Here is a 229,416-nt window from a genome sequence, read left to right as displayed (position 1 = left end):
TAGCCATCTGGACCATTGCCGGGTGCCGGACGGGCGCCGTGGCGGCCCCACTACAGTACACCGGGGCCGGTGATCAACACTTTCGGCCCAACAAAGCCGCAGATAACGCGCGGTTTCCCCGATATGAAGCGGACTGTTGCCTACGTCACACTCCCTGCCTAGGCTGGGGGGCGGTCGCAGCGTCGCGGCCAAAGCGGTCGCAGCGTCGCGGCCAGGCAGTAAATGCACGAACAGGGGAATCGTTTGAACCACAAACTCCGGGTTCTTGTCAGGCTTGACCTCGATTGCGGTCAGGCAGAAGTAGCAGCGCAGGGACATGTGACGGCGAGGAGCCTCCAAGCCCTGTACGTAGTGGTTAAAAGGGCAAACCACCTCAAAGAAGGACTCCACCTGGTGCTGGATATCAGCCACGCCCGCGTGGAACCGGCGGCCCTCGAGCAGCTCCGGGAGTGCTCGGCCTCCCATCACCTCCCGCCCGCCATTGATCCGCTCCAGTCCGAATGCCAGCTCAGCATCCTGGCGCCGGCGGAAAATGCCCCGGCGCCCCGGCCCCGGAGGCTCGCGGCCTAAGCTTGCGCCGGCTTCCTCGCCGCGCCGGCGGGGATTGGCGGCGTCGTTCTCTGTGGCGGCGCCCATGAATGCCGGACGTCGCGCGGCAGTGCGATAGCCGGATCCCGCGCGGGCAGCGGCCGTACGCGCGGGCAGCGGCCCGGACGGGCCGTACGCGCGGCATGCCGTACGCGCGTTGGGCGCCGTACGCGCGGTGCGCGCCGAGAGGCGGTTGCCGCCGTCATGCGTCACCCGTGGAACCCTCGTGGATCCCGCGCGCCCTGGCGAGGCATGCAGGCCTTCTGTGCGCTGGGCCTCTGCGCGCGATCCCTGTATCCGCGGACATCGCGCCTGCGCACGAACCCGCGGGCGGGGCCCTCTCCGGACGTGCGCTTATTTTCCGCGCCCGAGGGGAGCCGCAGCCGGGTCTGCGGTGCTTGACGCATCTCCGGCCTTCCGCATATCCTGAACGAACGGTCGGTAATTATTTATCGGAAATTCATAGGAGCAACCATGGCATCGCAGACCCTGCAGTCAGTGCCCGCCGAGCCATCGCCGGCACGGCATGAACAGAGCCTCGAGGACGCGGCCCGGCGCGACGCCGAGGGCCAGGCATACTTCGACAAAGTCATGGCGGAGGATTCCCGGATCGAGCCGCGCGACTGGATGCCGCCGGCCTACCGCAAGACGCTCCTGCGCCAGATCTCGCAGCACGCGCACTCGGAGATTATCGGCATGCAGCCCGAGGCCAACTGGATTTCACGCGCCCCGAGCCTCAAGCGCAAGGCCATCCTCATGGCCAAGGTCCAGGACGAGGCAGGCCACGGCCTCTATCTCTACTCCGCGGCCGAAACCCTCGGCCAGCCGCGTGATGCGATGATGCAGGACCTGATGGACGGCAAGGCCAAGTACTCCTCCATCTTCAACTACCCGGCCCGCACCTGGGCCGACATGGGCGCCATCGGCTGGATGGTCGACGGCGCCGCGATCGCCAACCAGGTGCCGCTGTGCCGCGCGTCCTTCGGCCCCTACGGCCGGGCCATGGTGCGCGTGTGCAAGGAAGAATCCTTCCACCAGCGCCAGGGCTTCGAGATCCTGCTGGAACTCTCTAACGGCACCCCCGAACAGAAGCAGATGGCCCAGGACGCGGTGAACCGCTGGTACGCCCCGGCCCTGATGATGTTCGGCCCGCCGGATGACGATTCGCCCAACTCCAAGCAGTCCATGGCCTGGAACATCAAGCGTTTCAGCAATGACGAGCTCCGCAACCGCTTTGTCGGCATGATGATGGAGCAGGTCAAGGTCCTCGGGCTCACGCTCCCGGACAAGGACATCCGTTTCAACGAGGAAACCAAGAAATGGGAGCACGGGCCGCTGGACTGGGATGAATTCCACGAAGTCCTCGCCGGCCGTGGCCCCTGCAACGCCCAGCGCCTCGAACGGCGCCGCGAAGCCCACCAGAACGGCGCCTGGGTGCGCGAAGCCGCAGCGGCGTATGCCGAAAAACAGAGCCGCAAGCAAGCAGAGAAGGAATCCGCAGCATGACCACCCCCGAACCTCACGCAGGTAACGTCTGGCCGATCTGGGAAGTGTTCGTCCGCTCCAGCCGCGGCCTGTCCCACGTCCACGCAGGATCCCTGCACGCACCCGACGCGGCCATGGCCCTGCGGAACGCCCGTGACCTCTACACCCGGCGGAACGAAGGGGTGTCCATCTGGGTGGTTCCCGCCGAGGCCATCGCGTCCAGCGATCCCGATTCCAAGGGGTCCTTCTTTGAGTCCCCGCAGGGCAAGGACTACCGCCACGCCACGTACTACACCAAGAGCGAGGGAGTGAAGCACCTGTGAGCACCGCCGAAACTGCCGCAGCTGCGGCACCCGCAGAGACAGATACCGTCGGCCACGGCGACATCTCCGTCGGCGTCTCCGGTGCCGGCGCCAGCGGCGACGGCGCCGCCAGCGCAACGCGCATCACCCCCGGCAACGCCCTCCGCCCGGAGGACATCGCCCTTGCCGTGAGCCGCGGCGCCGCGAAGCCGAGCGACGACGTCGCCGAGTTCGCCCTGCGCGTGGGCGACGACGCCCTGATCCTGGCCCAGCGCCTGGGCCACTGGATCTCCCGTGCGCCAGAGCTCGAAGAGGACATCGCGCTGGGCAACATCGCCCTGGACCAGCTCGGCCACGCCCGGTCCTTCCTGAGCTACGCCGGCGGCCTGGACGGCCGCAGCGAAGACGATCTCGCCTACTTCCGCCGCGAGCACGAGTTCCGCTCCGCGGAGCTCTTCGAGCAGCCCAACGGCGACTTCGCCGTCACGATCGCCCGGCAGTTCGTGGTCAGCTACTACCAGTTCGAGCTTTACCGCCGGCTGACGTCCTCCACCGACGCCACCCTGGCCGGCATCGCCGCCAAGGCGGTCAAGGAAGTGGACTACCACCGGGACCACAGTGCCCAGTGGGTCCTGCGCCTGGCCCAGGGTACGGACGAATCCCGCGAGAAGATGATCCACGGCTTCAAGGTCATCTGGCCCTACGTGGATGAGCTGTTCCGCGACGACGAGCTCACCGGACGGCTCAGCGAAGCCGGCGCCGCGCCGCAGCCGTCGAGCCTGCGCGAGGACTTCGACCGGCTCACCGGCGAGGTCCTGGCCGAAGCAGAGCTTGAGGTCCCCCACGTGCAGCCCGCCCCCGGCGGAGGCCGCCGCGGCCTGCACTCCGAACACCTCGGCTACCTCCTCGCCGAAATGCAGGTGCTCGCCCGCGAGTACCCCGGAGCCAGCTGGTAACCACGATGGACATGTTTGTCTCCCATCCGGACACCCCGGGGCGCCGCGATGCCGCCCAGGGCAACACCGCCCAGGCGAAAGCCTGGGCGGTGGCCGCCACCGTCTGCGACCCTGAAATCCCGGTCCTCACCATCGAGGACCTGGGTATCCTGCGCAACGTCCAGGTGACGAAGGAACCAAGCGCTGACGACGGCGGCATGGTTCCCGCCGTCCACGTCACCATCACCCCGACCTACTCCGGCTGCCCCGCCATGGACACCATCCGGGATGACCTCACCGCGGCGTTCCACCGCGCAGGGTACCCCAGCGTCCAGGTCGAACTCGTCCTGTCCCCGGCCTGGACCACGGACTGGATGAGCGAGGACGGCAAGGCCAAGCTGGAGGAGTACGGCATCGCGCCGCCCTCCGGCCACTCCAACGCGGTGCGCCACGCCGGACCGGTGCGGCTGTCCCTCGCCGTCAAATGCCCCCAGTGCTCATCGCTGAACACCAAAGAACTCACCCGCTTCGGTTCCACGTCCTGCAAGGCCCTTTATGTGTGCCAGGACTGCAAGGAACCGTTCGACTACTTCAAAGTTTTGTAAGGAACAGGTGCCTCCATGACTGTTGTCCGCCAGACCGCCGCCGAGTCGGCCGCAGCCACCGGCCGCCGTCGTGCGTCCTTCCACGCCCTGACGGTGGACGAAGTCCGCCGGCTCACCGATGACGCCATCGAGGTGACGTTCGGCGTTCCGGCCGAGCTCGCGGGGCAGTTCGACTACCTGCCGGGCCAGTACGTCGCGCTGCGCACCACCCTGCCCGACGCCGACGGCCAGCCGCATGAGATCCGCCGCAGCTACTCGATCTGCGCCGAACCGCGCAGCTTCGAGGACGGCAGCAGCGAAATCCGGGTGGCCATCAAGAAGGACCTCGGCGGCCTGTTCTCCACGTGGGCCAACGCCGAGCTCAAGGCAGGCGACGTCCTGGACGTCATGAGCCCCATGGGCGCGTTTGTCTCCAAACACGGCCGTGACGGCAAGCCCGTCGAGCAGAACGTCATGAATTCCATGAACCACCCGGAAGAGCTGGCGGGGGAGCCGGGCTCGTTCGTGGCCATCGCCGCCGGCTCCGGCATCACTCCCGTGATCGCCATCGCGCGCACCTTGCTGGCGGCCCACCCGGAGACCCGCTTCGACCTCATCTACGCCAACAAGGCCGCCATGGACGTGATGTTCCTTGAGGAACTCGCGGACCTGAAGGACAAGTACCCGGCCCGGCTGGCGCTGCACCACGTGCTCTCGCGTGAACAGCGGATCGCGCCGCTGCTCAGCGGCAGGATCGACGCCGAGAAGCTCCAGGCGCTGCTGGGCACCGCCATCCATGCCGACGACGTCGACGAATGGTTCCTCTGCGGCCCGTTCGAACTCGTCCAGCTCTGCAGGGACACCCTCGCCGCCCGCGGCGTCGCCCCGGAACATGTCCGGTTCGAACTGTTCACCTCCGGCAAGCCGGACCGTCCCGAAGGCAACATCGGCCGGCCCGTCATCGCCGACGAGTCGCAGGACACCTACAAGATCACGTTCAAGCTGGACGGCCTGCAGGGCGAGGTCGCAAGCCCCACTCACGCCCGGGAATCGATCCTCAACGCAGCCCTCCGGGTCCGCCCCGATGTGCCGTTCGCGTGCGCCGGCGGCGTCTGCGGCACCTGCCGCGCCAAGGTGGTGACCGGCAAGGTCACCATGGACGAGAACTACGCCCTGGAGCAGGACGAGCTCGACAAGGGCTACGTCCTGACCTGCCAGTCCCACCCCACCACCCCGGAAGTCACGGTCGACTTCGACGTCTAGGCCTTTCCCAATCCAAGGAGTCCCATGATTTCCCTGTCCATCGCCGACGGCGTCGCCGAAGTAGTGCTCGACGCGCCGTACAAGCTGAACTCCCTCGACGAACAGGCACTGGCGGACTTGTCCCGGGCCTACGACGACGCCGCTGACGCCGCCGCACGCGGCGAGGTCCGGGCACTGCTGCTCCGCGGCGAGGGACGCGCCTTCTGCGCCGGCCGCGACATTGCCGGCGTGACCCCGGAGAGCGACGACGCCCAGGCCTACCTGGGCGGCCTCGTCCAGCCGCTCCTCAAGAAGATGAGCGCCTTCCCCGCGCCCACGTTCGCCGCGGCCCAGGGCGCGTGCCTCGGCGTGGGACTCGGCCTGCTGCTGGCCACTGACGTGGTCTACGTGGCGGAGAACGCCAAATTCGGTTCACCGTTCGCAAAGCTCGGCGCGACACTGGATTCCGGCGGGCACTGGTACTTCACCGAGCGCCTCGGCATGCACCGGACCCTGGACCTGATCTATACCGCCGAGCTCATGAGCGGCGCCGACGCCGTGGCGCAGGGCCTGTTCAGCCGGGCGATGCCCGCCGCGGAACTGCTGGAGAACACCCGCGCCATCGTGGCCTCTGTGGCGACCGGCGCGACCGGGGCATTCAACGCCAGCAAGGAGCTCGTGGCGCACATCAGGGACCAGCGCCTTGGGCTGTGGGAGGCCATGGAAGAGGAGAACGCCGAGCAGGCGCGGCTGTGCAAGAGCGAGGACTACGCAGAGGGTTTCCGCGCCTTTCAGGAGAAGCGCTCCCCGGTTTTCAAAGGCTGACAGGCGCCCCGGCGCGGGACCCGGGACCGGGAATGTCCACTACTTGTCTTTGCCCCGAAGCATTCTCATTTCCGGAACCCGCTTGTAATGTTCGGTTATGACTCTGGGGAAATCTGTAACTAAAGCTGTCATACCCGCCGCGGGATTGGGAACGCGCTTCCTGCCTGCCACGAAGGCAATGCCCAAGGAAATGCTTCCGGTGGTCGACCAGCCGGCGATCCAATACGTTGTGGAGGAGGCCGTCCGGGCCGGGCTGACGGATCTGCTCATGGTTACCGGGCGCCAAAAGCGCGCGCTGGAGGACCACTTCGATCGCGAGCCCTCGCTCGAACGCGCCCTCGAGCTCAAGGGCGACCTTGACCGGCTGGAGGCCGTCCGCCACGCCTCGCGACTGGGCCCGCTGCACTACGTGCGCCAAGGGGACCCCAAAGGGCTCGGCCACGCGGTCCTGTGCGCCCGCCAGCACGTGGGCGATGAACCGTTCGCCGTGCTGCTCGGCGACGATCTGATCGACGAGCGGGACGAGCTGCTGACCGCCATGATCGGGGTCCAGGCCAGGACCGGAGGTTCCGTCGTCGCCTTGATCGAGGTGGATCCGGCCGAAATAAGCGCCTATGGCTGTGCCGACATCTCGGCGATACCGGGCGAGGAGCATGTCCGGGTCAACCGCCTCGTGGAGAAGCCCGACGTCGCCGATGCCCCGTCCAATCTGGCCGTGATCGGCCGGTACGTCCTGCATCCGGAGATATTCGACGTCCTCGAGGAAACCTCTCCGGGCCGCGGCGGCGAAATCCAGCTCACCGATGCGCTCCAGACCCTCGCCGTGTCCGACTGCGAGGGCGGCGGCGTTTACGGCGTGGTGTTCAGGGGCCGCCGGTACGACACCGGAGACAAACTGAGCTACCTCAAGGCGGTCATCTCGATCGCCGCCGACCGGGTGGAGTTCGGCGAAGAGCTCCGGGCCTGGATGAAAGAGTTCGTCAGCTAGCGCGTATCCAAGTCTTCAAAAACCAGGAACGTCTGGGTGTCCAGGACCCCGGGCATGGACTGCAGCTGGTCGAAGATCACCCGGCGCAGGTCGATGTTGTCCACCGCGCGCACCAGCAGGATCACGTCGAAGTCCCCGCCCACCAGCGCAATGTGGTGCACCTCGGGGATGGCGCGCAGGAGTTCGCGCAGCTCGCGCCAGGAATGCTGGCGCACCTTCAGCGTGACGTAGGCGGACGACTTCAGGCCGGCCTTGATCGGATCCACCAGCGCCGTGAACTTGGTCAACACGCCTTCGCCGGTGAGCCGGGCAATCCGGGTGTAGGCGTGGGCGCGGGATATGTGGACGTTCTCCGCCACCTGTGTCACGGACATCCGGCCGTCCCGGGTCAGCTCCGCAATGATGTTCCGGTCCACATCGTCAAGCGGCACCGCCACCTGGTCCGGCTCGAGCTCTGCCATTCGTCTACAACCCCCGCCGGTAATCCAGCTCACACTTACGATTTGTCTTCCAGATTAGGGCAAATTTGTGGACTTCTCCACGATTTGCTGCGGAGGTGGATACGAAACATCGGCTGGCAGCATACTGGGAAAGATTAGTGGCTACAGAAGGACGGACCAATGACGATCTCCGCAGACCAGACTGCGCAGCAGCCCGCGCAGCAAGATGCTGCCAGCGAGGCTGTGCGCAAGTTCGGCATCACGGTTGAGGACTACATGCTCCCGGCCCGCCACCAAATCCAGATGGTCGGCCCGGACGGGACACTGAACCCCCACACCGAGCAGGGCACCCAGCCGGGGCACGAATACAGCCTGCCCGGCGACGCCGAACTGCTCGCCGCCTACGAACAGCTCGTCGTCGGCCGGCGCGTCAATGACCAGAACTCCGCCCTGGTCCGGCAGGGCCGGATGGCCGTGTACCCCTCGAGCCACGGCCAGGAGGCCTGCCAGGTCGCCGCGGCGCTGTGCCTGTCCGAGGGCGACTGGATGTTCCCCACGTACCGCGACTCCGTGGCCGTGATGGCCCGCGGCGTGGACCCCGTCCAGACCATGACGCTCTTCCGCGGCGACTGGCACGGCGGCTACGACCCCTCCCGGCACAAGGTCGGCATCCAGTGCACACCGCTGACCACCCAACTGCTGCACGGCGTCGGCGTCGCGCACGCGGCCAAGCTGCGCGGCGAGGACACCGTGGTCCTGGCCATGTGCGGCGACGGCGCCACAAGTGAAGGCGACTTCCATGAGGCCTTGAACTTCGCCGCCGTCTTCCATCTGCCGGTGGTCTTCTTCGTCCAGAACAACCAGTACGCGATCTCCGTGCCGCTCGCGCACCAGTCAGTCGCGCCGTCGCTCGCGCACAAAGCCGTCGGCTATGGCATGGCCGGCGAACGCGTGGACGGCAACGACGTCGTCGCACTGCTCGCGGTCCTGGGCCGGGCGGTCAAGCTCGCCCGGGAAGGCTCGGGCCCGCTGCTCGTGGAGGCCCACACCTACCGGATGCAGGCACACACCAACGCCGACGACGCCACCCGTTACCGGCAGGACAGCGAAGTCGCCGAATGGGTGGCCAAGGACCCGCTGAGCCGGATGAAGACCTACCTGACCCACCGCGGCCTCCTCGACGACGACGGTGCCGCCCGGATCGCCGACAAGGCCGAAGCCGTCGCCACCCAGCTGCGCGAAGGCCTCAGCGAAGAGGTTCCGGTGGAGCCGCTGGACCTCTTCAAATACGTCTTCTCCACCACCACGCCGCAACTGAAGGAGCAGTCCGCCATGCTCGCCGACGAACTGGCCCGCGACGCCGCATCCACCGCAACCGCATCCACTTCAAAGGGGGCAGCAAAATGAGCCCCACCGTCACCACGTCCTCCGAGGCAAACGGCAACGTCAGCGCTGCCACGGCCCGTGCGGCCGCCCGGGCTGCGGTTGAGGCCGAGAAGACCGGCCCGCAGACCATCACCCTGGCCAAGGCCCTGAACACCGCGATGGCCGACGCCATGCACGCCGATGAGTCGGTCCTGGTCTTCGGCGAGGACGTCGGCATGCTCGGCGGCGTCTTCCGCATCACCGACGGCCTGACCAAGACGTTCGGGACCAGCCGCTGCTTCGACACCCCGCTGGCCGAATCCGGCATCGTCGGCATGGCTGTGGGCATGGCCATGAACGGGATGCGCCCGGTCATCGAGATGCAGTTCGACGCCTTCGCGTACCCGGCCTTCGAACAGATCGTCAGCCACGTCGCCAAGATGCACAACCGCACCAAGGGCGCCGTAAAGCTGCCCATCGTCATCCGGGTTCCCTACGCGGGCGGCATCGGGGGAGTGGAGCACCACTGCGACTCCTCCGAGGCCTACTACGCCCACACCGCAGGCCTGAAGGTGTTCACCCCGGCCACGGTCGCGGACGGCTACCGGATGCTCCGCGAAGCCATCGACTCCGACGACCCCGTCATGTTCATGGAGCCCAAGAAGCTGTACTGGTCCAAGGACCAGGTGGACCTGGACGCGCTGCGCGCCGAGCACGCCGCGAACACCGAACGCGGCACCTCCTCCGAGGGCCGCGCCGCCGTCGCCCGCCCGGGCACCGACGCCACGCTGATCGCCTACGGGCCCTCCGTCCCGACGGCACTCGCCGCCGCGGCCGCCGCCGCCGAGGAAGGCCGCTCCCTCGAGGTGATTGACGTCCGCTCGATCGTGCCGTTCGACGACGAGACCGTCTGCGCCTCGGTCCGCACGACCGGCCGCGCCGTGGTGATCGCCGAGGCCCATGGCTTCGCGTCCGTGGCCTCGGAAATCGTGGCCCGGGTCCAGGAACGTTGCTTCCACCACCTGGCCGCGCCGATCCGCCGCGTCACCGGCTTCGACGTGCCCTACCCGGCGCCGAAGCTCGAGCACTACTATCTGCCCGGCGTGGACCGCATCCTCGACGCCGTTGACGACCTCCAGTGGGAAGACTGACCATGAGCGAACCCAAAGTATTCCTCCTGCCGGACCTCGGCGAAGGCCTCACCGAGGCCGAACTCGTCAATTGGCTCGTGGCCGTGGGTGACGAGATCCGCGTGGACCAGCCGATCGCCGAGGTCGAGACCGCCAAGTCCATGGTGGAGGTGCCCTCGCCGTACGCCGGCACCGTCGCCGTCTTGCACGGAGAGCCCGGCCAGACGCTCGACGTCGGCAAGCCGCTGATCTCGGTGATGCCGGTCGGCGCCGTTGTCTCCGCTGGTGGCGCCGCCACAGGCGATGCCGCCCCCGCCCCTTCGCCGGACAGCATTCGTCCTGCGGACGATGCTGCCGGCTCCGGAAGGCCCGATGCCACTCCCGGGGCGGCATCGCCTGCGTCGGCGGGTTTCGCTGCTGGCTCACCTGCTGTCGCCCAGTCCGGCGCCGCTGCAGGTTCTTCTCCTGACGCTGCTGCCGACTCGCCTGCTGCAGCTGCCGCTGAGGCATACCGCGAGGAGGAGAAGGCCGGGTCGGGGAATGTCCTGATTGGGTACGGGACTCCTGGCGGGCATGGGGTTGCCCGGCGGACCCGGGCTCCTAAGGGGACTGTTGGGACTGCTCCGGCGGCGCCCCGGGTGCCGGAGGCCGAGACGGCTGCCGATGACCTGTTGCTCCTGCGCACCCGGGTTCCCGGGAAACTGGGAGCCGTTATTTCTCCGCTGGTCCGCCGGATGGCGCGCGATCATGGGGTTGATTTGGGGGGACTCCAGGGGTCGGGTGCCAGCGGGCTCATCATGCGCCGGGACGTCGAGGCGGTCATCAAGCCAGCCCCGGCCGTTGAGCGCCCGGGGGTTGAGCCTGCCGAGGCGCCAGTCCTGGCGTTTTCGGCGTCCTCAACCACCGCCACTGCGGATACGGATGCCCGCACCGGGCTGGGCATCGCCGGACGCACCGCCGTCCGCGGCGTGCGGAAGGCCGTCGCGGCGAACATGACCCGCAGCCGCTCCGAAATCCCGGAAGCCACGGTGTGGGTGGACGTGGACGCCACGGCGCTCGTGGAACTGCGTGCCGCGCTGAAGAAGTCCGATCCGGAGAACACTCCGGGTTTGCTGGCGTTCATCGCCCGGTTCGTCGTCGCCGGGCTGAAGAAGTACCCCGCGCTCAACACCAGGATCGTCACCACCGAGGACACCACCGGCGGCGCCAGCCAGGAAATCGTGGAGTTCGACGGCGTCAATCTCGGTTTCGCGGCGCAGACCGACCGCGGGCTGATGGTGCCGTCAGTGCGCAACGCGGACAAGCTCAGCGCCCGCCAGCTGGACGCCGAGATCCGCCGCCTCACCGCCGTCGTCCGCGACGGCAAGGCGACCCCGGCGGAACTGGGCAGCGGCACATTCACGCTGAACAACTACGGCGTGTTCGGTGTGGACGGCTCCGCCGCGATCATCAACCACCCGGAGGTGGGGATCCTCGGCGTCGGGCGGATCATCGACAAGCCCTGGGTGGTCAACGGGGAACTCGCAGTCCGCAAGGTCACCGAACTGACGCTCACTTTCGACCACCGCGTGTGCGACGGCGGCACGGCAGGGGGCTTCCTGCGCTATGTCGCCGACGCGATCGAGAACCCGGGGTCGGCGCTCGCGGACATGTGAGCATTGCCCGGGGACGCCGGGCGTTGGGGCGGGAGGGCAGTCGGGTCCACCCGCCCAATGTGGCGCGGGACGGGCATGCCCTCCGGGATTTGCCAGCCTTCACAGGTAGAATTGAGGCCTGGACAGCGCACCAACAACGCCGGAATAGCGTCTGAATTACGGAGATTTAATGTCACGATGGCTCGAAGTCGGTCCGGACAACTACGTACTGACAACACAAGATTCTTGGCTCAACACGGGGCTGGTGGTCGGCACTGAGCGCGCCATGGTGATCGACACCGGCGGCGGGCCCCGGCAGGGCCGCGAAATCCTGGCCGCCGTGCGGGAAAAGACCGGGTTGCCGCTCGTCGTCGTCAACACCCACGCCCACTACGATCACTTCTTCGGGAACGCCGTTTTCGCCGCCGACGGCGTCACGGAATTCTGGGCGCACGAGAACTGCGCCGCGGAAATCGAGGAGAACGGCGACGAGCAGCGCCGGTTCGTGACCTTGGCCGAGCCGGAAATGGCGGCGGGGGAGGGCACCGACGTCGAGCTCGTAGTCCCGAACGCGATCGTCAAGGACCAGCCGGTCCTCGTGGACCTTGGCGGACAGGTCGCCACCTTGTTCTACCTGGGCCGCGGACACACCGACGGCGACCTCCTGGTCGGCACGTCGAGCACGGTCTTCGCCGGCGACCTCGTGGAACAGGGATCCCACCCCTCCTTCGAGGATTCGTTCCCGGAAGACTGGGCCGATGCCCTCCGGCACCTGTCCGCGCTGCGGCACCGCTACGAGTTCCTGGTCCCGGGTCACGGCGAGCCGTGCAGCGACCAGTTCGTCAAGACCATGGCCAACACCATGACCACCGCAGTACGGCAGGCAATCCAGGCCACGCGGGAAACACCGGATGACGCCACCAAGGCGATCCCGATCCTGCCGTACGGTCCTGAGCAGTCGCGCTGGTTCATCAAGCGCCTGCAGGACACGCGCGCCCACCGCTAGGGCCCGGTTGCGGCATCCGATGGTAAGGGTGCTCACCACTGCCCCTAGACTTGTTCCTTGAACGATGTCAATCGAGCACTGCAGCGGTCTGCGCTGTGATCCCTGGGGGGAACGAACATGCCAGAACCGGTCGAAAACAAGACCGCCACCGGCCGCCCTGAAGCTGACGCGGCTGCAGAGCAGGCCCAACTCCCGCGCCGGAGAGACCGCCGCCGCGGTGACGACTCCGACGCCTGGACAGGAACCATGCCCATCATCTCCAGCAACCAGGCCGAACAGCGCCCCACGGCGCCGAGCAGTTCCTGGGCGGAGGCTGCCGCTGCAGCCGACGCGCCCGCGCGCCCGCAGCCTGCAAAACCGTCCAAGGACCCCGTCCTGAAACCGCCTGCCCCCGAGGCTGCTCCTGCCGTGCCTGCCCAGCCGACCCGCGCCACCCGTTCGGCCAGCCGGGCCGCCGCCCTGGCAGACGCCCCCGTGCCTGACTTCATCAGTTCCCCGGGCCTTTTTGTCCGGGAGCAGAAGCCCCGGCCCATCGGCGGGTTCCGCGGCGCCCTTTACAAGCTGACCGGTGGCGGGCTGAACCTGGGGCCGAGCGCCCGGCAGCGTGAAGAGGACGAGCTCGCCCGGCGCATCTCCCGCCAGCTCCAGGGGAGCTACAACACGGCTGTCCTGAGCCTCAAGGGCGGTATCGGCAAGACCTCCACGACGGTGGGCGTCGGACTGACCCTGGCCGAGTTCCGCGGCGATCCGCCGTGCGCGATTGACGCCAACCCTGATTCCGGCGACCTTGTGGAGCGCGCCCTCGGCGAGGGGATCTACCAGCAGCAGAGCCCGCGCACCATCACGGACCTGCTCAAGAACATCGATTCCGTCGATTCGCTCACTGCCCTGGCCCGTTACATGCACCATGCCGGCAGGCTCCACCTCATCGCCGGTGAACAGGACCCCGAGGTGTCGGACTCGCTGACGGCAGAGGAATACCTGCGGATCCGCAAGCTCATCTCCGCCTACTACTCGGTGGCGCTGATCGACTGCGGCACCGGCGTCACGCACAATGCCATGAGCGGCATCCTGCAATCTGCGGACAACCTGATCATCGCGGCCGGGTACGCCGTCAGCGGCGCCAAGCGCGCCCGCAGCACCCTCCACTGGCTGGCCAGCCACGGCTACGAGGACCTGGCGCGCAACGCCGTCGTTGTCATCACGGACAAGGACGAGGTGTCCACGCGGGTGGACAAGGACGCGATCGAGGAACACCTGTCCGGCATTTGCCGGCAGCTGATCGCGGTCCCGCACGACCGCGGCGTGGCCGACGGCGACCTCGTCACCCTGGACGTGCTCCGCCCCGAAACGCGGCGCGCCTACCGGGAGATTGCCGCGGCGATTGTGGACGGTTACGTCTAGGTCCGGCCGTCCGGGCTGCCGCGGTACATTTAGGCATGGCCAACAATTCAATCGGGGAAGACGCCGCCCTGCACCTCCAGGACCTTCTTCTGGGAACCGAAAATGTCGAGGACTTCCTGGGCCGGCTCGCCGCGTTCTCGGCTGCTGCGTTGAGCCGCACCGCCGACGCCGAGATTGACTGCGGCGTCACGTTGCAGCGCCGGAAGCGGACCATGACGGTCGCCGGCAGCAGCCCGCGGGCGGTCACCTTGGACCGCATCGAGCAGAGCCTCGGTGACGGCCCCTGCATCGAGGCGCTGCGGACCAAGGCCCTGGTCCTGCTCGCGGATGTTGACACCGATCCCCGCTGGCCCGACTACCAGCGCCAGCTCGCAGCCCACGGCTGCCGCAGCACGCTGGGTGTCCCGCTGGAAATCGGCGATGACGCCGCCGCGGCCCTGAACTTCTTCGCGCCGGACACCGGGCTCTTCACCGAGGACATCATCGCCGAAGCGGCCGGATTCGCCGATCTCGCCGGCCGCGCCCTCCGGCTGGCCGTGCGGCTTGGGACCTTCCAGTCCCGGGCCGAGGACCTGCAGGCCGCCCTGGAAAACCGTACGTCTATCAACCTCGCGTGCGGCGTGATCATGGCCCAGAACCGCTGCTCCCAGGAGCAGGCCATGGCCATTCTCACCCGGGTGTCCAGCAACCGGAACCAGAAGCTGAGAGAAGTCGCCGCGGACGTGCTCCGGAACCTCACCAGCGAGGAAGTCCGCACCCACTTCGACGCCTAAACCGGAGACGGGCGCGGGGTGCCTAGGATGAAGGGGATGACCACAACACAACTCGCCCCCTTCAGTCTCCGCAGCATTGCCGTCCCCGCCTTCGGACCGGCTCTCATGTTCAGCCTCGGCGAGGGCGCGATCCTGCCTGTGGTCGCCCTGTCCGCCCGCGATCTGGGCGCCTCCGTGGCCGGTGCGGCGCTGATCGTCACGCTGATCGGGCTCGGATCCTGGTTCTTCAACCTGCCGGCGTCCCTGATCACCCTTAAGTTCGGCGAACGCTGGGCGATCGTGGGGGCCGCGGCCGCCAGCGCGGCGGCCCTCGCCGCCGCCGCAGTCGCTCCGCTGTTTCCCGGCGGACTCTGGGTGCTGGCTGCGGCGATGGTGGTGGTCGGCATGGCCGCCAGCGTCTTCAGCCTGGCACGTCAGAAGTATCTGACAGAGGCCGTGCCGGTCATGCTCCGGGCCCGGGCTCTGTCCACGCTCGGCGGCGTCAACAGGATCGGCATCTTCATCGGCCCGTTCATCGGCGCCGCCGTCATGCAGTTTGCCGGCATCACCGGCGCCTACTGGGTCGGCGTCGTGGCCATGGCCGCCGCGGCAGCCGTGTCCGTCACCATCCCCGACCTCGAGGCAGCCCCGGCGCCCGAGGACGGCGTTCCCCGGCAACAGCCCACACTGCGCAGCATCGCCGTGTCCCACGCCGGCGTCTTCCTGACCGTTGGAGGCGGGGTCCTTCTGCTCAGCGCGATACGGGCCTCCCGCCAGGCGGTCATCCCGCTATGGGCCGACCACCTGGGCCTGGACCCCACCCAGGCCTCTCTCATCTACGGGATCTCCGGGGCAATCGACATGCTGGTGTTCTACCCGGCGGGACGGCTCATGGACCGCAAGGGCCGGCAATGGGTGGCCGTGCCGTCCACCCTCATCATGGGGACCGCCATGGTGCTGATCCCGCTCAGCACCGGCTTCGTTTCCCTGATGCTGGCGGCGCTCCTGATCGGCTTCGGCAACGGCATCAGCTCCGGCCTGAACATGACGCTTGGGGCCGATTTCTCGCCGGACACCGGCCGCGGCCAGTTCCTCGGCATCTGGCGCTTCATGGCCGATGCCGGCTCTACCGGCGGACCCGTGCTGCTCTCCGGCGTGACGGCCGCAGTCTCGCTCGGGGCCGGGGTGGCCGCCACCGGAGTGCTGGGCTTCGCTGCTGCGGTGGTCTTCGCCGTCACCATTCCCCGGCTCAAATACCGGCGAAACTACTGACCTGCTCCCGCTGGCTGCAGGTTTCCGGGCGGCCGGCCCTTGGGTGCGACTCCACCAGGGGTGCGTTCCGTGCGGGGGCACTCTGAAGGGCTTTTCGGTGGCGACGCCGAGTATCCCCGGCGTGTCCGTGTCAAAGCACCCCCGGACGGCGCCACCGGGTTAGCCAGGCGGCCTATGCACCCTCGCTGCTACGCGTCCCGCCGTCGTGCGGCAAGGCCGAACAGCCACACGGCCGCGACAGTGGCGAGGTAGCCCGCGATGACAATCAGGGACGTCCCTGCCCAGAAGTAGCTGGTGGTGCTGATCTCCTGCCCACCCGGACCGATGCTCAGCAAGGCGTAGGCTGCCACCCCGGCCGCGGCAAGTCCGGTGAGTACGGGGAGCGCCACCCATATCCTGGCTGAGGCCCAGTGCTCCCCATAACCGTCCCAGACGTTCCAGCGCGGTCCGGTGCGGATGATCAGCCAGCCGGCCGGGAGCATGAACGCACCCACCACGAGGAACGCCGCGATGACGTCGGCAGGGCGGTGCCATTGATTGATCAGGGTGGACACTCCGGTGGCGACGGCGAAACTGCCGCCCAAATAGCCGGCAAGAGGCCGCCAGCGCGGCGAGACCATGAGGAAGACGGCGGCGGCGGCCGAGGCCGCCATGGTGGTGTGGCCGGAGGGCAGCGAGTTCAGCTCTAGTGTCTCGACGCCGCGGTACGGCCGGACCGGGAGCAGGTCCTTGAGGATCTGCGTGGCCAGGTTGGCGCCCACGCAGGCCGCGATCGCGATCCCGGCTGCAGCCCAGCGTCGCCTCAGAATGGTGACGAAGATGACCACGATCGACGCGATCACGACACAGAGCGCTGGCAGCCAGTCCAGCAACTTGGTGGCGGCTTTGCCCGCGGTTCCGCTGAGCGCCACCGCTTCCACAAGGGCGGACTCGTCAATGAACTGGCCCGTGGTGGTGCGGACAAAGAAGAAATACGTTGCGGCCAGCCCGGCGATGCAGGCGACAGTGGCCAGAACGAACAGGGCGGCCGTGCCCCTGCCCGGGGACCACCGCGCCTGCGGATCCGGAGTCACGCCGGCCCGGGTCTTGGGGACCTGAGTCTTCGTTGCCCGGGTCCTTGGCGCCCGGCCCGCTGGCGCGGAGGTCCTGGGCGCCTGGGCCTGAAGGACCTGCGTCTCCGGGATCTGCGTCTCAGGGATTGGTGTTCCAGAGACTGGGGCAGACGGGTCCCGTGGGGTGGGTTCCTGCCGAAAAGTCATGCCATCAAGGCTCCCACAGAACCCTGCACGCCACCTGATGGACCGGGCGCGCGGCGCGACGGTAGTGTCCGGACAAAAAACGAGTACACACTACTCGTGCCACGCCGGAACGCGATTCGTAGAGTTGACAGTGCCGGCGCGGCTTGTCCCCGGCAGTACGCTCCTTGAGCGGGGCCGGCGGAGACGAGTTTCCTGGTCCAGGAACTCACCCCCAGTCGACGCCGGCCCAATCAAGGGCCCCGCCCCAATCACGAGCCCGCGTCCCGTGACAGCGTCTCAGCCCGGCATACGGGTCCACGGCGTCCCAGCCCGGAACGTTCCAGCCCAGAGCATCCCAGTACAGAGTGTCCCAGTACAGTGGCATCATGCCCGCCCATTCTCTGGACCCACAGCCTTTGGATCCACAGCCTTTGGATCCACATTCCCTGGACCCCCTTGCCGCCGGCACACCGCCACATTCCGCCGCATCCCTGCCCGGCCTTGATGAGCTCCTTGCCGGTTCCCATGTGGTGAGCCTGCCGATGCGTGTGAAGTTCCGGGGCATCCTGCAGCGCGAGGCCCTCCTGCTCCGCGGCCCCCTGGGCTGGGGCGAATTCTGTCCCTTCCCGGAGTATGAGGATGCCGAGGCCTCCCGCTGGCTCGCGGCCGCGATCGAGGCCGGCTGGTCAGGGTTCCCTGCGCCGTTGCGGGACAGCATCCCGGTCAACGCCACAGTGCCTGCCGTGCCGGCACACCGGGTGCCCGAAGTCCTGGCCCGCTTCGGCCGGGTGGACGCGGTCAAAGTCAAGGTTGCCGAGCGCGGCCAGAGCCTCGACGACGACGCCGCCCGGGTGGCGGCCGTCCGGGAGGCGTTGCCGGATGCCGCGATCCGGGTGGACGCGAACGGCGGCTGGGACGTGCCCGAGGCCGTCACCGCACTGACGCGGCTCGCCGCCGTCGGACTCGAATACGCCGAACAGCCCGTGCCTGATATCGCGGGCCTCGCCGAAGTCCGCCGCCGGCTCCGGGCCGCCGGCGTCCCCGTCCTGATCGCCGCTGACGAGAGCGTGCGCAAGGAGGACGACCCCCTCAAGGTGGCACGCGCCGGCGCCGCGGACCTGATCGTGGTCAAAGTCGCACCGCTCGGGGGAGTGCGGCGCGCCCTTGAGATTGTGGCGCAGGCGGGGCTCCCCGCCGTCGTGAGTTCCGCGCTGGACACGTCCGTGGGAATCCGGGCCGGGCTGGCCCTCGCCGCCGCCTTGCCGGAGCTGCCCTATGCCTGCGGCCTGGGGACGGTGTCCCTGCTCGCCGCGGACGTCACGCACGACTCCCTCGTTGCCGACGACGGCGCGATCACCCTCCGCGACGTCCGCCCGGCGCCGGAGCTCCTGGCCGCTCATGCCGCCTCTCCGGAACGCCGGGACTGGTGGCTGGAGCGGCTGCGGCGCGTGCACGCGGTGCTGGCCGCCCCGCCCGGCCGGTAGGGCGCAGCGGGTAGGGCCACGGGGCCGGTAGGGCACAGCGTCTTCCGCTAAGGGACAGCGCCGTTCACCGGTTTTTCACCCGGGGGACGGCTTCGCGTCGCCCATGGCTGGCAGGGTGGGTGCCACCGCACCGCACGCACCCCTTGGAAGGTCTCTCCATGCCCGCATCCTCCGGACGCACCTTTTCCCTGCTCCCCATGCTTGGCCACACGAAGGGCAAACGCAGCCCTGTCACGTGCGCGCTCAAATGCGACAACGCCTGTTCAGGCGAGGTCTGCAACACCAGCAGCAACAGCTACTTCCGGGACATCGCCTCCGCCACGATGACCCGCCGCGCCGCACTCGGCTTCGGCGCCGCAGGCGCGCTCGCCGTCGTCCTCGGCAACACAGTGACGTCCGCCGGCACGGCAGTGGCCGACGGCGGCCCGGGCCTCGCGGCCGCCGCCAAAGACGGCTTCGGTGCATCCAAGCTGCAGTTCACGGCCATCGCGCCGGTGGACGCCGCCGTGGACAAGCTCACCGTCCCCGCCGGCTTCACCTGGCAACCGGTCATCCGCTGGGGCGACCCGCTGTTCAACGACTCCCCGGCGTTCGACGTCGACCACCAGAGCGCGGCCGCACAGGCCCGCCAATTCGGCTACAACAACGACTACACGGACATCCTGCCGATCGACGGCTCCAAGGACCGCCGGGCAGTGCTCTTCACGAACCACGAATACACCAACGAAAACATCATGCTGCCGGCCGGGTTCGACGCCGCCCAGACCCGCGCGATCGGCCGGGCCGCCCACGGGCTCACCGTCGTGGAACTGGAGCGGAAGAACAAGAACAAGCCCTGGAGCTACGTCAAAGGCGCCGGACTGAACCGCCGCTTCCTGACCGACACCACCTACGAACTCGACGGCCCGGCTGCCGGATCCGCCCTCCTGAAGACCACCGCCGATCCCTCCGGCCGGACCATCAAGGGCACCCTGGGCAACTGCTCCGGCGGAACCACACCATGGGGCACCATCCTCTCCGGCGAGGAAAACTTCAACGGCTACTTCGCCGCGCCCGGAACGTCCGACTCGGACAAGCGTTACGGACTGACCAGCAAGCCCACCGCGCGCCAGTGGGAACTGGATGACCCGCGCTTCGACACCCGCAACCCCGGCTACGAGAACGAGGCCAACCGCTTCGGCTGGATTGTGGAAGTTGACCCGTTCGACCCCGCGTCCACGCCCCGCAAGCACTCCGCGATGGGCCGCTTCAAACACGAGGGCGCCAACGTGATCGTCGCCAAGTCCGGTCACGTGGTGGCCTACATGGGCGACGACGAACGCTTCGACTACCTCTACAAGTTCGTCTCGGCCGGAACCTACCGCCCCGGCACGACGGCGGAGGACCGCAAGAACAACCTGACGCTGCTCTCGGAGGGCGACCTCTACGTTGCCAAATTCACCGGCAACTCCGCGCCGGCAGAGTTCGACGGCTCCGGGAAACTCCCCGCCGACGGCGCATTCGACGGCTCCGGCGAATGGCTGCCGCTCGTTGTGGGCGGGCAGTCAAAGGTGGCGGGGATGTCCTTGGAGGAAGTGCTGGTCTACACGCGCCTCGCCGCAGACAAGGTTGGCCCCACGAAGATGGACCGCTGCGAAGACGTCCAGCCCAGCCCGCACACCGGCAAGGTCTATGTGGTCTGCACCAACAACACGGACCGCGGCAAGACCGGCAAGGAGGGCGCCACCGAGGTTAACCCCCGCACCCTGAACCGCGACGGCCACATCGTCGAAATCACCGAGACCGGGGACCAGGCGTCCACCACGTTCGGCTGGAACCTGCTCATGGTCTGCGGGGATCCGGCAAAGAACTCCGCCGCCTACTTCGCCGGATTCCCGCCCAGCCAGGTCTCGCCGATCTCCTGCCCGGACAACGTGGCCTTCGACTCCGTGGGCAACCTGTGGATCTCCACCGACGGTGCGCCGTCCAGCATCGGCTATGCCGACGGGCTCTTCAAGGTCACCCTGGACGGTGCCGACCGAGGCAAGGTGGAGCAGTTCCTCGCCGTCCCGCGCGACGCCGAGACCTGCGGCCCGGTGATCCACGACGACGAACGGACGGTCTTCGTTGCCGTTCAGCACCCTGGGGAGGAAGGCACCTTCGCCGACCAGCACTCCTACTTCCCGGACTACGTCGCTGCCGGAGCGACGCCGAAGCCAGGCCAGGCGCGCGCCCCGCGCCCGTCTGTGGTCCAGGTGCTCCGCGCCGACGCCTAGCTTCCTTCCGGTCACAGCAACGCGGGGTCACTTCACGCCCATGTGACTTTGCCCGCCCTGCATGGGCGATATCTGACCCCGCGTTGCTTCTGAGTGCGTTGCTCCTGAGGGCGGGCGAGCATCGGGGGAGGGCTCCTACTGATAATTTGGGACTGTGAATAATCCGGCTGAATTGGTTGTCCCCAGAGTCCAGGCTGCAATTGCCACCGCGTTCGGCGAAGAGTTCCGGCAGACGGACCCGGTGGTCAGGCCCTCCCAATTCGCCGACATCCAGATCAACGCCGCCATGGCCCTGGCCAAGAAGGCCGGCCTGCCGCCGCGGGATGCCGCGGCAAAGATCGTGGATGCCCTGAACCTGGACGGCATCTGCACCGGCGTCGAAATTTCCGGGCCCGGCTTCATCAACCTGAGCTTTGACGGCACGTGGATCGAGGAACTACTCAACGCTGAGGCGGCCGAAGCCGCGTCCAAGGCCACCGCCGTCACGCCCGCCGCAACACCGCAGCGCGTCGTCGTCGACTATTCCTCCCCGAACGTCGCCAAGGAAATGCACGTGGGCCACCTGCGCACCACCGTCGTGGGGGACAGCCTGGTCAAGGTGCTCGAGGCCCTCGGCGACACCGTGATCCGGCAGAACCACATCGGCGACTGGGGCACCCCCTTCGGCATGCTGATCGAGCACTGGCTGGAGATCGGCGAGGACTCCCCGGAAGCGGCGCTGCTGGTGGATGACCCCAGCGCGTTCTACCAGGCTGCCCGGGCCAAGTTCGATTCTTCCGCCGCCGACGCGGACGGCTTCGCCACCCGGGCCCGGCTCCGCGTCGTTGCCCTCCAGGGCGGCGACGAGGAGACCTTCGCGGTCTGGCAGCGGCTCGTTGCCCAGTCCAAGCGATACTTCAACGCCATTTACTCCATGCTCGGCATCAGCCTCACCGATGACCACATCGCCGGCGAAAGCTCCTACGACGAGCATCTGGCACAACTGTGCCAGGAGCTTGAGGAGCGCGGCCTTGCCCGGATCAGCGACGGCGCCCTGTGCACCTTCCCCGACGGCTTTTCGGGCCGCGACGGGCAGCCGCTGCCGCTGATCATCCGCAAGTCCGACGGCGGCTACGGCTACGGCACCACAGACCTCGCCACCATCCGCTATCGGGTCCGCGAGCTGGAGGCAGACCGCGTCCTCTACGTCGTGGGTGCCCCGCAGAACGTCCACCTGCGGATGGTCATGGCCACCGCCCGGGACGCCGGCTGGCTTCCGGACACGGTCGAGGCCGTCCACGTGCAGATCGGCAACGTGCTCGGCGAGGACGGCAAGATCCTCAAGTCCCGCTCCGGCGCCCCGGTGAAACTCATGGCCCTGCTCGAGGAAGCCGTGGACCGCGCCCGCGCCGTCATCGACGCCAGCCGGCCCGAGCTCAGCGACGAGGAACGCGCCGTGACCGCCCGCCAGGTGGGCATCGGCGCCGTCAAATACGCCGACCTCTCCACCGGCCACGACACCGAGTACGTCTTCGACTTCGACCGCATGCTCGCCCTCAGCGGCAACACCGGACCCTACGTGCAGTACGCGGCTGCACGGATCCGGTCCATCCTGCGCAAGGCCGGGGTGCTGGAGCAGTTCACCGACGGCGGCGCGGGCGGCACTGTCGCCGACGGCACTTCCGCAGCCGGCGCTCCAGCCGGCGCCCGGGCCGGCGGTCCCGCCACGGCGATCGCCGTCGTCGAGCCCGCGGAACGCGCGCTGGCCCTGCACCTGCTGGAGTTCGACACGACGCTGAACAAGGTCCGGGACGCGCTGGAGCCGCACCGGCTCTGCGGCTATCTCTTCGAGCTCGCCCAGCTGTTCACGTCCTTCTACGACCAGTGCCCGGTACTCAAGGCCGATGAGTCCGTCCGGGAGTCGCGGCTGGCCCTGTGCGCCCTGGTGCTGCGCCGCCTGTCCGGCGGGCTGGATCTGCTGGGCATCGAGACGCCGGAGAACATGTGACCTCCGCCGGCGCGTCCCCGGCGTCCGGCCTGTCCGCGGTGGAGGCGGCGCGCATCGCCGTCAGCACCCTGCTCGACGCCGGGGTGCGCCAGGTCGTGGTGTCCCCGGGTTCCCGCTCGGCGCCCATGGCCTATGCCTTGGCCGAAGCCGAAAGCGCCGGCCGGGTGGAGCTGCTGGTCCGGATCGACGAGCGCTCGGCCGGCTTCACGGCCCTCGGCCTCGCCCTCTCCACGGGGGCCCCGGTCGCCGTCCTCACCACGTCCGGGACCGCCGTCGGCAATCTCCTGCCGGCAGTGATGGAGGCAAACCACGCCGCTGTGCCGCTCGTGGTCCTGTCCGCCGACCGGCCCGAGGAACTGCGCGGGACCGGGGCCAACCAGACCACCGTGCAGCTGGACCTGTTCGGCGAGCACGTTCGCTTCGCCGTCGACGTCCCTGCGGGCAGCGATCCGCAGCGCGCCGTGGAAACCGCCCTCAGCGCAGCCACCGGAGCCTTCGAGGACACGCCTCCCGGGCCGGTCCAGCTCAACCTGGCCTTCCGCGACCCGCTGGTCCCGGCGGAGGCCGACGCCCTGCCCGCAGCGGCCGGGCACGGTGTCTACCGGGCCGCCCGGAATCCCCTGGCGCTGGACTTCCCGGCCGCGCCACCGGCTTTGCCGGAGCGGCGCACCGTCGTGCTGGCCGGGCACGACGCCGGCCCGGTCGCCGAGGCCTTCGCCCGCGCGCACGGCCTGCCGCTGCTGGCCGAACCCTCCTCCAATGCCCGGTTCGGCCCCAACGCCGTCGGGCCCTACCGGCTGCTGATTGACCACTTCGGCGCGGACTCCGCCCAGCCGATCGAACGCGTGGTCCTCTTCGGCCGGCCGACGCTCTCCCGGCCGGTCAGTGCGCTCCTGGCCAGGGCGGACGTGCCGTCGGCCCTGTACCAGCCCGTCCCCGTGGCCTGGTACGAACCTGGCCGGCGGACCGAACTGCCACTGGAAAGCCTCGCGGACCTGGCGGAGTTCGCCGGGCGCGGGTCTGCCGCGTGGCTCGATGCCTGGCTGATGGCAGGTGCCGCCGCGCAGCACGCCGTGGACCTGGTCCTTGCCGCGTCCCCGGCTGCGACCGGGCCGTCCGTCGGCGCCGAGGTCTGGAAACACAGCCGCGGGCAGCTGGTGCTGGGCTCGTCGAACGGGATCCGCGACGTCGACCTCGCGGGGGTACCGCCCGCTGAACCGCAGGCCACCATGTTCGCCAACCGCGGCCTCGCCGGAATCGACGGCACCACGTCCACCGCCACGGGCATCGCGCTCGGCGGGCGCCAGGAAACCACAGCGCTCATGGGTGACGTCACGTTCCTGCACGACGCCGGCGGGCTCCTCCTCGGTGCCGGGGAGGCCGAACCCCTGCTGCGCATCGTGGTGCTCAACGACGCAGGCGGTGCCATCTTTGGTCTCCTGGAGCACGGCGCAGTCGCCGCGGCCGGGCGCTACGGCAACGCCGTCGAACGCCTCTTCGCGACCCCGCAGCGGGTGGATCTCGCCGCGCTGGCGGCCGCCTACGGCGTCGCGCACCGTCTGGTGGGCACGACGGCGGAACTCGCCGACGCGCTGTCCCGCCCGGTGGAAGGCCGCAGCATCATCGAAGTGCGCACGGACCGGCACAGCCTCGGGAAACTGCACCGCGCCATCCGGGCCGCCGTCGAGGCCGCCGTGGAAGGCGTCCCGCAGGCATAACCCGGTTTTCGACGCGCAAAATACCCACCGACGCGTTTCGTGCCCTGCGACGCGCAAAATACCCACCGACGCCGGAATACCCGCCGCGACGGGTAAGTTGCGCGTCGCAGAACGGAATGCGCGTCGGGTTGTCCACACCCGGGCGGTAGGTCATGGCGCCGCCGCCCCCGTGCTGCGATCTTCGTCCCATGAAGGAACTACCAAGACTGATCCTGGCCCGCGAGTATGTCCAGCAGGGCCTCACACCGAAAGAGCTCGCCAAACGCTGCCGGTCAGGGGTGCTTGTTCGCGTGCGTCAAGGCGTCTACGTCGATGGGGAGGCGTGGCGGGCGCTGCAGCCTTGGGAACAATACCGGCTCCGGGTTAGCGCGGCGGCGGAGGCATTCACGGCACCGACGGTCTTTGCCAGGCACTCAGCCGCGTCCGTGTGGGGAGTTCCAACCATTGGACAGCGCTATCCGGTCCATGCCCTGACGCTTCAGAACGCTGGCGGACGCTCGCGTGCAGGAGTCCAGCGGCACTACGCGGCCCCGGACGGTCTCAAGGTGTTCCGGCGCGAAGGCCTTCTGGTCACGGGGCGGGTCCGCACAGTGTTGGATCTCGCTGCCTTTACACCGTTTGCCCAAGCTATTGTTCCCTTGGACCATGTACTCCGGCCGGACACAGCCCAAGGGTTGCCCGCGCTCTCTAAGGAAATGCTGCTGGCGGGTGTCGACGGCAATTACACAGCGGCGGCTGCGCTGCGGATCAGGACTGCCGTGGAGTTCGCGGATCCGCGGTCCGGGTCCCCTGGGGAGTCGTACAGCCGCGGGCTCATGTGGGTGGCCGGCTTCCAACCGCCGGAACTTCAGCACGAAGTCCGGGACAGCGCCGGTCTCGCGGGCTACACCGACTACTACTGGGAAACTGCACGGCTGGCGGGTGAGTTCGACGGCGTCGAGAAATATCTGAAACCCGAATACCTTCGGGGCAGGACTGCATCGCAGGCCGTCGTGGACGAGAAAGAGCGCGAAAACCGGATCCGGGCGACGGGGCTCCGGGTAGTGCGGTGGGTCTGGGCGGACCTCATGGAGCCCGGCCGGCTGGAACAGAAGCTGGCCGCGTTCGGTGTGCCCCGCCGTCGAGCCCGGTCGGCCGCGTGGCCATGACGCGCAATCTGTCCCACGACGCGCAAATGCCCTGTCGCTACCCGAATAACGGTAGCGACAGGGCATCTGCGCATCGATAGGCGCCTTGCGCGTCGGGCTACAGCACCCGGCTCAAGAATTCCTTGGTGCGGGGGTGCTGGGGGTTGGCCAGGACCTCGCGCGGGTCGCCCGACTCCACGACCACGCCGCCGTCCATGAACGTCAGGCGGTCGCCGACTTCGCGGGCGAAGCCGATCTCGTGGGTCACCACGATCATGGTCATGCCGGACTTGGCGAGGTCCTTCATCACGTTCAGGACATCGCCCACGAGCTCGGGGTCGAGCGCGGACGTCGGCTCGTCGAAGAGCATGAGCTCGGGGTCCATGGCCAAGGCCCGGGCAATAGCAACACGCTGCTGCTGCCCGCCGGAGAGCTGGTTCGGGTAGTGGCCGGAGCGGTCCGCGAGACCCACCCGGTCCAGCAGCTCCAGGGCACGCTTCCGGGCCACTGTCTTGGACTGGCCTTTGACCTGGACGGGAGCTTCCATGATGTTCTGCAGCGCCGTCTTGTGCGGGAACAGGTTGAAGCGCTGGAACACCATGCCGATCTCGCGGCGCTGGGCGGCGATCTCCTTGGCCTTCAGGTCATGGAGCCTGCCCTTGACCTCGCGGTAGCCGATCAGCTCCCCGCCTACGGAAATGCGTCCGGCGCTGATGGTCTCCAGCAGGTTCACGCACCGGAGCATGGTCGACTTGCCCGAACCGGACGGGCCGATCACCACCGACACCTCGCCCTGGTTGACGTTCAGGTCGATCCCGCGCAGCACGTGGTGCTGGCCGTAGTACTTGTGAAGGCCCTCGATCTGAACCAGCGGTTTCTCAGTGGTGACCGTCATTTCGCCTCCTCCTCGGGGAAGTCCATCTTGAGTGCCGGCTCGGCGTCGGCGCTGGGGGCCACGGCCGCGGCAGCCTTGGCCGCTGCGGGGTTCACGGTGGCGGGGGCCCGGTTGTCCACGCCCTTGCCGTAGTAGGCCTCGATGAAGTGCTGGCCCACCATCAGGAGGCTGGTGATGATGAGGTACCAGATGGCCGCCACGATCAGCAGGGGAACCGGCAGGTATGTCCGGTTCGCCAGGGCGTTGGTGGCAAAGGTCAGGTCCAGGGTGAAGGGCACAGCCAGGACCAGCGAGGTGGTCTTGAGCATGCCGATGGTTTCGTTCCCGGTGGGCGGCACGATTACCCGCATCGCCTGCGGCAGGATGATCCGCCACATGATCTTGGTCTTGCCCATGCCCAGGGCCTCGGCGGCTTCCATCTGGCCCTGGTCCACGGACTTGAGGCCGGCCCGGAAGATTTCGGCAAGGTAGGCGGATTCATTGAGGCCAAGGCCCAGGATCGCTGCCACCGTGGCGGTGACGACCGTGCTGGTGTCCACGCTGAACATCTCCGGCCCAAACGGAACGCCGGCACTGATCTTGGGGTAGAGAACGGCGATCAGGCCCCAGAAGATCAGCTGGGTGTAGACCGGGGTGCCGCGGAAGAACCAGACCCAGGTCCAGCTGGACCAACGGAATACAGGGTTCTCCGACTGCCGCATGAAGGCCAGGAGGATGGCCAGAATGATGGCCAGGATCATGGAGGCAACCGTCAGGACCAAGGTCCAGACGACACCCTGGACCACCTTGACGTCCAGGATGTAGGCGCCCACGACGTCCCAGCGGAAATTGGGGTTCGTGAACAGGCTCTGCAGGAAGAGAGCCAAGGCGCCGATAATGATGACGGCGCTGATCCAGCGGCCGGGGTGCCGCACCGGCACCGCTTTGTTCAGTACCGGTGCTGCCTGGCTGTCCTGATGGCTGTCCATCTGTACACCTGATTTGTGATTGGTTGTTGGGATACTCATTAGCCGACCGCCGGGTTAACCTCGGACTTGGTGATGGCGCCGTCGGCGTTGCCCCAGCCTTCAAGGATCTTCTTGTACGAGCCGTCTTGCATCAGCTTGGTGAGAGTCTTCTGGATGACGTCGGCCAGGGCAGTATCGGACTTGGCGACGGCGATGCCCTGGGGGGCGGAATCGTAGACATCACCGAGCTTCTCGAGCTGGCCGTTGGTCTGGGTCAGTGCGTAGCCGATGATGGGGGAGTCGGCTGCCATCGCATCGATGCTGCCGTTGACCAGGCGGGTGGTGATATCCGTCTGGGTCTTGAGCGTCACGATGTTGATGGGCTGCTTGCCCGCGTCGACGCACTTCTTGTTGCGGCCCGAGAGGTCCGGATCTTCCTGGACGGTACCGGTCTGGACGCCGATGGACCTGCCGCACAGGTCATCCAGGGAAACCTTCTTCGGGTTGCCCTTCTGCACGGCCCAGGCGGTGCCCGCGTTGAAGTAGCTGACCATGTTCACCGCAGCAAGCCGCTCCGGGTTGATCGTGAAGGAGGAGATGCCGAGGTCGTACTTCGGGCCCAGAGCCGGAAGGATGCCGGTGAATTCGGACGTCTGGACCTGGACCTTCAGGCCCAGCGCGGCGCCGATCGCCTTGGCGATGTCGACGTCGTACCCCACAGGGGTCTGGCCGTCGGTGCCGAGGAATTCCGCCGGTGCATAGGAGGTGTCCGAGCCTACGGTCAGGGTGCCTTTCGACTTGATCGCAGCAGGGACCATGGCCGCGAGGGCGTCGTCCTTCTGGACCGTGCTGGGGTCGAAGCTGGCTTTGGCACTGCCGGAAGCGGTGGCCGCTCCGGAGGTGCCGGTCTCGGAAGCGTTCGTGCAAGCCGTCAAGGCCAAGGCGCTCACAGCAAGGACCGTGGCGGCCTTCAGCGCGGGGTTGCTCAGGAGCGAACGGGAGATCTGCATTTTCTTACCTTTTGTTGCCGGAGGGATGGTAACGAGGCCGGTTATAGTGTAGCGCCGAACATGAGATGTGCGTCACAGAAAACTAAGTTTCACTATTGGATAACAAAACCAGACCCAAAAGCAATGTCTTGGCTGCTCGATCTGTCTGGAATACCGGATTCCTGCCGAATGTGACGGGCCGGTGCCGACGGGCCTGTGCTGCCGGCCGCCGCAGGCTAGCTGCTGATGCCGAGCGACTCGAGCATCGGGCGGAACTTCGCCCAGGTCTCGGCGAGCTCGGTCTCCGGCACCGAGCCGTCCACCACGCCGCAACCCGCGTAAAGCCGGACCGTCTGCGGGGATTCGATGACCGCGCCCCGCAGCGCGATGCCCCATTCGCCGTTGCCGGCCGCGTCAAGCCAGCCGACCGGCCCGGCGTACGGTCCGCGGTCCAGATGCTCCAGCTTGCGGATCAGAGCGCCGGCCACGGTGGTGGGAGTGCCGCAGACCGCCGCCGTGGGATGCAGTGCGTTGATCAGGGCCAGGCACGTGGGGACGTGGCCTTCCACCTCGGCGAGCTCCGCCTTCACGTCCGAGGCCAGATGCCACACGTTGGGGAGTTCCAGGATGAACGGTTCGCTGTGCGCGTTCATGGCCTCGGAAAACGGGGCCAGTTGCGTGGTCAGGGACTGGATCGCGATGTCGTGTTCGTGCCGCTGCTTCTCGGACCCGGCCAGCACGCGCTCGGCGAACTCCAGCGGGGAGCCTGCCATGCCGTCGGCGTCGCGGCGGTCCAGGGTGCCGGCCAGGACGCGGGCCTGTGCGGTGCGGCCCTCCACCTGGATCAGCATCTCCGGTGTGGCCCCGACAAGACCGTCCACCCCGTACGTCCAGCATTCGCGGTACCGCGCGGAGAGTTCGCGGAGGACCTGCGCGGCGTTGACTCCGGTGGGGACGGTGGCCACGATGTCCCGGGCCAGTACCAGCTTCTCCAGGGCGCCGGTCCGGATCTCTTTGACCCCGGCGGCGACGGCGGCCATCCAGTCTTCCTCGCTGAGCGAGCCGGTGTGCAGCGTTGCGCCGGCGGCCAGGGGCAAACTGCGTACGACGGCGGCGCCGGCCTGCGCGGCTCCGGGCGCCGGGTCGTCCACAGCGCCGTCCATCACAGCGCCGTCCGTCCCTGCACCGTCCACCACAGCGCCGTTGGCGCTGCCATTGTCCTCCGCCGCCCGGCCGCTGCGAAGCCAGCGGTCCAGGGAGGCGCGGGCGCCGGCTTCGGTGAGTTCGCCGTCGTCGAACGTGAGCTGGGTGAGCCAGGCCTGGCCGTCGCGGAGTCCCACGACGATTTCGGGGACCAGCAGGCGGGACTCATGGGCGGAAGCCTTTGAGAAGGCGAACGAACCGAAGGCGACCGGTCCGGTGCCGGGGCAGTCGACGGCGTCCTCGATGTCCGCCTCCAGGACCAGGTGCCGCCACCAGATGTCCGCTTCCAGGAACCGCTCGGGGCCGGTGGCGGTGAACCGGGCGATCTCGCCGAAGCCCACGAGCCCGGCCTCGCGGCGGGTCCAGCAGAGGACGTCGTCCCGGACCAGAAACGACGGCAGGCCCCCGGGGAAAGTTTCGGCATCGAGGGGGACTGTCAAGGTGCGGAACGTGCTCGTCATGATGGCATAACACTAGCCCGTGATCGTCCCGACCGTGGATATACGGGGTTTGGCGGGCCCTCGACGCGGCGGCCGCGGCAGTTGCCGCAGGTGAAAGCGGCGATGGTTGGCGGCCCGTTCGTGGGGGAGCCGATCATTTGAGACAATGTCATGGTGAACCGAGCATCCTTGGATAAGCGTCCGGACGAAGTAGCCACGATGTTTGACGACGTCGCCCCCAAATACGACGTCGTCAACGATGTCCTGTCGATGGGGCAGACGCGCCGCTGGCGCAAGGTAGTGGTGGAGGCCATGGGTGTCTCGGGCGGCCAGCGCGTGCTGGACCTCGCCGCCGGCACCGGCACGTCCAGCGAGCCCTACGCCGACGCCGGCATCAACGTCATCGCCTGCGATTTCTCCCTTGGCATGCTCAAGGTCGGCAAGCGCCGCCGCCCGGACATCGACTTCATCGCCGGGGACGCCACCCGCCTGCCGTTCGCGGACAACACCTTTGACGCCAGCACGATCTCCTTCGGTCTGCGCAACGTCAATGAGCCCAAGAAGGCCCTGGCCGAGATGCTGCGGGTCACCAAGCCCGGCGGGCGGCTGGTCATCGCGGAGTTCTCCCAGCCCGTGGTGCCGCTCTGGCGCACCATGTACACCGAATACCTCATGCGGGCTCTGCCGGCCATCGCCGTCAAGGTCTCGTCCAACCCGGACGCCTACGTCTACCTCGCCGAGTCCATCCGTGCCTGGCCGGACCAGGACCACCTGGCCGCGTGGCTGCAGGAGGCCGGCTGGGAGTCCGTCACCTACCGCAACCTCAGCGGCGGCATTGTCGCCGTGCACCGCGCCCAGAAGCCGGCCGGCCCCGAAGCCGGCCACGCCGCGGGTGCAACGGCGCTTGCCGCCCACACCGGACCGGTGGCCAAACTGCGCCGCAACATCACCCGGCCCGGACGTTAGCCGATACCTGCTGTGAATGTACTGATTGTCGGAGCCGGACCGGCCGGGTCCACCGCCGCCTACTACCTTGCCAAAGCCGGCATTGACGTCACGGTGCTGGAGAAAACCAGCTTTCCCCGCGAAAAGGTCTGCGGTGACGGCCTGACTCCGCGTGCCGTCCGCGAGATCCAGAAGCTGGGACTCCCGCATCCGGAAACCGAGGGCTGGCGCCGGAACAAGGGCCTGCGGCTGATCGCCGGCGGCCGCACGATCGAGCTTCCCTGGCCGGAGGTCTCCGACTTCCCGCAGTACGGGCTGATCCGGACCCGCCTCGGCTTCGATGAGCAGCTGGCCCGGCACGCCCGGTCCGCGGGCGCCGTCGTGCTGGAGCGCCACAGCGTCACCGAGGCCCTGCGCTCCGAGGACGGCCGTGTCACGGGCGTCCGGGCCGCACTGCTGGACGACGCCGGGCGCAAGACGGGCGAAACGCGCGACTTCACGGCCGACGTCGTCCTTGCCGCGGACGGCAACTCGACGCGCACCGCCGTCTCGCTGGGCATCCGGAAGCGCGACGACCGGCCGCTTGGCGTGGCCGTGCGGACCTACTTCACCTCGCCCCGGCACGAGGACGACTGGATGGAAGGCTGGCTTGAGCTTCCCGGCCGCGACGGGAAGCTGCTGCCCGGTTACGGTTGGGTGTTCGGCGTCGGCGACGGCACTTCCAACGTGGGCCTCGGCATCCTGAACTCGTCCAAGGAATTCGGCAAGCTGGACTACAAGCAGGTCCTGCGCGAGTGGACCGCTGGCATGCCCGCGGACTGGGGCTTCACCCCCGAGAACCAGGTGGGGGAGATTCGCGGCGCAGCCCTGCCGATGGGATTCAACCGCACCCCGCACTATTCGCCGGGCCTGCTCCTGCTCGGCGACGCCGGCGGCATGGTGTCCCCGTTCAATGGAGAGGGCATCTCCTACGCCATGGAGTCCGCCCGCTTCGCCGCGGAGTTCATCATCGACGCCGCCGCCCGCTCCGCGTCAGCCGGCTGGGGGTCCGGGGCGGAGGCTTCCAGAGCCGCCGATGCGCACCTGGCGCGGTACGCCGACTACGTGCAGCAGCAGTGGGGCTCGCACTTCACGCTGGGCCGGGCCTTCGCCGCCCTGATCGGCAAGCCGGCGGTCATGAAACTGGCTCTCCGCACGGGCATGCCCATTCCTGTGCTCATGCGGTTCGTGGTCCGGATGCTGGCGAATCTGACCGATCCGGCCGCCAAGGGCTTCGAGGACAGGGTCATCCGGGTCCTGGAATCCCTGGTCCCCGCCACGTCCAACCAGGCCATGCCCACCACGGACAGCGATCCGCACTCCGGCACCAACTCCGCGGTTTCCGCAACTGAAGTTAGGGTTAACCCGTGACCAACTCTGCAGACCAAAGCTGGACGCACGCCGGACACGGCCTGCCGAGCTCTGAACCCAGCCTCAACACCACGGCGATCGCCACCGGCCTCCAACTGCCGGCAGGCTTCGCGGCCATCGCTGGCGACCCCGAACTCGGCCCCGCGATCACCACCAACCTGGCGCGGGTCGAGAAGAAGCTGCGCGAAGCCATTGCCAACTCCGATCCGCTGGCTGACGCAACGTCGCGTCACCTCGTGGAAGCCGGCGGCAAGCGCATTCGCCCGCTCCTGACCCTGCTGTGCGCCCACCTGGGCGACGCCTCCCGGCCCGCCGTGGTGCAGGCCGCCGTCGTCGTTGAACTGACGCACCTCGCCACCCTGTACCACGACGACGTCATGGACTCCGCGCCGTTCCGCCGCGGCGCACCCACGGCCCACGAGGTCTGGGGCAACTCCGTCGCCGTCCTGACCGGCGACCTCATCTTCGCGCGCGCCTCCATCCTGGTCTCTGAGCTCGGCTCGCGTGCGCTGGGCATCCAGGCGCGGACCTTCGAGCGGCTCTGCCTGGGCCAGTTGCACGAGACCGTGGGGCCGCGTCCGGACGAGGACCCCGTGGCGCACTACCTCTCCGTCATCGCGGACAAGACGGGCTCGCTGGTGGCAGCCTCCGGCCAGCTCGGCGCAATCTTCTCCGGTGCAGACGAGGCCTACGAGGCCCTGCTGGTCGAATACGGCGAGAAGGTGGGCGTCGCCTTCCAGCTCGCCGACGACGTCATCGACGTCACCGGGATCAAGGTCAAGTCCGGCAAGTCGCCGGGCACCGACCTGCGCGAAGGCGTCCCCACGCTGCCCGTGCTGCTGCTGCGCAACGCCGCCCGTGACGGGGACCAGTCCGCCGTCGAACTCTTGAAGCTGATCGACGGCGACCTCACCTCGGACGAAGCCCTGGCGGCCGCCGTGGCCGGACTCCGGGAGCACCCTGTCACCGCAGAATCATGGGTGGTCGCGCGCGCCTGGGCGGAGGAGGCCATTGCCGCCCTTGCGCCGCTGCCTGAAGGCGTCGTCAAGGCCTCGCTGACGAGCTTCGCCCACGCGGTCGTGGACCGCAGCAGCTAGCCGCCCCGCGACGTCGGCTGGCCGGGGTCGACTTGCACTGCCGCCTGGGCGCTGCCGGCAATTCCGCCTGGGCGCTTCCGGCTTGCCGCTTCATAAACGGAATGGCCCCGGTTCCTCACAACGTTCGAGTCTTCCGTTGTGCCGAACCGGGGCCATTTCTCCGTTCGCATCAGATCCACCGGAGGCATTTGGTGAACCCAAGAAAGAGACTATGACAAGTTTGTAATGCTGTCTAGGGGTATCTGTAAATAAGTTGTCACAGTTTTTCCCTGTTGGGATTCCGTTGTCAGGACGCCGGGATGCCGATGCCAGTTCGGAATCTCCCACTTCTCGGGCAGACAACGCCCGGAAGCCTTGGGGCACGCCGTCAGCTGGCCCCAAAGTTGGGGAGAATCGGCGTCGGGAGTTTCCACATACGCGTCCAAGCAGCTGTCGGTGGGCCCAGTTCCGGACTGTGCTGGGTTCATGGACCTCACCAGTTACCTCAGGTACGCCGGCTCGGTGGCCCGGACCGGGACGCTGTTGCAGGCAGGCTTCTCGGCGCGGAGCATCAGAAATGCGATTGCGGCAGGGGAAGTCGCCCGCCTGCGCCACGGAATTGTGGCACAGGCGGGCGCGGCGCCTGACCTCGTGGCCGCGGTTCTGGCCAACGGCCTGCTGAGCTGCGTCTCGGCGACAACGCACCACGGGCTTTGGCGGCTCCACGCGCCCGAGCGGCTGCATCTCCTGTGCCAGCACGGCTCGGCAGCCGGTGCAGTCATCCACCGCGGTAGCGTGGTGCCGCCGGAGTTCCCCCGCCCCGTGGCCGGACTGACAGACACCCTGCTGCATGCGCTGCGATGCCTACCCCCGGTTGAGGCCGCCGTCATGGTGGAAAGTGCCCTGCTGCAAGGCCGCACGACACTCGATTACCTCCGGCAGCGGCTGCCGGGAAGCCGTAACGGGGCCGCCCGCGGAATCCTGGACCTGGTCGACGGTACGGCGGACTCTGCAATAGAGGTCGTCGCCAGGCTGCTGTTCAGGAGCCAAGGAATCTATACCCAGACGCAGGTGCATCTGCCGGGAATCGGCATTGTGGACTTTCTCCTGGAGGGGTTCCTGATCGTGGAGATCGACGGAAGCACCCACCTTGAGCGCGCTCAGGTCAAGAAGGATCGGGGGCGGAACAACGCCAGCACCCTGGCGGGCTACGCCGTGCTCCGGTACGGGTATCAGGACGTGGTCTACAACCCGCAGAGGATCGTCGATGAGGTGTGGCAGGTGCTGCGCGGCCGCGTCATCCGCTGAACTCCCCCATGTATGAACTTCCGACGCCGCAGAACGCCGGCGGTTCGCCCCGATACTCCGGTGAAGGAGGCCAAACGTGGGGAGAACCGGCGGTCGATCTTCCGCAGGGCTCCGCCTAGTCTTCGTCCTCGTCGTTGAAGGCCCACTCGAACATGTCGAAGACGAATTCGGAGAAGGTCCCTTCCTCGCTCTTCCACTGGCCGCGGGCGTTGTTGCGGCGGTACACGATCGGATCCGGGACGCTGAGGTCCCCGACGCGGAAACCCCACGTGAACTGCTCTTCCTCGTCTTCGAGGAACATGAGGAAGCCCTCGTCATCGACTTCGAGCTCTTCCGGGTCCCAGAAATAGTGGTAGGCCTCCATGAGGTCCTCGCAGCCCCCGACGGCCAGGTAGAACTCGCGCAGGACCAGCGGGATCTGGAACTGGTGTTCGGCCAGGGCGGCGTCGAGTTCGTCGGCCGCGAGGCCATCCTCTTCCTGCCATTCGTCTTCGAGATACTTCGGTACAAGCGCGCGGAATTTCTCGAGGAACATGTCAGTCATGGTCTTATCCTAGCTAATCCCTAGCGGCCGTTTTCCGCCGTGCCCAGGCCCAGCCGGTGCCAGCCGCGCACGGCCAGCGGGGCGTGCCAGTGGCGGCGCCATGCCGTGACCCGGAAGGCGAAGACGACGGCGGTGACGGCGGTGGCGGAGGCCGCGGTGAAGGTTCCGGTGAGGGACAGGATCGCGGTGGAGGCCGCCCCGGCAAACGCCGGCAAGGCATAGATGTCCTTGGGGTCAAAAAGCTGCGGAACCTCGTTGGCAGTGATGTCGCGCAGCAGGCCGCCGCCCACCGCCGTCGTGACTCCCAGCAGGACGGCAGCCACGGGATTCATCCCGGCGGCCAGGGCCTTGAGGGTGCCGGTGATGCAAAACAGTGCCAGCCCGCCGGCATCGAACAGGATCAGCAGCGAGGTGAAGCGCTGGACGCTGGAGAACAGGAAGTACACCAGGACCGTGGCGAGCAGGGGAGGTGCGAGGTAGGCCGGGTTGGTGAACGCGACCGGCGGCCCGGCGTTGATGATGATGTCGCGGATGACGCCCCCGCCCAGGCTCACCACCGAGGCCAGGAGCAGCGAGCCGATGATGTCGAACTGCTTCCGGGCCGCAAGCAGCGATCCGGAGACCGCAAAGAAGAAGACGCCGGCGAGGTCAAGCCAGACCAGGACAAGGCTGAAGGAGAAGGTCATGAAGCGTCCCGGTCGATAATTAGGCGGCGGATGGGGCGGCTCCAAGGTTACGCTAACGGCTATGAATAGCCCCATCCTGATCGCCTGCGCCCACGGCACGTCCAGCAAGCTCGGAGCCGCGGAGGTCAACGCGCTCCGGGACGGCATCGCCGCGCTCCGGCCCGGACTGGACGTCCGCGAGGCCTACGTCGACGTGCAGGACCCGGACCTGCCGGCCGTCGTGGCGGGGCTCCCGGCGGGGGAGACCGCCGTCGTGGTTCCGCTGCTGCTGAGCGTCGGTTACCACGTCAAGGTGGACATCGCCCGGGCTGTGAAGAGCCGGCCGGGCACTCTTGCCGCCGCGCCGCTGGGGCCGGACCCGCGGCTGGCGGCGCTGTTGGACCAGCGACTGCGCGAGGCAGGCGTAACGGACAACGACGCCGTGATCCTCGCCGCTGCCGGGTCCTCCGACCCAAGTGCCTCCGGCAACGTCGAGGAACTTGCCGGACAGCTGCGCTCCCTGCGGTCCAACCGGATCGTGTCCGCGTACGGCGCGTCCGCCAAGCCCTCGGTGCCCGAAGCCGTGGCCATGCTCCGCGAGGAGGCCGCCGGGGGTGCTGGCGCGGGGGACTCGGCCGGGGGAGTGGACCTGGGTGGCCGGGTTGTCATCGCCTCCTATCTCCTGGCGCCCGGCTTCTTCCATGACCAGCTGGCCAGGGCGGGCGCGGACCTTGTGACAGCGCCGCTCCTGCCCTCGCCGGTCCTCGCCAGCATCGCCTTGGAACGCTACGACGCCGTGCTGGCCGCGGCCGGCCAACCCTTGGCCTGACTGTTCCGCCAGATGCACAGGCGGGCGGCTGGATCAAGGCTTTTCGGCGGTTCGTGACGAAATGTTTCCCTAGGTGACCTCCCGTTTCTGACCCTTTGTGACGGCATTACGGCCACCCCTACAGTCGATGCATGACTGATACAGCTCTAGCCGGAGCGTCCACGGACGAGGCTGCCGCCGGCCGCACCAAGCGACCCTCCCGCCCCGCCGCAAAGCCGCACGGGCAGTGGAAAGTGGACGGCACCACGCCGCTGAACGCCAACGAGACCTGGAAACAGGAAGACAGCGGCCTCAACGTCCGCGAGCGTATCGAGTCCGTCTACTCCAAGCACGGCTTCGATTCCATCGACGGCACCGACCTGCACGGCCGCTTCCGCTGGTGGGGCCTCTACACCCAGCGCAAACCCGGGATCGACGGCGGCAAGACCGCCACGCTTGAGCCGCACGAGCTCGAAGACAAGTACTTCATGCTCCGCGTACGGATCGACGGCGGTGCGCTCACCACCGAGCAGCTGCGCGTCATAGGCCAGATCTCCGTGGACTTCGCCCGCGATTCGGCCGACCTCACGGACCGCCAGAACATCCAGCTGCACTGGATCCGGGTTGAAGACGTGCCCGAGATCTGGCGCCGGCTCGAGGCCGTGGGGCTGTCCACCACGGAAGCCTGCGGCGACGTCCCCCGCGTCATCCTCGGTTCCCCGGTTGCGGGGATCGCCAAGGACGAGATCATCGACCCCACGCCGCTGATCCAGGAGCTCGCGGAACGCTTCATCGGCGACCCCGAGCTCGCTAACCTGCCGCGGAAATACAAGACCGCCATCACCGGCCACCCCAGCCAGGACGTGGTCCACGAAATCAACGACTTCGGCCTGGTGGGCATGGTCCACCCCGAGCTCGGCGCCGGCTACGACCTCTGGGTCGGCGGGGCCCTCTCCACCAACCCCATGCTGGCCAAGCGGCTCGGCGCGTTCGTCAAGCCCGAGGAGGCCGCAGAGGTCTGGCTCGGCGTCACCAGCATCTTCCGCGATTACGGCTACCGCCGCATGCGCACCAAGGCGCGCCTGAAGTTCCTGATGGCCGACTGGGGCCCGGAGAAGTTCCGGCAGATCCTCGAAGATGAATACCTTGGCTTCAAGCTCTCCGACGGCCCCGCAGCGCCCAAGCCGTCCACACCCGGCGACCACATCGGCGTGCACGAACAGAAGGACGGCAAGTTCTTCATCGGTGCCACCCCGCTGGCCGGCCGGCTCTCCGGCAGCCAGCTCGTCAAGCTCGCGGACACCCTGGAAGCCCGCGGCTCGCAGCGTTTGCGCACCACCCCGCACCAGAAGCTCGTGGTCCTCGACGTGCCCAAGGACGAGGTCGAGCCCCTCGTGGCCGAGCTCGACGCCCTGGGCCTGTCCGCCCGGCCGTCCGTGTTCCGTCGCGGCACCATCGCCTGCACGGGCATCGAGTTCTGCAAGCTCGCCATCGTGGAAACCAAGGTCACGGCCGCCACCGCCGTCGCCGAGCTGGAACGCCGCCTGGCCGACCTCGCCGAGAGCAAGCAGCTGCCCCAGGCGCTGTCCCTTCACATCAACGGCTGCCCCAACTCCTGCGCCCGGATCCAGACGGCGGACATCGGCCTCAAGGGCATGATGCTGCCAACGCCCGACGGCGACCCCACGCCCGGCTTCCAGGTCCACCTCGGCGGCGGGCTAGCGTCCAACAGCCGCGAGGAGGCCGGCCTCGGCCGCACCGTCCGTGGCCTCAAGGTCTACGTTGAGGATCTCCCCGATTATGTGGAGCGCGTGGTCCGGAAGTTCGTCGCCGACCGTGCCGAGGGCCAGACCTTCGCCGAATGGGCCCACGCCGCCGAAGAGGGTGATCTCCAGTGACGAAGGCTCAGCCGCTGGCAGGCGGTGCCGCCCAGGGAGTGGCATCGGGCCTGTCGGAGCCGCGCGCTGAGCTGATCGAAGATCAGCAGCGCGGCGAAGGGACGGGGGCGGCATCGCCTGCCAACGGCCCCGTTGCACTCCGCACTCACGAGGAGCTCAAGGCCCTCGCCGAAGCCGGCGCCGCCGAGCTCGGCTGGGACGCCCCGGCCCGCGACGTCATTGCTTGGGTGGCCCGCAATTTCGAGCTGCCCGCGGTCGCCGTCGCCTGCTCCATGGCCGACGCCGTCCTGCCGGCGCTCGTCGCGGACCAGCTCCCCGGCGTCGACGTCCTCTTCCTCGAAACCGGCTACCACTTCCCGGAGACGTACGCGACCCGCGACGAGGTGGCAGCCAACCTCCGCGTCAACGTCGTGGACGTCCTGCCGGAGAACACCGTGGAGCAGCAGGACCGGCTCTTGGGCAAGGACCTCTTCGCCCGCGACGCCGCCCAGTGCTGTGCCCTGCGCAAGGTGGCGCCCCTGCGCCGCACCCTCGCCGGATACGAGCTCTGGTTCACCGGAGTCCGCCGCGACGAGGCCCCCACCCGCACCAACACGCCGCTGATCACCTGGGACGAGGCCAACGGCCTGGTCAAGGTCAACCCGGTGGCGGCCTGGACGTTCGACCAGCTGGTGCAGTACTCCGACGACAACCTCCTTCCCGTCAACCCGCTGCTTTCACAGGGCTACCCGTCCATTGGCTGCCAGCCCTGCACCCGCAAGGTAGCGCCCGGCGACGACCCCCGCGCCGGCCGCTGGGCAGGAACCGACAAGACAGAATGCGGACTACACGTATGAGCACTTTCCTGACTGAGGAGCCCACACAGGTGACCGACGCTCCCGTTTCCACACGCCTCTCCAGCCTCGACACCCTCGAGTCCGAGGCCATCCACATCATCCGCGAGGTCGTCGCCGAGTTCGAGAAGCCGGCGCTGCTGTTTTCCGGCGGCAAGGACTCCGTGGTCATGCTCCACCTGGCCACCAAGGCGTTCTGGCCCGGCAAGGTGCCCTTCCCGGTCCTGCATGTGGACACCGGGCACAACTTCCCCGAGGTCATCGAGTTCCGCGACCGCACGGTGGAGCGTCTGGGCCTCAAGCTCGTCGTCGGCTCCGTCCAGGAGTTCATCGACTCCGGCGAGCTGGCCGAACGCGCCGACGGCACCCGCAACCCGCTGCAGACCGTCCCGCTGCTGGATGCGATCCAGCGCAACAAGTTCGACGCCGTCTTCGGCGGCGGCCGCCGCGACGAGGACAAGGCCCGCGCCAAGGAGCGGATCCTGAGCCTGCGCGACGAGTTCGGCCAGTGGGACCCCCGCAACCAGCGCCCCGAATTGTGGAACCTGTACAACGGCCGGCACACCGTGGGCCAGCACGTCCGGGCCTTCCCGATCAGCAACTGGACCGAACTGGACGTGTGGCGCTACATCGAGCGCGAAAACATCGAGCTGCCGGGCCTCTACTACGCCCACGAGCGCGAGGTCTTCGCCCGCGACGGCATGTGGCGCGCGGTCGGCGAGGTCTCCCAGCCGCGCGACCACGAGGAAGTCATCACCAAGACAGTCCGGTACAGGACCGTCGGTGACATGTCCTGCACCGGCGCCGTGGAATCGGCCGCCGCCACCGTGCGCGACGTCGTCATTGAAGTTGCCGCCTCCACCATCACCGAACGTGGCGCCACCCGGGCCGATGACCGCATCTCCGAGGCCGCCATGGAAGACCGCAAGAAGGACGGCTATTTCTAATGAGCACGGAAACTTTCCTCGCGGGCCCGGACCTGGCGTCCGCGGCGCTGCCCACCACGCTGTTCCGTTTCGCCACCGCAGGCTCCGTCGATGACGGCAAGTCCACCCTCGTGGGCCGGCTCCTGCACGACTCCAAGGCGATCCTCGCCGACCAGCTCGACGCGGTCGCCCGCACCTCCGCGGACCGCGGCTTTGGGGGTTCGGCTGGCGGGATCGACCTCGCCCTGCTGACCGACGGCCTGCGCGCCGAGCGCGAGCAGGGCATCACCATCGACGTCGCCTACCGCTACTTCGCCACTGACCGCCGCAGCTTCATCCTCGCGGACTGCCCCGGGCACGTGCAGTACACCAAGAACACGGTGACCGGCGCGTCCACGGCGGACGCCGTCGTCGTGCTCATCGACGCCCGCAAGGGGGTCCTGGAGCAGACCCGCCGGCACCTGTCCGTGCTGCAGCTGCTGCGCGTTGCACATGTCATTGTGGCCGTGAACAAAATCGACCTCGTGGAGTTCAGCGAGGACGTGTTCCGCGCGATCGAGGCGGACGTCCAGCAGGTCGGCCGCGAGCTCGGGCTTGGTTCCGACGGGGTTGCCGACCTCCTGGTCATCCCCGTGTCCGCGCTCGACGGCGACAACGTCGTCGACCGCTCGGACCGCACCCCCTGGTACGACGGGCCGGCCCTGCTGGAAGTCCTGGAGACCCTGCCGGCCGCCGACGAACTCGAAAGCCACCTCGAGAGCTTCCGCTTCCCGGTCCAGCTGGTGGTCCGGCCACAGGGTGCGCTGGCCCCCGACGCCGTCGCCGGCGGCCTGGATCCGGAGGCGTACCGCGACTACCGTGCCTACGCCGGCCAGATCACCGAAGGTTCCGTGAAGCTTGGGGACCAGGTCAGCGTCCTGACGCCGGGCCAGGCACCGCGCACCACCACGGTCACCGGGATCGACTTCGCCGGCCGTGAGCTCGCCGAGGCGGCTGCCCCGCAGTCCGTGGCACTGCGCCTGGCGGATGAGTTCGACGTCGCCCGCGGTGACACGATTGCGGCGGCCGGGACCGTGCGCGAGGCCTCGGCAGACGTGTATGCCGCGCTGTGCTGGCTCTCGCCCAAGCCGCTCCGGGAAGGCGCCAAGGTGCTGGTCAAGCACGGCACCCGCACGGTCCAGGCCCTGGTCCGGAACGTGACGGGCAAGCTGGACCTCGCCAGTTTCCAGCTGGAACCGACCACCACGCTGGAGCTGAACGACATCGGGCACGCGCAGCTTCGGCTCGCCGCTCCGCTCCCCCTGGAGAACTACCTGCACCACCGCCGCACCGGGGCGTTCCTCGTGATCGACCCGCTCGACGGCAACACCCTTGCCGCCGGCCTGGTCAACGACCACCCCGGCGACCACGAAGACGAGCGCTACTCGATCTAGGTCTTCTGTTACACGGGCGCAGCCTGTTTCCCGGCCCGCCGCCATATGCCGCGGGCCTGGAAACAGGCTGCCGTCTTTTGAGGCCGAATATGACGCCGCATGAACCCGCGTGACCCCCGGTTTCCGGACCGTTGAACCGCGTTTATGACACTCCCTATGGTGAATGAATGAAGACAACGGAACGGATCCACGGCTCCCCCCGCAGGAACCTCCAGGGGCGATGTCGCCGGCGCTGACCACCACGCCCGGCAATTCCGCACGCACCCCAGAACAGGACTTCACCCATGTCACGCACCCCCGAAAAACCCGCGCCCGGCACGCAGCCCGGCACCACCCGGATCGTCGCCGGCGAGACCGGTAAACCCAAACGCAAGCGGACTCTTGAGATCGCGCTGGCCGCAGGGCTTGTGCTGCTGATCGGCGCCGGTGCGGCCGTGGCCTCCACGCTGTCCCGCGGTCCGGAAACCGCCTCGGCGGCCGTGGCGGGCACGAGCCCGGCTGCGGAGCTGCGGTTGGGCTATTTCGGCAACATCACCCACGCCCCGGCCCTGGTCGGGGTGAACAAGGGGTTCATCGCCAAGGAACTCGGCCAGACCAAGCTGACCACGCAGGTCTTCAATGCCGGCCCGGCCGCGATCGAGGCCCTGAACGCCGGCGCGATCGACGCGACCTACATCGGCCCGAACCCGGCGATCAACTCCTACGTCAAGAGCGGCGGTGCATCGGTCAGCATCATCGCCGGTGCCGCGTCCGGCGGGGCGCAGCTGGTGGTGAAGCCCGGGATCAACTCGGCGGCGGACCTGAGGGGCAAGACGCTCGCGTCCCCGCAGCTGGGCGGCACCCAGGACGTGGCGCTGCGGGCGTGGCTGGGCAAGCAGGGGTTCAAGACCTCCACCGACGGCGGCGGGGACGTCGCGATCAACCCGACCGAGAACGCCCAGACCCTGAAGCTGTTCCAGGACGGCAAGCTCGACGGTGCGTGGCTCCCGGAGCCCTGGGCCTCCCGCCTGGTGCTGCAGGCCGGTGCGAAGGTCCTGGTCGATGAGAAGGATCTGTGGGACAAAGGCGAGTTCGTCACCACGGTGCTGATTGTGAACAAGAAGTTCGCCGCGGAGCACCCGGCCACGGTGCAGGCGCTGCTGAAGGGCCATGTGGAATCCGTGGACTGGCTCAACGCGGCCCCGGCGGGCGAGAAGGCCACGGTCCTCAATGCCGCGCTCAAGGCCGCGGCCGGCTCGGCGCTGCCGGCGGACGTGATCGACCGGTCCCTGAAGAACATTGTCTTCACGATCGACCCGCTGGCCGGGACGTACAAGAAGCTGCTCCAGGATGGTGTCGACGCCGGCACCACCAAGCAGGCCGACATCAGCGGCATCTTCGACCTCACTGCCCTCAACGCCGTCGCCGGCAAGAAGATCTCCGCCCAAGGACTCGGCAAGGACTAGCTCCTTGGCCTCCAGCAATCCGCCACAACAGTAAGGACCTGACCATGCCAGTCGTACTGGAAAACCTGGGCAAGCGCTTCGGCGACGGCGCCCCGGTGCTGGACGACGTCAACGCCACCATCGCGCAGGGCGAGTTCGTCGCCCTGCTCGGTGCCTCCGGCTGCGGCAAGTCCACCCTGCTCAACATCATGGCGGGACTGGAGGCCCCGACGTCGGGCGCCTTGGAGGTGCCCAGCGACGGCGCCGCCTTCATGTTCCAGGACGCGGCGCTTTTTCCCTGGCTGACGGCCCGGGAAAACATCGAGCTGGCCCTGAAACTGCGCGGCGTCGGGAAGGCCGAGCGCCGCGTCCGCGCCGGGGAGCTGCTGGACCTGGTGCACCTGGGCGGCGCGGGGGACAAACGTCCGCACGAACTCTCCGGCGGGATGCGCCAGCGTGTGGCCCTGGCCCGTTCCCTGGCCCAGGACCGGCAGCTGCTGCTCATGGACGAGCCGTTCGCGGCGCTGGATGCGATTACGCGCGACCTGCTCCACGACGAGCTGGAACGCATCTGGAAGGAAACCGGCCGCACCATCGTCTTCGTCACGCACAACGTCCGCGAGGCCGTCCGGCTGGGCCAGCGCGTGCTGCTGCTCTCCTCCCGGCCCGGCCGCGTGGTGGAGGAATGGCACGTCACCGAAGAACACCGAACCGACGCCGGTCTGGCCGGCCAGCTCACCGGCGTCATCACCGCCCGGCTACGCGAGGAGATCCGCCGCCATGCCAAGTAAGTTCCTTTGGAGCTCCACGCCCGATGCCGCCCCCGCCCCTTCGCCGGACCGCTTTCGTCCTGCGGACGAAGCGGCCGGCTCCGACAGCGGCAACGGCCTTCCCAACGCTCGCAAGCTCGCGTCGGGTCCCTCGGCCGATGCCTTGGATGCCACTCCCGGGGCGGCACCGGGCGCGAAGCCCGGCGCCGCGTCGGTCACAGCGGCCCTGACCCGCTCCTCCAGCGGCAAGGAAGACCTGCGCGAGCTCGAAGCGGGCCTGGATTCCCTCCAGTCCGACTCCATCCGTAAGGCCCGCATCGACTGGAGCAGGATTCTGCTGCCGGTCGCTGCCCTCGCGGTGCTCGTCATCCTCTGGCAGCTGTACGTGTCGCTGGGCTTCAAGCGTCGGGACATCGTGCCCGGCCCGATGGACGTCATCAGCCAGATTGGAACCCTGTGGAGCGAGGGCAAGCTGCAGGAGGCCGTCTGGACGTCGCTGCAGCGCGGCGTCGTGGGCTTCCTGATCAGCGTGGTCATCGCGACGCCGGTGGGGCTCCTGCTGGCGCAGGTGGCACCGTTGCGGCGCGCATTCGGCCCGCTGATCTCCGGGTTGCAGGTGCTGCCGTCCGTGGCTTGGGTGCCCGCGGCCATCCTCTGGTTCGGCCTCACCGACGCCACGGTGTATTTCGTGGTGTTCATGGGTGCCATCCCTTCGATCATCAATGGCCTGATCTCCGGCGTGGACCAGATTCCGCCGCAGTACCGCAGCGTCGGAAAGGTCCTGGGTGCGTCGCGGCTCCAACTTGCCCTGCAGATCATCCTGCCGGCCGCCCTGCCCGGATACCTCAGCGGCCTCAAACAGGGCTGGGCGTTCTCCTGGCGCTCGCTCATGGCGGCGGAAATCATCGCCGTCGGCGGCACCATCGGCTTCGGGTTGGGCTCCATGCTGGATCAGGGCCGCGTCCTGTCCGACATGACCATCGTGATGTCCGCCATCCTGCTGATCCTCGCCGTCGGCATCCTGATCGAACTGCTTGTCTTCGCCCCGATCGAAAAGCGGCTGCTCCGCCGCCGGGGCCTCCTCGCCGGCAGCACCCGCTAGGCGCAGCACCCGGCAGCATGCCTGCCTCGACGTCACCCCTTGCACAGCAACGCGGGGTCACTTGCGGCCCATATTCCAGGAATTATGGGCCGCGAGTGACCCCGCGTTGCTTTTGCCATGACTCCTTGCAGGGGCACGGGCACAGGCCTACACTCACGCCTAGAGGCCGGGTTCCGGCCCATTCCAAGACTGATTCCAAGACTGATTCCAAGTCTGAATCCTAGGAGGTCGCTGTGGCAGCAAAATTTGGCGTGCTGGCCCTGGTCGAAGCCAAGCCGGGGAAGGAACAGGATGTCTGGGACTTCCTCAACGGGGGCCGCGAGATCGTGCTCAACGAACCCGGAACCCGGACTTGGTACGCCTTCCGGGTCAACGAGAACACCTTCGGCATCTTCGACACCTTCGATTCCGAGGAGGACCGCCAGGCCCACCTCAACGGAGCCATTCCGGCCGCCCTCGGTGAACACGGCCCGTCGCTGCTCGCCAAGGACCCGGACATCAAGCTGATCGAACTCATCGCCGTGAAATAGGGCTCCACCGGGCTCCGCCGTCCTTCGTCGGGGCGTGCCACTATGTGACGCGGCGTTACCTTGCGTGAACTGGTGTTTCCGTACCGTTGTTCCGCAATGTGACGCCGCCCTATCGTCGATGCATGGCAATTCAGGACATTTACCCCACGGCGCTGCGCCTTCTTGGCCGTCCCGTACTGGTGGTTGGCGGCGGACCCGTAGCCGCGCGGCGCGCCAAGGGACTGCTCGACGCCGGAGCCCGCGTCACGGTGGTGGCCCCCGTTGCCTCCGCGCCGCTCCAGGATCTTGTCGGCGCCGGCCTCCTGAGCTGGGAGCCCCGGGCGTACCGCTCGGCCGACGTCGACGGCGTCTGGTTCGTCCAGACCGCCACCGGTGACGCCGCCGTGGACGCGCAGGTCTCCGCCGACGCCGAGGCGCAGCGCATCTGGTGCGTCAATGCCTCCGACCACGAATCCTCCGCAGCCTGGACGCCCGCCGTCGCCGTCGTGGACGACGTCAAGATCGCCGTCAATGCCGGGGGAGACCCGCGCCGCGCCATGGCCCTGCGCGACGCCGTCGCCACCGCCCTGGAAACCGGAGACCTCCCGCTGCGCCGCCAGCGGGCGCGGGCCGGTTCAACAGACGGCGCCGTGGCCCTCGTGGGCGGCGGGCCCGGCGACACCGGACTCATCACCGTCCGCGGCCGCCGGCTCCTGGGCCAGGCCGATGTCGTGGTCGCGGACCGCCTCGGCCCCCGCGAGCTCCTGGCCGAACTCGCCCCCGACGTCCGCGTGATCGAGGTTGGCAAGACTCCGGGCCACCACCCGGTCCCGCAGGCCGAAATCAATCGAATCCTGGTTGACGAGGCCCGGCAGGGCCACCGCGTGGTCCGGCTCAAAGGCGGCGACCCGTACGTCCTGGGCCGCGGCGGCGAGGAAGCCGAGTTCTGCCGGCGGCACGGCGTGGACGTTGAAGTGGTCCCGGGCGTCACCTCCGCCATATCCGTCCCGGCCGCCGCCGGCATCCCCGTCACGCACCGCGGGCTGGCCAAGGGCTTCAGCGTGGTCACCGGCCACGAGGAGCTCTCCGAGGTCCCGGCCCGCGCCGACCACACCGTGATCCTGCTCATGGGCGTGGGCCAGCTCCGCGATTCCGCGGATTCCCTTGCCCGTGCCGGTTTGCCAGCAGGCACGCCGGTTGGCATCGTAGAGAATGGCTACCTGCCCGACCAGCGGGTGACCATCGGGACGCTCGGGACCATCGCGGACCAGGCCGAGGCGGCCGGCGTCGCGAGCCCCGCCGTGATCGTGATCGGCGACGTCGTCCGCGTCAGCCCGTTCGCGCCGTCGCACTTCAAGACCGCGGACTACAGCACCACCACCCCGAACACCCCGCGCACCGCCCGCACCGTCAAGACCCGAGTACTGACCCCCTAAACCCCGTCGATTGCTCCATAACCGCCGTTATCAAGCCTCAAAAGGGCAGCTATGGAGCAACGGATGCAGAAGAAAAAGGAACACAGCCGTGTCAACTAGCACCACCGTAGGAACCGCCGCCCGCCCGCTGCGCGTCGCCGTCGTCGGCTCCGGCCCCGCTGGCGTCTACGCCGCGGACATCCTGACCAAGAGCGAGGCCGTCAAGAGCGGCGAACTCACCGTCAGCATCGACCTCTTCGACCGCTACCCGGCACCCTACGGCCTGATCCGCTACGGCGTGGCCCCCGATCATCCCCGCATCAAGGGAATCGTCAACGCCCTGCACAAGGTCCTGGACCGCGGCGACATCCGGTTCTTCGGCAACGTGGACTACGGCACGGACCTGTCCATCGATGACCTCCGCACCCACTACGACGCCGTCATCTTCGCCACCGGCGCCATCAAGGACGCGGACCTGAACATCCCCGGCATCGAGCTGGAGGGCTCGTACGGCGGCGCCGACTTCGTCTCCTGGTACGACGGCCACCCGGACGTGTCCCGCGAATGGCCGCTCGAGGCCAAGGAAGTCGCCGTGATCGGCAACGGCAACGTGGCCCTGGACGTGGCCCGCATGCTCTCCAAGCACGCCGACGACCTCCTGGTCTCCGAAATCCCGGATAACGTCTACGCCGGGCTGAAGGCCTCGCCCGTCACCGACGTGCACGTCTTCGGCCGCCGCGGCCCGGCACAGGTGAAGTTCACCCCGCTGGAGCTGCGCGAGCTCTCGCACTCCAAGGACGTGGACATCGTCCTCTACGCCGAGGACTTTGAGTTCGACGCCGAGTCCGACCGGCAGATCCAGAGCAACAACCAGACCAAGACCATGGTGGGCACGCTCACCAACTGGATCGCCGAACAGCCGGAGGACCTCTCCGAGCTCAAGGCGTCCCGCCGCCTGCACCTGCACTTCCTGCACAGCCCGGTGGAGGTTTACGACGACGCCGAGGCTCCCGGCCGCGTCGCCGGCATCAAGTTTGAGCGTACCGAACTGGACGGCACGGGCAACGCCCGCGGCACCGGCGAGTTTGTCGACTACCCGGTCCAGGCCGTGTACCGCGCCATCGGCTACTTCGGTTCCGCGCTGCCCGAGGTCGAGTTCGACCACAGCAAGGGCGTCGTGCCGAACGACGGCGGCCGCGTCCTGGATGCCGCCGGCACCCACGTGCCGGGGATTTACGCGACCGGCTGGATCAAGCGCGGGCCGGTGGGCCTGATCGGCCACACCAAGGGCGACGCGCTGGAAACCGTGACCTACCTGCTCGAAGACCGCGACAACCTGCCGCTGGCCGCAGCACCGGCCCCGGAAGCCGTCGTCGAACTCCTGGAGCGCCGCGGCGTGGAGTACACCAGCTGGGAAGGCTGGCTGGCGCTCGACGCCCACGAGCGTGGCCTGGGCGACGCGGCGACGGCGGCCGGCGCATCGCACGGCGTTGAGGTTGCCCGTGAACGCATCAAGGTGGTCCCTCGCGAGGACATGGTGGAAATTTCCCGCGGCGCCGCCGTCGAGGTCTAGCCTCCACCCGCAGAGCAACGCGGGGTCACGTCTCGCCCATCCCGTAGGGAATTATGGGCGCGACGTGACCCCGCGTTGTCTGATGTGTGGGAGATCCCGGCGGGTAGTCAGTAGGCTTACCGTCATGGATGAACACGTTTCGCCCAGGGTCGGCCAATGAGGCTCCGCCACAGCAACGCGTCCGGCCGCGGATACCGCCGGGTCCCCGCCGGGACAGGTTTCAGCTACAAGGACCTGGACGGCTCCACGCTTCCGGCCGGCCCGGTGCGGGACCGGCTGGAACATATCGGCATTCCGCCGGCCTGGACCGACGTCTGGATTGCCCCGTACGACAACGGGCACATCCAGGCGACGGGACTCGACGCCGTCGGACGCCGGCAGTATATCTACCATCCAAGCTGGCGGGAGAAAAAGGACCGGCTCAAATTTGACCGCGCCCTCCAGCTCGCCGAAACGCTCCCGACAGCACGCCGCCGGGTCACGATGGACCTGCGCTCGGAGGGGCTCACCCGGGAACGGGTGCTGGCGGCCGCGTTCCGGATGCTGGACAGCGGCTCGCTCCGGGTGGGCTCGGAGCGGTACACCAACGAGAACGGCAGCCACGGCCTGGCCACCCTGCTGTGCGCCCACGTCCGCGTGCACAAGGACGAGCTGAGGCTCAGTTTCCCCGCCAAGAGCGGCAAGACGTGGGAATCGCGGATCGACGACGTCGACCTCGCCGCCGTGGTGCGCCAGCTCAAGCGGCGCGGCGGCAACGCCCGGCTGCTGGCCTACAAGGTCGGCAGCCGCTGGCACCCGGTGTCCAGCCCGGACATCAACGAGTACGTCAAGGAGCGCACGGGGGAGGATTTCACGGCCAAGGACTTCCGTACCCTGCGGGGAACTGTGGCGGCGGCCGTCAGCCTCGCGCGGAGCGGTCCTCAGGCACAGGCCTCCGCCCGCAAACGTGCGGTGAGCCGGGCCATGGTCGATGCCTCCGAGGTCCTGGGCAACACGCCGTCGATCGCCCGCAAAAGCTACGTGGACCCCCGGCTGCTGGACCATTTCTCCTCCGGGGAGACCATCGACCCCAGACGGCTGGAATCCGCCGAATCCGAGCTCCGGGCACTGCTGTACCAGGAAGGTGACGTGGTCGCCTTGTCCGGCCGGGATGCCTGATAGTTGTCAGAACATCCCGTTGATGAACCCGATGATGATCGCCGTCCACCAGCAGGCCTGCGAGATGACCAGGCACAACATCATGTGGATCCGCTGCCCGACGGTCAGGTCCGCGAACGACGCATCGGAAGGCATCCGCGCCAGCCGCCGCATGAGCGGGATGAGCATGATCCCGTTCAGGCTGAGCACAAGGACGGCTGCGAGCTTGACGTCTGTCATCGGGTTGGTCAAGTGTGGGTTCAGGAACACCCCGGTGGCCAGCATGCCGGCGAGGCCACCCCAGATCAGCGGTGTGGCCGCACCGTCGAGCCGGATGATCTCGGCCAGCTTGCGTCGGCCGATGAGCCACAGGAAGCCGTGCCAGTCCACCAGGATGATGGCGCCAAAGGCCACCACGAGGGACAGTACGTGCAGAACGACGGCGACGTTGTGGGCAAAGGTGTCCACGTGGACTGCCGTGGACAGCGTGACGGACAGTAACCACGCGACGGCCGCCGCTGCGCACAGGACGACGACGAGGCGCCTCGTGGACCGCTCGGATTCGCGGCGCCTTCTGATGGTGCGTCTGCTGACTGGGACATAGCTCATGGCTCACCTCGGAGAACCCGCCCCCGGACGAGCATGACGAAAGGTTCCGGGGATAGCTCACACGATATCCCCAATGCTCGTCCGGCAACAAGGACGGGACATGGCATCAGCCCCGGGGTTGGGGCGGGGGACTATCAAGTTTTTGCTAAGTGTGCTTACCATAACCGGGATGTGGCCTTCGGTTGGCCGCCGCGATTCCGGGTTCGAAATACAGACGATAGGAAGCTCACCATGGCAGGTAATCTTGTTGCCCGATCCATTCACGACCTCACGGCAGGCGCCTGGTTCGGTGGTTCGCTGATGGGCGCCATTGGGCTAAATGGTGCCACGGCGGAAGCCAAGGACCCCGCGGAACGTACCCGGCTGTCGAGTCTGGGCTGGAAGAAGTGGGCCCCGTTCCAGGCGGCCGCATTTGGCGCGCACTTCCTTTCCGGCCTCGCCATCCTGTGGGAGAACAAGGGCCGGATGGCCAAGCAGGACGGCGTCACGCGGCTGACGGTCTACAAGTCCATCGTCACCCTCGCAGGCGCCGCCGTGACGCTGTACGCCGGGCTGCAGGGCGCCAAGGTGGAGAAGCTGGCCGCCGAAGGCGCCAAGGGTGCCACCGAGCCGAAGCCGGAAGCCTCGGAGGAACTCCGTTCCGCGCAGCAGCAGTTGAAGATCCTGCAGTGGGCCATCCCGGTGTTCGCCGGCTGGGTGATTATCCTCGGCGCCAAGCACGGCGAAATGCAGCGCCCGAAGAACGTGTTCAAGGGCCTCGCCCGCTAGCGGCACGTCCAAGACCACCGCACGCGCTGAGGGCCGGAACGTCGCGTTCCGGCCCTCAGCAGTTGCCGTATCAGTCGCCCTCAGCAGTCGCACGCCTACCCAGGAATCGGCCGTCTACGCAGGAACGGCCGGGGCCGCGCCCTTGGCGTGAGCGCCTGCATGCCTGACCCGCAGGACCAGTTTGAAGAGTTCGCCGAGAAGCAGCAGCACTGCCGCCGGAACCAGGCAGGCCACCCACTGCTGGCCGGTGAGCGGGACGGTGCCGAACAGGTCCTGCAGCACCCGCATCTGGGTAATCAGCATGGATCCGATGAAGGCCCATGCGAAGGCCCAAAGCAGTTTCGGGTTGGATATGGTGGACGGCCCGAAGGCACTCTCCGTGGGGTAGCGCAGGTTGAGGGCGACGGCGATATTCATCAACCCGAGACCCACAATGGCCATGCTCTGGCCGATCTCGAGCGAGCCGTAGGAGATCTTGCCGATCTGCACGAGGATCAGCGTCGCGGCCGCCATGAACAGCCCGACGACGAACAGCCGCACCATCATCGACCGGACGATGATCGGCTGATTGAAGGGCCGCGGCTTGCGGTTCATGATGCCCGGCGTCGCGAGGTCCAGTCCCATCACCGCGCCAATCGGGGCGACGATTGCCATGTGGATCCACAGCACCTGGGCCGGGCTGAGCAGCGCTGTACCGGCAATCGCGAAGGCGGAGGATCCGATGAACGCCAGAATAAACATAAACAGGTTGGCGACCTGGATCCGGATGAATTTCTGCAGGTTGTCGTACACCAGCCGGCCCTCTTCGACCGCCGCCACGATGGTGGCAAAATTGTCGTCGGCCAGGATCATCTTGGCCGCGCCCTTGGCGACGTCGGTGCCCGTGATGCCCATTGCGATCCCGATGTCGGCCGCCGCGATCGCCGGGGCATCGTTGACGCCGTCGCCGGTCATGGCAACGACGTGGCCCTTGCGCTTGAGCACCTCGACCAGCCGGACTTTGTGTTCGGGAGCTACCCGGGCGATCACGCCGATCCCGTCCACCTGGTTGTCGGCCTCCGCATCACTCATAGCGGCGAACTCGGCACCTGTCACCGCACGGCCCCTGATGCCGAGTTCATCGGCGATCGCCGCCGCCGTTATGGCGTGGTCGCCGGTGATCATCCGGACCCGGATGCCGGCGTGCTTTGCCTTCGCGATGGCGGCCACCGCCTCGGCGCGCGGCGGGTCGACCTCGCCGATCAGCGCCGTAATCTCCAAGTCCTGCATGAGCGCCATGAGGTCGCCCGAGGGGTCGAACGTCGCCGGATCGAACTCGCGCTGCGCCAGGGCGAGCACCCGACGGCCCTGGCTGGCGATGCGCTCGTTCTCGGCGAGCACTTTCCCGCGCATCTCTTCGGTAAGGGACTCGGACCGGTCGCCGGGCATCCGCGCGAACGATGACCTGTTGAGCAGGACATCGGGTGCCCCCTTCACGTAGGCCCGGATCACGGGCCTGCCGTCGGCGCCGGGCATCCGGTGGAAGGTGGCCATGAACTTGTAGTCGGAGTCGAAGGGGACCGACGCGACGCGCGGGTTGTTGCGGCGGAATTCCCGGACGTCGACACCGCCCTTTTGCGCGAGCACGTACAGCGCCGCCTCGGTGGGGTCCCCGACCACTTCGCCGTCGTTGATGTCGGAGTCGTTGCACAGGGCGCAGGAGTACATGACGTAGTCCAGGCTCCGCTCGGCGTCGCCGGTGGTCCGCTGGACCTGACCGTCGAAGCTGTAGCCCTCGCCACTCACGGTGTAGTGGTGCTGCACTGTGGTGATCTCCCGCACCGTCATCTGGTTCAGGGTCAGGGTGCCCGTCTTGTCCGAATTGATCGCCGACGTCGAGCCCAGCGTCTCAACCGCGGGCAGGACCTTCATGATGGCGTTCTTCTTGGCCATGTTGACCGAACCGACAGACAGGATCGTCGTGACGACTGCGGGCAGCGCATCCGGGATCGAGCCGACGGCCAGCGCCACGCCGATCCCGAAGAGCACCGCAAAGGATTCGCCCGCGGCCAGGCCCATGATGACGATTGCGACGAAGGCGAAGAGGGCCGCGATGATGATGAAGATGGTGAGCCGGTCCACCTGCTTGGTGAGGGGGGTCTTTTCCACTTTCTGCCCGGACAGCATGTTGGCGATGTGGCCAACCTCTGAGCCCATCCCCGTGGTGGTAACGAGGATCTCGCCGTGGCCCCGGGTCACGTTCGTGTTCATGAACGCCATGTTGAGGCGGTCACCGATGCCGACATCGTGCCGGGTGATGGCCCCCGTGTCCTTCTCGACTGCGACGCTCTCGCCGGTCAGGGCGCCTTCCTCGATCTGCAAGGTCGCCGCCAGGATGATTCGGCCGTCGGCGGGGACGCGGTCCCCGGCATCGACCACCACGATGTCCCCGGGCACGATCTCCTCGGCGGGGAGCTCCACAACATCACCGTCGCGGCGCACCTTGGCCATCGCCTTCATCATCTGGCCAAGGGAGGCGGCCGCTTCCTCGGCTTTGCCTTCCTGGTGGTATCCCAGCCAGGCGTTGAACAACGTCAGCAGGGCGAGCCCGATTGCTGTTCCGTATTCCGCGATCAGCAGGCTGACCAGCGCGGCGACCACCAGCACAATTTGCATGTAGTCCCGGTAGTGCTTGAAGAACCGTTTCCACACCGGCTCCGGCTTCGCGGCGGCCAGGGCGTTCGGTCCGTACTCCTCCAGCCTCTCCTGCGCCTCGGCTGTGCTCAGGCCGCGGGCCGGGTCCACCCGCAGCTCGGTTGCAACGTCCGCGGGCGCCAGCGCGTACCACGTCGCCTCCGCCTCGGCGGGGGCCAAGCCGGCTGCGGCTCCGGAATTGTCATTCATGACTTTCTCCTCATCGCCGGGGCGCTGCTCAGAACGGGGTCGGGATGTGCCGCACCGCCAGGGTCGGCTCCCGGTAGTCGCCGGCCTTCTGACGCTTCGGGAGCTCGACGTCGAGCCCGGGGAACGGCTCATAGGGCACCTGGCTGAGCAGGTGGCTGATGATGTTGAGCCGCCCGCGCTTCTTGACCTCGTTATTCACGACGTACCACGGTGCCCAGGCGGTGTCTGTTGCCTCGAACATGGCGTCCCTGGCCCGGGAGTAGTCGTACCAGCGGCTGTAGGACAACATATCCATGGGGGACAGCTTCCATGTCTTGCGGGGATCGTCCATGCGGCTCTCAAGCCGCCGGGTCTGCTCGTCCGCACTGACCTCGAGCCAGTACTTGAGCAGGATCATTCCGGAGTCGACCATCGCCTTTTCCACCAGCGGGGTCATGTTCAGGAACCTCTCGGTCTGCTCCGGGGTGCAAAAGCCCATCACACGCTCCACGCCCGCCCGGTTGTACCAGCTGCGGTCGAAGATGACCACCTCGCCGGCCGCGGGAAAGTGCGACATATACCGCTGCAGGTACATCTGGGACTTTTCCCGCTCTGTCGGGGTGGGGAGCGCCACCACCCGGAACACCCGGGGGCTCACCCGCTCGACGATTCGTTTGATGGTGCCGCCCTTGCCGGCCGTATCGCGGCCCTCAAACACGATGCAGATCTTGGCGCCGGTGGACTTCACCCACTCCTGCAGGGCCACCAACTCGCCTTGCAGGACGGCCATCTCCGCCTCATATTCCTTGCGGCGCATTTTTGTTGTGGTTTGCTCGTCCTGCCCCGATTTTTCGCCGGCGCTCTTCTTTTTCTTCTTCTTGCCCACCATCGACCTCCTCGCCGAGTCCTTGCTGGGGCGAATCAAGGTGCCGCACTGCGAGATCCGGTGAGTCCGGCACAGTAGTCCGGGTAGTGTGCGGAAGAGCACGTGCACCAATCGCGTGAACGCTCGCGCAGCGTCCTGCAACTTTCAGTGTTGACCCTGGCCAGGGCAGGGTCTACGGCACTAAGACCCTATTGAGCTGGACCTGAACACGACGGGACGGCCCGGCGTGGGCAGCGATGCACTCGGAGCAGCACAAAGGCCCCCGGGGGAACGGAAGTCCCTCCCCGGAGGCCCTTGGCCTGCCGGGCCCCCGCTGCTGGGCGCGGGGGCACAGGCTGAGACAGAGCATTGTCCCGGCACCTTCGGAAAACCCTCGGGAACTATTCCTGCAGCCACTCCGCGCAGGAGTTCAGGTTCCGGGTGACGCTCTCGACGGCGGCCGCCTCATCACGTGCGGCAATAGCGTCCACCAGTTCGTCGTGGCCCTCATGCGGCAGTCCATTGAAACCGGCCCGCCGCTGCTGCCGGAGCAGATCATTGTGGAAGACGACACCGAAACTGACATATAGCTCGTGCAGGAGCGGGTTGGCGGAGGCCTGGGCCACCCGCACATGGAAGTCCCAATCGGCGCGGGCCCACGCCGGATAATCTTCGGCCAGCCAGGCGGCCCGGCGTTTGTCGAGAAATGCGCGCAGGGCGGCGACGTCGTCGGCCGTGGCGTGGCGTGCGGCAAGCCGGGCGGCTTGGGTGTCCAGCCCGACGCGGACCTCCAGGATGTGTCCCTGGGAGTGGTCCGCGTACATCCGCTGGGTGGCCCCCGCGATCTCACTGGTGGCGCGCACGTAAGTGCCGTCCCCGCGGCGGACTTCAAGCATGCCGCTGTGGGCGAGCGCCTTGATGGCCTCGCGCAGGGTGCCGCGGGAGACGCCGAACGCGGCCATCAGTTCCGGTTCGGCCGGAATGCGCTGCTGCAGCGGCCACTCGCCCGAGTGGATCAGCGCCCGCAGCTTGGCAGTGATTTCCTCCGCCAACGGAGGCCGGTGCGAAGAAGTGAGTGTCATCGCCGGATTCCTTCCAATGGGTGCGAAGCCGTGTGCGGGGCAGCAGGCGGGAGTTTCGCCGGCCGTTGCTCTGTGGGCCGGCCCGTCAGCAGGTGGCCCACGGCGATCTGGCCCAGGGCCACTGCCAGCAGGAGCGCCAACGGCAGAGTCCAGGAGTTGGTGGCACTGTGCAGCAGGCCCATGCCGAACGGTCCGAGGGTCGCCAGCAGGTACCCGGCGGACTGGGCCACGGTGGAGAGCGCGGTGGTCTCGGCCGTGGTGCGGCCGCTGCGGCTGATCATCACCATGACCAGCGGGAAGATCCCGAGCCCGAAGCCCAGCAGCACCGCGGTTAGGGGAGCCCAGGAAGCGGGGAGGACCAGCATGGCCAGGACGCCGAACGCCATTGTCACCGTGGCCAGGTAGAACGAGGTCCGCAGCATCCGGGGGCGCGAGCCGATGGCGACCAGCACCATGCCGGCAGGGACGGAGACGAGCTGCATGAGCCCGAACATCAGCCCGCTGTCGGACGCGGAGAGCCCGGTCGTGGCCAGCATGTACGGGAACCAGCTGAGGACGGCATAGGCCAGGAGCGCCTGCACCGTGAAGCCGAGGGTGATCAGCGCGCCGGTGCGGGTCCGCAGCAGGGGCCACGGGGAAACCCGGGCTGCCTTGACAGGGGACGCGTTGCGGTGGGCGTGCACCGCGATCGGGAGGAAGCCGAGGCAGGCGCACAGGGCCAGGATGCCGATGGACCCGACGCCCGCGGATGGCGAGCCAAGGGCCTGCGCCACCGGCACGATCAGCACGGCGGTGACAGTGGCGCCGGTGGTCATGGTCAAGGTATACAGGGCGGTCATGAGCGACGTGCGGTCCGCGAAGTGCACTCTGATGAAGGCGGGCATCGCCACATTGCAGACGGCCAGCCCGGACATTCCCGCCACGGTCCCGGCGAGCAGCATTCCGGTGGATGGGATGCCCCGGAGCAACAGTCCCGCGGCCAGCATCACGAGGGAGAGCAGGATGGCCTTTTCCAGCCCCAGCTGCCGGGTGAGCCAGGACGTGGCCGCCCCGGCTACCGCGAAACACAGGGTGGGGATCGAGGGGAGCAGGGCCGCGATCAGCGGGCCGTACCCGAGGACGGCCTGCAGGTCGTGGAACAGTGCGGCGGAGCCGGTGATGCCGGCGCGGAGGTTCAGGCCGATCAGTACGAGCGCCACGACGCCGGCCACGATCACGCCACGGGGGCGCCGGGTGCCGGGTGGAGCTGTTTGGGGGAGAGCGGAGACCGCCGTGCTGCTAGCCATAACTAAAGGTTAGACGTTTGATGTTTGAGTCTCACCGTTTAGTGGCGAATATCTCCGAAAGAGACAACCCCTAAGAAGCAACGGAGGGCGAGGGTCAGCGCGGGTGCCGGGCGCTGAGCCGCTGGACCGCCAGGGCGAGCCAGAGCTGCACGCGGTCCGGTGTCTGGGCGGGGTCGTAGCCGGTGAGCTCGGTGATCTGCGCCAGCCGGTAGCGGACCGTGTTGCGGTGCAGGGTGAGTTCCTCGGCGACGGCGGCCACCGAGCCGTTGTTGTTGAGGTAGCTTTCCAGGGTGGTCATGAGCTCGGCGCCGTGTGCTGCGTCAAAGGCCCGCAGGGGGTTCAGTGACTCGTTGGCCATGTCCGCCAGTGGAACGTCCTCACTGGCCAGCAGCAGCGAGGTCAGGCTCAGCCGCTCGGGCTCGTTGACCGGCAGGCCGTGGGTGGCCGCATCGCGGGCTTCAAAATAGCTCCACCGCAGGCCGTTCGGCTTGGTGTAGGCACCGCCGATGCCGATCGTGGCATGGATCCCGGCCTCCGCGAGGTGGTCGCTGAGGCGGCGGGCCAGCGCGCTGGCGCCGCTGCCGTCATCGGGCATCACCACCACGAGGTCCTTCCCGACAACGGCGCTGACCGCCGCTTCGAGCGGCTGGGGCAGGGATGAACTTCCGAGCTGCTTGTTGTGGGCCGCCGATTCGGCGAGTAGGACCACGTTCTTGCGGGTGCTGTTGATGCCGACGCCGGCGAGGCGCCGGGTGGCTTCGGAGGTCTCCAACGTCCCGTGGATGACGTCTTCGAGGACCTGGCCGGCCAGCGCCCGCTGGGCCTGGCGCTGCTTGACCATGTTATTGAGTTCGACGCTGATCAGGTTCTGGGCGTAGCCCACAATGCCCGAGTCCTCGAACGGCTGCTTCACCCACAGTGTGCAGGCATCGCGGCGGCCGGTCGGGATGGGGTACGACGCCCAGCCCTCGGCCGTGGGGGCGGGGTGGCCGGGCACGCTGTTGTACAGCTGCGCCGTGAACTGGGTCAGGACGATCTCGGTGCGCAGCATCGACCCCAGATGTTTCAGGAGTTCGGCGAGCCCGCCGCCGGTCAGCAAGGCCCGGGCCAGGATCTGGTGCCCGGCAATGAGCCGCTCGAGCTTGACCAGGTGGTCCGCCGACTGGGCGTCGGCCACGATCTTGCCGATGGCAATGAAGGGTGTCTCGTACGGTACTTCCACCACCGGCAGCCCCCAGCGGTTGGCCTCGGCGATCAGGGCCGGCGGCACGGCGTCGTGCGTCAGGCCGACCCCGAAGCCGATCCCGACGGCCCCGGCCCGCTGGACCTGGCGCACGAAGCGGCGCTGCTCCGCGGCGCTCTTGAGCCGCATGCCCGTGGTCAGGATCAGTTCGCCGCCGTTGAGGAACCGCTGCGGGTCCTCCTGTTCGGTGACGGCCACCCAGAGAATGTCCTGGTGCCAGGTGGTTTCGGCGAGGCCGGCCTTGGTGAGTTTGAGGGACGGCACACCCAGTAGTGCGGCGAGTGAAATGGCCATGGATTCAGGATAGCCGGGTGCTGGTCAAGCGCACTAAAGCATTGCGGGGATGGTGTGCAGGTGCCTATTCCCTGGCTTGCCCCGCTGGCATAGGCTCGTGACCAGCCCCACATCCGTCATTGGCAGTAAGAAAGAGGTTGTACACCGTGGTTCAAACCTTGCAGAACTTCATCAACGGCGAGTTTGTCACCCCCGCCGGCACAGGGATGATGCCCATCGTGAACCCCACCAACGGAGACGTCGTGGCACAGTCGCCGATCTCGGTGCAGGCCGACGTCGACGCCGCCATGGCGGCTGCCAAGAACGCCTTCAAGACCTGGAAGCACACCACGCCCGGGCAGCGCCAGCTTATGCTGCTCAAGCTCGCGGATGCCGTCGAGGCCAACAGCGACGAAATCGTTGAGGCCCAGCACCGCAACACCGGCCAGGTCCGCTCCCTGATCGCCTCGGAGGAAGTCGCCGCCGGCGCCGACCAGCTGCGCTTCTTCGCCGGTGCGGCCCGCATCATGGAAGGCAAGTCCGCCGGCGAGTACTTCGAAGGCCACACCTCCTACGTACGGCGGGAACCGATCGGCGTCGTGGCCCAGGTCGCCCCGTGGAACTACCCGTTCCTCATGGGCATCTGGAAGATCGGCCCCGCCCTGGCCGCCGGCAACACCGTGGTTCTCAAGCCCTCGGACACCACCCCGGAATCCACCCTGGTCCTGGCCCGGCTTGCCGGCGAGATCTTCCCGGCCGGCGTGCTGAACGTGGTCTTGGGCACCGGCGAGACCGGCGCCCTGATGGTGGAGCACAAGGTCCCCGGCCTGGTCTCCATCACCGGCTCCGTCCGCGCCGGCATCGCCGTCGCGTCGGGCGCCGCCAAGGGACTTAAGCGGGCCCACCTGGAACTCGGCGGGAAGGCCCCTGCGGTCGTTTTCGCCGACGCCGACATCAAGAAGAGCGCCGCCGCCATCGCCGAGTTCGCCTTCTTCAACGCCGGCCAGGACTGCACCGCCATCGCCCGCGTCCTGGTCCAGGACTCCGCCTACGACGACCTCGTGGCAGCCCTCGTGGAACACACGAAGACCCTGCGCACCGGCTCGCAGAACGACGAAGACAACTACTTCGGCCCGCTGAACAACGTCAACCACTTCAACACGGTCAAGGCCCTGGTGGAGTCCCTGCCGGAAAACTGCAAAATCGAGACCGGCGGCCATCAGGCGGGGGACAAGGGCTTCTTCTTCGAGCCCACCATCGTCACCGGCGCCAAGCAGAGCGACGACATCGTGCAGAAGGAAGCCTTTGGTCCCGTCATCACGGTGCAGAAGTTCAGCACCGAGGACGAGGCCGTGGAACTGGCGAACGACGTCGACTACGCCCTGGCATCCAGCGTCTGGACCTCGAACCACGGCACGGCCATGCGCCTGAGCCGCGACCTCGATTTCGGCGCCGTCTGGATCAACACCCACATCCTCCTTACCGCCGAAATGCCGCACGGCGGCTTCAAGCAGTCCGGCTACGGCAAGGACCTGTCCATGTACGGCGTCGAGGACTACACCCGCATCAAGCACGTCATGAGTGCGCTCGACGCATAACGCAGATGCATAACGCTGTCTCATAACGCAGTGGCATAACTCAACCTGACGCATAACTCGCGCGCTTCACCGCACGCTTAGAAAGGCTTTCCCATGACCACCACCGCACATGACATCACCTACCGGCTTGAGCAGAAGCGCCGCGTCCAGGCCGACTTCCCGGGCCCCAAGTCCGTTGCCCTGACCGAGCGCCGCAAGGCGGTCGTCGCCGCCGGCGTCGCGTCCAGCGTTCCGGTGTTCGTGGCCGACGCCGACGGCGGCATCATCCATGACGTCGACGGCAACTCCTTCATCGACCTCGGCTCCGGCATTGCTGTGACGAGCGTCGGCGCCTCGGACCCCGCCGTCGTCGGCGCCGTGAAGGAAGCCGTGGAGCACTTCACCCACACGTGCTTCATGGTCACGCCCTACGAAGGCTACGTGGCCGTTGCCGAGCAGCTGAACCGCCTCACCCCGGGCGACCACGAGAAGCGCACCGTGCTCTTCAATTCCGGTGCCGAGGCTGTCGAGAACGCCATCAAGGTGGCCCGTCTGGCGACCGGCCGGGACGCCGTCGTCGCCTTTGACCACGCCTACCACGGCCGCACCAACCTGACCATGGCGCTGACCGCCAAGGCCATGCCGTACAAGACCAACTTCGGCCCGTTTGCGCCCGAGGTCTACCGCATGCCGATGAGCTACCCGTTCCGCGAGGAAAACCCGGAGATCACCGGTGCCGAGGCCGCCAAGCGCGCCATCACCATGATCGAGAAGCAGATCGGCGGCGACCAGGTGGCCGCCATCATCATCGAACCCATCCAGGGCGAGGGCGGCTTCATTGTCCCGGCCGAGGGTTTCCTGCCGGCGCTGGCCGCGTGGGCCAAGGACAAGGGCATCGTCTTCGTCGCCGACGAGGTCCAGTCCGGCTTCTGCCGCACCGGCGAATGGTTCGCCGTGAACCACGAAGGTGTTGTCCCGGACATCCTGACCATGGCCAAGGGCATCGCCGGCGGCATGCCGCTCTCCGCCATCACCGGCCGCGCGGACCTCCTCGACGCCGTCCACCCTGGCGGCCTCGGCGGCACCTACGGCGGCAACCCGGTCGCGTGCGCCGCCGCTCTGGCATCCATCGGCTCGATGGAGCAGTACAACCTCAACGCCCGCGCCAAGCACATCGAGGAGATCGCCCTCGGCAAGCTGCGTGAACTGGCGAGCGAGCAGCCCGTGATCGGCGATGTCCGCGGCCGCGGCGCCATGCTGGCGATCGAGCTCGTCCAGGCCGGTTCCAAGGAACCGAACCCGGAGCTGACCAAGGCCGTCGCCGCGGCCTGCCTCAAGGAGGGTGTCATCATCCTCACCTGCGGCACCTACGGCAACGTCATCCGGCTGCTGCCTCCGCTGGTGATCAGCGACGAGTTGCTGCTGGACGGCCTCGAGGTCCTGGCCGCGGCCATCAAGGCCAACGCCTGAGCCGCTAGCGAACAAGCTGCCGGGAAGGCAATCCTTTCCCGGAGACCGGTCTAGCCGGAAAAACGGAAGAGCCGCGGACACATCATCCGCGGCTCTTCCGCTGTTTAAGCTCCGACTTCCCGTTCACTACTTCCAGGCGGTCGCGTCCAGCTGGATCGCCACGACATACAGGTGCTGGCCCTGCTCGATCTTCTCCACCTCGTAAACGCGTACCTTCGTCTCCGGGACTGTGGACATGGGCCGGCCTACGCCGATCCCGTACGTCAGCACGCCCTCGAAGTCCCCGGCCGGCGCGTAGCTCGTGAGTGCCTTGTAACCGATCGACGGCGCCGGGGCGCTCGTCACCGTGCTGGCCTTGCCGTCCGCGGTGTGCGCCTGGGCGCCGTGGAACGTCACCTCAAGGATGGTTCCCGTTCCCGGCATGTCGATCGGCTGACCGCTGCCGTCGGCGACGAGCTCGGGGACCACCTCGACGTCGTAGCTGGGGAAGCCGCCGTTGAACCGGAAGCTCAGCTGGTCATAGGGCGGGGTGTCGGAGGGGTGCTGGCCCGCGCCAATGGCGTACAGCGTGGGTAGCGGGGCCGCCGGCGGAGGCGCGATTGGCACGGGGTTCTCGTGGTCCGTGTGGAACGGGGTGCCGGACTTTGGCACCGACCAGTCGTGGGTGATCGTGGACGAGATCACCTTGTCGCCGGGTTGCGGGGGTGCCGTTTCATCAGCATCACCGGTCGCCGACGGGCTCGCCGTCGCGGTGGGCGAAGGCGACGGAGGCTGGCTGCTGGCCGACGGCTGCGGCGCGGGCGGGGTGCAGGCGGTGAGGACCAGTAGGAGCGTCAAAGCTCCCAGCCCGGCAGTCCGCGGCCGGCACCTGCGGTTGCTGATGACGTTCATGATGGTCTCCCCTCGACCATCCCAGCGTAGGCACAGAAGATTGTGCAGCTCAGGGCCATAAGTCACCACCGTTTCTTAGGTCCCTGGACTAGAGTCGTTCCTACCACTGCAGGAACGCAGACCGGCCGACGACGCCCGGAACCCCCGGGGCGCAGCTGGCGTCTGCCACAGACCCATAAGGGGTTCATACATGCGATACGTAGTCGGTTATACACCCACTGAACGCGGCGCGGACGCCGTTGCGCTGGCTGCGGCCATGGCCCGGGCCCAGGGAGCGCATCTTGACCTTGTCTATGTGGTGGACCGGCACACGCCCTATGCGGCCGTGAAACCGGAAGGAAGCCGCGCCAGCACCGCGGAGCAGCAGATGCATTCGGCGGAACGCGAGGGTATGGCTCTGGTCCCGGAAGGGCTGGAGGCGCATTTTCACGTCCGCCAGGCGGACTCGTTCGCCGCGGGACTCATCGACGCGGCCCTCGAGTACCGGGCCGGCCTGATCGTCGTCGGCGCCGCCAGCAACGGCCTCTTCAAGCGGCACACCATAGGCAGCGTGGCCAACGCGCTCCTGCACGCCGCCCCGGTTCCGGTGGCACTGGCGCCGCGCGGTTACCGCCGGACCGAACCCATCACGCGCCTGACCCTCGCCGTGGGCCAGCGCCCCGGGGCAGAAGCGGCGATCGACGTCGCAATCGAATCCGCCGAGCGCCGCGGCGTCCCGCTCCGGCTGGTCTCCCTGGTGGAACTGGACGTCGACGAGGAGGGCGGGGAAAACGTCAACGCCGCCCACATCCATGCCAATACCGTGCTCGCCGCCGCCGCGCACCGCCTGCCGGAGGGCCACCACGTCAGTGTGGAGGTCGCTCACGGCCGCACGATCGAGGAAGCGATCGACGACCTGGAATGGGACGACGGCGAGGTCATGATCGTGGGATCCTCCCGTCTGGCGGAGAAATACAAACTCTTCATCGGCAGTACCGCCAACAAGGTGCTGCGCGCCCTCCCGGTGCCGATGGTGGTTGTGCCGCGCGACTACCAGCGGGTGGATACCTTCCCGGAGGTCTAAGTCCCGGAGGCCTAATTCCCGGAGGTTTGGGGCCGCGGGGCCAGGACCGCCCAGTACGCCGGAATCCTGCCGGGCGGTCCGCCGGTCTCCATCGGCACCGTTGCCAGGACACCGGGACCTTCCGCGATGAGGGTCCAGTGCCGTTCGGGGAACGCCCGCGAGCGTTGCCTGGGGCCGAAATGGCCCGGTTTCGGCAGGGCAGAAATTGCCTGGCGCAGCGGTCCCGGGATCCGCTCGCCCGTGGCGCCCAGGCCCCGGAGATAGCTCAGCGCCCCGCCCGGGACATTTGTCTCCACCAGGTAGATCCGTCCCTGGGTGCCGAGGAGCGCTTGGATGGAGTCCGCAAGGCGTGCCTTGCGTCGCCGGCTAAGGACGTGGAAGACGCCGCGGACAAAGACATTGACGTCGCCGAGTTCGTGCGCGAGCGCGGCCGCGGCGGCCGGCCGGGTGGCATCGAGGCTCCGGAAGCTGAGGCCCAGGACGTGCGCATGGGCGGACTGCGCCGCGGCCACGGCCGCAGGCGAGACATCGACGCCCAGCGCGGAGGGGAAGACCTCGACGAGCCGGCATGAGAGGGCTCCGTTCCCGCAGCCGAGATCGACCACCGGAAGGCTGGTGTCCATCAGGGCGGCCATGGCCTGCAGATGCTGCCTCACTTCGTCGTCGTCGCCGGCGGTCGAAGTATCCCAGATGATCGGTTCCGTAAGCACTCCCTGCGACACTCCGCGCCAGAACTCATCCCAGCGCCGGTCCGGGCGCCGGGGCCGGTGCAGGGACAGGGCCACCACCCGGGCCACCATCCGGAGCGTATCCGCCGCCTTGTGCGTGCCTGTGTTTTTCGTGGCTGTCTTCGGCGTACTTGTGTTTTTCGTGGCCCCGGCATCAGCTCCGCTCATGCGGCTGCACCGTCCCTGTGCGCCAGCAGGTCCGTCATGTCCGCAACGGGCAGGGGCCGGCTGAAGAAATATCCCTGGCCGAATTCACAGTCCAGGTGCCGCAGCCGGTCCGCTTGCTCCCGGTCCTCGATACCCTCGGCCACGGCACCCAGGCCGGCGGAATGGATCAGCTGCAAGATGGCCGCGACGAATGTCTCCTGCTGCCGGTCCGTGGTCAGCCCGTCCAGGAGGGACTTGTCGATCTTCGCCTGCGAGGCAGGGAGGGTGCGCAGGTAGCTGATGGAGGAATAGCCCGTACCGAAGTCGTCGATCTCGATCCGGACGCCAAGGTCATTGAGCGACTGCATGGTGGCTGCCACTTCCGGACCGCCGCGCATGATCGCGGTCTCGGTGATTTCAATCGAGATGTGGCGCGGTTCGACGCCGTGCCGGACCAGCAGGTCTTCGACATACGGTGCCAGATCGACATGGTGCAGGTCCGCCGGTGAGAGATTGATATGGGTGCTGAAGTCCGCCGGAAGCCCCGGATCGGACTTCCAGCGCCCGGTTTGCGCGATGGCGTTCCGGAGCACCCAGTGGCCGATTTCCACCGTGAGCCCGGCCTCGTCAGCGGCGTCGAGGAACGTATCCGGCGCCAGCAGACCCAGGTCCGGGTGGCGCCACCGGATCAGGGCCTCCGTCCCGGCAATCGTCCCCGTGCGCAGATCCATGATGGGCTGGTATTCCAGCTCGAGCTCGTCCGTTGCCAGCGCCGTCCGGAGCTCGGCCACCAGATGAACCTGCTGCTTGGCGGCCTCGTGCATGGCCGCGGAAAACACCAGGAGGGTGTCCCGGCCGCGCTTCTTGGCCTCATGCATGGCGATGTTGGCATCGCGGATGAGCTCCTCGCTGCGCAGCCCGGGTTCGCCCAGCCGCACCCCGGTTCCGGCCGTCAGGGCGACCGCGACGCCGCCGGCAACGATTCTGTCCTTCAGCGATTCGCTAAGGCGGGACGCGATCTCCAGCACGGCGTCCGGTTCCTGGTCCACCACGAGCACGGCGAACTCATCGCCGCTGAGGCGTGCGATCAAGTGACGGGCCCCGGCCGCGGCGCCCAGCCGCAGGGCTGCCTCCCGCAGGACGGCGTCCCCGGCCGCGTGGCCAAGGCTGTCATTGATGAGCCGGAAGGAGTCGAGGTCCAGCAGGATGAGCGCGGGCTGGGGGCCCCTGCCGGCTCCGGTGACGGCCTCGGCCACTTTTTCCTGCAGCAGCGAGCGGCTGGCCAGCCCCGTCAACTCGTCAGTGTTGATGACGCGCCGGAGTTCGGCTTTGGCCGCTTCCAGGAGCGCGGTCCGCTCGGCGACCCGGACTTCCATGTCTTCGTACATGCTTTGAAGCTCTTCAGCGAGCAGGTTGATGCCGGTCGTGACGGCGTCGATGCCGTCCCTTGCCGGTGAGACCTCCAGACGGTTTGAGAGATCGCCCGAGGACAGCACGACGATGCCGTCTACGAGTTCCTCGAGGCGGCGGTCGTCATCACGCCCCGTCATGGCCCTGCGACATCAGCCAGCGGACCGCCTCATCGCGGTCGGTGAAAAAGCGCGTGGGGACCGGGGCCGAATTGACGCCCAGGAAGAAGTTGGCGAGAACCCGGTCAACGGCGGACGCGCCCAGCAGCGCGATGGCCGACGCGTCACAGCGTTTGGCGAACACGGCCCGCGCGGCCCGGCTGACGGATTCCGTGGTGGCCATGTCGATCAGCAGCGGCGTGGGCCGGCCGTCGCACATGGCATTGACCCGATCCATGGCGAGTTGGGCATTCGGGGCGTCAATGACGATGCCCCGGGCCCACTCGAGGCGCAGGATACCGCTGCTGTCGAAGCCCAGGGACGAGATATCCCGGCCGCCCGGAGTCTCAAGATCGTTTTCTGGCACCAGCAATCCTTAATTCCGCCCCAACGTGTCCTTCATGATGACACTAACGCACGGCGGCCCTGGTGCGCAGACGGCTAACCCGCCGGGGCAGTCCTGCTAGGCGGCGGCGCGGGCCCGTTTCCGGATCATGGAGTTCTTCCCGGCCGCCAGCAGCATGTCCACCGTCAGCACGAGCAGTGCCAGCCACACGACGCCGAAGCCAATCCAGCGGTCCAAAGTCATGGGTTCCTTGAACACCACAAGCGCCACAATGAACTGCAGCACGGGTGCGAAGTACTGCAACAAGCCGATGGTGGTCATGGGCAGCCGGCGGGCAGAGGCCCCGAAGAACAGCAGCGGCACGGCGGTGATGACACCCGATGCGACCAGCAGCCAGAAGTGCCCGGCGCCGTTGGACGCCAGCGTGGCCGCACCGCTGACCGCGAGCACAACCATGGTGGCCGCAGCCGGCGGGGCCAGCACGATCGTCTCCACGGTGAGACTGGTGATCGCGTCCGCCCGCGGGCCGACACGCTTCTTGACGAAGCCGTACAGGCCAAAGCTCAGCGCGAGCGTCAGGGCGATCCAGGGGAGCTTGCCGTAGGAGACTGTCAGCACGCCCACCGCGATAAAACCGATGCCGACGGCGGCCCACTGCAGCGGCCGCAGCTTTTCCTTCAGGACAAAGACCCCCAGCAGCACCGAGACCAGCGGGTTGATGAAGTAGCCCAGGGAGGCCTCGACGGCCTGGCCGGTGGTCACGCCGTAGGTGTAGGTCAGCCAGTTCACCGCGATCAGAGCCGCGGCGATGGACAGCGGGCCGATCACCGTGCGGTTCCGGAACGCAGCAGCCAGCACCCGCCAGGAGCGCGTGACGGTGATCAGCAGGACGCAGAACACGAGGGACCAGACCACCCGGTTGGCGACGATTTCGATCGCGCCGGCAGGCTGGAGCGCATAGAAGTACAGGGGCAGCAGTCCCCACAGCCCGTACGCGCCGATCCCGAACAGGATCCCCGGCGTCGTTTCCTTATCTACCGGCGCGAGTCCGGCCGGCGGCTGCGGCGCCGGACGCCCTGCAGGGGCTGGGACGCGCGGGTCGGTCGGCGGGGCGGGGGAGAAGGATCGTTCGGGCTTAGGCACAAGACCAATAACACCACCTGCACGGCGCCTATTCCTACCAACCGGGCCACAGGCCGCCCGGCGACATTTAGAATAGGGGCCTGTGCGCTGTATGTACTGGCGCTGTCTCTAAGACTCAGAAGGGCTCCCGGTGTCCAACTCGGCCGAATCCACATCCACTCGTCCCCTCCGCGTCGCCATTGTCGGCGCGGGTCCGGCCGGCGTCTACGCCGCGGACATCCTGACGAAGTCCAATGAGGTCAAAGACGGCGACGTCGAGGTCAGCATCGATCTCTTCGAGGCATACCCGGCGCCATACGGCCTGATCCGCTACGGGGTGGCTCCTGACCATCCCCGGATCAAAGGCATCGTCAACGCCCTGCACAAAGTCCTGGACCGCGGCGACATCCGGTTCCTTGGCAACGTCACCTACGGCCGGGACCTGACGCTGCATGACTTCCGCGCCTTCTACGACGCCGTCATCTTCTCCACGGGAGCCATCAAAGACGCCGAGCTGGACATTCCCGGGATCGGGCTCGAGGGTTCCTTCGGCGGGGCCGACTTCGTCTCCTGGTACGACGGCCACCCGGACGTTCCTCGGGACTGGCCGCTGGAGGCGAAGGAGATCGCCGTGATCGGCAACGGCAACGTGGCCCTGGACGTGGCCCGCATGCTGGTCAAGCACGCCGATGAACTCCTGGTCACCGAAATCCCGGACAACGTCTACCGGGCCCTCAAGGACTCGCCGGTCACCGACGTCCATGTCTTCGGCCGCCGCGGGCCGGCCCAGGTGAAGTTCACCCCGCTGGAGCTGCGCGAACTCAGCCACGCCAAGGACGTGGACATTGTGCTGTATCCGGAGGACTTCGAGTTCGACGAAGCCTCGGATGAGGCCATCCGCAGCAACAACCAGATCCGGACCATGGTCAACACCCTGACCAACTGGCTCGTCGAGGACCACGCCGAAGCCGAGGAACCGTCCTCGCGACGGCTGCACCTGCACTTCCTGCACAGCCCGGTCGAGATCCATGACGACGCCGCGAATCCCGGCAAAGTAGCCGGCATCAAGTTCGAACGCATGCAGCTCGACGGCACCGGGAACGTCAAGGGCACCGGAGAATTCCTCGACTACCCGGTCCAGGCGGTCTACCGGGCAATCGGCTACCACGGTTCGCCGCTGGATGAGCTGGAGTACGATGCCCGCCGCGGCGTTGTCCCCAATGAGGGCGGCCGTGTCCTCGACGCCGAGGGGAAGCCGGTCCCCGGGATCTACGCCACCGGCTGGATCAAGCGCGGACCCGTCGGGCTGATCGGCCACACCAAGGGTGACGCGTTGGAGACCATCGGCTACCTGCTGGAGGACCGGCTCACCTTGCCGCCGGCGCAGAACCCGGACCCGCAGGCCATCATCGATCTGCTGCAGGAACGCGGCATCCAGTACACGACCTGGGAAGGGTGGATCAAGCTCGATGCCCACGAACTCGCCCTCGGTGCGGAGTGGTCGGCTGCGGAGAACGCCAACGGGATTGAGCGGGAGCGCATCAAGGTAGTTCCGCGCGAGGAGATGATTGAGATTTCCCGCGACTAGCCTGTCCCGTCAGCGGCGCCCGGACGTAGAATTTCACGCACAAGGACTGCGCGGCGGACGCTGTACCGCCGTGCTGCCAACCCCGTGCTGTAACCGACGTGGGGTGACGTGTGACGTGACCCCCGTGCTGTGTTTCCCTGCTGCGATTCCCCTTCGGGAGGTGCCGTGGACGAACAACTCCGGTGGATGGATGCCACGGAGCAGGCCGACCTGGTCCGCTCCGGCCAGATCAGTGCCGCCGAACTCCTCGCCGAGGCCCGGGACCGCATCAGGGAACTCAACCCGGTGGTGAATGCCGTGATCGCCGGGCTGGACACCGACGCCACCCCGGCAAACGGCAGCACCCCCACCGACGACGTTCCCTTTGCCGGGGTGCCGTTCCTGGTCAAGGACCTCGCGCTGGAAATAGCCGGGACGCCGTTCTCCGAAGGCTCACGCTGGCTCGCCGGAAACGTCTCCGGCCACAGCCAGGAACTCGCGCGGCGCTTCCGCCAGGCGGGAGTGGCCATCATCGGCAAGACCAATACGTGCGAGTTCGGACTGAGCCCGCACTGCGAACCGGTCCTGCACGGGGCAACCCGCAACCCCTGGGACCTGTCCCGCTCCACGAGCGGATCCAGCGGCGGGTCGGCGGCCGCCGTTGCAGCCGGGATCGTCCCGATGGCCCATGGCAACGACCTCGGCGGGTCGCTCCGGTATCCCGCGGCGTGGTGCGGGCTGCTCGGCCTGAAACCGACCCGGGGACGGGTGCCGCTGGGCCCGGAATACGGTGATGTCGTCGGCGGCCTCGCCGCCGAATTCGCCCTGACCCGCACAGTCCGCGACGCCGCAGCGCTGCTGGACGCCGTGGCCGGTCCGGCGTCCGGGGACCCCTACCTGGCGCCCCCACGGCCACGCCCTTATGCGGCCGAGGCCGTGACACCGCCGGGACAGCTCAGGATCGCGGCCACGGCCACTCCCAATCGCGGCCAGACAGTCCATCCTGACTACCTGCGGGCCTTCGACGCCGCCGTGCGCTTGCTGAGCGACCTGGGCCACGACGTCCAGGAAGCGCACCCCGAACCCCTGGACCGGGCGGGGCACCACGCCATCCGGGCCGTATACGCCGCCGCAGCCGCCTGGATCGAGGGCTACTGGACTCGGCGGCTGGGCCGGGGGCCCGAACCGGGGGAGGTGGAACCGTATACCGAGGTCCTGTTCGGGCGCGGCCGGAAGGTCAGCGCCGGGGATTACCTGCAGGGCGTGGAGGAGTTGCAACGCTTCAGCCGCCGGGTTGCAGGCTTCTTCCAAACCTACGATCTGTGGCTGACGCCGACGGTCGGCTGGCCGCCGCTGCCCCTCGGCACGCTGACGGCGACGGCGGAGGACCCCGTCCGCGGGGAACGGGAGGCCGGCCGCTTCCTGATGTTCGACGGCGAATACGCCAACATCACAGGTAACCCGGCCATGTCCGTGCCGCTGGGCACCGATTCTGCCGGGCTTCCCGTCGGGATGTCCTTCCTCGCCGGCTTCGGCGCCGAAGCGACCCTCTTCCGGCTGGCCGCCCAGCTGGAGCAGGCCAGCCCCTGGGCCGGGCGACGGCCTGCACTCAAGCAATCCACGTGAAGGAGACCCGCCATGTATCTGGGCACCATGTATCTGGGAATGTACAGCTTCCGCGGCGACCCGGCGGAGCTTCTCGCAGGCCACGACCGCTTGCTGGCCCTCCTGCCCGCCGGCCAGTTGGAGCTGCATCTGTGCGTGCAGACGGAGGACGGCATCGCCGTTCTGGACACGTGCCCGAGCCGGGAGGTCTTTGACCGTTTCAGCGGCGGCAGGGAATTCCAGGAGCTGATAGCGGCCGCCGGGCTGCCACGCCCCGAGATCCAGCACGTGGGCGAGATCAAGAGCTACGTCCTGCCGCCGGGAGCCGGCGCCTGAGCCCGCCCGGGCCCACAGGTGGAGCAATGCGGTGCATTTCCAAACTCCCCGCACGGAACTAGACTGGGCCGGACGAGGCGGCCTCCGGCACGCCGTCGAGCCCGTCCGGTGGGAGTTCAATGAGGAATCTGGTCCATCCGGCAGCGCTGCTACCGCCAGCAGGCGGGGTCACCGCAGCGCTGCGGCAGAAGCATGCCAGCGCCGGGCACGAGGAACTGGATTCCCGGGGTCTCGTCTTTCCGGAGGACCTGCACCTGCCCGGGCTCAGCAGCCTGATCCAGGAGTCGTGGCGGCGTTCGGCGGAACTGCACGCCAACCCGGACAACCCCGAGGCCCCTCTGGCCATGGACCGCGAAGAACTTGAGGAATACCGCCGCCAGCACCCCCTGGCCGCCATCATGCCTGTGATCCATAAGCTTTTGGTCCTGCCAAGCCATGACAGCGGGATGCTGGTGGCCGTGGGGGACGAGGTCGGCCGGCTGCTGTGGGTCGAAGGCGACGCCGCCCTGCAGCGCCGGGCCGAAGGCATGATGTTCGTCCCCGGGGCCGACTGGTCCGAGGCGACGGTGGGCACCAGCGCCCCGGGCACCGCGCTGGCCCTGGGCCGGGGCATCCAGATCTCCGGCGCGGAGCACTATAAGCGTTCGGTCCATCCCTGGAGCTGCACGGCCGTGCCGTTCCACGACCCGGATTCCGGCGCACTGCTGGGGGTTGTGGACATCACCGGCACGGAGTCGGCCGTGGCCCCGCACACCCTGTCCCTCGTCGAGGCGACGGTCGCCGCTGCCCAGGCGCATCTGCGGGTGGAACGGCTCCAGCTGGCCGCCGCACGCCAGTCCTCGCCCTCCCGGCGGAGAAGCCCGGCCGCGCCGAAAACGGCCGGGGCATCGGCCGCCGGCAGCCTGTACCGGAACAGCCTCCAGTTGCTTGGCCGGGATCAGGCCCTGCTCAGCATTGACGGCCGCACCGTGTCCCTGTCCGCCCGGCACAGTGAGATCCTGGCCCTGCTCAGCACCCACCCCGAAGGGCTGAACGCCGAGGAGCTGTGCGCCCTCCTGTACCCCGGGGAGGCCTCCACCATGACGCTGCGCGCGGAGATGGTACGGCTGCGCAAAGTCCTGCAGCAGCTCAATCCCGAGGCCGTCCCGGCGTCACGCCCGTACCGCTTGCCGGTCGACCTCGTGCCGGACTCCGGGCAGGTGTTGAGCTGCCTGCAACGCGGCGCTCACCGGATAGCGCTGGAAATCTACCGCGGCGCCGTACTGCCGCGCTCGGAGGCGCCCGGCATCGTGGAGTTGCGGGCCAGGGTTTCCGCGCTGATGCGCGAGGCCCTGCTGACGGACGGCAGTGCCGAGTCATTGCTGAAGTACGCCGAACTGCCCGAGGCAAAGGACGACGTCGACGTCCGGACCGCCGCGCTGAAGCTGCTGGCACCGCGCTCGCCCAAGCGTGCCGCCGTCGTCGCCGATCTGGAACGGCTGGACCGGGAACTGAGCGCCTGAACCGCCACGGCCCGGGGCATCCGGACCGTGACCGGGCTCACATCGTTGCAACCTGACTGCAACCTTCGCGCCCCTAGGCTGAGGTCAACGGGGGCCGGCAGCGCCTTGCTGCCCCCTCTCTTGCACAGCAAAGGAGCTAGCAATGACTGTTTACGCCCAGCCCGGTACCGAGGGCTCGAAGGTCACCTTCAAGGACCGCTACGAGAACTGGATCGGCGGCGAGTGGGTTGCCCCGGTCAAGGGCCAGTACTTCGAGAACATTACCCCCGTGACAGGCAAGGCTTTCTGTGAGGTGGCCCGCGGCACCGCCGAGGACATTGAGCTGGCGCTGGACGCCGCGCACAAGGTTGCGCCGTCCTGGGGCAAGACCTCCGTGGCCGAGCGCGCCGCGATCCTGAACAAGATCGCGGACCGGATCGACGCGAACACCGAGATGCTCGCCGTCGCCGAATCCTGGGACAACGGCAAGCCGATCCGCGAAACCCTCAACGCGGACATTCCACTCGCCGCCGACCACTTCCGCTACTTCGCCTCGGCCGTCCGCGCCCAGGAGGGCCGGCTGTCCCAGCTCGACGACGACACCACCGCCTACCACTACCACGAGCCCCTCGGCGTCGTCGGCCAGATCATTCCCTGGAACTTCCCGATCCTCATGGCCGTCTGGAAGCTCGCCCCGGCCCTCGCCGCCGGCAACGCCGTCGTCCTGAAGCCGGCCGAGCAGACCCCGTCCTCCATCCTGGTGCTGATGGAACTGATCAGCGACCTCCTGCCGGCCGGCGTCATCAACGTGGTCAACGGCTTCGGCGTCGAAGCCGGCAAGCCCCTGGCCTCCAGCCCGCGGATCCGCAAGATCGCCTTCACCGGCGAAACGACCACCGGCCGGCTGATCAGCCAGTACGCCTCCCAGAACCTGATCCCGGTCACGCTGGAACTCGGCGGCAAGAGCCCCAACATCTTCTTCAACGACGTCGCCGACACCAACGACGCCTTCTACGACAAGGCCCTTGAAGGCTTCACGCTCTTCGCCTTCAACCAGGGCGAGGTCTGCACCTGCCCCTCCCGCGCACTTGTCCAGGAAGGCATCTACGATTCCTTCATGGCCGACGCACTGGCCCGCACGCAGAAGATCATCCAGGGCAACCCGCTGGATACCGAGACGCAGCTCGGCGCCCAGGCCTCCAATGACCAGCTCGAGAAGATCTTGTCCTACATCGACATCGGAAAGCAGGAAGGCGCCAAGGCCCTCACCGGCGGCGCCCGCGCCGAGCTCACCGGGGACCTGGCCGGCGGCTACTACGTCCAGCCGACCATCTTCGAGGGCCACAACAAGATGCGGATCTTCCAGGAGGAGATCTTCGGCCCGGTGGTGTCCGTGACGCGCTTCAGCGATTACAACGACGCTATGGGGATCGCCAACGACACCCTCTACGGCCTCGGTGCCGGCGTCTGGTCCCGCAACGGCAACGTTGCCTACCGTGCAGGCCGCGAGATCCAGGCCGGCCGCGTGTGGGTCAACAACTACCACGCCTACCCGGCCGGTGCCGCGTTCGGCGGGTACAAGTCCTCCGGCATCGGACGCGAGAACCACTCCATGATGCTGGACCACTACCAGCAGACCAAGAACCTCCTGGTCAGCTACAACGAGAACAAGCTCGGCTTCTTCTAAGCCGCACTGACCCGGGCGGGGCGGAGCGGACGTGATCCGCCCCGCCCGCACCATGTCTGGCCACCCCCGGACGGGACATATCACCCACCACCCCACGGAGTACACCAAACCCTGAATACGCCCTAAAGCTACGCCCCATATCTAGGCCCCAAAACTACGCAAGGATTTCGCCAATGACGACGACAATGCAAGCAGCGGTAGTAACTGAATTCGGCAAAGACCTCCAGATCCAGGACCTCCCCATTCCCTCCCCGGGCCGCGGTGAGGCGCTGGTCAAGGTCATCACCACCGGCGTCTGCCACACGGACCTTCATGCGGCCGAAGGCGACTGGCCGGTGAAGCCGACCCCGCCGTTCATTCCCGGCCACGAAGGCGTGGGCGAAGTCGTGGCCCTGGGCGAAGGCGTCACTGACCTGGCCGTCGGAGACCTGGTGGGCAACGCATGGCTCTGGTCCGCCTGTGGCGACTGCCAGTTCTGCCGGACGGGCTGGGAAACGCTCTGCGAGGCCCAGAAGAACGCCGGCTACAGCGTGGACGGCTCATTCGGCGAGTACATGCTGGTGGACAGCCGCTTCGCTGCCCGAATCCCCGCCGGCTCAGATCCGGTGGAAGTGGCTCCGGTGCTCTGCGCGGGCGTCACCGTCTACAAGGGCCTGAAGATGACCGAGGCCAAGCCCGGCCAGTGGGTCACCATCTCCGGGATCGGCGGACTCGGCCACATCGCTGTCCAATACGCTGTGGCCATGGGGCTGCGGGTCGCGGCGGTGGACATCGCCGACGACAAGCTCGCCCTGGCCAAGAAGCACGGTGCAGAGCTGACGGTCAATGCCCTGCACGAGGATCCCGCCGAAGTTATCCAGCGCGAAACCGGAGGATGCCATGGAGTCCTGGTCACGGCAGTGCACCCCTCAGCCTTCGGGCAGGCCATTGGGATGGCCCGGCGCGGCGGAACGATCGTGTTCAACGGGCTGCCGCCGGGCGACTTCCCGGCGCCGATCTTTGAGATTGTGCTCAAGGGGCTGACGGTCCGGGGCTCCATTGTGGGCACGAGGCAGGACCTTGAGGAGGCCCTCGACTTCTACGCCCAGGGCAAGATCCACCCAACGGTGTCCACGAGGGCGCTTTCCGAAGTGAACGCCGTTCTTGATGAGATGAAGCACGCCAAGATCGACGGCCGTGTGGTGCTGAGGTTCTGATGAAAGAAGGACGCTGATGCCGGAGACCAAGCTCGACGCCGCCGTGACCCGCCCGGGGGAGGACTTCTCCCGCGTGGCGCTCACCCCGGAGGCTGTGGGCCTGTTGCGCAAGCTGTGGGTGCAGCACGGCCCGCTGATGTTCCATCAGTCCGGCGGCTGCTGCGACGGTTCCTCACCCATGTGCTACCCGGCCGGGGAGTTCATCACAGGGGACTCGGACGTGCTGCTTGGCCTGTTCGACATTTCGGACGGAATCCAGCCCCAGCCGGTGGAATTCTGGATGTCGCGGGAGCAGTTCAACTACTGGAGCCACACGCACCTGACGGTCGACGTCGTCCCCGGCCGGGGGAGCGGTTTCTCGGTGGAGGCCCCGGAAGGCAAACGGTTCCTGATCCGCTCGGCGCTGATGGAAAACTGGCCCGTCTGAGCCGGAACGGCGGAGAGTAGAGCTCACCGCGAGAGATGTGGGCCGTGCCGGCAACACCGGCACGGCCCACATTTTCGTCTCAGTATGTGGGACAAATCTGGTCGTCCAGTGGATGGACACTACTATTAATAGGTCTGTTTCCAAACCAGTTATCGAGATTGCGGACTTTCCTATGAACCTTTTCCGGACCAAATCCATCGAGCAGTCCATGTCCGACGCCGATGAACCCGGACGCAAGTTGAAGCGCTCGCTCAGCACGTGGGACCTGATGATCATGGGGGTCGCGGTTGCCGTCGGCGCCGGGATCTTCTCGGTCGGCGCCAAGGCTGCCGCGAATTTTGCCGGCCCCGCTGTGACCATTTCCTTCGCGATTGCTGCCGTCACCTGCGCGCTCGCCATCATGTGCTACGCCGAGTTTGCCACGGCCATCCCGGTGGCCGGCTCCGCCTACGTCTTCACCTACGCGACCATGGGGGAGATCCTCGCGTGGATTATTGGCTGGAACCTGATCCTGGAACTCTTCACGGCCGGCGCCGTGATCGCGAAGTACTGGGGAATCTACCTCAGCAAGGTCTTTGCGCTCATGGGAGTCGACGTTCCGCCGTCGATCTCCGTGGGCGGCGTTGACCTCTACTGGGGTGCCTTCCTGATCGTTGCCATCTTCACTGTGCTGCTGGTCCTCGGGACCAAGCTCTCCGCCCGCGTCGGCAACATCTTCACGCTCATCAAGATCGCCGTGGTGCTCTTCGTGATCGTGGTCGGCTTCACCTACGTGAAGTTCGAGAACTACGCTCCGTTCGTGCCGGCCTCCGAGCCGACCGGCGGCACCGGAACCGCCGACGTCCTCAAACAGTCCTTCTTCGGCTTCCTCACCGGTGCGGCCCCTGCCCAGTACGGCACACTCGGCATCTTCGCCGGCGCCGCCCTGGTCTTCTTCGCCTTCATCGGCTTCGACGTCGTCGCCACCTCCGCCGAAGAGGTCAAGAACCCGCAGAAAACGCTGCCGCGCGGCATCTTCGGCGGCCTTGCGATCGTCACGGTGCTCTACATCCTGGTGTCCCTGGCCCTGACCGGCATGGTGTCCTACACCAAGCTCGCCGAGGCCAAGAACCCGACCCTTACCACCGCTTTCGAGGCCGTCGGCAACACCGACGCCGCCAAGGTCATCGCCTTCGGCTCCCTCGTGGGCCTCACCACCGTCATCATGGTGCTCCTCATGGGCCTGTCCCGCGTGGTCCTGGCCATGAGCCGCGACGGCCTGCTGCCGCGCTCCCTGTCCAAAACCAGCACCATCCGGGCGACGCCCGCCCGCCTCCAGATCATCTGCGGCGCCGCCGTGGCTATCGTCGCCGGCTTGACCAACGTGGACCTGCTCGAGGAAATGATCAACATCGGCACGCTCTCCGCCTTCGTGATGGTGAGCCTGGGCATCCTGGTCCTGCGCAAGAAGCGCCCGGACCTGAAGCCGAGCTTCCGCGTCCCGTTCGGTAAGGTGCTCCCGGTTGTCTCGGCCGTGCTGTGCCTCTACCTCATGACGAACCTCGCCGTGGAAACCTGGATCTTCTTCGCGATCTGGCTCGTGATTGGCATCGCGATCTACTTCGCCTACGGCCAGCGCCACTCCCGCCTGAACGAAAAGTTCGCGGCGGCCCGGGCCTCCGTGAATGGCCCTGCCAAGGACGACGCCGTCACCGCCGCCCCGGCAAACGAGGAAGACGCGCTCACCCGCTCCTGATCGGGAAATGCCGGTCCCGACAAATCGAAGTCGCCGGAGACCTGCGAATTCGCCGACAACTTCCGGCGAATTGGCAAGGCTCCGGCGACTTCGGCGTTGGACCGTCCGGTTCGGGAGGGTACAGCCGGCGGGCGCGGAGGACCCCGGCTCCCTAAGATGGAGACATGGCCCGCCCAGCAAGACCGGAACGCAAATCAGAACTGTTGTCGGCGATTCTCGACTACCTCATGGACAAGACGCTGGCGGAGCTGACGTTTCGAAGCCTCGCCGACGGGCTGGGTGTCAGCAGCTACGTTCTGGTGTACCACTTCGGCCACCGTGAACAGCTGATCAACGAGATCATCCGCGGCATCGAATCCCGGCTGGACAGCATCCGTGCCACCGACGTCCGGGACATCGACAGGGACGCCTGGCGGGCCTTCCTCCTGGAGTCCTGGCAGTGGACCATGGCACAGCGCAACCGGCACCTGGCCCGGCTGGAATTTGAGGCGACGGCGCAGGACGTGGTGGCGGCGGTGCCGCGCGGCACCGCCCAGGAGCACTTCCGCATGCTGCACGAGAAGTCCCGGGACTGGCTCGTCATCCAGGGGATCCGGCCAGAGTTCGCCGACACCGACGCCCGTCTCTTCACCGCCGCGTTCTATGGGCTGCAGTTCGACTTTGTCGTCAACAACCAGCCCGAGGAAGCCACCGAGGCCTTCGAGCTGATGATGCTGGTCTTCTTCAACAACCTCGACCGGCGGCTCGCCACCGACGGCCAGCACATCTGACGCTGAAGACCGGGGTCCAGGTCAGGGAGCCGCGTAACGGCCGACCCACTCCACCAGGGGACGGAGCTCCTCCCAGCGTCGGGCCACTTCCGCCACGGCCCCGGGCCCGGCAAGCCAAGCGGGCTGCCCCACGTTCTCGCCGGCCGTGAGGGACTTGTGTTTGAGCAGCTCCGCCCTGGGGTGGTCCTTGTCGAAGCCCCGCGGCACGGTCTTCAGGCTTTCGCCTTCCACGGCGAACCCTGCGGCCTCGACGTGGCGCACGATTTCCTGCAAGGCCTCTCCGCTGGCGGGGTCGTCCACGGCACCGCGAAAGCGTGCCAGCTGGGCCGGGGTGTGGGTGTGACAGCCGCCGCCGATGAGGAGGCCGTCGGCACTGAGCTGGACGTAGAAACCCACTCCCTCCGCCAGCGCTGCGAACGCTCCCTGCGCCGTCTTGTAGGGCGACTTGTCCGGCGAGAAGCGGACATCCCGGTTGGGTCGGAAGAGTTTCGCCGGGCCGAACCGGGGTTCCAGCTCGGCGAGCAGCTCGGTCAACGGCCCCTTCACCGCGGCATCGTAGACCGGCTTGTGCTCCAGCCACCAGTCCCGGTTGTTGTTCTGTTCAAGCTCGGAATAGAACCGGAAGGCGTCATCCGGAATGCCTGCAAATGCGGTCATGGCTAAATCCTAGGGATCTGCCGCGTCTCGTGGCGAGGGCCGCGAGCACCTATGTGGAAAACGGCAAAACGCCCCGCCGCGGATCTCCGGAGGATTTCCGTGGCGGGGCGTTCATGGGCTCAGCCGGTCTCAAACGGGCCTTGCTGATTAGACCTTGTTGGCGGCCTCGGCGTCGGACTCAACCTGGCCGGCACCCAGGTTGGCGCGCAGCTTGGCGCCGAACTCGGCGTCGACGTTGGTCCAGTACTGGATGGCGCGTTCCTTGATGTCGGCGTTCTTGACGCCGCCGACGGCACCCGTGACGGTGTCCAGCAGGCGGGCCTTCTCGCCGTCGTTGAACACCTCGCGGTACAGCGTGCCGGCCTGGCCGAAGTCGCTGTCCTCCGCATGCAGGGCGTGCGCGGAGAGGGTCAGCTCGCCGTCGTTCTCCCAGCCGCCACCTGCAACCGCAGGCTCCACGGCAGCGGGGCCACCGACGGAGTTCGGTGCGTAGACCGGAACAGACGGGGCGTTGAAGTGGTAACGTCCCGCGCCGTCCTGGCTGTAGTTGTTGACCTGGTTCTTGGGCTGGTTCACCGGGATCTGGGCGTGGTTGGTGCCGACGCGGTAGCGGTGTGCGTCCGCGTAGGAGAAGATGCGGGCCTGCAGCATCTTGTCCGGGGAAGCGGCGATGCCCGGGACGAAGTTCGACGGCGCAAAGGTGGCCTGCTCGATCTGCGCGAAGTAGTTCTCCGGGTTCTTGTTCAGCTCCATGGTGCCGACCTTGATCAGCGGGTAGTCCGAGTGCGGCCACACCTTGGTGAGGTCGAACGGGTTGAAGCGGTACGTCTTGGCGTCCTCGTACGGCATGACCTGGACGTGCAGGTCCCAGGAGGGGAAGTTGCCGGCGGCAATGTTCTCCTGGAGGTCGCGGATGTAGAAGTCGCCATCAGCACCGGCCAAGGCCTCGGCTTCGTCGCCGGTGATGGACTTGACGCCCTGGTTGGACTTGAAGTGGTACTTGACCCAGAAGCGCTCGCCCTCGGCGTTGATCCACTGGTAGGTGTGCGAGCCGTAGCCCTGCATTTCACGCCAGGAAGCCGGCAGGCCGCGGTCGCCCATGAGCCACGTGACCTGGTGGGCGGACTCGGGGGAGAGCGTCCAGAAGTCCCACTGCATGTCGGCGTCGCGCAGGTGGGTGCCCGGGAGGCGCTTCTGCGAGTGGATGAAGTCCGGGAACTTGATGCCGTCGCGGATGAAGAACACCGGAGTGTTGTTGCCGACGAGGTCGTAGTTGCCCTCGGTGGTGTAGAACTTCACGGCGAACCCGCGGGGGTCGCGCCAGGTGTCGGGGGAGCCTGCCTCGCCGGCAACGGAGGAGAAACGGATGAGCATGTCCGTCTCGGTGCCGGGCTGGAACAGGGCGGCCTTGGTGTACTTCGAGACGTCCTCGGAGGTCTTGAAGGTACCGAAGGCGCCGCCGCCCTTGGCGTGGACAACACGCTCCGGGACGCGCTCGCGGTTGAACTGCGCGAGCTTCTCGATCAGGTAGTGATCGGTCAGGATGATCGCACCGTCGGCGCCGACGGACTTGGAGTGGGCGTCGGAAGTGACGGGAGCGCCGGACTGTGTCGTGGACACGGCGGGCACAGAGATGTTCTCAGTCATCATTCTCCTTTGGTTGGGTTTGTTAGTTTCGTTCGGAGGGAAGTTGTTGGGTGCGCTGGCAGTCCTGGCAGATGCCCTGGTACAGCACGTCCGCGATCTGGATGGTCATCGGCTTGGCGTTCGCGTCCCAATGCGGGGTGAGGCAGGGCGCGTGGCCCACGGCGCATTCGACGTCCTCCACGCGGCCGCAACTGACGCAGACGGCGTGGTGGTGGTTGTCGCCCACCCTGGTCTCGTACAGCGCGGGGGAGTGCGGGGGTTCGAACCGGCGCAGCATGTGCAGATCGGTGAGGTCGCCCAGGACCACGTAGACGGACTGGGCGGTCAGGTCCGGCAGTTCCTGCCGGGCGGCGGCAAGGATCGCCTCCGCCGGCGAATGCGGGTGATGTTCGACGGCGGCCAGCACGGCCAGGCGCTGCTTGGTCACCCGACGGCCGTGGGCACGCAGGGCGGCCGCCCATGCGTCGTGGCTGCCCGTGGAATCCGTCATGGTCCCATTCAAGCACTTATTATGACTGCCTCACAATAAGGCAGTACTAACTACGTCCGTCCTCGTCACAAGCAGCCCCGGGCCGCCGCTAGAGTTGCCCGGTGGGGAAATTCCTGGCGGACATGACGCCGTTGCGCGAAAGTCCGGCCTTCCGCCGCCTGTGGCTTGGGTCCTCCGTCTCGGCCCTGGGCAGCCAGCTGACCGTGGTGGCCGTCAGTCTGGAGGTGTACCGGCTGACCCAGGACAGCCTCTATGTGGGCCTGCTGAGCATCTTCGCCCTCGTTCCGCTGGTGTTCGGGGGACTGCTGGGCGGCTCGATCGCCGACGCGCATGACCGCCGCACGGTCGCACTCCTGGCCTCGTCCGTGCTCTGGCTGACCACCGTCGCCCTGGCCCTGCAGGCGTGGCTGCAGCTGGGCAACGTGTGGCTGCTGTACGCGCTCGTGGCGGTGCAAAGCGGTGCCCAGGCCATCAACCAGCCGGCCCGCAGCGCCATCATCCCGGCCCTGGTCCGCAAGGAGCTGCTGCCGGCCGCCAACGCCCTGAGCATGATGAGCTTCGGCCTGACCATGACCGCCGGGCCGCTCCTGGCCGGCGTGCTCGTGGCCTGGATCGGTTTCGGCTGGACATACACAATCGACGTCGTCAGCTTCGCCTTTGCGTTCTGGGCGCTCCTGAATCTGCCGCCCATGCCGCCCGGGAAGCATGCCAGGCCGGCCGGGCTGCGTTCCGTGGTGGAGGGCTTCCGCTTCCTTGGCACCCGGCCCAACCTTCGCATGACGTTCGTGATCGACCTCGTGGCCATGATCTTTGCCCAGCCGCGAGCGCTGTTGCCTGCCATCGGCGCCCTGATGATCGGCGGCGGTGAGGCAACGGTAGGGATCCTGCTGGCCGCCATGGCCGTGGGGGCGTTCCTGGCCGGCCTGTTCTCGGGGCCGCTGGGCCGGGTTCGCCGGCAGGGTGCCGCCGTCGTGTGGTCCGTGATGGGCTGGGGTGCTTCCATCGCGGCGTTCGGCCTGGTGGTTGTCCTCGCGGGGCATACCGGCAGCGGCGGCGTGACGGTGTGGCTGCTGCCCGCCGCCTTGTGCTGCGCGCTCGCCGGCATCGCGGATTCCGTCAGCGCCGTCTTCCGCACCACCATCCTGCAGGCCTCCACACCGGACCACCTGCGCGGACGGCTGCAGGGTGTGTTCGTGGTGGTGGTGGCCGGTGGACCCCGGATCGGGGACATGCTGGCCGGCGGCGCGACTAAACTTTGGAACGAGGGATGGGTCCTGCTGTTCGGCGGCGCGCTATGCATTGCCGTGGCCTGGACGGTGGCCCACCTGCAGTCGGGATTCCTGCGCTACGACGCGCGGAACCCGGTGCCGTAGCGGTTCGTTTTCCTTGGTAGGTCTGTGAACTGCAGGTCAGTGAAATACGGGTCATCAGGAGGACCAGTGCATCAGCATCACAACGGACTGAAGACCGCGGCCCTTTTCGGGGTCCTGTGGGCGGTGCTGTTGGGTCTGGGCGCCTTCATCGCGGCCGGGACGCGCAGTGCCGCGCCGATCTGGATCATGGCGCTGGTCGGCATCGGGACCACGGCCTATGGGTACTGGAACAGCGACAAGCTGGCCATTCGTGCCATGCAGGCGTATCCCGTCACGGAGGCCGAGGCGCCCCAGCTCTACCAGATCGTCCGGGAGCTGTCCGGCCGGGCCAACCAGCCGATGCCGCGCATCTATGTCTCGCCCACCATGGCGCCGAATGCCTTCGCCACCGGCCGGAACCCGCAGAACGCCGCCGTCTGCTGTACCGAGGGCATCATGCGGCTGCTGGACGCCCGCGAACTGCGCGGCGTCCTGGGCCATGAACTGATGCATGTCTACAACCGGGACATCCTGACGGCGTCGGTGGCCGCCGCCGTCGCCGGCGTCATCACGTCGGTGGCGCAGATGATGCTGCTGTTCGGCGGCGGGGACCGTCGCAACGCGAACCCGTTTGCCGCGATCGCCATGGCATTGCTGGCCCCGTTCGCTGCCTCCCTGATCCAGATGGCCATCTCCCGAACGCGTGAGTACGACGCCGACGAGGACGGATCGTCGCTGACCGGCGATCCGCTGGCGCTCGCCTCCGCCCTGCGCAAGATCGAACAGGGCGTGCAACTTGCGCCGTTGCCGCAGGACCAGAAGCTGGTGAACGCCTCGCACATGATGATCGCCAACCCGTTCCGCGGCGCAGGCGTGGCCAAGATGTTCTCCACCCACCCGCCGATGGCGGAGCGGATCGACCGGCTCGAACGGATGGCCGGCCGCCCGCTCAGCTGACGCTAGGTGCGGTCTGGCGACGCGCGGATACGTTCGCGACACGCAAAAGAGCTGGCGATACCGGAGTTCCGGTATCGCCAGCTCTTTTGCGCGTCCTGAGGAAAATTGCGCCGGGGGACGGGCCTAGCTGCGGAAGTTCACAAACTGCAGGTCAGCCTCGTCGAAGCCTTTCAGCAAGTTCATGGTTTCCTGGAGATCGTCGCGGGACTTGGACGTCACCCGGAGCTCGTCGCCCTGGATCTGCGACTTGACGGACTTGGGGGCCTCGTCGCGGATCAGCTTGTTGATCTTCTTGGCGAGGTCCTGGGCAATGCCCTCCTTGATGGAGGCCTCGAGCCGGAATTCCTTGCCGGAGGCGTAGGGCTCGCCGGTGTCGAGGGACTTCAGCGAGATGCCGCGGCGGATGAGCTTTGACTGCAGCACGTCGAGCACTGCCAGCACCCGCTCCTCGGAGTTCGCCTTCATGAGGATCTTCTCGCCGCTGAAATCGACTTCGGCGCCGACGCCCTTGAAGTCGTAGCGCTGGGCGATTTCCTTCTGCGCCTGGTTCAGCGCGTTGGCGACTTCCTGCTTGTCTACCTTGCTGACGACGTCGAACGTGGATTCGCCTGCCATGACTGTCCTCCTGATGGTTGCCGGGTGCCTGGTGAAAGGCCGGGATGTCTGCATTCCAGCCTAATACGGATACCCCCGATCCGGAGGCCTGCCGGCCGGGGCTACGTTTCACAGTCCGCTCATAGCTAACGCATTGCGGGAACGAAGCCGGGCTGAGCAGAGTTGCAAGGGTTGGAACCGACGCTGAAAGGCAAAGAGCATGCACCACAAAGCCGTCCGCTACGTCACCCGCACCACCGCCGCCGCTGCCAGCACCCTGGCCACGACGGCGACGTCCGTTGCCGCAGCCGCGCTGGCGGCCTCCATTATCCTGAGCCCGGCCGCGGATGCCTCGGCCCGCCTGGACGGCGTCCACGCCGATCTGGCCCGCGCCGTTCAGCTGAACCAGGTCACTGCGGAGCAGGCGGCGCGTTTCGAGGCCCGGCTGGCCGGACGCATTCTCGGAGACGCCTGAATTTCCGGGCTTTTTGGCTCGCCAAGTCGCCGATTCGATTCTTCGGCGGAAGTTCTGTAAAGTTGTCTTGCCCGCGGGTTCTGGAAGCGGAACGGACTGGAAACAGACGTTTCGGGACGAGGAACCGCGAGTGATCTTCTTTTGAAGTTCGGCAGATTACCCGAGCGGCCAAAGGGGGCTGACTGTAAATCAGCTGGCAACGCCTACGGGGGTTCGAATCCCTCATCTGCCACCCAAGCAAAGGGCTCTACTTCCTAGCAATAGCCAGGAAGTAGGGCCCTTTGTCATTTCCCGGGCATGGTGTGTGGGCGCCTTGTGAGCGCGACTGCTCGTGAAACAGGCCACAAGCCACCACATGAGGCTTGCTTCGTGAGGATGCGCTACGGCTGCTGGTCGGTGGCCTTGGGTACGTCCTCCAGCACGGATCGGTCAAAGAAACGGACCTCGCCCGTTGCCTGGAAAAACACCGGAACTACAGAAGTGCTCGGGTCTTTGGAAGTTTCGTATATCTCGGGCGCGCTCCCGTGTTTTCGCGCAATGGTTCCAACCATGTCGGTGCCGCGAACTCTGACGGTTCGATACTTGTAGCTGATGTGAACCCCTCCTAGTGAGTTGAGTCACACGTTACTCCACGATGGCAGGCGAGGGGCCCGTTGTCGGAATTTGCGCCCAGGCGACGGCGCCCGCCCTTCACCACAAAACCCCCTGAATTTCCAGGGGCGGCCTCTGACCTGCGACGCAAAGAGGAATCATTCCCTCATCTGCGACCTTCCCGGTTCTCTCCACCGAGATTCGCGTGCCATTGAGTGGCGCGGGCCGGCGTGGCCCGGGTCAGTCCCAAGGACAGGCAGAATAGGCAACACGAAGACTGGCTCACCACGAATCACGCAGAGGACTTCCATTGGGGACAGAGACAACACTGCCAGGCTCCAAAAGGCCTGACGACAACGAAGTACTCCGCCACGGCAGTGGCGTCATCTCCGCTAACGCCCAAAAAGCCCAGCAGGACAACTATCTCGTCCAACTCTTGGACCCGCTGCGACACAACCTGCTGTCACGCACCCGACCCATGCCCTCCGGTAAGTGCTTCCTCCGCCGCACATCTAAGTACAAGTACTGGATGGGCTACCAGCTGGATCCGCTGCGGTGGATGGTCCACACGTTCAGTAACTCCCCAAACGCTGACGGCGGCGCCGAGGCACGGCAACTCGTGCAGTTGAACAATTTCGCCGCCTACCGTGCGAGCCTGTATACGAACTGGGACGAGGCGGGCTGGACGTGGAACGGTGCGAGCTGGGAAGACTCCGCCCCGTTGGCCGGGCGCCGGGCCGCGACCCGCAGCGAGTACGCCCGATTCACCTTGCCGTTGGGCAGCCGTGCCGCCCTTCTGCGCTTCACCGCGCACTCGTCGAACGGGATTGCCGAAGTCCGAATGGTGGATGATCTGGGCGCCACCCATACACCGTTTGATCTGCTGTCGGGAAGGGCGATGCTGGAGGCCGGGCTGGTCACGCAGGGCGATATCGACGCGGAGAACATCAGATCCAGCGCCTATTACGTAAACCAGCACACATACGGCGCAAGCTCCGTCACGGACGTGGTCCTGTCCACAAACCTCGACGCTCAGCGGACCTACACCGTAACCGTTCTGGGGACTGGCGTGCAGAGGGCCGGTTCCATCCCCATTAATCTGGTTGGCAGTTCGGCGGCCGAGGTGGAATTTTCGGGGTGCGCAGCAACCCGGGCAGCAGTGTCGAAGGGGGCAGGCGGTACCCCGGCCCAGGGCAATGCATACTTCCGACTGACTGTTACGGACAGTGCCGCCGGCATCCACAACCAGCGCGTGGATATTACCCCTCGCATAACAGTCATCCCCGGTGTGGCGTACACGATGTCTGCCTATCTTCGGGCGGCTGGAATTGTTGGGGTATCCCTGCAGATGGTTTTTTTCGACTCCGGCGGCGCGGTAGTCGGCAACAGCTCCTACTCGCCCACGATCACCGGATCCACCTTTGTCCGCACATCGGTAACTGCAAAACCCCCGGCCGGGACAGTCAGCATGCTTCTCCGTATCGGCAATACGAACGCTACTGCCGTCGGCAGCACCATGTACTTTTGCGGTGTGATGCTCGACCAGTCGGACACATTGCGCTCCTGCCCTGAAGGGGCGCCGAGGCCCCACATGACGGTAGCTGCCATCGGCCGTGACCACCCGACCCCGAACAGTCAGACGACGTGGGTCCTTGATGAGCAGCTGGGCGGCTCTGGAACTCGTGACCCGTCAGCTTGGGAATACGCCTTGGGCGTTGACATTGGCGGGACGGACTCCTACATCGGCAACCAACACGGTTACGACCGCCCAACGTCATGGACGGTCTACGCCGATGCCAAGACTCTCACGCCGCCCGTTGGCTCTATTTACACCTCGAACGGGTTCACGATCGAGCGGCTGTCGGATTTGTACCACCCTGGCAGCGCGAGCAAGGTCGGAACCGCGCGCGTCGTCTACAGCATGAGCGCAGCGGGAGGATTGCACGTGGACCGAAAGATCACATGGGCCACCGACGGCTGGTACTACAACCCGTACATGGTGATGTGGCCGACCACGCTCCAACGCGTGTCCTGGGTGGGGGCCAACCAGACCTGGACCGCAGACCAGAACATCGGCAAGGCGCCTGCCGGCCAACTCGGCAAGCTCCCGTACCAGTTGTGCTACGCCTGGAACGCGGCCGGGAACTATGTTGCTCTGTGCGACTCGGGGCTCGAGGGCTTCCGCTCGTTCGCCTGGGGGACAGCCTACGCGTACTACGAGGATCGCAGTGCAACCCTGAAGAAGCTCTACGTCGCGCCGATCACGGACGGTGTTCGTCGACATTTCGTAGCGGGCGACACCATGCAGGCTGCCAGCACCTATGCAGCCGGCAGGGTATCCAGCCCGGAGGCCACGCTGAAACGCTAGCGTCCACGCTTTCTTGGCCTGCGGATCCGCGGAGCTCCGAAACCCGTGGCTCAGTCGGTCGGCGCATTCGGGATCGTCACTGTTGTACCGGCGGGCGGAATCCATTCGCCGCCGGTGAGCAAGTCCAGATTGGCCATCCGCAGTGCATGGAGCGGGACGCCGTAGCGGCTCGCGATGCCCGAGGGCGTGTCCCCGGGGACCGTCCTGTACAGCAGGCGTCCCTGGCCGTCCTGCCCGGTGACGTGGCCGCCGGCCCCCAGCTGCGGGACGTCCACGCCTCGGAGATCGACCACCTGCCCAGCGGCAAGCGGCACCGGTTCATTGAAGCTCCTGAGGATCTCGGGAGTCATCCGGAAGTGGGCGGCGATGCCCTCCCAGGTGTCGCCGTCGGCGGCCGTATAGCGCATGGGCAGGAAGTAGCCGTTCATCTCCGTTGTCCCCGGCAGGACCGCCGGAGACGGGGAGGCTGCCGGAGATGCAGGCACCGCGGCCGCCGGCCGCCCCGCCGCGGGTCCGCCGGACGCGTCCGCACCGGAACCGCACGCGGTCAGCAAACCGGCCAAGAACGCGGCAAGAATCGCAGCGGCGGGCACGAGGCGACTGGCGCCGGGACCGTGACTCACGTTGGTGTCCTGTCATTCGGGGCCTCCCCCCGAGGCCCGCTGCCGCCGATTATTCCATACGTTTGATGAAACCTGTTTTCCGGGGAGCCCGTTGACCGGGTTAGGTATAGTGCCCGTCATGGACGATAAGGCGATCTTGCACCGTTACCTGAGCACTCGCCGCGCCGACCTCCTCGGCAAGCTTGAGGGCCTGAGCGAGTACGACGTGCGCCGGCCGCTCACTCCGACCGGCACCAACCTGCTGGGCCTGGTCAAGCACGTGGCCAGCGTCGAATTCGGCTACTTTGGCGAGGTCTTCGGCCGGCCCGGCAGCCTGGAGCTGCCGTGGCTTGCCGACGATGCAGAGCCGGATGCCGACATGTGGGCTGCCCCCGGCGAGACACGGGAGCAGATCGTGGAGTTGCACCGGTTCGCTGCCGCGCACAGCGACGCCACGATCGATGACCTTGCCCTGGACGCGCCCGGCGTTGTGCCCTGGTGGCCGGACGAGCGCAAGCACGTGACCCTGCACCAGATCCTCGTCCACATGTGCGTCGAGACCGCCCACCACCTTGGCCACGCGGACATCCTGCGTGAGCTCATCGACGGGAGCGCCGGCCAACGCCCGGATGACCCGAACCTCTCGGCGCGCACCCCCGAAGGGTGGGCTGTTCACCGGGCCCGGATCGAAGCGGCCGCCGTGGCCGCCGAAGCCCTGGCGGCCAGCGATTGATTACCGGAAACACCCGGCTTTTCTGCAAGCCAAATCTCAGTTTTCCGGGCGGGGGCATCGTAGGGTTGTCGGGTTCGCTGTCGAAGAAGAAGGAGCTGACGTGAAGTCGTTTGCCTGTGGTGATGTGGTTCCCGGCTGTGAAGCCCGCTGGGTGTGCAGCACGGATGATGAAATTCTGGTCAATGTGGCAGCCCACGCTGCGACCGCCCACGGCCTGGAGGAGCTGCCGGCCGACGTCGTGCAGTCCGTCCACAGAGCCATCGTCCCCGTTAGTTGATTCACGCGGCAGGCGGCCTCCCGCCCGGCGCCGGGGCCGCCCCGGGCTGGAAAGAGCATCTGGCGGCCGCCTGCCGCGGCGAAGGCCTTTCCGCGGCTTACCAGCCCATTGTTGACACCGCCCGCGGCACAGTGGTGGGTTACGAAGCCCTGGCGCGATTTCCGGGTTTCGCGGAAAAGAACCCTGAAGCGTGGTTTGCCGCCGCACGCACCCACGGGCACGCGGCCGAGCTCGAGGCCGCAGCCTTGCGGGCAGCGCTCGCGGCGCGTCCCACGTTGCCGCCAAACTGCTTCCTGACGCTCAACGTCTCACCTGAACTGCTCCTGACGGAGAGCATCCGCGAGATCTGGCGCGATCAGGGAAACCTTGGCGGCCTCGTGGTTGAGCTCACGGAGCAAACACCGATCGACTCCTATCTGGAGCTGGAACCTGACCTCAACCAGCTGCGCGCCGCGGGCGCCCTGATCGCCGTCGACGACGCCGGAGCCGGCTATGCGGGGCTCCGTCACCTCCTTGCCCTGAGGCCCTCGCTGATCAAGATTGACCGCGAGCTCATCCAAGACGTCGACCGCGACGAAGCCAAGCGCGCCCTGATCTCCATGCTCGGAACTTTTGCCAGCCGCGTCGATGCCTGGATCCTGGCCGAGGGCGTGGAACGGGTGGAAGAACTGGACGCCCTTGCCGCCCTCGGCGTTCCCCTGGTGCAGGGGTATTGCCTGGCCCGACCGGGGCCGGCGTGGGAAGCGCTGGACCTTGACATCGCCCACCGCCTGGCGTCAAAACCGCCCGTGACGCACCAAAGCATTATCCGCGACATCGTGGAACCGGCGACGACGGCCACGAGCGCGGCGACGGCGGCCGCCGCCTTTGACGGTAACCCTGCCCTGGAGTCGGTTGTGCTGATGGGGGAGTACCTGCGGCCCGTCGCGGTGCTCGACCCCTCGGCGGCGGCGCTGGGGATGGTGAGCCCGGGCATGCGGGTCAACCTGGACACACCGCTCAGCGAGGCACTGGCGCGGTCCATGACGCGGACCCGGGACAGCCGCTTTGACCCCCTGCTCGTCACGGACAACGCAGGACGATTTGCCGGCGTCGCCCGCATGGAACGGATGATCACGGCCCTCGCCGCGGCTGACACCTAACCGTGCCCGGGGCAGGATGCGCCGGTAGCCCCGCTGTGCCCGCCGGCTCCCTATCCGTCCAGCAGCTGGTTCGTGGCGGGGTCCGGGGCGCCGTCGTAGTAGCGGTCCAGGACGTCGCGGAACACGGTCTCACCGGGGGCGGCCCGCAGGAACAAAGTCATGGACGAGTGCAGCTTCCGGGCATCGATGCCTCCAAAGATCTGCACCGCGGACCGTCCCTGTACGGCAGCCACAGCGGCGGCGACGTCCACGAGACGCGGGCCCAGGACCGCGTGCCGGTAATAAGCCCGCGCCTCGTCCAGCGATGAGATCGCATACCTGCGGGCGGTCTCGCTGTGGCCCAGCCCGGCGAGCTGGGGGAACACAAACCACATCCAGTGGCTCCCCTTCGTGCCGGACCTCAGCTCCGCCAGGGCATGCCCGTACGTTCCACCGGAGTCCTGGGCAGTTACGAACCGTTCAAGATCGTAGGGGTCTTCCATGCTCGCTAGGCTACGTCGCCGGGGTGCAACGCGACAGTCCGGCCGCTCGTGAAGGGGTCCTTCGGCCGGGGCGATATGGTCCGGCCCCGGCGTATCGTGTCCGCTATGACGAGCGTCTTTGAGATGGCCGGGGTTGTGAAGCGGTTTGGGCCGGTGGTTGCCCTCAACGGGCTGGACTTTTCAGTCGAAGAGGGCGAGGTCCACGGTTTCCTGGGCCCCAACGGCTCAGGGAAGTCGACAACCATCCGTCTGCTGCTGGGCATGCTCCGCGCCAACGCGGGCTCCATCCGGGTCATGGGCTTTGACCCGTGGAGCGACGTCGCGCGCCTGCACCGGCGGCTGGCCTACGTCCCCGGGGATGTGGCGTTGTGGCCCAACCTGACCGGCGGTGAAGTGATCGATCTGCTCGGGCGGCTCCAGGGCGGTCAGGACGCGGCCCGGCGGGACCGGCTCCTGGAGGTATTCGACCTCGACCCGACGAAGAAGTCCCGGGCCTATTCCAAAGGCAACCGGCAGAAAGTGGCCCTGATCGCCGCGCTGGCCACCGACGCCGAGCTTTTCCTGCTGGACGAGCCCACCAGCGGCCTGGACCCGCTCATGGAGGACGCCTTCCGCCAATGTGTCCGGGAATTGCGCAACCAGGGCCGCACAGTCCTGCTCAGCAGCCACATCCTGAGTGAGGCCGAGGCGCTTTCGGACCGTGTCAGCATCATCCGTGAGGGCCGGGTGGTGGAGACCGGGCGGCTTGAGGAGCTCCGGCACCTCACCCGGACCTCCGTCACCGCCGACGTCGCGGTCGTACCGGCAGGTTTGGATGCCCTGCCGGGGGTCCACGACGTCGTCGTCACGAACCATCGGGTCAGCGCCCAGGTGGAACCGTCCGGCCTGGCCCCGCTGATGCGGGCCCTGACCGACGCCGGTCTCCTTGCGCTGACCAGCCAGCCGCCAACCCTCGAAGACCTTTTCTTGCGCCACTATGGCGCGGCGGTGCCCGCGGTTGCGGCCGGGGCGAGCAGCGGGCGGCCCGGTGATGCGTGAAACGTTGGCGGGCACGGGCGTCCTGATCCGGCTCGGACTCCGGCGCGACCGCTGGCTGCTGCCGGCATGGATCGCCGGATTCGCCGTCACGACCTATTCAACCGCCGCGGCCGGTGCCGAGCTGTACCCCGATGTCGGGAGCCGGGTCGAAGCCGCGACAGCCCTGAACGCCACGGCATCGCTAGTGGCACTATTCGGCAGGGTTTACGAACCCACGTCCCTGGGCGCGCTGTCCCTGATCAAGTACACGGCGTTCATGGCCGCCATCCTCGCCGTCCTCATGGTCTTCATCACCATCCGGCATACGCGCAGCGACGAAGAGTCCGGGCGGCTCGAGCTTCTCGGCGGCGGGCGTCTGGGACGCGACGCACCGCTCGCTGCCGCCCTCGCCATCAGCTTCGGCGCGAGCCTTGTCCTCGGGCTGGTCACGGCCGTGACGTTGGCCGCCGGCGGCCTTCCCGCCGCCGGCTCGCTCGCGTTCGGACTCGGCTGGGCCGCCACCGGCATGGCCTTCAGCGCCGTGGCCGGGGTGACCGCCCAGGTGACTGCCAGTGCGCGGGCCGCCACGGGACTGAGCCTCGGCGTCGTCGCGGTGACCTACGCGCTGCGCGCGGTGGGGGATCTCGCAGAGCCGGGGCCGTCGGCCTTGTCCTGGCTTTCGCCGATCGGCTGGAACCAGCAGATCCGGGCCTTTGCCGGAGACCGGTGGTGGGTGCTAGCCCTGCCGTTGGCACTCTGCGCAGCCCTCGTGCCGGTCGCGCTGGCCCTTCGTGCCCGCCGGGACCTCGGCTCGGGGCTGCGGGAGGAACGCCCCGGCCCGGCGCGCGGCTCACTCAACGGCGTCTGGGACCTCGCCGTGCGCCTCCAGCTCCGTCTCCTTGCGGCGTGGGCGGTGGCATTCGTGGCGTTCGGTGTCGTGATCGGGTCGCTGGCCGGCAACGTCACGGACCTGCTGAGTTCCCCCAACGCCCAGGACCTGATCAGGATGCTGGGCGGAACCCAGGCCATGACGGACGCCTTCATCGCCGCAGAGATCAGCATCATGGGACTGCTTGCCGCTGCCTACGGGCTGTCCGCGGCCAACCGGCTCCGCGACGAGGAAACGGACGGCCACGTGGAGGCGCTGCTGGGCACGGCCACCACCCGGCCGCGGTGGGCGACAAGCCATTTCGCCTTCGCGCTCGCCGGCGTCGCCGTGCTCATGCTGCTGTCCGGATTGTCGGTCGGGGCCGGCGCCGCCATGGTCCTGTCCGACGGAAATCAGCTGGGGCGCATTACGGTGGCCTCCGCCGCGCAGATCCCCGCGGCCTGGGTCATGACCTCAGTAGTCCTGGCCGCGTTCGGCTGGGCGCCCCGGCTCACCGGGACGGTCTGGGGACTGCTGCTGGTCTTCGTCGCCCTGGGTGAGTTTGGCGTCCTGTGGAACGCCCCGGAGTGGGTGATGGAGCTCTCCCCGTTCCGGCATTCACCACTGCTCCCCTTGGATTCCGACGCCGTCTGGCCCATGCTGGGACTTACCGTGACCGCCGCGGCGCTCGCCGCGCTCGGCTACACCGGCTGGCGCCGCCGGGACCTGGCCCCATGAGCGGAACCGAACCGCCCCTGTTCCCCGCCCTGTTCCCCATACGGGGGCGGCGGTAGTATCAACTTCGAGAGCCGTTGGCGCACCTCAGAAACGACCGGGCGCCGCTCTCGGGCCGAGTCGGAGGGCGGATGCAGGACGCATACGGGCTATATACCCCGACCACACTGGTGGAAATCGGGCTCCTGCTGGCGACCTTTGTCCTCTGCTCCCTGATCGGCGTCGAGCGGCAGGTCCGGCAAAAGGTCGCGGGCTACCGCACCCACGTCCTGGTCGGCCTCGGATCGTGCACTTTCACCCTCATCTCTGCCTACGGATTCTCCGCCGCTCTGGCCCCCGGGGCCACCATGGACCCGTCCCGCATTGCCGCCCAAATCGTCAGCGGCATCGGCTTCCTCGGCGCCGGCGTGATCTTCAAGGGACGGAACGTTGTCCGGGGCCTCACCACGGCCGCGAGCATCTGGGTATCGGCGGCGGTCGGCATGGCGTGCGGGGCCGGGATGCTTTCCCTGGCCCTCTCACTGACCGCATTCCACCTCATCACCTTGTATGTGGTCTCTCCCGTGGTCCGCAGGATCCCCACCCAAGACAGCAACCGGGTCCTGCATCTCGGCTACGCCGACAACCAGGGCGTGCTCAGGCAGGTACTGGAGATCGCCACCAACATGGGCTTCAGCTCATCGATCCTGAGCACCAACAAATCGGGAACCCAAGAAAAACCGATCGTCCTCATGGACATCCGCTTCCACGGGCATCTTCCGCTGCGGGAGCTCGTCCCATACCTCTTGGACGTGCCCGGGGTGAAGAGCGTCACGGTCCACGGCGCGGACCCCAACGAGGACGACGACGGTGGCTGACAATTTCCCGCTTCGAGACCCCCGGGTTGACGCGTTCATCGTGGCACTGCCGGACTGGCAGCAAGAGATCTGCCGCCAGGTGCGCGAACTTGTCCATGCCGCCGACCCGGCCGTCGCCGAGACCATCAAGCGCACCACTCAGCCCTACTTCGTCCTCGAGGGCAACATTTGCGCCCTCCTGGCGGCCAAGGACCACGTCAACGTCTTCCTCTACGACGGCGGAATCGTCCCGGACCCGGAGGGGATCATCACGGGCGGGCATGACAACAAGACCGCACGCACTATCGCTTTCCGCCAGGGTGAATCCATCCCCGGGCAGGCCCTCACCGCGATGTTCCGGCAGATCATCGCGGACAACCGGGCCGGTGGCTGGCGGAAACTCAAACCCGGCGGGTGAAGCTGACCGTCGGGTCCGGCCAAGCCAACCGGGGCCGGAGCATGAAGACCATTCCCGCACTGCCGCGCCGTAGATTGAAGCCGTTCGGCATGACGGTTAGAGTCGCCGGATGACCGAGAACAGCATCGCTTTGACGGGCACAGTGCGAGTGCGGGTGCTGCACAGGTCCGACGCCGGTCGGATGGCCGAGGCCTACCTCCGGAACCGGGAGCACTTGGCGCCCTGGGAACCCGTGCGGGCCGAGGAATTTTTCACCGCCGACGGGCAGGCCGCCAGCATCGAGTCCAAACTCGGGTTGTTCATCGCCGGATCGGACGTCCCGTGGGTTCTCGTGGACGGTTCCCGCATCGTCGGGGTGATGAACCTCAGCGGGATTGTCCGCGGGCCGTTCCTCAGCGCCCACCTCGGCTACTGGGTGGACAAGGACATGACCGGTCAGGGGATTGGCTCGGCCGCCGTGGAATTCGCCGTCGGGGCCGCCCTTACCGAGCTCGGACTGCACCGGCTACAGGCCGCCACCCTCCCGCACAACGCCGCATCCCAGCGAATCCTGAAACGGGCCGGCTTCGAAGAAATCGGCCTGGCCCCCAGGTACCTCCGGATTGCCGGGGCCTGGCAGGACCACGTCCTCTTTCAGCGGATCCTGTTCTGATGGCCGCCGTCCCGGGTGCACCCGCGTCTTTTGGTGCCCTGCACCATGTTGAGCTCTGGGTGCCGGACCTTGAACGGGCCAGGGACCAGTGGGGCTGGCTCCTGGGCCGGTTGGGCTACGAGGCCTACCAGGACTGGGCTCACGGGCGCAGCTGGCGGCGGGGGTCCACGTATATCGTCGTCGAGCAATCTCCGGCCCTGAACGGGGACGTACACGACCGCACCGCGCCGGGGCTGAACCATCTGGCCTTCAGCGCGGGGACCCGGGAGCAGGTGGACGCCATGGCGGCCGAGGGCCTGAACCTGGGCTGGGCCGAACTGTTTCCGGACAAATACCCGCACGCAGGCGGCCCCGGCCACTTCGCCGCCTACCTCGTGAACACGGACGGCTACGAAGTGGAGTTGATTGCGGCCGACTGATCGCGGCGGTGCCCTACGGGTTGGTTGGCGGAGGCGCCTGCTCAGCCTTAAGTTCCTCGCCGTGGGCGATGATCGCGTAGATGATCAGCACGTCCATGGCGATGACGATGACGGACCACCACGGCTGCGCCGGAATGAGCATCAGTTGAACGACCGCGCTGAAGCCCGCAACGACAACACCAACGACTCGAGCCCACGTTGCACCGGAGAAGAGCGCGACGGCGGTGAGGATCAAGAGCACCCCGAGAGCTAGATTCCACCAGCCCCACCCCTTCGCGTCGAAGATGAACAGCGTGCCCGGGGTCGCCAAATAGTAGGTGTCAGGACCGGTGAGAGCGACGAGGCCTTGAAGGCCGCTGAAAACGCCGTTGATGATCAGAATGACTCCGGCGAAACGGACCCAACCGGTCCAGCCAGTCGAAGCAACAGGATGATGGGCAGTAGTCATAATGCCGACCGCTTTCCGTTGAATGCTCTGCCGTCGGCCTCATGGTCGGCGCAGTCGTGTCGTGAAACTAGTACCGATTCCGATTATGTTCCTCACCGTCCGTGCCGGTCAATCACTACAGAAACTTTGGAGCCGCCGCGGCGGTCGGCCCGGTTCTGTCCGCGCACCGACGGACTCCGGCGACCCCACCCGCCTCGCCCCGCCGCGCAGCGTGGGCCGCGAGCAAGTTCGGCGTCGGCCAAAGCTGGTGCAGGCGCGCCGGGCCCATTGCGATTGCTTCGGATCCGGGTACTTTGAAGCCATGACCATCATCCTTGTCGGCGGAGGCCCGGACACCGTGACCATTCCTGCCGTCTTCGACCGGTTCGTCCGGGAACTCCGGCACCGGGCCCCCGGCAGGGTTCCGCGCGTCGCCGTCGTTCTCTTTGACCACGAGGGCAGCTCTGAGTATTTCCTGCCCGCCTATGTTGGGCCGCTGGAATCCCGGATCGACTGCACGGTGCTCCCGGTCCTGCTCCGCTTCAACAAAGAGGCGAATCCGGCCGCGTTCGACGACGTCGACGGCATCGTGGTCGGGGGCGGCCCGACGCCGGCCTACCTGGAAGGCCTCCTGCCGTCCGCGGGGGCCATCCGCCGTGCGGTCTCGGAGGGTGTGCCGTACATGGGGTTCTCCGCCGGGGCGATGGTGGCCCCGGCGCGGGCGATCGTGGGCGGATACCGGATCAGTGGCACCGAAGTCTGCGCGATGGACTGTTCCGAGGGGCTCGATGAAGTGGAGATCCGCGACGGGCTGGGCCTGGTGCCCTTCGCCGTCGACGTCCATGCCGCGCAGGCCGGAACACTCAGCCGGGCCGTCGGTGCCGTGGCGAAGGGACTCGTGGACCACGCGGCCGCCGTCGATGAAAACACCGCCCTGGTGCTGCACCACGCGGACCTGCAGCAACTCGACGTGATCGGCACCGGGAACTGCTGGACGATCCGCGGCGCCGGACCCAAGGCCACCGTCTCGGTGCTGTCCGCGCACAGCTAGCCTGCGGACGCCGGGCACCTTGGGTCCTACCCCTTGGCACCGTTGTTACTCGCGGGTAACATTGCCCCATGCACCTTCTGCTCCGCACCCTCCTGCTGCTGTTCACGTCCTCGCGCCGCCCACCGCTGAGCATCTGGGACAGCTCGTCCCTGCCGCTGCGCGTGTTGCCCACGGATATCGACATCGCCATGCACGTCAACAACGGCATGTATTTCTCGCTCATGGACCTCGGGCGCTTCGACCTCATGGCCCGCAGTGGAACCTGGAAGAAGATGCGCCGCCGGGGCTGGACGCCCGTGGCCGCGGGGGAAACCATCGCCTTCCGCCGTTCGCTGCAGCTCTGGCAGCAGTACACCATCGAATCCAAGATCATCGGCCTTGACTCAAAAGCCATCTACTTCGAGCAGCGGATGGTGGTGGACGGCGAAGTCTATGCCCGCGCCTACATCGCGACCCGGCTGGTCAGCAAGGGCAAGCCTGTCAGCCAGGAGGAGATCGTCCGCGAATTCGGCGCCCCGCCGGCGGATCTGGAGCTGCCTGAGTGGATCCACGAATGGCGCGAAACCAACGCCCTGCCCGGCGCCAGGCGTCCTGCCCCGCATGCCTGGGCCTGACGGGTGCGCCCGCCGGCCAGGCAGGCGCACCCGCTTTGGCCCGGATGTGCCAACAGCGAAATGCCGGGGACAATCCCGGACTGCTCCCGTACCGTTGACTCATGGCTACCGTAGACATCACAGGTGAACAGTTCGCATCGACCGTCGAGGATAACGACATCGTCCTCGTCGATTTCTGGGCCGAATGGTGCGGCCCGTGCAAGCAGTTTGGCCCCACGTACTCAGCAGTCTCGGAGAAGCACCCGGACGTGGTCTTCTCCAAGGTGGACACCGAGGCCGAGCAGCAGCTCGCTGCCGAGGCCGGCATCACCTCGATCCCCACGCTGATGGCCTTCCGCGAAAAGGTCCTGGTGTTCTCGCAGCCCGGCGCCCTGAACGCCCAGCAGCTGGAGCAGGTGGTGGACGCCGTCAAGGCCCTGGACATGGAAGAAGTCCACGCGCATGTTGCCCGCTCCCAGGCCGAGGCCGCTGCCTCGGCGGCCAAGCAGGACGGCACCCAGATCCCGGACGCCTAAACCTCCACAAACGCAAGCAACGCGGGGTCACTCGGCGCCCATAAATCCTTCAAGGATGGGCGCGGAGTGACCCCGCGTTGTCGTTGGAGTGGTGGGTCAGAGCTTTTCGAGGATGACCGGCTCGGCCAGCAGCGCGCTGAGGGACTCATTCAGGTCCTGCACGGCCGTGCCCTTGGAGTGCTTGTCCAGGTCCTCCTGGCTTGCCCACCGTTCGGTCAGCACAAGTTTGTCCTCGTTGGCCTCGGTGAGCTCGTAGCGGATACAACCGGGCTCGTTGACCACCTCGTCAATCGCGATCTCCAGCGCGAGCTTCACGCGGAAGAATTCGCCGTTGTTGGGGATGAAGGTGGCCAGGAGGTCAATGGGTGCGCTCATGGCAATTACCCTACCGGGCGTCCGCGTCGGTGCCGGAAGATGACCGGAAAATTTCATAGGACTTCCAAGCTTTGCTCTTCTCTTGCCTCCGCGCACAAGGTAGCGTCACACCATGCTTGCTTACACAGGCGGGGACACTGACGTCCCGCTGCTCGAGGAAACCATTGGCGCGAACTTCGAACGGATCGCGGCGCGGTTCCCGTATCACGATGCCCTGATCGAGGCGGCCGCAGTGCCCGGCGAAGAGGCCCGGCGGTGGAGCTATACCAAGCTGAACGACGACGTCGACCGCCTGGCGCGAGCGCTCCTGGCCCTGGGCGTCGCGAAGGGCGAGCGGATCGGCATCTGGAGTCCCAATTGTGCCGAGTGGACCATCCTGCAGTACGCGACAGCGAAGACCGGGGCGATCCTGGTCAACGTCAACCCCGCCTACCGCAGCCATGAGCTCGATTTTGTGGTCAAACAGAGCGGCATGCGGATGCTGGTCACGGCGCCGTCAGATAGGAACAGCGACTACACCGGCATGGCACGCAAGGCGTTGGCAGCCTGCCCGGAGCTGCGCGAGCTCGTCTTCCTCCCTGACGCCGGCGCGGAAGCTCTCACCGCCGGCGAACCCGAGCACGAGGCCGAGCGGACATACGCCGAACTGCTCAAGCGGGCTGACGACGTCGGGCACTCCGCGCTGCAGGCGCGCATGGCGTCGCTGGACCCGCACGACCCCATCAACCTGCAGTACACCTCCGGCACCACGGGCTTCCCCAAGGGCGCCACGCTGGCGCACCACAACATCCTCAACAACGGCTATTCCATCGGCGAACAACTCGGCTACACCGAACACGACCGCGTCGTGATCCCGGTGCCGTTCTATCACTGCTTCGGAATGGTGATCGGGAACCTGGCGGCGCTCAGCCATGGCGCCGCCACGATCATCCCCGGCCGGTCGTTCTCACCGGCCGCGGCACTGGAAGCCGTGCAGGACTTCGGCGGAACGTCCCTCTACGGGGTGCCCACCATGTTCATCGCCGAGCTCGCCCTGCCGGACTTCGCCTCCTACGACCTCTCGACCCTGCGCACGGGCGTCATGGCCGGATCACTGTGCCCGATCGAGGTGATGAACCGGGTCATCTCCGAAATGAACATGAAAGACGTCGCCATTTGCTACGGGATGACGGAGACCTCGCCGGTGTCCACAATGACCCGGAGCGTGGACACGATGGCCCAGCGGACCGAGACCGTGGGCCGGACCATGCCGAACCTGGAGAGCAGGATCGTGGACCCGGTCACGGGGGAGGTGCTGGAGCGCGGCGGGATCGGCGAACTCTGCACGCGCGGCTACGCCGTGATGCTGGGGTACTGGAACCAGCCAGACAAGACCGCCGAAGCGATCGACGCCGAGGGGTGGATGCACACCGGGGACCTCGCCCGGATGGACCAGGACGGATACGTGGTGATCGAAGGCCGGATCAAGGACATGGTGATCCGCGGCGGTGAGAACGTCTACCCGCGCGAAATCGAGGAATTCCTCTACACCCATCCGGACATTCAGGACGTGCAGGTGATCGGCATCCCGGACGCCAAGTACGGCGAGGAACTGATGGCCTGCGTCATCATGAAGCCCGGGGCCGCGCCGCTGGACGCCGCCGGCCTGGCCGAGTTCTGCCGCGGCAAGCTGGCGCACTTCAAGATTCCGCGCTACGTCGACGTCCGGGAAAGCTTCCCCATGACCGTCTCCGGCAAGATCCGCAAGGTGGACATGCGGCAGGAGGCCGCGGCCCGCCTCGGTCTCTAACCGCGTTGCTGGTGGTGGTGGCCGGGTCGGGCGTGCTGTTTTGTGGCGGGGCGGTTCCGTCCGGGGGCACTTTGCTCGCAATGTTCGACGCCGGCACCCTGATTGGCGGTGTGTCCGCGTCAAAGTGCCCCCGGAACGCGGCCAGCCCCGCTGGTGGGAGGACGGGACTAGTGCCCGCGGTGGTCCTGGATGGTCATCCGCGGGCCAAAGGTCGGTTTGCGGAAGCCGCTGAGGCCGATCATCCGGACCACCCGCTGCCGGTGCCCTGCCCAGGGCGCCAGAAGCCTGAGCATGCCGGCGTCGTCCGTCCGGCGACCGGTCAGGGCAGCGCCGACGTAGGCCGCGAGGTGGTAGTCACCCACCGCGATCGAGTCCGGGCAGCCGTGCGTGCGTTGCACCACCTCGGCGGCCGTCCACACTCCAATCCCCGGGATGGTTTGCAGTTTCGCCGCTGCTTCCCCGGCGGGGAGGTCGGCGAGCCGCTCCAGCGCGGCGGCGGAGCGCAGCGCACGCATGACGGTCGCCGAGCGTTGCGGACCCACCCCGGCCTTATGCCATTCCCAGGACGGAATGCGCAGCCATTGGCCGGGCGTGGGCTGGAGCATGAGGTTGGCCGGGGCCACCGTCCCGGCGCCCGGGGCAGCTGTCCCGAAGCGGTACGTCAGGTACCGGTATCCCCGGCGGGCCTCAATGACCGTGACCTTCTGCTCCAGGATGGTCGGCACGAGCGCGTCGACCATCCGTCCGGTGGCGGGCAGCCGGACGGTGAGGTTGCGGCGCCGGGCTTCGACGACCATGCGGGGGAGCGTGGCGTGGAAGGCCGGCTCATCAAAAGCCGTCCAGTCGTCGTCACGGCCCAGCATGCGCGGAACGGAGGCCGCGGCGTCGGCGGCGCCGGGTCCCCAGGACTGGACATCGACGGCGGGATCGGCCCGGGGCCCGGAGGACACGAGCCGAAGCGACGCCGGGCCGGCCGGCGTCGTGAACGCGAACCACACGGCGCCCGGTGATGTGCGGATGGAAGGGTCCCCCTGACCCCTCAGCAGCGGCCCGACCGTCTGCATCAGGTCGAAGGGGCCGCCGGGCCGCCACCGCAAAGAGGCGTCCGCCGCGGCGGCATGGCCGGCGGGAACGTCTGCGAGGGTCATCCGAATATGTTCCCACGCCGGACGGACAGCCCCCGCACCGGAGGTTCCGGCAGGTGAGCCAAACGGCCCTAAGTCTGCGCGGTTTCCGGGGCTAGAATCCGGCTGGGACACCCATGCGGCGGTCCTGCCGTTGGCCCGGGCCCTGGGGCCGCCAGGAGCAGATCATGGCCGGTGGAGTGGTGCATTTCGAGATTCCCGCAGACGACGAGGATCGGGCGCGGGAGTTCTACAGTTCAATCTTCGGCTGGGGTTTCCAGGTAATGCCCGAAATGGAGTACAGCCTGGCCATGACGACGCCGATGGACGAGCACGGCCGGCCCGCCGTCACCGGGTCCATCAACGGCGGGTTGTTCCGGCGCGGGGACCTTACGGCGCCGGTTGTCACGATCGACGTCGACGACATCGATGCCGCACTGGCGAGCATCGCCGCCCGCGGCGGGTCCGTGGTCCGTGAAAAGCTGGAGGTCCCGGGGATGGGATGGAATGCCTATTTCAAGGACAGTGAAGGCAACGTGGTGGGGTTGTGGCAGAACGCGGTGCCGGCGGGCGGCGCGGACCCGGGGAATGACATCGGCGCCTGAGTGGCGTACTCGCGTGCCGGGTAGACCGATTCCGGCAGGCGGCCGCAGCAGGTCAGTGCATCCCTGTGCTGAGCCAGAGCGCCAGGACTGCCAGCGGGATTACCAGGACGACGGCGACGACGCCTGCCACGGCGAAGCCGCCCCAGCGGATGTCCACGTTGAGTGCGCGGAGCCGCTCGTGCCACAGCAGCGTGGCCAGCGAAGCCCAAGGGGTGACCAGCGGACCCAGGTTCACTCCGATCAGCAGCGCCGCCAGCCGGGCCGGGGAGCCGCCCACCGGTTCCAGGGCCAGGTAGGCAGGCAGGTTGTTGACGGCGTTGGCGGCCCCGGTGCCCAGCCCGGCGAGCTGCAGGAGCGCCGGCAGGCTGTCCCCGGTGCCGGCAATCCCGGTCAGGAAGCGGGTGAGCCCGTTCGCGTGCAGGGTCTCCACCACCATGAACAGGCCCGAGGTGAGCATGAGCGGCCGCCACGGAATCATGGACCAGCGCAGGGCGGAGCGGCGCCGCCAAAGGAACAGCAGGAGCAGGACGGCCGCCGCCGCGATCGCCGGGATCTGCACCGGAATCCCGGAAACCAGCGCCGGCAGCAGGACCACCATCACCCCGGACGCCGCGTACAGCAGCACCCGGTCCCGCACTTTGTGGATCGGCTGCGGCCCGTAGCGGCCGCGCAGATCCTTCCGGAACGCCAGCCACAGGAGCACCAGCGGCACGAGGATGCCCACCATGGCCGGCGCCCACACCAGCGAGGCGAACGCGGCGGGGCTCAGTTTGAGCCGGTCCTGCGCCAGCAGGTTGGTCAGGTTGGAGACCGGCAGCAGCAGCGACGCCGTGTTCGCCAGCCAGACCGTGGTCATGGCAAACGGCAGCGCCGGAATCCGGGCGTGAACGGCCAGCAGCACGACGACGGGCGTCACCAGTACCGCCGTCGTATCCAGCGACAAGAACACCGTGGACACGGTGGCGAGGGCGATCACGAGCAGCCACAACAGAAACACCCGGCCACGGCCCAGGGCGGCCAGCCGCTCCGTCACCACGCGGAAGAGCCCGGCGTCATCCACCAGCTCCGTGACCAGGGACATTGCCACGACAAACGCCAGAACCGGCACGGTCCGCGCCGCCAGCTCATCGAACGCCTGGACCGGCAGCAGCCCCGACGCCAGCGCCGCGCACCCTGCCAGCAGCATGCCCGCCGGCAGCGCATAGCTCTTGAACCTCTTCATCCGGGCGATCCACGTCACCGCCCAATCGTCGCACCTCAAGGGGACGGGACTGCGCCGACGTGCCCGTCCGCCGGAGACGGTAACTTGGTACCTATGAAGTACGCCCCGTCCGTTCTGGACCTCATCGGCCATACACCGCTCGTCAAGCTCAACCACGTGACCGACGGCATTGCAGCCACCGTCCTGGTGAAACTGGAATACCTGAACCCCGGCGGTTCGATCAAGGACCGCATCGCGGTCAAGATGATCGAGGAGGCCGAACGGACGGGCAAACTCCTGCCCGGCGGCACGATCGTGGAACCCACCTCGGGCAACACCGGCGTCGGCCTGGCGCTCGTGGCGCAGCAGAAGGGCTACCGCTGCATCTTCGTCGTGCCGGACAAGGTCGGCGAAGACAAGCGGGCCGTGCTCCAGGCGTACGGCGCCGAAGTGGTGGTCACCCCCACCGCCGTCCCGCCGGACAGCCCGCAAAGCTACTACGGCGTCTCCGACCGGCTCGTCACCGAAATCCCCGGAGCCTACAAGCCGGACCAGTTCTCCAACCCGGCCGCCCCGGCAAGCCACTACGAAACCACCGGACCCGAGATCTGGAACGACACCGACGGCCGGATCACGCACTGCGTGATCGGCGCCGGCACCGGCGGCACCATCACCGGCACCGGCAGGTACCTGAAGGAAGTCTCCGCCGGACGGCCCGAGGCCGAGGGCGGCGTCGTCAAGATCATCGGCGCCGATCCCGCCGGCTCGGTCTACTCCGGCGGCACGGGCCGCCCCTACTTTGTCGAGGGCGTCGGCGAGGACATGTGGCCGGCCAACTACGACAAGTCCATCCCGGACGACGTCATTGCCGTCAGCGACGCCGACTCCTTCGCGATGACGCGCCGGCTGGCCCGCGAAGAAGGCCTGCTGGTGGGCGGGTCCTCGGGCATGGCCGTCGTGGCCGCGCTGGAGGTCGCCAGGGACCTCCCGGCGGACGCCGTCGTAGTGGTCATCCTGCCGGACTCCGGACGCGGCTACCTCGCGAAGATCTTCAACGACCAGTGGATGCGCTCCTACGGCTTCCTGGCCGGCGGGGACGAGGCCTCGGTGGGCGAGATCCTCAAGGCCAAGACCGGGGAACTTCCGGACCTCGTCCACATCCACCCGAACGAGAGCGTCCGCGATGTCATCAACATCATGAACGAGTTCGGCGTCTCGCACATCCCCGTCCTGTCCCAGGAACCGCCCGTCGTGATGGGCGAGGTCCTTGGCGCCGTGGACGAACGCACGCTCACGGCCAAGCTCTTCCGGGGCGAGGCCAAGCTCTCGGACAAGATCTCCGAACACATGGAGGCCCGGCTGCCCGTGATCGGCTCGCTCGAATCGATCTCGACCGCCCGCGAACTCCTCTCCGACGCCGACACCCTCATGGTGACGTTCGTCGGCGCTCCGGTGGGAATCCTGACCCGCCACGACCTCCTCGCCTACCTCAGCAACTGACCAGTTCAAGGAGTCCCATGTCTCTGCCAGAAAGCTCTTCCGCGAAGAAGACCGGCTTCAACACCCGCGCCGTGCACGCCGGCCAGGCCTTCGAGCCGCGCACCGGCGCCGTGGTGCCTCCCGTGCACTTCTCCTCCACCTACGCTCAGGACGGGATCGGCGGACTGCGCGCCGGCTACGAATACGGCCGCGGCACCAACCCCACCCGCGATGCCCTGCAGGAGCAGCTGGCCGCGCTGGAGGGCGGGACCGCCGCCTTCTCCTTCAGCTCCGGCCTGGCGGCCGAGGACTCCATGATCCGTGCCCTGACCCGGCCCGGTGACCACATCGTGCTCGGCAACGACGCCTACGGCGGCACCTACCGGCTCATCAGCCGGGTCCTGGGGGAGTGGGGCATCGGCAACACCCCGGTGGACATGTCCGACCTCGACGCCGTCGCCAAGGCCGTGGCCGCCGGCGGTTCGGCCTCCGGCGGCGGCAAGACCCGCCTGGTGTGGGTGGAGACGCCGTCGAACCCGATGATGAAGATCACCGACATCGAGGCCCTCGCCGCAGTGGCGCACGACGCCGGTGCCCTCCTCGTCGTGGACAACACCTTCGCCTCGCCGTACCTGCAGAACCCGCTGGCCCTCGGCGCCGACGTCGTGGTGCACTCCACCACCAAATACATCGGCGGACACTCCGACGTCGTCGGCGGCGCGATCGTGGTGAACGACCCGGAGCTGGCCGAGAAGATCGGCTTCGTCCAGTTCGCCGTCGGCGCCGTGTCAGGTCCGATGGACGCCTTCCTCACCACCCGCGGCCTGAAAACCCTCGGCGTGCGCATGGACCGGCACAGCGACAACGCCCAGGCCGTCGCGGAATGGCTGCTCGAGCGCCCCGAAGTGGAGGCCGTGCTGTACCCGGGACTGCCCTCGCACCCGGGCCACGAGCTCGCCAGGAAGCAGATGAAGAAATTCGGCGGCATGATCTCCGTGCAGTTCAAGGGCGGCGAAGCCGCGGCGCGCAAGGTGGCCGAATCTACGTCCGTGTTCACCCTGGCCGAGTCCCTGGGCGGGATCGAATCGCTCATGAACTACCCCTCGGAAATGACGCACGCCTCGGTCAAGGGCACCGAACTGGCGGTCCCGGTCAACCTGATCCGGCTCTCGTGCGGCATCGAGGACGTCGAGGACCTCATCGCCGACCTCGACGCCGCACTCTCCGGCCTGGACGGCGGCAGCTAGCCGCACGCCCTCGCGATACAGCCAACCCTAGCTTTCTCTAAGAGAGTCAGCTACGGTTGGCTGCATGGCACTCCGATCCGATTGGTCCCAGCGGACCTGCAGCATGGCCCGCGGCCTCGACATCCTCGGCGATCCCTGGAGCATGCTCGTCCTGCGCGAAGTCTTCTTCGGCAACGGCCGCTTCGAGGCCATGAAGCAGCGGCTCGGAGCAGCCGATTCCGTGCTCACCAAGCGGCTCGCCGGGCTCGTCGACGCCGGGCTGCTCACCCGGCGGCCCTACGACGACGGCGGCCGCACCCGCCAGGAGTACGTCCTCACCGCCAAGGGCGAGGACGCCCTGCCGGTGCTCAACGCCGTCGTCATCTGGGCCGAAAAGCACCTCCCGGCCCCTTCCGAGCAGGCGCACATGTTCGTCATTCACAACGGCTGCGGGGCGAGGACCTCCTCTGCGGACACCTGTACGGCCTGCGGGGAGCGGCTGACGGCCGGGAACACGAGCTGGCACAGCCTGACCCGCACCGCCGACCCCGTGCCGCTGGCCTCGGCCCGCGCGCAGGCCCCGGTCCCCGGCCGGCCCAAGTCCCAGCCCCAGAACGGAACCGCCGCATGAGCGCCCCCCAAGACACTCTGACCCCCGCGCCCGTCCGCCGCCGGATCCACCCGGCGTGGGGCGTGGCCGCCGTGGCCTTCCTCGCGCTCGTCGGCGCTGCCGGGTTCCGTGCCGCCCCGGGCGTGCTCATGGTGCCGCTGCAGAACGAGTTCGGCTGGTCCACGACCGTGCTCTCTGCCGCGGTCAGCATCAACCTCGTACTGTTCGGGCTCACGGCACCGTTCGCTGCGGCCCTCATGGAACGCTTCGGCATCCGCGCCGTCACCGCCGTGGCCCTGATGCTGATCGGCGCCGGCAGCGCGCTGACGGTCCTCGTGAACCAGTCCTGGCAGATCCTGCTGACGTGGGGGCTGCTGATCGGACTCGGCACCGGGTCCATGGCACTGGTCTTCGCCACCACCGTCGCCAACACGTGGTTCGCCAAGAGCCGGGGCCTGGTGATCGGCATCCTCACCGCCGGCAGCGCCGCCGGGCAGCTCGTATTCCTGCCCTTCATTGCGCTCCTGGCCCAGGACCCGGGCTGGCGCCAGGCCTCGCTCCTCATCGGTGCCGGCGCGCTCGCGGTGGTGCCGCTCGTGCTGAAGTTCCTGAAGAACTCACCGGCCGACGTCGGCGTGCTGCCTTACGGGGCCACGCCGCCGGCCGCCGACGGAACCTCCGATGAGACTGCCGGGCCCGAGACCGCCGCGCCGGAAGCCGCCGAACCCAGCCGCAACGCGGCCGTCCGGGCCTTGCAGGTCCTCAAGCGGGCCAGCAAGGTCCGTACCTTCTGGGCCCTCGTGGCCGGCTTCGCGATCTGCGGCGCAACCACCAACGGGCTGATCGGCACCCACTTCATCCCCTCGGCCCACGATCACGGCATGCCGGAAACCACCGCGGCGGGCCTGCTCGCCGTCGTCGGGCTCTTCGACATCGTCGGAACCATCGCCTCCGGCTGGCTCACGGACCGCTTCAACCCCCGGATCCTGCTGGCGGTGTACTACCAGTTCCGCGGTATCGGGCTGCTGGTCCTGCCCTTGCTGCTCAGCGCCACGGTGCAGCCCAGCATGATCGTGTTCGTCGTCATCTACGGCCTGGACTGGGTGGCCACGGTGCCGCCCACCGCCGCGATCTGCCGCCAGGTGTTCGGCGCCGACGGCAGCGTCGTGTTCGGCTGGGTGTTCGCCGCCCACCAGCTTGGCGCGGCCGCAGCCGCCTTGGCGGCCGGAGCCGTCCGGGACGCCACCGGCCAGTACACCTACGCCTGGTTCGCCGCCGCGGCGATGTGCACGATCGCCGCCGTCATCAGCGCCACCATCCGCAAGGACGCCAGAAAGACGGACACGGTCCCGGCTGCGGCGTAGCTGTTCTGTAGACTGACCCGACAGCGAGGGCGCGTTTCGGCCGCCCGGACGGAACCGACCATTCGGCAAGCGTCTACACCAGCAGCCCGATTGGGGAATTCATGTCAGTGCTCGATTCCGAAGACCGCCCGGCGCAGCCGGAGCCGAAACCGCCCCTCCCGATACGGCCCGTCCCGAAACCGCTGAACGCGACACAACCGGTCCGGATACTGCTGTGGCTCTCCGTCATAGTGGCCATCGCTGCCGTCGGCTACTTCATCTGGGTGTCGCTCGGGGTCTGGGCCAAGCACGGACTGGACTTCAGCGTCTACTGGTACGGCGGGAAAATCCTCAACGACGCCGGCGCCGCGCCGTCGGACCTGTACGCGGGAAACGTGGACTGGGCCGGGGGCCCGGGGCTGAAGTTCACGTATCCGCCGTTCGCCGCCTTGCTCTTCAGCTTCTTGGCCCGGCTGCCGCAGGTGACCGCGCTGACACTGTTCAATACCGCCGGCGCCGTCGTCGGCATCCTGGCCGCCGTCCGCACGGTCCGCTACTGGAACGCCAAAACCAATTGGCGCGCCACCTTCCGGTCCCCGCGCAACTGCTGGGCCGCCGCCGTCGTGGTCCTGGCGTTGCTGAATCTCGGTCCGTGGCGCGAGACCCTGGTGTTCGGCCAGATCAATATCCTGCTGATGGGCCTGATGGCCGCGGACCTGCTGGCCCGGAACTCGCGCTGGACCCGCGGCATCCCCGGTAGCGGCTTCCTGGTGGGGGTCGCCGCCGGCATCAAGCTGACGCCCTTGGTGTTCGGCCTGTACTACGTGGTCCGCAAGGACTGGCGCGGACTGTGCAACATGGCCGCCGGCTTCACTGTCACGGTTGTGATCGGCTGGCTGCTGCGTCCCGTCGAGTCCTTGCAGTTCTGGCTCCAGATGCTGCCGGACACCTCCCGGATGGGCGGAGCTGGCTATGTGGACAACCTGTCCCTCAAGGGCGCGCTGCTGCACTTCGGCGTTCCGGAACCGCTCGTCACCGTGCCGTGGCTCGTGCTGAGCCTGGCGGTCGTGGCCCTGGGCGCAGGAGTCATCAAGGCCGCCAGCGACCAGGGCGCCCGGGTCGTCGCTGTTGCGGCGACGGCGCTGACCATGCTGCTGATCAGCCCGGTCTCCTGGTCCCATCACTGGGTGTGGGTCGGGGCGGTCTTCCCGGCCTTCGCCTGGACCCTGCGCGAAACCCCGCGCCGCTACGCCCGGATGCGCTGGACCATGGGTGGGGTGCTGGGCGTTTCGATGCTGGTGTTCCTGTTCTCACCGAAGACCATCGGCACGGCGCTGGGCGCGCAGAACCTCGACCTCCAGACACCGGGCCTGTGGATCATGGCCTCCAGCGCCGGGGTGTTCTGCGCCGTGGCCCTCCTGGTCTGCTGGCTCGTCGCCCTGCGCCGGGACTCGGTGGCGCCGGAGCTTGACCTTGCTTCCATGCCTGCCGCCGAAGTGGACGTCCGGACCTCCGCGGTCTCCTCGTAGCTGCCGCCCCGCCGGCCGGCGCTAGGCTGTTCGGCATGAGCTCCCCGTCACCCCGTAAGACTGCCCTCGTCACCGGCGTCGGCCGGCTCGCCGGAATCGGCGCCGGCATCGCGCGCCGCCTCGCCGCGGACGGCTGGGACCTCGTCCTGAGCTACTGGCAGGACTACGACGCCCGGATGCCGTGGGGAGTCCAGCCCGACGACGTCGAACGCCTCACCGTCGAGCTGCAGGCGACCGGCGCCGCCGTCGTGGTCCTGCCGGCGGATTTGGAAGACCCGCAGGCCGTGGACGGGCTGATGGCCGCGGTGGCGGCCGAGGCCGGAACCCTGCAGGGCCTGGTGCTCAGCCACGCCGAATCCGTGGACTCCAGCATCCTGGATACGTCCCTGGCGAGCTTCGAACGGCACTTCGCGGTCAACACCCGTGCCAGCTGGCAGTTGATTGCCGCTTTCGCCCGGCAGGCGGGTCCCGACGGCGGGGCCATCGTGGCGCTGACCAGCGATCACACCGCCTTCAACCTGCCCTACGGAGCGTCAAAGGGTGCGCTGGACCGGATCGTGATCGCGGCGGCCCGGGAGCTCGGCCCGCTGGGGATCAGCGCCAACGTCCTCAACCCGGGACCGGTGGACACCGGCTGGATGGATGACGTGCTCCGCGGCGAACTGGCCGTCCGGCAGCCCGGCGGCCGGCTGGGCACTCCGGCGGACGTGGCCGGCACGGTCGCGTTTCTGCTCTCGCCCGAGGGCCGCTGGATGTCCGGGCAGCTGGTCAAGGCCGACGGCGGCTTCTCCGCCTGAGGTCCCCGGACTCCGCTTCCCTGTACGCCGACGTCGTTGATCCGGTGGTGGCCGGATCCGGTCAGTCGGCGGTCAGCAGGGCGAGGGCTGTTGCCAGTTCCGTGGCGGCGCCTTGGAGGAGGCAGGCCGTCTCGCGTGCCCGGGCGTTGCGTCCGGACTGGAGGTCGGCATCAATGAGGTCGGCCATGAGTTGGAGCTGGCACGCACCGCCCATGGATGCGGACCAGGACAGGCTTTGGGCGGCGAGGCGCGCGTCTTCCCAGTCCCCGACGGACAAGGCCCGGTGAACCTTTTCGACCCGGTGGGGAAGCATGAGCTGGAATGTAGTGACGAAGTCGTGGAACCGCCAGGACTGGAGTGTGCCTGTGCTCTCCTGAAGTCGGTTGCGGTCCAGAACAGGTGCCGTGGCGATGCGGGCACGGTACCTGCGGGGTCCCTGGTCAGCCCCCGAAATATCCTGGTCGTTCACGCCCGCGCTGGTCGTGGCGTGACGTGCCGGAAAGAACCGGAGCGTCCACGCGGCTGACTTGGCATTGAGACCCATGATGTCCCCCTAACCCGGCATCCTGTTCCGATCCGTCGGACAGGCAGAGTGCCGCCCTCCGGTCCTGTGGCACCACTCTACGAATGAGCCCCAGGGAGAACACGAGTGCTGGCTACCCTAAAACTCAGCAGTCACCACTTGTATCACTGGCCTCATACGTATCTCACGACCGGGATCGCGTTCGCGGGCTCGGGGGCTTAGCGGAAGGCCGGGATCCCCGTGATGTGCTGGCCCAGGACCAGGGTGTGGACTTCGTCGGTGCCCTCGTAGGTGCGGACGGATTCCAGGTTGGCGGCGTGCCGCAGGGGCGAATAGTCCAGTGTGATGCCGTTGCCGCCCAGGATGGTGCGGGCTTCCCGGGCAATGCTGAGCGCCTCCCGCACGTTGTTCAGCTTGCCGAGCGAGATCTGCTCCGGCCGCAGCCTGCCGGCGTCCTTGAGCCGGCCCAGATGCAGGGCCAGGAGGGTGCCTTTTTGGATTTCCAGGAGCATGTTCACGAGCTTCTCCTGCGTCAGCTGGTACCCGGCCAGCGGCTTGCCGAACTGCAGCCGCTCCTGGGCATAGGCCAGGGCCGCCTCGTAGGAATCCCGGGCGGCGCCCATCGCGCCCCAGGCGATCCCGTACCGGGCCTCGTTGAGGCAGGAGAACGGGCCCCGGAGCCCCCGCGCCGCCGGCAGCAGCGCCTCCGGACCCAGCCGGACGGCGTCGAATGTGATGTCGCACTGGATCGAGGCGCGCATCGAGAGCTTCTGCCCGATCGGCGTTGCGGTGACCCCCGGGGTGCCGGCGGGGACGAGGAAGCCGCGCACGCCGTCCTCCGTCATGGCCCACACCACCAGCACGTCCGCCACCGACGCGAGCCCGATCCAGCGTTTGGCGCCGTCCAGGACCCAGCCGGCGGTCCCGCCGGAGCCGTCGCGGCGGGCGAAGGTCTTCATCGAGGCGGGGTCCGAGCCGGCCGTGGGCTCGGTCAGGGCAAAGGCGCCGATCAGTTCGCCGGCGGCCATCCGGGGGAGCCACTCCTGTTTCTGGTCCTCGGAGCCCCACTTGTGGATGGCCGTCATGGCGAGGGAGCCCTGCACGGAGACAAAGGTGCGGATGCCGGAATCGCCGGCCTCGAGCTCCATTGCCGCGAGGCCGTATTCGACGGCGGAGCGGCCGGGGCAGCCGTAGCCCTCCAGGTGCATGCCGAGCACGCCGAGTTCGCCAAGCTCCGGGGCGAGGTCCAGGGGGAACACGGCGTCGTCGTACCAGCCGGCGATCCCGGGCCGGATGCGCTGGTTGGTGAAGTCACGGACGCGCTCCCGCACGGCCAGCTCCCCGGCGCTCAGGAGGGAATCGATCGCCAGGACATCGGAAACATCGGAAAGGTTGGCCTCGTTGCTCATGCCAGCATCCTACGGCGGCACCGCTCGTAGCGGTGGTGCTCAGCCCGGTGGTGCCCGCCCGGTGCACGGGGCCGGTGCGGGCGCTGAATCCGGTGCCCGGGCGGGCCTACACTGGTGCCATGGAAACCGCATCTGTGCTTGCTGTCTGCCGGGTTCACCAGCTGCTCGAAGATCCCGGCAGCGTCGGGGTCACCGCGATCGACAAGCGCCCCGTGGACGGTCCGGTACGGGTCCACAAACTCGGCCTGCGCGGTGATGTCCAGGCGAGCAGGATGGACCACGGCGGCGAGGACCAGGCTCTCTACGCGTACTCGCAGGACGACGCCGATTACTGGGCAGGGGAGCTCGGGCGGGAGATGCCGCCGGGCATTTTCGGCGAAAACCTGCGGATCTCAGGACTCAGCGCCTCCAATGCCGTGATCGGCGAACGCTGGAAGATTGGACTGGACGTCGAGGTGGAAGTCACCTCCCCGCGCGTCCCCTGCGCCACGTTTCAGCGGCGGATGGGCGAGCCGCACTGGGTCAAGCGGTTCACCGAGGCGGGCAAGGTCGGCACGTACCTGCGGGTGGTACGGACCGGCAGCATCGAGGCCGGAGACCACATCCACCGGATCTTTGTCCCGGTCCACGGCGTGACCGTTGCCAAGTGGTTCACCGATCCCACCTTGGAGGATATGGAAGCCCTGCGCGACGCCGACGCTGACGGCGAGATCCGCCTCCAGCCCGAATATCACGAGCGATTCGAGAGGCTGCAGCGACAGCTTGGCGTGTAGCCGTGCCGCGCCGGTGTGCGCAAGCTCACCCGCCGCCGTCGGCCCCTCAATTACCACTGTTCTGGTTCATGCCCTACACTGGAACTATCCCCCACTCCGGAAATCCCTTATTCCTGCCCAATTCTTGAGGCAGGACTGGTAAGTGTTGGGGCCCGCAAAATGTGATGCGGGCATTTTCATAGGGAGAGCCGGCAAAAGAAAACGCTGTACAGACTGCTGGGATAGCAGCCAAGAGATGCAGCGGGAAGTCCTGCCACGGGATTGCGAAAGCGCCGGACTTCTGTGACCCGCCGGTCAACGTACGCCCGGCAACTCGTGTCACGCGTACTGCGGCTCCGCTCACCTCGGGTTGTGCCGCTTGGCCCCTATGGATGAGGAAATTTCACCTATGCCCGAAAATCAGAACAACTCCGTCGACACCGAACTCGCCACCGAGAACAGCCAGGCCGACGTCGAGACTTCTGAAACGGCTGCCCCCGCAGCCGGCTCCGCCCCGGAATTCACCGAGGCTCCTGCGAACGTTGAGGCTCCGGTAGCCGAGGCCGCCCCGCAGGCTGACACCACGACCGAGGCCAAGTCCGCCCCGTCCAAGGACGAGGACACCGAAGATGAGGGCGTCAAGTTCGTTGACCTCGGCATCGACGGCCGCGTCCTCGCTGCCCTGCAGGACGTCGGCTACGAGAAGCCGTCCCCGATCCAGGCAGCAACCATCCCGCTGCTGCTCGAAGGCCGCGACGTCGTGGGCCTGGCCCAGACCGGTACCGGTAAGACTGCAGCATTCGCAGTACCGGCGCTGTCCCGCTTGGCCGAGCTCCACGACCTCAACGGCCCGTCCCGCAAGACCCAAGCCCTGGTCCTGGCACCGACCCGCGAGCTTGCGCTCCAGGTTGCCGAGGCCTTCACCTCCTACGCCAAGCACATCGACGACTTCACCGTCCTGCCGGTGTACGGCGGCTCCGCCTACGGCCCCCAGCTGGCCGGACTGCGCCGCGGCGCCCAGGTTGTTGTCGGAACCCCCGGCCGCGTCATCGACCACATCTCCAAGGGTTCCCTGGACCTGTCCGAACTCCAGTACCTCGTGCTGGACGAGGCCGATGAGATGCTGCGCATGGGCTTCGCCGAGGACGTTGAACAGATCTTCCAGCAGACCCCCGCGGGCCGCCAGGTTGCGCTGTTCTCCGCCACGATGCCGAGCCAGATCCGCCGGCTCTCCAAGCAGTACCTGAACAACCCGGCCGAGGTCCAGGTCAAGTCCAAGACCACCACGGGCGCCAACACCCGCCAGCGCTACCTGCAGGTCATGGGCCCGCACAAGCTCGACGCGCTGACCCGCATCCTCGAGGTCGAAGAGTTCGAGGGCGTCATCGCCTTCGTGCGGACCAAGATGGCCACCGAGGATCTCGCCGACAAGCTGCGCTCCCGCGGCTTCCAGGCTGCCGCCATCAACGGCGACATCCCGCAGCAGCAGCGTGAGCGTACGGTCGAGGCCCTGCGCGACGGCAAGATCGACATCCTGGTCGCCACCGACGTCGCGGCCCGCGGCCTTGACGTCGAGCGCGTCAGCCACGTGGTCAACTACGACATCCCGCACGACACCGAGTCCTACGTCCACCGCATCGGCCGCACCGGCCGCGCGGGCCGTTCCGGCGACGCGATCTTGTTCATGACCCCGCGCGAGAAGTATCTGCTGCGTTCCATCGAGAAGGCCACACGCCAGCCGGTGGAGCAGATGCACCTGCCCACCGCCGAAACCGTCAACACCCTGCGCTTGGGCAAGTTTGCCGACAAGATCACGGAGACGCTCGAGTCCGAGGACGTTGCGGCATTCCGCGACCTCATCTCCTCGTACGAGGAAGAGCACAACGTGCCGGCCGCCGAGATTGCAGCCGCGCTGGCCGTCATGGCCCAGGGCGGACAGCCGCTGCTGGTCAAGGAACTCCCGGCCGCGCCGGAATTCCAGAAGCGCGAACGCTCCAAGGACGGCTTCGGCTCCCGCGGGCCGACCCGTACGCTGACCGAGGGCAACGCCACCTACCGGATCGCCGTCGGACGCCGCCAGCGCGTCATGCCGGGTTCCATCGTGGGCGCCATTGCCAACGAAGGCGGCATCTCCTCGGCCCAGATCGGCGGCATCGACATCCGCTCGGACCACTCCCTCGTGGAGCTCCCGGCAGACCTGAGCCCCGATCAGCTGAAGGCCCTGTCCCGCACCCGGATCGGCGGCGAGCTGATCCACCTCGAGCTCGACAACGGCCGCAAGCCCTCCGGCGAGCGTGGCTCCTACCAGGGCAACCGCGGCGGCGACCGTGGGGGAGACCGCGGCGGCTACTCCGGTGGCAGCGGCAACTTCAAAGGCAACGGCGGCTTCAAGCGCGAATTCCGCAAGAGCGACGGCGAGCGGTCCTCCGCTGACCGTGGCGGCCGCTCCTTCAGCGAGCGTTCCGAGCGGAGCGTCGGCACCGACACCCGCAAGCCCCGCCACGAAGGCGGCTTCAAGCCCCGCAACAAGTGGTAACCACTAGCACTATCTGAGAGAGGGCCGGCTCCTGAGCCGGCCCTTTTTTCTTTAAGCTTCCGCGCCTGTGTTCGCTTCGTCACACCGCAGGCGGACGGTCGGCCCGGGAGGCCGATCTTGGCGCCCCGGACTTCCTTGGAAGCCCTGATTTCCGCGACTTTCGGCAGTACCGCCGTCGTTCGGGCGCCGATTTGTTGGTGGGCGAATCTTCCGGTAGAGTATTTACTCGTTGCCCCCCTAGCTCAGTGGTAGAGCGCGTTCTTGGTAAGAACGAGGTCACCGGATCGATTCCGGTGGGGGGCTCTGAATGAGGGCCTGTGTCAAGGCGGTTTTTGACCGGCTTAGCGCAGGTTTTCCTCATTTATGGCGGTGTAGCTCAGTTGGTTAGAGCGCACGACTCATAATCGTGAGGTCGGGAGATCGAGCCTCCCCACCGCTACAGACAAGACCCCCGGAATCCTTGAGATCCCGGGGGTCTTTCTGTCTTCCCGACACCTGCAGTCCCCGCCAAGTTCGTGACAAGCGCCTCGTTTCGCCGTAGCTTTGCCTCACCTGACGGATGGGGGATATCAGTGGATTTCCTGGGCACCATCATGGCCCCGTTCAAATGGCTGGTCTCAGCCATGATGGTGGGCTTCCATGACGGCCTCAGCGCCATCGGCATGTCGCCGGCCAACGGCTGGACGTGGACCCTGTCCATCATCGGGCTCGTGCTGGTCATTCGTGCGGCCCTGATTCCCGTCTTCGTCAAGCAGATCAAGGCCCAGCGCGGCATGCAGCTGCTGCAGCCGGACGTGAAGAAGCTGCAGGACAAGTACCAGGGCAAGACCGACCAGCTCTCCCGCCAGGCCATGGCGCAGGAACAGATGGCGCTTTACAGGAAGCACGGCACCAACCCGTTCTCGGCCTGCCTGCCCATGCTGATCCAGATGCCGTTCTTCTTCGCGCTCTTCCAGGTGCTCTCGGGCATCAGCAGCGCCAAAGCCAGCGGCCAGGGCATCGGTGCCATGAGCGCCGAGCAGGTCAAGCAGTTCGATGAGTCCACCATTTTCGGCGCACCGCTGTCCGCATCCCTGCTCCATGGCGGCGGCGGCAACCAGACCGCCGTGTGGATCCTCTCCATCGTGATGATCCTGGCCATGACGGCCGCGCAGTTCATCACGCAGAAGCAGATCATGGCCAGGAACATGTCCGAAGAGGCCCTGGCCAGCCCGTTCATGCGCCAGCAGAAGATGATGCTCTACATCCTGCCGGTCGTCTTCGGTGTGGGCGGCATCGTTTTCCCCATTGGAGTCCTGATCTACTGGACCACCACCAACCTCTGGACCATGGGACAGCAGTTTTTCGTCGCATGGGACAGAATGGGTCCATGACGCGAATCGCAATCATCGGCGGCCACGGCAAAGTGGCTTTGGAACTGTCCAGGATCCTCGCAGCGGACGGGCAGGAGGTCACTTCCTTCATCCGCAACCCGGACCACGCGGCCGACGTCGCCGCCACCGGCGCTACGCCCACCGTTCTGGATGTGGAGAACGCGACGACGGCGCAGATCGCCGATGCCCTGCGCAACCACGATGCCGTCGTGTGGTCCGCCGGGGCCGGGGGCGGCAGCCCCGAACGGACCTACGCCGTGGACCGGGACGCCGCGATCCGCTCCATGGACGCCGCCGCAGACGCCGGCGTCGGGCGGTACGTCATGGTCTCCTATTTCGGTGCCGGGCCGGACCACGGGGTCCCCGCCGACAACGGGTTCTTCGCCTACGCCGAGGCCAAGGCCGCCGCGGATGCCTACCTGCGCGGCTCGGGCCTTGAATGGACCGTCCTGGGCCCCGGGACCCTGACGAACGGACCAGGCAACGGGATGATCGACGTCGACCCCGCCGACACGTCGGACGGCACCGGAACCGCCCGCGCCAACGTCGCCCTCGTGGCGGCCGCGGTGCTCGGGCTGCCCGCCACGATCGGACGCACCATCGAATTCCGGGACGGCACCCTGCCGCTCGCCGCAGCCCTGGGCCCGCAGGTCTAGCAGCAGGGCCCAGCCCCGCAGAGACCCGGGCCGTGGGAGGCCGCGTCCGGCCGATAGGGTAGTGGGGTCGGTCCGTGCATCCACCCGGGATGCGCGCGGCCGGATTTCGGGGAGAGCAGGCGCATGGACCAGTTGGCACTCATCGTTGGACTCCTGCTGGCCACCGTGGTGGCCGTTGGGCTGGGGGACCGGCTCAGGCTGCCCTACCCCGTGCTGATGCTGCTCCTGGCCGTGGCCCTGACGTTCATCCCGGGCTTTCCGGAAGTCCAGATCGCGCCGGATCTAATCCTGCCGATCTTCCTTCCGCCGCTGCTCTTCGCCACAGCCCAGCGCAGCTCCTGGGCCGTCTTCCGGGTCCGCTGGCGCACGCTGCTCATGCTCGCCGTCGCGCTCGTGGTGGCCTCCACCGCGGTGGTGGCCGGCGCGGCGTGGCTCATGATCCCGGGCATCGGCATCCCGGCCGCCATCGCCTTGGGGGCCATGGTGGCGCCGCCGGATCCCGTGGCCGTGGACTCCATCGCAAGCCGGGTCCACATGCCGCGGCGGCTTATCAACGTGCTCCAGAGCGAGGGACTCTTCAACGACGCCGCCGCCATCGTCATCTTCCAGGCGGCCGTGGCCGCCGCGGTGGCCGGCACCAAGATCGCCTCCGACGTCGTCCTTCAGTTCATCCTCGGCGCCGCGATCGCAGTGCTGGTCGGGATCGGCATGGGCTGGCTCACGAGCCTGATTACCCGCCTCGTGGCCTCCATGGTGGCCCGCAGCGCCGTGACCCTCGTGGTGCCGTTCGCCGCGTACATCCTGGCCGAGGAAGTGCACGCCTCCGGGGTGATCGCCGTGGTCGTTACCGCGCTGGAAATACAGCGTCACTCCCGCCCGCAGGACGCCGCCGAGCGGGTCACCCGCACCGCGTTCTGGGATGTGGTGGAGCTGCTGATCACGGGCCTGGCTTTCGGGCTGGTGGGGCTGGAAGTACGGCAGGTCATCCACGACGAAGGCACGTCCGTGCTTGGCATGGTCGGGAGCGCCGCGGTGGTCTGCGTGCTCGTGTTCGCCGTGCGGTTCGCCTGGCTGGCCATGATGTCCGGGTTGTCGCGGGCCAGGAAGGACGTCCTGCGCCCCACCTCGGCGAAGGACGTGCTGATCCTTACCTGGTGCGGCATGCGCGGCCTGGCTACGCTGGCGCTGGCATTGGCCCTTCCGTTGACCGTTGCGGACGGCACGCCGTTTCCGGCCCGGAGCGAGCTGCTGGTGATCGCCTGCGCGGTGCTGCTGGCCACCCTGGTGTTGCCCGGGCTGACGCTGCCGTGGCTCATGCGCGTCCTGAAGGCATCCGAGGACGGCTCGGAAGAACGGGACGCCGCCCGCGTGCTGGCCTACCGGGCCCAACAGGCAGCCATCGCGGCGCTCAAGGACAACGAGCTCATGAAGGAGCTGCCGGCGGAGAAGGTGGCGCTGGTGAAAGAGAAGATGACCAGGCTGCACGCCGAGCTGCTCGACGGGAGCCTGAAGAATGAAAGCGCGGGAGAGAAGCGCAAGCGCGGCCGCGAACTGGCGATTGCAGTGCAGACGATCGCCCTCGACGCGGCCCGCCAGGAAGTTGTGGCGGCCCGGAACGAGCCGGGCATGGATCCGGAAGTGGCGGACCGGGTGCTGCGTCAGCTGGACCTCCGCACCATGATCATGCCGGACTAGGGCAACGGATCAGGGTCAGCCCCGCGCGGGCAGCGTCAGCTCCATCGCATTCGCCTCGACGTAGTCCAAAGCGTGCCGGACAGCGCCGACCGTAACGACTGCGTCGCCCAGCGGTGAGGCCGTTACGCGCGGGGGAGTCGCGGTGAAGCGGGGGAGCAGCGCCGTGATCTCCGGAAGCAGGGTGCCGGCGGAATCGGCGACGGCGCCGCTGATCACCACCTGCTCGGGGTTGATCAGGCTCGCGATCGAGGCGATCACGCGGGCCATGCGCTCCGAAATCCGGCTCAGGATCGCCAATGCCGCAGGGTCTCCCGCCGCCGCGTCCTCGAACACCCGCGGTGCGCTTGCAGCACCGCCGTCGGACGGGCCGCCGCCTGCTGCGGACCACTGCCGTGCCAGGGCCGCGATGCCGTCGCTGGAGCCAACGCCCTCCACCATGTCCAGATAGCCCATCTCGCCGGCTGCCCCGCCGCGGCCGTGGAGCAGGCGCCCGGATTCCATGACCCCGGCGCCCAGGCGTTCGCCGGCGAGAAGCACCACCAGATCGTCCACCCCCGCACCGGAACCGCGCCAGCGCTCACCGAGGGCGGCCAGGTTGGCGTCGTTTTCCAGGAGCACTGTCCAGCCGTGCAGTTCCTTCAGCGCGGATCGGAGCCCGACGTCGAACAGGCTCCAGAACCGCTGGGTCACCAGGACGTTGCCGTCCCGGTCCACCGGCGCGGCGATCCCGGCGCCCACGGCGAGAACCATGCTCGGGTCTGTTCCCGCGGCCTCCAGGGCCCGGCGGCAGGCGCGGTCGATGACGCCGATCCGCTCCTGCGCGGGGATGTCCGCCGCACGGAAGCTCTCACTGGACCGGCCGACGACGGTGCCGCGGAGGTCGGCCACGGCGGCGGTGGTGGTGGCCGCGCCGATGTCGAGGCCCAGGACGAAGCCGGCCTCCCGGTTGAAGGCAAACCGCCGGGCCGGGCGGCCCTTCCGGGGACCTTCAGAGTTCGTTCCGGGCGGCTCCAGCTCCACGATCCAGCCCCGGCCGATCAGGTCCTCGCAGACGGCGATGACGGAGGCCCGGGTCAGCCCGGTGAGGGCCATCAGCTCTGTCCCGGTGGCAACCTCCGCGCCGCGGATGTGGCGGAGCACGGCCTGGGCGTTGACGCGGCGCAGCAGCTGCGGCGTGGCGGCGGCTGCGTGCGGCATCACTTCTTGACCTCTTCTGTTCCCGGACCCATAATTGTTCAGGCAATATATTTAGCTTGTATCTAAAATACCAGAAGCCGTCTCCCAGCCCCGAAGGATCATCCCTTGTCCAACACCGCCACGCTGGCAACCCTGTCCGGTTCCGACCTCGCCGCCGACCCCAACTGGTGGCGCCAGGCCTCGGTGTACCAGATCTACCCGCGGAGCTTCTCCGATTCCAACGGTGACGGCCTCGGCGACATCAAGGGCATCACCGCCAAGGTCCCGTACTTGAAGCAACTCGGAATTGACGCCGTCTGGCTCTCCCCGTTCTACCCCTCAGCGCTGGCCGATGGCGGCTACGACGTCGACGACTACCGCGACGTGGACCCCAAGCTGGGCACCCTGGCGGACTTCGACGAAATGTCCGCCGCGCTGCACGCGGCCGGCATCAAGCTGATCGCGGACATCGTCCCCAACCACTCCTCCAACCGGCACGTCTGGTTCCAGGAAGCCCTTGCCTCCCCGCGGGGTTCCGCCGCCCGCGAGCGCTACATCTTCCGGGACGGCCAGGGCGAAAACGGCGAGATCGCGCCCTCGGACTGGGAGTCCGTGTTCGGCGGCCCCGCCTGGGAGCGCATCACCGAGCCCGACGGCACTCCCGGCCAGTGGTACATGCACATCTTCGCCAAGGAACAGCCGGACCTGAACTGGTCCAACCGGGAAATCCGCGACGACTTCCTCAAGACGCTCCGCTTCTGGTCGGACCGTGGCGTGGACGGCTTCCGCGTCGACGTCGCCCACGCCCTGACCAAGGACCTCACCGAGCCCCTGATCTCCAGGGTCGAGCTCAGCGCCGCCAACACCGGAACCGACGGATTCGACGACGGATCGCACCCCTTCTGGGACCGCGACGAAGTCCATGAGGTCTACGCCGAGTGGCGCGAGGTCTTCAACGAGTACAACCCGCCGCGCACAGCCGTCGCGGAGGCCTGGGTGCACGCCAGCCGCCGCGCCCGCTACGCGAGCCCGCAGGGCCTGGGCCAGGCGTTCAACTTCGACCTCCTGCAGGCCGACTTCGACGCCGATGAGTTCCGCGAAATCATCACCCGGAACCTCGCCGAGGCCACCGAATCCGGCGCCTCCTCGACGTGGGTCTTCTCCAACCACGACGTCGTCCGCCACGCCACCCGCTACGGCCTTCCCAAGGGCGGCGGCAAGCACGCCCAGGGCCAGGACGGCAAGGGCTGGCTTCTGGCCGGAGCCCCCGCCGAAGAACTCGACGTCGAACTCGGCCTGCGCCGGGCCCGCGCCGCCACGCTCCTGATGCTGGCCCTTCCCGGATCCGCCTACCTGTACCAGGGCGAGGAACTGGGCCTGCAGGAAGTCGCGGAGATCCCCGACGCCGAGCGCCAGGACCCCACCTTCTTCCGGAACAAGGGCGTCGAGATCGGCCGTGACGGCTGCCGCGTGCCGCTGCCCTGGGCCCCCGAAGGCACCTCGTTCGGGTTCGGCGACGGCGGCGCGCACCTGCCGCAACCGGCCTGGTTCGCCCGCTACGCCGTGGCAGCCCAGGACGGCGTGGAAGGCTCCACGCTGGAGCTCTACCGCACGGCCCTGAAGTTCCGCCGCGAACTGCAGACCTCGGAGGAAATGGAATGGCATGAATCCGGCAGCGCCGACGTCCTGCACTTCAGCCGCCCGGGCGGCTGGCAGACGGTGACCAACTTCGGTGACACGCCCGTGGAACTGCCCGCCGGTGAGGTGCTGGTCAGCAGCGGCCCGCTGGACGGCGGACTGCTGCCGGCCAACACCACCGTCTGGCTGCGGTGAGCATTCCGGCGAAGGACTCGACCGGCGCGCCCGCCCGCGACGGGAATCCCGGCCAGGAGCTCATCTATGGCTGCATGGGCCTGGGCGGCAACTGGTCGGCGGAGCCGTACTCGTCCGCGGAGGTGGACGAGGCGGCGGCCGCCGTCGAGTCAGCCCTGAAGGCCGGCATCACGCTCTTTGACCACGCGGACATCTATACCAACGGCAAGGCCGAGGCCGTTTTCGGCGAGATCCTGGCCGGGACTGCGGGACTGCGCGAGAAGATCCGGCTCCAGACCAAATGCGGCATCCGGCTCAACGAGCAGGGCCTGGAGACGTACTACGACCTCAGCCGGGACGGCATCCTGGAACGGGTCAACGAAAGCCTGGCCCGGCTCCGCACGGACTACGTCGACGTGCTCATGCTGCACCGCCCGGATCCCCTGATGGATCCGGCGGAAGTGGCATCCGCCGTCGGACAGCTCATGGCCGAAGGCAAGGTGCGCGCCGTGGGCGTGTCCAACATGTCGGGTGCGCAGATCGAGATGCTGCAGGACCGGCTCGAGACGCCGGTGATGGCCAACCAGCTGGAGATGAGCCTGCTCAAGCGGGCCTGGCTCGAAAGCACGGTGCTGGTCAACCATGCCGAGGGCACGGACTACAGCTTCCCGCACGGCACCGTTGAGCATTGCGTCCGGCACGGCATCCGGCTGCAGGCGTACGGCTCGCTGGCCCGCGGCCTGTACACCGGGGCGCCGGCCGCCGTGCCTACGCCGGCCGAAGAAGCCGCCACCGCCCTCGTCGCCGCCCTGGCCGCCGCGAAGGGGACCACGGGGGAGGCAATCGTGCTGGGCTGGCTCATGAAACACCCGGCCGGGATCGCGCCCGTGATCGGCACCGCCAACCCGGACCGGATCCTCGCCTGTGCCGGCGCCGCAGAGGCCGCCGCGTCCATGACCCGCGCCGAGTGGTACGGGCTCTGGGTTGCGGCTCGGGGCAGCAACATCCCCTAGTACGCCCACCACGCCCACCCAACTGGCTGGCAGTTAAGGCCGCTATTCGCGCTGAAAACGGCTTCAGCTTCCAGCTACTTGGGTGCGGATGTGATTTTGGTCGTAATGGTCACCCCGGAGGGCCGGATCGCTTAGCCGCAAACGCCTCCGGGCGGATAGCGTAGATGCATGACTTCTACCACCACCGCCGAATCCCTTCGGCCCCAGCGCAACATCCCGGCCGACATTGCCCGCTCCTGGCTGCTGGTCAACGCGATGAAGCCCGAACTCTTCGACCAGTCCGCCGTCTCCCGGGCCGATGCAATCATCCTCGACATCGAAGACGCGGTGGACCCCTCCCAGAAGGACGCCGCCCGCGACAACGTCGTGAACTGGCTGACCGCCGGCGGCAGCGCGTGGGTCAGGATCAACGACGCCACCAGCCGGTTCTGGGCCGACGACCTCGCCGGACTGCGCGGCACCCCCGGCCTGCTGGGCGTCATGCTGGCCAAGACCGAATCGGCTGACCAAGTCACGGAGAGCTTCCACCGGATGGACGGCAAGACCCCGGTCATCCCGCTCGTCGAGTCCGCCGTCGGCATCGAGGAAGCCAACAACATCGCTAAGGCCCAGGGTGCGTTCCGCCTGGCCTTCGGCTCCGGCGACTTCCGCCGCGACACCGGCATGGCGGCCACCCCGGAGGCCATGGCCTACCCGCGGGCCAAGCTGGTGGTGGCCAGCCGCGTCGGCAACCTGCCGGGCCCCATCGACGGCCCCACGGTCGGCACCAACCACCCGATCCTGCGCGAGCAGACCGGCATCACCGTGATGATGGGCATGACCGGGAAACTCTGCCTGGCGATCGACCAGACTCCGGTGATCAACGAAGTCATCAGCCCCACCCCGTCCGACGTCGCCTGGGCCACGGACTTCATGAACGACTTCGAAGCCAACGGCCGCGTCATCCGTGACGGCTCCGACCTGCCGCGCCTGGGCCGCGCCGAGAAGATCATGAAGCTCGCTGTAGCCTTTGGCGTGAAGCCGGCCCTGTAGCCGCCCCACCACTAAAGGAGACCCCGTGACCGGTACCCGTTATCTGGTCCACGGGGTCTTTTGGGATGGACCGGAGCCGGCAGCGGCCGGACGGAGCCAGCCCGGACCCGAACAGGCAGCCGCCGGGAGTGCCGTCCTGCGGCTGCAGGACCCTGCCGGCGCCTTCACCGAACTGGCGCTCGACGCCGGGACGCGGCTCGGGTTCCGGCTCGCCGCCCCAGGCAAGCGCTGCCTGGGCCACCACAAGGTGCACGGCCCCGCGGACCGGGACCACATTCCCTGCCCTGCCCGGGCAGAGGCCGCTCGGGGCAGCCAGTGCCAACGGTGCTTCGTTCTGGACGACTCGCGGCTGATTCACGACTTCCACCGCGGCGGTCGGGTCCCGCCGGGCCTGCGCGCCTACCTCATGCAGCCTCACTGGCTCTACATCGCCACCTTCGCCGGCGGTGCCAGCAAGGTCGGAACCGCCTCCCACCTGCGCAAATGGAACCGCCTCGCCGAGCAGGGCGCCGTCGTCGCCCGTTACGTCGCCCGCGCCGAGGACGGCCGCGTGGTACGGATCCTTGAGGACATGATCACGCGCGACGCCGGACTGCCGCAGCAGGTCCGCTCCGCCGCAAAGGCCGCAGCGCTGGCCGGGCCGGTGGCCGCCGTCGAACTCGACACCCTCAACCGGCGGCTGGCCGCGGAAGTCCGGGACCTGCTGTCCCGGGTTCCCGCCGACGGCTTCGGGATCGTGGACGAGCCGTGGTTGCGACCCGGCCTGGCGGACAGCGCCTGCCTGCCAAACGGCGCTGGCGTGCGGACCGCACGGCACCCGTACCCGCAGGGGTTCGATTCGGGGGACCACGGGTTCCGGATCGCCTCCCTGAGCGGCAGCTGCGCCGTCGCGGGTCTGGCCGGAACGGACCTGGAATTCATCGTGAACCTGGGCCTGCTGAAGGCGAAGACGGTTCTGCTGGGGGAGTACAAGGCCGACGTCCCGGCCGTGCAGGAATCCCTGTTCTGAGGCTGGATTTGCCCCGCGACGCGCAAAATGCCGGACGCGCCCGTATTCCGGCGTCGCCGGGCATTTTGAGCGTCGCCGGAAATTGTGCGGATCGCGGCGTGCGTCGCCGGCCCCGGTAGACTGGCACGGTGCTGAATGAATTCTGGGCCACCGCGTCAACCGCCTACAAGGTGCTCGTCTTCAGCGCCATGGGACTGATTGCCCTCGGCATCGTCCTCAACGTGGTGGGCAACAGCACCGGCAACCAGGCCCTGGCCCTCGCCTCACTGCCGGTGATCGGGCTGGGGCTGATCCTGCACCTTGCCGGGCTTGTGGTCCGCGGCCAGGCGATCCGGAAGAACCTCAAGCGCTAGCGGCCGCGTTCCGCAGCACATGGCTCCGGGCATGCTGCACGGCGTCCGGGAGGGACGTGAACAGGTGCTTGTGATGCCGCAGTGAGCGGATGACGCCCACGTTGGTGACGAGCTCCAGATGCTGTGGCTGGACCCCCTTCAGCAGGACCGTGACGCCGCGCAACTCCAGTGCGGAAATCACCTCCACGAGCGCGTGGGCGCCGGTGGCATCCAGCATCCGCAGCTGGGACAGCCGGATGATGGCCACCTGGATGTCTTTGACCTGGCCGATCTCCTGCAGGACCCGTTCCGCGGCGCCGAAGAACATCGCCCCGTCCAACCGGAAAATCGCGATGTGCTCATCCCCGGGAAGCGTCGGCCCGGGAACCGCCTCGCGCCGGACCCCGCTCAGGGAAGCGAACGTCCGCAGCGTGAACACGGCAGCCGCGGCGAAGCCGATCTGGATGGCCACAATGAGGTCGAAGGCGACCGTAATGAAGGCCGTGATCACGAACACCGCGGCGTCGGCCCGGGTGGACCGCAGGATCGCCGTGACCGTGTGCCGCGAGACCATGCGGGTGGCCGTGACCATGAGGATGCCTGCCAGAGCCGCCAGCGGGATCCGTCCGACCAGCCCGGCCGCCAGGTAGATGATGGCGAGCAGCACGAGCGCGTGCACCATCGCGGCGAGCCGGGTCTTCGCACCGGAGCGGACATTCACGGCGGTCCGGGCGATCGCGCCCGTCGCCGGCATGCCGCCGAAGAAGCCCGCGGCGATCGAGGCCAGGCCCTGGCCCGTGAGCTCGCGGTCGGGGCTGTACGCGCCGGACGGACGGCCGTCCGGTCCCGCCATGCCGGAGGCTACCCGGGCCGAGAGCAGGGATTCGATGGCGGCCAGCGTGGCGATCGACACGGCAGGCATCAGGAGACCGCCCAGTGCGCCCGGATCCAGGGACGGCATGGACGGTGCCGGCAGGGAGTGCGGTAGCGCGCCGATCCGGGGGATGTCCAGCGCCAGCACCTCGGCCGCCACGGTGGCGAGCAACACCGCAATTAGGCTTGCGGGCAGTGCCTTGCTGAGCTTGGGGAGCAGATACATCACAGCGGCGACACCTGCCACCACAGCGAGCGTTTGCAGCACTGCCGGGACGGTAGCCTGCGACGCGCTCTCGACGGCGGCCAGGAAGGTGTTGTGGCCCGGCGTTGCCTCGGTGCCCGTGGCCAGGGGGACCTGCTGCAGGAAGATGATGGCGGCGATGCCGAGCGTGAAGCCCTCCACGACGGGCCACGGGATGAAGGCGACGGCGCGGCCCAGTCCGCTCACCCCCAGGATCATGACGATCAGTCCAGCCAGTACCGAAACCAAGGCGATGCTGCCGACACCGTGGGCGGCGACCACCGGGGCCAAAACCACCACCATGGCGCCGGTGGGGCCGGAGACCTGGACGTTGGATCCGCCCATGACGGCCGCCACCAGCCCGGCCACCACCGCCGTGATGAGTCCGGCCTCTGCGCCGACGCCGGAACTCACCCCGAAGGCCAGGGCCAGGGGGAGCGCCACAATGCCTACCGTGATGCCGGCGAACAGGTCCGTCTTCCAGGCGGACCGCAGAAGCCCATAGTCGCGGCGCGACGGCAGGAACCGCGCCATGCGTGCCCGGGCAGTGCCGGTTGCCCGGTCCGGGCGTGAGGTCTGGGCCGCGCTCATGGCGCTGTGCTCTCGAGTCCGTCGGTGCTCCCGAGGCGGTCGGGGATGCCTACGGGGCCTGTGCTGCCGAGGTGGCCGGCGGGCAGTTCCTGCGCCAGCCGAAGCTGTTCGCTGGATCCGGCCAGGCTGTCCAGCAGGAAGACCCGGGCGATCGCCAGCAGCTCCGAGATCTTGGGATGAGCCAGCCGGTAGGTCACGGCATTCGCCGTCCGGACCGACGTCACCACCCCGTGCCGGCGCAGCGTCGCCAGGTGCTGGGACAAATGCGAGGCCTCCAGGCCCGTCTCGGCGAGCAAGTAGCTCACAGGGGCTGCCGTGTCCGGCGCCGCGGCCAGAAGCTCCAGGATCCGGATCCTGGCCGGGTGGGCGAGGGCCTTGAACAGGTTGGCCTTGATTTCGTACAGCGGGGTCTGCGCGGGGGTGATCATGGGCGGAAGGGGATCATGACAGGAGAACGCTTTCTCGGATCCAGCGGCATCGGTGCCCGGCGGGCTTCGATCGCCAGTGGATTGATGGATTGATGTTTTCATCATATCGCATCGGTCAAGCCCCGCCCGGCCCGAGTCGGGCGCCACTGCCCGCTTGGCCCCGGTGCACGCCCGGGTCAAGCACTCTGCTGCCCGGCGCGCACCCTGTCATGAAGCCGGGGCGCCGCGGGCGTGGCGATAGGCTGGAACCATGACTATCAATCCGGATCTGCAGGGGCGCAGCTACCCTGCCGCAGAGGTGTACGACGTCGGCCGCGAGAAGATCCGCGAGTTCGCGCGCGCGGTCAAGGCCACTCATCCCGCCCACTTCGACGTCGCCGCGGCCAAGGCACTGGGCCACCTCGACCTCGTCGCGCCGCCGACCTTCGCCATTATCGTCGCCCAGCGCGCCGACGCGCAGCTGATCGAGGATCCGGAATCCGGCATCGACTTCTCCCGCGTGGTCCACGCCGACCAGCGGTTCACCCACCACCGCCCGATCATTGCCGGGGACCGGCTGGTCGCCGAACTGCACGTCGACGGCGTCCGTGCCATGGGCGGCGGGGCCATGATCACCACCCGCTCAGAGATCTTCGCCCTGGGCAACAGCGATTCCGCCGATGTCCGCGAGCCGGTTGCCACCACCACCTCGTCCATCCTGGTCCGCGGAGAGGGACAGTAGCCATGAGCATCAACATCGCAGGACTTACGGTCGGCCAGGACATCGGCAGCCGCAGCATCGCCGTCACCCGCACCGACCTCGTCAAGTACGCCGGCGCATCCGGTGACTTCAACCCGATCCACTGGAACGAAGCCTTCGCCACGGGCGTGGGCCTGCCGGGCGTGATCGCCCACGGCATGTTCACGATGGGCGCGGCCGTCCAGCTCGTCACCGACTGGGCCGGCGACCCCGCCGCCGTCGTGGACTTCCAGACCCGCTTCACCAAGCCGGTGCCGGTGGCCGACACCACGGGGACGCCGGAAGCCGGCGCCGTGATCGAGGTCAGCGGCGCCATCGGAGCGCTCGACGCCGACGCCGGCACCGCCCGCGTCGACCTCACGGTCGTCTCGGCCGGTCAGAAAGTCTTGGTCAAGGCCCAGGCCGTCGTCAGGCTGGCGTAGCCTGTGGCGCTGCTGTGACTAAGGAGACTAAAGACGTCTTCGTCCCGGCTGCCGAGATCACGCACTGGCGGAATGCCGTGGTGGTGGCCTATGCGGCCAGCGGAATCGCGTTTTCCACGTGGGTATCCCGGCTGCCGGCCATCCGCGACGGTCTGGACCTGACTCCCGGCACCATCGGGCTGCTCCTGCTCTGCATGACGGCGGGGTCCTTCCTGTCCGTGTCCGCCTCTGGCCTGATTGTCCTTCGGCTGGGCTCGAAGCGCACCATCCGGATCGGCAGCATCATGGTCGGGTTCGGGCTGATGCTGGCAGGCTTCGGCACCTCCGTGCTCGCCAACCCGGTGGCGGTCGCCGCGGGACTGTCAATCATCGGGCTGGGTACCGCCAGCTGGAACACGGCGTCCAACGTCGAAGGCGCCGCGGTGGAACGCGCCGTCCGCCGCCACATCATGCCCCGGCTGCACGGCTCCTTTAGCCTGGGGACAGTGGCCGGAGCCGGGCTGGGTGCGTGGGCTGCCGGCGCCGGGATCCCGGTCTTCTGGCACCTCGCCGCGGCCGGCCTGTTGGTGGCCGGTTCCGTGACGACCGCTGCGGCGTGGTTCCGCGCCGACATCACGCCGCTGCAGGGGGAACAACCGTTCGCGGCCTCCGGGACAGATACCTTCGAAGATCCCTCCACCGGGCCCATCCCCATCGTCCGGCAGGCGGACGCGGTCCCCGAACAGCCGCTGGACAACAAACGCCAGATCGCCCAGGCCTGGCGGGACAGGCGCACCCTGCTGCTGGGCGTGCTGGTCCTGGGCCTTGCCCTCGCCGAAGGGGCGGCGGGGGACTGGGTGGCACTGGCGCTCGCGGACGGCCACGGCCAGTCTGACGCCGCCGGGGCCGCCGGATATGGACTGTTCGTCACCTTCATGACGGTGGGCCGCTTCGCCGGAACGCTCGTCCTGGACCGGTTCGGCCGCGTCCCGGTGATGCGGTGGTGCGCCGCACTGGCCGTAGCAGGCCTCGGACTGTTCGTCTTCGCCCCCGTGCCGTGGCTGGCCTACGTGGCCCTGGCCATTTGGGGGCTTGGCGCCTCCCTTGGTTTCCCGGTGGGCATGTCCGCCGCCGCCGACGATCCCGGCAAGGCTGCCGCACGCGTCTCCGTCGTCTCGACGATCGGCTACGGCGCGTTCCTGTGCGGTCCGCCGCTGCTGGGGCTCCTGGCCGAACACGTGGGCATCCTGCACTCGCTGCTGGCCGTCATGGTGATGCTGATCGGCAGCTTCCTGCTCTCCCCGGTGGCACGCAAACTCCCCGCAGCCGTTCCCGCCGCCTAGCTAAGTACAAGCCACCACCGGCTTAGGCCGGCGCACGATCCCGGCTAGGCTGTTCAGGTGACCCCGATTCTGCTCTCCGCCCTGACCACCTCCGCTGTCGGGGGCCCCGCCGGCAGCTACATTGAAGCCCGCAGCGAGGCCGAGATCATCGATGCGGTGCGGTCGGCGGACGCCGCCGGCCAGCCCCTGCTGATCATCGGCGGCGGTTCCAACTTGCTGGTGTCCGACGCCGGGTTCCCCGGAACGGTACTTAAGATCGCCTCGGCGGGCTTTACCGTCAACGCCGAGGACTCCTGCGGCGGCGTGGCGGTGGTGGTGCAGGCCGGCCACAACTGGGATGCCTTCGTTGACCACGCCGTGAGGCATGCCTGGTCCGGCGTCGAAGCGCTCTCCGGAATTCCCGGAGCCACGGGAGCCACTCCCGTGCAGAACGTCGGCGCCTACGGGGCCGACGTCTCGCAGACGATCGCCGCGGTCCGTACGTGGGACCGGGAACGGAACGCGGTCAAGACTTTCACGAATTCCGAACTCAAGTTCGGCTACCGTGACTCCGTCCTGAAGCAGGCCACCGTCAACGGTTCGCCGCGCTATGTGGTCCTCACCGTGGAATTCCAGCTCCCGCTCGGCCGGATGAGCGCCCCGATCCGCTACGCCGAACTCGCCCGGGCGCTCGGCGTCGAGCAGGGCCAGCGGGCCTACTCCAACGACGTCCGCCGCGAAGTGCTGCGGCTGCGGGCCTCCAAGGGCATGGTGTGGAATGCGGCCGACCGGGACACTTACTCGACGGGGTCCTTTTTCACCAACCCGATCGTGTCCGAGGACGTCGCGGCACGGCTGCCGCAGGACGCCCCGCGCTACCCCGGCGGTGCCGACGGGCTGACCAAGCTCTCGGCGGCGTGGCTGATCGACCAGTCCGGCTTCGCCAAGGGCTTTGGGCTGGCCCCGGACAGCGTCTCGGGCGGCAGGGCATCGCTTTCCACCAAGCACACTCTCGCCATCACGAACCGGGGCGGGGCGAGCACGGCGGACATGCTGGCCGTTGCGCGCGAGGTGCGCCACGGCGTCGTCGAACGCTTCGGGATCGAACTGCACCCGGAACCGCTGCTGATCGGCGTCACCCTATAGTTCCTGCCCCGGCCCGGGCCGCCCGTCGCCACGTAAGGCACGCATCGAGGTAGGGGCGATTTCCCTACAGCAACTCCTGAACGTGCAGACTGAGCCACAAGATCACTGTGTCTTCGGGGTTGTCCACATCAATTCCAAAAAGTTCCCGGAGACGCCGCAAGCGGTAGCGGAGCGTGTTCTGGTGCACTGAAAGTGCCGCCGAGGTTTTGGCGGAATCGCGGGAGAAATCGAGGTAGGTGCGCAAAGTTCTCGCGTATTCGGTTCCTGATTCGGCGTCGTACTTCCTCATTCTGGCAGCGGCCGGAGACACAAGATGAGGCGTGTTCCGGAAAAGCGCACTGAGTTCCAGCAAGGTCAGACGGCTGCGCACTTCCTGAGCGTTCGCATAGTCGCCGGCGCTCCGCCCGGAGGCGAGCATCAGCAGGACGAGGTCCGCGTCGTGCCGGGAACGGCTGATGTCTGCGGCGGTGGTGACGGTCGAGCCCGTTGACACCCGCAGCTTGACCCGCAGCGACGCAGCTGAACGCTCGATCAGGCGGCGGGCCAGCGCCTCAATGGATCCGGGGCCCGAGGCGGGGGCCTCGGTGAACAACGCATAAATCGTGGTGCCGATGAGTACGCACTGCGCACCTTGCCGGTGCGTTTCGCATTGGGTCGTGACAAGGTCGACGAGGCGGATCAGGGACAGCTCGTCGGACTGGCCAAGCTCCAGTTGGAAAGCCGCGACGACGAAGGGACCTGAATGCGTCAGTCCGAGCTGTTCGGCTACAAGCTGGACGTCGTCTCCGCCTTCGAGGAGCCGGCGGAGGAGCTCGGCCCGTTGTTGCCGCGCAAGGTCGATGGTGCTTCGCGCCCTCAGGATGTGGAGGACTGCGATATCCGCGGCGCGCTCCAGAGCCTGCTCCGCGTCGGAATCCAGGTCCCCGTTGGCGTCCACTACCCAGATAGACCCCAGCGGCTGGTTACCGGCCCGGACAGCGATGGCCAGACGGTCCATTGCCGGACGGACACCTTCAATGCGCACGGCGCCGTGGGCCCGGAACACTCTGGCATATTGACCGGCATTCTCCGGCAGGTAGGGAACCTGGCGCCCCAGGATTCCGTTCCGCCGGTCGTCGTCGATCGGTTGGTGGGGGAGGGTGGAGTATGCGAGAACCTGTTCCTGGAGGTTTTCGATGGCCGTGGCCCCACCTACCAGTGCGGCAATGGCGTTGGCTAGGGCAAACAGGTCGCCCACTCCCAGCGGCGAGGCCGACCGGTTGGCTTCCGCGGAGGCGCTGAGGGCAGATTCCAGGAGCGCATCGAGTTGCCGCCACCCCACGGCGTCGTCGACGACCAAAAGCGCTATGCCGGCCTGGTCAGCTGTGTTCGCGAGCTCTTCGATATCCTGAGACAGCTGCTTGAGCACGATCGCGCCGAAGCCTGCTTGCGCTGCTTCCCGGACGACGACGGTTGTTTCCGGTTCCGCGGGGTGGAGTCCGATCCCCAGCAAGATCCCTCCCCGGAGCCCTTCCAAAGGCGCGAGGGGATCGTAGAGGGACGGGCTCGTCAGGGAGAGCCCGGGTGTAGTTCCGTGTGAGCGGAGAACCAGTCCGGAGTTCGCAAGCAGTTGCAGGAGGTCAGGCAAATCGATGCTGCCCGGGGTTTTCGGGATGGTTTCCACAAGGCGTAAATCTACGGCCCCTAGTGCTGGCCCACAAGTTGGAGGACTGACGTTGGTGTCTGGCACCGAAGCCAGCCGGCACCGGCAAAGCCAATAGTTGATGCATGTCACTTATTGTTGAAGCCAGTCCAACAGCACGCCAGGCCGGGGAAGCGGCAGCAGCCGCAGCATCCAGGGCCGGCGTCCGGGTCATCGACGAACATGACCGCGACAAGCTCAGGGATGTTGAAGGGCTGCTCATCGCGATCTGGGGTATGTCTCCCCACGGAGCGCCTGTTCCCTTCGATTTGCTGCGGAGCATTTCGCACGCGGGCTGCAATGTTTCCGCTGCATACAACGCGGACGGGGCCTTGCGCGGAGCCGCCGTCGGCATCGTGTCCCCCGGCGGAGCGGCTACCTATTCCCTGATCGCCGGTGTCCTGCCCGGCGCGGCGGACAAAGGCGTCGGTTTCGCGCTCAAACAGCATCAGCGGGCGTGGTCGCTTGCCCGCGGAATCGAAACCATGACGTGGACCTTTGACCCGCTGGTCAGCCGGAACGCCCGTTTCAACCTCACGAAACTCGGAGCCCATGCATTCGAGTACGCACGCGATTTTTACGGCGAAATGCAGGACGACATCAACGCCAACGATGAAAGCGACCGGCTCGTCGCCGTTTGGCCTTTGTCCTCCAGGCGGAGCATCAGTTGCAGCGAAGGGTCCGTCGAAGAACTGGAACTGCCCGAAACGGCCCTGAACAACATTCTGGAGTACGGCCCGGACTCCAGGCCGGTCCTCCTCGAAACGCCGGACACCCTATGGTGCCGTGCACCGCAAGACATCGTGGCGCTGAGGGCCGCGGACTCCGATGAAGCAGGACTGTGGCGGTTGCGGATCCGCGGAATCTTCGAATCGGCCTTCGCCTCCGGCTACAACGCGTCCGGAGTCACCCGAACCGGCTGGTACCGGCTGACCAAAACCAACCAGGCATAACCCCTACCCAACACCAGGAGTACAGAATGCGACCCACGAATCGTACGGTTTCCGCGCGAATCGCGCGCCAGGCCCTTGGCGCTGCCAGCCTGACCCTCACCCTCGGACTAGCGGCCTGTTCGGGAGGAGCAGTGCCCGCGGCGGATTCGAAGACTTTGTCCGCCGCCGACGTCGACCCCGCCGCAGCAGCGGCCCTGCCAGAGCGCTACAAGTCAGCCGGAGTCATCAAGGTCGCCTCGGACATTCCGTACCCGCCGATGGAGATGTTCGATGAGAACCAAAAACTCACGGGTCTGGACTACGACCTTGCCCAGGCCCTGGGCGCGAAGCTCGGGGTGCGGCTGGAACTGCAGACCCAGGCTTTCGACAGCATCATTCCGTCGCTGCAGTCGGGCAAGAACGACATCATCATGTCAGGGATGAACGACACCGCTGAGCGCCAGGCGACGCTGAACTTCGTCGACTACTTCCATGCCGGATTCTCCATCCTCGTGCCCAAGGGCAACCCGGACCGCATCACAACCGTGCTGGACCTGTGCGGCAGGAACGTTGCCGTGCAGAAGGCGACCGTGCAGGCGGAGATTCTTCGCAGCTATGACCAGCAGTGCAAGGACAAGGGCTCAGAACCGGTGGGCGTCTCCGAACTGCCGCTGGAAACGGATGTCCAGACGGCCGTCCGTTCAGGAAAAGCAGCAGCCGACGTCGTCGATTCCGCCGCGGCTGCCTACGCCGCCAAGACCGCCGGGAACGGCAAGGTCTTCGACATCGTCAAAGACCCGGCAAACCCCTCCGGTTACAAGCCCGTCTACACCGGGATCGGCGTCCTTAAGAAGGATGCGGAGCTCAGCAAGGCCTTGCTGGCAGCCCTTCAGGCGATCGTCGCCGACGGCAGTTACGGCACGATCCTTGAGAAGTACGACCTCGCCGACTACAGGGTCAAGGAAACCGGCCTCAACTTGGGTACGGCCAAACCATGAAACAGGCAAACACGCTCCCATCCCGAGAAGTAGCAGCTGAGACCGCGGCCGGGACCGCAATCGTCGGCACTGCCGAGGACGATGTTGTGGCTGTTCCGTTGCGCCACCCGTGGCGCTGGGTAGTCGCGGCAGCGTTGGCTCTCGGATTTGTGGCCCTTCTTTCATCGCTGTGGTCCAACCCGAACATTGACCACTCGACCATCAAGAACTACGCGTTCCACCCCCGGATCCTCAGCGGAATAGGGCTCACCCTGGCGCTGACGGCCATTTCCATGCTGGTCTCCACGGTGCTTGGCGTGCTGCTCGCGGTGATGCGCCTTTCGAGAAATCCGGTGATGAACGCCTTCGCCTGGCTCTATGTGTGGGTCTTCCGCGGCACCCCGCTGCTGATCCAAGTTGTTTTCTGGGGCTACCTGGGGCTGCTCTATTCACAGATTTCCCTGGGCCTGCCGTTCACTGACTTCACGTTCTTCTCAATCGACACCAACGCCCTGGTTCCGGCGTTCACGGCCGGACTGCTGGCCATGACGTTGAACCAGGCCGCTTATTCAGCCGAAATAATCCGGGGAGGGATGCTCTCAGTCGATACCGGCCAGCACGAAGCCGCGTATTCGCTCGGGATGTCGCCGGCCTTCGCCCTGTTTCGGGTGGTGCTGCCACAAGCGATGCGCGTGATCATCCCGCCGATGGGCAACGAGACGATCTCGATGTTGAAAAACACCTCACTGTTGTCAGTCATCGCAGTACTCGAGCTCTATACGGTGGCAACGCAAATCTCTTCGCAGAACCTCCGACAAGTGGAACTGCTCGTAGTGGTCAGCTGCTGGTACCTGTTCCTGACCACGGTGCTATCCGTTCCGCAGTACTACCTGGAACGGCACTACGGCCGTGGAAACGCACGCCAGCAGACCCCCACGCCCGTGGGCAGGATGCTCTCCACACTCCGCAAAGGCGGCAAGCACCACGCAGAATCGAAAGGACTCCAGCCATGACCGACGCCCTCGCCACCCATGAGCACGCGGTCGGCGCCGCCGCGTCGCCGCTCCTCGTTGCCAGCAACGTCCGCAAACATTACGGCAGCGTGGAGGTGTTGAAGGGCATCTCGCTGACCGTCAACCCCGGGGAGGTTATGTGCCTTCTAGGCCCATCCGGTTCCGGCAAGTCCACCTTCCTGCGTTGCATCAATCATTTGGAACGGATCGACGGCGGACGGATATCCGTCGGCGGGGACCTGATCGGCTATACCCAGCGTCAGGACCGGATTTTTGAAATGAATCCCCGTCAAGTGGCCAGGCAGCGGCGCGGCATCGGCATGGTTTTTCAGCGCTTCAATCTCTTCCCGCATATGACTGCCCTGGAGAACATCTCGGTTGCGCCGGTGGGAGTCAAAAAAGTGCCCAAGCAGCAAGCGTCCAAGCGCGGAATGGACTTGCTGGAGCGGGTGGGCCTGGCACACCTGGCGAAGGCCTACCCGGCGCAGCTATCCGGGGGGCAGCAGCAGCGGGTTGCAATTGCCAGGGCACTGGCCATGGACCCCCAACTCCTGCTCTTTGATGAGCCGACGAGCGCCCTGGACCCGGAACTGGTTGGCGACGTCCTCGACGTTATGCGCACGCTGGCCTCCGATGGCATGACCATGATCGTTGTCACTCATGAAATCGGCTTCGCCCGTAGCGCTGCGGACAACGTCGTCTTTATGGACGGCGGCGTGGTGGTGGAATCAGGGGCTCCGACATCCGTGCTGGACAACCCGCAAAACCCCCGGACCATCGCATTCCTCAACAGCGTTATGTAAGAAGCCCGGATGCACTGCCAAACCAGATGTCATGTTTGGCGGCCGGGCCCTGAACGCCCTGACTGCGCCTTCCCTCGTTCCTCGTTTCTTCCCGCCCTATGAACAGTGAGCCCTACATGAAGATCTCCCGCGCCACCGTCACCCTCATCGATGTTCCGTTGCTGGAACCCTTTGTAGTTTCCTATGCCACTTACGCCTCAATGCCGAGCGTTATCCTTACCCTCGAGACCGACGACGGTTTAACCGGGTACGGCGAGAGCGTTCCGGACGGCCACATCACCGGAGAAACCCCCACCGGGACCGTCGAAGCCCTCAAAACCGAGTTGCTTCCCGCCGTGATGGGTTTGGATCCCCGCGACATCACTGCCATCCATCAGCGGCTCAACCAGGCGCTCAAGGGCTGTGGAGCGGCGAAAGCAGCCGTCGACATTGCCTGCTGGGACCTGGCGGGAAAGGCGGCCGGGCGACCCATCTACGCACTGCTCGGCGGCCGGCGGCCTGAACAGCCAACCATCGCCAAGGTATTGAGCATCCTGGAACCGGAAGTCCTGGTGGCGCAGGCAGTCCAAGCGCGCGGGGAAGGCTACCGCCACCTCAAAATGAAGCTCGGCAGCGGTGACGGGCAGGACATCGAGCGCGTGCGGGCGGTCCGGGCAGCGATCGGCAGCGACATGGCCATTCGGGTGGACGCCAACCAGGGCTGGGGCGATACCGCCACCGCACGCACCATGATCCGAGCCCTTGAACCATTCGGGATTGACTGGGTAGAGCAGCCAATCCCCGCGGACGATATCGATGGATTCCGGCTCCTCCGCCAGGACACGAGCGCCCGCCTCATGGCCGACGAGTCCGTGGTTGACGCCAGCGACCTCGCGCGGTTCGTCCGCGACCGCTCGGTGGACATGGTCAACCTTAAATTGATGAAGAGCGGCGGCATCACGCCGTGTCATCGTCTGGCCACTCAGGCTGAACTCGGCGGACTCAAAGTACAGATCGGTTCCATGCTGGAAACAAGCGTTGCCTCCGCTGCCGGTTTCCACCTGGCCCTCAGCCACCCGAACATCGTGTCCACCGAACTCTCCGGTCCCATCAAGTTCGCCACGGAACCTGGCGACCTCCAGTACATTCTCCCCAACGTCCAGATCACTGAGCGGCCAGGGCTCGGAGTCGATATGGACACGGACATTCTTGCCGAACTCACGGTGAGTGAATGCGAAGTCAGCGCGTGAGTGGCGGCGCCATAAGGCGCCGCCGGCTGGCGGAGATTTGGACTCACCTGCATAGCCATCCTGAACCCAGCATGCAGGAATTCGCCACTGCAGAGTATCTCGCGGGACTTCTGGAGCAGGCGGGCCTTGAGGTTCGCAGGTTCGACTCCCTCCCGGGTTTCACGGCCGACGTGGGGACGGGTCCTCCAGTGATTGGACTGCGGGCAGAAATGGACGCCCTTGTACAAAACACGGCAGGGGGACCGACGGCGGTCCACTCCTGCGGTCACGACGCCAACATGGCAATAGTCGCCACCGTGATGCTGGAACTGGGAGAACTCGGGGACCTGCTGGAAGGCTCCGTGCGGGCGATCTTCCAGCCGGCCGAGGAATTGGGCAACGGTGCCGAACACGTGGCTGCTTTGGGTGTCAGCGATGGGCTTAGTTATCTCTTCGGCGTGCACTTACGTCCGGAAGAAGAACTCCCGGCTCCATATTTCGCGCCATCCATTTCGCACGGATCATGCCTCTTTGCGGCGGGAACCATCACGGGGTCTGACCATCACGGGGCGCGTCCACACCTCGGGGCGAACGCCGTTGAGGTTGCGCTCGAAATCTCCGAGGGGTTGGGTCGCATACGGGTTGACCCGCAAGTTCCCAGTTCGGCCAAGATGACCATGCTCCACGCCGGTGGGGACAACCTCAACGTCATACCGGGCAGCGGACGCTTCGGAGTGGACCTGCGCGCCCAAACCAATGAAGTCATGTCCGCCCTCCGCGCAGGACTCGAATCGGTCTGTGCACGGGTGGCTGCGTCAACAGGGACAGTGATCGACCTCGACTTCCGGGATGCCGTACCCGCGGCCATGATCGGACCCCGCGCCGAAGCCGCCCTCGCAGCGGCAGTGGCCACGGAACTGGGCGACGACCACTTGCGGCCACGTATTGTTACATCGGGATCGGACGACTTCCATTTCTACACACTGCGAAACCCCGAAATTCAGGCAGCCATGCTCGCCGTCGGAGCGAACGTCCAGCCAGGACTTCACGACCCGGCCATGACATTCGAAGCCGAATCCATGGAACGGGCGGTTGGCGTGCTCCTTGAAGCCTGCCTTCACCCGGAACCGCTGCTGATCGGCGTCGCCCCAGTAGGAATGGCCCTTCAGGAAAAGCCGGGCTAGCGGTCCATATGGCGGGGGGTCACCTTGCTGAAGAGCATGAAGGTGAAGCCGGAGGCAGCGGCCCCGAGCAGGAAGACCTGGCAGAAGGCCACGGACTGGACGCTGGGACCGCTTTGCAGCACGAGTCCGGCGCACGCAAATGCCACGGCGCCGGCGAGGAGGGCCAGCGAGCCGAGCAGGAAGGCCTGGACGGTGGCCGGAAACTCCCCGGCGTAGTCGAGCTGAAGGTCCCGGCCGCGCGGGGCCACGCTTCCGGGCTTCGCGCCTTCCCGGACCCGGGCTCGCGGCTGCAGGGCAGCGGCCGTGACGAAGCTGGCCACGGAAACAGCCATGCACAACCCGGCCACCAGTTGCAGGGTGCTCATCATGGGCGAAAGCCGCGTCCCGCTGGCAATTGCGACGGCGAGTCCGGCAGCCATGCCGGCGGCGCTGGAGGCCCAGCCCAGCAGGGCCAGCTTCCGGCACAGGGGCCGCAGTTGCGGCCACACGTCACTCATGGTCATGCATCAAGGGTAATGAGGTCCGCTGTACGGCGGCTGGGAGCAACCGGGCAACAAGCCGGGCAAGCAACCCGGCAGAATGCTGGGCAAACCCGGCAGCGAACGAAGCCGTCCAGGCATTGCCCGGCCTACCATTGACACGTGACAGCAGCGACAGGCACCCGGCTTAGCCCCGGCATCATCGGCAGGCTGCGGCTGGCCGCGCAGGGTCTGCTGGGGCCAGGGTTTCAGAACGTCCCGGACGCCGTCCGCCGAATGACGGCCATGCAGGCGCAGGACCTGCCGTCCGTTCTCTGGGCTGTCGGCCAGCGGGTGCCGGGGTCGCGCGTTGACGATGTCCGCGCCGCCCTGGACCGGGGGGAGATAGTCCGCTCCTGGCCGATGCGCGGCACTTTGCACGTGCTGGCTCCCGAGGACCTGAAGTGGATGCTGGCCATTACCTCCGGCCGGCTGATCCGCGGCCTGGCCGGGCGCCACCGGGAGCTGGAGATCAGCGCCGCGGACCTCGACGCCGCCGCGGACACCGCGCTGCAGCTGGTCTCCGGAGGAGCAGCCGCCAGCCGGACGGAGCTGTTCCAGGCCCTGGAACGCGCGGGACAGTCCACGGCCGGCCAGCGCGGCATTCACCTGCTCGGCGCCCTGTGCCAGCGGGGATTGCTGGTGCAGGGTCCGCTGGCCGGCAACCAGCAGCTCATCGTGGCTTTCGACGACTGGATCACCGGGTCGCGGACCCTGGACCGGTCAGAAGGTATCGCCGAATGGCTGCTGCGTTACTTCCGCAGCCACGGCCCCGCCACGGAACGTGATTTTGCCTGGTGGTCCGGTCTTCCGCTGACGGAAACCCGGGCCGCCTTGGCACAGGTGAAGGACCAGCTCGTGGAGCTGCGGCTCGACGGGACCAGCTACTGGCTCTCGCCCGAAACGGCATCGCTGCTCGACGACGGCGTCCCCGGGCAGCGCACCGTGCTGGCCCTGCCGGGGTTCGACGAATTCCTGCTCGGCTACGCGGACCGGTCCCTCGTGCTGCCGGCCCAGCATGCGGACAGAATCGTCCCGGGCGGCAACGGCGTGTTCAAGAAGACCATTGTGGCGGGCGGCGGGGTGATCGGCACCTGGGCGGGACCGGCGGGCCGCCGGGGCGGTGGCGTCGTGCCCGAACCCTTCGACGCCGTTAACGGGCTGCGGCCTGCCGCCCAAAAATCCTTTGAGCTGCAGGCCGCGAAGTACCGCAGATATCTTGGTGCCGGAACGGATTCCTGACGAGCCCTAGAGGGTTCCGGTGGCTATGCGGAGCATGCGGCGCAGCGGCTCGGCGGCGCCCCACAGCAGCTGGTCACCGACCGTGAACGCGCTGATGTACTGCGGGCCCATCTCCATCTTGCGGATGCGTCCCACCGGAATGTTCAGGGTGCCGGACGCCGCCACGGGGGTGAGGTCGGCCATCGAGGCTTCCTTGGTGTTCGGCACCACGTGGGCCCACTCGTTGTCCGCGTCCAGGAGCTTCTCGATCTCGGCGACCGAGAGGTCTTCGCGCAGCTTCAGGGTCAGGGCCTGGGAGTGCGAGCGCATGGCGCCGATCCGGATGCACAGACCGTCCATGATGACGTGGTCTTCGGCCGAGGTGCCGAGGATTTTGTTGGTCTCCACCCCGGCCTTCCACTCCTCCTTGGACTGGCCGTTGCCGAGATCCGCGTCGATCCAGGGGATGAGGGAGCCAGCCAGCGGGACGCCGAACTGCGTGGCGTCGATGTCGGTGCGCTGGTGCGCCAGGACCTTCCGGTCGATTTCCAGGATGGCCGACGCCGGATCGCTCAGTTCGCTGCTGACCTCCGCGTTGAGGGTGCCGAACTGGTTCAGCAGTTCACGCATGTGGCGTGCCCCGCCGCCGGAGGCGGCCTGGTACGTCATGGAGGTGCCCCACTCGACGAGGCCGTTCTTGAACAGCCCGCCGAGGCCCATGAGCATGCAGGACACGGTGCAGTTGCCGCCGATGTAGTCCTTCACACCGCCGGACAGGCCGGCGTCGATGACATCCCGGTTGATGGGGTCCAGCACGATGATGGAGTCATCATTCATGCGCAGGGTGGACGCGGCGTCGATCCAGAGGCCGTCCCAGCCGCGGCTGCGCAGCTCGCCGTGGACCTGCTTGGTGTAGTCGCCGCCCTGGGTGGTGACAATAATGGGCAGCTTCGCCAGCGTCTCGACGTCGAACGCGTCCTCAAGCTTGCCGGCCGCGCCCGCGGCAGCACCGGCAATGGCCGGGGCGGCACCGCCCGCGTTCGAGGTGGAGAAGAAGACCGGGTTGATATTGGCGAAGTCGCCCTCGTCCTGCATGCGCTGCATCAGGACGGAACCGACCATGCCACGCCAACCGACCAGGCCGACGGACGGGGTAGCTGCTGTAGTCATGGGCCCAGTTTAGACTTCACCGGCCGCAGGACGCAGTCGGTTACGTCACGCGGGCGCGGACGACGCCGGGCCGGGAGGCGGCCGGCGCTAGTCGCCGTGCGGCTCTTCCAGCAGTGCCGCTTTGCGTCGGCGCAGCGCAAAGACCGCCCCGAACGCGAAGACCTGGGTCACCACCACCAGCACGATGGCACCGGGGATCTTGTTGCCGCCCAGGATCATGGTCAGTCCCACGATCGCCGAGAGCAGCGCCAGCAGGGGCAGGAGCATGTACCCCAGGACAAAGAGTGTCTCGGGCTTCCTCAGCACTACTTGGCCTCCGTCCGGCGCCATAGCGTGACCCTGTAGCGGGTGCCGCTGGCGGACGTCAGCCAGCCGTTGGCGGGAAGGCTGGCCGAGGCGGCCCATTCGTAGCCGAGTTCGGGCGCGAAGGTGTCCCCTTCCGCTGTGGTGTCGATCGTGGTCACAACCGCGACGTCGGCAAGGTCCAGCGCCTGCGCGTAGATGCTTCCGCCGCCGATGATCCAGACCATCTCGTTGCCGGGGGCGAACTGCGATTCCAGGAGAGCATCGTCGAGGGACCTGACGGCGACGGCACCGGCCGCCGCGGGCGTTCCGCCCCAGGCTTCCTGGCGGGTGATGACGATGTTCGTCCGGCCGGGCAGCGGGCGGAACTTCTCCGGGAACGACTCCCAGGTCTTGCGGCCCATGATGACCGGGTGGCCGGCGGTGAGGCTGCTGAAGTGCTTGAGGTCCTCGGGCAGGTGCCACGGCATGGTGCCGCTTTTGCCGATGACGCCGGTGCTGGTCTGGGCCCAGACCAGCCCCAGGCCGGTGGTGGAGGCTCGGAGTTGCTCGGTGAAATCGCCGGGCTGCACGCCCGGGGTCTTTTCTGTGCTCATACGGCTATCGGGGCCTTAATCGTCGGGTGGTGCTGGTATCCGATCACCTCGAAGTCCTCGAGGGTGTAGTCGAAGATGGAGTCAGGCTTGCGGGTGATCTTCAGCTGCGGGTAGTCGTAGGGCTCGCGGGCGAGCTGCTTGAGGACCTGGTCCATGTGGTTGTCGTAGATGTGCACGTCTCCGCCGGTCCAGACGAATTCGCCCGGTTCCAGGCCGGTCTGCTGGGCCAGCATGCAGGTCAGCAGCGCGTAGGACGCGATGTTGAAAGGTACGCCCAGGAAGGTGTCCGCCGAGCGCTGGTACAGCTGGCAGGAGAGTTTGCCGTCGGCCACGTAGAACTGGAAGAACGCATGGCAGGGCGGCAGAGCCATGTCCTTGAGCTCGGCGACGTTCCACGCCGAGACGATGTGCCGGCGCGAGTCCGGGTTGGACTTGAGGTTCTCGACGAGTTCGGCAATCTGGTCGATGTGGCCGCCGTCGGGCGTGGGCCAGGAGCGCCACTGGACCCCGTAAACGGGGCCGAGCTCGCCGTCGGCGTCGGCCCATTCGTCCCAGATGGTCACGCCCTGGTCCTGCATCCATTTGACGTTGGTGTCGCCGCGCAGGAACCACAGCAGCTCCACGGCCACGGACTTGAAGTGCACCCGTTTGGTGGTGATGAGCGGGAAGCTTTTGCTCAGGTCAAAGCGGAGTTGGCGACCAAACACGCTGAGGGTGCCGGTTCCGGTACGGTCCGATTTGTGCGTGCCGTGCTCGAGGACGTCACGCAGCAGGTCTTCATAGGGCGTAGGAATGCTCACGGTTCCAGTCTAGAGGTCCGGTCCAAGGCTTCGCAGTGTGAAGGTACCGGGCAGCAGGGCGCCACGTGTTGCGGGACGTCAGTCGTCGAAGGGCCTGAACCGCTCCACGGCAACCACCTTGTTCTTGCTGCCGTGGGCCACGTGGCAGACGATCATCTCGCCCGGGGCCAGGTACGGGTCCGAGGACGGCAGTTCGTCCCGGAGGCGGGAGTTCATGTGTTTTTCGAGTTGTTTCAGGACGGTCGGCAGCGCCGGGCGGTGCGTGCACAGGGCCACTGCCCGCTGCTTGTCGAACAGCGCCTCGACGGCGGCGGCCGTCTTGTGCGGGCTGCGGCCGTGCCGGTGCTCGGTGAGAGCCTCGTTGAGCTTCACCTTGGCGTCGGCCGCCTTCGCGTAGGGCGCGATGGTGGCCACGCACCGGAGCCACGGGCTGGAGACGATCCGGGCCGGCTTCCAGGCTTGCAGGAGCCGGCCCACCGCCTGCGCCTGCCGCATGCCGGTCGCGGCCAGCGGGCGATCGCCTTCGGCCTTGCTCCAGGAGGAACGGGGCTTGGCCTTCGCGTGGCGGACCACCAGCAGGGGCCAGGTCTTGAGTTCGCCGCGGGCATGGGCCGAAGCCAGATGCTCGAGCGGCTCGACATCGCTGGGGTTGCTCAGCAGCCGGGCCGCCTTTTCGGGTGAACACCACATGATGCTGTCCACTTCCTTGCCGTCCGGCACCAGCGCAGCGCCGTTGACGTCGACCGCCCAGTAGTGCACCACCTTCAGCCCGGCGGGCACGTGGTAGTGGATGGGCGGAAGCGGGATCCCGAGAGGCGCAATGAGCCCGATTTCTTCCCAGACCTCGCGGACGGCGCATTCCGGGATGGTCTCGCCGGGGTCGATCTTTCCCTTTGGCCAGGACCAGTCGTCATACCGCGGGCGGTGAATCAGCAGGACCTCAAGCTGGTCCTTGTTGACCGAATTGAGGCGCCACGGAATGGCGCCGGCCGCCGTGACGGCCACCGCCTCGCCGGGCTGGTCCGTCTGGTCCGCAACCAGTGCATCGCTGCTCACACTCACGGCCTCTACCGCAGGCTGGTCGAACGTTGGCGCGAGCGGGAAGCAAGCAGCCAGGACTGGACGTCCTCGAGGTTCCGGCCGTCTTCCGCGAGGTGGTGGCGGGTCCAGTCGCCCTGCTTGTCCAAGTGCCAGCTGGCGGTTTCCGGATCCATGTAGCGCTTGAGCAGGTCCAGGACATAGCTCGTGTCGTCGCCGCTCGTGAGCTGCACGAGGGCCTCCACCCGGCGGTCCAGGTTGCGGTGCATCATGTCGGCCGAGCCGATGTACACCACCGGGTCGCCGGCGTTGGCGAAGGCGAAGACGCGCGAGTGCTCCAGGAAACGGCCGAGCACGGAGCGGACCGTGATGTTCTCGCTCAGGCCCGGAACGCCGGGACGCAGGGAGCAGATGCCGCGGACGATGACGTCCACCGGCACCCCGGCCTGGGACGCGCGGTAGAGCGAATCGATGATGGCCTCGTCCACCATCGAATTGACCTTGATCTGGACCCGGGCGGCGATGCCGGCCTTGGCGTTCCTGATCTCGGTTTCGATCCTGTCGATCAGACCGGACCGGACTGAGCGCGGCGCCACGAGCAGCCGTTTGAATGTGGACTTCGGCGCGTAGCCGGAAAGCTGGTTGAACAGCTTTGAGAGGTCTTCGCCCACCTGCTCGTTGGACGTCAGCAGGCCCAGGTCCTCGTAGTACCGGGCTGTGCGCGGGTGGTAGTTGCCCGTGCCGATGTGGCAGTAGCGGCGCAGGCCGTCCACTTCCTGGCGGACCACAAGCGAGAGCTTGCAGTGGGTCTTCAGGCCCACGATGCCGTACACCACGTGGACGCCGGCCTGCTCGAGTTTCCGGGCCCAGGAGATGTTGGCCTGTTCGTCGAAGCGGGCCTTGATCTCCACGAGGGCAAGGACCTGCTTGCCGGATTCGGCGGCGTCGATCAGGGCGTCGACAATCGGCGAGTCCCCGGACGTGCGGTAGAGGGTCTGCTTGATGGCCTGGACCTTCGGATCCGCGGCCGCCTGTTCCAGGAACGCCTGGACGGACGTGGAGAAAGAGTCATACGGGTGGTGCAGGAGGATGTCCCGGCGCCGCATGGCCGCAAAGACGTTGGCCGCCTTGGACGTCTCCGATTCGTTGAGGTGCCGCGAGGTGTGCGGGACGTGCTTCGGGTAATGCAGGTCCGCCCGGTCGATCCCGGCAATGACCGAGAGGCCGCGCAGGTCCAGCGGTGCCGGGACGGAGTAGACCTCGGATTCCTCGACGCCGAGCTCCCGGATCAGCAGGGCGCGGATGTTCGGGTTGATGTCGTTGGTGACCTCGAGCCGGACGGGAGGGCCGAACCGGCGGCGCAGGAGTTCCTTCTCCAGTGCCTGCAGGAGGTTTTCGGCGTCGTCCTCTTCAACCTCGACGTCCTCGTTGCGGGTCACGCGGAAGGTGTGGTGCTCCAGGACCTCCATGCCGGCGAACAGCTGGTCCAGGTGCACGGCAATGACCTCTTCGAGGGCGATGAACCGTGCCACGCGTCCCGGGACGGAGCCGGCACGGGGACCGTCGATGGAGATCAGGCGCGGCAGCTGGTCGGGCACCTTGACACGTGCGAAGAGCTCCTTGTCGCTGACCGGGTTGCGGACCACCACGGCCAGGTTCAGGGACAGCCCGGAAATGTAGGGGAAGGGGTGGGCCGGATCCACGGCCAGCGGGGTCAGGATCGGGAATACCTTTTCCGCGAACATGGCGCTGAGCTGGTCCTTGGCCTGGGAGTCGAGTTCCTCCCAGTGCATGAGGTGGATGTGCTCGTAGGCCAGAGCGGGCCTGATCTGTTCGGCGTAGACCCGGGCGTGGCGCTGTTGCAGCCGGTGGGCCGCGTCGCCGATCTGCTCCAGGACCTGCATGGGGCTCAGCCCGGCGGGGGAGGGGACGGCGAGTCCCGTGGCGATCCGCCGCTTCAGCCCGGCCACCCGGACCATGAAGAACTCGTCGAGGTTGGAGGCGAAGATGGACAGGAAGCTGACCCGCTCCAGAAGGTACAGATTGGGGTCCTCGGCCAGTTCCAGAACCCGGGCGTTGAACGCAAGCCAGCTCAGCTCCCGGTCCAGGAACCGGTCCGGGCTGATTTCGCCTTCCGGTTCCAGGTTCGGCGCGAACTCCGGAATGTCGATCCGGTCCTGGGTGGCGCGCGAGGCCGGCACTTCGGAGGAGCCAAAGCGGGCACGTACCGGGCGCGCCCCCTTTTCCGGCGTAGCGGGTTCAGACGTGGATGTCCGGGCAGTTTCCCGTGGCATGGTGTCTCCTCAATGCTGGCGCGATGTAGGTTCAACCTTACAAGCAATAACGGCCCGATGGCCCCAGATTTCGGCCCGGCCGGCGCGGTAGTCCGCCGACGTGACTAACGCCGGTCCGCGGGGCCGATGAGGGCTGCGGGATTACTGCTGCGGGAGCGGCGCGTACATGACGTCCACATCCCAGCGGGTGAAGCCGAGCCGGCGGTAGAGCGCGACGGCGGGGGCGTTGTCAGCGTCGACGTAGAGCATGACGGCGCGGAGCCCGAGGCCCTGCAGGTGCTTGATGCCGGTAACAGTGAGGGCCTTGCCCAGTCCGGAACCCTGGGCCTCCGGGGTCACACCCACCACATAGACCTCCCCGATCGCCGGGTGGTCCCCGTGCCCGGGGTGCACCTTGGTCCAGTGGAACCCGAGGATCCGGTCCGCCGGGTCCACGGCCAAGAGGAAGCCTGCCGGATCAAACCACGGCTCGGCCATGCGGGCGTCCAGATCGGCGCGCGTCATGTTGCCCTGCTCCGGGTGATGGGCGAAAGCGGCCTTGTTGGCGGCCAGCCATGCGTCCTCGTCCCGGCCGGGCACGAAGGCCCGGAGCCGGACGCCGTCCGGGAGCCCGGCCTCCGGCAGCTCCGCCGCCGCCGTCATGAGCCGCATTTTCCACAGTTCGCGGACGGCGCCGTAGCCGTAGCGGGCCGCCAGGTCCGCGGCGGCCTCGTGGTTTCCGTGCGACCAGGCGTTGAGGCCCGCGAAGCCGCGGACGTTCTTCAGTTCCCCCACCAGGCGGTCGCCGACGCCCTGGTTGCGGTAGCTGGGATGGACCGCGACCTCGAGGACACCGGTTCCGTCGGGTTCTTCGATGACGACGGCGACGCCGGCAAGGTCCTGCGCCGTCGCGGGGTCGGACTCGTCGTCCGCGGCGTACAGCGCCAGGGCCAGCACCGAATGCTCGCCGGGGTCGGCGGCGCGCAGCGTGACGAGGGTCTGTTCGGAGAGTGGCGGATTGCCGTCGGACTCTTCCGCGGCGGCGACAAGGGCCGCGACGTCCCGCAGCAGGCCGCCGTCGACGGTTCCTTTGACAGTAAGTACAGGCCAGTTTTCCGGGTGCGCAGGGCTCATGGTGCAAGGCTATCGGGCGCAGGGCCGCCGGCGGCCGATTTTGTCGAACTCCGCACGGCAACGTATAGTCGATATCTCGTCCGGCGTTGAGCCGGATGCGAGGGGGATCCACCACTGGGGTGGCCTCGATACGTTCGACCCGTATGTCCTCCACTGACAGACCGAAGGCCCTGGACTCATTCGTCCGGGGCCTTCGGTCTTTGTGGCGGCGTTTGAGCGCCCGTATATTGTGCGCCTGTAGTTGCGGGGTGCCGGCCCGGTCAAGCCTGCTCAGGCCTCGGTGAGCTCGTCCTCGGGCTGCCGGACCAGGGTCAGGCGGTACCCGACGTTGCGGACGGTGCTGATCAGGTTCTCGTGGTCGGCGCCCAGTTTGGCCCGGAGCCGACGGACGTGGACGTCCACGGTGCGGGTGCCGCCGTAGTAGTCATAGCCCCAGACTTCGGTCAGCAGCTGCTGGCGGGTGAAAACCCGGCCGGGGTGCTGGGCCAGGTATTTCAGGAGTTCGAATTCCTTGAAGGTCAGGTTGAGCGCGGCGCCGTTGACCCGCGCGGTGTAGCTGGCCTCGTCAATTACGACGCCGGCGGCCCGGATTTCGGTCGGGGCGTCGTCCTGCTCGGGGACGGCGCGGGCGACGCCGAGGCGGATCCGGGCTTCGACCTCGGCCGGGCCGGCGGATTCGAGGAGGATGTCATCCACGGCCCAGGCCGAGGAGACGGCGGCCATGCCGCCCTCGGTGAGGATCAGCATCAGGGGGGCGCTGAGGCCGGTTGCTTTGAGCAGCTGGGTGAGGGAACGTGCGCCGACCAGGTCTTTGCGGGCGTCCAGCAGGACGATGTCACAGGGGTCGGTCTCGAGCAGGGCGGTGGGCTCGGCAGGAAGGATATGCACCCGGTGATTCAATAGTTCCAGAGCAGGCAGGACGTCCACGGATGTTCCGGTGCTGTTCGTCAATAGCAGGATGTGCGACATTGTTCCTCCAAGGGGTGTCCGCGCATCATTGGGCGTCTGTGTTGCTGATCATGAGTATACCTAAAGGCCCCTTTCCGGCCATGGTCCCGTCACCTCCGGCCGGTCCGTTTGCGACACATAGCGTTCATATAGGGCAGGATTGAACCGTTAGGGCCCGCGGCCCGTGGAAATTGAGCCGAGTCGAATTGGGGTCCGCAGTGAGCGAAGGTACAGCCATGGCGGGTCTGCCGAGGGCGAGTAGACCAGTGAAGCTGTGGAGCGTCGGGATCATCGGCCTGGCCGGTCTCGCGGCCATAGTTGCCGGCGCCTACTCCTCGCCCGAGGTCCTCCTCGCCGTCGCTGCCGTCACCGCCGCCGGCATCGGCATCGGCTGGCCCTATTTTCTCGGCATCCCCGCCAAGAAAACCCTCGCAGCCCTGATCGGCCTGCCCGGTGTCGGGGCGGCGGTGGCCGCGACATACCTTCCGGCCCCCGGCTTCCTGGACTGGACGCCGTCGTTCATTGCGGTGGGGGTCATGGCCATCTTCGTCATGCAGCTGCTCCGGGGTACCGGCCAGGCCCAGCGACTCGAATCCACGCTGGGCTCGTGCGCGGGTGTCCTGCTGTCCTGCCTGGGCGCCGGCTGGATTGCGGATTCGCGCTTCAACGGGGTCCGGGAGATGCTCCTCGTGGCTGCCATTAGCGCTGCGGTCGCCTTGCTGGCAGGGCTGATCCGCTGGCCTGACCGGATCGTGGCACCGCTGGGCATCATCAGCGCCGGGCTCGCCGGGCCGCTGGCCGGCCTCGTGTTCTCCGATATCGCAGTGCTGCCGGCCGCCCTGGCCGGCGTCGTCGTGGGGGCGGTGCTGGTGAGTTTCCGCCGCCTCGTCATCCTCAGCGGTGAGGGCTTGACGATCCTGGCGGCCGTGGGCATGGGGCTTGGCCCGGTGTCGGCGGTCGGTTCCTTGGCCTACTTCATAGACAAACTACTCATCTTCTAAGCGTTAGGATGGCATCATGTCCGTACTTGCATATGAGATCTTCTTCCTTGTCCTGCTCGGCGTGGCCAGCCTGTCCATGGCGTGGTTTGCCGGCTTTGTCGTCTACCGCCTCTTCAAGGGCCAGAAGTAACCCGATACTTTCCAGTCACCGTAGTTTCCAGAGGTAGTTGCTGTGCCGATTGAAATTCCTACAGATCTGACGCCCGAAATCGTTCCGCTGTCCTGGCTCATTGGTGAGTGGGAGGGCCGTGGCCGGCTGGGGGCCGGGGACGAGGACTCAGAGCACTTCCTGCAGCATGTCTCGTTCACGCACAACGGCCTGCCGTACCTGCAGTACCGCGCCGAGAGCTGGCTGACCGACGACGAGGGCACCACGTTGCGTCCCCTGACGGTCGAGACCGGCTTCTGGGCGCTGGAGCGCAAGCAGCGCGAGGAAGACGGCGGCCCCGGCCTGATCCCGGCGGATATCGTCCCCGTGCTCAAGAGCGCCGACGAGGTCGAGGCCCTGCGCAACAGCGACGGCGGCTTCGACATCTCGGTGTCCATCGCCCACCCCGGCGGGATCTCGGAGCTCTACTACGGCCAGATCAAGGGGCCCCAGATCCAGCTCAGCACCGATCTGGTGATGCGCGGCAGCCACTCCAAGGAGTACACGGCAGCCACCCGGATCTTCGGCCTTGTGGACGGGAACCTGCTGTGGCGCTGGGACGTGGCCACCGGCAAGGATTCCTCGTCCGGCAGCGGCGGCCTGGAAGCCCATGCATCGGCCATCCTCGCGAAAGTAACCTGAATACACGGTCTCACTGATTTTTCCGTTGTCCGTATCGACCAGGGAGAAACACCGTGACCGACAATGTCACCAGCACCAGCAGCGACGCCGGTAGCACCAGCTACGCCGACCTCAGGGCCGTGTACTTCAACGGCACCCTCAAGAAATCCCCGGACGTGTCCAACACCCAGGGCCTGATCGAGGTGAGCCGACGGATCATGGAGAAGCAGGGCGTCACCACCCGCGTGATCCGCACCGTGGACCACGACATCGCCAGCGGCGTCTATCCGGATATGCGCGAGCACGGCTGGGCCACCGACGAATGGCCGGACCTCTACCCGGCCGTCCTGGAGGCGGATATCGTCGTCGTTGCCGGGCCCATCTGGCTCGGGGACAACTCCTCGCAGACCAAGAAGCTCATCGAGCGCCTCTACGCCCACTCCGGGCAGCTGAACGCCAAGGGCCAGTGGGCCTACTATCCGAAAGTGGGCGGCTGCCTCATCACCGGCAATGAGGACGGCATCAAGCACTGCGCCATGAACGTCCTGTACAGCCTTCAGCACATCGGGTTCACCATCCCCCCGCAGGCCGACGCCGGCTGGATCGGTCCCGTCGGGCCGGGGCCGAGCTATCTTGACGAGGGGTCCGGGGGCCCGGAGAGCGATTTCACCAACCGCAACACCACCTTCATGACCTGGAACATGCTGCACCTGGCCCGGATGCTCAAGGACGCCGGCGGTATCCCCGCTTACGGCAACCTCCCCGACGCCTGGAAGGCCGGCACCCGGTTCGACTTCGAAAATCCGGAATACCGCTAACCCCGCACTTAACTCCGCACGGCGGACCTGGCGCCGGAAGCTGGGCCGGCAGTGCCGGCCTGCCGGTGACGGAATACGCACACACCAAAGGACGTTCCTTTCAATATGACTATCACAAGCCCTCTGTTGTCGCGCCCGGCCGCTGTCGAGGCCAGCGGTGCCGACGCCGGCGTCGCCGCCCACTACGGTGAGCCGCTGCGGGAGCAGCGGGCGCTGGCTTCCGGCAGCGCCGTCGTCGATCTCTCACACCGCGGCGTGGTGACCGTCACGGGTCCGGACCGGCTCAGCTGGCTCAACACCCTGTCCTCGCAGCAGCTCACCGGCCTGGCCCCGGGCCAGTCCACCGAACTGCTGCTGCTCAGCGTCCAGGGCCGGATCGAATTTGACGCCCGGGTGGTGGACGACGGCGCCACCACGTGGCTGATCGTCGAAGGAGCCGAGGCGGCATCGCTCGCCGAATGGCTCACCAAGATGAAGTTCATGCTCCGCGTCGAGGTCGCCGACGTCTCGGCGGACTGGGCCGTACTCGGGTCCACCCGCCGGATTGAAGAGTGGGCGCAGCTCCTGGTCTGGGAGGACCCGTGGCCGCACGTGGGCGTCGGCGGCTACTCCTACGCGGTGGTGGGTGAGGACGCCCATCCCGGCCTGGAACGGCCGTGGTTCGAGTACCTTGTCCCCGCGGCTGACCTTGCCGCCACGGTCGGAGACCGGCCCCTCGCCGGCACCCTTGCGGCCGAGGCGCTCCGGATCGCCGCGTGGCGTCCCCGCTGGGGTGCGGAAACCGACGATAAAACCATTCCGCATGAGCTTGACCTCCTCCGCACGGCCGTGCACCTGTCCAAGGGCTGCTACAAGGGCCAGGAGACAGTCGCCCGCGTCCACAACCTGGGCCACCCGCCGCGGCGGCTCGTGTTCCTCCAGCTCGACGGCTCCCAGCACACCCTGCCCGCCGTCGGCAGCGAAGTCCGCGCCGGCGACCGCAAGGTGGGCTCCGTGACGTCGGTGGCGCAGCACTACGAAATGGGCCCGGTGGCCCTTGCTGTCATCAAACGCTCCGTCGCCGCGGACGAGGTCCTGACCGTCGTCGACGGCGACGAGCCCTACGCCGCGGCCCAGGAACTCATTGTGGCGCCCGACGCCGGCCAGGTCGTGGGCCGTCAGACCGGCTTCCTGCGGGGCACCCGATGAGCGCCGGGTCTCCGTTGAACGGGTCAGCACAGAACGGGTCGGCACCCAACGAGTCCAAGCCCGACGACGAGACGCTGGCGCTCGCCCACACGCTGTTCGATGCGGCCCGCGAAGGCAACTCCGAAGTGCTGGGCGCCTACCTGGCGGCCGGCGCCCCGGCCACGCTGACCAATGCCTCCGGTGACTCGCTGGTCATGCTGGCGGCCTACCACGGCCACGCCGCCACGGTCCGGCTGATCCTGGAGCACGGCGGCGACGCCAACACGCCCAATGACCGCGGCCAGACACCGCTGGCCGGCGCCGTCTTCAAGGGCTACACCGACGTCGCCCGCGAGCTGCTGGAGGCCGGGGCCGACCCCGACGCCGGCACCCCCTCCGCGCGGGCCGCCGCGCAGATGTTTGCCCGGACTGACATCCTGGCCCTCCTCGGCTGACGAAGGCCCGCCGGGCCGGCCTCCTGGCCGGCCTGCCGGGGACCGCGCGGGGTTCGGGGCGGGGCTGGTGCCGGGGCAGTGGGGCAAGGGACGATTGCACCCGATTATTCCACGTGGAATAATCGTTGCGGAGTACAAGCACTGCAGAACGAAGAGGACACCGCATCATGGCCCGGGGAACCGCATTGACACCGTTGGGTCTCGCCGCGCTCTCCCTGCTCGTGGAAGAGCCGATGCATCCCTACGAGATGTACCAGCTTCTGATCGCCCGGCACGAGGACCGGCTGGTCAAGGTCCGGCCCGGAACGCTCTATCACGCGGTCGGGCGGCTGGAGGAGCAGGGCCTCGTCGCTGCCACGGGGACGGACCGGGAAGGCAACCGCCCGGAACGCACCACGTACACCATCTCGAATGCCGGCCGTGAAGCGTTCACGACGCGCATTCGGGACATGCTCGCCGCCCCGGTCAACGAATACCCGTCCTTCCCGCTGGCCATTTCCGAGGCCTACAACCTGCCGGCCGACGTCGTCGCCGGACTCCTGGACCAGCGGCTCACGGCACTGCAGGAGCAGCTTGAGTACCTGGAGTCCGGCGAAGAGTTGCTCCGGACCAAGGGCGTAGAGCGCAAGTACTGGGTCGACATCCAGTACCAGCAGAGCATGCTGCAGGCCGAAATCGCCTGGATCCACGGCTTTCAGGACCAGCTCCGCTCCGGCGAACTGCCGTGGTGAGGCCCGTGCAGTACATCACGCCGGACCCCGGCCACCCCCATCTTTGCCCATCCAGCATTCACACCAGCCCCTAAGGAACCCCATGGAAAACGTAGCCCGGCCATGGCCGGCACTCTGGTCCCTGGTGATCGGCTTCTTCATGATCCTGATCGACACCACCATCGTCTCGGTGGCCAACCCGAGCATCATGGCGGGCCTGAACACTGACATCAACTCGGTCATTTGGGTCACCAGCGGCTATCTGCTCGCCTACGCCGTGCCCCTGCTCATCACGGGCCGGCTTGGCGACCGCTTCGGACCGAAAAAGCTCTACCTCTCCGGACTGGTCGTCTTCACCCTGGCATCGCTGTGGTGCGGCCTCTCCGGGGATGTCCAGACACTCATTGCAGCCCGAGTGGTCCAGGGCCTCGGCGCGGCCATGATGACGCCGCAGACCATGGCCGTCATCACCCGGATCTTCCCGCCAGACCGTCGCGGAGCGGCCATGGGCATCTGGGGTGCCACCGCAGGCGTCGCCACCCTGGTCGGCCCGATCCTCGGAGGCGTCCTGGTGGACGGCCTCGGCTGGGAGTGGATCTTCTTCATCAACGTCCCGGTCGGGATTGCCGGCTTCATCCTTGCCATGCGCTTCGTCCCCACGCTGAGCACCCACCCGCACAAGTTCGACATTCCCGGCGTCCTGCTCAGTGCCCTCGGACTCTTTCTCGTCGTCTTCGGCATCCAGGAGGGCGAGAAGTACGATTGGGGCACCATAGCCGGACCCATCACCGTCTGGGGCCTGATCATCAGCGGCATCGCCGTGCTGGTCGTCTTCGTCCTGTGGCAGAAATTCAACACCGGTGAACCGCTGCTGCCCCTGTCCCTCTTCAAGGACCGCAACTTCTCGCTCGCCAATATTGCGATCACCACGGTGGGCTTCACCGTCACGGCGTTCACCCTGCCCCTGATTTTCTACTACCAGATTGTCCGCGGCCTGACCCCCACCGAGTCGGCGCTCATGATGGTGCCGATGGCGTTGATCTCCGGCGGCCTCGCACCGGTTGTAGGCCGGATCATCGACAAGGTCAACCCGAAATTCATCACCGCGAGCGGCCTGGTCCTGATGTCCGTGGCGCTGTTCTGGAACGCCCTCCTCATGCACCCGGACACGCCCATCTGGCTCTTCCTGCTCCCGAGCGCCGTGCTGGGCTTCGCCAATGCAGGCATCTGGGCCCCGTTGAGCTCCACCGCCACCCGCAACCTGCCACCGCGGCAGGCCGGGGCCGGCTCGGGCGTCTACAACACCACCCGCCAGATCGGCGCCGTGCTTGGCAGCGCCGCCATCGCCGTCCTCATCCAGGCCCGGCTGGCCGCCGAGCTTCCCGCCCGTCCCGGAGCAAGCCCGGACGCCAGTCCCATGGGCTTCGGGGGCGCCTTGCCCGAGCCGCTCCAGGAGGGGTTCTCGACGGCGATGGGCCAGTCCATCCTGCTCCCGGCGGCCGTAATCCTGCTCGGCGCAGCCGTGGTCCTCTTCTTCGCCAAACCCAAGCCGGTCCAGGGCTGGGGCGAGGAGGCTCCCGCGGCCGCAGGCACTGCTCCTGCTGTGCCGGACGCAGCACGCACAGCTGCGGAGTCAGACACGGCACCGGCTGCCGGGGCCACGGACCAGGCGGCCGCAGAGCGCCGCTGACCCGGCCGGCATCCGGATCAGCCCAGCAGCACGCTGGTCTGGATGCCGCCCGCGGAGAAGCCCAGGCTCCGGGCCAGCGCCAGCGAGCCCTTGTTGCTGACCTCCGAGCGCCACTGCAACGTCAGTCCGGCGGCGAGGGCCTCGTGGGCGGCGATCGAAGCCGCCAGTTTGCCCAGCCCGCGGCGCCGCCACTCCGGTGCCACCAGCACGCCCATGTGCGCCAGGAGCCCCTCCCACTCGCCGTATGCGCCGCAGGCCACGGGTGTCCGGCGCCCGTCTTCGACATGCATCACCGTGAAGCGGTGTTCGAGGCCCGCCAAGCCCACCTCGTTGACGTCGTCGGGCGGGCAGAACGTCTCCAGCTCGATCGCCTCGGGGTTCCCGTGCGAGACCGTCAGTTCCTCGGACGGCTGCTGCAAGGGGAGGTCGTCGGCGAAGAAGAGTGCCGCGGCGCCAAGCCCGTGGCCGCCGTGGCCCCGGGTGATGGTCAGAAGCGTCACGTGCTGGGCCAGCTCCTCGTCGGCGAGACCGGCCGCGGCGTCCAGGGCCCATTGCGGGCCCACCAAAGCCGAGTTGCCGAACAGGCGGACGAACTGCACGGACCGGGCCGACTCATCGGCCCGGGTGAGGCGCTCACCCGCGGCGGCCGCGAAGGCGCCGTCGTCGAACCCCAAACGGCGCGCCCATGCCAGCTGGACGATTTCGGCGGAACCGGGCTCAAGAGTCATGAATCCACCCTACCCACCACAGGCGGGCGCCCCGGCCGCATCGTGCCGTGCGCGCCTCCGGGCCGCTTATCCGAAGTGGTTTATCCGAAGAGGACGGCGGCCTCGTCGTAGCGGCTCTGCGGGACGGACTTGAGGTTGCCGAGCGCGGCGTCGAAGCCGACGTGCACAATGTCGGTGCCGTGCAGCGAAACCATCGTGCCCCAGCGCTTTTCGACCACGGAGTCGATGGCCGCCATGCCCAGGCGGGTGGCCAGGACGCGGTCGAACGCGGTCGGGACGCCACCGCGCTGGATGTGGCCCAGGACCGTGGCGCGGGTTTCGATTCCGGTGCGGGCTTCGAGTTCCGGGGCCAGCATCTCGGCGATGCCGCCGAGGCGCGGGCGGCCAAAGGTGTCCAGGCCGCGCTCCGAATGCGGGGACTCCTGGCCTTCGGGCACGAATCCCTCGGCGACGACCACCAGCGGTGCGCGGCCGCGGTCGCGGGCGGAGACAACCCATTCGGCGATCTGTTCCATGGAGGCCTTCTGCTCCGGGATCAGGATGGCGTGGGCGCCCGAGGCCATCCCGGCGTGCAGGGCGATCCAGCCCACATGCCGGCCCATGACCTCGGCAATCATGCAGCGGTGATGGGATTCCCCGGTGGTGCGCAGCCGGTCGATTGCCTCGGTGGCGATCTCCACGGCGGTGTCGAAGCCGAAGGTGTAGTCCGTGGCATCGAGGTCGTTGTCGACCGTCTTGGGCACGCCCACGATCTTGAGACCGGCGTCGGTGAGCCGCTTCGCCGCGGCCAGGGTGCCCTCGCCGCCGATGGCAATGATCGCGTCGATCCCGAGCCGGTCCATGTTGGCCTTGATGACCTCGGGACCGCCGCCGTTCTCGAACGGGTTGGTGCGGGACGTGCCGAGGATGGTGCCGCCCTGCTTGGCGATGCCGCGGACCATGGTGCGGGGAATCTCGACGATGTCCCCCTCGACAACGCCGCGCCAGCCATCCCGGAATCCCACGAACTGCTGGCCGTGGACGGCGATGCCCTTGAGGACGGCGCCACGGATGACGGCGTTCAGTCCGGGGCAGTCTCCGCCGCTGGTGAGGATTCCAATTTTCATGTCTTGGCTCAAATCCTGGTTTGAAGGGGTACAGGCAGAGCGCCACGCTGAGCTCACCTAGAGTCTAGTAGCGCGTGTGGGGCAGGACACAAACGGTTACAAACGGGTGCCCCTGCCGTGAAGGCAGGGGCACCCGTTCGCGCTGATGCCGACGCCGCTAGCGGCGCGAGGAACGCTTCGCCAGGAAAGTTTCCAGGATGATGGCGTTGCGCTGGTCCGGAAGGAGCAGCCACGCCGCGAGGTAGACCACGAAGGCCGGGCCGGGGAGCAGGGATACCAGCAGGTAGGCGATCCGGACAAAGGCGACGTCCACATTGAGTTTGGCGGCAATTCCGCCGCAGACGCCGCCAAGCCAGCGCTGCGGACCACGTTTCAGGCCGAAGCCCCGGATGGTGCTGAAGAATTTGTCCATGGTTCAAGACTTCCCTGTTGTTGGTTTATTGTCACGCTTGCGGGCCGAGAGAAGGCCGCCGAATATCAGCGCGGCACCGGCGCCAATCATCAGGCCGATCAGGACATAGGTGCCGTTCAGGGCCACGATGCCCAGCCGGGAGATGATGAGCAGCGCGGCAAGGGCCACCACTGTGAGCCCCCACACCACTGTGCCCACCCGGGCCGGGGAGTTCGTCTCTTCCGGCGCCGGTCCGGTGCCGTCCGGGGAGTCGTCATAGCTGCTCATGTCAGTTGCCTTCCTTGATGGTCACATTGCTGACGGTGCCGGAGATCTGGACGACCAGCCGGGCGCCCGGCTTGGAGGTGTTGTAGTCGCTCTGTTGGTTCATCATGCCGCCGTGGTCCTGGTTGCCTTCGTGCAGGTTTCCCATGGTCATGTCCGCCTGGATCTGCACGGGGACTGTGTCCGGGATGACGACGGTCACGTTGCTTGCCGTCGCGTCGATCGGAACAACGACGTCTGAGCCCAGCGGGGGATTGAGCGCCAGCTTGGTCAGGTCCACGGTTCCGGCGCCGCCGGTGATTTCGAAGCCGCCGCGGGCCTGTTGAATGCTGGACGGCGTCCAGTCGGCGTTCTGGAACCGGAACCGGTCGCCGTGAGGGACCACGCTGAAGATTCCGCCGATCAGCAGGGCCACGACGGCGAAGAAGCTCAGGATCCCCGAGGTCCGGCCCCGCAAACCTGTAATCAGGATCCCGAGTCCCAGGATGGCCGCCCCGATGGCCCAGACCAGAGCGTTGCCGGAATCGCCAAGATTGATCACGTGGGCGGCGTCGAGGGCCTTGATGCCGCCTCCCACCAGGAGGGCGGCGCCGACGGTGATGGCGACAGCCGGGGTGCCCGGGCCCGGGTTGCGTCGCCGGGCGGGAGGCATCGGCGGCACTCCTGCCCCCGGGCCGTAGCCGCCGGGCGGAACGGAATTGGGCGGAACAAGGCCGGGCACGGCGGAGCCGGGCAGGGTGGTGCCCGACGGCGGCGGACCCCAGGCCGGGCCGGCCGCGGAGACTCCGGGGTCGCCGTCGTGCTGGCCATAGGCCGGTGCGGGACCCGCCCCGAAGCCCCCGGCTGATCGCTGCCCGGCGCCTGCGCTAGCGGTGCCCGCCAACGTTGCGGCGCCGGCCGGGCTGCTGGATTCGTACCGGGAGGGCGTGGGAATGGCTCCGTTGCGGGTCTTGTTGCGCTGGGTCAGGTAGTAGACGAGGTAGATCGCGCCGCCCACCCAGAAGACGGTCCAGGCGAAGGCGCCAAAGCCGTAGCGGTTCCAGCCCCAGACGCCGGCGCCCAGGCTGGGGAAGCCGATAACTGCGGTGATAAGGGCGCCGGTCATCCCGGCAGTCCACCGGCCTGCGCCGGCCTCCTGGACGTGAATGCGGCCGTCGGGTTCTGGCAGCAATGCCCACGCCAGGCCGTAGGCGAGCACGCCAACTCCGGCGAACACGGTCAGGACGATCAGGACGCCGCGAATAATCAGGGGGTCGACGCCGAGCCGTTGGGCTATGCCGCTGGCCACGCCGCCGATCCACCGGTCGCGTCCGCGGTAAATACCCTGGCTGCGGATCCAGTCGAAGAAGTTCTGCGGCTGGCGCCCCGGCAGCTGCCCGTCCAAGCCCGGCCCGGACTGCGACGGGCCACCCTGCGGGGGAGTCGCGCCGGTGTACGGGGGCGGCCCAGAGTAGGGCGGCGGGCCGTAGGGCCCGTCCGGGTCGCCGGCCCGGTAGAGCCGTGGCGGCTCCGGCAGGGGCTCGGAACCGGCGGGCTCGGAACCTGCGGGCTCAGAACCTGCGGGCTCAGCGGAGGGCTGCCCGGGAACGGGTTGGCCGTCGGCGGGAAAGCCCGTGGCGGGCTCGGCTGCGGCGGGGAGGCCCGTGGCGGGCTCGGCCGGGACGGGAAGGTCCGGGCCTGGTTGATCCGTAGGCTGCCGGTCTGCGGAGGACCGGCCTTCATCAGGGTGCGGAGTGTGCGGGTTCATACTTCGATCCTTCCCGCTTCCGGCGCCGCGCTCTACTGGGGAACACCCTGAATGGTCCCTGAGCTGCCCCCGGCTAGGCCCGCAAACACGTCCGGGGACCCCCGATCCGTGCTTGGATTGAAGCATGACAACCCCGCCCGTCCGCCCGCCGCTGGTCCGCAGCAGCGACCGCGTGATCGCCGGCGTTTGCGCGGGCCTCGCCAACCACCTGGGCTGGCCGGTCCGCATGGTCAGAATCGGGATGCTGGTGGCCGCGCTCGCAGGCGGCGCCGGGGTGGCCTTCTACGGCTGGCTCTGGATCATGGTTCCCACAGCGGATGAAAGCGCCAGACGCAGTGCCCGCCGTCCGGCGTCGCCCATCGCTCCGGCAGTAAGTGCCCCGGATATGCCCGGCACCCCCGAGATCCCCGGCACCCCCGGGGTTCCCGGCTCCCCGGAAAGCGCCGGGAGTGCAGAAGCCGCCGGCCGCGCGCGGCAGGGGTCCTGGCGGTCCAAGGTGCCCGGCATGCCCTTCGGCAAGGAGATCCTGCTCGGCGCCGGCCTGCTGCTGGCCGCCGGAATCCTGATCGCCCGGCTCCTCGGTGTTGATGTACCTTTGGGCACCCTGATTCCGGTCGCGGCGATCCTGGGCGGCGCTGCAATCGCCTGGATGCAACTGGATGAGACCCGCCGGGCGGGGCTCGTAGACAAGACCAAGGCGGATCAGGCCGGCGGCTGGGCACGGCTCGCAGCCGGGCTCGCCCTCGTGGTGGCCGGCGTACTGGTGATGGTGTCCGGCTCGGGGTCGTGGGAAGCGACCTGGCTGGCGCTCCTGGCCTCGGTGGCGGTGCTCGGCGGCGTGGCCCTGGTGCTGCTGCCCTGGGGGTTGAAGTTCTGGCGCGACCTGGAAACCGAGCGTGCGGGGCGTGTCCGCGCCACCGAGCGCGCCGAGATCGCCGCCCACCTCCATGACTCCGTACTCCAGACCCTCGCCCTGATCCAGCGCCGTGCCGGCAATGAGCACGACGTCATCCGGCTCGCCCGTGCCCAGGAGCGGGAGCTGCGGGGCTGGCTGTACCGGGATGCCGACAAGGAATCCGGCCAGCTGTCCGAGGGCATCGAGGCCGCCGCCGCGGAGGTCGAAGACACCCTCGGACACGCTGTCGAAGTGGTCAGCGTGGGCGACTGCGTCATGACCCAACGCCACGAGGCCCTCGTCCAGGCGGCCCGTGAAGCCATGCTCAATGCCGCCCGTCACGGCGGCGGCACCGTCTCCGTCTACCTTGAAGTCACCGACGACGCCGCGGAAGTCTTCGTCAAGGACCGGGGGCCGGGCTTCGACCCGGAGTCGGTTCCCCCGGACCGGCTCGGCGTGCGCGAATCGATCATCGGGCGGATGAACCGCCACGGCGGCACCGCCGCCATCATCAGCAGCCCGGACGGCACCGAAGTGCGGCTGCGACTGCCCGTCACCGCCGCCGCATCTGCCGGAACTGCCGCGGCTGCCGCCAACAACAGCAATGGAGAGGCCAAACCGTGACCATCCCAGCCCCGGGAGACCCCGTAACCGGTAACCCGGCACCAGTGAACCCCGCAGCCGGGAACCCATCCCCGATCCGCGTGGTGATCGTGGACGACCACGCCATCTTCCGCTCCGGGTTGAAGGCGGACCTGGACCCGGACATCGTCGTCGCGGGCGAGGCCGGCACCGTGGAAGAGGCAATTGCCGTCATCGCAGCCCGGCGTCCCGACGTCGTGCTGCTGGACGTCCACCTCCCAGGCGGCCGCGGTGGCGGCGGCCGCGAGGTTCTGGCCGGCTCGGCGCCGCTGCTGGCCACCACGCGGTTCCTGGCGCTGAGTGTTTCGGATGCCGCTGAAGATGTGGTGTCCGTGATCCGGGCGGGCGCGCGCGGCTATGTCACCAAGACGATTTCCGGGCCGGAGATCAGCGGCGCCGTCCGCCGTGTGGCGGGCGGCGACGCCGTCTTCTCGCCAAGGCTGGCAGGCTTCGTACTGGACGCGTTCGGCACGGCCCCGGCGGACATTGCCGACGACGAACTGGACAGGCTTTCGGCGCGGGAGCTCGAGGTGATGCGCCTCATCGCCCGCGGCTACAGCTACAAGGAGGTGGCCAAGGAGCTGTTCATCTCGATCAAGACAGTCGAAACCCACGTCTCGGCCGTGCTGCGCAAACTCCAGCTCTCCAGCCGTCACGAGCTGACCCGCTGGGCCGCCGAGCGCCGCCTTCTTTAACCCAAGGATGCGCTATCACTTGTGGTTGCCTCGCCGGGGGCAAAGCAACCACAAGTGATAGCGCATCGGGGATTGGGGCTGCTATTTCGCCTTACCGAGGAAGTCCTGCAGGCGGCCGACGCCCGTGGCCAGGTCTTCGTCGCCCAGCGCATAGGACAGGCGCAGGTAGCCGGACGGGCCGAAGGCTTCGCCGGGAACTACCGCCACCTCGACCTCGTCCAGGATCAGCGCCGCGAGTTCAGCAGAGGTGGCCGGCCGCACCGGACCGTTCGCCGACGGGAACTCCTTGCCCAGCAGCGCGCGGACGTCCGCGTACACGTAGAAGGCGCCCTTCGGCGTCGGGCATTCAACACCGTCAATCGCGTTCAGGCCCGCGACGATCGCCTTGCGGCGGCGGTCAAAGGCCACCTTCATCTCATCGACGGCGGTCAGCGGCCCTGACACGGCGGCGAGGGCAGCAATCTGCATGATGTTGGAGACGTTCGACGTCGCGTGGGACTGCAGGTTGGTGGCGGCCTTGATGACGTCGGCGGGGCCGATCATCCAGCCCACGCGCCAGCCCGTCATGGCGTAGGTCTTGGCGACGCCGTTGAGGATGACCACCTTGTCGCCCAGTTCGGGGACGGCCGTGGCGATCGAGGTGAACGGCACGCCGTCGTAGGTCAGGTGTTCGTAGATCTCGTCGGTGACAACCCACAGGCCCTTGGACGCCGCCCACTGACCGATCGCCTTGACCTGCTCCTCGGAGTACACGGCGCCGGTGGGGTTGGAGGGGGAGACGAAGAGGAGGATCTTCGTGCGGTCCGTGAGGGCGGCTTCCAACTGGTCCACCGTGACCAGGTATTCCTGCTCCGGGCCGGCGAAGACCTCCACCGGCACGCCGCCGGCCAGCCGGATCGCCTCCGGGTACGTGGTCCAGAACGGGGTGGGAACAATGACTTCGTCGCCCGGATCCAGGAGGGTGGCGAACGTGTTGTACACGGCCTGCTTGCCGCCGTTGGTCACCAGCACCTGTGATGCTTCGGCCTTGTAGCCGGAGTCCCGGAAGGTCTTCTCCGCAATGGCCTGCTTCAACTCCGGCAGCCCGCCCGCGGGGGAGTAGCGGTGGTACTTCGGCTGGCTCGCGGCCTCGATGGCGGCCTGCACGATGTAGCCGGGGGTCGGGAAGTCGGGTTCCCCGGCACCGAAGCCGATGACCGGCCGGCCGGCTGCCTTCAGCGCCTTCGCCTTGGCATCGACGGCCAGAGTGGCGGATTCGGCTATGGCGGAAATGCGCTGGGAAATGCGGGCAGCAGACATGGGCGGGTCCGTTCTTCGCTTGCAGCTGGAAGGCTGGATGTGGGATTCGACGGAATCTACTCTATGCTGTTCACCGGATCCCCCGCGGTGCCGGAACGGAAATGTGACTGACGGCTGTCAGCTGGTTTTCACGGTCACGCAGGGGTCCGGAAGAGGGCCGGTTCGACGTAGGCGCAGTTCTTGCGTAGACTGGTTCTCCGGTGTTGAAAACACGATGATGGCCTGCGCCTCAGGGAAGCCTGTGGATTGCATCGGCCGGAGCGGATTTTAGCCCCGAAGGGTAGTGGCGCAATTGGTAGCGCAGCGGTCTCCAAAACCGCAGGTTGCAGGTTCGAGTCCTGTCTGCCCTGCGCATGCTGTTCCGGATCATCCGGAACCAGCGCAGCAACCATGGTTCAGTTCAGAGCCGGGTATCCGATCATTGCGAGGATGAGTGAGGACCAGGTGACCGAAACGGCTGCCAGCAGCTCCAAAGGCCGCCCCGCCAAGAATGCCGCCAAGCCCGGCTTCTTCGCTCGCATCGCGATCTTCATCCGCCAGGTCATTGGCGAACTGAAGAAGGTCGTCGCACCAACCCGTAAAGAACTGATCAACTACACGCTCGTGGTGCTGGTGTTCGTGATCATCATGATGGTGATAGTCACCTTGCTGGACCTGGCCTTTGGGACCGCAGTCAGCTGGGTCTTCGGCGGCAGCGCCCCCACGGACCGCTAAGGCGACCGGTCCGCAGACTGCGTGGATGCCCCGGGAAACCGGAGATTCCGCGGGGTGTGCGGAATTGAGTCATTTAAATAGGCATGTTAGGCAATGAGGAAGCAGGAGACCAAGTGTCTGAGCAGGAGCTCGAGGTAACTGAGACTGGGCTGGATAAGAGCCAGGACGCCGCGGTGGAAGCCGCGGAAGAGTCCGAGGCTGTGTCTGCTGCACCCGAATCCGACGTCACTGACGAGGCCGTAGCCGCGGAAGAAGACGCAGAGGCAGCAGTTGCCGCCGACGTCGACGCTGAAGAAGACACCGATGCTGACGCCGAAACGGGCGAAGCTGAAGAAGATACCGACGCGCTGGCAGCAGCGGCCGCCAAGGCCGACGTCGACCCCGCCGAAGAGTTCAAGGCCAAGCTGCGCCGCCAGGAGGGTGACTGGTACGTCATCCACTCCTACGCAGGCTACGAGAACCGCGTCAAGGCCAACCTTGAGACCCGCATCCAGACCCTGGACATGGAAGATTACATCTTCGAAATCCAGGTTCCGATGGAGGAAGTCGTTGAGATCAAGAACGCTCAGCGCAAGGTCATCAACCGCGTCCGCATCCCCGGCTACGTCCTGGTCCGCATGGACCTGACGGACGCTTCCTGGGGCGCCGTCCGCCACACCCCCGGCGTCACCGGCTTCGTGGGCAACGCCCACAATCCGGTCCCGCTGCGCCTCGATGAGGTCTTCTCCATGCTCGCCCCGGTCTTCGAAGAAGAGCAGGCCGAGAAGGGCAAGCCCGTCAAGCACGCTGCCGCCCAGGTGGACGTGGACTTCGAGGTTGGCGAGTCCGTCATCGTCAAGGAGGGCCCGTTCGAGACCCTTCCGGCCACGATCTCCGAGATCAAGATCGATTCCCAGACCCTCGTGGTGCTGGTGTCCATCTTCGAACGCGAGACTCCGGTCACGCTGGCGTTCAACCAGGTCAGCAAGATCTAGCTGGACTACAAGAATTCGCTCCGTGACTGCCCGCTTAGCAACCACGGAGCGGCCGGCCGCCTTGCCATGGCGGCCACCAACCTGAGGCACGCTCCTGTGTCCCAGGACGTATTTGAGAGAAGGACCTACATTGGCTCCCAAGAAGAAGGTCACCGGCCTCATCAAGCTGCAGATCCAGGCAGGTGCCGCTAACCCGGCCCCGCCGATCGGTCCTGCGCTTGGCCAGCACGGTGTCAACATCATGGAATTCTGCAAGGCGTACAACGCTGCGACGGAAGCCCAGCGCGGCAACGTGATCCCCGTGGAAATCACTGTCTACGAAGACCGTTCCTTCACGTTCATCACCAAGACCCCGCCGGCTGCAGAGCTCATCAAGAAGGCTGCAGGCGTTGCCAAGGGTTCACCGACCCCGCACACCGTCAAGGTCGCCAAGCTGACCCAGGCCCAGGTCAACGAGATCGCCACCACCAAGATGGAAGACCTCAACGCCACGAGCCTCGAAGGCGCAGCGAAGATCATCGCCGGCACCGCCCGCTCCATGGGTATCACCGTCGAGGGTTAATTCCCCACCGCTGATGCGCCGGGTTCGGAAAACCGATCACGACGCCGGTCAGCACCGCCGGTCCGCCGGCAACACCTAAACATTGAAAAGCGGGATTCCGGGATGGATAAACCAGCCGGGATGCCGCCTGTGGCAGGGCCCAGCGCGGTCCGCAGACCACAACTGCACAAGGAGAAATAAGCAGCATGGCAAAGCGCAGCAAAGCATATGAGGCAGCCGCGGCCAAGATCGACGCGGAGAAGTTCTACGCGCCGTTCGAGGCAGTGACGCTCGCCAAGGACACCAACCCGTCCAAGTTCGACGCCACCGTTGAGGTCGCTTTCCGCCTGGGCGTTGACCCGCGTAAGGCCGACCAGATGGTCCGCGGCACCGTTAACCTGCCGCACGGCACCGGTAAGGTTGCCCGCGTCCTCGTCTTCGCAACGGGCGACAAGGCTGAGGCAGCAATCGCTGCCGGCGCCGACTTCGTTGGTTCCGATGACCTGATCGAAAAGATCGCAGCCGGCTGGACCGACTTCGACGCCGCCGTTGCCACCCCTGACCTCATGGGCAAGGTTGGCCGCCTCGGTAAGGTCCTGGGTCCGCGTAACCTGATGCCGAACCCGAAGACCGGCACCGTGACCGCTGACGTCGCCAAGGCCGTCAACGACATCAAGGGCGGCAAGATCGACTTCCGCGTCGACAAGCACTCGAACCTGCACTTCATCATCGGCAAGGTGTCCTTCGACGCCGTCAAGCTGGCCGAGAACTACGCAGCCGCTCTGGAAGAGGTCCTGCGCCTTAAGCCGTCCGCTTCCAAGGGCCGCTACATCCAGAAGGCCACCGTGGCCACCACGTTCGGCCCGGGCATCTCGGTTGACCCCAACGTCACCAAGGTCCTGACCGAGGTCTAATCCTCACCGGATCCACGGCGTCGCCAGCTTCAGGGCGTCACCAGTTTCCAGCAAAAGGCCGTCCCGCAACTGCGGGGCGGCCTTTTGCCGTATCCGGCGCGGGAATCCCCTCCTGCCCTCGGAAACTAGGTGCCACTGCGGAAACCAGGTGCCACTCCGGAAACCAGGTGCCGCCCGGAAACGCTTGGAGGCGCCCGGGCCGCCGGTTAGGATTTCCCAGTGACTACGCCGCCGTACCTCATCGAGCAGCTTTCCCTGCCCGCGGACCTTGACGCCGCCGGCCCTGGCACCCCGGACCTTAATGCCGCTGACGCGGCGGAGTTCCGTGAATTCGTAGATCTCTGTGACGAGCTCGCCCTGCAGACCTGGGGAAACCTGGACCGTTCAGCATCCGCGGCGGCCCGGCTCCAGTACTGGCGGGACAACCCCTACAGCCGGCTGCGGCTCTTCTTCGTCCGGGTCGACGGGCGCATGGTGGCCCGCTCGTGGATCCGCTACGAACTGCAGGAAAACCTCAGCAGTGCGCTCCTGCACGTGAACGTTCTCGATTCCTTCGCCGGCCGCGGGATCGGCCGGGCACTGCTGCAGCACGCCGAAGCGCTGGCCGCCGGCGACGGCCGGACCATCCTGCAGACGTTCACGGAACACCCGGCCGATTTCGACGTCGACGGTCCGAACCTCATCAAGCCGGCCACCGGGACCGGGGCGCTTCCGGCCGGTGCGTCCGGCGTCCGGTTTGCCGGACGGGCCGGCTACCGCCTGGAGCAGGTGGAGCGCTTCAGCGCGCTGGAGGTTCCGGCGGCCGTGGACCTCGATGCTCTGGCGCGGGACGCCCTGACCCGCGCGGGGGACTACGAACTCCTGCACTGGAGCGATTCGTGCCCGGAGCAAGATGCCGCCCAGTTGGCCGTGCTGATGTCGCGCATGAGCACCGACGCTCCCACCGGCGCGCTCAGCTACGAGCCGGAAAGGTGGGACGTCGCGCGCGTGCGCCACGTCGAGGACACCTGGCGGCGGGCCGGCCTGTCCTCCCTCGTCGCGGCGGCGCGGCACCGGGACACCGGTGAGCTCGCCGCCTACACCGTCCTTCAGGTCGCCGCCGACAAACCCTGGCTGGCCAGCCAGGACGACACCCTGGTCGCGGCCGGCCACCGGGGCCACCGGCTCGGCATGCTCGTCAAGATCCTCAACCTGCGCCGGCTGCATGACGGCTATCCCGAGGTGCAGCGGGTCATCACCTTCAATGCCGCCGAGAACGACCACATGCTTGGTATCAACATCGCACTGGGCTTCAAGCCGGCGGGGTACGACGGCGAATGGCAGCGCTCTGTTGTAGGGGCCGGTGCGGGCACCCCGAACTGAGCTCCGCAGCGGCCGGGCGCCCAAGGGGCCGGAAACTGGCCCGCGTCACCAATGGAACAGCAGCCCAAACCAGCATATGCTGGCGGTTGAAAGCCCGGTCTGAACCGGGCCGTACCGATGGCGGGTGGCAGAACGGCTGGGATGATGCCCTCTATGGCAGACGATGTACGGATTGAGCAGCTGTGGATCCCCGATTCCCTCGACGCGCCCGATGCCGCTGACTTTCTCGCCGCTATCGAAGTGGGGCGAAGGGTCAGGATGCAGACCTGGGGTACCGATGACCTCGCCTACGCGCCGCAGGAGAAGCTGCTGGAGATGGCGGACCCCTACGAACGCCAGGTGATCCTCGTGGCCAAGGTCGACGGCGTGATCGTCGGGACAGCGGACATCGCCCTGCCGCTTGTAGACAACCTGGACCTTGCCGAATTTACCCTCGACATCCTTCCGGAATACCGGCGCCGGGGTGTGGGGCGGCAACTGCTCGAAGCCGCAGAGCATTTCGCCCGGGACGAGGGCCGCCACACCATCCTGATCGACACCAACCACCCGGGATCGACGCTGACGGACCCGGAGGCCGAGCAGCTGGTGCCCGGCAGCGGTGTCGGGTTCGTCCCGCTGGGAAGCCGCGACGTCGAGTTCGCCCGCCACACCGGGTACACGCTGCAGCACATTGAACAGTTCAGTTCCTGCGCCCTGCCCCTGGACAGCAAGCTCGTCGCCGAACTGGAAGCGGAGGCCGAGGAAGCCAACGCTGGCCGGTACCGCCTGCACCACTGGACGGACCGCTGCCCGGACCAGTGGCTCGAGGCAGTCGCCGCCCTGGAGAACCAGGCAGGCGAAGACGAAGTGCCGGGGCCGGATGCCGAGGAGATGGTGTTCGACGGCGGCATCCTCCGCGAAGCGGAGGAGGTGACCATTGCCCAGGGCCGCCGGACGGTGGTGACCGCCGTCGAGCACATCGCCAGCGGGACTCTCGTGGGACTGACCACCATCAGTGTCCTCGCGCTGCGCCCTGACGTCGTGTTCCAGGATGACACTGTGGTCCTGCAGGAGCACCGCGGCAACAAGCTCGGCCTGCTGATCAAGGTCGCTAACATGGAGCGGCTCAGCGAACAGTTCCCGGACGCGCGGGTCCTCTACACCTGGAACGCCCCGGAGAACCGCTACCTGCTGAAGGTCAACCAGCAGCTGGGGTTCACGACAGCGGGCGTGACCGGTCTCTGGCAGAAGGAACTTCCCAACTTCGGCCCGTCTGTCAGCTGAGGGCCGGTGGCCGGCTCGTGCGCGCTGATTCCCGGGCACGGGCTCCCGAGCGGGCCCGATTTGGAGCACGCGCACGGTGTCCCGTAAGCTGGGAGGACCAAAGACCGTCGGTTGTTGGAAATCCACTCTCCCAAGCAAGACTCACTTCTGCAGTCGCGCCGGGAGAACACAGTAGGTTTCCGGACGAAGGACCCTGAACATAGGGCGGCCGGCGCAGGTGAACGAAGCAAAGCTCCGCGGTCATGGACTGCGTCGAGACAAGCCCCGTGCATCTGCGCGGGGCGTTTTTAGTTTTTAGCTCTTTTGAGCGGGGACCCGGACACACCGGCACTATCCCCGGAAGGAGGGTTATGGCAACGCCTAGCAAGGTTTCAGCAGTAGCTGAGATCACTAACGATTTCAAGGAATCGACCGCCGCTGTCCTGACCGAATACCGTGGGCTCACCGTTGCACAGCTCAAGCAGCTGCGTGTTTCTCTCGGCCAGGAAACCAAGTTCTCGGTCGTCAAGAACACCCTGACCGCTATTGCAGCCAAGGAAGCTGGTGTCGAAGCATTCGACGGTCAGCTCGCCGGCCCCACTGCAATCGCGTTCATCAAGGGTGACGCAGTTGCCGCTGCCAAGAGCCTGACGGATTTTGCCAAGGCCAACAAGCAGCTGGTCATCAAGACCGGTTACTTCGAAGGCAAGGCACTGAACGCCAGCGAAGTTGCTGCCCTGGCAGCACTCGAGTCCCGTGAGCTGCAGCTCGCCAAGGTTGCAGGTGTCCTCAAGGCTCCTGCTGCCGCTGCTGCACGCATCATCGACGCACTGCGCCTCAAGCTTGAAGAAGAGAACGGTGCACCGGCAGCAGCCGAAGCACCCGCCGCTGAAGAAGCTCCCGCAGCAGATGCAGCAGCCGAGGCCGCACCGGCCGAAGCCGCAGCCCCCGAAGAGAACTAACTCTCTTCTCCATAAGACTCCGGTGCGACAGCGGGCCTCAGGCCCGCCGGGCACCACTATAGGAAGGACGCCACACCATGGCGAAGCTCACCAACGAAGAGCTCATTGAAGCTTTCAAGGAACTGACCATCATCGAGCTCTCCGAGTTCGTCAAGCTCTTCGAAGAGACCTTCGAAGTTACCGCTGCTGCTGTTGCCGTTGCCGGCCCCGCCGGTGGCGCTGCTGCTGAGGAAGCCGAAGAGAAGACCGACTTCGACGTCGTCCTCGAAGCTGCTGGCGACAAGAAGATCGCAGTGATCAAGGAAGTTCGCGCCATCACTTCCCTGGGCCTCAAGGAAGCCAAGGACCTGGTTGACAGCGCTCCCAAGGCTGTTCTCGAAGGTGCCACCAAGGAAGCTGCCGAGAAGGCAAAGGAGCAGCTCGAGGCTGCCGGCGCCACCGTTACCCTCAAGTAACTTTCGCCGTCCGGATCCTTCGCGGTCCGCACTGCTTCACGGGAACCCCGTCCACTCCGGTGGGCGGGGTTTCCTGCGTTCCCGGGCCGAACTCCGTCACGGCTTGACGGGATCGATGGACAGAACCTGTACCTCCGGGCGCCGGGTGAACGGAGTGCAAGGATTAGGCAAGGATTTTCTGATACCCCTGTCGCACTTGCTGGCACGCCCCTAGACTCTGGATTTGTGCCCACCGGCCCCCAACGCTCAGGAGTTCACCCACAATGACGGACCCTCACGATTCGTTCTCCCGCCGCGCCATGCTCACAGCAGCCCTCGTGGGCGGGGGCGCCGCCGCTGCCGCGCTGGCCGGGGCCCCGGCAGCACAGGCCGCCGGCAAACAACCAGAAGGGGGCCAGCCCGGCGGCAAGAAACAGTTCACGCTGACCGTGCTCGGTACCACCGATCTGCACAACAACGTCTTCAACTGGGATTACTTCAAGAACACCGCCTACGCCGACACCGCCGGGAACAAGATCGGGATCGCCCAGGCAGCCACCCTGATCCACGCCATGCGGGCCGAGCGCGGCGCCGCGAACACGCTGACCATCGACGCCGGGGACACCATCCAGGGCACGCCACTGGCCTACTACTTCGCCAAGATCAGCCCGATCTCCGCAACCGTGAAACACCCCATGGCGCTGGCCATGAACACGATCGGCTACGACGCCGTGGGGCTGGGCAACCACGAGTTCAACTACGGCATTCCGATTCTGCGCACTTGGGAGAAGCAACTGAACTTCCCGCTCCTGGGTGCCAACGTCCACGACGCCGTCACAGGCGGCCGCGCCTTCACCCCCTACGTCCTCAAACGGGTCAAGACGGACAACGGCTGGCTGACGGTCGGCCTGGTCGGCTTCGTGACGCCGGGGTGCGCGCTCTGGGACCGCGACAACGTCCAGGGGAAGCTCGACTTCAACGGCATCGTCGAAGAGGCCAAAACGGTCATCCCGCAGGTCAAAGCCGCCGGCGCCGACATCGTGATCGTCACGAGCCACTCCGGCGCGACCCCCGGATCGTCCTACGGCGACGCCCTGCCCTTCCCGGAGAATGCTTCCACCCAGCTCGCCGAGGAAGTCCCCGGCATTGATGCCATCCTGGTCGGGCACGCCCATCTGGAAATCCCGGAACGCTTTGTCACCAACAAAGCCACCGGCAAGCAGGTCCTCCTGACCGAGCCGCTCAAATGGGGCATGCGGGTGTCCGTCATGGACCTCGAACTCGCCAGGGAGAAGGACCGGTGGACCGTCACGTCGGCACATTCGCTCCTGCTGGACGCCAAGACGGTCGACGCCGATCCCGCCGTCGTCCGGGCCGTTCAGGCCGGGCACGAGGCCACGGTGAGTTACGTCAACGAGGTGATCGGCACTTCCACGGCCCCGCTCAGCACCGCCACCGCCTGCTGGGAGGACTCCGCCGCGATCGACGCCATCAACTACGTCCAGGCCAGCACCATCAAGGCCGAGCTGGCCAACGGACCCGCGGCGGGGCTGCCCGTGCTGTCCATTGCGGCGGCATTCTCCCGCGCCGTCGACGTCAAGGCCGGACCGCTGACCATCCGCGACGTCGCAGGGCTGTACATCTTCGACAACACCCTGCTCTCCATCAAGGTCACCGGTGCCCAGGTCAAGGACTACCTGGAGTGGTCCGCGCAGTACTTCAAACCGGTGACCGGCACCACGGCCAGGTCCGCGGACGTCACCAACGCCGTGACCGCCGTGGCCCCGAACGGCACACCGGACTATAACTACGACGTCGTCTACGGACTCGACGCTCCGCTGAACTATGAGATCGACCTCGCCCGGCCGGCAGGGGACAGGATCGCCAATCTGAGTTACGGCGGACAGGCGCTGCGGCCCGAGCAGGAATTTGCCCTGGCCATCAACAACTACCGGCAAAGCGGTGGCGGGAACTTCCCGGCCGTCAAGACCGCTCCGGTGCTCTCGAACAGCCAGCAGGAGATCCGGCAGCGCATCATCGACTACGTGGTGGACCACGGCACCCTCGACGTCGCCGTCTTCAGCCAGGCCAACTGGCGGCTCACCGTCAACGGGGCACCGCTCACGGTCACGGCCTGACGCGGCCCAGCAGCGTCGACTGCTCCGTAACTGCCGTTTTCAGCACCCATAAGGGCAGTTACGGAGCAGTCGACGTATCTGGCACCGCCGGGCCCGGCGTTGCTTTTAACCCGGCTGGGCTAGTTGGGTTGGTTCGGCTAACCGGGTTCGGTGATGTCGGCGACGACGGCCCCCAGGGCCGCCGTCAGGGCGTCCGCGTCGACGAACGCGCTGTAGCCGTGTTCCCCGGCTCCCATGGAGATCCGCCGGCCCGTAATGGTCTGGTCGGCGTAGACCGGCCACGGCCGGGTGCTGCCGAGCGGCGTAATGGTCCCGCGCTCGTAGCCGGTGGCCTCGAACGCCGTTTCCGCCGCCGGGAGCGAGAGCTTGTTGACTCCCAGCAGCGCCCGCAGCTTGGGCCAGGAGATCTGCCGGTCGCCGGGCACGAGCGCGAACAGGAAGCTGCCGTCCTTGTGCTTGACCACGAGGGATTTCACGATATCCGCGGGCCGGATCCCGAGGATATCGGCCGCTTCCTCGAGGCTGCGGGCGGCGAGGCGTTCCACGATCTCGACGTCCAAGCCGCGGGCCGCGGCATCGGCCAGGAACCGCTCGCGGCCGCCGCCGGTTGTTGTCTGCTCTGCCATGCCCGCCAAAATCCCTCCCTGGAACTCCTGAACCCGGCGGTTGCCGGGTCAGCCGCAGTTGAGCCCTACTCGCAGTTCAGCCCTGGTCGCAGTCCTGCCCTAGTCCCAGTCCGGCCCTAGTCGCGGTACAGCAGCAGCGCCTCGCCCTGGCCGCCCCCGCCGCACAGCGACACGGCGGCCTTGCCGGTGCCCCGGCGTTTGAGTTCGTGCGCCGCGTGCAGGGCCAACCGCGCGCCGGAGGCCCCGATCGGGTGGCCGAGGGCGATCGCCCCACCGTGGATGTTGCACCGCTCCAGCGGGTAGCCCAGGTCCTTCAGGGACTGCACCGCCACGGAGCCGAACGCCTCATTGATTTCGATGAAGTCGAGGTCGGCGACCGTCCACCCGGCCTTGTCCAGGGCGCTCTTGATGGCGTTGGACGGCTGGGAGTGCAGCGAGTTGTCCGGCCCGGCGACCTGGCCGGGCTTGCCGACCACGGCCAGGTACTCAAGGCCGTTGTCCTCGGCGAACTTCCGGCTGCACAGCACCAGGGCGGCAGCGCCGTCGGACAGGGGAGAGGAGTTGCCCGCGGTGATGGTGCCGTCCGTGACGAACGCCGCGCGCAGGCCGGCCAGCGACTCAACCGTGGTGTCCGGCCGGACGCCTTCGTCGGAGGTGACGGCGATGGGGTCGCCCTTGCGCTGCTTGACGCTCATCGCGGCGATCTCGCCGTCGAAGACGCCGTCCTTGGCGGCCCGGGCGGCGCGCTGGTGCGACTGCGCCGCGACCTCGTCCTGGGAAGCGCGGTCGATGCCGAGGGTCAGGTTCTTGCTTTCTGTCGAGAGCCCCATGGACTGCCCGTCGAAGGCGTCGGTGAGGCCGTCGTGCGCCGCCACGTCCAGGGCCTGGACCGTGCCGTACGCCCAGCCCTGCCGTGAGCCGGGCAGTACGTGCGGGGCGCGGGTCATGGATTCCTGGCCGCCGGCCACCACCACGGTGGCGTCGCCGCTGCGGATCATCCGGGCTGCGTCGATCACGGCGGTGAGGCCTGAGAGGCAGACCTTGTTGATGGTCACCGTGGGGACGTTCCAGCCGATGCCGGCGCCGATGGCGCTCTGGCGGGCCGGGTTCTGGCCCGCCCCGGCCTGCAGGACCTGGCCCATGATCACGCTGTCCACCTGGTCCGCCTTGACGCCGCTGGCGGCCAGGGCGGCCTTGATGGCATGGGAGCCGAGTTCGACGGCGGTGAAGCTGGCCAGCTGCCCGTTCAGGCGCCCCTGGGGGGTGCGGGCGGCGGCAAGGATGACAACGTCGTTGTTGTCTGCAGGATTGCTCATGGTCTTCTCTTCCGATCTACGACGGCTCTATGACGGCTTACTGTCTACGTTATCGTGAGCCCCATCACGTATCCATTCGGCCCCGGGCCGCGCTGCGGCATGACACCGGCCGGACGCCCGGGGAGCGGCTGCACAGACGCTGCACAGCGTCCTCTGTGCAGCGTCGGAGCAACATCCGCCAAACTTCGTGCTTGCAATCCCGCCGGAAGTGGGGTAGACAAGTAGGTTGCTTTGCCGTATCGTAGATATTTGCGTCTTCCCTGTTTACCTTCAGCCTTCATATAGCGGTGGGCTTAGCCTGACAGCTGCTCCATCAATGTGCCGTCTACAACGTGCACCAGCGTGGGCAGCGCGGGTCCCGGGTCATATAGCGGAACCGGACTGGTAGCACTGTGGAGTCATTCTGCAGGGTGCATAACGGGGGAGATCTGACAACGCCTGAAGGTCTGTGGAAGGATCCCTCTTGGTCGCCTCGAGCACCTCTAATGTAAACAACGCTACCGCTATCAATGCCGACAGCACCGATGGTGCCACTCGCCGGCTCTCATTCGCAAAGATTCACGAACCTCTTGATGTTCCGAATCTGCTCGCCCTGCAAACGGACAGCTTTGACTGGCTGGTCGGAAACGAACGCTGGCAGGCGCGCGTGGCGAAGGCCGTCGAAGAAGGCGACCTCAGCGTCGCCACCACCTCGGGTCTGTCTGACATCTTCGAAGAGATCTCCCCGATCGAGGACTTCCAGGGCACCATGTCCCTGAGCTTCTCCGAGCCGGAGTTCGCTGACCCCAAATACACCATGGCCGAGTGCAAGGACCGGGACGCAACGTACTCGGCCCCGCTGTACGTCAAGGCCGAATTCATGAACAACAACACGGGCGAAATCAAGCAGCAGACCGTGTTCATGGGTGACTTCCCGCTGATGACCGAGAAGGGCACCTTCGTCGTCAACGGCACCGAGCGTGTCGTTGTCTCCCAGCTGGTCCGCTCCCCGGGCGCCTACTTCGAGCGCACCGCCGACAAGACCAGTGACAAGGACATCTTCACTGCGAAGATCATCCCCTCCCGCGGCGCCTGGTTCGAACTTGAAATCGACAAGCGCGACCAGGTCGGCGTCCGTCTTGACCGCAAGCGCAAGCAGTCCGTCACCGTGCTGCTGAAGGCCCTCGGCTGGACCGAAGGTCAGATCCTCGAGGAATTCGGCCAGTACGACTCCATGCGCGCGACGCTGGAGAAGGACGCGACCGAGACCCGCGAAGACGCGTTGCTGGACATCTATCGGAAGCTGCGCCCGGGCGAGCCGCCCACGGTTGAGGCTGCCCAGTCCCTGCTGGACAACCTGTACTTCAACTCCAAGCGCTACGATCTGGCCAAGGTCGGCCGTTACAAGATCAACCGCAAGCTTGGCATCGACCGCTCCCTTGGCGACAAGGAAGCTTCGGTCCTGCACGTTGAAGACATCGTGGCCATGATCAAGTTCCTGGTTGCCCTGCACGCCGGCGAGAAGACCCTCATGGGCAAGCGCGACGGCCAGGACCACGAGCTCCGCGTCGAGATCGATGACATCGACCACTTCGGCAACCGCCGCATCCGCGCCGTCGGCGAGCTCATCGAGAACCAGGTCCGCACCGGCCTGTCCCGTATGGAGCGCGTTGTCCGCGAACGCATGACGACCCAGGACGTCGAGGCCATCACGCCGCAGACCCTGATCAACATCCGTCCCGTTGTGGCAGCCATCAAGGAGTTCTTCGGAACTTCCCAGCTGTCCCAGTTCATGGACCAGAACAACCCGCTCTCGGGTCTGACCCACAAGCGCCGCCTGTCCGCGCTTGGCCCGGGTGGTCTGTCCCGTGACCGTGCCGGCATGGAAGTCCGTGACGTGCACCCGTCCCACTACGGACGTATGTGCCCCATCGAAACTCCTGAAGGCCCGAACATTGGTCTGATCGGTTCGCTGGCTTCCTACGGACGCATCAACCCGTTCGGTTTCATCGAAACCCCGTACCGCCTTGTCTCCGAGGGCGTCGTTTCCGATGAGGTCAAGTACCTCACCGCCGACGACGAAGCCGAGGTCCTGATCGCTCAGGCCAACGCCCCGCTCGACGAGAACAAGCGTTTCGCCGAAGAGACCGTCCTGGTCCGTGCCCGCGGTGGTGGAGGCGAGCCCGTACTGGTCCCCGCCGCCGACGTCGAATTCATGGACGTTTCCCCGCGCCAGATGGTGTCCGTGGCAACCGCCCTGATCCCGTTCCTCGAGCATGACGATGCTAACCGTGCACTCATGGGTGCCAACATGCAGCGCCAGGCCGTGCCGCTGGTCCGCTCCGAGGCGCCGTTCGTCGGCACCGGCATGGAGCGCGCCGCCGCCGTCGACGCCGGTGACGTCACCATCGCGAAGAAGGCCGGTGTGGTCACCGAGGTTTCCGCCGAGCTCGTCATTATGCTCAACGACGACGGCACGGAAACCAACTACCGCATCAACAAGTTCGCCCGCTCCAATCAGGGCAACTGCTACAACAACCGTGTCCTGGTGAACGAAGGCCAGCGCCTGGAGGTCGGCGGCATCATCGCTGACGGCCCGGCAACGGACCAGGGTGAGCTCGCCCTCGGTAAGAACCTGCTCGTGGCATTCATGTCATGGGAAGGCCACAACTTCGAGGATGCCATCATCCTGTCCCAGCGCATCGTGGCCGAGGACGTCCTGTCCTCGATCCACATCGAGGAGCACGAGATCGATGCCCGCGACACCAAGCTTGGTGCCGAGGAAATCACCCGTGACATCCCCAACGTGTCTGAGGAAGTCCTGGCAGGCCTGGACGAGCGCGGCATCATCCACATCGGTGCCGAAGTTGAGGCCGGCGACATCCTGGTCGGTAAGGTCACCCCCAAGGGCGAGACCGAGCTGACCCCGGAAGAGCGCCTGCTGCGCGCCATCTTCGGTGAGAAGTCCCGCGAAGTGCGTGACACCTCCTTGAAGGTCCCGCACGGCGAGTCCGGCACCGTGATCGGTGTCCGCGTCTTCGACCGCGACAACGACGACGAGCTGCCCCCGGGCGTCAACCAGCTGGTCCGCGTGTACGTGGCCGCCAAGCGCAAGATCACCGACGGCGACAAGCTCGCCGGCCGTCACGGCAACAAGGGTGTTATCTCCAAGATCCTTCCGATCGAGGACATGCCCTTCCTTGCCGACGGTACCCCCGTTGATATCGTCCTGAACCCGCTGGGTGTTCCGGGCCGTATGAACGTCGGCCAGGTGCTCGAAACGCACCTCGGCTGGGTTGCCAAGACCGGCTGGAAGATCGAAGGCGAGCCCGAGTGGGTCAAGCAGCTGCCGAACCTGCCGCGCGAGAGTGGCCAGACCACTGTTGCAACGCCGGTCTTCGACGGTGCTCGTGAAGAGGAAATCACGGGCCTGCTCGATTCCACCAACGTCACCCGCGACGGCGACCGTCTGATCAACTCCTCAGGCAAGACCCGTCTGTTCGACGGCCGCTCCGGCGAGCCGTTCCCGGATCCGATCTCGGTCGGCTACATGTACATCCTGAAGCTCCACCACCTGGTGGACGACAAGATCCACGCACGCTCCACCGGCCCGTACTCCATGATCACGCAGCAGCCGCTGGGTGGTAAGGCACAGTTCGGTGGCCAGCGCTTCGGTGAAATGGAAGTGTGGGCGCTCGAAGCTTACGGCGCCGCCTACACGCTCCAGGAACTCCTCACGATCAAGTCGGATGATATCCACGGTCGCGTGAAGGTCTACGAAGCCATCGTCAAGGGCGAGAACATCCCCGAGCCGGGCGTTCCTGAGTCCTTCAAGGTCTTGATCAAGGAAATGCAGTCGCTGTGCCTGAACGTGGAAGTGCTTTCCACGGACGGAACCACAATTGAAATGCGTGACTCTGATGACGCAGTCTTCACGGCTGCGGAAGAACTGGGCATCGATCTGTCTCGTGCAGAGCCCAGTTCCGTAGAAGAGGTTTAGCAGGCTTCCGACGGCGGGCGGTTCCCGTCCGCCGTCGGAGTCCTCCCTCTTCCCGTAACCCAAGACTTCAGAATTTAGAGAACAAGAGAGAACAGGGACCATATGTCCAGCGAATCCTCCTTCGGCCTCATGCAGATCGGCCTCGCCACCGCGGAAGACATCCGTGGCTGGTCGTACGGCGAGGTTAAGAAGCCGGAAACCATCAACTACCGCACGCTCAAGCCCGAGAAGGACGGCCTCTTCTGCGAGAAGATCTTCGGCCCGTCCCGCGACTGGGAATGCTACTGCGGCAAGTACAAGCGCGTGCGCTTCAAGGGCATCATCTGCGAGCGGTGTGGCGTTGAAGTCACCCGCGCCAAGGTCCGCCGTGAGCGCATGGGCCACATCGAGCTGGCCGCCCCGGTCACGCACATCTGGTACTTCAAGGGCGTTCCCTCCCGTCTGGGCTACCTCCTTGACCTGGCACCGAAGGACCTCGAAAAGGTCATCTACTTCGCTGCCTACATGATCACGAGCGTGGACGCCGACAGCCGCCACGAAGAACTGCCCAACCTCCAGGTTGAGCACGACATCGAGAAGAAGCAGCTGATCGACAACCGCGACTCGGATATCGCCACGATCGCCCGCGACCTCGAGAACGAGCTTGCCCGTCTCGAAGGCGAAGGCGCCAAGGCTGCCGACAAGAAGAAGGCCCGCGACTCCGCTGACCGCCAGATGGCGAACGTCCGCAAGCGTGCCGATGCCGAAATTGAGCGTCTCGAGCAGGTCTGGGACCGCTTCAAGAACCTTAAGGTCGCCGACCTCGAAGGTGACGAAGGCCTGTACCGCGAACTGCGCGACCGCTACGGCATGTACTTCGAAGGCTCCATGGGTGCCGAGGCCATCAAGAAGCGTCTTGAGAACTTCGACATGCAGGCCGAGTCCGACATGCTGCGCGACATCATCGCCAACGGCAAGGGCCAGCGCAAGACGCGTGCCCTGAAGCGCCTCAAGGTGGTCAACGCCTTCCTGACCACCAACAACAGCCCGCTCGGCATGGTGCTGGACGCCGTCCCGGTGATCCCGCCGGAACTGCGCCCGATGGTCCAGCTGGACGGTGGCCGCTTCGCGACCTCCGACCTCAACGACCTCTACCGCCGCGTGATCAACCGCAACAACCGCCTCAAGCGCCTGCTTGATCTCGGTGCCCCGGAGATCATCGTCAACAACGAGAAGCGCATGCTTCAGGAAGCTGTTGACAGCCTCTTCGACAACGGCCGCCGCGGCCGTCCGGTCACCGGACCGGGCAACCGCCCGCTGAAGTCCCTGAGCGACATGCTCAAGGGCAAGCAGGGTCGTTTCCGCCAGAACCTCCTCGGCAAGCGCGTCGACTACTCCGGCCGTTCGGTCATCGTCGTCGGCCCGCAGCTGAAGCTGCACCAGTGTGGTCTGCCCAAGCAGATGGCCCTGGAGCTCTTCAAGCCGTTCGTGATGAAGCGCCTGGTTGACCTCAACCACGCGCAGAACATCAAGTCGGCCAAGCGCATGGTGGAGCGTTACCGTCCGCAAGTTTGGGACGTGCTCGAAGAGATCATCACCGAGCACCCCGTGTTGCTCAACCGTGCACCTACCCTGCACCGTCTCGGCATCCAGGCGTTCGAGCCGCAGCTCGTCGAAGGCAAGGCAATCCAGCTTCACCCGCTGGTTTGTGGCGCCTTCAACGCCGACTTCGACGGCGACCAGATGGCAGTGCACCTGCCGCTGAGCCCCGAAGCCCAGGCCGAGGCGCGCATCCTGATGCTGTCCTCGAACAACATCCTGAAGCCGTCTGACGGCCGCCCGGTGACCCTGCCGTCGCAGGATATGATCATCGGTCTCTACCACCTGACCACCAAGCGTGTCGGTTCAGCTGGCGAAGGCCGGATCTTCTCCTCGGTTGCGGAAGCCATCATGGCCTACGACCTCCACGAGCTGCACCTGAACTCCAAGGTCAAGATCCGCCTCGAGGGCTTCGTGCCCTACGCCGGCTGGGAAGCCCCGGAGGGCTGGGAGCCCGGTCAGACCACACTGGTCGAGACCTCCCTCGGCCAGGTCATCTTCAACCAGACGCTGCCCGCGGACTACCCGTGGGTTGAAAACGTTGCCGACAAGGGCGAGCTGTCCACGATTGTCAACGACCTCGCCGAGCGCTACCCGAAGGTCGTCACGGCGGCAACGCTGGACAACCTGAAGGATGCCGGTTTCTACTGGGCCACCCGCTCGGGTGTCACCGTTGCCATCTCCGACATCGAGGTGCCCAAGTCCAAGCCGGCGATCCTTGCCGGTTACGAGACCATGGCTGCCAAGATCCAGGGCCAGTACGACAAGGGCCTGATCGACGACGACGAGCGTCGCCAGGAACTGATCGAGATCTGGAACAAGGCCACGAACGAGATCGCCCAGGCGATGCGTGACAGCCTGTCCCCGATGAACACCATCAACCGCATGGTGTCCTCCGGCGCACGTGGTAACTGGATGCAGGTCCGTCAGATCGCGGGTATCCGTGGCCTGGTGGCCAACCCGAAGGGTGAAATCATCCCGCGTCCGATCAAGTCCTCCTACCGTGAGGGCCTGTCGGTGCTGGAATACTTCATCGCCACGCACGGTGCCCGTAAGGGTCTGGCTGACACCGCCCTGCGTACCGCCAACTCGGGTTACCTGACCCGTCGTCTGGTGGACGTCTCGCAGGACGTCATTGTCCGCGAAGAGGACTGCGGCACTGAGCGCGGCCTGGTGACCGCCATCGCCGTCGCTGACGCCAACGGCGAGCTCGTCCTGGACGAGAACGTCGAGAACAGCGCCTACGCCCGTACCCTGGCCGTGGACGTCCTCGACGCCTCGGGCAAGGTCCTGGCAGCGGCCGGCACCGACTGCGGCGACGTCGTCATTGCCGAACTGTTCGCAGCCGGCATCACCGAGGTCAAGGTCCGCTCCGTACTCACCTGTGAGTCCAGCGTCGGCACCTGCGCCCTGTGCTACGGCCGTTCGCTGGCCACGGGCAAGACCGTCGACATCGGTGAGGCAGTCGGCATCATCGCCGCACAGTCCATCGGTGAGCCGGGCACCCAGCTGACCATGCGTACGTTCCACACCGGTGGTGCAGTTTCGGCCAGCGGCGGCGACGACATCACCCAGGGTCTGCCCCGTATCCAGGAGCTCTTCGAAGCCCGTACTCCGAAGGGTGTTGCACCGATTGCTGAAGCAGCCGGCCGCATCGCCATCGAAGAGTCCGAGCGCCAGATGCGCCTGGTCATCACCCCGGATGACGGTTCCGAAGAGATCGCCTACCCGGTGCTGCGCCGTTCACGGCTCCTCATCGAAGACGGCGACCACGTCAGCGTCGGCCAGAAGCTCATCAACGGCCCGGTCGATCCCAAGCAGGTGCTGCGCATCATGGGTCCCCGTGCCGCGCAGAAGTTCCTGGTGGACGAAGTCCAGGGCGTGTACCGCAGCCAGGGCATCGGTATCCACGACAAGCACGTCGAGGTTATCGTCCGCCAGATGCTGCGCCGCGTCACGGTCATCGAGTCCGGTGAATCGGATCTGCTGCCCGGCGAGCTCGCCGAACGCAGCCGTTTCGAAGAGGCCAACCGCCGCGTTGTGTCCGAGGGCAAGACGCCGGCTTCCGGCCGTCCCGAGCTCATGGGCATCACCAAGGCGTCCCTGGCGACCGAGTCCTGGCTGTCCGCAGCTTCCTTCCAGGAAACCACCCGCGTCCTGACGCAGGCGGCCATGGAAGGCAAGAGCGATCCGCTGCTCGGCCTCAAGGAAAACGTCATCATCGGTAAGCTCATCCCGGCCGGCACGGGTCTCCCGCGCTACACCGAGGTCACCGTGGAACCCACTGAAGAAGCAAAGGCCAACCTGTTCACCGGCCCCAGCGCATTCAGTGACTTCTCCTACGACACCCTGGGCGGCGACGGAGCTCCCGAGTTCCACGCCATCCCGCTGGATGACTACGATCTCGGCAGCGACTTCCGCTAGCCGATAGCTCGGCGTCGGGCCCCGTCACCACTCTGCTTTCAGCGGAGCGGGGGCGGGGCCCTTCCTGTCTGCCCAACTAGCTGGCAGTTGAGGTCGTTATGGGTCTCCAAAACGGCCTCAGCTGCGAGTCAGTTGGGTAGCGGGGGCGCGATTAAGGGCTGGGAGCCGCCCGTGGTAGACTGGAGACTAATTGTTATTGTGGCAGTGGATGAGTGCGCCGGTTGCAGCTGAAAAGCTTAACCAGGACGACGTTTCCGGTTTGCAGGGTTCTTGTGCAACGTATGCCACATTTTCGCATGCCTAGGGGCAATTTGGGTCGAAAGTCCTTGGAACCCGGCGTGCGGTCCGACTATTAAGGCTTCGCCTCAGCTGCTCTGGAGAGAACTTCAAGGCTCGGGCGGCGAGGCGCAGCGACAAGAGAGCGTCCGCCAACGGCCGCTCCGGATAAAACGGAGAACACGAGAGTGCCTACGATTAACCAGCTGGTCCGCAAGGGCCGCACGCCTAAGGTCAAAAAGACCAAGGCCCCCGCGCTTAACGGCAGCCCGATGCGTCGCGGTGTTTGCACCCGCGTTTACACGACGACCCCGAAGAAGCCGAACTCGGCTCTGCGTAAGGTTGCACGTGTGCGCCTCAACGGTGGCATTGAAGTCACCGCTTACATCCCCGGTGTAGGCCACAACCTGCAGGAGCACTCCATTGTGCTCGTCCGCGGCGGCCGCGTGAAGGACCTTCCGGGTGTCCGCTACAAGATCGTCCGTGGCGCCCTCGATACCCAGGGTGTCAAGAACCGTAAGCAGGCCCGCAGCCGCTACGGCGCAAAGATGGAGAAGAAGTAATATGCCTCGCAAGGGTCCGGCCCCCAAGCGGCCGCTAGTTCTAGATCCCGTTTACGGCTCCCCGCTGGTTACCCAGCTCATCAACAAGGTGCTGGTTGACGGCAAGAAGTCCACCGCAGAGCGCATCGTTTACGGTGCCCTCGAAGGTGCTCGCGCCAAGTCCGGCGGCGACCCCGTTGCAGCCCTCAAGAAGGCCATGGAGAACGTCAAGCCTTCGCTTGAGGTCCGCTCCCGCCGTGTTGGTGGCGCCACCTACCAGGTTCCGGTCGAGGTCAAGCCGGGTCGCTCGACGGCCCTCGCCCTCCGCTGGCTGGTCGGCTACTCCAAGGCCCGCCGTGAAAAGACGATGACCGAGCGCCTCCAGAACGAGATCCTGGATGCCTCCAACGGTCTCGGTGCCGCTGTGAAGCGTCGCGAAGACACCCACAAGATGGCCGAGTCCAACAAGGCCTTCGCACACTACCGCTGGTAATACTTCCCGGACGCCGCCGGCTCGACTGAGCCGGCGGCGAACGTGCAGTCCATCCGAAAGGGAGACACCGTGGCACAGGACGTGCTTACCGACCTTAGCAAGGTCCGCAACATCGGCATCATGGCCCACATCGATGCCGGCAAGACCACTACTACCGAGCGCATCCTGTTCTACACAGGTGTGAACCACAAGATCGGCGAAACGCACGACGGCGCTTCGACGACTGACTGGATGGAACAGGAAAAGGAACGCGGCATCACCATCACGTCTGCCGCCGTGACCTGCTTCTGGGAAAACAACCAGATCAACATCATCGACACCCCCGGCCACGTTGACTTCACCGTTGAGGTTGAGCGCTCCCTGCGCGTCCTCGACGGCGCTGTCGCCGTGTTCGACGGCAAGGAAGGCGTGGAGCCGCAGTCTGAGACTGTTTGGCGCCAGGCTGACAAGTACAACGTCCCGCGCATCTGCTTCGTCAACAAGATGGACAAGCTCGGCGCTGACTTCTACTTCACCGTCGACACCATCATCAGCCGCCTCGGTGCCAAGCCGCTCGTCATGCAGCTGCCGATCGGCGCCGAGAACGACTTCATCGGCGTCGTCGACCTCCTTTACATGCGTGCGCTGGTATGGCCCGGCGACGCCAAGGGTGACGTCACCATGGGTGCCAAGTACGAGATCCGCGAGATCCCGGCTGACCTCCAGGCGAAGGCCGACGAGTACCGCGCGCAGCTCATTGAGACTGTTGCCGAGTCCTCCGAGGAACTCATGGAGAAGTACCTCGAAGGCGAAGAGATCAGCATCGACGAGCTCAAGGCCGGCATCCGCAAGATGACGATCAACTCCGAGATCTACCCGGTCTTCTGTGGTTCTGCCTTCAAGAACCGCGGCGTCCAGCCGATGCTCGACGCTGTGGTGGACTACCTGCCGAACCCGCTCGACGTCCCGCCGATGATCGGTCACGATCCCCGCGACGAAGAGAAGGAACTGACCCGCAAGCCTTCCTCCGAAGAGCCTTTCTCCGCGCTGGCCTTCAAGATCGCTGCGCACCCGTTCTTCGGCCAGCTCACCTTCATCCGCGTGTACTCCGGTCACGTGGAAGCAGGCTCCCAGGTGGTCAACTCCACCAAGGGCAAGAAGGAGCGCATCGGCAAGCTGTTCCAGATGCACGCCAACAAGGAAATGCCCGTCGAGGGCGCTACCGCCGGCCACATCTACGCAGCGATCGGCCTGAAGGACACCACCACGGGCGACACCCTGTGCGATCCGGCCAACCAGATTGTCCTCGAGTCCATGAGCTTCCCGGAGCCCGTGATCTCGGTTGCGATCGAGCCGAACACCAAGGGTGACCAGGAGAAGCTCTCCACGGCTATCCAGAAGCTCTCCGCTGAGGACCCGACCTTCCAGGTCTCCCTCAACGAAGACACCGGCCAGACCATCATCGCCGGCATGGGCGAGCTCCACCTGGACATCCTGGTGGACCGCATGCGCCGCGAATTCAAGGTCGAGGCGAACGTTGGCAAGCCGCAGGTTGCTTACCGCGAAACCATCAAGCGTGCTGTAGAGCGTCACGACTACACGCACAAGAAGCAGACCGGTGGTTCCGGCCAGTTCGCAAAGATCCAGATCGCGATCGAGCCGCTGGACACCTCAGGTGGCGAGCTGTACGAGTTCGAGAACAAGGTCACCGGTGGCCGCGTTCCGCGCGAGTACATCCCGTCGGTCGACGCCGGTATCCAGGATGCGCTGAACGACGGCGTCCTGGCCGGTTACCCGGTTGTCGGCATCAAGGCAACGCTGATTGACGGCGCTTACCACGATGTTGACTCCTCGGAAATGGCGTTCAAGATCGCCGGCCGTATGGCTTTCAAGGAAGCCGCACGCAAGGCGAACCCTGTTCTGCTCGAACCGCTGATGGATGTCGAGGTCCGCACCCCTGAGGAATACATGGGTGAAGTTATCGGTGACCTCAACTCCCGCCGTGGCCAGATGCAGTCCATGGAGGATGCCCAGGGCGTCAAGGTCATTCGCGCGCACGTCCCGCTGTCCGGCATGTTCGGCTACATCGGTGACCTGCGCTCGAAGACCCAGGGCCGCGCTGTGTACTCCATGACGTTCAACAGCTACGCCGAGGTCCCGAAGGCAGTTGCCGACGAGATCATCCAGAAGAACCGCGGCGAGTAGTCCCTAGGACGCATCGCAGCAGCAAAAACTCGGATGCGTCTCCGCCAGCGGGGATTCATCTGGTGCAAGTGGCCGGACTCCGGTCAGCTGTAGTCCGGCCAGGCCGGAGTTCGGCCGCCTGCACGAACAGGCTCTAGGCACTAGCATTAGTACCTGAATCTGCAATTTCACCAATCCAAAGCCCCCCAAGTAGACTTACTGGAGTTTCTGCCGCGACAAGCGCGGCCGAAGGGTAAGTCATTTGAAAACGTTCTAGGAGGAACCTGTGGCAAAGGCAAAGTTCGAGCGGACTAAGCCGCACGTTAACATCGGTACCATTGGTCACGTTGACCACGGTAAGACGACGCTGACGGCCGCCATTTCCAAGGTGCTGTACGACAAGTACCCGACTCTCAACGAGAAGCGTGACTTCGCGTCGATTGACTCTGCACCCGAAGAGCGTCAGCGCGGCATTACCATCAACATCTCCCACGTTGAGTACCAGACCGAGAAGCGCCACTACGCACACGTAGACGCTCCGGGTCACGCTGACTACATCAAGAACATGATCACCGGCGCTGCTCAGATGGACGGTGCAATCCTCGTGGTTGCCGCCACTGACGGCCCGATGGCTCAGACCCGCGAGCACGTTCTGCTTGCCCGCCAGGTTGGCGTTCCCTACCTGCTGGTCGCGCTGAACAAGGCAGACATGGTTGATGACGAGGAACTCCTCGACCTCGTCGAAATGGAAGTTCGTGAGCTGCTCAGCTCGCAGGGCTTCGATGGCGATGAGGCTCCGGTTGTCCGCGTTTCCGGCCTGAAGGCCCTCGAAGGCGACCCGGTTTGGGTCAAGTCCGTTGAGGACCTCATGGCAGCTGTCGACGAGTCCGTTCCGGACCCGATCCGTGACCGTGACAAGCCCTTCCTGATGCCGATCGAAGACGTCTTCACGATCACCGGCCGTGGCACCGTTGTTACGGGCCGCGCCGAGCGTGGAACCCTCGCCATCAACTCCGAGGTCGAGATCGTCGGCATCCGCCCGGTCCAGAAGACCACGGTTACCGGTATCGAGATGTTCCACAAGCAGCTCGACGAAGCATGGGCCGGCGAGAACTGTGGCCTCCTGCTCCGCGGTCTGAAGCGCGACGATGTCGAGCGTGGCCAGGTTGTCGTCAAGCCGGGTTCCATCACCCCGCACACCGACTTCGAGGCTAACGTCTACATCCTCTCCAAGGACGAAGGCGGACGTCACAACCCGTTCTACTCCAACTACCGCCCGCAGTTCTACTTCCGCACCACGGACGTAACCGGCGTTATCACCCTGCCGGAAGGCACGGAAATGGTTATGCCCGGCGACAACACTGAGATGACCGTTGCGCTCATCCAGCCGATCGCTATGGAAGAGGGCCTCGGCTTCGCTATCCGCGAAGGCGGCCGCACCGTTGGTTCGGGACGCGTCACCAAGATCCTCAAGTAATACTTGCTGATCACGGTTGACCTGGCCGGCTGACGGCCATGGAAAACTAGGGAACAGCCCCGCTGCATCTGCAGCGGGGCTGTTCTTTTTAACGACCCCCTTCAGCTACGGAGACTCCGGCAGGGGGGTCCCGTGGCCCTCTTCTCCGTGCGCCGCGACGCGCCTCAAAACGACGGCCGAGTCGGCTTGGGGTATCGTACGTCGCAACGGCGTGGCGATAGCGGGGGACGTCGGGTCTCTTGGGACTGGCGAGTCGCAGACCCCGATCAAAATGTGGTTCCTTGCCTGGCTGGCCTTCGTTCCCGTCGCGCTTGGCCGGGCGGAAAACTTCAGCGATTCGGACACTTTCTGGCAGATACGAACGGGGCTCCTGACCCTGGACGGGGGGAAACTTCCCCACAGCGATCCGTTCTCCTGGACAGCGGCCGGCGAACCGTGGACCTTGAATTCCTGGGGATTCAATGTGGTGCTGGCGTGGCTGTTCGACGTCGGAGGCCTGGTCGCTGTAGCGCTCGGGTGTGGGCTGCTGGCAGCAACCATCGGTGGGCTAGTCCTGCTCATGTCCCGCAAGCTAGGAGCTTCGCCGGTGATCGCCGGCTGGCTGCTGCTGTTTGCGTCCCCTCTGATGATCCCGTGGTTGTCCGCACGACCTCATCTGGTGGACTTCGCTGCGGTCCTCCTTCTCATCCTCCTCCTCCGGCGCATCCTGGAGGCCCCGTCGCCCCGGCACTTTGCGCTACTCGCATTATTGACCGTCCTGTGGGTAAATCTTCATGCGGCAGCACTGGTGGGGGTGGCAATCGTCGGCGGGTCGGCCGCCCTGGCTGCGGTGAAACGCACCACGCGGGCCCGGGCCGGCTGGCTGGCTGGCGCTCTGCTCGTGACCCTGCTGTCCAGCTTTGCCAATCCCTATGGGGTTGGCATCTTTTCCCAGACTGCCGGCGTCAAAAATGCTTCAACCGTCATTGCCGAATGGCAGCCCCTCGACGTGACCGACCCGGTGCATATGTTCATGTTCGCGGTGGGGTTGGCCGCGCTGATCGTGGCTGGCCGTCGGCACGACGTGGTGTTTTCAGCTGCCCTCCTTGTTTGCGCCGCCGGTTCGGTCGCCGCGATCCGGATGCTTCCCCTGCTTCTGCTCGTATCATTGCCGGTCCTCATTTCGGCGGCCGGACAGCCCGTCGTTCTCCGTTACCTGCAGAGTCGCCGCAAGATGTTCGCCAGGTGTGGCACGGCGGCCGTAGCCGTTATCGCCGGGCTGGCTGTCGTCAATGTCCCGGCTATTGGCCGCCCGGATCCAGCTGTCTATCCGAGCCGGGCGATCCAGGCGATACCTCCGGGCTGTCGGCTCTTCAACGACTACATGGTCGGCGGTCTCGTGATCCTGCAGCGGCCGGACGTCCGGGTGTCCCTTGACTCCCGGAATGACCTCTACGGCGCCGAGCGGGTCGACACGTACATGAAATTTATTGCGGCTGGCGACGGCGATCTTGACAAACGACTGGCCGGCGCCGATTGCGTCCTGGTTCCGTCCTCCAGCGGACTGGCCAAGAGGCTGCACAGCGACTCCGGGTGGAGCGTTGTCTTGTCCGAGGACACGGCCGCGCTGTTCGTGCGAGTTCCGCGCGCCTGAGGCGGCAGCCACCCTGTGGTGGTGTTCCTCCTGTCCGTTGTGGTGGAATTCGGCCGTGTTACCTTTGCAGGTAGGGGAAAGGAGCTCACCATGGGCTGGTTCATTTTTCTGCTGCTTGTCGTCGGGGCAGCGGTCGCTTATTTCTGGGTGAAGAAGCACTTCCGCCAGGAAATCGAGCGTGCCAAGCGCATCAACCGGGCAAACCGCGAGTAGTAGTCTCCGGCCGTGCCCGCCACAGGCGCTGAACGCGCACTGGTCCTTGGCGTCTCAACAGGAGCCTGTCGGGTAGGGTACCTGGTATGGCCGAAGCACGCAGTGCCGAAACGCGGGAAATCAGCGCCCACAGCGCCGTCGTGCGCCGCCCCACGGCCTTGAGGGGTTGGCTCCTCGTGTGCCTAGCCTTCGTTCCGCTTGCGCTGGCCCGGGCGGAAATCTTCAGCGAGTCCGACACCTTTTGGCAGATCCGCGCCGGAATCGACACGATCAGTAACCAGCGAATTCCAACCGTCGACCCGTATTCATGGACTGCGGCTGGTGAAGGCTGGACCCTGAACTCCTGGGGTTTCAACGTGCTGCTGGCCTTGGCCTTCCAAGCGGGCGGCCTGGTACTCGTTGCGTTAGTGTGCGCGGGGTTGGCAACCGCCGTCGCCGTCCTTGTCCTCCTGCTGGCCCGGGACCTCAAGGCTTCGCCGGCGATATCAGGCTGGTTCCTGGTGATCGTGTCGCCGCTGCTTATTGCCTGGCTTTCCGCCCGCCCACAACTTGTGGACTATGCGGCTGTGCTGGTCCTGGTCGTCGTCCTGCGGCGTATGCTCGATAGTCCTTCGCTGTGGCAGCTAGGCGCCCTCGGCGTGCTGTCGGTCGTGTGGGTGAACCTGCATGCCGCTTCTCTGCTTGGGGTGGGCATTGCCGGGGGAACTGCAGCCGTGGCCGCCCTCCATCCGGCTGCGCGTCGGCGCTGCGGATGGCTTCTGGGCGGATTCGGAATCGTCTTCGTCGGGAGCCTTGCCAACCCCTATGGCGCCGGGATCTTCACCCAAACGGCCCAGGTCAAGGCGGCGTCCGCGGGCATCACTGAGTGGCAGCCCTTGAACCCGGGGGATCCGGTGCAGCTCATCTCTTTCGCGCTGGGGCTGGTGGCCCTGGTCATTGCTGCCGCCCGGCGAGACATCGTGTTCTCAGCTGCCTTATTGGTCGCAGGCGCCGGCTCGGTAGTCGCCCTCCGGATCCTGCCGGTGCTACTCCTGCTGGCGGTTCCCGTACTGATGTCCGGAGTATCACGGTCCTTCGCGTTGCGTTATTTCCAAAGCCGGCGCAAGATGCTGGCACAGGGCGCCGCGCTTGGCATGGGAGTCATCACGGCGCTGGTGGCTTCCAATCTCGCGTCCGTTGGGCGTCCCAATCCGGACCGCTACCCGTCCGGCATCATCCAAGCAATTCCGGCTGGGTGCCATGTGTTTAACGACTACACGCTCGGCGGCCTTTTGATCCTGGAGCGACCGGATGTCAAGGTTTCGCTTGACTCGCGCAACGACTTGTATGGAGCCGAACGAGTGTCCGCACTGGCCGGCTTCATTGAGAGCGGCGGTGGGAGTCTACGGGACAAGCTGTCCGGGGCCGATTGTGTGCTCGTCTCTCCCGGCAGTGGGCTTGCCAAGCGACTGCGGACTGAGCCGGAGTGGAGACTGGCTGGGGAGGAACGTAGCGCTTCGCTCTATATCCGCGCCGGGCTGCCGCTGAGCCGTTAGAGGGGAGCTCGCCAAGCCCTGAACGTTCGGCCCGCAGAGCAGACGGCGGCCCCCTAGACGGCCCGGGACCCCCGGGCCCGCGCGAGGGCCTGGTACCAGTAGAAGGACTCCTTGGGCGTGCGCTGTTGGGTATCGAAATCCACGTGCACCAGGCCGAAGCGCTGGGAGTAGCCGGCCGCCCACTCGAAGTTGTCCATGAGGGTCCAGACGTAGTAGCCGAGCAGTTCGACGTCGTGGGCTATGCCGCCGGCGGAGGTGGCTTCCACCGCCTCGCGAAGGTGCGCGGCGAGGTAGCTGATCCGCCCGGCGTCGGGGATAGGTCCCGTGACGTGGTCCGGTTCGGGGAAGCTCGCCCCGCTCTCGGTGATGAACAGCGGCGGCAGCGACGCGCCATACCGGTCCTTCAGCTCCCGGAGCAGGACTCCCAGGTGCTCCGGAGCGACCGGCCAGCCGAATCCTGTGTGCTCGTATTCCGGGAACGCGGCGAGGTGGAAGGGCACCTTCAGCATCGCCTCCGCGTCTCCGGTGGGGCTGTCGACGCCGCGGCCCGTGGCCACCCGCACGGGGTAGTAGTAGTTCAGGCCGTAGAAATCCAGCGGCTGGTGAATGGTGGCCAGATCCGCGTCGGGGATGCTCCGCAGCGAACGGAACCACGGCCGGGCGATCAGCGGCGGCGCGGGAAAGCGGCCCAGCAGGATCGGGTCGGCGTAGAGCCGGTTCAGCAGGAGGTCGAACACCCGGGCGAGCAGGCGGTCCGAGACGGAGCCGGAAGCCGGCCGGACCGGCGAGTGCAGGTTCGAGACGCCGACGGCGCCGCTGACGCCTTCCGCGCGCAGCGCCTGCACCGCCAGGCCGTGGCCAAGGAGCTGATGGTGCACAGACGGTAAGGCATCGAAGAGCAGGCCGTGGCCGGGCGCATGGGTGCCCAGGGCGTACCCGTTGAGAGTGACCGAGGCGGGCTCGTTCAGCGTGACCCACTGCGCCACACGATCGCCGAACCGCTTGCCGGCAGCCGCGCTGTACTCGGCAAACCGTTCCGCCGTCGTGCGGTTCATCCAGCCGCCCCGGTGCTCGAGGGGGAGCGGCGTATCCCAGTGGTACAGCGTGGCCATGGGGGAGATGCCGGCGGCGAGCAGCTGGTCGATGAGTCGGTCATAGAAGTCCAGGCCGGCCGCATTAAAGGGCCCTGTCCCCTCGGGCTGGACCCGCGGCCAGGAGATGGAGAAGCGGTAGGAGTCGATTCCGAGTTCGCGCATGAGCCCGATGTCTTCGGCGGCGCGGTTATAGTGATCGCACGCGACGGCGGGGGAGTGCCCGTGCAGGATGTTCCCCGGCCTCTCGGCAAAGGCGTCCCAGCCGGAGGGCCCGCGGCCGCCGGCGTCGAGGCCGCCCTCGATCTGGAAGGCAGCGGAGGCGACTCCCAGAGTGAACCCGGGCCTCAGGCGGGCGGCGAGGGCCTGAACTGAAACAGAATCCTGCACAGTCATGCCCCTATCATCTATTCGATGGCGGAGGAGGACAATGTCCGAACTGCCCCTTCATGGGGACTGATTCGCTTCTGCCCGCAAATTCCGGCATACTAGTTGAGTTGTTCAAGCGCTCTTTCGCGTCCCGATCCGGATAATGCCGGGTGACAGGGTCCAAGTAAGAGACCAAACATAACCCACTCCCCATGGAATTGCGGACTCGTATGTGTGAAAACGTGCGACACGCCCGACCGCGGGGGTCGGTTACGCCGGCAGGTTGAGGAACCCGGATTCTTCCGGATTCAGCTTGTGCGGCGGGTGGTAGTCACGACTTCAAATGCTTCGGCAGCCACACAACACGTAAGTGAACAGGGCAGCCCCAATCAGGGGAAGCACAGACTGAAAGAGAGTCAGGCGACATGGCGGGACAAAAAATCCGCATCCGGCTGAAGTCATACGACCACGAGGTCATTGACGTTTCAGCACGGAAGATCGTTGAGACGGTCACGCGCGCAGGCGCAACGGTAGTTGGCCCCGTGCCGCTGCCGACGGAGAAGAACGTGTACTGCGTTATCCGCTCTCCGCACAAGTACAAGGACAGCCGCGAGCACTTCGAAATGCGCACGCACAAGCGTCTGATCGACATCATCGACCCCACGCCCAAGGCTGTTGACTCGCTCATGCGTCTCGACCTGCCGGCCGACGTGAACATCGAAATCAAGCTGTAGGGAGGTGCTGAGAGACTATGACCGCAACCCGTAACGTAAAGGGCCTGCTGGGCACGAAGCTCGGCATGACCCAGGTCTGGGACGAGAACAACAAGCTCATCCCCGTCACTGTGGTCCAGGCTGACTCGAACGTCATCACGCAGCTGCGCAACGCAGAAACTGATGGCTATGTCGCCGTTCAGATCGGCTACGGCCAGATCGATCCCCGCAAGGTCACCAAGCCGCTGGCTGGTCACTTTGAAAAGGCAGGCGTCACGCCTCGCCGCCACGTCGTAGAACTGCGCACTGCAGATGCTGACTCTTACGAGCTGGGCCAGGAGCTCTCCGTAGAGCTCTTCGAAGCCGGCCAGAAGATCGACGTCGTTGGCACCACCAAGGGTAAGGGCTTCGCCGGTGTTATGAAGCGTCACGGCTTCCACGGCGTTGGAGCTTCCCACGGTGCCCACAAGAACCACCGTAAGCCCGGTTCAATCGGTGGCGCATCCACCCCGAGCCGCGTCTTCAAGGGCATGAAAATGGCCGGCCGCATGGGCGCCGTTCGTCACACCACGCTGAACCTCACGGTCCACGCGGTTGACGTCGAGAAGTCGCTGCTCCTGATCAAGGGCGCCGTTCCCGGTGCCCGCGGCCAGGTCGTACTCGTACGCACCGCCGTGAAGGGAGCCTAGTTCAATGACTAGCACTGTCAAGGTTGACCTGCCTGCAGAGATCTTCGACGTACAGACCAACGTGCCGCTGCTGCACCAGGTCGTCGTTGCCCAGCTCGCTGCTGCTCGCCAGGGTACCCACAAGACCAAGACCCGCGCCGAAGTTTCCGGTGCAGGTCGCAAGCCGTTCAAGCAGAAGGGCACCGGCCGCGCCCGTCAGGGTTCCATCCGTGCTCCTCACATGACCGGTGGTGGCGTTGTCCACGGCCCCACGCCGCGTGACTACAGCCAGCGCACCCCCAAGAAGATGATTGCTGCTGCACTGCGCGGCGCACTCTCGGACCGTGCCCGCAACGGCCGCGTCCACGTCATCGCTGACCTGGTTGCCGGCTCCAAGCCGTCCTCCAAGGAAGCACTGGCAACCCTGCGCGGAGTTTCCGAGCGCAAGAACCTGCTCGTTGTCATTGAGCGCGCCAACGATGTTGCTGCACTGTCCGTGCGCAACCTCGAGGAAGTTCACGTTCTGTACGCAGACCAGCTGAACACCTACGACGTTCTCGTTTCCGACGACGTAGTCTTCACCAAGGCTGCCTACGAAGCATTTGTTGCTGACAAGGTCGCAAAGAACGAGGAGGATGCCAAGTGAGTGCAGCCACCATCAAAGACCCGCGCGACGTCGTGCTTGCACCCGTCGTCTCGGAAAAGAGCTACGGCCTGATCGACGAGGGCAAGTACACCTTCCTGGTGGACCCCCGCTCGAACAAGACCGAGATCAAGCTGGCCGTGGAGAAGATTTTCTCCGTCAAGGTCGAATCGATCAACACCATCAACCGTGCCGGTAAGCGCAAGCGCACCAAATTCGGCTGGGGTACCCGCAAGAACACCAAGCGTGCCATTGTGAGCCTCAAAGAAGGCACTATCGACATCTTCGGCGGTCCGCTTTCATAGCGGAGACCACTTTAACGAGGAAATAAATTATGGGAATCCGTAAATACAAGCCGACTACCCCGGGCCGTCGTGGCTCGAGCGTAGCGGACTTCACTGAAATCACGCGGTCGACGCCGGAAAAGTCGTTGGTACGTCCCCTCCCGAAAAAGGGTGGCCGTAACAACACCGGTAAGATCACGACCCGTCACAAGGGTGGTGGACACAAGCGTCAGTACCGTCTGATCGACTTCCGTCGCCACGACAAGGACGGCGTCAACGCCCGCGTTGCCGAAATCGAGTACGACCCGAACCGTACGGCTCGCATCGCACTCCTGCACTACGTTGATGGCACCAAGCGTTACATCATCGCCCCGAACAAGCTGTCCCAGGGCGACTTCGTAGAGGCCGGCGCCGACGCTGACATCAAGCCGGGCAACAACCTGCCGCTGCGCAACATCCCCGTCGGTACCGTTATCCACGCAGTCGAACTGCGTCCGGGTGGCGGCGCCAAGATGGCCCGTTCCGCTGGCGCTTCTGTTCAGCTCGTCGCCAAGGAAGGCCGTTTCGCCCAGCTGCGTCTGCCTTCCGGCGAAATCCGGAACGTTGACGTGCGCTGCCGCGCAACCGTCGGCGAGGTCGGCAACGCTGAGCAGTCGAACATCAACTGGGGCAAGGCCGGCCGTATGCGGTGGAAGGGCGTTCGCCCGACCGTCCGTGGTGTCGCCATGAACCCGGTTGACCACCCGCACGGTGGTGGTGAAGGTAAGACCTCCGGTGGTCGTCACCCGGTCAACCCCAACGGTAAGCCTGAGGGCCGCACCCGCCGCCCCAACAAAGAGAGCGACAAGCTTATTGTTCGTCGCCGTCGTACTGGCAAGAACAAGCGATAGGAGCCTGGACACATGCCACGCAGCCTGAAAAAAGGTCCTTTCGTTGACCAGCACCTCTTTGTGAAGGTAGCCAGGGAAAACGAAAAGGGCACCAAGAACGTCATCAAGACCTGGTCCCGCCGTTCGATGATCGTCCCCGACATGCTCGGCCACACGATCGCCGTGCACGACGGACGCAAGCACATCCCCGTGTTTGTCACTGAGTCGATGGTCGGGCACAAGCTCGGCGAATTCGCTCCCACGCGGACATTCCGCGGCCATGTCAAGGACGACCGTAAGGGCAAGCGCCGCTAGGCGCCTGCACTTACGTCAAAGACGAGAGAAGGAAAGCAATGGAAGCCAAGGCAATTGCGCGTCACATCCGCGTAACGCCTATGAAGGCCCGGCGCGTCGTCAACCTTGTTCGTGGTAAGCAAGCGAATGAGGCTCTGGCAATTCTGAAGTTTGCCCCCCAGGCAGCTTCGGAGCCGGTATTCAAGGTAGTTCAGTCGGCAATCTCCAACGCCCGGGTCCTCGCGGACCGCGACGGCGTGGCGTTTGACGAAGGTGACCTCATCATCAGCGAAGCGTTTGTTGATGAAGGCCCGACCATGAAGCGGTTCCAGCCGCGAGCTCAGGGTCGTGCATTTCAGATCAAGAAGCGCACGAGCCACATCACCGTGGTAGTCGCTACCCCGGAGAAAGAGGAGGCTCGCTAAGTGGGACAGAAAGTTAACCCGCACGGGTTCCGACTCGGCATCACCACCGATCACGTATCGCACTGGTTTGCTGACAGCACCAAGGCTGGCCAGCGGTACAAGGACTTCGTTCGCGAAGACATCCGCATCCGCCAGCTCATGTCCACGGGCATGGAACGCGCCGGCATCGCCAAGGTCGAAATCGAGCGCACCCGCGACCGTGTCCGCGTGGACATCCACACGGCACGTCCGGGCATCGTCATCGGCCGCCGCGGCGCTGAAGCAGACCGCATCCGCGGCGAGCTCGAAAAGCTCACCGGCAAGCAGGTTCAGCTGAACATCCTCGAGGTCAAGAACCCCGAGATGGAAGCCCAGCTTGTTGCCCAGGGCGTTGCTGAGCAGCTGACTTCCCGCGTGGCGTTCCGCCGCGCGATGAAGAAGGCCATGCAGTCCGCACAGCGTGCCGGTGCCAAGGGTATCCGTATCGCTTGCTCCGGTCGTCTGGGCGGCGCTGAAATGTCCCGCTCGGAGTTCTACCGCGAAGGCCGTGTGCCCCTGCACACCCTGCGTGCGAACATCGACTACGGCTTCTACGAGGCCAAGACCACCTTCGGCCGCATTGGCGTGAAGGTCTGGATCTACAAGGGCGACGTCACCGCCAAGGAACTGGCTCAGCAGGCAGCTGCTGCTCCGTCCCGCGGCCGTGGTGCCAGCGACCGCCCGGGCCGCCCGGGTGGCGCTGACCGTGGTGACCGCCGTCGTCGTAACGACCGCCCGGCAGCTGAGGCAGCACCCGCTGCCGCCGAAGCTCCGGCAGTTGAGGCAGCTGCACCGGCAGTAGAAGGAGGACAGGCTTAAATGCTTATCCCACGTCGAGTAAAGCACCGTAAGCAGCACCACCCGGGTCGTTCCGGCGCTGCTACGGGCGGCACCCAGGTCTCCTTCGGTGAGTGGGGCATCCAGGCTCTGAGCCCTGCCTACGTCACGAACCGTCAGATCGAATCTGCCCGTATCGCGATGACCCGCCACATCAAGCGTGGCGGAAAGGTCTGGATCAACATTTACCCGGACCGTCCGCTGACGAAGAAGCCTGCCGAAACCCGCATGGGTTCCGGTAAGGGTTCTCCGGAATGGTGGGTCTCAAACGTCAAGCCGGGCCGGGTTCTCTTCGAACTCTCCGGTGTCAGTGAAGAGGTAGCTCGCGAGGCCCTGCGCCTGGCAATCCACAAGCTGCCGTTGAAGGCACGCATTGTGCGTCGCGAAGGTGGTGAGTAGAAATGGCAGTAGGATCCAAGGAACTTGCATCCGCACAGCTGGACGGTTTCGACAACGAGCGTCTCGTTGAAGAACTCCGCAAGGCCAAGGAAGAGCTGTTCAACCTGCGTTTCCAGTCCGCCACCGGTCAGCTGGAGAACCACGGTCGTCTGCGTGCGGTAAAGAAGGACATCGCCCGCATCTACACCGTTCTCCGCGAACGCGAGCTGGGCATTCGTGCCGAGGTTGCCGCACCGGTTGTGGAAGCCAAGGAAGAGAAGAAGTCCAAGAAGGCTGCAACCAAGAAGGCCGAGAAGGCTGAAACGGTTGAAACCGAGGAGGATGCCAAGTGAGTGAAAAGGACGAGAACGTGACGGAAACTGTTTCCGGCGCAGCCAAGGCTGACGAGCGCGGTTACCGTAAGACGAAGCGCGGCTACGTCGTCTCGGACAAGATGGAAAAGACCATCGTTGTCCAGGTCGAAGACCGCGTGAAGCACGCCCTCTACGGCAAGGTCATCCGCCGCAACGCCAAGATCAAGGCTCACGACGAAGAGAACAGCGCCGGCATCGGCGACCTCGTGCTCCTCGCCGAGACCCGCCCGCTGTCCGCTACCAAGCGGTGGCGCCTGGTCGAGATCCTCGAAAAGGCCAAGTAACACCTGCAGCTTTGCTGCCTGTGCTACAGCTGAAGCCCTCGTTCCCCTTTGGGGGAGCGGGGGCTTCCGCGTTGTCGGGGAAATCTTGGGGGCCGCGGCTCGCGGTGTCACGGGCAGCAGGCTTTCACGAAGCGTACGACGGCGGCGGGCCGGGTTTCCGGGGGAGCGCGGCGGCCGGCGGGCCAAGAAGTTGTCCTGCGTGACGCCGTCGGGCGCTGCCGTGCGCTGCTGCCCTGGCTACGCTGTGATGGGCTGCGGTTGAAAGGTAAGGCTGTGATATGGGGATACGCCGAAAACGTGCTAAGATTTTGAGTTTGTATGGCGCCTTTTGCGCGCCGTCATCAACCTCGTAAACAATCGTGCCACGGCATAGTGCCCCCTTGCGCCCCGATCCGTCGGAACCGCCTGGGAAGCAAATGTTTTTGGCACGGGCGTTTAGGCCTGGTCTGGCAAAATCCAGGCAGGTCAAGAGACACCCCGATCAACCGTTCCGCAAGGCTCATTCCGTAGGAAGATTTTCGGTCTGAGAACCAGCGCGACGCAAGGAGTAAATAGTGATTCAGCAGGAGTCGCGACTCAAGGTCGCCGACAACACGGGTGCTAAGGAAATCCTTACCATTCGCGTTCTCGGTGGATCTGGCCGTCGCTACGCAGGCATTGGCGACGTAATCGTCGCTACCGTCAAGGACGCAATTCCGGGCGGCAACGTAAAGAAGGGCGACGTCGTCAAGGCTGTCATCGTCCGTACCAAGAAGGAACGCCGCCGTGCGGATGGTTCCTACATCAAGTTTGACGAGAACGCAGCCGTCATCCTGAAGAACGACGGTGACCCCCGCGGTACCCGTATCTTCGGACCGGTTGGTCGTGAACTTCGCGACAAGAAGTTCATGAAGATCGTTTCTCTGGCTCCGGAGGTGCTCTAGTCCATGGCTAAGATCAAAAAGGGTGACCTCGTTCAGGTCATTACTGGCGCCAAGGCTGAGCGCGGCGGCGACAAGGGCAAGCAGGGCAAGGTTCTGCGCGTATTCCCCGAGACCAACCGCGTGCTGGTCGAAGGCATTAACCGCGTAACCAAGCACACCAAGGTCGGTCAGTCGCAGCGCGGCACCAAGACCGGTGGCATCGAGGTCGTCGAGGCTTCGATCCACATCTCCAACGTGGCTCTGGTTGACCCGTCCACCAAGAAGCCCACCCGCGTCGGTTTCCGCACCGAGACCGTTGAGCGCGATGGCGTGAAGCGTGAAGTGCGCGTCCGCGTGGCCAAGAGCTCAGGGAAGGACATCTAATGACTGAGACTCTCGAGACTCCGGCAAGCAAGATCGTTCCTCGTCTGAAGACCAAGTACGCCGATTCCATCAAGAACACGCTGACTGAGGAATTCAAGTACCAGAACGTCAATCAGGTTCCCCGCCTGGTCAAGGTCGTTGTGAACATGGGTGTTGGAGATGCCGCCAAGGACTCCAAGCTGATCGACGGCGCTGTCCGCGATCTCACCCTGATCACCGGCCAGAAGCCGCAGGTAACCAAGGCACGCAAGTCGATCGCACAGTTCAAGCTGCGCGAAGGCATGCCGATCGGTGCGCACGCGACTCTGCGTGGCGACCGTATGTGGGAATTCCTGGACCGTCTGGTCACGCTGGCACTGCCGCGTATCCGCGACTTCCGTGGCCTCAGTGGCAAGCAGTTCGACGGCAACGGCAACTACACCTTCGGTCTGACCGAGCAGGTTATGTTCCACGAAATCGACCAGGATTCCATCGACCGCGTACGCGGCATGGACATCACTGTCGTGACCACTGCCAAGACTGACGACGAAGGCCGCGCGCTGCTCAAGGCGCTTGGCTTCCCGTTCAAGACCGAAGACTAATCTAGCTACGTAAAAGGTCCGGCCGCGCTGTTTCCGGTTTATTTTCGGAAATGCAGCGTGGCGGAAACCGTTATGAGGAAGGGCAAGAGCCCACATGACAATGACAGATCCCGTCGCAGACATGCTTACGCGTCTGCGCAACGCTAACTCGGCATACCACGACTCCGTGTCCATGCCGTACAGCAAGCTCAAGGCACGCGTTGCCGACATCCTGAAGGCTGAAGGTTACATCGCCTCCTGGAAAGAAGAAGACGCTGAGGTTGGCAAGAAGCTGACCCTCGAGCTCAAGTTCGGTCCGAACCGCGAGCGTTCAATCGCTGGCGTTCGTCGTATTTCCAAGCCGGGACTGCGCGTTTACGCAAAGTCCACCAACCTGCCGCACGTGCTCGGTGGCCTGGGTGTCGCAATCCTGTCCACCTCTTCCGGCCTCTTGACTGACAAGCAGGCCGGCAAGAAGGGCGTGGGCGGCGAAGTCCTCGCTTACGTCTGGTAACGGGAAAGGAAGAGAATAATGTCACGTATTGGACGTCTCCCCATCACCGTTCCTGCCGGCGTTGAGGTCAAGGTTGACGGCTCTGTCGTCAGCGTCAAGGGTTCCAAAGGCGAGCTGAGCCACACTGTGCCCAGCCCGATCGAGGTTTCCCTGGAAGATGGCACCCTGACTGTCGCCCGCCCGAACGACGAGCGCGCCTCACGTTCGCTGCACGGCCTGACCCGCACCCTGATCGCCAACATGATCCAGGGTGTCACCGCAGGCTACGAGAAGAAGCTTGAGATTGTCGGTACCGGTTACCGCGTCCAGGCTAAGGGTTCTGACCTGGAGTTCGCTCTGGGCTTCAGCCACCCCGTCAACGTCTCGGCACCGAACGGCATCACCTTTGCAGTTGAGACCCCGACCAAGCTCTCTGTTTCAGGTATCTCCAAGCAGCAGGTCGGCGAGGTTGCTGCCAACATTCGCAAGCTGCGGAAGCCGGACCCCTACAAGGGCAAGGGCATCCGTTACGCAGGCGAAGTCATCCGCCGCAAGGTCGGAAAGGCTGGTAAGTAACCATGGCGATCGCAATTAACAAGAAGCGTACGAACAAGAGCAAGTCTGCCCAGCGCAGCCGCCGCCAGCTTCGTATCCGCAAGCGCATCTCCGGTACGGCTGTACGCCCGCGTCTGGTCGTCAACCGTTCCGCACGTCACGTATTCGTCCAGGTTGTCGATGACACCAAGGGCCTGACCGTGGCAAGCGCCTCCACGTTGGAAGCCGATCTTCGTGCATTCGACGGTGACAAGACTGCCAAGGCCAAGCGCGTTGGCGAGCTCGTCGCCGAGCGTGCCAAGGCTGCCGGTATCGAAGCAGTTGTCTTCGACCGCGGTGGTAACAAGTACCACGGCCGCATCGCCGCCGTCGCTGACGGTGCACGTGAAGGTGGGCTGTCACTGTGACCGAAAATAACGAAAAGGACATTCAGGTGACTGAAGCTGTAGCCGCTCCGGCAACTGAGACCGCTGCGCCTGCGACCGCCGATGACCGCCGTGGTGGCGCTCGTCGTGGCGAGCGTGGCGACCGCGGCCAGGGCCGTGGCGACCGTGGCGGCCGTGGTGGCCGCGACGGCGGCCGCGAGGCCGAGAAGAGCCAGTTCGTAGAGCGCGTCGTAACCATCAACCGCGTTTCCAAGGTCGTCAAGGGTGGTCGTCGCTTCAGCTTCACCGCCCTCGTCGTCGTCGGTGACGGCAACGGTATGGTCGGCGTCGGCTACGGCAAGGCTAAGGAAGTTCCTGCCGCAATCGCGAAGGGCGTTGAAGAAGCCAAGAAGTCCTTCTTCCGCGTTCCCCGCATCGGCAGCACCATCCCGCACCGCGTACAGGGTGAGGCCGCCGCAGGCGTCGTCATGCTGCGTCCGGCGTCCGCCGGTACCGGTGTTATCGCCGGCGGTCCGGTCCGTGCAGTACTGGAGTGCGTGGGAATCCACGACATCCTCTCCAAGTCGCTCGGATCTTCCAACGCCATCAACATCGTGCATGCGACTGTTGACGCGCTGAAGCGCCTTGAAGAGCCGGCAGCAGTGGCAGCACGCCGCGGCCTCCCGCTCGACGAGATCGCTCCGCCGGCAATGGTGAAGGCGCTTTTGAACCAGAAGGCAGGTGTCTGAGTTGGCTAAGAACCTGATTCCCTCCGACGCCCAGTTGGAGATCACTCAGATCAAGTCCGCCATTGGCGGCAAGCAGAACCAGCGCGACACCCTTCGGTCCCTCGGCCTGAAGCGGATCGGACACACCGTTGTCCGCACCGCCGACGCCGTGACCGTCGGAATGCTCAACACGGTTCCGCACCTGGTAAAGGTAGAGGAGGCGAAGTAAATGGCAGAGAAGAACACCGCCGAAAAGGCACAGGGCGCCGCTGAAAAGCAGAACGCACTGAAGGTTCACCACCTGCGTCCCGCCCCGGGTGCCAAGACCGCCAAGACCCGTGTTGGTCGTGGTGAAGGTTCCAAGGGTAAGACCGCCGGTCGCGGTACCAAGGGTACGAAGGCCCGCTACCAGATCAAGGCTGGCTTTGCCGGCGGCCAGCTGCCGCTGCACATGCGCCTGCCGAAGCTGCGCGGCTTCAAGAACCCGTTCCGGGTTGAGTACCAGGTTGTAAACCTGGACAAGCTCAACGAGCTGTTCCCGGAAGGTGGCGCAGTCACCGTGGAGAACCTGGTCGAAAAGGGTGCCGTTCGCAAGAACCAGCCCGTCAAGGTGCTGGGCACCGGCGACATCACCGTCAAGGTTGACGTCACCGCCCACGCATTCTCGGCCAGCGCCGCTGAAAAGATTGCCGCAGCAGGCGGAAGCACCACCGCCCTCTAACGAGGCGGCGGGGCAGTTGCCCGTTGTTGAAACTCCCGGTACCAGGGGCTCAAGCCCCCGGTGCCGGGAGTTTTTTCATTTTCCGGGCCCCGCCGATTGTTCGCCGGACGCATCCACCCGTTAGACTCGGTTGTTGGGTTTATTTGACCTGTCTCACACGACTTTACTTATTACTCAGGAGGACGCTTGCTTAGCGCATTTGGCCGGGCCTTTCGCACGCCTGATCTGCGACGCAAGTTGTTGTTCACGCTGGGAATCATCACAATCTTCCGCTTGGGTGCATTCATCCCCTCGCCTGGTGTGAGCTACCAGAATGTCCAGCAATGCTTGCAGAACGGTCAGACCTCGGGCGGGATCTACCAGCTCGTCAACCTGTTCAGCGGCGGTGCATTGCTGCAGGTGTCCATCTTTGCCCTGGGCATCATGCCCTACATCACGGCGAGCATCATCGTCCAGCTGCTCCGGGTGGTCATTCCCCGCTTCCAGCAGCTGTACGAGGAGGGTGCATCCGGCCAGTCCAAGCTGACCCAGTACACCCGCTATCTCACCATCGCCCTCGGCCTGCTCAACGCCACGACGCTGGTGTCGCTGGCGCGCTCCGGACAGCTGCTGCCGAACTGCCAGCTGCCCATCATTCCGGACAGCTCCATCGTCACCACAGTGCTCATCATCATCACGCTGACGGCCGGTACGGGCCTCATCATGTGGATGGGTGAGCTCGTGACGGAAAAGGGTGTCGGCAACGGCATGTCGCTGCTGATCTTCACCTCCATCGCAGCCGGCTTCCCGGGCTCGCTCGGTGCGATTTGGAAGGCCCAGGGCCCCGGCACCTTCTTCCTGGTCCTGATCATCGGCCTGCTCACCGTTGCCCTGGTGGTCTTCGTGGAGCAGTCCCAGCGCCGGATCCCGGTGCAGTACGCCAAGCGCATGATCGGACGCCGCACCGTCGGCGGAACCAGCACCTACATCCCCATCAAGGTGAACATGGCCGGCGTCGTGCCCGTCATCTTCGCCTCGTCCATGCTGTACCTGCCGGGGCTGATCGCACAGTTCAACCAGCCCAAGGCCGGCGAGCAGATGCAGCCCTGGGTTGAGTGGATCAACAACAACCTGACCAAGGGTGACCACCCGATCTATATGTTGCTGTATTTCGCCATGATTGTGTTTTTCACCTACTTCTATGTTGCGATTACATTCAACCCCGAAGAGGTCTCGGACAACATGAAGAAGTACGGTGGCTTCATTCCGGGCATCCGCGCCGGCAAGCCGACCGCGGATTATCTTCAGTACGTCCTATCCCGGATCACCCTGCCCGGAGCCTTCTACCTTGGCTTCGTGGCACTGATCCCGCTGGTTGCACTGGTTCTGATCAACGCTAACCAGAACTTCCCGTTCGGCGGCACCTCGATCCTGATCATGGTGGGCGTCGGTCTGGAGACCGTAAAGCAGATTGATGCGCAACTACAGCAACGTCACTACGAAGGGCTTTTGCGATGACGAGAATGTTGATTATCGGACCTCCCGGCTCCGGCAAGGGAACGCAGGCGGAACGCATTTCGGAGCGCCTCGGCGTCGTTGCGATCTCCACGGGAGACATCTTCCGCGCCAACGTCAAGGGTGAGACGCCGCTGGGCGTCGAGGCCAAGAAGTACATGGACGCCGGCGACTTCGTTCCGGACAGCGTCACCAACAAGATGGTGCGCGACCGCCTCAGCGAGGACGACGTCGAGCCCGGCTTCCTGCTGGACGGTTACCCGCGCACCACCGCGCAGGTGGACTACCTCGACGCGATCCTGGCCGACGGCGACCAGAAGCTCGATGTCGTCCTGCAGCTGACCGCGGACGATGAAGAACTGGTCAAGCGGCTCCTGGGCCGTGCCAAGGAAACCGGCCGCAGCGACGACAACGAAGGCGTTATCCGTCACCGGCTGGACCTGTACCACGGCCAGACCGAACCCGTTGTGCAGAAGTATGCCGAGCGCGGCATCCTGACCCAGGTGGACGGCATCGGCGGCATTGATGAAGTCACCGAGCGCGTCATGGAAGCGATCAAGTCGGCCCAGACCGCCTGATCCACTCCTGCTGCTCCCGAAGGGCGCGTCCCGTACCACGTGTACAGGACGCGCCCTTCGGCGTTTGCTGGCGCCTGCAAGCCGGCAAGGGAGTCCGCGTGCGGGGGAGCTGGCGGCGGTGGCCGGCCTGGCGCCCGCGGCGCCTCCGTTCCAGACCGCCGCGGCCGTGCTGGAGAATAGAGCTTGAAGACTTGAACTGATGACCCGTAGTGGAGGCCCGGGAGGAAACCCGCCCGGGCCGCGAGATGAAGCACTGAGGTAGAGATGGCATTCGGCCAGCCCCGCATTGAATACAAGACCAACGCCCAGATGCGCACCATGCATGAGGCCGGGCTTGTCCTGAGCCGGGCACTGGATGCCGCGGTTGCCGCTGCCGCCCCGGGCGTCACCACCGCCCGGCTGGACGAGGTGTTCGCCGCCGTCCTCCAGGATGCCGGCGCCAAGTCCAACTTCCTCGGCTATCACGGCTTCCCGGCCACCATCTGCACCTCGGTAAATGAGGAAGTGGTCCACGGCATCCCCGGCAGCCGGGTCCTGGCCGACGGCGACATCATCTCGATCGACGGCGGCGCGATCGTGGACGGCTGGCACTCCGATTCCGCCCGGACCGTGATTGTCGGCACCCCCGATCCCGAAGATGTGCGCCTGTCCGAGGTCACAGAGGAAGCCATGTGGCGGGGCATCGCCGCGCTGGCGACCGGCAAGTTCGTCGGCGACATCGGCAACGCCGTCGACGACTACGTCTCCTCGGTGCCGGGCAAGCCGCTGGGCATCCTCGAGGACTACGTGGGCCACGGCATCGGCTCCGAGATGCACATGGCCCCGGACGTCCTGAACTACCGCACCGGCCACCGCGGGCCGAAGATCCGCCCCGGACTGTGCCTGGCAATCGAGCCCATGCTGGTCCGGGGCAGCATCGACACCGCCGTGCTCGACGACGACTGGACGGTGGTCACCACGGACGGCAAGCGCTCCTGCCAGTGGGAGCACTCCGTGGCCGTTCACGACAAGGGCATCTGGGTCCTCTCGGCGCCGGACGGCGGAGCGGCGAAACTGGCCCCGCTCGGCGTCGTACCCGTCCCGATTCCCTAAACCCCGCCTCACGGCGATTCGCAGGTTTTCTGGCGACACGCAAAATCCCTGGCGACACCGGAATTTCGGTAGCGCCAGGGATTTTGCGTGTCGGGGGAAAGCTAGCTCTTCAGCTTCGGCTTCACGTCCTTGGTGTAGATCCCCTCGAGGGTCGTCTTGAGCCCGGCCATGGTGGCCTTGACGTCGCCCTGCTGGGTGAGGATCGCGGCGGCGGCCTTGGCCATCTCCTGGTCCGCGCCGGGCAGGAACACCCGGGCGTTGTCCTGGACCCGGGTCACGGCGAGCTGGTCCATGGCGGTCTTGATCTGCGGGGTCTTGGCCAGCACGGCCCCCATGTCGGCCGACATGCGGGTGGGCATGTAGCCGGTGGCCGCGGAGAACGCCGCCGTGTTTTCCGGTTCGGTCATGAACTTCAGGAACGTCGCCGCCGCGAGCTGGACTTCCTTGCTGACACCGCTGGGAATGCCGAGCCCGGCCCCGCCCGTGGGGCAGACGCCGCTTTCGGCCTTCGGGCCGCCCGGGAGGTAGCCGACCCCCACATTGAACTTGGCGGACTTCAGGACGCCGAGGAGCGATCCGGTGGAGGAGATGGTGGTTGAGGTGATGCCCGCGGCAAAGTCGTCCGCGGCTTCCTTGGAAGAGACCCCGGCCCACTTGTCCTTGTAGATCGAGTCCTGGGCCCACTGCAGTGCGGCGACGGACTCGGCGGAATCGCAGGTGACGGTCCAGCCGTCAGACCAGCTGCCGCCCCAGCCCCACAGGTTGTTCTGCAGGGTCCAGCCCGCGTAGCCGGCCAGCGCCGGGTAGATGTAGGCGTACTGCGCGCCGGAGCTGGCCTTGAGCTTGGGCGCCCAGTCGCCGAACTCCTGCCAGGTTTTGGGTGCGCGGTCCGGCAGTCCAGCGGCCTTGAAGTGGTCCTTGTTGTAGTAGAACAGCGGGGTGGAGCGTCCGTAGGGGAGGGCCCATTGCTTGCCGGCGTACTGGTAGTCCGCAACCAGTGACTTCTGGAAGTCATCCACCTTGATGTCGAGCTGCTTGATCAGGCCGTCGAGGGGAATGATGTTGCCGTTGGTGAAGTAGCGGAACCACCAGACGTCGGAGAGGACCACGAGGCCGGGCAGTGCTGACTTGGCGGCCTGGGAGGTCTGGAACTTCTGCGCGATTTCCTCGTAGTTGGCGCCTGCGGTCACGAGGTTGACCTTGATGTCCGGGAACTTCGCGTGGAACTTGTCGATCACGGACTGTTCCACGTCCTGGGACTTGCCCGGGTGGTTGGTCCAGAAATCGAACGATGCGGCCGGCTTGACGCCGCTGAAGTCGATCTCGGCTGCGCCGGTGGCGGCCGGCGTGCCGGCGGTCGACGGGCCGCCGCAGGCGGCCAGTGCTGCTGCTCCTGCGCTGGCGCCGGCCAGCCCCAGGAAATGCCGGCGGTGAAGGTTGATTGCCACGGTGGATCCTCTCAAAGGTACGGACTCGTTGGTTCTGATGACGGAGATAGTGGGCGTGGTTCGGGCGGGCGTGAGGGTGGCTGGTGGTCGCGGGCCGCGTCAGCCCGTGACGCTGCCCTGCGTGAGGCCGGCGACGATATAGCGCTGCAGTGCGGCGAAGACCAGCAGGATCGGCACGATCACGAGGACGGCGCCGGCCATGAGGATGCCCCAGCCGGAGCCGTTGCCCTCGGAGTTCTGCAGCAGTGTCAGGCCGACGGGGAGGGTCATGGTTTCGGGCCGGTCCGTGATGATGAGCGGCCAGATGTAGTCGTTCCACTCGCTGACCACGGTTACCAGGGCAACTGTGGCGATCGAAGGAACGGAGACCGGCACCACGACCTGCCACAGCCGGCGCCAGTGGCCGGCGCCGTCGATTTCCGCCGCCTCGAGGATGGACCCGGGCAGCGTCCGGAAATGCTGGCGCAGCAGGAACGTGCCGAAGGCCGTGCCGAGTCCCGGCAGGATGATGCCCCACAAGGTGTTCTTGCCGCCCATCCCGGCGATCAGGATGTAATTGGGCAGGATGGACACCTGCGGCGGGACCATGAGGGCCACGAGGATCAGCACGAAGATGGCGTTCTTGAACGGGAAGCGGACAAACACGAGGGCGTAGGCGGTCAGGATCGCCAGGATCACCTTGACGGTGGAGCCCACGGCGGTGACGATCAGGCTGTTCATGAAGAACTGCCCGAACGGAACGGTGGTCATGGCCGTCCTGTAGTTCTCCAGGTTCACGCTGTCCGGCAGGAGCTTCAGATCCATGGTGATGATCTCGCCCGGCTGCTTGAAGGAGCTCAGGAGCATCCACAGCAGGGGCAGGAACACCACCAGGGTGGCCAGGATCAGCGGGAGGTAGCCGCCGGCGATCGTCTGGACCAGGTTAGCGCGGGAGAACGGCGCCGGGCGCCGGGGCGGTGCTTCGGTGACGGCGCCCTCGGGTGCCGCTGCCTCACCGGGTTCCGCGGCTCCTCCTGCACCGGGAGCGGGGGAGTCGCCGGTGGTGGCGGGATTGGGGCTGACAGGCGAGAGCGTGCTCACGAGTAGTGCACCTTCCGTTCGACGAACCGCAACTGGAGGACGGTGATGATGAGCAGGATTGCGAAGAGGACCACCGAGATGGCGGCCGAATAGCCGGCCCGGTTGAAGGCGCCGAAGGCCTGCAGATAGGCCTCATAGATCAGGGTGCTGGTGCCGTTTCCCAGCGGCGTCATGATCCGGATCAGGTCAAAGGCCTGCAGCGAACTCAGCATGGTGGTGATGAGCAGGAAGAACGTGGTGGGCGAGAGCAGCGGCAGGGACATGTTCACAAACCGCCGGAAGCCGTTAGCGCCGTCCAGGGCGGCCGCTTCCATGACGTCCTGCGGCAGCGACTGCAGGCCGGCCAGGAACACCACCGCGCAGTAGCCGAGGTTCTTCCAGACGTAGACCAGGATCACCATGACCAGCGACAGTTGGGGATCGTTGATCCACTGCGGGCTCTGCTGGCCGATGCCGCGCAGCAGCCAGGCCAGGACCCCGTAGCCGGGGTCGAAGATGAAGAGCCACACGAGCCCGACGCCGACGCCGCTCAGCACGTAGGGCGCGAACACGGCGGAGCGGGCAAAGGTGGTCCCGCGGACTTTGGAGTTCAGCGCCAGGGCCACGAGGAGCCCCAGCGCCATGGACCCGCCGACCGTGACCAAAGTGAAGACGGCGGTGGTGCCCAGGACGTTCGCGGCGTCGGGGCTCGTGAAGAACGTGATGTAGTTCCCGAGCCCCACTACGGTGGCGGACGCGGAACCGAGGGTCCAGTCCAACGTGGAGTAGTAGATGTTGTTGATCAGGGGCAGGTAGGTGAATACGGCGATCAGCGCGAGGTTCGGGAGCGCCAGGGCCAGGAAGACGAAGAAATCCCGGCGGGTTCGGCCGGACCAGCGGGGTCGCCGCGGGCTGGCCTTCCCGGCCTCCGCAACGGCGGGCGGCCGGTCAGTCAATAGTCTGGTCATTCGGGTCTCTAACGGATCCGGGCCGGCCGAAGGGCAGGCAGGTGGGCGGGGGACCTGACTCACTCCACCACATGCCTGACGGGCGAAATCCCGAATCCGGGCTGTCCCGGAGATTGTTGCTCGAGGCTTCCAAATCCGTTCACGCAGCGTTCGCCGAAGGATTGCATAACATTTGTTTTGGACGCCGGATCAACCCAACTGACTCGCACTTGCGGCCGTTATGAGCCCCCAAAACGGCCCCTGCTGCGAGTCAGTTGGGTTGGGGGCGCACAATGGAGCCATGCAAGCAACGGGAGCGATTACCGACGTCGCCGGGATCCGGGTAGGCCATGTGCAGAAGTCCGACGACGGCTGGCTGAGCGGGGTGACGGTGGTTCTCCCGCCGCCCGGCACAGTGGGCTCGGTGGATGTCCGCGGCGGCGGCCCCGGAACGCATGAGACGGACGCCCTGGATCCCACCACGCTGTCCTCCACCGTGGACGCCGTCGTCCTGACCGGGGGGAGCGCCTTTGGCCTCGCGGCGGCGCACGGCGCCCAGCGCTGGTGCGAGGAGAACGGCCGCGGCTTCGCCGTCCCCGGCGGGCTTGTCCCCATTGTTCCGGCCGCGGCGATCTTCGACCTCGGCCGCGGCGGTGATTTCACCGCACGCCCCGGCGACGCCATGGGCTACGCGGCCACGGCAGCTGCCGGGGCCCAGGCCAACGGCCACGACGTCGACCGGGGCAACGTCGGTGCCGGCACAGGAGCAGCAATCGGCCGTGGCACCTATAAAGGCGGAGTAGGAACCGCCTCCATAACCCTAAATAACATCTCAAAAGACGGGCCCATCGTGGTGGGGGCCATTGCGGTGGTCAACGCGCTGGGACTCCCATTCATCGCACCGCCCCAGCAGGTGGAACCCGGCAGCGTGCGTCCAAGCTGGGGCCACGACGGCGGGGTTCCCTCGCCGAGCTTGCGAGGCGAGGGGGCCGGTGGGGACGAAGGAGCGAGCACGCAGAGGGTTTCGGCCGCTGCGGCGAAAGCCGCGCAGGTCCCGGGGGCGGCGGCGCCGGACCAAGCCCCGCCGCTCAACACGACGCTCGTCGTCGTCGCCACTGATGCCGTCCTGGACAAGTCCGAATGCAAGCGCACAGCCTCGGCGGCCCATGCAGGATTGGCCCGGGCGTTGAATCCAAGCCATACCCTTGCCGACGGGGACACCGTGTTCGCGCTGGCGACCGGCGCCGTCGCACTGGACCGCAGCACCGCGGCGGCCCGCCAGATCAGCCTCATTACGCTGCAGAGCGCGGCAGCCGACGTCGTGCGCCTCGCGATCCTCGACGGGATCGAACGGGCGGAGGCAGTGACGACGCCGGCGGGGACGCTAGGTGCGTACGGACGCTGAGTGCGCTACGATTGCTGGATTTAACTTCGGATTTAACAATCCCGCCGAAATGGCGTAGTGTTGACTGTTGGTTGTCTGCCCCGTTGTGCCCTTTTGTGGTCGGGTGGCACCAACCAATCAATCAAAAACGTCCGCGGTCATGGCCGGTGTAAACCGGGAGGCTGCGGCAACAACAGTTAGCGGAGGGTATGGCCAAGAAGGACGGGGTCATTGAGATCGAGGGCGTTGTGACCGAGGCGCTGCCTAACGCGATGTTTCGCGTTGAGCTCACCAACAAGCACATCGTTCTGGCACACATCTCTGGAAAGATGCGCCAGCACTACATCAGGATCCTCCCCGAGGACCGCGTAGTGGTGGAGCTGAGCCCTTACGACCTGACACGTGGTCGTATCGTCTACCGCTACAAGTAAACACTGGGCGGCCAGAGCAACAGCCGAAGGCCGGTCCAGCTGACCAACTGCAACACGCAAAGGAACGCCATGAAGGTCAAGCCGAGCGTCAAGCAGATCTGCGAAAAGTGCAAAGTGATCCGCCGTAATGGCCGGGTCATGGTGATCTGCGAGAACCCGCGCCACAAGCAGCGCCAGGGCTAATTTCCCTCTTCGGGAAAACCCTGGGTTGCTAACCCACGCAAGTAAATAGAAAAGGCAGCACAAGCTGAACTGGGACGTAATGGGCCCGGACAGCTAACCCCCGGTCGGAGGCTGGGGCCGCACTGAACGTGCGGGTGTACTGCCTACGACCTCCGGTTTATACAAGGAGCACTGCCACTATGGCTCGTCTCGCTGGCGTAGACATTCCCCGCGAAAAGCGGTTGGAAATTGCGCTTACTTACATCTACGGCGTGGGTAAGACCCGTGCACACGAAACCCTGGCTGCCACCGGCATCAGCGCTGACGTCCGGGTCAAGGACCTGACCGACGCACAGCTGGTCGAGCTGCGTGACTACATTGAAGGCAACTACAAGGTTGAGGGTGACCTTCGCCGCGAGGTAGCCGCTGACATCCGCCGCAAGGTTGAGATCGGCAGCTACGAAGGCCTGCGTCACCGCAAGGGCCTGCCCGTACGCGGACAGCGTACGAAGACCAACGCCCGTACCCGCAAGGGCCCGAAGCGTACCGTCGCCGGCAAGAAGAAGGCCCGCTAAACCCCATTTGCCCCTTTGTAACCGCTGACGCGGTTTCAAAGAACCCGGCAAATGAGGGAACAGCGAAGCTTTCCCCCAATAACTTTCTGTAGGAGAAAAAATGCCCCCGAAGACTCGTGGCGCGGTTCGCAAGCCGCGTAAGAAGGACAAGAAGAATATCGCGCTGGGCCAGGCGCACATCAAGAGCACCTTTAACAACACCATCGTGTCCATCACGGACCCGAACGGTGCTGTCATCTCCTGGGCTTCGTCCGGTGAGGTTGGCTTCAAGGGCTCGCGTAAGTCCACCCCGTTCGCTGCCCAGATGGCCGCCGAAGCCGCCGCAAAGCGTGCACAGGAGCACGGCATGCGCAAGGTTGACGTGTTCGTCAAGGGACCGGGTTCCGGACGCGAAACCGCCATCCGTTCGCTGCAGGCCGCTGGCCTCGAGGTTGGCTCCATCCAGGACGTCACCCCCAGCGCCCACAACGGCTGCCGTCCGCCGAAGCGCCGCCGCGTCTAAGGCTTTCCAACGCCCAGGAGCTTGCCCGGACCCTTACCGGTCCGGGCAAGCCCGGCCGCGTTAAGTCTTCAGACCGACTCTTTCCACCACCTGTGTTGCGTCATATAGCGGATGCTCGCCGAAAGGAAACCTAAGTGCTCATTGCACAGCGCCCCACCCTCTCCGAAGAGGTCGTCTCCGAAAACCGCTCCCGGTTCATCATCGAACCGCTTGAGCCGGGCTTTGGCTACACCCTCGGAAACTCCCTCCGTCGTACCCTGCTCTCCTCGATCCCTGGTGCCTCTGTCACGAGCATTCGGATCGATGGCGTGCTGCACGAGTTCACCACGGTTCCGGGTGTCAAGGAAGATGTCACTGAGATCATCCTGAACATCAAGAACCTGTCGGTTTCCTCCGAGCACGACGAGCCGGTTGTTGCTTACCTGCGCAAGCAGGGCCCGGGAGTCGTCACCGCCGCGGACATCGCTCCGCCGGCCGGCGTCGAATTCCACAACCCGGATCTGCACATTGCCACGCTGAACTCGAAGGGCAAGTTCGAGCTCGAACTGACCATCGAGCGTGGCCGCGGCTACGTTTCGGCAGCTCAGAACAAGTCCGGCGACTCCGAGATCGGCCGCATTCCGGTCGACTCGATCTACTCGCCGGTCCTGAAGGTTACTTTCCGCGTGGAAGCTACCCGTGTTGAGCAGCGCACTGACTTCGACAAGCTCATTGTCGACGTCGAGACCAAGCAGGCAATCGCTCCGCGCGACGCCGTTGCTTCGGCCGGCACCACCCTGGTGGAACTGTTCGGTCTGGCCCGCGAGCTGAACACCGCAGCTGAAGGTATCGAGATCGGCCCGTCGCCGACGGACGCTGCCCTGGCAGCCGACATGGCTCTGCCGATCGAGGATCTGGACCTGACGGTCCGTTCCTACAACTGCCTCAAGCGTGAGGGCATCCACACCGTGGGTGAACTCGTTGCCCGCTCCGAGGCTGACCTCATGGACATCCGCAACTTCGGTGCGAAGTCCATCGATGAGGTCAAGGCCAAGCTGGTCGAACTGGGTCTGTCCCTCAAGGACTCCCCTCCCGGTTTCGATCTGGCAGCACGTGCCGCAGCCATCGAAGAGGACGACGCCGCGTTCAGCGACGACGAGCTCTAAACAACAGATCTTGGCCGGCCGGCTGGATGCACCCTGGCGTGCGCTGCCCGACGGCTTCCATATGAGGAGAAACTATTATGCCTACCCCCGCTAAGGGTCCGCGCCTCGGAGGCGGAGCGGCTCACGAGCGTCTTATGCTCGCGAACCTGTCCGCCGCACTGTTCGAGCACAAGCGGATCACCACCACGGTGACCAAGGCCAAGCGCCTGAAGCCGTACGCTGAGCGCCTGGTGACTTTCGCCAAGCGTGGCGACCTCGCCTCCCGCCGTCGTGTACTCGGCCTGATCAGCAACAAGGGCGTCGTCCACGAGCTGTTCACCGACATTGCACAGGCAGTGGAGAACCGCGATGGCGGCTACACCCGTATCACCAAGATCGGCAACCGCAAGGGCGACAACGCTCCCATGGCTGTCATCGAACTGGTGCTCGAGCCGGTTTCCGCCAAGCAGGCCGTCGTAGCCGAGGCTACCTCCGCCGCCAAGCGCGATGCCGACAAGAAGGACGCCGAGAAGGCTGAAGCTGCTCCGGTTGCCGAGACCGAAGTTGCCGAGACCGAAGAGGCTCCCGCCGCCGAGGCTCCCGAAGCTGAAGCTACCGAAGAGGCTCCGGCCGCTGAGGAAGCTGCCGCTGACTCCGAGAAGGACGCGAAGTAATTCGCCAAAACCTTCTTATAGACTTAAGTCTATGAACGAGCTCAAACCCGCTGCCCCCGTTTTGGGGGGCGGCGGGTTTTTGCGTATCCGGCTGGATTTGGCGTACGACGGCGGCCCCTTCAGCGGATGGGCCGTGCAGCCGGGGCTGCGCACCGTCCAAGGCGTCCTGGAAGAGGCATTGGCGTTGCTGGTCCGCCGGCCCGTGCGGGTCACGGTGGCCGGCCGGACCGACGCCGGCGTGCACGCGCGGGGACAGGTGGTCCACCTGGACCTCAGTGAAGCCGAGTGGCAGGGACTGAACCGCGGCGTTGAACTTGATCCCGCCGTCGCCCTGGTCCGACGCCTCCGCGGCGCCCTGAGCCGGGGGCTGGGGAACCTCAGCGGGGCGATCGAGGTCCACCGGGCCACAGTCGCGCCCGAAGGGTTCGACGCCCGGTTCTCCGCCCTGTGGCGCCGCTATTCCTACCGGATCGCGGACGGCCCGGCCCTGTGGGACCCGCTGGGGCGTTATTCGACCCTCTGGCACAAGAGCCCGCTCGACGTCGGGCTGCTGAACGAGGGTGCCGGGCAGCTGCTCGGGCTGCAGGACTTCCGCTCCTACTGCAAGCCCCGCGAGGGCGCCACCACCATCCGCGAACTGCAGCGCTTTGAATTCGCGCGCGGCACCGACGGCGTCATTGTCGCCACCGTCCAGGCCGACGCGTTCTGCCACAACATGGTCCGCTCCCTGGTGGGCTCGGCCCTGTACGTGGGGGAAGGCGTGGAGGCTCCGGGGTGGCTTTACGAGCGGCTGCTTGCCCGGCAGCGCGACGCCCGCTCGGTGCTGGCTGCCCCGCATCCGCTGGTGCTGGAGGAAGTGGCCTACCCGTCGGACAGCGGGTTGCTGGCCCGGGCCGAACTGACCCGGGCGCTGCGGGCGTAGAGGCCGCCGGACTCGGAGTTCCTGTAAATCCATCGAAATCGCCGGATAGCTGCCGGATCGCCGGAAGGTACCGGCGACCTGGCAGCTGTCCGGCGACCTCGGGCCAGCACCGGACAATGGTGGGCCCCTAGTCCTAGAACGCCGCCGGGGGACCGTCTGCGGGGAGCTCCACGGTGAACGTGCTCCCGTGGCCTGGAAGCGTGCGGCAGGAGATGGATCCGCCGTGCCGTTCCACGATGGCCTTGGTGATGGACAGGCCGAGGCCGGCCCCCGGAATCGACCCCTCGCGGACGGCCGGGCTGCGGAAGAAACGGGTGAAGACCCGCCGGGCATCGGCGGCCGTCATGCCCATGCCGGTGTCCGCAACGTGGAGGCGCACCAAACCGTCGCCGGTGCTGGCGGAGACCCGCACCGATCCGCCGTCGGGGGAGTACTTGATCGCGTTGGAAACGAGGTTGTCCAGGGCTTGGCTGATCCGGAGCGGATCCACATGGGCCCAGATCGGGCCCCGGACGTCCATCGAGAGGTCAACACGGGACGCTTGAGCATGTGCCTGGGCCGAGCCGAGGCTGGCTTCCACGAGCCCGGCGAGGTCCGTGCGGCGGGGATGGACATGGACCGCGGAACTGGCGGACATCAGAAGGTCCGATACCAGGGCCAGCAGCCGCTCCGCGTTGCGCTGCGCGACTTCGATGCGGCGCACCACGGGACTGTCCAGGCCCTCCGTGTCGGCGAGCACGAGGTCGAGGTTGCCGATGATGGACGTCAGCGGCGTGCGGAATTCATGGGAGACGGTCGAAACGACCTCGTCCTTCGCGGCGAGGGCGTCCACGAGGCCGGTGACCTCGTTGAATACCACCACAGCCCCGCGGAAGTCGCCGTCGTCGTTTTTCAGGGGCCGGGCCCCCGTGGAGACCACCCGGCTGTCTGCCGCCTCGCCGAAGCACACGAGGTAATCGGCAAAGGACTCGCCGCCCAGCGCCCGCCGGAGGGGACGGCGTTCCGGCGGCAGCGGCGTGCTTCTGTCCTGACCTGTCAGCACCAGCTGGCCTTCTTCCGCCGGAGACGCCGACGACGCCGACTCGGCGGATTCCTCCAGCTGCGTCTGCCAGCTGTTGGTCAGCAGACGGCGGCCGTCGGCGTCCACTGCCACGATCCCGACGTCGACAGTGTCAAGGATGGTGTTCAGGAGCCGCTCGCGTTCCCTGCTGTCCGAGAGCAGGGCCTGCAGTTCGGCTTCTTTGGATTTGATCCGCCACTGCTCGTGCCGCAGACGCGCCCGCGCGAACCGCATGGCCAGGGAGACGGCGAGCATCATGAGCGGGACCAGCATGGCCTCAGCTGCGCGGGCGGCCACCGGTGCCGCCGGGTCTGCGAGGAGCCAAGGCAACGCTGCCAGCAGCGGCACGGTAAAACTGAGCGAAAGGCTTGCGGGCGCGGACAAGCTGGACGCCGAAATCCACACCACGGGCAGGACCGAGAGCACCCCCGGATCCGGCAGCCCCGCCGCGCCGCCATCCCGGAGAAGTCCGACGGCGACCAGATCCAGGACGGGGATGATCAGCGGCGCCAACGGCCCGAAGCGCTGCCAGGGAACCAGGACGCAGGCCGCCAGGAGTGCGCCCTGCAGGCCGAGCGCGAACCGGCACAAGGGGCTCTCCAGAAGACCGGGCCAGGCGGTTGGGGCAGCGAGGAGGACTCCGGCCATCATGACGGCCAACGGCAACTGGCAGATTAGGACCCGCGCACGGGGCCCCAATGCCTTGACGTATCGATCCGCACCCCGGATCAGCCGTTGTCTAGCCAAAGACGCCGCGCCCCTTTCTCGTTGCTTCAGTTTTACACCTGGTGTCACGCAAACTTGACATAAATCGAAGTTTTGCTATTTCTGTTACTGAGCCGCCGAGGTTTTGCCCCCTACCGTGGGTATTCTGGCAATGCCGGTGGGGGCCGGCGGATCCAGTGTTGCCGCCGCATCCGCGGACGGCAGCGTAGCGTGCCACATGAGGGGGGCCATGACCGACCTGGGAGTCGCCGTCGTAGTTGAAGACGACGAAGATGTTCGGAACCTTGTCGAAGCGGTATTGAGCCAGGCCGGCTTCGAAGTTCATTCGGCGGCCGGCGGCAGGGAAGGCGTCGACGTCATCCGGCAGCAGGAGGCCAGCGTGGTCACCTTGGATGTCGGGCTTCCCGATATCGACGGCTTCGAGGTGCTGCGCCGGATTCGCGAGTTCAGCGACGCCTACGTGGTCATGTTGACGGCCCGTACCGACGAACTCGATACCTTGACGGCATTCCACACCGGTGCGGATGACTTTCTGGCGAAGCCTTTCCGTCCCCGTGAGTTGCGTGCCCGCGTCGGTGCGATGATGCGCCGGCCGCGGCAGGTTCTCCAGGCCGCACTCGTCCCGGCGACGGATCCGGGGGCCCAAGCCGTCCCGGCGGCGTCCCAGGCTCCGGTGCTGCGGCACAACGGGCTGGAGCTGAACCCGGAGACCCGGTCTGTGAGCGTCGACGGCGAGCCCGTCGGCCTGACCCGCAGCGAGTTTGATCTTCTGCACGCCCTGCTCAAGGGTGCCGGCGCGGTGCGGTCCAAGACCGAACTGGTGCGGGTGGTGCGGGGGGACTACTACCGGGCGGACGCCTACATTAGCGAATCCGATGAACGCGCCGTCGAGGTGCACATTGGCAACCTCCGGCGGAAACTCGGCGAGGACCCGGTGCAGCCGCGCTGGCTGCAGACCGTCCGCGGCGTGGGCTACCGGCTGGCACCGGAGCGGTAGCCGCGCGCGCGGCCCGCGCTGAGTCCCCGGCCCGCGCCCGGCGCATCGCCGGGGTTGCGCGCGTGCCTTGCATGCACGGGCTTGCGTTCCCGGCAGGCCTAGCTTTCCCACAGGACATAGCTGAACTGAAGCTCGTCAACAGTTTCGTCGCCCCGTTCGGCGACGTCGTGCAGGAGGGACAGGGCGTGGTCCATGTCCCCGGCCCTGAGCGCGCCCTCCAGCTCGCCGGCGAGCTGGGCCAGGCGCAGGCCGCCCACCATCGCGGAGGACGTCTTCAGGCTCAGCACCGCGTCCATGGACCCTGCGAGGTCGCCGCGCTCCAGGGCTGAGGCGAGCGAGCGGTAGCGCTGGTCCCACATCTTGGTGTAATCCCTGGCGAAGCCCTTCGCCACGGCCGGACTGTCGAGCTGGACACCAAGGTCCTGGAGCGCCGCAGGGTCCACGAGCGGGGCCGCCGCCGGGAGAGCCGCCACCAGGGCACTGGAGGCCGTGAGGGCGGGCGCCGGCAGTCCGGGGGAGGCTGTGGGGGCGAGGACCATGCTCGCATCTCCGTCATCGGGGCAGGCGCTGGGAAGGGACATGTGCCCACGCTACTTGCTGATTCAGTCGAAGCCGGGGACTCCGGTCTATCCTGCGGAAACCTTGAGGCTTTCCGCAGGGGAACCGTCCAAAGCGGGTATTGCCGCAGCCAGGCGGCCGCCGTGGCGCCTCACGGCGGAGCGGCGGCCAAACTGGCCGCTGAAGGCGGATGCATGCCGCTACTGGCCGCTGAAGGTGTCTATGGCGTTGATGACGGCCGGGCCCAGGATGGCGATGAAGAGCACCGGGAAGATGAAGAACAGCAGCGGGAACAGGATGGTGACGGGCAGCTTCATGGCCTTCTCCTCGGCCCGCTGCCGGCGTTTGACCCGCATGACCTTCGCCTGCACGCGCAGCACCCGGCTGATGGCGATGCCGTACGTATCGGCCTGGACGACGGCCTGGACGAAGCTGCGGAGCTCGGGCACATTGGTCCGCTCCGCCAGAGCTACGTAGGACTCGCGGCGGCTTCGCCCCACCTGCATGTCCTGGAGTGTGCGGATCAGCTCTTCCGCCAGGGGGCCCTTGCCGTTCTCGCCCGCCCGGGCCATGGCGCCTTCGAAGCCCAGGCCCGCTTCGACGGAGATGAGCATCTGGTCCAGCGTGTTGGCCAGCTCCAGCTGCAGGATCTTCTGCCGTTCCTGCCCCTTGCTGTAGAGCAGGAGATCCGGGATGAAGTAGCCCAGGAGGAACACAAAGATTCCCACGAGCTTGAGGATCGGCGTCGTGCCGTTGGCGCCGATCCAGAAGCCCAGCAGGGCACCCAGAAGGCCGAGCAGCGGCTTGGCCGCGAGAACGCGTCCCAGCGGCAGCGAGGCGGGGCGCCCGGCGAGGGACAGCAGCCTGTCCAGCTTGCGGACGTAGGCAGAGGGCGTGAGCCGGTAGCCGGCCCGTTCCAGCAGGCCGCTGTGCGCCCGCTGGGTGAGTTCGGCAGGGTCCGTGCCCAGCGCGAGAATCTCCCGCGTGGCGCGCTGCGATTTCCGGTCGACGGACAGCAACGACCACACCAGATAGCCCAACGGCACGGATACCAGCAGCATGGCAAGGAGGACGGAAGGCGCCATCGCTGCCTCAGAACTTCAGGTCGATGATTTTGCGCATCCACAGACCGCCAATGGTCATGAGGATCACGGAGGCGACGATCATGCCCCAGCCCAGCGGATGCGTGAACATGACGTTCATGTAGCCCGGGTTGACCAGCATCAGCATCACCACGATCCCGATCGGCATGGCCATGAGGATATAGGCGGAGAACTTGCCTTCGGCCGCGAGGGACTTGATGTGGCCCTTGATCTCGCTGCGCTCGCGGATGGTCTCGTTGACCTGGTCCAGGACTTCGGCGAGGTTGCCACCCACCTCGCGGTTGATCTGGATGGCCTGGGCGATCCAGACAAAGTCCTCGTTCCGCATCCGGTCCGCGGTATCGCTGAGGGATGCCAACAGGTCCCGGCCCAGGCTTGTCTCCGTGACCACGCGGCGCATCTCCTCCGACGTCGGGCTCTGCGATTCGGACGCGGCTGCGTCGATGGCGCGCAGGATGCTGTGGCCGGCGCGGAGGCCCCCGGAGAGCAGCTGCAGGGTGTCGCCGAGCTGCTGATCGAACTTGGTGCGGCGCTTGCCGGTCAGGAAACCGATCACGAGGTGTCCCGCCACCGGGGCCAGCATGACAAGCATGACCGCCAGCAGCGGCCCCGCGACGACCAAGCCGGCAATGGCGCCCGCCACGGCCCCGGCCAGCAGCAGAACGTAGAAGTCCGCCTGGCTCAGGCGCAGTCCGGCCTGTTCCAGGGTCTCGCGGTTGAAGAACCGGACCGTGCGCCGGGAGAAAAAGCCGTCAACCAGGTGGACTGCCGAGCCGGCGAACCGCGTCAGCTGCGATTCGGGCTGGCCCTCGGCGGGCCTGCGCCGGTCCAGAGGCACACTCGCCCCGCCCGGGGCCAGCAGCACGATCCCCAGGACCAGGACGGCGCAGAACAGCAGGCCGATGCCAAGAGGCAGCAGGGTCATGGACAGATCACGACCTTCCGGCCGGCGCCAGCGGCGCGCCGAACACGTTGGCGGAGACATGGATGCCCAGGTCCTCGAAGCGGTCGATGAAGCGCGGGCGGATGCCGGTGGGGACCGGCTTGCCGAGGAACCGGCCGTGGGCATCGACGCCGGCGGTGTAGTCGAACACGAAGGCGTCTTGGAGCGTGACGATGTCCCCTTCCATGCCCTGGACCTCGGTCACATGGGTGATGCGCCGGGTCCCGTCCCGCAGCCGGGAGATCTGAATGATGAGGTTGACGGCCGAGGCGATCTGCTCCCTGATGGCGCGCAGCGGCAGGTCCATGCCGGCCATGAGCACGAGCGTCTCGAGGCGGGCTACAGCATCCCGGGGGGAGTTGGAGTGGACGGTGGAGAGCGAGCCGTCGTGGCCGGTGTTCATGGCCTGGAGCATGTCCAGCGATTCGCCGCCGCGGACCTCGCCCACCACAATCCGGTCGGGCCGCATACGCAGGGAGTTCCGCAGCAGCTCACGGATGGTGACCTCGCCCTTGCCCTCCGTGTTCGGCGGCCGGCTTTCCAGCCGCACCACATGTTCCTGCTGGATCTGGAGCTCGACGGCGTCCTCGATGGTTACGATCCGCTCGTCGTGGGGGAGGAATGAGGACAGTACGTTGAGCAGCGTGGTCTTGCCTGTGCCGGTGCCGCCGGAGACGATGATGTTGAGCTTGGCCTTCACGCAGGCATTGAGCAGTTCTGCCATTTCCGGCGTCAGCGTGCCGAACTCGATGAGGTTCCGGACTGTCAACGGCACCTTGCTGAACTTTCGGATGGTCAGCGACGAACCGCCGACGGCGAGCGGCGGGATGACGGCGTTGACGCGGGACCCGTCCTCGAGCCGCGCGTCCACGAGCGGCGAGGACTCGTCGATCCGCCGGCCCACCTTGGAGACGATGCGCTCGATCACCTTGCGCAGGTGATCCTCGGAGCTGAAGCGCGACTCAGTCAGGGTGAGTTTGCCGTGCCGTTCCACGTAGATCTGGTCCATCCGGTTGACCATGATTTCCGTGACGGCGGGATCATCGAGCAGGCGCTGCAGCGGGCCGTAGCCCAGGACGTCGTCGGCGACGTCGCGGACCAGACGGGCACGCTCCTCGGCGGATAGGGGGACCTGTTCCGCGTCGATGATGCGTGTCAGCTCTTCCCGCGCGGAGGTGCGGAGGTCATCCTCCTTGGAGGCGGAATCGTTGAAGCGGGTTCCCATGCGCTCAAACAACGCCGTGGCAGCCCGCTGCTTGAGGGCCGCGAAGGCATCGACGGGCTGCTGGCCCTTGCCGCGGGCCGGCTCGGGAGTGCTGGCGTGAGTCCCGCCATGAGTCCCGCCATGAGTCCCGCCGGTGTTGCCTGCGGTGTTGACGGTGTGTGCGGCCGGAAGTGCGAGGCTGGGGAGCTCGACGACGACGGCGCTGTCCGCCGTCGTCGCCTGCCTGTGGGATGGGAGGGGAACAATGGGGGCGTCGGCGGTGCCTTCGACGGAGCGGAGCCGTTCGGAGAGCTTCATCAGACCACCACCCGCCGGTGCAGTTTCTTCTGGGCAGTGGCGCGCCAGGCGGGATCGAACCGGTCCACAAGCTGTTTCAGGCCCTTGACGGCAGGGTCCTTGCGGCCGTCCTGCAGCACCGGCACGCCGCGGTTAGTGGAGAACGCGACTGCCTTGGACCGGGGGATACTGACGTCCACGGGTGCGCCGATGGTCGCCTCGACGTCCTGGACGCTCAGCCCGGACTTGGAGTCGGCCATGTTCAGGACCACGTGGCGGGTCTCGGGAAGCAGGTCCAGGCGCCGGAGGATTTCCAGGCCGGAGCGCAGCCCGCGAATGCTGGGGACGTCCATGGCGGTCACCCAGACGGCATCGGTGCATTGTTCGAGTGCGGCCAGTCCCACCTCGGGTAGCCCGGGCGCTGTGTCGACCACGACGTACTGGAACTGCTCCGCGAGCTGTTCGAGCAGCCGGGTGACCTGATGCGGTGTGATGTCATCAGCTTCCTCCGGCGTCCGGGGAGCGCAGAGCGCGTAGATGTTCCCGGGGTGGACCGTGAGGAAAGCTTTGAGGACGAGGGAATCCTGGCTGGCCGAGGACGAAACGGCATCGGTCACGGTGTGCTCCGGGTTCAGATACAGGCCCGAAGCCACGTCCCCGAACTGCAGGTCCAGGTCCACGATCACCACGCCCATGGGCGCCACCTTGCCCAGCCCGATCGCGATGTTGGTGGCAATCGTGGTCTTACCGACCCCGCCCTTGGGGGAGAAGACACCGATCACCAGCCCTCTGGCACTGTCCGGCTGCTTGGCCGTTGAGGTCCGGCTTCGGGTGGCGAATGACTGGCAGGCCCGCTCCAGCAGCACCCGGATCTGCGCGGGATCCGCCGCCGGGCTGAGGATGTCGCGGATGCCGGCCCGCATGGCCAGCAGTACAAAGTTCGGATCTGCCTCGCCCACCAGGATGACGCTGAGCTCGGGGAGTTGGACGTCGAACACGGTCGCCAGGCGCAGAGCATCCTCCACGGGCACGTCCGGCCCCAGGATCAGGACCTCGGGACGTTCCTGGTTGAGGTTCGCGAACAGCTCCGCCGGGTTGGCCGGATTCACGAACGCGAAGGTCTGCAGGCCGCCTGGCAGACCGCCGGCGAGGGCCTGCCGGACGCGGGCATCAAAATCCGTATTGGGGGATATCAGGACAAAGCGGCTCATTTGTACACCTCTGGTTTCGTCATGATTCCTGGCCGGCCGCTGTCCGTGGCGTTGAGCGGTTCCTTGCTCAGCCAGATCTTGGCGAATTCCGCGGCGTACACAATCTTGGCGGCGTCCACATCGTTCACGGCGACCGTCAGCAACAGCGACCCTGTTGGAAGCGACGTGTCCTGTGCCGGGGCGGTGGAGCCCGGGGAAGGCTGGGAAGACGGGGCTGCCGATGGTGCCCGCTGCACCGAAGTCACGAGAACTTTGTGGACTGTCAGTTGGGTGGTTTGCTTGTCCGCCTTGGCCTCCAGTCCTCCGCTGTCGAGATTGACGAAGATGCCGATGTGATCGCCAGCCTCGATCCGGCCGCCGACAACGCGCTGCGGCTCCAACTGGAAGGACACCTCCTGGAGCCCCACGGGGACCTGTACCGATCCGCTGGCCTTCAGCTCCTCGGGGGCGATCAGGCGCTCGGCGACGAGCTGCTCGCCCGGGAGCAGATCGACGGCGGTGACCTTGCCGGTCAGGCCGTCCAGGTTGCGGAGCGCGGATTTGGCGACGGCCGTGCCCGGCAGTTTCTGGGTGGTGAGGAACGGCAGCAAGGCCTCGACGGTGGTGCCTGCGGGGACGGCTTGCGCCACGACGAGGACGTCCTGGGGGTCCAGGCCCTGGACAGCCCGCTCGTCGGCTCCCTGCGCATAGCTGACCACCACGATGGCTCCGATGACGGCCAGCACCAGGGCCGCGATTCCTGCCAATAAGCGTGACTTCAAAAACTGCTCCTGAACTGGTGGGTGGACGGGGCGGCAACGGCTGGTGCTATTGCGTGAGTTTCACGACGGTGGCTCCATAAGCGTCCACGGGCCCAAGGGTGAAACCGTTCGCCAGCGACACGTACTGGATGAAGCTCCCGATGATGCCGCGGCAGTTGCCGTCACATTTCACTGCCGATGGAACGTCGGGAGACTTGTTGTGGAACGAGTCGGGGAGGCTGTTGTTACCGCTGAAACTCCAGCCGGCGACCTTGAAGGCCGCAAATGAGATCAGCCCATATACGGCGCCGGCTCCGGTGCCGGTCACCTTATTGAAGACGGGTAGCAGGACAACGACGTCTCGGCCCGCGGTGATATCGGCAGCCCAGCGCTGAAGCGTTGCGTCGCAGGCAGCAGGGGCGCTGTTGCCTGGATCGCTTCCTCCTTCGCTGACTGCAAGGTCTATCAGCCCCCCGCAAATGCCGGGATCGTTAGGGAGCCACCCGAAGCCGCCCTCGACCGCAGCCCCGGACGGTCCGTAGTTGCAGCTGGGGTTGGCGCCGCTGCCGTGGCTCTGGAGCAATTGCAGAGTCCCGTCGACGTGCCCCTTGACCTGGCAGATGGAAAAAGTCAGGGGAAAAGCCGTTGTCCCGGCAACCGGGCTGCCCCACTTGGCCGTCGATGGGGCATTGACCTCGGTGCTGTTGAAGCCAAGGGCGCGGCCAAAAAACAGCGAGACGTTGTTGGCCTGCTTGCCCGCTTCCTGGGCGCCGGCAACCACTGTGACGGTCCGCGCATTCTTGTCCAACAGGAGGGACTTCACGTTGCTCAGCCCGTCCCCGGCATTGCTGTTCGCGAGACCGGCGGCAAGCGTGGAAGTGCTGGAACAGTCCGGATCATTGACGTCTTTCGCGCACTTCTGGGCAACGGCAATGGCGGCGGCATCGGCTCCGTTCCGCAACTGGGTCCGTTCTGCGTAGAGGACGCCGGTGTCGACGGCGAGGGCCGCAAAGCCCAGGAGGACCACCATGAGGATTGCGACAAGAACGCTGATGGCCCCGTGCTCGCTGGTCCCTGCCGCGATTCCCCTGCCTAGCCTCCGCATACCATTACTCCTTTGCCTTGCATCGGGAACGGCCCGGCGATGCCGGTCATGGTGGCGAGGGTGTAGCTGATGGTGAACGTCACTTGCGCTCCGGTGGTGCACGTAGCGGGGCTGACGGTGATGTTGGCGTCCGTCAAGGCGGGCTTCAGCGCTGTCACGGCGTTCTTGGCGGCGGTTCGCGCTGCCGTGGCGTCGTTGCCTATGGCCATCACGCGCACGCCTTCGCGGGCGGCGCTGGACAGTGAAATCTGGACATTGTAGGCGCGACCGAATTCCATGATGCCCAGTAGCAGCATGATCAGTACCGGAGCCAGGAGCGCAAACTCCACAGCAGCGGCCCCCCGTTCTTTTGTCTTGGACATGGGGGACCGCCTTTCTGCCTGTGGATTGCCGGCGATGGACGTCTGGTGGCGGCACCGGTCCGCCACCACACATTCACGCGCCGATGCGTTCGGGGCCGATGCCGATTACGGCGTGCAGGTTGCCTGCCCGGCCGCTCCTCCGGCAGCGAAAGTCCCATGCGATACCGAGCATTGGACTTGCACGAAGGTGTCATGCAAGGTGCCACCGAGGAGAGTTACGGCGACGATGATCACGACGGCTATCAGCGAGACCATGATGCCGTATTCAACGGCGGTGGCGCCGCGCTGGTCGCGGCAAAGACGGGCAGTGATGTTACTTAAGAAAGAACGCATGGATGCCTCCTGAACGGGCTGGCTAGCAGAGAATGAACTCGCCGGGGCGCTACGCGCAAGTCGACGTAGCGGCTGTCCAGGTCTTACCTGAAACCTGGCATTGCACCTGGTTGAACGTGTTTTTCATCGTGGTGCCGAGGAGCGTCACGGCGACGATGATCACGACGGCAATGAGGGAGACCATGATGCCGTACTCGACGGCGGTGGCGCCGCGCTGGTCGCGGCGAAGACGGGTTGCGAAAGCGGAGAGAAAGGAACGCATTGTTAACTCCTGAGCGAGTTGGGCGGCTGGTCCTGCACCAGCGCTGAGGGAAACGTAGCAAGCACCGACACGCCGGTGATTCGCCTTTGACGCATCCTGTGCTAAGGCTTCCCAAACTGCACGTTTCCTGTACATTCCCTGCGCTCATCTTGCGCCCATCGTGCGTCGGGCACGCCGAAGGACCCCCTCGGCTCTGGGTCCAAGGGGGTCCGGTCTGTGGCTGCCCGAAATGACGGGACGCCCGCTGGATCAGCGGCTGGCGAACATATCCATGATGTTCATGACTGTGGGGCCAAGTACCACGATGAACAGGGCCGGGAGGATTGAAAAGATCAGCGGAAATAGCATCTTCACAGGCATCTTCATTGCATGCTCCTCGGCCTGTTGCCGCCGTTTGACCCTCATGACCTTCGCCTGGGCCTTGAGGACATTGGCGATGGCAATTCCGTAAGTGTCGGCCTGGACTACAGCCCGGACGAAGGACCGCAGGTCGGGGACGTCCACGCGCTGGGCCAGAGAGATGTAGGCCTCCTTGCGCGATCTCCCCACCTGGATGTCCTGCAGGGTCCGGATGAGTTCGTCGGCCAGTGGTCCCTTCCCGGATTCCCCGGCACGGGCCATGGCGGTTTCAAAACCCAGGCCTGCCTGAACCGAAATGAGCATCTGGTCCAGCGCGTTTGGCAATTCCAGTTTTATAGCGGCCCGGCGCTTCTCCGCATAGTTGCGCAGGAGGATGTCCGGGACGAAGTAACACAGAGCTGTCACGCCCAGGGCAAGGCCAAGCTTCGCGGGCTTGGGATCAGCGGTGTAGAGAAGGATCCCCAGCACGGCTCCGGCCAAGGCCAGAAGGGGCTTGACCATGATGACGCGGGCCAGCGGCCACGCCTTTGGCCGGCCGGCAGCGGCCAATTGCTTGTCCAGCCATGCTGCGTAACCTTGCGGCATGGCCTTCCTCGCCAGCGACGCGAGCTGCTCATTGGCGCCGAGCGCCGCAGCCCCGGTCTTTTGCCGCTTACCAAGGTTGGATTGAATGTTCCTGAGTCCGGCTCGGTCGCCGGTCAGGGCTAGCCACGTCATGACGGACAGCGGGGCGATGACCGCCAGAATGGCGGCATAGGCGATGGTTTGCACTGTTCTCTCCCTGCTTCCCTAGAACTTCGGCTTGATGAGCCGGCTGAGCCAGAAGCTGCCGACCGAGAGGAGGACCACGACGGCGGCGATCATGAGGTAGCCGGGCAGTGTACTGGTGAACACCTTCGAGTAGAGGGGATTGAACAGGGTCAAACCAATGAACATCACCACAGGAAGGGAGATGAGGACCAAAGCGGAGATTCGGCCCTCAGCGCTGAGCGCCCGCACCTGGCCGCGGATCTGGTTCCGGTCCCGGATCGTTTCCCCCACGTGGTCCAAGACTTCGGCCAGGTCCCCGCCGACTTCCCGGTGGATTTCCACGGACCGGGCTATCCAGCCGAAGTCCTCGTTGTCGGTCCTGCGTGCCACCTCGTCGAGCGATTCGCCGAGGTCGCGGCCGATCCTGGTCTCATTGACCACTCTGTTCAGCTCCTCCGACATGGGCACCTCACTCTCCTGGGCAGCGGCGTCGATGGCGCGCAGCAGGCTGTGTCCGGCCCGGAGACCGCCCGAGAACATCTGCAGGGTGTCAGGCACCTGATCATCGAATTTCTTTCTCCGCCGGGAGACAAGGACATTCAGGAACACCACCAGGGCCACCGGGGTGAGCACCAGCAGCAGAATCGCGAAGAACGCCCCGCCCGTCAGGAAGCCCACCACCATTGCGGCGAAGGTCAAGGCACCAGCCATCAGCACGTAGTCGCCGGGGCCCTTCTTGAGGCCGGCAGCATCGAGCTTGTCCCTGTTCAATATGCCGGTGCCGCCGCGGCGCACGCCCTTGTTCAGGGCCTGGACTGCATGGTCAGTCAGCCTGGTAAAGGAGGAGGTCTGCGGTCCCATGTCCGGCCTTCGCCGGGACAACGGCACCGCCGACCGGGACTTGAAGACAAAGGTGAAGACCATCGCCAGTGCCGCATAGACCAGCAGGAGGCCGCCCACGAACGTGAGGGGGGACAGTTCAGGGAGCATGGCTACCGCCCCCTTGACGGCTGCACGCCGAAGACTGCCGGCGAGATGGTAATCCCGAGATCGGCGAAGCGGTCAGTGAACCGTGGCCGGACGCCGGTGGGCACCGGCTTGCCCAGGAACCGGCCGCTGCTGTCCACCCCGGCCGAGTAGTCAAAGACGAACGCATCCTGCAAGGTGACGATGTCTCCTTCCATCCCTTGGACTTCGGTGATGTGAGTGACGCGGCGGGAGCCGTCGCGGAGCCGGGAGATGTGAACGATCAGGTTCACGGCCGAGGCCACCTGCTCGCGGACGGCCCGCAGCGGGAGATCCATGCCTGCCATCAGGACTAGGGTTTCGAGCCTGGCGATAGCGTCCCGGGGGGAGTTGGCGTGGACTGTGGAGATGGAACCGTCGTGGCCGGTGTTCATGGCTTGGAGCATGTCCAGGCATTCCCCGCCGCGGACTTCGCCGACGACGATTCGGTCCGGCCGCATACGCAGGGAGTTCCGGACGAGGTCGCGGATTGAGATTTCGCCCTTTCCCTCGATGTTCCGCGGCCGGCTTTCCAACCGCACCACA

General features: G+C 66.5%; 222 protein-coding genes, 4 tRNA genes and 1 pseudogene (1 of these 227 running past the window's edge). 157 read left to right on the top strand and 70 right to left on the bottom strand.

From position 1 onward, the window contains the following. Positions 1-351: 351 nt before the first annotated feature. From C9424_RS01920 to galU, 8 genes are all read left to right on the top strand, one after another. The gene (locus C9424_RS01920; RefSeq protein ID WP_337189802.1) at positions 352-570 is read left to right on the top strand and encodes a hypothetical protein; all 219 of its coding nucleotides are present in this window, start codon (positions 352-354) and stop codon (positions 568-570) included. A gap of 492 nt (positions 571-1,062) precedes the next feature. Next, positions 1,063-2,094 (top strand): 1,2-phenylacetyl-CoA epoxidase subunit PaaA, encoded by a 1,032-nt coding sequence (gene paaA, locus C9424_RS01915; RefSeq protein ID WP_116765237.1) that lies wholly within the window; start codon positions 1,063-1,065, stop codon positions 2,092-2,094. Beyond that, complete coding sequence (gene paaB / locus C9424_RS01910; protein ID WP_116765236.1) at positions 2,091-2,396, top strand: 1,2-phenylacetyl-CoA epoxidase subunit PaaB; 306 nt, start codon at positions 2,091-2,093, stop codon at positions 2,394-2,396. The genes paaA and paaB overlap by 4 nt, the downstream gene beginning before the upstream one ends. Next, a complete protein-coding gene (paaC, locus tag C9424_RS01905) occupies positions 2,393-3,331 on the top strand; it encodes a 1,2-phenylacetyl-CoA epoxidase subunit PaaC (RefSeq protein WP_116765235.1) in 939 nt (312 codons plus the stop codon). Before paaB ends, paaC begins: the two co-directional genes overlap by 4 nt. 11 nt (positions 3,332-3,342) lie before the next feature. Next, entirely contained in the window at positions 3,343-3,915 is a 573-nt protein-coding gene (paaD, locus tag C9424_RS01900; RefSeq protein ID WP_116765349.1) for a 1,2-phenylacetyl-CoA epoxidase subunit PaaD, read from the top strand. A gap of 15 nt (positions 3,916-3,930) precedes the next feature. After that, complete coding sequence (paaE, locus tag C9424_RS01895; protein ID WP_116765234.1) at positions 3,931-5,157, top strand: 1,2-phenylacetyl-CoA epoxidase subunit PaaE; 1,227 nt, start codon at positions 3,931-3,933, stop codon at positions 5,155-5,157. A 24-nt stretch (positions 5,158-5,181) separates the two neighbouring features. Continuing rightward, complete coding sequence (locus C9424_RS01890) at positions 5,182-5,961, top strand: enoyl-CoA hydratase/isomerase family protein (protein ID WP_116765233.1); 780 nt, start codon at positions 5,182-5,184, stop codon at positions 5,959-5,961. Positions 5,962-6,058: 97 nt separating this feature from the next. Further along, positions 6,059-6,949, top strand: coding sequence for a UTP--glucose-1-phosphate uridylyltransferase GalU (gene galU, locus C9424_RS01885; protein WP_116765232.1), 891 nt, complete (start codon positions 6,059-6,061; stop codon positions 6,947-6,949). Here galU and C9424_RS01880 read toward each other — a convergent pair. Continuing rightward, entirely contained in the window at positions 6,946-7,410 is a 465-nt protein-coding gene (locus C9424_RS01880; RefSeq protein WP_091251190.1) for an Lrp/AsnC family transcriptional regulator, read from the bottom strand. The two genes, galU and C9424_RS01880, sit on opposite strands and share 4 nt — an antisense overlap. 159 nt (positions 7,411-7,569) lie before the next feature. On the opposite strand from C9424_RS01880, the gene C9424_RS01875 reads away from it, so the two are divergent. The 7 genes from C9424_RS01875 to C9424_RS01845 all read left to right on the top strand — a co-directional run bounded on the left by C9424_RS01875 (position 7,570) and on the right by C9424_RS01845 (position 15,952). After that, positions 7,570-8,796 (top strand): thiamine pyrophosphate-dependent dehydrogenase E1 component subunit alpha, encoded by a 1,227-nt coding sequence (locus C9424_RS01875; protein ID WP_116765231.1) that lies wholly within the window; start codon positions 7,570-7,572, stop codon positions 8,794-8,796. Continuing rightward, positions 8,793-9,905 carry an alpha-ketoacid dehydrogenase subunit beta gene (locus C9424_RS01870; RefSeq protein WP_116765230.1) on the top strand — a complete coding sequence of 371 codons (1,113 nt, stop codon included), beginning with the start codon at positions 8,793-8,795 and terminating at the stop codon, positions 9,903-9,905. Before C9424_RS01875 ends, C9424_RS01870 begins: the two co-directional genes overlap by 4 nt. 2 nt (positions 9,906-9,907) lie before the next feature. Then, positions 9,908-11,539, top strand: a complete 1,632-nt coding sequence (locus C9424_RS01865) for a dihydrolipoamide acetyltransferase family protein (protein WP_116765229.1) — start codon at positions 9,908-9,910, stop codon at positions 11,537-11,539. A gap of 169 nt (positions 11,540-11,708) precedes the next feature. Then, entirely contained in the window at positions 11,709-12,524 is an 816-nt protein-coding gene (locus tag C9424_RS01860; RefSeq protein ID WP_116765228.1) for an MBL fold metallo-hydrolase, read from the top strand. A gap of 117 nt (positions 12,525-12,641) precedes the next feature. Next, entirely contained in the window at positions 12,642-13,928 is a 1,287-nt protein-coding gene (locus C9424_RS01855; protein WP_116765227.1) for a MinD/ParA family ATP-binding protein, read from the top strand. A gap of 35 nt (positions 13,929-13,963) precedes the next feature. After that, positions 13,964-14,701 (top strand): GAF and ANTAR domain-containing protein, encoded by a 738-nt coding sequence (locus tag C9424_RS01850; protein WP_116765226.1) that lies wholly within the window; start codon positions 13,964-13,966, stop codon positions 14,699-14,701. A 36-nt stretch (positions 14,702-14,737) separates the two neighbouring features. After that, positions 14,738-15,952 (top strand): MFS transporter, encoded by a 1,215-nt coding sequence (locus tag C9424_RS01845; protein WP_116765225.1) that lies wholly within the window; start codon positions 14,738-14,740, stop codon positions 15,950-15,952. A 188-nt stretch (positions 15,953-16,140) separates the two neighbouring features. On the opposite strand, the gene C9424_RS01840 is transcribed toward C9424_RS01845, so the two are convergent. Next, positions 16,141-17,211 carry a phosphatase PAP2 family protein gene (locus C9424_RS01840; RefSeq protein WP_237563239.1) on the bottom strand — a complete coding sequence of 357 codons (1,071 nt, stop codon included), beginning with the start codon at positions 17,209-17,211 and terminating at the stop codon, positions 16,141-16,143. Between the two features lie 365 nt (positions 17,212-17,576). Between C9424_RS01840 and C9424_RS01835 the strand changes: the two genes are divergently transcribed. From C9424_RS01835 to C9424_RS01815, 5 genes are all read left to right on the top strand, one after another. Continuing rightward, positions 17,577-18,674 carry an o-succinylbenzoate synthase gene (locus C9424_RS01835; RefSeq protein ID WP_272914134.1) on the top strand — a complete coding sequence of 366 codons (1,098 nt, stop codon included), beginning with the start codon at positions 17,577-17,579 and terminating at the stop codon, positions 18,672-18,674. Positions 18,675-18,832: 158 nt separating this feature from the next. Beyond that, positions 18,833-20,929 carry a PhoX family protein gene (locus C9424_RS01830; protein ID WP_116765224.1) on the top strand — a complete coding sequence of 699 codons (2,097 nt, stop codon included), beginning with the start codon at positions 18,833-18,835 and terminating at the stop codon, positions 20,927-20,929. 154 nt (positions 20,930-21,083) lie between these two features. Further along, positions 21,084-22,916 carry an arginine--tRNA ligase gene (gene argS / locus C9424_RS01825; protein WP_116765223.1) on the top strand — a complete coding sequence of 611 codons (1,833 nt, stop codon included), beginning with the start codon at positions 21,084-21,086 and terminating at the stop codon, positions 22,914-22,916. Next, a complete protein-coding gene (menD, locus tag C9424_RS01820; protein WP_116765222.1) occupies positions 22,913-24,634 on the top strand; it encodes a 2-succinyl-5-enolpyruvyl-6-hydroxy-3-cyclohexene-1-carboxylic-acid synthase in 1,722 nt (573 codons plus the stop codon). The genes argS and menD overlap by 4 nt, the downstream gene beginning before the upstream one ends. 188 nt (positions 24,635-24,822) lie before the next feature. After that, positions 24,823-25,782 (top strand): hypothetical protein, encoded by a 960-nt coding sequence (locus C9424_RS01815; protein WP_116765221.1) that lies wholly within the window; start codon positions 24,823-24,825, stop codon positions 25,780-25,782. A gap of 97 nt (positions 25,783-25,879) precedes the next feature. On the opposite strand, the gene C9424_RS01810 is transcribed toward C9424_RS01815, so the two are convergent. The 4 genes from C9424_RS01810 to C9424_RS01795 all read right to left on the bottom strand — a co-directional run bounded on the left by C9424_RS01810 (position 25,880) and on the right by C9424_RS01795 (position 30,256). After that, the gene (locus C9424_RS01810; protein ID WP_116765220.1) at positions 25,880-26,656 is read right to left on the bottom strand and encodes an amino acid ABC transporter ATP-binding protein; all 777 of its coding nucleotides are present in this window, start codon (positions 26,654-26,656) and stop codon (positions 25,880-25,882) included. Next, a complete protein-coding gene (locus tag C9424_RS01805) occupies positions 26,653-27,624 on the bottom strand; it encodes an amino acid ABC transporter permease (protein ID WP_116765219.1) in 972 nt (323 codons plus the stop codon). The genes C9424_RS01810 and C9424_RS01805 overlap by 4 nt, the downstream gene beginning before the upstream one ends. Positions 27,625-27,662: 38 nt before the next feature. Beyond that, complete coding sequence (locus C9424_RS01800; RefSeq protein WP_116765218.1) at positions 27,663-28,613, bottom strand: ABC transporter substrate-binding protein; 951 nt, start codon at positions 28,611-28,613, stop codon at positions 27,663-27,665. Between the two features lie 215 nt (positions 28,614-28,828). Continuing rightward, positions 28,829-30,256: an isochorismate synthase gene (locus C9424_RS01795; protein ID WP_116765217.1), complete on the bottom strand. Its 1,428-nt coding sequence runs from the start codon at positions 30,254-30,256 to the stop codon at positions 28,829-28,831. Between the two features lie 153 nt (positions 30,257-30,409). Here C9424_RS01795 and C9424_RS01790 point away from each other — a divergent pair, with 153 nt between their 5' ends. From C9424_RS01790 to C9424_RS01775, 4 genes are all read left to right on the top strand, one after another. Next, on the top strand, positions 30,410-31,201 hold the full coding sequence (locus C9424_RS01790; protein ID WP_175460444.1) for a demethylmenaquinone methyltransferase: 792 nt from the start codon (positions 30,410-30,412) through the stop codon (positions 31,199-31,201). Positions 31,202-31,213: 12 nt separating this feature from the next. Then, entirely contained in the window at positions 31,214-32,590 is a 1,377-nt protein-coding gene (locus C9424_RS01785) for a geranylgeranyl reductase family protein (protein WP_116765216.1), read from the top strand. Next, positions 32,587-33,687 carry a polyprenyl synthetase family protein gene (locus C9424_RS01780; protein ID WP_116765215.1) on the top strand — a complete coding sequence of 367 codons (1,101 nt, stop codon included), beginning with the start codon at positions 32,587-32,589 and terminating at the stop codon, positions 33,685-33,687. Before C9424_RS01785 ends, C9424_RS01780 begins: the two co-directional genes overlap by 4 nt. 465 nt (positions 33,688-34,152) lie before the next feature. Next, positions 34,153-34,974: an endonuclease domain-containing protein gene (locus C9424_RS01775; RefSeq protein ID WP_116765214.1), complete on the top strand. Its 822-nt coding sequence runs from the start codon at positions 34,153-34,155 to the stop codon at positions 34,972-34,974. A 115-nt stretch (positions 34,975-35,089) separates the two neighbouring features. Here the strand turns inward: C9424_RS01775 and C9424_RS01770 are convergent, their stop codons facing one another. Both C9424_RS01770 and C9424_RS01765 read right to left on the bottom strand, forming a co-directional pair. Further along, entirely contained in the window at positions 35,090-35,518 is a 429-nt protein-coding gene (locus C9424_RS01770; protein WP_116765213.1) for a hypothetical protein, read from the bottom strand. Between the two features lie 20 nt (positions 35,519-35,538). Continuing rightward, positions 35,539-36,204 (bottom strand): trimeric intracellular cation channel family protein, encoded by a 666-nt coding sequence (locus C9424_RS01765; protein ID WP_116765212.1) that lies wholly within the window; start codon positions 36,202-36,204, stop codon positions 35,539-35,541. A 61-nt stretch (positions 36,205-36,265) separates the two neighbouring features. Here C9424_RS01765 and C9424_RS01760 point away from each other — a divergent pair, with 61 nt between their 5' ends. From C9424_RS01760 to C9424_RS01705, 12 genes are all read left to right on the top strand, one after another. Continuing rightward, positions 36,266-37,012 (top strand): sirohydrochlorin chelatase, encoded by a 747-nt coding sequence (locus C9424_RS01760; RefSeq protein WP_116765211.1) that lies wholly within the window; start codon positions 36,266-36,268, stop codon positions 37,010-37,012. Positions 37,013-37,143: 131 nt separating this feature from the next. Continuing rightward, complete coding sequence (locus C9424_RS01755) at positions 37,144-38,889, top strand: nitrite/sulfite reductase (protein WP_116765210.1); 1,746 nt, start codon at positions 37,144-37,146, stop codon at positions 38,887-38,889. A gap of 50 nt (positions 38,890-38,939) precedes the next feature. Further along, positions 38,940-39,725, top strand: coding sequence for a phosphoadenylyl-sulfate reductase (locus tag C9424_RS01750; protein WP_442862006.1), 786 nt, complete (start codon positions 38,940-38,942; stop codon positions 39,723-39,725). Next, complete coding sequence (gene cysD, locus C9424_RS01745) at positions 39,722-40,669, top strand: sulfate adenylyltransferase subunit CysD (RefSeq protein WP_091251270.1); 948 nt, start codon at positions 39,722-39,724, stop codon at positions 40,667-40,669. Before C9424_RS01750 ends, cysD begins: the two co-directional genes overlap by 4 nt. Beyond that, positions 40,669-42,081, top strand: a complete 1,413-nt coding sequence (locus tag C9424_RS01740) for a sulfate adenylyltransferase subunit 1 (RefSeq protein WP_116765209.1) — start codon at positions 40,669-40,671, stop codon at positions 42,079-42,081. The genes cysD and C9424_RS01740 overlap by 1 nt, the downstream gene beginning before the upstream one ends. Before the next feature lie 284 nt (positions 42,082-42,365). Beyond that, positions 42,366-43,526, top strand: a complete 1,161-nt coding sequence (locus C9424_RS01735; protein WP_116765208.1) for an ABC transporter substrate-binding protein — start codon at positions 42,366-42,368, stop codon at positions 43,524-43,526. 44 nt (positions 43,527-43,570) lie between these two features. Next, on the top strand, positions 43,571-44,296 hold the full coding sequence (locus C9424_RS01730) for an ABC transporter ATP-binding protein (RefSeq protein WP_116765207.1): 726 nt from the start codon (positions 43,571-43,573) through the stop codon (positions 44,294-44,296). Continuing rightward, positions 44,286-45,377 (top strand): ABC transporter permease, encoded by a 1,092-nt coding sequence (locus C9424_RS01725; protein WP_237563238.1) that lies wholly within the window; start codon positions 44,286-44,288, stop codon positions 45,375-45,377. The genes C9424_RS01730 and C9424_RS01725 overlap by 11 nt, the downstream gene beginning before the upstream one ends. Before the next feature lie 233 nt (positions 45,378-45,610). Next, positions 45,611-45,907, top strand: coding sequence for a putative quinol monooxygenase (locus C9424_RS01720; protein ID WP_116765206.1), 297 nt, complete (start codon positions 45,611-45,613; stop codon positions 45,905-45,907). Positions 45,908-46,029: 122 nt separating this feature from the next. Further along, positions 46,030-47,322, top strand: coding sequence for a uroporphyrinogen-III C-methyltransferase (gene cobA, locus C9424_RS01715; protein WP_116765205.1), 1,293 nt, complete (start codon positions 46,030-46,032; stop codon positions 47,320-47,322). 88 nt (positions 47,323-47,410) lie between these two features. Beyond that, positions 47,411-48,874: an FAD-dependent oxidoreductase gene (locus C9424_RS01710; protein WP_116765204.1), complete on the top strand. Its 1,464-nt coding sequence runs from the start codon at positions 47,411-47,413 to the stop codon at positions 48,872-48,874. 156 nt (positions 48,875-49,030) lie between these two features. Next, on the top strand, positions 49,031-50,032 hold the full coding sequence (locus C9424_RS01705) for a DNA topoisomerase IB (RefSeq protein WP_116765203.1): 1,002 nt from the start codon (positions 49,031-49,033) through the stop codon (positions 50,030-50,032). Positions 50,033-50,038: 6 nt separating this feature from the next. On the opposite strand, the gene C9424_RS01700 is transcribed toward C9424_RS01705, so the two are convergent. Further along, positions 50,039-50,620 carry a hypothetical protein gene (locus C9424_RS01700; RefSeq protein WP_116765202.1) on the bottom strand — a complete coding sequence of 194 codons (582 nt, stop codon included), beginning with the start codon at positions 50,618-50,620 and terminating at the stop codon, positions 50,039-50,041. A 231-nt stretch (positions 50,621-50,851) separates the two neighbouring features. Here C9424_RS01700 and C9424_RS01695 point away from each other — a divergent pair, with 231 nt between their 5' ends. Then, entirely contained in the window at positions 50,852-51,388 is a 537-nt protein-coding gene (locus C9424_RS01695) for a hypothetical protein (RefSeq protein ID WP_116765201.1), read from the top strand. A 114-nt stretch (positions 51,389-51,502) separates the two neighbouring features. On the opposite strand, the gene C9424_RS01690 is transcribed toward C9424_RS01695, so the two are convergent. The 5 genes from C9424_RS01690 to C9424_RS01670 all read right to left on the bottom strand — a co-directional run bounded on the left by C9424_RS01690 (position 51,503) and on the right by C9424_RS01670 (position 59,020). After that, positions 51,503-54,271 (bottom strand): cation-translocating P-type ATPase, encoded by a 2,769-nt coding sequence (locus tag C9424_RS01690; RefSeq protein WP_237563237.1) that lies wholly within the window; start codon positions 54,269-54,271, stop codon positions 51,503-51,505. Between the two features lie 28 nt (positions 54,272-54,299). Beyond that, positions 54,300-55,139, bottom strand: a complete 840-nt coding sequence (gene ppk2 / locus C9424_RS01685; protein WP_116765200.1) for a polyphosphate kinase 2 — start codon at positions 55,137-55,139, stop codon at positions 54,300-54,302. A 377-nt stretch (positions 55,140-55,516) separates the two neighbouring features. Next, positions 55,517-56,197: a FadR/GntR family transcriptional regulator gene (locus C9424_RS01680; protein WP_116765199.1), complete on the bottom strand. Its 681-nt coding sequence runs from the start codon at positions 56,195-56,197 to the stop codon at positions 55,517-55,519. After that, the gene (locus C9424_RS01675; protein ID WP_116765198.1) at positions 56,194-57,483 is read right to left on the bottom strand and encodes an MFS transporter; all 1,290 of its coding nucleotides are present in this window, start codon (positions 57,481-57,483) and stop codon (positions 56,194-56,196) included. Before C9424_RS01675 ends, C9424_RS01680 begins: the two co-directional genes overlap by 4 nt. Before the next feature lie 94 nt (positions 57,484-57,577). Further along, a complete protein-coding gene (locus tag C9424_RS01670) occupies positions 57,578-59,020 on the bottom strand; it encodes a PucR family transcriptional regulator (protein ID WP_116765197.1) in 1,443 nt (480 codons plus the stop codon). 146 nt (positions 59,021-59,166) lie between these two features. On the opposite strand from C9424_RS01670, the gene C9424_RS01665 reads away from it, so the two are divergent. Next, entirely contained in the window at positions 59,167-60,597 is a 1,431-nt protein-coding gene (locus C9424_RS01665; protein ID WP_116765343.1) for a gamma-aminobutyraldehyde dehydrogenase, read from the top strand. A 93-nt stretch (positions 60,598-60,690) separates the two neighbouring features. Further along, entirely contained in the window at positions 60,691-62,046 is a 1,356-nt protein-coding gene (gabT, locus tag C9424_RS01660; protein ID WP_116765196.1) for a 4-aminobutyrate--2-oxoglutarate transaminase, read from the top strand. Positions 62,047-62,172: 126 nt separating this feature from the next. Here gabT and C9424_RS01655 read toward each other — a convergent pair whose 3' ends face one another. Beyond that, positions 62,173-62,937, bottom strand: a complete 765-nt coding sequence (locus C9424_RS01655) for an AMIN-like domain-containing (lipo)protein (RefSeq protein ID WP_133247465.1) — start codon at positions 62,935-62,937, stop codon at positions 62,173-62,175. Between the two features lie 190 nt (positions 62,938-63,127). On the opposite strand from C9424_RS01655, the gene C9424_RS01650 reads away from it, so the two are divergent. Beyond that, positions 63,128-64,000: a universal stress protein gene (locus tag C9424_RS01650; protein WP_091251298.1), complete on the top strand. Its 873-nt coding sequence runs from the start codon at positions 63,128-63,130 to the stop codon at positions 63,998-64,000. 11 nt (positions 64,001-64,011) lie between these two features. On the opposite strand, the gene C9424_RS01645 is transcribed toward C9424_RS01650, so the two are convergent. From C9424_RS01645 to rarD, 4 genes are all read right to left on the bottom strand, one after another. Then, on the bottom strand, positions 64,012-64,896 hold the full coding sequence (locus C9424_RS01645) for a methyltransferase domain-containing protein (RefSeq protein ID WP_116765194.1): 885 nt from the start codon (positions 64,894-64,896) through the stop codon (positions 64,012-64,014). Beyond that, the gene (locus C9424_RS01640) at positions 64,893-66,425 is read right to left on the bottom strand and encodes a putative bifunctional diguanylate cyclase/phosphodiesterase (protein WP_116765193.1); all 1,533 of its coding nucleotides are present in this window, start codon (positions 66,423-66,425) and stop codon (positions 64,893-64,895) included. Before C9424_RS01640 ends, C9424_RS01645 begins: the two co-directional genes overlap by 4 nt. After that, positions 66,412-66,816, bottom strand: a complete 405-nt coding sequence (locus C9424_RS01635) for a DUF7793 family protein (protein ID WP_116765192.1) — start codon at positions 66,814-66,816, stop codon at positions 66,412-66,414. Before C9424_RS01635 ends, C9424_RS01640 begins: the two co-directional genes overlap by 14 nt. Before the next feature lie 90 nt (positions 66,817-66,906). Continuing rightward, on the bottom strand, positions 66,907-67,932 hold the full coding sequence (gene rarD, locus C9424_RS01630; protein WP_116765191.1) for an EamA family transporter RarD: 1,026 nt from the start codon (positions 67,930-67,932) through the stop codon (positions 66,907-66,909). A gap of 130 nt (positions 67,933-68,062) precedes the next feature. Between rarD and C9424_RS01625 the strand changes: the two genes are divergently transcribed. The 9 genes from C9424_RS01625 (at position 68,063) to C9424_RS01585 (ending at position 78,715) form a co-directional block, all read left to right on the top strand. Then, positions 68,063-69,499: an FAD-dependent oxidoreductase gene (locus C9424_RS01625; RefSeq protein WP_116765190.1), complete on the top strand. Its 1,437-nt coding sequence runs from the start codon at positions 68,063-68,065 to the stop codon at positions 69,497-69,499. Positions 69,500-69,664: 165 nt separating this feature from the next. Next, positions 69,665-71,104, top strand: a complete 1,440-nt coding sequence (locus tag C9424_RS01620) for an amidase (RefSeq protein WP_202615730.1) — start codon at positions 69,665-69,667, stop codon at positions 71,102-71,104. A gap of 12 nt (positions 71,105-71,116) precedes the next feature. Then, positions 71,117-71,419: a hypothetical protein gene (locus C9424_RS01615; protein ID WP_116765189.1), complete on the top strand. Its 303-nt coding sequence runs from the start codon at positions 71,117-71,119 to the stop codon at positions 71,417-71,419. Between the two features lie 119 nt (positions 71,420-71,538). Then, entirely contained in the window at positions 71,539-72,921 is a 1,383-nt protein-coding gene (locus tag C9424_RS01610; RefSeq protein ID WP_116765188.1) for a GAF domain-containing protein, read from the top strand. Between the two features lie 142 nt (positions 72,922-73,063). Further along, positions 73,064-74,587, top strand: a complete 1,524-nt coding sequence (exaC, locus tag C9424_RS01605) for an acetaldehyde dehydrogenase ExaC (protein ID WP_116765187.1) — start codon at positions 73,064-73,066, stop codon at positions 74,585-74,587. A 173-nt stretch (positions 74,588-74,760) separates the two neighbouring features. Then, entirely contained in the window at positions 74,761-75,783 is a 1,023-nt protein-coding gene (gene adhP / locus C9424_RS01600; protein WP_175460442.1) for an alcohol dehydrogenase AdhP, read from the top strand. 16 nt (positions 75,784-75,799) lie between these two features. Next, positions 75,800-76,210, top strand: coding sequence for a DUF779 domain-containing protein (locus C9424_RS01595; RefSeq protein WP_091251311.1), 411 nt, complete (start codon positions 75,800-75,802; stop codon positions 76,208-76,210). Between the two features lie 172 nt (positions 76,211-76,382). Then, entirely contained in the window at positions 76,383-77,945 is a 1,563-nt protein-coding gene (locus C9424_RS01590) for an amino acid permease (protein WP_116765186.1), read from the top strand. A gap of 164 nt (positions 77,946-78,109) precedes the next feature. After that, on the top strand, positions 78,110-78,715 hold the full coding sequence (locus C9424_RS01585; RefSeq protein WP_091251315.1) for a TetR/AcrR family transcriptional regulator: 606 nt from the start codon (positions 78,110-78,112) through the stop codon (positions 78,713-78,715). Positions 78,716-78,736: 21 nt separating this feature from the next. Here C9424_RS01585 and C9424_RS01580 read toward each other — a convergent pair whose 3' ends face one another. From C9424_RS01580 to C9424_RS01570, 3 genes are all read right to left on the bottom strand, one after another. Further along, positions 78,737-79,372 carry a DUF2461 domain-containing protein gene (locus tag C9424_RS01580; protein ID WP_116765185.1) on the bottom strand — a complete coding sequence of 212 codons (636 nt, stop codon included), beginning with the start codon at positions 79,370-79,372 and terminating at the stop codon, positions 78,737-78,739. Between the two features lie 147 nt (positions 79,373-79,519). Continuing rightward, positions 79,520-81,001: a catalase gene (locus C9424_RS01575; RefSeq protein WP_116765341.1), complete on the bottom strand. Its 1,482-nt coding sequence runs from the start codon at positions 80,999-81,001 to the stop codon at positions 79,520-79,522. 40 nt (positions 81,002-81,041) lie between these two features. Next, entirely contained in the window at positions 81,042-81,509 is a 468-nt protein-coding gene (locus C9424_RS01570; protein WP_116765184.1) for a Fur family transcriptional regulator, read from the bottom strand. A 101-nt stretch (positions 81,510-81,610) separates the two neighbouring features. Between C9424_RS01570 and C9424_RS01565 the strand changes: the two genes are divergently transcribed. Both C9424_RS01565 and htpX read left to right on the top strand, forming a co-directional pair. Beyond that, positions 81,611-82,882 (top strand): MFS transporter, encoded by a 1,272-nt coding sequence (locus tag C9424_RS01565; RefSeq protein ID WP_116765183.1) that lies wholly within the window; start codon positions 81,611-81,613, stop codon positions 82,880-82,882. Positions 82,883-82,948: 66 nt separating this feature from the next. Then, the gene (gene htpX, locus C9424_RS01560; RefSeq protein WP_091255984.1) at positions 82,949-83,818 is read left to right on the top strand and encodes a zinc metalloprotease HtpX; all 870 of its coding nucleotides are present in this window, start codon (positions 82,949-82,951) and stop codon (positions 83,816-83,818) included. A 123-nt stretch (positions 83,819-83,941) separates the two neighbouring features. On the opposite strand, the gene C9424_RS01555 is transcribed toward htpX, so the two are convergent. Further along, complete coding sequence (locus C9424_RS01555) at positions 83,942-84,433, bottom strand: YajQ family cyclic di-GMP-binding protein (protein WP_018773569.1); 492 nt, start codon at positions 84,431-84,433, stop codon at positions 83,942-83,944. 199 nt (positions 84,434-84,632) lie between these two features. Between C9424_RS01555 and C9424_RS01550 the strand changes: the two genes are divergently transcribed. The 3 genes from C9424_RS01550 to C9424_RS01535 all read left to right on the top strand — a co-directional run bounded on the left by C9424_RS01550 (position 84,633) and on the right by C9424_RS01535 (position 87,846). Continuing rightward, on the top strand, positions 84,633-84,887 hold the full coding sequence (locus C9424_RS01550; RefSeq protein WP_116765182.1) for a hypothetical protein: 255 nt from the start codon (positions 84,633-84,635) through the stop codon (positions 84,885-84,887). A gap of 150 nt (positions 84,888-85,037) precedes the next feature. Then, a tRNA-Tyr gene (locus C9424_RS01545) sits at positions 85,038-85,119 on the top strand. Positions 85,120-86,007: 888 nt separating this feature from the next. Further along, on the top strand, positions 86,008-87,846 hold the full coding sequence (locus tag C9424_RS01535; RefSeq protein ID WP_133247464.1) for a hypothetical protein: 1,839 nt from the start codon (positions 86,008-86,010) through the stop codon (positions 87,844-87,846). Between the two features lie 50 nt (positions 87,847-87,896). Here the strand turns inward: C9424_RS01535 and C9424_RS01530 are convergent, their stop codons facing one another. Further along, the gene (locus C9424_RS01530; RefSeq protein WP_133247463.1) at positions 87,897-88,469 is read right to left on the bottom strand and encodes a LysM peptidoglycan-binding domain-containing protein; all 573 of its coding nucleotides are present in this window, start codon (positions 88,467-88,469) and stop codon (positions 87,897-87,899) included. A gap of 118 nt (positions 88,470-88,587) precedes the next feature. On the opposite strand from C9424_RS01530, the gene C9424_RS01525 reads away from it, so the two are divergent. From C9424_RS01525 to C9424_RS01515, 3 genes are all read left to right on the top strand, one after another. Beyond that, on the top strand, positions 88,588-89,181 hold the full coding sequence (locus tag C9424_RS01525; protein WP_116765178.1) for a DinB family protein: 594 nt from the start codon (positions 88,588-88,590) through the stop codon (positions 89,179-89,181). 100 nt (positions 89,182-89,281) lie between these two features. Next, on the top strand, positions 89,282-89,458 hold the full coding sequence (locus C9424_RS01520) for a DUF1059 domain-containing protein (protein ID WP_116765177.1): 177 nt from the start codon (positions 89,282-89,284) through the stop codon (positions 89,456-89,458). Further along, positions 89,455-90,600, top strand: a complete 1,146-nt coding sequence (locus tag C9424_RS01515; RefSeq protein ID WP_116765176.1) for an EAL domain-containing protein — start codon at positions 89,455-89,457, stop codon at positions 90,598-90,600. Before C9424_RS01520 ends, C9424_RS01515 begins: the two co-directional genes overlap by 4 nt. 50 nt (positions 90,601-90,650) lie before the next feature. On the opposite strand, the gene C9424_RS01510 is transcribed toward C9424_RS01515, so the two are convergent. Beyond that, complete coding sequence (locus C9424_RS01510; protein WP_116765175.1) at positions 90,651-91,082, bottom strand: DUF1810 domain-containing protein; 432 nt, start codon at positions 91,080-91,082, stop codon at positions 90,651-90,653. Between the two features lie 105 nt (positions 91,083-91,187). Between C9424_RS01510 and C9424_RS01505 the strand changes: the two genes are divergently transcribed. The 6 genes from C9424_RS01505 to C9424_RS01480 all read left to right on the top strand — a co-directional run bounded on the left by C9424_RS01505 (position 91,188) and on the right by C9424_RS01480 (position 96,027). After that, complete coding sequence (locus C9424_RS01505; protein ID WP_116765340.1) at positions 91,188-92,120, top strand: ABC transporter ATP-binding protein; 933 nt, start codon at positions 91,188-91,190, stop codon at positions 92,118-92,120. Continuing rightward, the gene (locus C9424_RS01500; protein ID WP_116765174.1) at positions 92,113-93,705 is read left to right on the top strand and encodes an ABC transporter permease; all 1,593 of its coding nucleotides are present in this window, start codon (positions 92,113-92,115) and stop codon (positions 93,703-93,705) included. The genes C9424_RS01505 and C9424_RS01500 overlap by 8 nt, the downstream gene beginning before the upstream one ends. Before the next feature lie 128 nt (positions 93,706-93,833). Next, complete coding sequence (locus tag C9424_RS01495) at positions 93,834-94,559, top strand: MgtC/SapB family protein (RefSeq protein ID WP_116765173.1); 726 nt, start codon at positions 93,834-93,836, stop codon at positions 94,557-94,559. Beyond that, positions 94,552-94,956: a DUF1801 domain-containing protein gene (locus C9424_RS01490; RefSeq protein WP_116765172.1), complete on the top strand. Its 405-nt coding sequence runs from the start codon at positions 94,552-94,554 to the stop codon at positions 94,954-94,956. The genes C9424_RS01495 and C9424_RS01490 overlap by 8 nt, the downstream gene beginning before the upstream one ends. Before the next feature lie 109 nt (positions 94,957-95,065). Further along, positions 95,066-95,608, top strand: a complete 543-nt coding sequence (locus C9424_RS01485; RefSeq protein WP_116765171.1) for a GNAT family N-acetyltransferase — start codon at positions 95,066-95,068, stop codon at positions 95,606-95,608. Beyond that, entirely contained in the window at positions 95,608-96,027 is a 420-nt protein-coding gene (locus C9424_RS01480; protein WP_116765170.1) for a VOC family protein, read from the top strand. The genes C9424_RS01485 and C9424_RS01480 overlap by 1 nt, the downstream gene beginning before the upstream one ends. Positions 96,028-96,040: 13 nt before the next feature. Here C9424_RS01480 and C9424_RS01475 read toward each other — a convergent pair whose 3' ends face one another. Next, positions 96,041-96,475, bottom strand: a complete 435-nt coding sequence (locus C9424_RS01475; protein WP_237563235.1) for a DUF7144 family membrane protein — start codon at positions 96,473-96,475, stop codon at positions 96,041-96,043. Between the two features lie 301 nt (positions 96,476-96,776). On the opposite strand from C9424_RS01475, the gene C9424_RS01470 reads away from it, so the two are divergent. The 3 genes from C9424_RS01470 to trxA all read left to right on the top strand — a co-directional run bounded on the left by C9424_RS01470 (position 96,777) and on the right by trxA (position 98,634). After that, positions 96,777-97,505, top strand: a complete 729-nt coding sequence (locus C9424_RS01470) for a Type 1 glutamine amidotransferase-like domain-containing protein (RefSeq protein ID WP_116765169.1) — start codon at positions 96,777-96,779, stop codon at positions 97,503-97,505. Between the two features lie 68 nt (positions 97,506-97,573). After that, complete coding sequence (locus tag C9424_RS01465; RefSeq protein WP_116765168.1) at positions 97,574-98,119, top strand: acyl-CoA thioesterase; 546 nt, start codon at positions 97,574-97,576, stop codon at positions 98,117-98,119. Positions 98,120-98,220: 101 nt separating this feature from the next. Beyond that, a complete protein-coding gene (gene trxA / locus C9424_RS01460) occupies positions 98,221-98,634 on the top strand; it encodes a thioredoxin (RefSeq protein ID WP_116765167.1) in 414 nt (137 codons plus the stop codon). 96 nt (positions 98,635-98,730) lie between these two features. Here trxA and C9424_RS01455 read toward each other — a convergent pair whose 3' ends face one another. Next, on the bottom strand, positions 98,731-99,009 hold the full coding sequence (locus C9424_RS01455; RefSeq protein WP_116765166.1) for a putative quinol monooxygenase: 279 nt from the start codon (positions 99,007-99,009) through the stop codon (positions 98,731-98,733). 112 nt (positions 99,010-99,121) lie between these two features. Here C9424_RS01455 and C9424_RS01450 point away from each other — a divergent pair, with 112 nt between their 5' ends. Continuing rightward, positions 99,122-100,798: an AMP-binding protein gene (locus C9424_RS01450; protein WP_116765165.1), complete on the top strand. Its 1,677-nt coding sequence runs from the start codon at positions 99,122-99,124 to the stop codon at positions 100,796-100,798. A 167-nt stretch (positions 100,799-100,965) separates the two neighbouring features. Here C9424_RS01450 and C9424_RS01445 read toward each other — a convergent pair whose 3' ends face one another. Further along, complete coding sequence (locus C9424_RS01445; protein ID WP_116765164.1) at positions 100,966-101,946, bottom strand: DNA-3-methyladenine glycosylase family protein; 981 nt, start codon at positions 101,944-101,946, stop codon at positions 100,966-100,968. A gap of 164 nt (positions 101,947-102,110) precedes the next feature. Between C9424_RS01445 and C9424_RS01440 the strand changes: the two genes are divergently transcribed. Then, the gene (locus C9424_RS01440) at positions 102,111-102,527 is read left to right on the top strand and encodes a VOC family protein (protein WP_116765163.1); all 417 of its coding nucleotides are present in this window, start codon (positions 102,111-102,113) and stop codon (positions 102,525-102,527) included. Positions 102,528-102,579: 52 nt separating this feature from the next. Here the strand turns inward: C9424_RS01440 and C9424_RS01435 are convergent, their stop codons facing one another. Further along, positions 102,580-103,749 (bottom strand): SLC13 family permease, encoded by a 1,170-nt coding sequence (locus C9424_RS01435; protein ID WP_116765162.1) that lies wholly within the window; start codon positions 103,747-103,749, stop codon positions 102,580-102,582. 93 nt (positions 103,750-103,842) lie between these two features. On the opposite strand from C9424_RS01435, the gene C9424_RS01430 reads away from it, so the two are divergent. The 6 genes from C9424_RS01430 (at position 103,843) to C9424_RS01405 (ending at position 110,712) form a co-directional block, all read left to right on the top strand. Continuing rightward, a complete protein-coding gene (locus C9424_RS01430; RefSeq protein WP_116765161.1) occupies positions 103,843-105,228 on the top strand; it encodes a cystathionine beta-synthase in 1,386 nt (461 codons plus the stop codon). A 17-nt stretch (positions 105,229-105,245) separates the two neighbouring features. Further along, the gene (locus C9424_RS01425; RefSeq protein ID WP_116765160.1) at positions 105,246-106,454 is read left to right on the top strand and encodes a cystathionine gamma-synthase; all 1,209 of its coding nucleotides are present in this window, start codon (positions 105,246-105,248) and stop codon (positions 106,452-106,454) included. Between the two features lie 64 nt (positions 106,455-106,518). Next, the gene (locus C9424_RS01420) at positions 106,519-107,064 is read left to right on the top strand and encodes a winged helix-turn-helix transcriptional regulator (protein WP_116765159.1); all 546 of its coding nucleotides are present in this window, start codon (positions 106,519-106,521) and stop codon (positions 107,062-107,064) included. Beyond that, a complete protein-coding gene (locus tag C9424_RS01415; protein ID WP_116765158.1) occupies positions 107,061-108,407 on the top strand; it encodes an MFS transporter in 1,347 nt (448 codons plus the stop codon). The genes C9424_RS01420 and C9424_RS01415 overlap by 4 nt, the downstream gene beginning before the upstream one ends. Before the next feature lie 101 nt (positions 108,408-108,508). Continuing rightward, positions 108,509-109,915, top strand: a complete 1,407-nt coding sequence (locus C9424_RS01410; protein WP_116765157.1) for a glycosyltransferase 87 family protein — start codon at positions 108,509-108,511, stop codon at positions 109,913-109,915. Positions 109,916-109,950: 35 nt separating this feature from the next. Beyond that, positions 109,951-110,712 carry an SDR family oxidoreductase gene (locus tag C9424_RS01405; RefSeq protein ID WP_116765156.1) on the top strand — a complete coding sequence of 254 codons (762 nt, stop codon included), beginning with the start codon at positions 109,951-109,953 and terminating at the stop codon, positions 110,710-110,712. Between the two features lie 61 nt (positions 110,713-110,773). Here C9424_RS01405 and C9424_RS01400 read toward each other — a convergent pair whose 3' ends face one another. Together C9424_RS01400 and C9424_RS01395 are read right to left on the bottom strand one after the other, a co-directional pair. Further along, the gene (locus tag C9424_RS01400) at positions 110,774-111,256 is read right to left on the bottom strand and encodes a hypothetical protein (protein WP_116765155.1); all 483 of its coding nucleotides are present in this window, start codon (positions 111,254-111,256) and stop codon (positions 110,774-110,776) included. Positions 111,257-111,453: 197 nt separating this feature from the next. Further along, complete coding sequence (locus C9424_RS01395) at positions 111,454-112,644, bottom strand: acyl-CoA dehydrogenase family protein (protein ID WP_116765154.1); 1,191 nt, start codon at positions 112,642-112,644, stop codon at positions 111,454-111,456. 119 nt (positions 112,645-112,763) lie between these two features. Between C9424_RS01395 and C9424_RS01390 the strand changes: the two genes are divergently transcribed. The 7 genes and pseudogenes from C9424_RS01390 to C9424_RS01360 all read left to right on the top strand — a co-directional run bounded on the left by C9424_RS01390 (position 112,764) and on the right by C9424_RS01360 (position 119,656). Further along, positions 112,764-113,417 (top strand): MOSC domain-containing protein, encoded by a 654-nt coding sequence (locus tag C9424_RS01390; protein WP_116765153.1) that lies wholly within the window; start codon positions 112,764-112,766, stop codon positions 113,415-113,417. A 388-nt stretch (positions 113,418-113,805) separates the two neighbouring features. Beyond that, positions 113,806-115,932, top strand: coding sequence for a DEAD/DEAH box helicase (locus C9424_RS01385; RefSeq protein WP_116765152.1), 2,127 nt, complete (start codon positions 113,806-113,808; stop codon positions 115,930-115,932). 231 nt (positions 115,933-116,163) lie between these two features. Continuing rightward, positions 116,164-116,235: transfer RNA gene (locus tag C9424_RS01380), tRNA-Thr, on the top strand. 62 nt (positions 116,236-116,297) lie between these two features. Then, positions 116,298-116,371: transfer RNA gene (locus C9424_RS01375), tRNA-Met, on the top strand. Positions 116,372-116,504: 133 nt separating this feature from the next. Beyond that, a pseudogene (yidC, locus tag C9424_RS01370) lies at positions 116,505-117,281 on the top strand (membrane protein insertase YidC); the annotation flags it as partial. Between the two features lie 20 nt (positions 117,282-117,301). Then, positions 117,302-117,961 carry an NAD(P)H-binding protein gene (locus C9424_RS01365; RefSeq protein WP_116765150.1) on the top strand — a complete coding sequence of 220 codons (660 nt, stop codon included), beginning with the start codon at positions 117,302-117,304 and terminating at the stop codon, positions 117,959-117,961. Positions 117,962-118,084: 123 nt separating this feature from the next. Continuing rightward, positions 118,085-119,656 (top strand): Na+/H+ antiporter, encoded by a 1,572-nt coding sequence (locus tag C9424_RS01360; protein ID WP_116765149.1) that lies wholly within the window; start codon positions 118,085-118,087, stop codon positions 119,654-119,656. Between the two features lie 15 nt (positions 119,657-119,671). Here the strand turns inward: C9424_RS01360 and C9424_RS01355 are convergent, their stop codons facing one another. Continuing rightward, positions 119,672-120,853 carry an ROK family protein gene (locus tag C9424_RS01355; protein WP_116765148.1) on the bottom strand — a complete coding sequence of 394 codons (1,182 nt, stop codon included), beginning with the start codon at positions 120,851-120,853 and terminating at the stop codon, positions 119,672-119,674. 105 nt (positions 120,854-120,958) lie between these two features. On the opposite strand from C9424_RS01355, the gene C9424_RS01350 reads away from it, so the two are divergent. From C9424_RS01350 to C9424_RS01330, 5 genes are all read left to right on the top strand, one after another. Further along, the gene (locus C9424_RS01350) at positions 120,959-122,665 is read left to right on the top strand and encodes a glycoside hydrolase family 13 protein (protein ID WP_116765147.1); all 1,707 of its coding nucleotides are present in this window, start codon (positions 120,959-120,961) and stop codon (positions 122,663-122,665) included. Next, positions 122,662-123,657: an aldo/keto reductase gene (locus C9424_RS01345; protein ID WP_442862003.1), complete on the top strand. Its 996-nt coding sequence runs from the start codon at positions 122,662-122,664 to the stop codon at positions 123,655-123,657. Before C9424_RS01350 ends, C9424_RS01345 begins: the two co-directional genes overlap by 4 nt. 168 nt (positions 123,658-123,825) lie before the next feature. Further along, positions 123,826-124,689: an HpcH/HpaI aldolase/citrate lyase family protein gene (locus C9424_RS01340; protein WP_116765146.1), complete on the top strand. Its 864-nt coding sequence runs from the start codon at positions 123,826-123,828 to the stop codon at positions 124,687-124,689. A 25-nt stretch (positions 124,690-124,714) separates the two neighbouring features. Further along, positions 124,715-125,698: a DUF2797 domain-containing protein gene (locus C9424_RS01335; protein ID WP_116765145.1), complete on the top strand. Its 984-nt coding sequence runs from the start codon at positions 124,715-124,717 to the stop codon at positions 125,696-125,698. 128 nt (positions 125,699-125,826) lie between these two features. Beyond that, on the top strand, positions 125,827-126,051 hold the full coding sequence (locus C9424_RS01330) for a DUF3188 domain-containing protein (RefSeq protein WP_116765144.1): 225 nt from the start codon (positions 125,827-125,829) through the stop codon (positions 126,049-126,051). On the opposite strand, the gene C9424_RS01325 is transcribed toward C9424_RS01330, so the two are convergent. Beyond that, positions 126,041-127,738 carry a SulP family inorganic anion transporter gene (locus C9424_RS01325; protein WP_116765143.1) on the bottom strand — a complete coding sequence of 566 codons (1,698 nt, stop codon included), beginning with the start codon at positions 127,736-127,738 and terminating at the stop codon, positions 126,041-126,043. The two genes, C9424_RS01330 and C9424_RS01325, sit on opposite strands and share 11 nt — an antisense overlap. Further along, positions 127,735-128,166, bottom strand: coding sequence for an ArsR/SmtB family transcription factor (locus C9424_RS01320; RefSeq protein WP_116765142.1), 432 nt, complete (start codon positions 128,164-128,166; stop codon positions 127,735-127,737). The genes C9424_RS01325 and C9424_RS01320 overlap by 4 nt, the downstream gene beginning before the upstream one ends. Positions 128,167-128,416: 250 nt before the next feature. Here C9424_RS01320 and C9424_RS01315 point away from each other — a divergent pair, with 250 nt between their 5' ends. Genes C9424_RS01315 through C9424_RS01300 form a run of 4 tightly spaced genes read left to right on the top strand, consistent with a single transcriptional unit; the run spans position 128,417 to position 131,774 of the window. Beyond that, complete coding sequence (locus tag C9424_RS01315; protein ID WP_116765141.1) at positions 128,417-128,887, top strand: FAS1-like dehydratase domain-containing protein; 471 nt, start codon at positions 128,417-128,419, stop codon at positions 128,885-128,887. A gap of 2 nt (positions 128,888-128,889) precedes the next feature. Then, positions 128,890-129,327: a MaoC family dehydratase gene (locus tag C9424_RS01310; protein ID WP_116765140.1), complete on the top strand. Its 438-nt coding sequence runs from the start codon at positions 128,890-128,892 to the stop codon at positions 129,325-129,327. A 14-nt stretch (positions 129,328-129,341) separates the two neighbouring features. Next, positions 129,342-130,649, top strand: a complete 1,308-nt coding sequence (locus tag C9424_RS01305) for an MFS transporter (protein ID WP_116765139.1) — start codon at positions 129,342-129,344, stop codon at positions 130,647-130,649. A 57-nt stretch (positions 130,650-130,706) separates the two neighbouring features. After that, positions 130,707-131,774, top strand: coding sequence for a UDP-N-acetylmuramate dehydrogenase (locus C9424_RS01300; protein ID WP_116765138.1), 1,068 nt, complete (start codon positions 130,707-130,709; stop codon positions 131,772-131,774). Between the two features lie 64 nt (positions 131,775-131,838). On the opposite strand, the gene C9424_RS01295 is transcribed toward C9424_RS01300, so the two are convergent. Continuing rightward, positions 131,839-133,437 carry a PucR family transcriptional regulator gene (locus C9424_RS01295; RefSeq protein ID WP_116765137.1) on the bottom strand — a complete coding sequence of 533 codons (1,599 nt, stop codon included), beginning with the start codon at positions 133,435-133,437 and terminating at the stop codon, positions 131,839-131,841. A gap of 104 nt (positions 133,438-133,541) precedes the next feature. Between C9424_RS01295 and C9424_RS01290 the strand changes: the two genes are divergently transcribed. From C9424_RS01290 to C9424_RS01265, 6 genes are all read left to right on the top strand, one after another. Further along, entirely contained in the window at positions 133,542-134,408 is an 867-nt protein-coding gene (locus C9424_RS01290) for a hypothetical protein (RefSeq protein ID WP_116765136.1), read from the top strand. Between the two features lie 26 nt (positions 134,409-134,434). Next, positions 134,435-135,385, top strand: coding sequence for an ABC transporter substrate-binding protein (locus C9424_RS01285; protein ID WP_116765135.1), 951 nt, complete (start codon positions 134,435-134,437; stop codon positions 135,383-135,385). Then, complete coding sequence (locus tag C9424_RS01280; RefSeq protein ID WP_116765134.1) at positions 135,382-136,377, top strand: amino acid ABC transporter permease; 996 nt, start codon at positions 135,382-135,384, stop codon at positions 136,375-136,377. The genes C9424_RS01285 and C9424_RS01280 overlap by 4 nt, the downstream gene beginning before the upstream one ends. Continuing rightward, positions 136,374-137,180: an amino acid ABC transporter ATP-binding protein gene (locus C9424_RS01275; RefSeq protein WP_116765133.1), complete on the top strand. Its 807-nt coding sequence runs from the start codon at positions 136,374-136,376 to the stop codon at positions 137,178-137,180. The genes C9424_RS01280 and C9424_RS01275 overlap by 4 nt, the downstream gene beginning before the upstream one ends. 98 nt (positions 137,181-137,278) lie before the next feature. Continuing rightward, positions 137,279-138,409: a mandelate racemase/muconate lactonizing enzyme family protein gene (locus C9424_RS01270; RefSeq protein ID WP_202615729.1), complete on the top strand. Its 1,131-nt coding sequence runs from the start codon at positions 137,279-137,281 to the stop codon at positions 138,407-138,409. Continuing rightward, positions 138,391-139,572 carry an amidohydrolase gene (locus C9424_RS01265; RefSeq protein ID WP_116765131.1) on the top strand — a complete coding sequence of 394 codons (1,182 nt, stop codon included), beginning with the start codon at positions 138,391-138,393 and terminating at the stop codon, positions 139,570-139,572. Before C9424_RS01270 ends, C9424_RS01265 begins: the two co-directional genes overlap by 19 nt. Here C9424_RS01265 and C9424_RS01260 read toward each other — a convergent pair. Then, entirely contained in the window at positions 139,569-140,075 is a 507-nt protein-coding gene (locus tag C9424_RS01260) for a hypothetical protein (RefSeq protein WP_237563233.1), read from the bottom strand. The genes C9424_RS01265 and C9424_RS01260 overlap by 4 nt on opposite strands. Before the next feature lie 138 nt (positions 140,076-140,213). Here C9424_RS01260 and C9424_RS01255 point away from each other — a divergent pair, with 138 nt between their 5' ends. Continuing rightward, positions 140,214-141,332: a winged helix DNA-binding domain-containing protein gene (locus C9424_RS01255; RefSeq protein WP_116765130.1), complete on the top strand. Its 1,119-nt coding sequence runs from the start codon at positions 140,214-140,216 to the stop codon at positions 141,330-141,332. 6 nt (positions 141,333-141,338) lie between these two features. Here the strand turns inward: C9424_RS01255 and asd are convergent, their stop codons facing one another. The 8 genes from asd to C9424_RS01215 form a co-directional block, all read right to left on the bottom strand. Further along, positions 141,339-142,481 (bottom strand): aspartate-semialdehyde dehydrogenase, encoded by a 1,143-nt coding sequence (asd, locus tag C9424_RS01250; protein WP_116765129.1) that lies wholly within the window; start codon positions 142,479-142,481, stop codon positions 141,339-141,341. An 87-nt stretch (positions 142,482-142,568) separates the two neighbouring features. Further along, positions 142,569-142,787, bottom strand: a complete 219-nt coding sequence (locus C9424_RS01245) for an NF038396 family protein (RefSeq protein ID WP_116765128.1) — start codon at positions 142,785-142,787, stop codon at positions 142,569-142,571. Further along, positions 142,787-143,380, bottom strand: a complete 594-nt coding sequence (locus C9424_RS01240) for a dihydrofolate reductase (protein WP_116765127.1) — start codon at positions 143,378-143,380, stop codon at positions 142,787-142,789. Before C9424_RS01240 ends, C9424_RS01245 begins: the two co-directional genes overlap by 1 nt. Next, a complete protein-coding gene (locus C9424_RS01235) occupies positions 143,377-144,180 on the bottom strand; it encodes a thymidylate synthase (protein WP_116765126.1) in 804 nt (267 codons plus the stop codon). Before C9424_RS01235 ends, C9424_RS01240 begins: the two co-directional genes overlap by 4 nt. A gap of 78 nt (positions 144,181-144,258) precedes the next feature. Continuing rightward, positions 144,259-145,236 (bottom strand): NUDIX hydrolase, encoded by a 978-nt coding sequence (locus tag C9424_RS01230; RefSeq protein ID WP_116765125.1) that lies wholly within the window; start codon positions 145,234-145,236, stop codon positions 144,259-144,261. Between the two features lie 11 nt (positions 145,237-145,247). Next, positions 145,248-147,512 carry an RNA degradosome polyphosphate kinase gene (locus C9424_RS01225; RefSeq protein WP_116765124.1) on the bottom strand — a complete coding sequence of 755 codons (2,265 nt, stop codon included), beginning with the start codon at positions 147,510-147,512 and terminating at the stop codon, positions 145,248-145,250. A gap of 141 nt (positions 147,513-147,653) precedes the next feature. Then, a complete protein-coding gene (gene mshD / locus C9424_RS01220; protein WP_116765123.1) occupies positions 147,654-148,625 on the bottom strand; it encodes a mycothiol synthase in 972 nt (323 codons plus the stop codon). A 270-nt stretch (positions 148,626-148,895) separates the two neighbouring features. Further along, the gene (locus C9424_RS01215) at positions 148,896-149,594 is read right to left on the bottom strand and encodes a winged helix-turn-helix transcriptional regulator (protein ID WP_091251927.1); all 699 of its coding nucleotides are present in this window, start codon (positions 149,592-149,594) and stop codon (positions 148,896-148,898) included. Between the two features lie 245 nt (positions 149,595-149,839). Between C9424_RS01215 and C9424_RS01210 the strand changes: the two genes are divergently transcribed. The 7 genes from C9424_RS01210 (at position 149,840) to C9424_RS01180 (ending at position 156,183) form a co-directional block, all read left to right on the top strand. Beyond that, positions 149,840-150,574: a permease gene (locus tag C9424_RS01210; protein ID WP_202615728.1), complete on the top strand. Its 735-nt coding sequence runs from the start codon at positions 149,840-149,842 to the stop codon at positions 150,572-150,574. 172 nt (positions 150,575-150,746) lie between these two features. After that, positions 150,747-151,364 (top strand): FABP family protein, encoded by a 618-nt coding sequence (locus C9424_RS01205; RefSeq protein WP_116765121.1) that lies wholly within the window; start codon positions 150,747-150,749, stop codon positions 151,362-151,364. Between the two features lie 53 nt (positions 151,365-151,417). Continuing rightward, positions 151,418-152,161, top strand: a complete 744-nt coding sequence (locus C9424_RS01200) for a flavodoxin family protein (RefSeq protein ID WP_116765120.1) — start codon at positions 151,418-151,420, stop codon at positions 152,159-152,161. A gap of 105 nt (positions 152,162-152,266) precedes the next feature. Next, positions 152,267-153,349: a CAF17-like 4Fe-4S cluster assembly/insertion protein YgfZ gene (gene ygfZ / locus C9424_RS01195; protein ID WP_116765119.1), complete on the top strand. Its 1,083-nt coding sequence runs from the start codon at positions 152,267-152,269 to the stop codon at positions 153,347-153,349. After that, positions 153,346-153,783: an ankyrin repeat domain-containing protein gene (locus C9424_RS01190; RefSeq protein WP_237563232.1), complete on the top strand. Its 438-nt coding sequence runs from the start codon at positions 153,346-153,348 to the stop codon at positions 153,781-153,783. The genes ygfZ and C9424_RS01190 overlap by 4 nt, the downstream gene beginning before the upstream one ends. A 167-nt stretch (positions 153,784-153,950) precedes the next feature. Further along, the gene (locus tag C9424_RS01185; protein WP_116765117.1) at positions 153,951-154,514 is read left to right on the top strand and encodes a PadR family transcriptional regulator; all 564 of its coding nucleotides are present in this window, start codon (positions 153,951-153,953) and stop codon (positions 154,512-154,514) included. Between the two features lie 82 nt (positions 154,515-154,596). Next, entirely contained in the window at positions 154,597-156,183 is a 1,587-nt protein-coding gene (locus C9424_RS01180; protein ID WP_116765116.1) for a DHA2 family efflux MFS transporter permease subunit, read from the top strand. A gap of 17 nt (positions 156,184-156,200) precedes the next feature. Here C9424_RS01180 and C9424_RS01175 read toward each other — a convergent pair whose 3' ends face one another. The 5 genes from C9424_RS01175 to C9424_RS01155 all read right to left on the bottom strand — a co-directional run bounded on the left by C9424_RS01175 (position 156,201) and on the right by C9424_RS01155 (position 160,440). After that, a complete protein-coding gene (locus tag C9424_RS01175; RefSeq protein ID WP_116765115.1) occupies positions 156,201-156,911 on the bottom strand; it encodes a GNAT family N-acetyltransferase in 711 nt (236 codons plus the stop codon). 80 nt (positions 156,912-156,991) lie between these two features. Continuing rightward, the gene (locus C9424_RS01170) at positions 156,992-158,017 is read right to left on the bottom strand and encodes a 6-phosphofructokinase (RefSeq protein ID WP_091251945.1); all 1,026 of its coding nucleotides are present in this window, start codon (positions 158,015-158,017) and stop codon (positions 156,992-156,994) included. A gap of 157 nt (positions 158,018-158,174) precedes the next feature. Further along, positions 158,175-158,429 (bottom strand): PspC domain-containing protein, encoded by a 255-nt coding sequence (locus tag C9424_RS01165; RefSeq protein ID WP_116765114.1) that lies wholly within the window; start codon positions 158,427-158,429, stop codon positions 158,175-158,177. Positions 158,430-158,432: 3 nt separating this feature from the next. Beyond that, entirely contained in the window at positions 158,433-158,696 is a 264-nt protein-coding gene (locus C9424_RS01160; RefSeq protein WP_116765113.1) for a hypothetical protein, read from the bottom strand. A 1-nt stretch (position 158,697) separates the two neighbouring features. After that, entirely contained in the window at positions 158,698-160,440 is a 1,743-nt protein-coding gene (locus C9424_RS01155; RefSeq protein WP_116765112.1) for a PspC domain-containing protein, read from the bottom strand. Between the two features lie 124 nt (positions 160,441-160,564). Here C9424_RS01155 and C9424_RS01150 point away from each other — a divergent pair, with 124 nt between their 5' ends. Further along, a complete protein-coding gene (locus C9424_RS01150; protein ID WP_116765111.1) occupies positions 160,565-161,959 on the top strand; it encodes an ATP-binding protein in 1,395 nt (464 codons plus the stop codon). 80 nt (positions 161,960-162,039) lie between these two features. Next, the gene (locus C9424_RS01145; RefSeq protein WP_116765110.1) at positions 162,040-162,672 is read left to right on the top strand and encodes a LuxR C-terminal-related transcriptional regulator; all 633 of its coding nucleotides are present in this window, start codon (positions 162,040-162,042) and stop codon (positions 162,670-162,672) included. Positions 162,673-162,753: 81 nt separating this feature from the next. Here C9424_RS01145 and C9424_RS01140 read toward each other — a convergent pair whose 3' ends face one another. Continuing rightward, positions 162,754-163,971, bottom strand: a complete 1,218-nt coding sequence (locus C9424_RS01140) for a pyridoxal phosphate-dependent aminotransferase (protein ID WP_116765109.1) — start codon at positions 163,969-163,971, stop codon at positions 162,754-162,756. Positions 163,972-164,248: 277 nt separating this feature from the next. On the opposite strand from C9424_RS01140, the gene C9424_RS01135 reads away from it, so the two are divergent. The 10 genes from C9424_RS01135 (at position 164,249) to C9424_RS01090 (ending at position 173,252) form a co-directional block, all read left to right on the top strand. Beyond that, positions 164,249-164,321 (top strand) — tRNA-Trp (locus C9424_RS01135). A gap of 79 nt (positions 164,322-164,400) precedes the next feature. Further along, positions 164,401-164,685, top strand: coding sequence for a preprotein translocase subunit SecE (secE, locus tag C9424_RS01130; RefSeq protein WP_116765337.1), 285 nt, complete (start codon positions 164,401-164,403; stop codon positions 164,683-164,685). Positions 164,686-164,798: 113 nt separating this feature from the next. Beyond that, the gene (nusG, locus tag C9424_RS01125) at positions 164,799-165,659 is read left to right on the top strand and encodes a transcription termination/antitermination protein NusG (protein ID WP_116765108.1); all 861 of its coding nucleotides are present in this window, start codon (positions 164,799-164,801) and stop codon (positions 165,657-165,659) included. Between the two features lie 130 nt (positions 165,660-165,789). After that, positions 165,790-166,221 (top strand): 50S ribosomal protein L11, encoded by a 432-nt coding sequence (gene rplK / locus C9424_RS01120; protein WP_024365990.1) that lies wholly within the window; start codon positions 165,790-165,792, stop codon positions 166,219-166,221. Between the two features lie 185 nt (positions 166,222-166,406). After that, positions 166,407-167,114: a 50S ribosomal protein L1 gene (gene rplA, locus C9424_RS01115; RefSeq protein ID WP_116765107.1), complete on the top strand. Its 708-nt coding sequence runs from the start codon at positions 166,407-166,409 to the stop codon at positions 167,112-167,114. A 219-nt stretch (positions 167,115-167,333) separates the two neighbouring features. Beyond that, complete coding sequence (locus tag C9424_RS01110) at positions 167,334-168,476, top strand: GNAT family N-acetyltransferase (protein ID WP_116765106.1); 1,143 nt, start codon at positions 167,334-167,336, stop codon at positions 168,474-168,476. Positions 168,477-168,629: 153 nt separating this feature from the next. Further along, complete coding sequence (locus C9424_RS01105; RefSeq protein WP_091251966.1) at positions 168,630-169,739, top strand: GNAT family N-acetyltransferase; 1,110 nt, start codon at positions 168,630-168,632, stop codon at positions 169,737-169,739. Between the two features lie 350 nt (positions 169,740-170,089). Then, on the top strand, positions 170,090-170,680 hold the full coding sequence (gene rplJ / locus C9424_RS01100) for a 50S ribosomal protein L10 (protein WP_091251967.1): 591 nt from the start codon (positions 170,090-170,092) through the stop codon (positions 170,678-170,680). A gap of 77 nt (positions 170,681-170,757) precedes the next feature. Next, positions 170,758-171,135, top strand: coding sequence for a 50S ribosomal protein L7/L12 (rplL, locus tag C9424_RS01095; RefSeq protein ID WP_091251969.1), 378 nt, complete (start codon positions 170,758-170,760; stop codon positions 171,133-171,135). 263 nt (positions 171,136-171,398) lie between these two features. Beyond that, a complete protein-coding gene (locus C9424_RS01090) occupies positions 171,399-173,252 on the top strand; it encodes a bifunctional metallophosphatase/5'-nucleotidase (RefSeq protein WP_116765105.1) in 1,854 nt (617 codons plus the stop codon). Positions 173,253-173,389: 137 nt separating this feature from the next. Here the strand turns inward: C9424_RS01090 and C9424_RS01085 are convergent, their stop codons facing one another. Continuing rightward, the gene (locus C9424_RS01085; protein ID WP_116765104.1) at positions 173,390-173,878 is read right to left on the bottom strand and encodes an aminoacyl-tRNA deacylase; all 489 of its coding nucleotides are present in this window, start codon (positions 173,876-173,878) and stop codon (positions 173,390-173,392) included. Between the two features lie 116 nt (positions 173,879-173,994). After that, positions 173,995-175,194 (bottom strand): acetyl-CoA C-acetyltransferase, encoded by a 1,200-nt coding sequence (locus tag C9424_RS01080; RefSeq protein ID WP_116765103.1) that lies wholly within the window; start codon positions 175,192-175,194, stop codon positions 173,995-173,997. Between the two features lie 463 nt (positions 175,195-175,657). Between C9424_RS01080 and rpoB the strand changes: the two genes are divergently transcribed. The 9 genes from rpoB to C9424_RS01040 all read left to right on the top strand — a co-directional run bounded on the left by rpoB (position 175,658) and on the right by C9424_RS01040 (position 191,507). Then, complete coding sequence (gene rpoB, locus C9424_RS01075; RefSeq protein WP_116765102.1) at positions 175,658-179,173, top strand: DNA-directed RNA polymerase subunit beta; 3,516 nt, start codon at positions 175,658-175,660, stop codon at positions 179,171-179,173. A 102-nt stretch (positions 179,174-179,275) separates the two neighbouring features. Further along, positions 179,276-183,175 (top strand): DNA-directed RNA polymerase subunit beta', encoded by a 3,900-nt coding sequence (locus tag C9424_RS01070; protein ID WP_116765101.1) that lies wholly within the window; start codon positions 179,276-179,278, stop codon positions 183,173-183,175. Positions 183,176-183,639: 464 nt separating this feature from the next. After that, positions 183,640-184,014: a 30S ribosomal protein S12 gene (rpsL, locus tag C9424_RS01065; protein ID WP_018773658.1), complete on the top strand. Its 375-nt coding sequence runs from the start codon at positions 183,640-183,642 to the stop codon at positions 184,012-184,014. A 1-nt stretch (position 184,015) separates the two neighbouring features. Beyond that, positions 184,016-184,486, top strand: coding sequence for a 30S ribosomal protein S7 (gene rpsG / locus C9424_RS01060; protein ID WP_011692813.1), 471 nt, complete (start codon positions 184,016-184,018; stop codon positions 184,484-184,486). Between the two features lie 69 nt (positions 184,487-184,555). Next, entirely contained in the window at positions 184,556-186,670 is a 2,115-nt protein-coding gene (gene fusA / locus C9424_RS01055; protein ID WP_091252105.1) for an elongation factor G, read from the top strand. Positions 186,671-186,935: 265 nt separating this feature from the next. After that, on the top strand, positions 186,936-188,126 hold the full coding sequence (gene tuf, locus C9424_RS01050) for an elongation factor Tu (RefSeq protein WP_116765100.1): 1,191 nt from the start codon (positions 186,936-186,938) through the stop codon (positions 188,124-188,126). A gap of 271 nt (positions 188,127-188,397) precedes the next feature. Then, the gene (locus C9424_RS01045) at positions 188,398-189,759 is read left to right on the top strand and encodes a hypothetical protein (RefSeq protein WP_116765099.1); all 1,362 of its coding nucleotides are present in this window, start codon (positions 188,398-188,400) and stop codon (positions 189,757-189,759) included. A 90-nt stretch (positions 189,760-189,849) separates the two neighbouring features. Then, positions 189,850-189,972, top strand: a complete 123-nt coding sequence (locus C9424_RS22050) for a hypothetical protein (RefSeq protein ID WP_272914133.1) — start codon at positions 189,850-189,852, stop codon at positions 189,970-189,972. Positions 189,973-190,148: 176 nt separating this feature from the next. Next, the gene (locus C9424_RS01040; RefSeq protein WP_161958184.1) at positions 190,149-191,507 is read left to right on the top strand and encodes a hypothetical protein; all 1,359 of its coding nucleotides are present in this window, start codon (positions 190,149-190,151) and stop codon (positions 191,505-191,507) included. A 53-nt stretch (positions 191,508-191,560) separates the two neighbouring features. On the opposite strand, the gene C9424_RS01035 is transcribed toward C9424_RS01040, so the two are convergent. Continuing rightward, a complete protein-coding gene (locus tag C9424_RS01035; protein WP_116765097.1) occupies positions 191,561-192,994 on the bottom strand; it encodes a GH1 family beta-glucosidase in 1,434 nt (477 codons plus the stop codon). A 398-nt stretch (positions 192,995-193,392) separates the two neighbouring features. Between C9424_RS01035 and rpsJ the strand changes: the two genes are divergently transcribed. From rpsJ to map, 23 genes are all read left to right on the top strand, one after another. Then, on the top strand, positions 193,393-193,701 hold the full coding sequence (gene rpsJ / locus C9424_RS01030) for a 30S ribosomal protein S10 (RefSeq protein WP_003803825.1): 309 nt from the start codon (positions 193,393-193,395) through the stop codon (positions 193,699-193,701). 17 nt (positions 193,702-193,718) lie between these two features. After that, the gene (rplC, locus tag C9424_RS01025; protein WP_003803812.1) at positions 193,719-194,369 is read left to right on the top strand and encodes a 50S ribosomal protein L3; all 651 of its coding nucleotides are present in this window, start codon (positions 193,719-193,721) and stop codon (positions 194,367-194,369) included. A gap of 4 nt (positions 194,370-194,373) precedes the next feature. Next, positions 194,374-194,994 carry a 50S ribosomal protein L4 gene (rplD, locus tag C9424_RS01020; RefSeq protein ID WP_090575302.1) on the top strand — a complete coding sequence of 207 codons (621 nt, stop codon included), beginning with the start codon at positions 194,374-194,376 and terminating at the stop codon, positions 194,992-194,994. Then, positions 194,991-195,296 carry a 50S ribosomal protein L23 gene (gene rplW / locus C9424_RS01015; protein ID WP_018773664.1) on the top strand — a complete coding sequence of 102 codons (306 nt, stop codon included), beginning with the start codon at positions 194,991-194,993 and terminating at the stop codon, positions 195,294-195,296. Before rplD ends, rplW begins: the two co-directional genes overlap by 4 nt. Before the next feature lie 29 nt (positions 195,297-195,325). Next, entirely contained in the window at positions 195,326-196,165 is an 840-nt protein-coding gene (gene rplB / locus C9424_RS01010; protein ID WP_091251982.1) for a 50S ribosomal protein L2, read from the top strand. A gap of 12 nt (positions 196,166-196,177) precedes the next feature. Beyond that, complete coding sequence (rpsS, locus tag C9424_RS01005; RefSeq protein ID WP_018773666.1) at positions 196,178-196,459, top strand: 30S ribosomal protein S19; 282 nt, start codon at positions 196,178-196,180, stop codon at positions 196,457-196,459. 38 nt (positions 196,460-196,497) lie between these two features. Continuing rightward, positions 196,498-196,863 (top strand): 50S ribosomal protein L22, encoded by a 366-nt coding sequence (gene rplV / locus C9424_RS01000; RefSeq protein WP_003803798.1) that lies wholly within the window; start codon positions 196,498-196,500, stop codon positions 196,861-196,863. Then, a complete protein-coding gene (rpsC, locus tag C9424_RS00995) occupies positions 196,864-197,700 on the top strand; it encodes a 30S ribosomal protein S3 (protein WP_091251983.1) in 837 nt (278 codons plus the stop codon). Next, positions 197,701-198,117 (top strand): 50S ribosomal protein L16, encoded by a 417-nt coding sequence (gene rplP, locus C9424_RS00990; RefSeq protein WP_018773668.1) that lies wholly within the window; start codon positions 197,701-197,703, stop codon positions 198,115-198,117. Positions 198,118-198,119: 2 nt separating this feature from the next. Beyond that, complete coding sequence (gene rpmC, locus C9424_RS22045; RefSeq protein ID WP_066436863.1) at positions 198,120-198,449, top strand: 50S ribosomal protein L29; 330 nt, start codon at positions 198,120-198,122, stop codon at positions 198,447-198,449. Further along, a complete protein-coding gene (rpsQ, locus tag C9424_RS00980) occupies positions 198,446-198,754 on the top strand; it encodes a 30S ribosomal protein S17 (protein WP_091251984.1) in 309 nt (102 codons plus the stop codon). Before rpmC ends, rpsQ begins: the two co-directional genes overlap by 4 nt. A gap of 554 nt (positions 198,755-199,308) precedes the next feature. Beyond that, positions 199,309-199,677: a 50S ribosomal protein L14 gene (gene rplN / locus C9424_RS00975; protein ID WP_003803789.1), complete on the top strand. Its 369-nt coding sequence runs from the start codon at positions 199,309-199,311 to the stop codon at positions 199,675-199,677. A gap of 3 nt (positions 199,678-199,680) precedes the next feature. Then, positions 199,681-200,040: a 50S ribosomal protein L24 gene (rplX, locus tag C9424_RS00970; RefSeq protein WP_024366125.1), complete on the top strand. Its 360-nt coding sequence runs from the start codon at positions 199,681-199,683 to the stop codon at positions 200,038-200,040. Further along, the gene (gene rplE / locus C9424_RS00965; protein WP_018773672.1) at positions 200,040-200,621 is read left to right on the top strand and encodes a 50S ribosomal protein L5; all 582 of its coding nucleotides are present in this window, start codon (positions 200,040-200,042) and stop codon (positions 200,619-200,621) included. Before rplX ends, rplE begins: the two co-directional genes overlap by 1 nt. Before the next feature lie 94 nt (positions 200,622-200,715). Next, positions 200,716-201,114, top strand: a complete 399-nt coding sequence (gene rpsH, locus C9424_RS00960; protein ID WP_056425243.1) for a 30S ribosomal protein S8 — start codon at positions 200,716-200,718, stop codon at positions 201,112-201,114. Positions 201,115-201,132: 18 nt separating this feature from the next. After that, complete coding sequence (gene rplF / locus C9424_RS00955) at positions 201,133-201,669, top strand: 50S ribosomal protein L6 (protein WP_116765096.1); 537 nt, start codon at positions 201,133-201,135, stop codon at positions 201,667-201,669. Between the two features lie 2 nt (positions 201,670-201,671). Continuing rightward, positions 201,672-202,055, top strand: coding sequence for a 50S ribosomal protein L18 (gene rplR, locus C9424_RS00950; RefSeq protein WP_091251989.1), 384 nt, complete (start codon positions 201,672-201,674; stop codon positions 202,053-202,055). A 26-nt stretch (positions 202,056-202,081) separates the two neighbouring features. Further along, positions 202,082-202,762, top strand: a complete 681-nt coding sequence (gene rpsE, locus C9424_RS00945) for a 30S ribosomal protein S5 (protein ID WP_202615727.1) — start codon at positions 202,082-202,084, stop codon at positions 202,760-202,762. Position 202,763: 1 nt separating this feature from the next. Continuing rightward, positions 202,764-202,970: a 50S ribosomal protein L30 gene (rpmD, locus tag C9424_RS00940; RefSeq protein ID WP_056626615.1), complete on the top strand. Its 207-nt coding sequence runs from the start codon at positions 202,764-202,766 to the stop codon at positions 202,968-202,970. Continuing rightward, on the top strand, positions 202,971-203,462 hold the full coding sequence (gene rplO / locus C9424_RS00935; RefSeq protein ID WP_091251994.1) for a 50S ribosomal protein L15: 492 nt from the start codon (positions 202,971-202,973) through the stop codon (positions 203,460-203,462). 186 nt (positions 203,463-203,648) lie between these two features. Further along, the gene (gene secY, locus C9424_RS00930; RefSeq protein ID WP_116765094.1) at positions 203,649-204,959 is read left to right on the top strand and encodes a preprotein translocase subunit SecY; all 1,311 of its coding nucleotides are present in this window, start codon (positions 203,649-203,651) and stop codon (positions 204,957-204,959) included. A 5-nt stretch (positions 204,960-204,964) separates the two neighbouring features. Further along, positions 204,965-205,534: an adenylate kinase gene (locus tag C9424_RS00925; protein WP_202615738.1), complete on the top strand. Its 570-nt coding sequence runs from the start codon at positions 204,965-204,967 to the stop codon at positions 205,532-205,534. A gap of 264 nt (positions 205,535-205,798) precedes the next feature. Beyond that, positions 205,799-206,626 carry a type I methionyl aminopeptidase gene (map, locus tag C9424_RS00920; RefSeq protein WP_116765092.1) on the top strand — a complete coding sequence of 276 codons (828 nt, stop codon included), beginning with the start codon at positions 205,799-205,801 and terminating at the stop codon, positions 206,624-206,626. 101 nt (positions 206,627-206,727) lie between these two features. Here map and C9424_RS00915 read toward each other — a convergent pair whose 3' ends face one another. The 3 genes from C9424_RS00915 to C9424_RS00905 all read right to left on the bottom strand — a co-directional run bounded on the left by C9424_RS00915 (position 206,728) and on the right by C9424_RS00905 (position 210,101). Then, the gene (locus tag C9424_RS00915; RefSeq protein WP_116765091.1) at positions 206,728-208,074 is read right to left on the bottom strand and encodes an ABC transporter substrate-binding protein; all 1,347 of its coding nucleotides are present in this window, start codon (positions 208,072-208,074) and stop codon (positions 206,728-206,730) included. A 99-nt stretch (positions 208,075-208,173) separates the two neighbouring features. After that, the gene (locus C9424_RS00910) at positions 208,174-209,154 is read right to left on the bottom strand and encodes a carbohydrate ABC transporter permease (protein WP_442861999.1); all 981 of its coding nucleotides are present in this window, start codon (positions 209,152-209,154) and stop codon (positions 208,174-208,176) included. Continuing rightward, positions 209,151-210,101 (bottom strand): carbohydrate ABC transporter permease, encoded by a 951-nt coding sequence (locus C9424_RS00905; protein WP_202615726.1) that lies wholly within the window; start codon positions 210,099-210,101, stop codon positions 209,151-209,153. The genes C9424_RS00910 and C9424_RS00905 overlap by 4 nt, the downstream gene beginning before the upstream one ends. A 280-nt stretch (positions 210,102-210,381) precedes the next feature. On the opposite strand from C9424_RS00905, the gene C9424_RS00900 reads away from it, so the two are divergent. The 8 genes from C9424_RS00900 (at position 210,382) to C9424_RS00865 (ending at position 215,854) form a co-directional block, all read left to right on the top strand. Continuing rightward, the gene (locus tag C9424_RS00900) at positions 210,382-211,485 is read left to right on the top strand and encodes a P1 family peptidase (protein ID WP_116765090.1); all 1,104 of its coding nucleotides are present in this window, start codon (positions 210,382-210,384) and stop codon (positions 211,483-211,485) included. A gap of 188 nt (positions 211,486-211,673) precedes the next feature. Beyond that, positions 211,674-211,895, top strand: coding sequence for a translation initiation factor IF-1 (infA, locus tag C9424_RS00895; RefSeq protein ID WP_009358723.1), 222 nt, complete (start codon positions 211,674-211,676; stop codon positions 211,893-211,895). A gap of 69 nt (positions 211,896-211,964) precedes the next feature. After that, positions 211,965-212,078: a 50S ribosomal protein L36 gene (rpmJ, locus tag C9424_RS00890; protein ID WP_009358722.1), complete on the top strand. Its 114-nt coding sequence runs from the start codon at positions 211,965-211,967 to the stop codon at positions 212,076-212,078. 179 nt (positions 212,079-212,257) lie between these two features. After that, positions 212,258-212,632 carry a 30S ribosomal protein S13 gene (gene rpsM, locus C9424_RS00885; protein WP_003803743.1) on the top strand — a complete coding sequence of 125 codons (375 nt, stop codon included), beginning with the start codon at positions 212,258-212,260 and terminating at the stop codon, positions 212,630-212,632. Between the two features lie 100 nt (positions 212,633-212,732). Further along, positions 212,733-213,134: a 30S ribosomal protein S11 gene (gene rpsK / locus C9424_RS00880; protein ID WP_018773682.1), complete on the top strand. Its 402-nt coding sequence runs from the start codon at positions 212,733-212,735 to the stop codon at positions 213,132-213,134. 134 nt (positions 213,135-213,268) lie between these two features. Next, positions 213,269-214,279: a DNA-directed RNA polymerase subunit alpha gene (locus C9424_RS00875; RefSeq protein ID WP_018773683.1), complete on the top strand. Its 1,011-nt coding sequence runs from the start codon at positions 213,269-213,271 to the stop codon at positions 214,277-214,279. A gap of 77 nt (positions 214,280-214,356) precedes the next feature. Then, entirely contained in the window at positions 214,357-214,932 is a 576-nt protein-coding gene (gene rplQ, locus C9424_RS00870) for a 50S ribosomal protein L17 (protein WP_116765089.1), read from the top strand. Positions 214,933-214,963: 31 nt separating this feature from the next. After that, positions 214,964-215,854 (top strand): tRNA pseudouridine synthase A, encoded by an 891-nt coding sequence (locus C9424_RS00865; protein WP_202615725.1) that lies wholly within the window; start codon positions 214,964-214,966, stop codon positions 215,852-215,854. A 133-nt stretch (positions 215,855-215,987) separates the two neighbouring features. On the opposite strand, the gene C9424_RS00860 is transcribed toward C9424_RS00865, so the two are convergent. Continuing rightward, positions 215,988-217,505, bottom strand: coding sequence for a sensor histidine kinase (locus C9424_RS00860; RefSeq protein ID WP_337189800.1), 1,518 nt, complete (start codon positions 217,503-217,505; stop codon positions 215,988-215,990). Between the two features lie 364 nt (positions 217,506-217,869). Between C9424_RS00860 and C9424_RS00855 the strand changes: the two genes are divergently transcribed. Next, on the top strand, positions 217,870-218,637 hold the full coding sequence (locus C9424_RS00855; protein WP_116765087.1) for a response regulator transcription factor: 768 nt from the start codon (positions 217,870-217,872) through the stop codon (positions 218,635-218,637). A gap of 98 nt (positions 218,638-218,735) precedes the next feature. Here C9424_RS00855 and C9424_RS00850 read toward each other — a convergent pair whose 3' ends face one another. The 13 genes from C9424_RS00850 to C9424_RS00790 form a co-directional block, all read right to left on the bottom strand. Then, positions 218,736-219,218 (bottom strand): Hpt domain-containing protein, encoded by a 483-nt coding sequence (locus tag C9424_RS00850; protein WP_237563230.1) that lies wholly within the window; start codon positions 219,216-219,218, stop codon positions 218,736-218,738. A gap of 177 nt (positions 219,219-219,395) precedes the next feature. After that, positions 219,396-220,280, bottom strand: a complete 885-nt coding sequence (locus C9424_RS00845) for a type II secretion system F family protein (protein ID WP_116765085.1) — start codon at positions 220,278-220,280, stop codon at positions 219,396-219,398. Positions 220,281-220,287: 7 nt separating this feature from the next. Further along, positions 220,288-221,223, bottom strand: a complete 936-nt coding sequence (locus tag C9424_RS00840) for a type II secretion system F family protein (protein ID WP_116765084.1) — start codon at positions 221,221-221,223, stop codon at positions 220,288-220,290. Between the two features lie 7 nt (positions 221,224-221,230). Next, positions 221,231-222,763 carry a CpaF family protein gene (locus tag C9424_RS00835; RefSeq protein ID WP_116765083.1) on the bottom strand — a complete coding sequence of 511 codons (1,533 nt, stop codon included), beginning with the start codon at positions 222,761-222,763 and terminating at the stop codon, positions 221,231-221,233. Next, positions 222,763-223,953: an AAA family ATPase gene (locus C9424_RS00830; protein ID WP_116765082.1), complete on the bottom strand. Its 1,191-nt coding sequence runs from the start codon at positions 223,951-223,953 to the stop codon at positions 222,763-222,765. Before C9424_RS00830 ends, C9424_RS00835 begins: the two co-directional genes overlap by 1 nt. Beyond that, the gene (gene cpaB, locus C9424_RS00825) at positions 223,950-224,714 is read right to left on the bottom strand and encodes a Flp pilus assembly protein CpaB (RefSeq protein ID WP_202615724.1); all 765 of its coding nucleotides are present in this window, start codon (positions 224,712-224,714) and stop codon (positions 223,950-223,952) included. Before cpaB ends, C9424_RS00830 begins: the two co-directional genes overlap by 4 nt. A gap of 46 nt (positions 224,715-224,760) precedes the next feature. Beyond that, positions 224,761-225,798 (bottom strand): pilus assembly protein TadG-related protein, encoded by a 1,038-nt coding sequence (locus C9424_RS00820; protein ID WP_116765081.1) that lies wholly within the window; start codon positions 225,796-225,798, stop codon positions 224,761-224,763. Beyond that, the gene (locus C9424_RS00815) at positions 225,786-226,160 is read right to left on the bottom strand and encodes a TadE/TadG family type IV pilus assembly protein (RefSeq protein WP_116765080.1); all 375 of its coding nucleotides are present in this window, start codon (positions 226,158-226,160) and stop codon (positions 225,786-225,788) included. The genes C9424_RS00820 and C9424_RS00815 overlap by 13 nt, the downstream gene beginning before the upstream one ends. Positions 226,161-226,265: 105 nt before the next feature. Next, positions 226,266-226,493, bottom strand: coding sequence for a Flp family type IVb pilin (locus tag C9424_RS00810; protein ID WP_116765079.1), 228 nt, complete (start codon positions 226,491-226,493; stop codon positions 226,266-226,268). A 49-nt stretch (positions 226,494-226,542) separates the two neighbouring features. Continuing rightward, positions 226,543-226,755, bottom strand: coding sequence for a Flp family type IVb pilin (locus C9424_RS00805; protein WP_116765078.1), 213 nt, complete (start codon positions 226,753-226,755; stop codon positions 226,543-226,545). Between the two features lie 249 nt (positions 226,756-227,004). After that, on the bottom strand, positions 227,005-227,886 hold the full coding sequence (locus C9424_RS00800) for a type II secretion system F family protein (protein WP_116765077.1): 882 nt from the start codon (positions 227,884-227,886) through the stop codon (positions 227,005-227,007). An 18-nt stretch (positions 227,887-227,904) separates the two neighbouring features. Continuing rightward, positions 227,905-228,855 (bottom strand): type II secretion system F family protein, encoded by a 951-nt coding sequence (locus C9424_RS00795; RefSeq protein WP_116765076.1) that lies wholly within the window; start codon positions 228,853-228,855, stop codon positions 227,905-227,907. A gap of 2 nt (positions 228,856-228,857) precedes the next feature. Beyond that, positions 228,858-229,416, bottom strand: the final stretch of a protein-coding gene (locus C9424_RS00790) for a CpaF family protein (protein WP_116765075.1). The gene runs 911 nt beyond the window's last position; 559 of the gene's 1,470 nt are visible here — the last part of the coding sequence; its start codon lies off the right edge, out of view; it ends in the stop codon at positions 228,858-228,860.

The sequence above is a fragment of the Arthrobacter sp. H-02-3 genome (assembly GCF_003097355.1).
Lineage (GTDB): Bacteria > Actinomycetota > Actinomycetes > Actinomycetales > Micrococcaceae > Arthrobacter > Arthrobacter humicola.
The sequence above is the reverse complement of the archived record's forward strand: the minus strand, read 5'-3'. Positions and strand labels throughout refer to the sequence as shown.

Coding starts and splice junctions, on each gene's coding strand:
- paaD (WP_116765349.1), top strand. CDS start 3,343: ATGTTTGTCTCCCATCCGGACACCCCGGGGCGCCGCGATGCCGCCCAG.
- C9424_RS01430 (WP_116765161.1), top strand. CDS start 103,843: ATGAAGTACGCCCCGTCCGTTCTGGACCTCATCGGCCATACACCGCTC.
- C9424_RS00855 (WP_116765087.1), top strand. CDS start 217,870: ATGACCGACCTGGGAGTCGCCGTCGTAGTTGAAGACGACGAAGATGTT.
- C9424_RS01215 (WP_091251927.1), bottom strand. CDS start 149,594: ATGTCGCACATCCTGCTATTGACGAACAGCACCGGAACATCCGTGGAC.
- C9424_RS01085 (WP_116765104.1), bottom strand. CDS start 173,878: ATGGCAGAGCAGACAACAACCGGCGGCGGCCGCGAGCGGTTCCTGGCC.
- C9424_RS01445 (WP_116765164.1), bottom strand. CDS start 101,946: ATGACCCTCGCAGACGTTCCCGCCGGCCATGCCGCCGCGGCGGACGCC.
- C9424_RS01525 (WP_116765178.1), top strand. CDS start 88,588: ATGGACGATAAGGCGATCTTGCACCGTTACCTGAGCACTCGCCGCGCC.
- C9424_RS01070 (WP_116765101.1), top strand. CDS start 179,276: ATGTCCAGCGAATCCTCCTTCGGCCTCATGCAGATCGGCCTCGCCACC.
- C9424_RS01870 (WP_116765230.1), top strand. CDS start 8,793: ATGAGCCCCACCGTCACCACGTCCTCCGAGGCAAACGGCAACGTCAGC.
- C9424_RS01765 (WP_116765212.1), bottom strand. CDS start 36,204: ATGACCTTCTCCTTCAGCCTTGTCCTGGTCTGGCTTGACCTCGCCGGC.
- C9424_RS00840 (WP_116765084.1), bottom strand. CDS start 221,223: ATGACCCTGCTGCCTCTTGGCATCGGCCTGCTGTTCTGCGCCGTCCTG.
- C9424_RS01705 (WP_116765203.1), top strand. CDS start 49,031: ATGAGGCTCCGCCACAGCAACGCGTCCGGCCGCGGATACCGCCGGGTC.
- C9424_RS00905 (WP_202615726.1), bottom strand. CDS start 210,101: ATGACCAGACTATTGACTGACCGGCCGCCCGCCGTTGCGGAGGCCGGG.
- C9424_RS01315 (WP_116765141.1), top strand. CDS start 128,417: ATGACTATCAATCCGGATCTGCAGGGGCGCAGCTACCCTGCCGCAGAG.
- C9424_RS01155 (WP_116765112.1), bottom strand. CDS start 160,440: ATGAACCCGCACACTCCGCACCCTGATGAAGGCCGGTCCTCCGCAGAC.
- C9424_RS00850 (WP_237563230.1), bottom strand. CDS start 219,218: ATGTCCCTTCCCAGCGCCTGCCCCGATGACGGAGATGCGAGCATGGTC.
- C9424_RS01495 (WP_116765173.1), top strand. CDS start 93,834: ATGCAGGACGCATACGGGCTATATACCCCGACCACACTGGTGGAAATC.
- rplQ (WP_116765089.1), top strand. CDS start 214,357: ATGCCTACCCCCGCTAAGGGTCCGCGCCTCGGAGGCGGAGCGGCTCAC.
- C9424_RS01890 (WP_116765233.1), top strand. CDS start 5,182: ATGATTTCCCTGTCCATCGCCGACGGCGTCGCCGAAGTAGTGCTCGAC.
- C9424_RS00820 (WP_116765081.1), bottom strand. CDS start 225,798: ATGCGGAGGCTAGGCAGGGGAATCGCGGCAGGGACCAGCGAGCACGGG.
- C9424_RS01535 (WP_133247464.1), top strand. CDS start 86,008: ATGGGCTACCAGCTGGATCCGCTGCGGTGGATGGTCCACACGTTCAGT.
- C9424_RS01360 (WP_116765149.1), top strand. CDS start 118,085: ATGGACCAGTTGGCACTCATCGTTGGACTCCTGCTGGCCACCGTGGTG.
- rpsK (WP_018773682.1), top strand. CDS start 212,733: ATGCCCCCGAAGACTCGTGGCGCGGTTCGCAAGCCGCGTAAGAAGGAC.
- C9424_RS01640 (WP_116765193.1), bottom strand. CDS start 66,425: ATGACGGGGCGTGATGACGACCGCCGCCTCGAGGAACTCGTAGACGGC.
- C9424_RS01310 (WP_116765140.1), top strand. CDS start 128,890: ATGAGCATCAACATCGCAGGACTTACGGTCGGCCAGGACATCGGCAGC.
- C9424_RS01275 (WP_116765133.1), top strand. CDS start 136,374: ATGACCGACGCCCTCGCCACCCATGAGCACGCGGTCGGCGCCGCCGCG.
- C9424_RS01755 (WP_116765210.1), top strand. CDS start 37,144: ATGACTGATACAGCTCTAGCCGGAGCGTCCACGGACGAGGCTGCCGCC.
- C9424_RS01080 (WP_116765103.1), bottom strand. CDS start 175,194: ATGAGCAATCCTGCAGACAACAACGACGTTGTCATCCTTGCCGCCGCC.
- C9424_RS01670 (WP_116765197.1), bottom strand. CDS start 59,020: ATGGCCATTTCACTCGCCGCACTACTGGGTGTGCCGTCCCTCAAACTC.
- rpsJ (WP_003803825.1), top strand. CDS start 193,393: ATGGCGGGACAAAAAATCCGCATCCGGCTGAAGTCATACGACCACGAG.
- C9424_RS01265 (WP_116765131.1), top strand. CDS start 138,391: ATGCGAAGTCAGCGCGTGAGTGGCGGCGCCATAAGGCGCCGCCGGCTG.
- C9424_RS01185 (WP_116765117.1), top strand. CDS start 153,951: ATGGCCCGGGGAACCGCATTGACACCGTTGGGTCTCGCCGCGCTCTCC.
- C9424_RS01385 (WP_116765152.1), top strand. CDS start 113,806: ATGCCCGAAAATCAGAACAACTCCGTCGACACCGAACTCGCCACCGAG.
- C9424_RS00900 (WP_116765090.1), top strand. CDS start 210,382: ATGCAAGCAACGGGAGCGATTACCGACGTCGCCGGGATCCGGGTAGGC.
- C9424_RS01855 (WP_116765227.1), top strand. CDS start 12,642: ATGCCAGAACCGGTCGAAAACAAGACCGCCACCGGCCGCCCTGAAGCT.
- C9424_RS01860 (WP_116765228.1), top strand. CDS start 11,709: ATGTCACGATGGCTCGAAGTCGGTCCGGACAACTACGTACTGACAACA.
- C9424_RS01590 (WP_116765186.1), top strand. CDS start 76,383: ATGAACCTTTTCCGGACCAAATCCATCGAGCAGTCCATGTCCGACGCC.
- C9424_RS01610 (WP_116765188.1), top strand. CDS start 71,539: ATGAGGAATCTGGTCCATCCGGCAGCGCTGCTACCGCCAGCAGGCGGG.
- C9424_RS01585 (WP_091251315.1), top strand. CDS start 78,110: ATGGCCCGCCCAGCAAGACCGGAACGCAAATCAGAACTGTTGTCGGCG.
- rplL (WP_091251969.1), top strand. CDS start 170,758: ATGGCGAAGCTCACCAACGAAGAGCTCATTGAAGCTTTCAAGGAACTG.
- C9424_RS01835 (WP_272914134.1), top strand. CDS start 17,577: ATGCCCGCCCATTCTCTGGACCCACAGCCTTTGGATCCACAGCCTTTG.
- rpsH (WP_056425243.1), top strand. CDS start 200,716: ATGACAATGACAGATCCCGTCGCAGACATGCTTACGCGTCTGCGCAAC.
- C9424_RS01465 (WP_116765168.1), top strand. CDS start 97,574: ATGCACCTTCTGCTCCGCACCCTCCTGCTGCTGTTCACGTCCTCGCGC.
- C9424_RS01725 (WP_237563238.1), top strand. CDS start 44,286: ATGCCAAGTAAGTTCCTTTGGAGCTCCACGCCCGATGCCGCCCCCGCC.
- C9424_RS01805 (WP_116765219.1), bottom strand. CDS start 27,624: ATGGACAGCCATCAGGACAGCCAGGCAGCACCGGTACTGAACAAAGCG.
- rplF (WP_116765096.1), top strand. CDS start 201,133: ATGTCACGTATTGGACGTCTCCCCATCACCGTTCCTGCCGGCGTTGAG.
- C9424_RS01850 (WP_116765226.1), top strand. CDS start 13,964: ATGGCCAACAATTCAATCGGGGAAGACGCCGCCCTGCACCTCCAGGAC.
- C9424_RS01815 (WP_116765221.1), top strand. CDS start 24,823: ATGAAGGAACTACCAAGACTGATCCTGGCCCGCGAGTATGTCCAGCAG.
- C9424_RS01425 (WP_116765160.1), top strand. CDS start 105,246: ATGTCTCTGCCAGAAAGCTCTTCCGCGAAGAAGACCGGCTTCAACACC.
- C9424_RS01830 (WP_116765224.1), top strand. CDS start 18,833: ATGCCCGCATCCTCCGGACGCACCTTTTCCCTGCTCCCCATGCTTGGC.
- C9424_RS01160 (WP_116765113.1), bottom strand. CDS start 158,696: ATGAGCAGCTATGACGACTCCCCGGACGGCACCGGACCGGCGCCGGAA.
- C9424_RS01105 (WP_091251966.1), top strand. CDS start 168,630: ATGGCAGACGATGTACGGATTGAGCAGCTGTGGATCCCCGATTCCCTC.
- C9424_RS01570 (WP_116765184.1), bottom strand. CDS start 81,509: ATGACGGATTCCACGGGCAGCCACGACGCATGGGCGGCCGCCCTGCGT.
- C9424_RS01395 (WP_116765154.1), bottom strand. CDS start 112,644: ATGAGCAACGAGGCCAACCTTTCCGATGTTTCCGATGTCCTGGCGATC.
- C9424_RS01475 (WP_237563235.1), bottom strand. CDS start 96,475: ATGACTACTGCCCATCATCCTGTTGCTTCGACTGGCTGGACCGGTTGG.
- C9424_RS01740 (WP_116765209.1), top strand. CDS start 40,669: ATGAGCACGGAAACTTTCCTCGCGGGCCCGGACCTGGCGTCCGCGGCG.
- rplP (WP_018773668.1), top strand. CDS start 197,701: ATGCTTATCCCACGTCGAGTAAAGCACCGTAAGCAGCACCACCCGGGT.
- C9424_RS01325 (WP_116765143.1), bottom strand. CDS start 127,738: ATGAGCGCGGCCCAGACCTCACGCCCGGACCGGGCAACCGGCACTGCC.
- C9424_RS01760 (WP_116765211.1), top strand. CDS start 36,266: ATGAATAGCCCCATCCTGATCGCCTGCGCCCACGGCACGTCCAGCAAG.
- trxA (WP_116765167.1), top strand. CDS start 98,221: ATGGCTACCGTAGACATCACAGGTGAACAGTTCGCATCGACCGTCGAG.
- C9424_RS00835 (WP_116765083.1), bottom strand. CDS start 222,763: ATGAAGCTCTCCGAACGGCTCCGCTCCGTCGAAGGCACCGCCGACGCC.
- C9424_RS01675 (WP_116765198.1), bottom strand. CDS start 57,483: ATGGCTAGCAGCACGGCGGTCTCCGCTCTCCCCCAAACAGCTCCACCC.
- C9424_RS01840 (WP_237563239.1), bottom strand. CDS start 17,211: ATGACTTTTCGGCAGGAACCCACCCCACGGGACCCGTCTGCCCCAGTC.
- gabT (WP_116765196.1), top strand. CDS start 60,691: ATGACCACCACCGCACATGACATCACCTACCGGCTTGAGCAGAAGCGC.
- C9424_RS01500 (WP_116765174.1), top strand. CDS start 92,113: ATGCGTGAAACGTTGGCGGGCACGGGCGTCCTGATCCGGCTCGGACTC.
- C9424_RS01645 (WP_116765194.1), bottom strand. CDS start 64,896: ATGAGCGGAGCTGATGCCGGGGCCACGAAAAACACAAGTACGCCGAAG.
- C9424_RS01410 (WP_116765157.1), top strand. CDS start 108,509: ATGTCAGTGCTCGATTCCGAAGACCGCCCGGCGCAGCCGGAGCCGAAA.
- C9424_RS01550 (WP_116765182.1), top strand. CDS start 84,633: ATGCACCACAAAGCCGTCCGCTACGTCACCCGCACCACCGCCGCCGCT.
- C9424_RS01655 (WP_133247465.1), bottom strand. CDS start 62,937: ATGAACGTCATCAGCAACCGCAGGTGCCGGCCGCGGACTGCCGGGCTG.
- rplX (WP_024366125.1), top strand. CDS start 199,681: ATGGCTAAGATCAAAAAGGGTGACCTCGTTCAGGTCATTACTGGCGCC.
- C9424_RS00795 (WP_116765076.1), bottom strand. CDS start 228,855: ATGCTCCCTGAACTGTCCCCCCTCACGTTCGTGGGCGGCCTCCTGCTG.
- C9424_RS00845 (WP_116765085.1), bottom strand. CDS start 220,280: ATGGCGCCTTCCGTCCTCCTTGCCATGCTGCTGGTATCCGTGCCGTTG.
- C9424_RS01700 (WP_116765202.1), bottom strand. CDS start 50,620: ATGAGCTATGTCCCAGTCAGCAGACGCACCATCAGAAGGCGCCGCGAA.
- C9424_RS01140 (WP_116765109.1), bottom strand. CDS start 163,971: ATGTCTGCTGCCCGCATTTCCCAGCGCATTTCCGCCATAGCCGAATCC.
- paaA (WP_116765237.1), top strand. CDS start 1,063: ATGGCATCGCAGACCCTGCAGTCAGTGCCCGCCGAGCCATCGCCGGCA.
- C9424_RS01405 (WP_116765156.1), top strand. CDS start 109,951: ATGAGCTCCCCGTCACCCCGTAAGACTGCCCTCGTCACCGGCGTCGGC.
- C9424_RS00815 (WP_116765080.1), bottom strand. CDS start 226,160: ATGTCCAAGACAAAAGAACGGGGGGCCGCTGCTGTGGAGTTTGCGCTC.
- C9424_RS01320 (WP_116765142.1), bottom strand. CDS start 128,166: ATGATCACCCCCGCGCAGACCCCGCTGTACGAAATCAAGGCCAACCTG.
- C9424_RS22050 (WP_272914133.1), top strand. CDS start 189,850: ATGGGCTGGTTCATTTTTCTGCTGCTTGTCGTCGGGGCAGCGGTCGCT.
- C9424_RS01680 (WP_116765199.1), bottom strand. CDS start 56,197: ATGACACTCACTTCTTCGCACCGGCCTCCGTTGGCGGAGGAAATCACT.
- C9424_RS01280 (WP_116765134.1), top strand. CDS start 135,382: ATGAAACAGGCAAACACGCTCCCATCCCGAGAAGTAGCAGCTGAGACC.
- C9424_RS01690 (WP_237563237.1), bottom strand. CDS start 54,271: ATGAATGACAATTCCGGAGCCGCAGCCGGCTTGGCCCCCGCCGAGGCG.
- C9424_RS01775 (WP_116765214.1), top strand. CDS start 34,153: ATGGACCTCACCAGTTACCTCAGGTACGCCGGCTCGGTGGCCCGGACC.
- rplR (WP_091251989.1), top strand. CDS start 201,672: ATGGCGATCGCAATTAACAAGAAGCGTACGAACAAGAGCAAGTCTGCC.
- C9424_RS01865 (WP_116765229.1), top strand. CDS start 9,908: ATGAGCGAACCCAAAGTATTCCTCCTGCCGGACCTCGGCGAAGGCCTC.
- infA (WP_009358723.1), top strand. CDS start 211,674: ATGGCCAAGAAGGACGGGGTCATTGAGATCGAGGGCGTTGTGACCGAG.
- galU (WP_116765232.1), top strand. CDS start 6,059: ATGACTCTGGGGAAATCTGTAACTAAAGCTGTCATACCCGCCGCGGGA.
- C9424_RS01845 (WP_116765225.1), top strand. CDS start 14,738: ATGACCACAACACAACTCGCCCCCTTCAGTCTCCGCAGCATTGCCGTC.
- rpsG (WP_011692813.1), top strand. CDS start 184,016: ATGCCTCGCAAGGGTCCGGCCCCCAAGCGGCCGCTAGTTCTAGATCCC.
- mshD (WP_116765123.1), bottom strand. CDS start 148,625: ATGAGCCCTGCGCACCCGGAAAACTGGCCTGTACTTACTGTCAAAGGA.
- rpsM (WP_003803743.1), top strand. CDS start 212,258: ATGGCTCGTCTCGCTGGCGTAGACATTCCCCGCGAAAAGCGGTTGGAA.
- ppk2 (WP_116765200.1), bottom strand. CDS start 55,139: ATGGTGGGCAAGAAGAAGAAAAAGAAGAGCGCCGGCGAAAAATCGGGG.
- C9424_RS01355 (WP_116765148.1), bottom strand. CDS start 120,853: ATGCCGCACGCAGCCGCCGCCACGCCGCAGCTGCTGCGCCGCGTCAAC.
- C9424_RS00810 (WP_116765079.1), bottom strand. CDS start 226,493: ATGCGTTCTTTCTTAAGTAACATCACTGCCCGTCTTTGCCGCGACCAG.
- C9424_RS01505 (WP_116765340.1), top strand. CDS start 91,188: ATGACGAGCGTCTTTGAGATGGCCGGGGTTGTGAAGCGGTTTGGGCCG.
- C9424_RS01290 (WP_116765136.1), top strand. CDS start 133,542: ATGTCACTTATTGTTGAAGCCAGTCCAACAGCACGCCAGGCCGGGGAA.
- C9424_RS01730 (WP_116765207.1), top strand. CDS start 43,571: ATGCCAGTCGTACTGGAAAACCTGGGCAAGCGCTTCGGCGACGGCGCC.
- rplE (WP_018773672.1), top strand. CDS start 200,040: ATGACTGAGACTCTCGAGACTCCGGCAAGCAAGATCGTTCCTCGTCTG.
- C9424_RS01875 (WP_116765231.1), top strand. CDS start 7,570: ATGACGATCTCCGCAGACCAGACTGCGCAGCAGCCCGCGCAGCAAGAT.
- C9424_RS01365 (WP_116765150.1), top strand. CDS start 117,302: ATGACGCGAATCGCAATCATCGGCGGCCACGGCAAAGTGGCTTTGGAA.
- C9424_RS01615 (WP_116765189.1), top strand. CDS start 71,117: ATGTATCTGGGCACCATGTATCTGGGAATGTACAGCTTCCGCGGCGAC.
- C9424_RS01880 (WP_091251190.1), bottom strand. CDS start 7,410: ATGGCAGAGCTCGAGCCGGACCAGGTGGCGGTGCCGCTTGACGATGTG.
- adhP (WP_175460442.1), top strand. CDS start 74,761: ATGACGACGACAATGCAAGCAGCGGTAGTAACTGAATTCGGCAAAGAC.
- C9424_RS00805 (WP_116765078.1), bottom strand. CDS start 226,755: ATGCGTTCCTTTCTCTCCGCTTTCGCAACCCGTCTTCGCCGCGACCAG.
- C9424_RS01435 (WP_116765162.1), bottom strand. CDS start 103,749: ATGAAGAGGTTCAAGAGCTATGCGCTGCCGGCGGGCATGCTGCTGGCA.
- C9424_RS01650 (WP_091251298.1), top strand. CDS start 63,128: ATGCGATACGTAGTCGGTTATACACCCACTGAACGCGGCGCGGACGCC.
- rpsS (WP_018773666.1), top strand. CDS start 196,178: ATGCCACGCAGCCTGAAAAAAGGTCCTTTCGTTGACCAGCACCTCTTT.
- C9424_RS01420 (WP_116765159.1), top strand. CDS start 106,519: ATGGCACTCCGATCCGATTGGTCCCAGCGGACCTGCAGCATGGCCCGC.
- rpmJ (WP_009358722.1), top strand. CDS start 211,965: ATGAAGGTCAAGCCGAGCGTCAAGCAGATCTGCGAAAAGTGCAAAGTG.
- C9424_RS01415 (WP_116765158.1), top strand. CDS start 107,061: ATGAGCGCCCCCCAAGACACTCTGACCCCCGCGCCCGTCCGCCGCCGG.
- C9424_RS01510 (WP_116765175.1), bottom strand. CDS start 91,082: ATGGAAGACCCCTACGATCTTGAACGGTTCGTAACTGCCCAGGACTCC.
- rplC (WP_003803812.1), top strand. CDS start 193,719: ATGACCGCAACCCGTAACGTAAAGGGCCTGCTGGGCACGAAGCTCGGC.
- rplV (WP_003803798.1), top strand. CDS start 196,498: ATGGAAGCCAAGGCAATTGCGCGTCACATCCGCGTAACGCCTATGAAG.
- rplA (WP_116765107.1), top strand. CDS start 166,407: ATGGCAAAGCGCAGCAAAGCATATGAGGCAGCCGCGGCCAAGATCGAC.
- C9424_RS01390 (WP_116765153.1), top strand. CDS start 112,764: ATGGAAACCGCATCTGTGCTTGCTGTCTGCCGGGTTCACCAGCTGCTC.
- exaC (WP_116765187.1), top strand. CDS start 73,064: ATGACTGTTTACGCCCAGCCCGGTACCGAGGGCTCGAAGGTCACCTTC.
- C9424_RS01045 (WP_116765099.1), top strand. CDS start 188,398: ATGTGGTTCCTTGCCTGGCTGGCCTTCGTTCCCGTCGCGCTTGGCCGG.
- C9424_RS01555 (WP_018773569.1), bottom strand. CDS start 84,433: ATGGCAGGCGAATCCACGTTCGACGTCGTCAGCAAGGTAGACAAGCAG.
- C9424_RS01800 (WP_116765218.1), bottom strand. CDS start 28,613: ATGCAGATCTCCCGTTCGCTCCTGAGCAACCCCGCGCTGAAGGCCGCC.
- ygfZ (WP_116765119.1), top strand. CDS start 152,267: ATGACTATCACAAGCCCTCTGTTGTCGCGCCCGGCCGCTGTCGAGGCC.
- C9424_RS01480 (WP_116765170.1), top strand. CDS start 95,608: ATGGCCGCCGTCCCGGGTGCACCCGCGTCTTTTGGTGCCCTGCACCAT.
- rplD (WP_090575302.1), top strand. CDS start 194,374: ATGACTAGCACTGTCAAGGTTGACCTGCCTGCAGAGATCTTCGACGTA.
- C9424_RS01485 (WP_116765171.1), top strand. CDS start 95,066: ATGACCGAGAACAGCATCGCTTTGACGGGCACAGTGCGAGTGCGGGTG.
- paaB (WP_116765236.1), top strand. CDS start 2,091: ATGACCACCCCCGAACCTCACGCAGGTAACGTCTGGCCGATCTGGGAA.
- C9424_RS01165 (WP_116765114.1), bottom strand. CDS start 158,429: ATGGACAAATTCTTCAGCACCATCCGGGGCTTCGGCCTGAAACGTGGT.
- rplB (WP_091251982.1), top strand. CDS start 195,326: ATGGGAATCCGTAAATACAAGCCGACTACCCCGGGCCGTCGTGGCTCG.
- C9424_RS01270 (WP_202615729.1), top strand. CDS start 137,279: ATGAACAGTGAGCCCTACATGAAGATCTCCCGCGCCACCGTCACCCTC.
- cysD (WP_091251270.1), top strand. CDS start 39,722: ATGAGCACTTTCCTGACTGAGGAGCCCACACAGGTGACCGACGCTCCC.
- C9424_RS01260 (WP_237563233.1), bottom strand. CDS start 140,075: ATGACCATGAGTGACGTGTGGCCGCAACTGCGGCCCCTGTGCCGGAAG.
- secE (WP_116765337.1), top strand. CDS start 164,401: ATGAGTGAGGACCAGGTGACCGAAACGGCTGCCAGCAGCTCCAAAGGC.
- map (WP_116765092.1), top strand. CDS start 205,799: ATGGCATTCGGCCAGCCCCGCATTGAATACAAGACCAACGCCCAGATG.
- C9424_RS01285 (WP_116765135.1), top strand. CDS start 134,435: ATGCGACCCACGAATCGTACGGTTTCCGCGCGAATCGCGCGCCAGGCC.
- C9424_RS01225 (WP_116765124.1), bottom strand. CDS start 147,512: ATGCCACGGGAAACTGCCCGGACATCCACGTCTGAACCCGCTACGCCG.
- C9424_RS01170 (WP_091251945.1), bottom strand. CDS start 158,017: ATGAAAATTGGAATCCTCACCAGCGGCGGAGACTGCCCCGGACTGAAC.
- C9424_RS01735 (WP_116765208.1), top strand. CDS start 42,366: ATGTCACGCACCCCCGAAAAACCCGCGCCCGGCACGCAGCCCGGCACC.
- C9424_RS01810 (WP_116765220.1), bottom strand. CDS start 26,656: ATGACGGTCACCACTGAGAAACCGCTGGTTCAGATCGAGGGCCTTCAC.
- C9424_RS01695 (WP_116765201.1), top strand. CDS start 50,852: ATGGCAGGTAATCTTGTTGCCCGATCCATTCACGACCTCACGGCAGGC.
- C9424_RS01175 (WP_116765115.1), bottom strand. CDS start 156,911: ATGACTCTTGAGCCCGGTTCCGCCGAAATCGTCCAGCTGGCATGGGCG.
- C9424_RS00925 (WP_202615738.1), top strand. CDS start 204,965: ATGTTGATTATCGGACCTCCCGGCTCCGGCAAGGGAACGCAGGCGGAA.
- rplJ (WP_091251967.1), top strand. CDS start 170,090: ATGGCAACGCCTAGCAAGGTTTCAGCAGTAGCTGAGATCACTAACGAT.
- C9424_RS01450 (WP_116765165.1), top strand. CDS start 99,122: ATGCTTGCTTACACAGGCGGGGACACTGACGTCCCGCTGCTCGAGGAA.
- C9424_RS01090 (WP_116765105.1), top strand. CDS start 171,399: ATGACGGACCCTCACGATTCGTTCTCCCGCCGCGCCATGCTCACAGCA.
- C9424_RS01400 (WP_116765155.1), bottom strand. CDS start 111,256: ATGGGTCTCAATGCCAAGTCAGCCGCGTGGACGCTCCGGTTCTTTCCG.
- C9424_RS01795 (WP_116765217.1), bottom strand. CDS start 30,256: ATGACGAGCACGTTCCGCACCTTGACAGTCCCCCTCGATGCCGAAACT.
- rplO (WP_091251994.1), top strand. CDS start 202,971: ATGGCAGAGAAGAACACCGCCGAAAAGGCACAGGGCGCCGCTGAAAAG.
- paaE (WP_116765234.1), top strand. CDS start 3,931: ATGACTGTTGTCCGCCAGACCGCCGCCGAGTCGGCCGCAGCCACCGGC.
- C9424_RS01470 (WP_116765169.1), top strand. CDS start 96,777: ATGACCATCATCCTTGTCGGCGGAGGCCCGGACACCGTGACCATTCCT.
- C9424_RS00865 (WP_202615725.1), top strand. CDS start 214,964: ATGAACGAGCTCAAACCCGCTGCCCCCGTTTTGGGGGGCGGCGGGTTT.
- C9424_RS01455 (WP_116765166.1), bottom strand. CDS start 99,009: ATGAGCGCACCCATTGACCTCCTGGCCACCTTCATCCCCAACAACGGC.
- C9424_RS01440 (WP_116765163.1), top strand. CDS start 102,111: ATGGCCGGTGGAGTGGTGCATTTCGAGATTCCCGCAGACGACGAGGAT.
- C9424_RS01580 (WP_116765185.1), bottom strand. CDS start 79,372: ATGACCGCATTTGCAGGCATTCCGGATGACGCCTTCCGGTTCTATTCC.
- C9424_RS01770 (WP_116765213.1), bottom strand. CDS start 35,518: ATGACTGACATGTTCCTCGAGAAATTCCGCGCGCTTGTACCGAAGTAT.
- C9424_RS01180 (WP_116765116.1), top strand. CDS start 154,597: ATGGAAAACGTAGCCCGGCCATGGCCGGCACTCTGGTCCCTGGTGATC.
- C9424_RS01595 (WP_091251311.1), top strand. CDS start 75,800: ATGCCGGAGACCAAGCTCGACGCCGCCGTGACCCGCCCGGGGGAGGAC.
- C9424_RS01150 (WP_116765111.1), top strand. CDS start 160,565: ATGACAACCCCGCCCGTCCGCCCGCCGCTGGTCCGCAGCAGCGACCGC.
- C9424_RS01340 (WP_116765146.1), top strand. CDS start 123,826: ATGACTTCTACCACCACCGCCGAATCCCTTCGGCCCCAGCGCAACATC.
- asd (WP_116765129.1), bottom strand. CDS start 142,481: ATGACTACAGCAGCTACCCCGTCCGTCGGCCTGGTCGGTTGGCGTGGC.
- C9424_RS01190 (WP_237563232.1), top strand. CDS start 153,346: ATGAGCGCCGGGTCTCCGTTGAACGGGTCAGCACAGAACGGGTCGGCA.
- cobA (WP_116765205.1), top strand. CDS start 46,030: ATGGCAATTCAGGACATTTACCCCACGGCGCTGCGCCTTCTTGGCCGT.
- rpmC (WP_066436863.1), top strand. CDS start 198,120: ATGGCAGTAGGATCCAAGGAACTTGCATCCGCACAGCTGGACGGTTTC.
- C9424_RS01240 (WP_116765127.1), bottom strand. CDS start 143,380: ATGAGCACAGAAAAGACCCCGGGCGTGCAGCCCGGCGATTTCACCGAG.
- C9424_RS00830 (WP_116765082.1), bottom strand. CDS start 223,953: ATGAGCCGCTTTGTCCTGATATCCCCCAATACGGATTTTGATGCCCGC.
- C9424_RS01035 (WP_116765097.1), bottom strand. CDS start 192,994: ATGACTGTGCAGGATTCTGTTTCAGTTCAGGCCCTCGCCGCCCGCCTG.